Source organism: Methylotenera mobilis JLW8 (assembly GCF_000023705.1).
In the GTDB taxonomy this organism is placed as follows: Bacteria; Pseudomonadota; Gammaproteobacteria; order Burkholderiales; family Methylophilaceae; genus Methylotenera; species Methylotenera mobilis.
The window spans coordinates 634,386-865,071 of sequence record NC_012968.1 but is presented as its reverse complement, the minus strand read 5'-3'; the positions used below and the strand labels follow the sequence as shown (position 1 = coordinate 865,071).

Annotated in this window: 207 protein-coding genes, 8 tRNA genes and 3 rRNA genes (1 of these 218 running past the window's edge); 92 read left to right on the top strand and 126 right to left on the bottom strand. The window is 46.5% G+C overall.

All coding sequences use genetic code 11. The annotated features are described in order from the left end of the window. Window positions 1-20: 20 nt before the first annotated feature. On the bottom strand, window positions 21-932 hold the full coding sequence (locus MMOL_RS04095; protein WP_015831749.1) for an ATP-binding protein: 912 nt from the start codon (window positions 930-932) through the stop codon (window positions 21-23). Between the two features lie 442 nt (window positions 933-1,374). Between MMOL_RS04095 and MMOL_RS04090 the strand changes: the two genes are divergently transcribed. Beyond that, entirely contained in the window at window positions 1,375-1,569 is a 195-nt protein-coding gene (locus tag MMOL_RS04090; RefSeq protein WP_015831748.1) for a YezD family protein, read from the top strand. Between the two features lie 111 nt (window positions 1,570-1,680). Further along, entirely contained in the window at window positions 1,681-2,022 is a 342-nt protein-coding gene (locus tag MMOL_RS04085; protein ID WP_015831747.1) for a DUF2325 domain-containing protein, read from the top strand. Window positions 2,023-2,155: 133 nt separating this feature from the next. Here MMOL_RS04085 and MMOL_RS04080 read toward each other — a convergent pair whose 3' ends face one another. From MMOL_RS04080 to epsC, 3 genes are read right to left on the bottom strand one after another with little or no spacing between them, the layout of a single operon-like run. Further along, on the bottom strand, window positions 2,156-3,979 hold the full coding sequence (locus tag MMOL_RS04080; RefSeq protein WP_015831746.1) for a family 2A encapsulin nanocompartment cargo protein cysteine desulfurase: 1,824 nt from the start codon (window positions 3,977-3,979) through the stop codon (window positions 2,156-2,158). Next, entirely contained in the window at window positions 3,966-4,883 is a 918-nt protein-coding gene (locus MMOL_RS04075) for a family 2A encapsulin nanocompartment shell protein (protein WP_015831745.1), read from the bottom strand. The genes MMOL_RS04080 and MMOL_RS04075 overlap by 14 nt, the downstream gene beginning before the upstream one ends. A 24-nt stretch (window positions 4,884-4,907) precedes the next feature. Then, complete coding sequence (gene epsC / locus MMOL_RS04070) at window positions 4,908-5,843, bottom strand: serine O-acetyltransferase EpsC (RefSeq protein WP_015831744.1); 936 nt, start codon at window positions 5,841-5,843, stop codon at window positions 4,908-4,910. Window positions 5,844-6,132: 289 nt separating this feature from the next. On the opposite strand from epsC, the gene MMOL_RS04065 reads away from it, so the two are divergent. After that, window positions 6,133-7,131 (top strand): sulfate ABC transporter substrate-binding protein, encoded by a 999-nt coding sequence (locus tag MMOL_RS04065; RefSeq protein WP_015831743.1) that lies wholly within the window; start codon window positions 6,133-6,135, stop codon window positions 7,129-7,131. A 350-nt stretch (window positions 7,132-7,481) separates the two neighbouring features. On the opposite strand, the gene cysK is transcribed toward MMOL_RS04065, so the two are convergent. The 6 genes from cysK to MMOL_RS04040 all read right to left on the bottom strand — a co-directional run bounded on the left by cysK (window position 7,482) and on the right by MMOL_RS04040 (window position 11,613). Continuing rightward, window positions 7,482-8,459, bottom strand: a complete 978-nt coding sequence (gene cysK / locus MMOL_RS04060) for a cysteine synthase A (protein WP_015831742.1) — start codon at window positions 8,457-8,459, stop codon at window positions 7,482-7,484. A gap of 212 nt (window positions 8,460-8,671) precedes the next feature. After that, a complete protein-coding gene (locus MMOL_RS04055; protein ID WP_049764467.1) occupies window positions 8,672-9,154 on the bottom strand; it encodes an ASCH domain-containing protein in 483 nt (160 codons plus the stop codon). Between the two features lie 181 nt (window positions 9,155-9,335). Then, window positions 9,336-9,407, bottom strand: a complete 72-nt coding sequence (gene pqqA, locus MMOL_RS12075; RefSeq protein ID WP_012777389.1) for a pyrroloquinoline quinone precursor peptide PqqA — start codon at window positions 9,405-9,407, stop codon at window positions 9,336-9,338. A gap of 180 nt (window positions 9,408-9,587) precedes the next feature. Continuing rightward, entirely contained in the window at window positions 9,588-9,893 is a 306-nt protein-coding gene (locus MMOL_RS04050) for a hypothetical protein (protein ID WP_015831740.1), read from the bottom strand. 320 nt (window positions 9,894-10,213) lie between these two features. Next, window positions 10,214-10,303: transfer RNA gene (locus tag MMOL_RS04045), tRNA-Ser, on the bottom strand. Window positions 10,304-10,368: 65 nt separating this feature from the next. Continuing rightward, complete coding sequence (locus MMOL_RS04040) at window positions 10,369-11,613, bottom strand: adenylate/guanylate cyclase domain-containing protein (RefSeq protein ID WP_015831739.1); 1,245 nt, start codon at window positions 11,611-11,613, stop codon at window positions 10,369-10,371. 407 nt (window positions 11,614-12,020) lie between these two features. Between MMOL_RS04040 and exaC the strand changes: the two genes are divergently transcribed. Then, window positions 12,021-13,541, top strand: coding sequence for an acetaldehyde dehydrogenase ExaC (exaC, locus tag MMOL_RS04035; RefSeq protein WP_015831738.1), 1,521 nt, complete (start codon window positions 12,021-12,023; stop codon window positions 13,539-13,541). 110 nt (window positions 13,542-13,651) lie between these two features. Further along, on the top strand, window positions 13,652-14,026 hold the full coding sequence (locus MMOL_RS04030; RefSeq protein ID WP_041928530.1) for a DUF779 domain-containing protein: 375 nt from the start codon (window positions 13,652-13,654) through the stop codon (window positions 14,024-14,026). A 23-nt stretch (window positions 14,027-14,049) separates the two neighbouring features. On the opposite strand, the gene MMOL_RS04025 is transcribed toward MMOL_RS04030, so the two are convergent. The 8 genes from MMOL_RS04025 to MMOL_RS03990 form a co-directional block, all read right to left on the bottom strand. Further along, the gene (locus MMOL_RS04025) at window positions 14,050-15,855 is read right to left on the bottom strand and encodes a GGDEF domain-containing protein (RefSeq protein WP_015831736.1); all 1,806 of its coding nucleotides are present in this window, start codon (window positions 15,853-15,855) and stop codon (window positions 14,050-14,052) included. Window positions 15,856-16,006: 151 nt separating this feature from the next. Beyond that, the gene (locus MMOL_RS04020; protein ID WP_015831735.1) at window positions 16,007-17,209 is read right to left on the bottom strand and encodes an ABC transporter permease; all 1,203 of its coding nucleotides are present in this window, start codon (window positions 17,207-17,209) and stop codon (window positions 16,007-16,009) included. Between the two features lie 82 nt (window positions 17,210-17,291). Further along, the gene (locus MMOL_RS04015; RefSeq protein ID WP_015831734.1) at window positions 17,292-18,500 is read right to left on the bottom strand and encodes an ABC transporter permease; all 1,209 of its coding nucleotides are present in this window, start codon (window positions 18,498-18,500) and stop codon (window positions 17,292-17,294) included. Then, window positions 18,487-19,209: an ABC transporter ATP-binding protein gene (locus tag MMOL_RS04010; protein WP_015831733.1), complete on the bottom strand. Its 723-nt coding sequence runs from the start codon at window positions 19,207-19,209 to the stop codon at window positions 18,487-18,489. Before MMOL_RS04010 ends, MMOL_RS04015 begins: the two co-directional genes overlap by 14 nt. Before the next feature lie 3 nt (window positions 19,210-19,212). Beyond that, on the bottom strand, window positions 19,213-20,355 hold the full coding sequence (locus MMOL_RS04005) for an efflux RND transporter periplasmic adaptor subunit (RefSeq protein WP_015831732.1): 1,143 nt from the start codon (window positions 20,353-20,355) through the stop codon (window positions 19,213-19,215). Between the two features lie 248 nt (window positions 20,356-20,603). Then, window positions 20,604-20,690 (bottom strand) — tRNA-Leu (locus MMOL_RS04000). A gap of 265 nt (window positions 20,691-20,955) precedes the next feature. Continuing rightward, on the bottom strand, window positions 20,956-22,872 hold the full coding sequence (locus MMOL_RS03995; RefSeq protein ID WP_015831731.1) for a TolC family outer membrane protein: 1,917 nt from the start codon (window positions 22,870-22,872) through the stop codon (window positions 20,956-20,958). A 507-nt stretch (window positions 22,873-23,379) separates the two neighbouring features. After that, entirely contained in the window at window positions 23,380-29,724 is a 6,345-nt protein-coding gene (locus tag MMOL_RS03990; RefSeq protein WP_015831730.1) for a retention module-containing protein, read from the bottom strand. 223 nt (window positions 29,725-29,947) lie between these two features. Between MMOL_RS03990 and MMOL_RS03985 the strand changes: the two genes are divergently transcribed. Both MMOL_RS03985 and MMOL_RS03980 read left to right on the top strand, forming a co-directional pair. Then, window positions 29,948-30,646 carry a transglutaminase-like cysteine peptidase gene (locus MMOL_RS03985; RefSeq protein WP_015831729.1) on the top strand — a complete coding sequence of 233 codons (699 nt, stop codon included), beginning with the start codon at window positions 29,948-29,950 and terminating at the stop codon, window positions 30,644-30,646. Between the two features lie 20 nt (window positions 30,647-30,666). Further along, window positions 30,667-32,583 carry a bifunctional diguanylate cyclase/phosphodiesterase gene (locus tag MMOL_RS03980; RefSeq protein WP_015831728.1) on the top strand — a complete coding sequence of 639 codons (1,917 nt, stop codon included), beginning with the start codon at window positions 30,667-30,669 and terminating at the stop codon, window positions 32,581-32,583. Between the two features lie 145 nt (window positions 32,584-32,728). Here MMOL_RS03980 and MMOL_RS03975 read toward each other — a convergent pair whose 3' ends face one another. From MMOL_RS03975 to MMOL_RS03920, 12 genes are all read right to left on the bottom strand, one after another. After that, window positions 32,729-33,358 carry a response regulator transcription factor gene (locus MMOL_RS03975; RefSeq protein WP_015831727.1) on the bottom strand — a complete coding sequence of 210 codons (630 nt, stop codon included), beginning with the start codon at window positions 33,356-33,358 and terminating at the stop codon, window positions 32,729-32,731. Next, entirely contained in the window at window positions 33,359-34,771 is a 1,413-nt protein-coding gene (locus tag MMOL_RS03970; protein WP_015831726.1) for an HlyD family type I secretion periplasmic adaptor subunit, read from the bottom strand. Next, complete coding sequence (locus MMOL_RS03965) at window positions 34,768-36,921, bottom strand: type I secretion system permease/ATPase (RefSeq protein ID WP_015831725.1); 2,154 nt, start codon at window positions 36,919-36,921, stop codon at window positions 34,768-34,770. Before MMOL_RS03965 ends, MMOL_RS03970 begins: the two co-directional genes overlap by 4 nt. Window positions 36,922-37,157: 236 nt before the next feature. Then, window positions 37,158-37,388, bottom strand: a complete 231-nt coding sequence (locus MMOL_RS03960; RefSeq protein ID WP_015831724.1) for a (2Fe-2S)-binding protein — start codon at window positions 37,386-37,388, stop codon at window positions 37,158-37,160. A gap of 164 nt (window positions 37,389-37,552) precedes the next feature. Continuing rightward, window positions 37,553-37,628, bottom strand: a tRNA-Gly gene (locus tag MMOL_RS03955). A gap of 22 nt (window positions 37,629-37,650) precedes the next feature. Continuing rightward, window positions 37,651-37,724: transfer RNA gene (locus tag MMOL_RS03950), tRNA-Cys, on the bottom strand. 114 nt (window positions 37,725-37,838) lie between these two features. Next, window positions 37,839-37,914: transfer RNA gene (locus tag MMOL_RS03945), tRNA-Gly, on the bottom strand. A 77-nt stretch (window positions 37,915-37,991) separates the two neighbouring features. Then, window positions 37,992-38,585 (bottom strand): CDP-diacylglycerol--glycerol-3-phosphate 3-phosphatidyltransferase, encoded by a 594-nt coding sequence (gene pgsA, locus MMOL_RS03940; protein WP_015831723.1) that lies wholly within the window; start codon window positions 38,583-38,585, stop codon window positions 37,992-37,994. Between the two features lie 38 nt (window positions 38,586-38,623). Next, window positions 38,624-40,423, bottom strand: a complete 1,800-nt coding sequence (gene uvrC, locus MMOL_RS03935; RefSeq protein ID WP_015831722.1) for an excinuclease ABC subunit UvrC — start codon at window positions 40,421-40,423, stop codon at window positions 38,624-38,626. Between the two features lie 97 nt (window positions 40,424-40,520). Next, complete coding sequence (locus tag MMOL_RS03930) at window positions 40,521-41,042, bottom strand: SRPBCC family protein (protein WP_015831721.1); 522 nt, start codon at window positions 41,040-41,042, stop codon at window positions 40,521-40,523. A 162-nt stretch (window positions 41,043-41,204) separates the two neighbouring features. Then, window positions 41,205-41,387: a tautomerase family protein gene (locus MMOL_RS03925; RefSeq protein WP_015831720.1), complete on the bottom strand. Its 183-nt coding sequence runs from the start codon at window positions 41,385-41,387 to the stop codon at window positions 41,205-41,207. An 82-nt stretch (window positions 41,388-41,469) separates the two neighbouring features. Next, window positions 41,470-42,180 carry a cation diffusion facilitator family transporter gene (locus tag MMOL_RS03920; protein WP_015831719.1) on the bottom strand — a complete coding sequence of 237 codons (711 nt, stop codon included), beginning with the start codon at window positions 42,178-42,180 and terminating at the stop codon, window positions 41,470-41,472. A gap of 62 nt (window positions 42,181-42,242) precedes the next feature. On the opposite strand from MMOL_RS03920, the gene MMOL_RS03915 reads away from it, so the two are divergent. Beyond that, window positions 42,243-43,088, top strand: a complete 846-nt coding sequence (locus tag MMOL_RS03915; RefSeq protein WP_015831718.1) for a 23S rRNA (adenine(2030)-N(6))-methyltransferase RlmJ — start codon at window positions 42,243-42,245, stop codon at window positions 43,086-43,088. Window positions 43,089-43,189: 101 nt separating this feature from the next. Further along, on the top strand, window positions 43,190-43,735 hold the full coding sequence (locus MMOL_RS03910; protein ID WP_015831717.1) for a TIGR00645 family protein: 546 nt from the start codon (window positions 43,190-43,192) through the stop codon (window positions 43,733-43,735). A gap of 4 nt (window positions 43,736-43,739) precedes the next feature. Here MMOL_RS03910 and MMOL_RS03905 read toward each other — a convergent pair whose 3' ends face one another. Beyond that, entirely contained in the window at window positions 43,740-44,807 is a 1,068-nt protein-coding gene (locus MMOL_RS03905; protein ID WP_238524394.1) for a DUF2914 domain-containing protein, read from the bottom strand. A gap of 196 nt (window positions 44,808-45,003) precedes the next feature. Then, the gene (locus tag MMOL_RS03900) at window positions 45,004-45,408 is read right to left on the bottom strand and encodes a hypothetical protein (protein WP_015831715.1); all 405 of its coding nucleotides are present in this window, start codon (window positions 45,406-45,408) and stop codon (window positions 45,004-45,006) included. A gap of 230 nt (window positions 45,409-45,638) precedes the next feature. Here MMOL_RS03900 and MMOL_RS12180 point away from each other — a divergent pair, with 230 nt between their 5' ends. Continuing rightward, window positions 45,639-45,809, top strand: coding sequence for a hypothetical protein (locus MMOL_RS12180; RefSeq protein ID WP_187287230.1), 171 nt, complete (start codon window positions 45,639-45,641; stop codon window positions 45,807-45,809). A 72-nt stretch (window positions 45,810-45,881) separates the two neighbouring features. Here MMOL_RS12180 and MMOL_RS03895 read toward each other — a convergent pair whose 3' ends face one another. From MMOL_RS03895 to MMOL_RS03835, 13 genes are all read right to left on the bottom strand, one after another. After that, on the bottom strand, window positions 45,882-46,208 hold the full coding sequence (locus tag MMOL_RS03895; RefSeq protein ID WP_015831714.1) for a hypothetical protein: 327 nt from the start codon (window positions 46,206-46,208) through the stop codon (window positions 45,882-45,884). Between the two features lie 111 nt (window positions 46,209-46,319). Then, window positions 46,320-48,923, bottom strand: a complete 2,604-nt coding sequence (gene acnB, locus MMOL_RS03890; protein WP_015831713.1) for a bifunctional aconitate hydratase 2/2-methylisocitrate dehydratase — start codon at window positions 48,921-48,923, stop codon at window positions 46,320-46,322. A gap of 164 nt (window positions 48,924-49,087) precedes the next feature. Beyond that, the gene (locus MMOL_RS03885; protein WP_015831712.1) at window positions 49,088-49,405 is read right to left on the bottom strand and encodes a hypothetical protein; all 318 of its coding nucleotides are present in this window, start codon (window positions 49,403-49,405) and stop codon (window positions 49,088-49,090) included. Between the two features lie 118 nt (window positions 49,406-49,523). Next, window positions 49,524-51,062, bottom strand: coding sequence for a fumarate hydratase (locus MMOL_RS03880; protein ID WP_015831711.1), 1,539 nt, complete (start codon window positions 51,060-51,062; stop codon window positions 49,524-49,526). A gap of 24 nt (window positions 51,063-51,086) precedes the next feature. Further along, entirely contained in the window at window positions 51,087-52,724 is a 1,638-nt protein-coding gene (locus MMOL_RS03875) for an acetate--CoA ligase (protein ID WP_015831710.1), read from the bottom strand. Then, complete coding sequence (locus MMOL_RS03870; protein WP_015831709.1) at window positions 52,724-53,854, bottom strand: HpcH/HpaI aldolase/citrate lyase family protein; 1,131 nt, start codon at window positions 53,852-53,854, stop codon at window positions 52,724-52,726. The genes MMOL_RS03875 and MMOL_RS03870 overlap by 1 nt, the downstream gene beginning before the upstream one ends. 1 nt (window position 53,855) lies before the next feature. Further along, a complete protein-coding gene (locus MMOL_RS03865) occupies window positions 53,856-54,158 on the bottom strand; it encodes an FAD assembly factor SdhE (protein ID WP_015831708.1) in 303 nt (100 codons plus the stop codon). 9 nt (window positions 54,159-54,167) lie between these two features. Next, window positions 54,168-54,905, bottom strand: a complete 738-nt coding sequence (locus MMOL_RS03860; RefSeq protein WP_015831707.1) for a succinate dehydrogenase iron-sulfur subunit — start codon at window positions 54,903-54,905, stop codon at window positions 54,168-54,170. A 1-nt stretch (window position 54,906) separates the two neighbouring features. After that, window positions 54,907-56,667, bottom strand: a complete 1,761-nt coding sequence (gene sdhA / locus MMOL_RS03855; RefSeq protein ID WP_015831706.1) for a succinate dehydrogenase flavoprotein subunit — start codon at window positions 56,665-56,667, stop codon at window positions 54,907-54,909. Between the two features lie 7 nt (window positions 56,668-56,674). Continuing rightward, window positions 56,675-57,022 carry a succinate dehydrogenase, hydrophobic membrane anchor protein gene (gene sdhD, locus MMOL_RS03850; protein ID WP_015831705.1) on the bottom strand — a complete coding sequence of 116 codons (348 nt, stop codon included), beginning with the start codon at window positions 57,020-57,022 and terminating at the stop codon, window positions 56,675-56,677. A gap of 11 nt (window positions 57,023-57,033) precedes the next feature. Further along, window positions 57,034-57,423: a succinate dehydrogenase, cytochrome b556 subunit gene (sdhC, locus tag MMOL_RS03845; RefSeq protein ID WP_015831704.1), complete on the bottom strand. Its 390-nt coding sequence runs from the start codon at window positions 57,421-57,423 to the stop codon at window positions 57,034-57,036. Continuing rightward, window positions 57,424-58,614 carry a malic enzyme-like NAD(P)-binding protein gene (locus tag MMOL_RS03840; protein WP_015831703.1) on the bottom strand — a complete coding sequence of 397 codons (1,191 nt, stop codon included), beginning with the start codon at window positions 58,612-58,614 and terminating at the stop codon, window positions 57,424-57,426. It lies immediately after the preceding gene. A gap of 178 nt (window positions 58,615-58,792) precedes the next feature. Beyond that, window positions 58,793-59,527 carry a GntR family transcriptional regulator gene (locus MMOL_RS03835; protein WP_015831701.1) on the bottom strand — a complete coding sequence of 245 codons (735 nt, stop codon included), beginning with the start codon at window positions 59,525-59,527 and terminating at the stop codon, window positions 58,793-58,795. Between the two features lie 180 nt (window positions 59,528-59,707). Between MMOL_RS03835 and MMOL_RS03830 the strand changes: the two genes are divergently transcribed. The 6 genes from MMOL_RS03830 (at window position 59,708) to MMOL_RS03805 (ending at window position 66,545) form a co-directional block, all read left to right on the top strand. Next, a complete protein-coding gene (locus MMOL_RS03830) occupies window positions 59,708-60,589 on the top strand; it encodes an HpcH/HpaI aldolase/citrate lyase family protein (protein ID WP_015831700.1) in 882 nt (293 codons plus the stop codon). Further along, entirely contained in the window at window positions 60,590-61,669 is a 1,080-nt protein-coding gene (locus MMOL_RS03825) for a MaoC family dehydratase (protein WP_015831699.1), read from the top strand. After that, the gene (locus MMOL_RS03820; RefSeq protein ID WP_015831698.1) at window positions 61,669-62,670 is read left to right on the top strand and encodes an HpcH/HpaI aldolase/citrate lyase family protein; all 1,002 of its coding nucleotides are present in this window, start codon (window positions 61,669-61,671) and stop codon (window positions 62,668-62,670) included. The genes MMOL_RS03825 and MMOL_RS03820 overlap by 1 nt, the downstream gene beginning before the upstream one ends. Before the next feature lie 132 nt (window positions 62,671-62,802). Then, complete coding sequence (gene prpB, locus MMOL_RS03815) at window positions 62,803-63,687, top strand: methylisocitrate lyase (RefSeq protein WP_015831697.1); 885 nt, start codon at window positions 62,803-62,805, stop codon at window positions 63,685-63,687. 1 nt (window position 63,688) lies between these two features. Further along, window positions 63,689-64,843 carry a bifunctional 2-methylcitrate synthase/citrate synthase gene (gene prpC / locus MMOL_RS03810; protein ID WP_015831696.1) on the top strand — a complete coding sequence of 385 codons (1,155 nt, stop codon included), beginning with the start codon at window positions 63,689-63,691 and terminating at the stop codon, window positions 64,841-64,843. Between the two features lie 238 nt (window positions 64,844-65,081). Further along, window positions 65,082-66,545 (top strand): bifunctional 2-methylcitrate dehydratase/aconitate hydratase, encoded by a 1,464-nt coding sequence (locus tag MMOL_RS03805; RefSeq protein ID WP_015831695.1) that lies wholly within the window; start codon window positions 65,082-65,084, stop codon window positions 66,543-66,545. Window positions 66,546-66,643: 98 nt separating this feature from the next. Here the strand turns inward: MMOL_RS03805 and ung are convergent, their stop codons facing one another. Further along, a complete protein-coding gene (ung, locus tag MMOL_RS03800) occupies window positions 66,644-67,327 on the bottom strand; it encodes a uracil-DNA glycosylase (RefSeq protein ID WP_015831694.1) in 684 nt (227 codons plus the stop codon). Between the two features lie 551 nt (window positions 67,328-67,878). Here ung and MMOL_RS03795 point away from each other — a divergent pair. From MMOL_RS03795 to MMOL_RS03745, 11 genes are all read left to right on the top strand, one after another. Further along, entirely contained in the window at window positions 67,879-68,454 is a 576-nt protein-coding gene (locus MMOL_RS03795; RefSeq protein ID WP_187287229.1) for a DUF2971 domain-containing protein, read from the top strand. Between the two features lie 273 nt (window positions 68,455-68,727). After that, complete coding sequence (gene purB, locus MMOL_RS03790; RefSeq protein WP_015831692.1) at window positions 68,728-70,101, top strand: adenylosuccinate lyase; 1,374 nt, start codon at window positions 68,728-68,730, stop codon at window positions 70,099-70,101. 43 nt (window positions 70,102-70,144) lie between these two features. Further along, window positions 70,145-71,896 (top strand): autotransporter assembly complex protein TamA, encoded by a 1,752-nt coding sequence (locus MMOL_RS03785; protein WP_015831691.1) that lies wholly within the window; start codon window positions 70,145-70,147, stop codon window positions 71,894-71,896. After that, window positions 71,896-75,069 (top strand): translocation/assembly module TamB domain-containing protein, encoded by a 3,174-nt coding sequence (locus tag MMOL_RS03780; RefSeq protein WP_015831690.1) that lies wholly within the window; start codon window positions 71,896-71,898, stop codon window positions 75,067-75,069. The genes MMOL_RS03785 and MMOL_RS03780 overlap by 1 nt, the downstream gene beginning before the upstream one ends. A 13-nt stretch (window positions 75,070-75,082) precedes the next feature. Continuing rightward, the gene (gene wrbA, locus MMOL_RS03775; protein ID WP_015831689.1) at window positions 75,083-75,682 is read left to right on the top strand and encodes an NAD(P)H:quinone oxidoreductase; all 600 of its coding nucleotides are present in this window, start codon (window positions 75,083-75,085) and stop codon (window positions 75,680-75,682) included. A 3-nt stretch (window positions 75,683-75,685) separates the two neighbouring features. Beyond that, window positions 75,686-76,411, top strand: coding sequence for a HugZ family pyridoxamine 5'-phosphate oxidase (locus MMOL_RS03770; protein WP_015831688.1), 726 nt, complete (start codon window positions 75,686-75,688; stop codon window positions 76,409-76,411). A 58-nt stretch (window positions 76,412-76,469) separates the two neighbouring features. After that, the gene (locus MMOL_RS03765) at window positions 76,470-76,832 is read left to right on the top strand and encodes a DUF2069 domain-containing protein (RefSeq protein ID WP_015831687.1); all 363 of its coding nucleotides are present in this window, start codon (window positions 76,470-76,472) and stop codon (window positions 76,830-76,832) included. 78 nt (window positions 76,833-76,910) lie between these two features. Next, window positions 76,911-77,654, top strand: a complete 744-nt coding sequence (gene surE, locus MMOL_RS03760) for a 5'/3'-nucleotidase SurE (RefSeq protein ID WP_015831686.1) — start codon at window positions 76,911-76,913, stop codon at window positions 77,652-77,654. Window positions 77,655-77,706: 52 nt separating this feature from the next. Next, on the top strand, window positions 77,707-78,345 hold the full coding sequence (locus MMOL_RS03755) for a protein-L-isoaspartate(D-aspartate) O-methyltransferase (RefSeq protein ID WP_041928673.1): 639 nt from the start codon (window positions 77,707-77,709) through the stop codon (window positions 78,343-78,345). A 35-nt stretch (window positions 78,346-78,380) separates the two neighbouring features. Further along, window positions 78,381-79,400 carry a peptidoglycan DD-metalloendopeptidase family protein gene (locus MMOL_RS03750; RefSeq protein WP_238524393.1) on the top strand — a complete coding sequence of 340 codons (1,020 nt, stop codon included), beginning with the start codon at window positions 78,381-78,383 and terminating at the stop codon, window positions 79,398-79,400. 19 nt (window positions 79,401-79,419) lie between these two features. Next, window positions 79,420-79,779, top strand: a complete 360-nt coding sequence (locus tag MMOL_RS03745) for a hypothetical protein (protein WP_041928529.1) — start codon at window positions 79,420-79,422, stop codon at window positions 79,777-79,779. Between the two features lie 123 nt (window positions 79,780-79,902). On the opposite strand, the gene MMOL_RS03740 is transcribed toward MMOL_RS03745, so the two are convergent. The 4 genes from MMOL_RS03740 to MMOL_RS03725 form a co-directional block, all read right to left on the bottom strand. Further along, window positions 79,903-80,274: a thioredoxin family protein gene (locus MMOL_RS03740; RefSeq protein ID WP_015831682.1), complete on the bottom strand. Its 372-nt coding sequence runs from the start codon at window positions 80,272-80,274 to the stop codon at window positions 79,903-79,905. Window positions 80,275-80,363: 89 nt separating this feature from the next. Beyond that, entirely contained in the window at window positions 80,364-80,975 is a 612-nt protein-coding gene (locus MMOL_RS03735) for a nitroreductase family protein (RefSeq protein WP_015831681.1), read from the bottom strand. Between the two features lie 7 nt (window positions 80,976-80,982). Continuing rightward, a complete protein-coding gene (locus MMOL_RS03730; RefSeq protein ID WP_015831680.1) occupies window positions 80,983-82,062 on the bottom strand; it encodes an alkene reductase in 1,080 nt (359 codons plus the stop codon). A 32-nt stretch (window positions 82,063-82,094) separates the two neighbouring features. Then, window positions 82,095-82,706, bottom strand: a complete 612-nt coding sequence (locus tag MMOL_RS03725; RefSeq protein WP_015831679.1) for a YceI family protein — start codon at window positions 82,704-82,706, stop codon at window positions 82,095-82,097. 258 nt (window positions 82,707-82,964) lie between these two features. Here MMOL_RS03725 and MMOL_RS03720 point away from each other — a divergent pair, with 258 nt between their 5' ends. Genes MMOL_RS03720 through tadA form a run of 3 tightly spaced genes read left to right on the top strand, consistent with a single transcriptional unit; the run spans window position 82,965 to window position 84,896 of the window. After that, window positions 82,965-83,879: a LysR family transcriptional regulator gene (locus MMOL_RS03720; RefSeq protein WP_015831678.1), complete on the top strand. Its 915-nt coding sequence runs from the start codon at window positions 82,965-82,967 to the stop codon at window positions 83,877-83,879. An 11-nt stretch (window positions 83,880-83,890) separates the two neighbouring features. Then, window positions 83,891-84,343 carry a phosphate-starvation-inducible PsiE family protein gene (locus tag MMOL_RS03715; RefSeq protein ID WP_041928672.1) on the top strand — a complete coding sequence of 151 codons (453 nt, stop codon included), beginning with the start codon at window positions 83,891-83,893 and terminating at the stop codon, window positions 84,341-84,343. A 55-nt stretch (window positions 84,344-84,398) separates the two neighbouring features. Then, window positions 84,399-84,896: a tRNA adenosine(34) deaminase TadA gene (gene tadA / locus MMOL_RS03710; RefSeq protein ID WP_015831676.1), complete on the top strand. Its 498-nt coding sequence runs from the start codon at window positions 84,399-84,401 to the stop codon at window positions 84,894-84,896. A gap of 64 nt (window positions 84,897-84,960) precedes the next feature. On the opposite strand, the gene MMOL_RS03705 is transcribed toward tadA, so the two are convergent. The 6 genes from MMOL_RS03705 to MMOL_RS03680 form a co-directional block, all read right to left on the bottom strand. Next, on the bottom strand, window positions 84,961-85,650 hold the full coding sequence (locus MMOL_RS03705) for a Bax inhibitor-1/YccA family protein (RefSeq protein ID WP_015831675.1): 690 nt from the start codon (window positions 85,648-85,650) through the stop codon (window positions 84,961-84,963). 74 nt (window positions 85,651-85,724) lie between these two features. Continuing rightward, window positions 85,725-86,771 carry a beta-N-acetylhexosaminidase gene (gene nagZ / locus MMOL_RS03700; protein WP_015831674.1) on the bottom strand — a complete coding sequence of 349 codons (1,047 nt, stop codon included), beginning with the start codon at window positions 86,769-86,771 and terminating at the stop codon, window positions 85,725-85,727. A 12-nt stretch (window positions 86,772-86,783) separates the two neighbouring features. Next, window positions 86,784-87,575, bottom strand: a complete 792-nt coding sequence (locus tag MMOL_RS03695; RefSeq protein ID WP_015831673.1) for an ABC transporter permease — start codon at window positions 87,573-87,575, stop codon at window positions 86,784-86,786. Between the two features lie 20 nt (window positions 87,576-87,595). Continuing rightward, window positions 87,596-88,513 (bottom strand): nickel ABC transporter permease, encoded by a 918-nt coding sequence (gene nikB / locus MMOL_RS03690; protein WP_015831672.1) that lies wholly within the window; start codon window positions 88,511-88,513, stop codon window positions 87,596-87,598. Window positions 88,514-88,604: 91 nt separating this feature from the next. Continuing rightward, complete coding sequence (locus tag MMOL_RS03685; RefSeq protein ID WP_015831671.1) at window positions 88,605-89,084, bottom strand: L,D-transpeptidase; 480 nt, start codon at window positions 89,082-89,084, stop codon at window positions 88,605-88,607. Continuing rightward, window positions 89,074-90,525: an ABC transporter substrate-binding protein gene (locus MMOL_RS03680; RefSeq protein ID WP_148207845.1), complete on the bottom strand. Its 1,452-nt coding sequence runs from the start codon at window positions 90,523-90,525 to the stop codon at window positions 89,074-89,076. The genes MMOL_RS03685 and MMOL_RS03680 overlap by 11 nt, the downstream gene beginning before the upstream one ends. Window positions 90,526-90,747: 222 nt before the next feature. On the opposite strand from MMOL_RS03680, the gene ccoN reads away from it, so the two are divergent. The 7 genes from ccoN to MMOL_RS03645 all read left to right on the top strand — a co-directional run bounded on the left by ccoN (window position 90,748) and on the right by MMOL_RS03645 (window position 96,889). After that, entirely contained in the window at window positions 90,748-92,184 is a 1,437-nt protein-coding gene (ccoN, locus tag MMOL_RS03675; RefSeq protein WP_015831669.1) for a cytochrome-c oxidase, cbb3-type subunit I, read from the top strand. 10 nt (window positions 92,185-92,194) lie between these two features. Further along, window positions 92,195-92,821 carry a cytochrome-c oxidase, cbb3-type subunit II gene (gene ccoO, locus MMOL_RS03670; protein ID WP_015831668.1) on the top strand — a complete coding sequence of 209 codons (627 nt, stop codon included), beginning with the start codon at window positions 92,195-92,197 and terminating at the stop codon, window positions 92,819-92,821. 32 nt (window positions 92,822-92,853) lie between these two features. After that, on the top strand, window positions 92,854-92,991 hold the full coding sequence (locus MMOL_RS03665; protein ID WP_015831667.1) for a cbb3-type cytochrome oxidase subunit 3: 138 nt from the start codon (window positions 92,854-92,856) through the stop codon (window positions 92,989-92,991). Window positions 92,992-93,053: 62 nt separating this feature from the next. Beyond that, a complete protein-coding gene (gene ccoP, locus MMOL_RS03660) occupies window positions 93,054-93,968 on the top strand; it encodes a cytochrome-c oxidase, cbb3-type subunit III (protein WP_015831666.1) in 915 nt (304 codons plus the stop codon). A gap of 17 nt (window positions 93,969-93,985) precedes the next feature. Next, a complete protein-coding gene (gene ccoG / locus MMOL_RS03655) occupies window positions 93,986-95,431 on the top strand; it encodes a cytochrome c oxidase accessory protein CcoG (protein ID WP_015831665.1) in 1,446 nt (481 codons plus the stop codon). Between the two features lie 79 nt (window positions 95,432-95,510). Then, window positions 95,511-95,798, top strand: coding sequence for a FixH family protein (locus MMOL_RS03650; protein ID WP_015831664.1), 288 nt, complete (start codon window positions 95,511-95,513; stop codon window positions 95,796-95,798). 203 nt (window positions 95,799-96,001) lie between these two features. Next, window positions 96,002-96,889 carry a universal stress protein gene (locus MMOL_RS03645; protein ID WP_015831663.1) on the top strand — a complete coding sequence of 296 codons (888 nt, stop codon included), beginning with the start codon at window positions 96,002-96,004 and terminating at the stop codon, window positions 96,887-96,889. A gap of 29 nt (window positions 96,890-96,918) precedes the next feature. Here MMOL_RS03645 and MMOL_RS03640 read toward each other — a convergent pair whose 3' ends face one another. Next, the gene (locus MMOL_RS03640) at window positions 96,919-97,767 is read right to left on the bottom strand and encodes a radical SAM protein (RefSeq protein ID WP_015831662.1); all 849 of its coding nucleotides are present in this window, start codon (window positions 97,765-97,767) and stop codon (window positions 96,919-96,921) included. Window positions 97,768-97,858: 91 nt separating this feature from the next. After that, window positions 97,859-98,587: a fumarate/nitrate reduction transcriptional regulator Fnr gene (fnr, locus tag MMOL_RS03635; RefSeq protein ID WP_041928671.1), complete on the bottom strand. Its 729-nt coding sequence runs from the start codon at window positions 98,585-98,587 to the stop codon at window positions 97,859-97,861. Window positions 98,588-98,943: 356 nt separating this feature from the next. Between fnr and hemN the strand changes: the two genes are divergently transcribed. Continuing rightward, the gene (gene hemN / locus MMOL_RS03630; RefSeq protein ID WP_015831660.1) at window positions 98,944-100,392 is read left to right on the top strand and encodes an oxygen-independent coproporphyrinogen III oxidase; all 1,449 of its coding nucleotides are present in this window, start codon (window positions 98,944-98,946) and stop codon (window positions 100,390-100,392) included. 211 nt (window positions 100,393-100,603) lie between these two features. On the opposite strand, the gene MMOL_RS03625 is transcribed toward hemN, so the two are convergent. Together MMOL_RS03625 and rlmD are read right to left on the bottom strand one after the other, a co-directional pair. Beyond that, a complete protein-coding gene (locus tag MMOL_RS03625; RefSeq protein WP_015831659.1) occupies window positions 100,604-101,296 on the bottom strand; it encodes an OmpW/AlkL family protein in 693 nt (230 codons plus the stop codon). Window positions 101,297-101,486: 190 nt separating this feature from the next. Continuing rightward, window positions 101,487-102,863 (bottom strand): 23S rRNA (uracil(1939)-C(5))-methyltransferase RlmD, encoded by a 1,377-nt coding sequence (gene rlmD / locus MMOL_RS03620; RefSeq protein WP_015831658.1) that lies wholly within the window; start codon window positions 102,861-102,863, stop codon window positions 101,487-101,489. 178 nt (window positions 102,864-103,041) lie between these two features. On the opposite strand from rlmD, the gene MMOL_RS03615 reads away from it, so the two are divergent. Beyond that, the gene (locus MMOL_RS03615; protein ID WP_015831657.1) at window positions 103,042-104,130 is read left to right on the top strand and encodes a M48 family metallopeptidase; all 1,089 of its coding nucleotides are present in this window, start codon (window positions 103,042-103,044) and stop codon (window positions 104,128-104,130) included. An 83-nt stretch (window positions 104,131-104,213) separates the two neighbouring features. On the opposite strand, the gene MMOL_RS03610 is transcribed toward MMOL_RS03615, so the two are convergent. The 6 genes from MMOL_RS03610 to MMOL_RS03590 form a co-directional block, all read right to left on the bottom strand. Beyond that, window positions 104,214-104,987, bottom strand: coding sequence for a 3'-5' exonuclease (locus MMOL_RS03610; protein ID WP_015831656.1), 774 nt, complete (start codon window positions 104,985-104,987; stop codon window positions 104,214-104,216). 67 nt (window positions 104,988-105,054) lie between these two features. Then, a complete protein-coding gene (locus MMOL_RS03605; RefSeq protein WP_015831655.1) occupies window positions 105,055-105,471 on the bottom strand; it encodes a YdbL family probable chaperone protein in 417 nt (138 codons plus the stop codon). Window positions 105,472-105,543: 72 nt separating this feature from the next. After that, window positions 105,544-105,720: a hypothetical protein gene (locus MMOL_RS12175; protein ID WP_015831654.1), complete on the bottom strand. Its 177-nt coding sequence runs from the start codon at window positions 105,718-105,720 to the stop codon at window positions 105,544-105,546. A gap of 110 nt (window positions 105,721-105,830) precedes the next feature. After that, a complete protein-coding gene (locus MMOL_RS03600; protein WP_015831653.1) occupies window positions 105,831-107,669 on the bottom strand; it encodes a translocation/assembly module TamB domain-containing protein in 1,839 nt (612 codons plus the stop codon). A 23-nt stretch (window positions 107,670-107,692) separates the two neighbouring features. Continuing rightward, window positions 107,693-108,580, bottom strand: coding sequence for a cysteine synthase CysM (gene cysM / locus MMOL_RS03595; RefSeq protein WP_015831652.1), 888 nt, complete (start codon window positions 108,578-108,580; stop codon window positions 107,693-107,695). Between the two features lie 38 nt (window positions 108,581-108,618). Further along, window positions 108,619-109,119, bottom strand: coding sequence for a disulfide bond formation protein B (locus MMOL_RS03590; protein WP_015831651.1), 501 nt, complete (start codon window positions 109,117-109,119; stop codon window positions 108,619-108,621). A 53-nt stretch (window positions 109,120-109,172) separates the two neighbouring features. Here MMOL_RS03590 and xseA point away from each other — a divergent pair, with 53 nt between their 5' ends. The 8 genes from xseA to MMOL_RS03550 all read left to right on the top strand — a co-directional run bounded on the left by xseA (window position 109,173) and on the right by MMOL_RS03550 (window position 118,243). Next, a complete protein-coding gene (gene xseA, locus MMOL_RS03585; RefSeq protein ID WP_015831650.1) occupies window positions 109,173-110,402 on the top strand; it encodes an exodeoxyribonuclease VII large subunit in 1,230 nt (409 codons plus the stop codon). A gap of 115 nt (window positions 110,403-110,517) precedes the next feature. Further along, window positions 110,518-112,389 (top strand): potassium transporter Kup, encoded by a 1,872-nt coding sequence (locus MMOL_RS03580; RefSeq protein WP_015831649.1) that lies wholly within the window; start codon window positions 110,518-110,520, stop codon window positions 112,387-112,389. 126 nt (window positions 112,390-112,515) lie between these two features. After that, a complete protein-coding gene (locus MMOL_RS03575) occupies window positions 112,516-113,361 on the top strand; it encodes a M48 family metallopeptidase (RefSeq protein ID WP_015831648.1) in 846 nt (281 codons plus the stop codon). 131 nt (window positions 113,362-113,492) lie between these two features. Continuing rightward, window positions 113,493-114,320 (top strand): 2,3,4,5-tetrahydropyridine-2,6-dicarboxylate N-succinyltransferase, encoded by an 828-nt coding sequence (gene dapD, locus MMOL_RS03570; RefSeq protein ID WP_015831647.1) that lies wholly within the window; start codon window positions 113,493-113,495, stop codon window positions 114,318-114,320. Window positions 114,321-114,343: 23 nt separating this feature from the next. Then, window positions 114,344-114,697: an ArsC family reductase gene (locus tag MMOL_RS03565; protein WP_015831646.1), complete on the top strand. Its 354-nt coding sequence runs from the start codon at window positions 114,344-114,346 to the stop codon at window positions 114,695-114,697. Then, on the top strand, window positions 114,694-115,833 hold the full coding sequence (gene dapE / locus MMOL_RS03560; RefSeq protein WP_015831645.1) for a succinyl-diaminopimelate desuccinylase: 1,140 nt from the start codon (window positions 114,694-114,696) through the stop codon (window positions 115,831-115,833). The genes MMOL_RS03565 and dapE overlap by 4 nt, the downstream gene beginning before the upstream one ends. Window positions 115,834-115,919: 86 nt before the next feature. Next, entirely contained in the window at window positions 115,920-116,831 is a 912-nt protein-coding gene (gene prmB, locus MMOL_RS03555) for a 50S ribosomal protein L3 N(5)-glutamine methyltransferase (RefSeq protein ID WP_015831644.1), read from the top strand. 269 nt (window positions 116,832-117,100) lie between these two features. Further along, window positions 117,101-118,243, top strand: a complete 1,143-nt coding sequence (locus tag MMOL_RS03550; protein WP_015831643.1) for a methyltransferase — start codon at window positions 117,101-117,103, stop codon at window positions 118,241-118,243. A 156-nt stretch (window positions 118,244-118,399) separates the two neighbouring features. On the opposite strand, the gene MMOL_RS03545 is transcribed toward MMOL_RS03550, so the two are convergent. The 7 genes from MMOL_RS03545 to MMOL_RS03515 form a co-directional block, all read right to left on the bottom strand. Next, complete coding sequence (locus tag MMOL_RS03545) at window positions 118,400-119,524, bottom strand: pseudouridine synthase (RefSeq protein ID WP_015831642.1); 1,125 nt, start codon at window positions 119,522-119,524, stop codon at window positions 118,400-118,402. Window positions 119,525-119,735: 211 nt separating this feature from the next. Further along, on the bottom strand, window positions 119,736-120,275 hold the full coding sequence (gene scpB / locus MMOL_RS03540) for an SMC-Scp complex subunit ScpB (RefSeq protein WP_015831641.1): 540 nt from the start codon (window positions 120,273-120,275) through the stop codon (window positions 119,736-119,738). After that, complete coding sequence (locus MMOL_RS03535) at window positions 120,268-121,053, bottom strand: segregation and condensation protein A (protein ID WP_015831640.1); 786 nt, start codon at window positions 121,051-121,053, stop codon at window positions 120,268-120,270. Before MMOL_RS03535 ends, scpB begins: the two co-directional genes overlap by 8 nt. Window positions 121,054-121,059: 6 nt before the next feature. Further along, window positions 121,060-122,262, bottom strand: coding sequence for a tryptophan--tRNA ligase (locus tag MMOL_RS03530; protein ID WP_015831639.1), 1,203 nt, complete (start codon window positions 122,260-122,262; stop codon window positions 121,060-121,062). A gap of 71 nt (window positions 122,263-122,333) precedes the next feature. Beyond that, window positions 122,334-122,969 carry a site-2 protease family protein gene (locus tag MMOL_RS03525; RefSeq protein ID WP_015831638.1) on the bottom strand — a complete coding sequence of 212 codons (636 nt, stop codon included), beginning with the start codon at window positions 122,967-122,969 and terminating at the stop codon, window positions 122,334-122,336. A 125-nt stretch (window positions 122,970-123,094) separates the two neighbouring features. Beyond that, window positions 123,095-123,721 (bottom strand): L-threonylcarbamoyladenylate synthase, encoded by a 627-nt coding sequence (locus MMOL_RS03520; RefSeq protein ID WP_015831637.1) that lies wholly within the window; start codon window positions 123,719-123,721, stop codon window positions 123,095-123,097. A 35-nt stretch (window positions 123,722-123,756) separates the two neighbouring features. Then, entirely contained in the window at window positions 123,757-124,626 is an 870-nt protein-coding gene (locus MMOL_RS03515) for a 3',5'-nucleoside bisphosphate phosphatase (protein WP_015831636.1), read from the bottom strand. A gap of 203 nt (window positions 124,627-124,829) precedes the next feature. Between MMOL_RS03515 and MMOL_RS03510 the strand changes: the two genes are divergently transcribed. The 7 genes from MMOL_RS03510 (at window position 124,830) to MMOL_RS03480 (ending at window position 130,443) form a co-directional block, all read left to right on the top strand. Next, on the top strand, window positions 124,830-125,381 hold the full coding sequence (locus MMOL_RS03510) for a septation protein A (RefSeq protein WP_015831635.1): 552 nt from the start codon (window positions 124,830-124,832) through the stop codon (window positions 125,379-125,381). After that, entirely contained in the window at window positions 125,381-125,680 is a 300-nt protein-coding gene (locus tag MMOL_RS03505) for a YciI family protein (protein WP_015831634.1), read from the top strand. Before MMOL_RS03510 ends, MMOL_RS03505 begins: the two co-directional genes overlap by 1 nt. A gap of 49 nt (window positions 125,681-125,729) precedes the next feature. After that, a complete protein-coding gene (locus MMOL_RS03500) occupies window positions 125,730-125,984 on the top strand; it encodes a BolA family protein (protein WP_015831633.1) in 255 nt (84 codons plus the stop codon). Window positions 125,985-126,035: 51 nt separating this feature from the next. Next, window positions 126,036-126,824 (top strand): peptidylprolyl isomerase, encoded by a 789-nt coding sequence (locus MMOL_RS03495; RefSeq protein ID WP_015831632.1) that lies wholly within the window; start codon window positions 126,036-126,038, stop codon window positions 126,822-126,824. A gap of 178 nt (window positions 126,825-127,002) precedes the next feature. Then, complete coding sequence (locus tag MMOL_RS03490; RefSeq protein ID WP_015831631.1) at window positions 127,003-127,230, top strand: FeoA family protein; 228 nt, start codon at window positions 127,003-127,005, stop codon at window positions 127,228-127,230. Between the two features lie 10 nt (window positions 127,231-127,240). Then, on the top strand, window positions 127,241-129,031 hold the full coding sequence (gene feoB, locus MMOL_RS03485; protein WP_015831630.1) for a ferrous iron transport protein B: 1,791 nt from the start codon (window positions 127,241-127,243) through the stop codon (window positions 129,029-129,031). A gap of 161 nt (window positions 129,032-129,192) precedes the next feature. After that, window positions 129,193-130,443, top strand: coding sequence for a TIGR03862 family flavoprotein (locus tag MMOL_RS03480; RefSeq protein WP_015831629.1), 1,251 nt, complete (start codon window positions 129,193-129,195; stop codon window positions 130,441-130,443). A gap of 74 nt (window positions 130,444-130,517) precedes the next feature. Here MMOL_RS03480 and MMOL_RS03475 read toward each other — a convergent pair whose 3' ends face one another. From MMOL_RS03475 to sucC, 6 genes are all read right to left on the bottom strand, one after another. After that, window positions 130,518-130,859: a DMT family protein gene (locus MMOL_RS03475; RefSeq protein ID WP_015831628.1), complete on the bottom strand. Its 342-nt coding sequence runs from the start codon at window positions 130,857-130,859 to the stop codon at window positions 130,518-130,520. 140 nt (window positions 130,860-130,999) lie between these two features. Continuing rightward, window positions 131,000-131,338, bottom strand: a complete 339-nt coding sequence (locus MMOL_RS03470) for a P-II family nitrogen regulator (protein ID WP_015831627.1) — start codon at window positions 131,336-131,338, stop codon at window positions 131,000-131,002. Window positions 131,339-131,458: 120 nt separating this feature from the next. Then, window positions 131,459-133,078 carry an NAD+ synthase gene (locus MMOL_RS03465; protein WP_015831626.1) on the bottom strand — a complete coding sequence of 540 codons (1,620 nt, stop codon included), beginning with the start codon at window positions 133,076-133,078 and terminating at the stop codon, window positions 131,459-131,461. A gap of 64 nt (window positions 133,079-133,142) precedes the next feature. Further along, entirely contained in the window at window positions 133,143-134,096 is a 954-nt protein-coding gene (locus MMOL_RS03460) for an ankyrin repeat domain-containing protein (RefSeq protein ID WP_015831625.1), read from the bottom strand. 50 nt (window positions 134,097-134,146) lie between these two features. After that, on the bottom strand, window positions 134,147-135,028 hold the full coding sequence (gene sucD / locus MMOL_RS03455; protein WP_015831624.1) for a succinate--CoA ligase subunit alpha: 882 nt from the start codon (window positions 135,026-135,028) through the stop codon (window positions 134,147-134,149). Then, window positions 135,025-136,188: an ADP-forming succinate--CoA ligase subunit beta gene (gene sucC, locus MMOL_RS03450; RefSeq protein ID WP_015831623.1), complete on the bottom strand. Its 1,164-nt coding sequence runs from the start codon at window positions 136,186-136,188 to the stop codon at window positions 135,025-135,027. Before sucC ends, sucD begins: the two co-directional genes overlap by 4 nt. A 356-nt stretch (window positions 136,189-136,544) precedes the next feature. Between sucC and serB the strand changes: the two genes are divergently transcribed. Further along, complete coding sequence (gene serB, locus MMOL_RS03445) at window positions 136,545-137,384, top strand: phosphoserine phosphatase SerB (RefSeq protein ID WP_041928668.1); 840 nt, start codon at window positions 136,545-136,547, stop codon at window positions 137,382-137,384. 5 nt (window positions 137,385-137,389) lie between these two features. Here serB and MMOL_RS03440 read toward each other — a convergent pair whose 3' ends face one another. From MMOL_RS03440 to MMOL_RS03380, 13 genes are all read right to left on the bottom strand, one after another. Beyond that, entirely contained in the window at window positions 137,390-138,178 is a 789-nt protein-coding gene (locus tag MMOL_RS03440; protein WP_015831621.1) for a ferritin-like domain-containing protein, read from the bottom strand. 88 nt (window positions 138,179-138,266) lie between these two features. Next, entirely contained in the window at window positions 138,267-139,253 is a 987-nt protein-coding gene (locus MMOL_RS03435) for an SMP-30/gluconolactonase/LRE family protein (RefSeq protein WP_015831620.1), read from the bottom strand. A gap of 87 nt (window positions 139,254-139,340) precedes the next feature. Continuing rightward, the gene (locus tag MMOL_RS03430; protein ID WP_015831619.1) at window positions 139,341-139,931 is read right to left on the bottom strand and encodes a hypothetical protein; all 591 of its coding nucleotides are present in this window, start codon (window positions 139,929-139,931) and stop codon (window positions 139,341-139,343) included. A gap of 10 nt (window positions 139,932-139,941) precedes the next feature. Beyond that, a complete protein-coding gene (locus tag MMOL_RS03425) occupies window positions 139,942-141,144 on the bottom strand; it encodes a PQQ-dependent sugar dehydrogenase (protein WP_015831618.1) in 1,203 nt (400 codons plus the stop codon). Window positions 141,145-141,394: 250 nt separating this feature from the next. Beyond that, the gene (locus MMOL_RS03420) at window positions 141,395-142,678 is read right to left on the bottom strand and encodes an NAD(P)/FAD-dependent oxidoreductase (protein WP_015831617.1); all 1,284 of its coding nucleotides are present in this window, start codon (window positions 142,676-142,678) and stop codon (window positions 141,395-141,397) included. Beyond that, window positions 142,671-143,063, bottom strand: coding sequence for a c-type cytochrome (locus MMOL_RS03415; RefSeq protein WP_015831616.1), 393 nt, complete (start codon window positions 143,061-143,063; stop codon window positions 142,671-142,673). The genes MMOL_RS03420 and MMOL_RS03415 overlap by 8 nt, the downstream gene beginning before the upstream one ends. Before the next feature lie 122 nt (window positions 143,064-143,185). Further along, entirely contained in the window at window positions 143,186-143,671 is a 486-nt protein-coding gene (locus MMOL_RS03410; protein WP_015831615.1) for an ankyrin repeat domain-containing protein, read from the bottom strand. 129 nt (window positions 143,672-143,800) lie between these two features. Then, the gene (gene purL / locus MMOL_RS03405; protein ID WP_015831614.1) at window positions 143,801-147,724 is read right to left on the bottom strand and encodes a phosphoribosylformylglycinamidine synthase; all 3,924 of its coding nucleotides are present in this window, start codon (window positions 147,722-147,724) and stop codon (window positions 143,801-143,803) included. Between the two features lie 186 nt (window positions 147,725-147,910). Further along, a complete protein-coding gene (corA, locus tag MMOL_RS03400) occupies window positions 147,911-149,029 on the bottom strand; it encodes a magnesium/cobalt transporter CorA (RefSeq protein ID WP_015831613.1) in 1,119 nt (372 codons plus the stop codon). Window positions 149,030-149,049: 20 nt separating this feature from the next. Beyond that, the gene (locus MMOL_RS03395; protein ID WP_015831612.1) at window positions 149,050-149,628 is read right to left on the bottom strand and encodes a flavin reductase family protein; all 579 of its coding nucleotides are present in this window, start codon (window positions 149,626-149,628) and stop codon (window positions 149,050-149,052) included. Window positions 149,629-149,636: 8 nt separating this feature from the next. Next, entirely contained in the window at window positions 149,637-150,338 is a 702-nt protein-coding gene (locus tag MMOL_RS03390) for a PP2C family protein-serine/threonine phosphatase (RefSeq protein WP_015831611.1), read from the bottom strand. A 3-nt stretch (window positions 150,339-150,341) separates the two neighbouring features. After that, window positions 150,342-151,688: a serine/threonine-protein kinase gene (locus MMOL_RS11890; protein ID WP_015831610.1), complete on the bottom strand. Its 1,347-nt coding sequence runs from the start codon at window positions 151,686-151,688 to the stop codon at window positions 150,342-150,344. Between the two features lie 9 nt (window positions 151,689-151,697). Continuing rightward, window positions 151,698-153,494, bottom strand: a complete 1,797-nt coding sequence (locus MMOL_RS03380) for a glutamine--tRNA ligase/YqeY domain fusion protein (protein ID WP_015831609.1) — start codon at window positions 153,492-153,494, stop codon at window positions 151,698-151,700. Between the two features lie 194 nt (window positions 153,495-153,688). Here MMOL_RS03380 and birA point away from each other — a divergent pair, with 194 nt between their 5' ends. From birA to MMOL_RS03365, 3 genes are all read left to right on the top strand, one after another. Next, window positions 153,689-154,681, top strand: a complete 993-nt coding sequence (gene birA / locus MMOL_RS03375) for a bifunctional biotin--[acetyl-CoA-carboxylase] ligase/biotin operon repressor BirA (RefSeq protein ID WP_015831608.1) — start codon at window positions 153,689-153,691, stop codon at window positions 154,679-154,681. A gap of 80 nt (window positions 154,682-154,761) precedes the next feature. Continuing rightward, on the top strand, window positions 154,762-155,589 hold the full coding sequence (locus tag MMOL_RS03370; RefSeq protein WP_015831607.1) for a type III pantothenate kinase: 828 nt from the start codon (window positions 154,762-154,764) through the stop codon (window positions 155,587-155,589). 11 nt (window positions 155,590-155,600) lie between these two features. Beyond that, complete coding sequence (locus MMOL_RS03365; RefSeq protein ID WP_015831606.1) at window positions 155,601-156,269, top strand: SPOR domain-containing protein; 669 nt, start codon at window positions 155,601-155,603, stop codon at window positions 156,267-156,269. Window positions 156,270-156,302: 33 nt separating this feature from the next. On the opposite strand, the gene MMOL_RS03360 is transcribed toward MMOL_RS03365, so the two are convergent. The 6 genes from MMOL_RS03360 to aceE all read right to left on the bottom strand — a co-directional run bounded on the left by MMOL_RS03360 (window position 156,303) and on the right by aceE (window position 167,184). Continuing rightward, complete coding sequence (locus tag MMOL_RS03360) at window positions 156,303-157,682, bottom strand: FAD-binding oxidoreductase (RefSeq protein WP_015831605.1); 1,380 nt, start codon at window positions 157,680-157,682, stop codon at window positions 156,303-156,305. Further along, complete coding sequence (locus tag MMOL_RS03355; protein ID WP_148207844.1) at window positions 157,679-158,200, bottom strand: hypothetical protein; 522 nt, start codon at window positions 158,198-158,200, stop codon at window positions 157,679-157,681. The genes MMOL_RS03360 and MMOL_RS03355 overlap by 4 nt, the downstream gene beginning before the upstream one ends. 78 nt (window positions 158,201-158,278) lie before the next feature. After that, a complete protein-coding gene (gene lpdA / locus MMOL_RS03350; RefSeq protein WP_015831603.1) occupies window positions 158,279-160,054 on the bottom strand; it encodes a dihydrolipoyl dehydrogenase in 1,776 nt (591 codons plus the stop codon). 240 nt (window positions 160,055-160,294) lie between these two features. Next, entirely contained in the window at window positions 160,295-162,805 is a 2,511-nt protein-coding gene (locus tag MMOL_RS03345) for an EAL domain-containing protein (protein ID WP_015831602.1), read from the bottom strand. 368 nt (window positions 162,806-163,173) lie between these two features. Next, a complete protein-coding gene (gene aceF, locus MMOL_RS03340; RefSeq protein WP_015831601.1) occupies window positions 163,174-164,502 on the bottom strand; it encodes a dihydrolipoyllysine-residue acetyltransferase in 1,329 nt (442 codons plus the stop codon). Between the two features lie 12 nt (window positions 164,503-164,514). After that, window positions 164,515-167,184 (bottom strand): pyruvate dehydrogenase (acetyl-transferring), homodimeric type, encoded by a 2,670-nt coding sequence (gene aceE, locus MMOL_RS03335; RefSeq protein ID WP_015831600.1) that lies wholly within the window; start codon window positions 167,182-167,184, stop codon window positions 164,515-164,517. Between the two features lie 699 nt (window positions 167,185-167,883). Between aceE and MMOL_RS03330 the strand changes: the two genes are divergently transcribed. Continuing rightward, complete coding sequence (locus MMOL_RS03330; protein WP_015831599.1) at window positions 167,884-168,273, top strand: PilZ domain-containing protein; 390 nt, start codon at window positions 167,884-167,886, stop codon at window positions 168,271-168,273. Between the two features lie 182 nt (window positions 168,274-168,455). On the opposite strand, the gene rrf is transcribed toward MMOL_RS03330, so the two are convergent. The 12 genes from rrf to MMOL_RS03270 all read right to left on the bottom strand — a co-directional run bounded on the left by rrf (window position 168,456) and on the right by MMOL_RS03270 (window position 179,323). After that, window positions 168,456-168,569: ribosomal RNA gene (gene rrf, locus MMOL_RS03325) — 5S ribosomal RNA — on the bottom strand. A 205-nt stretch (window positions 168,570-168,774) separates the two neighbouring features. Next, window positions 168,775-171,667 (bottom strand): 23S ribosomal RNA (locus MMOL_RS03320). Between the two features lie 351 nt (window positions 171,668-172,018). Next, window positions 172,019-172,094, bottom strand: a tRNA-Ala gene (locus tag MMOL_RS03315). Between the two features lie 15 nt (window positions 172,095-172,109). Then, a tRNA-Ile gene (locus MMOL_RS03310) sits at window positions 172,110-172,186 on the bottom strand. Between the two features lie 104 nt (window positions 172,187-172,290). Next, window positions 172,291-173,828, bottom strand: a 16S ribosomal RNA gene (locus MMOL_RS03305). Together the 16S, 23S and 5S rRNA genes with 3 tRNA genes alongside form the textbook arrangement of a ribosomal RNA operon. Window positions 173,829-174,232: 404 nt before the next feature. Further along, a tRNA-Met gene (locus MMOL_RS03300) sits at window positions 174,233-174,309 on the bottom strand. Window positions 174,310-174,467: 158 nt separating this feature from the next. Further along, window positions 174,468-175,253, bottom strand: a complete 786-nt coding sequence (kdsB, locus tag MMOL_RS03295; RefSeq protein ID WP_015831598.1) for a 3-deoxy-manno-octulosonate cytidylyltransferase — start codon at window positions 175,251-175,253, stop codon at window positions 174,468-174,470. Beyond that, complete coding sequence (locus tag MMOL_RS03290; protein WP_015831597.1) at window positions 175,237-175,419, bottom strand: Trm112 family protein; 183 nt, start codon at window positions 175,417-175,419, stop codon at window positions 175,237-175,239. Before MMOL_RS03290 ends, kdsB begins: the two co-directional genes overlap by 17 nt. After that, window positions 175,420-176,424 (bottom strand): tetraacyldisaccharide 4'-kinase, encoded by a 1,005-nt coding sequence (gene lpxK, locus MMOL_RS03285; RefSeq protein WP_015831596.1) that lies wholly within the window; start codon window positions 176,422-176,424, stop codon window positions 175,420-175,422. A gap of 11 nt (window positions 176,425-176,435) precedes the next feature. Further along, complete coding sequence (gene msbA / locus MMOL_RS03280) at window positions 176,436-178,208, bottom strand: lipid A export permease/ATP-binding protein MsbA (RefSeq protein WP_015831595.1); 1,773 nt, start codon at window positions 178,206-178,208, stop codon at window positions 176,436-176,438. Between the two features lie 64 nt (window positions 178,209-178,272). Beyond that, complete coding sequence (locus tag MMOL_RS03275) at window positions 178,273-178,689, bottom strand: ExbD/TolR family protein (RefSeq protein WP_015831594.1); 417 nt, start codon at window positions 178,687-178,689, stop codon at window positions 178,273-178,275. A gap of 28 nt (window positions 178,690-178,717) precedes the next feature. Next, window positions 178,718-179,323, bottom strand: a complete 606-nt coding sequence (locus tag MMOL_RS03270; RefSeq protein WP_015831593.1) for a MotA/TolQ/ExbB proton channel family protein — start codon at window positions 179,321-179,323, stop codon at window positions 178,718-178,720. 331 nt (window positions 179,324-179,654) lie between these two features. Between MMOL_RS03270 and MMOL_RS03265 the strand changes: the two genes are divergently transcribed. Then, entirely contained in the window at window positions 179,655-183,347 is a 3,693-nt protein-coding gene (locus tag MMOL_RS03265; RefSeq protein WP_015831592.1) for a PAS domain S-box protein, read from the top strand. A gap of 10 nt (window positions 183,348-183,357) precedes the next feature. Continuing rightward, window positions 183,358-184,356: a response regulator gene (locus MMOL_RS03260; RefSeq protein ID WP_015831591.1), complete on the top strand. Its 999-nt coding sequence runs from the start codon at window positions 183,358-183,360 to the stop codon at window positions 184,354-184,356. 47 nt (window positions 184,357-184,403) lie between these two features. On the opposite strand, the gene MMOL_RS03255 is transcribed toward MMOL_RS03260, so the two are convergent. From MMOL_RS03255 to MMOL_RS03245, 3 genes are read right to left on the bottom strand one after another with little or no spacing between them, the layout of a single operon-like run. After that, window positions 184,404-186,791 (bottom strand): DNA internalization-related competence protein ComEC/Rec2, encoded by a 2,388-nt coding sequence (locus MMOL_RS03255; protein ID WP_015831590.1) that lies wholly within the window; start codon window positions 186,789-186,791, stop codon window positions 184,404-184,406. A 3-nt stretch (window positions 186,792-186,794) separates the two neighbouring features. Continuing rightward, on the bottom strand, window positions 186,795-187,481 hold the full coding sequence (gene lolD, locus MMOL_RS03250) for a lipoprotein-releasing ABC transporter ATP-binding protein LolD (protein WP_015831589.1): 687 nt from the start codon (window positions 187,479-187,481) through the stop codon (window positions 186,795-186,797). Next, the gene (locus MMOL_RS03245) at window positions 187,474-188,742 is read right to left on the bottom strand and encodes a lipoprotein-releasing ABC transporter permease subunit (protein ID WP_015831588.1); all 1,269 of its coding nucleotides are present in this window, start codon (window positions 188,740-188,742) and stop codon (window positions 187,474-187,476) included. The genes lolD and MMOL_RS03245 overlap by 8 nt, the downstream gene beginning before the upstream one ends. 59 nt (window positions 188,743-188,801) lie before the next feature. Between MMOL_RS03245 and MMOL_RS03240 the strand changes: the two genes are divergently transcribed. The 7 genes from MMOL_RS03240 (at window position 188,802) to MMOL_RS03210 (ending at window position 194,516) form a co-directional block, all read left to right on the top strand. Continuing rightward, window positions 188,802-189,437, top strand: coding sequence for a riboflavin synthase (locus MMOL_RS03240; RefSeq protein WP_015831587.1), 636 nt, complete (start codon window positions 188,802-188,804; stop codon window positions 189,435-189,437). 2 nt (window positions 189,438-189,439) lie between these two features. Continuing rightward, window positions 189,440-190,561 (top strand): bifunctional 3,4-dihydroxy-2-butanone-4-phosphate synthase/GTP cyclohydrolase II, encoded by a 1,122-nt coding sequence (gene ribBA, locus MMOL_RS03235; RefSeq protein WP_015831586.1) that lies wholly within the window; start codon window positions 189,440-189,442, stop codon window positions 190,559-190,561. A 4-nt stretch (window positions 190,562-190,565) separates the two neighbouring features. Then, entirely contained in the window at window positions 190,566-191,147 is a 582-nt protein-coding gene (locus MMOL_RS03230; RefSeq protein ID WP_015831585.1) for a YqgE/AlgH family protein, read from the top strand. A gap of 17 nt (window positions 191,148-191,164) precedes the next feature. Then, window positions 191,165-191,635, top strand: coding sequence for a Holliday junction resolvase RuvX (gene ruvX / locus MMOL_RS03225; protein ID WP_015831584.1), 471 nt, complete (start codon window positions 191,165-191,167; stop codon window positions 191,633-191,635). An 85-nt stretch (window positions 191,636-191,720) separates the two neighbouring features. Then, complete coding sequence (pyrR, locus tag MMOL_RS03220) at window positions 191,721-192,278, top strand: bifunctional pyr operon transcriptional regulator/uracil phosphoribosyltransferase PyrR (protein ID WP_015831583.1); 558 nt, start codon at window positions 191,721-191,723, stop codon at window positions 192,276-192,278. A 4-nt stretch (window positions 192,279-192,282) separates the two neighbouring features. Then, the gene (locus MMOL_RS03215) at window positions 192,283-193,245 is read left to right on the top strand and encodes an aspartate carbamoyltransferase catalytic subunit (RefSeq protein WP_015831582.1); all 963 of its coding nucleotides are present in this window, start codon (window positions 192,283-192,285) and stop codon (window positions 193,243-193,245) included. After that, window positions 193,242-194,516 (top strand): dihydroorotase, encoded by a 1,275-nt coding sequence (locus MMOL_RS03210; protein ID WP_015831581.1) that lies wholly within the window; start codon window positions 193,242-193,244, stop codon window positions 194,514-194,516. Before MMOL_RS03215 ends, MMOL_RS03210 begins: the two co-directional genes overlap by 4 nt. A 101-nt stretch (window positions 194,517-194,617) precedes the next feature. Here the strand turns inward: MMOL_RS03210 and MMOL_RS03205 are convergent, their stop codons facing one another. Next, on the bottom strand, window positions 194,618-195,754 hold the full coding sequence (locus MMOL_RS03205; protein ID WP_015831580.1) for a PilT/PilU family type 4a pilus ATPase: 1,137 nt from the start codon (window positions 195,752-195,754) through the stop codon (window positions 194,618-194,620). Window positions 195,755-195,891: 137 nt separating this feature from the next. Then, on the bottom strand, window positions 195,892-196,935 hold the full coding sequence (locus MMOL_RS03200) for a type IV pilus twitching motility protein PilT (RefSeq protein WP_015831579.1): 1,044 nt from the start codon (window positions 196,933-196,935) through the stop codon (window positions 195,892-195,894). A 73-nt stretch (window positions 196,936-197,008) separates the two neighbouring features. Here MMOL_RS03200 and MMOL_RS03195 point away from each other — a divergent pair, with 73 nt between their 5' ends. From MMOL_RS03195 to MMOL_RS03180, 4 genes are all read left to right on the top strand, one after another. After that, on the top strand, window positions 197,009-197,707 hold the full coding sequence (locus MMOL_RS03195) for a YggS family pyridoxal phosphate-dependent enzyme (RefSeq protein WP_015831578.1): 699 nt from the start codon (window positions 197,009-197,011) through the stop codon (window positions 197,705-197,707). 140 nt (window positions 197,708-197,847) lie between these two features. Next, entirely contained in the window at window positions 197,848-198,654 is an 807-nt protein-coding gene (gene proC / locus MMOL_RS03190; protein ID WP_015831577.1) for a pyrroline-5-carboxylate reductase, read from the top strand. Between the two features lie 16 nt (window positions 198,655-198,670). Next, window positions 198,671-199,246 carry a YggT family protein gene (locus MMOL_RS03185; protein WP_015831576.1) on the top strand — a complete coding sequence of 192 codons (576 nt, stop codon included), beginning with the start codon at window positions 198,671-198,673 and terminating at the stop codon, window positions 199,244-199,246. A 14-nt stretch (window positions 199,247-199,260) separates the two neighbouring features. Then, window positions 199,261-201,348 carry a dynamin family protein gene (locus MMOL_RS03180; protein WP_015831575.1) on the top strand — a complete coding sequence of 696 codons (2,088 nt, stop codon included), beginning with the start codon at window positions 199,261-199,263 and terminating at the stop codon, window positions 201,346-201,348. A gap of 108 nt (window positions 201,349-201,456) precedes the next feature. Here MMOL_RS03180 and rng read toward each other — a convergent pair whose 3' ends face one another. Together rng and MMOL_RS03170 are read right to left on the bottom strand one after the other, a co-directional pair. Continuing rightward, entirely contained in the window at window positions 201,457-202,908 is a 1,452-nt protein-coding gene (gene rng, locus MMOL_RS03175) for a ribonuclease G (protein WP_015831574.1), read from the bottom strand. A 27-nt stretch (window positions 202,909-202,935) separates the two neighbouring features. After that, entirely contained in the window at window positions 202,936-203,538 is a 603-nt protein-coding gene (locus MMOL_RS03170; RefSeq protein WP_015831573.1) for a Maf family protein, read from the bottom strand. 67 nt (window positions 203,539-203,605) lie between these two features. Between MMOL_RS03170 and MMOL_RS03165 the strand changes: the two genes are divergently transcribed. The 4 genes from MMOL_RS03165 to MMOL_RS03150 all read left to right on the top strand — a co-directional run bounded on the left by MMOL_RS03165 (window position 203,606) and on the right by MMOL_RS03150 (window position 206,405). After that, the gene (locus tag MMOL_RS03165; protein WP_015831572.1) at window positions 203,606-204,235 is read left to right on the top strand and encodes a YchE family NAAT transporter; all 630 of its coding nucleotides are present in this window, start codon (window positions 203,606-203,608) and stop codon (window positions 204,233-204,235) included. 101 nt (window positions 204,236-204,336) lie between these two features. Beyond that, window positions 204,337-204,780, top strand: a complete 444-nt coding sequence (locus tag MMOL_RS03160; RefSeq protein ID WP_015831571.1) for an NUDIX hydrolase — start codon at window positions 204,337-204,339, stop codon at window positions 204,778-204,780. Between the two features lie 42 nt (window positions 204,781-204,822). Continuing rightward, a complete protein-coding gene (gene mnmA, locus MMOL_RS03155; RefSeq protein ID WP_015831570.1) occupies window positions 204,823-205,932 on the top strand; it encodes a tRNA 2-thiouridine(34) synthase MnmA in 1,110 nt (369 codons plus the stop codon). Window positions 205,933-206,072: 140 nt separating this feature from the next. Beyond that, on the top strand, window positions 206,073-206,405 hold the full coding sequence (locus tag MMOL_RS03150; RefSeq protein ID WP_015831569.1) for a hypothetical protein: 333 nt from the start codon (window positions 206,073-206,075) through the stop codon (window positions 206,403-206,405). A 92-nt stretch (window positions 206,406-206,497) separates the two neighbouring features. Here the strand turns inward: MMOL_RS03150 and MMOL_RS03145 are convergent, their stop codons facing one another. Then, window positions 206,498-207,112 carry a glutathione S-transferase family protein gene (locus MMOL_RS03145; RefSeq protein WP_015831568.1) on the bottom strand — a complete coding sequence of 205 codons (615 nt, stop codon included), beginning with the start codon at window positions 207,110-207,112 and terminating at the stop codon, window positions 206,498-206,500. Window positions 207,113-207,199: 87 nt separating this feature from the next. On the opposite strand from MMOL_RS03145, the gene nadC reads away from it, so the two are divergent. The 6 genes from nadC (at window position 207,200) to asd (ending at window position 214,713) form a co-directional block, all read left to right on the top strand. Further along, the gene (nadC, locus tag MMOL_RS03140; RefSeq protein WP_015831567.1) at window positions 207,200-208,081 is read left to right on the top strand and encodes a carboxylating nicotinate-nucleotide diphosphorylase; all 882 of its coding nucleotides are present in this window, start codon (window positions 207,200-207,202) and stop codon (window positions 208,079-208,081) included. Between the two features lie 195 nt (window positions 208,082-208,276). Next, window positions 208,277-210,061, top strand: a complete 1,785-nt coding sequence (tfpB, locus tag MMOL_RS03135; protein ID WP_015831566.1) for a type IV pilus assembly ATPase TfpB — start codon at window positions 208,277-208,279, stop codon at window positions 210,059-210,061. A gap of 173 nt (window positions 210,062-210,234) precedes the next feature. Continuing rightward, on the top strand, window positions 210,235-211,959 hold the full coding sequence (locus tag MMOL_RS03130) for an acetolactate synthase 3 catalytic subunit (RefSeq protein ID WP_015831565.1): 1,725 nt from the start codon (window positions 210,235-210,237) through the stop codon (window positions 211,957-211,959). Beyond that, a complete protein-coding gene (gene ilvN / locus MMOL_RS03125; protein ID WP_015831564.1) occupies window positions 211,959-212,450 on the top strand; it encodes an acetolactate synthase small subunit in 492 nt (163 codons plus the stop codon). Before MMOL_RS03130 ends, ilvN begins: the two co-directional genes overlap by 1 nt. 189 nt (window positions 212,451-212,639) lie before the next feature. After that, window positions 212,640-213,656 (top strand): ketol-acid reductoisomerase, encoded by a 1,017-nt coding sequence (gene ilvC, locus MMOL_RS03120; protein WP_015831563.1) that lies wholly within the window; start codon window positions 212,640-212,642, stop codon window positions 213,654-213,656. Between the two features lie 202 nt (window positions 213,657-213,858). Further along, the gene (asd, locus tag MMOL_RS03115; RefSeq protein WP_015831562.1) at window positions 213,859-214,713 is read left to right on the top strand and encodes an archaetidylserine decarboxylase; all 855 of its coding nucleotides are present in this window, start codon (window positions 213,859-213,861) and stop codon (window positions 214,711-214,713) included. Between the two features lie 177 nt (window positions 214,714-214,890). Here the strand turns inward: asd and MMOL_RS03110 are convergent, their stop codons facing one another. Further along, window positions 214,891-215,379: an RNA pyrophosphohydrolase gene (locus MMOL_RS03110; protein WP_015831561.1), complete on the bottom strand. Its 489-nt coding sequence runs from the start codon at window positions 215,377-215,379 to the stop codon at window positions 214,891-214,893. Window positions 215,380-215,488: 109 nt separating this feature from the next. Between MMOL_RS03110 and MMOL_RS03105 the strand changes: the two genes are divergently transcribed. From MMOL_RS03105 to MMOL_RS03090, 4 genes are all read left to right on the top strand, one after another. Beyond that, entirely contained in the window at window positions 215,489-216,487 is a 999-nt protein-coding gene (locus tag MMOL_RS03105; RefSeq protein ID WP_238524392.1) for a YncE family protein, read from the top strand. Window positions 216,488-216,707: 220 nt separating this feature from the next. After that, window positions 216,708-217,244, top strand: coding sequence for an SRPBCC family protein (locus tag MMOL_RS03100; protein ID WP_015831559.1), 537 nt, complete (start codon window positions 216,708-216,710; stop codon window positions 217,242-217,244). A gap of 369 nt (window positions 217,245-217,613) precedes the next feature. Next, complete coding sequence (locus MMOL_RS12290; RefSeq protein ID WP_015831558.1) at window positions 217,614-217,976, top strand: prepilin-type N-terminal cleavage/methylation domain-containing protein; 363 nt, start codon at window positions 217,614-217,616, stop codon at window positions 217,974-217,976. A gap of 78 nt (window positions 217,977-218,054) precedes the next feature. Continuing rightward, window positions 218,055-218,672, top strand: a complete 618-nt coding sequence (locus MMOL_RS03090; protein ID WP_041928662.1) for a methyltransferase family protein — start codon at window positions 218,055-218,057, stop codon at window positions 218,670-218,672. Between the two features lie 70 nt (window positions 218,673-218,742). Here MMOL_RS03090 and MMOL_RS03085 read toward each other — a convergent pair whose 3' ends face one another. Then, a complete protein-coding gene (locus MMOL_RS03085; RefSeq protein WP_015831556.1) occupies window positions 218,743-219,861 on the bottom strand; it encodes a cyclic nucleotide-binding domain-containing protein in 1,119 nt (372 codons plus the stop codon). A 69-nt stretch (window positions 219,862-219,930) separates the two neighbouring features. After that, window positions 219,931-220,713, bottom strand: coding sequence for a 3',5'-cyclic-nucleotide phosphodiesterase (locus MMOL_RS03080; RefSeq protein WP_015831555.1), 783 nt, complete (start codon window positions 220,711-220,713; stop codon window positions 219,931-219,933). Window positions 220,714-220,817: 104 nt separating this feature from the next. Between MMOL_RS03080 and MMOL_RS03075 the strand changes: the two genes are divergently transcribed. From MMOL_RS03075 to folE2, 5 genes are read left to right on the top strand one after another with little or no spacing between them, the layout of a single operon-like run. Then, window positions 220,818-221,501, top strand: coding sequence for an alpha/beta hydrolase (locus MMOL_RS03075; RefSeq protein WP_015831554.1), 684 nt, complete (start codon window positions 220,818-220,820; stop codon window positions 221,499-221,501). Between the two features lie 60 nt (window positions 221,502-221,561). Then, window positions 221,562-221,831, top strand: a complete 270-nt coding sequence (locus tag MMOL_RS03070; protein WP_015831553.1) for an exodeoxyribonuclease VII small subunit — start codon at window positions 221,562-221,564, stop codon at window positions 221,829-221,831. Beyond that, window positions 221,824-222,735 (top strand): polyprenyl synthetase family protein, encoded by a 912-nt coding sequence (locus MMOL_RS03065; RefSeq protein WP_015831552.1) that lies wholly within the window; start codon window positions 221,824-221,826, stop codon window positions 222,733-222,735. Before MMOL_RS03070 ends, MMOL_RS03065 begins: the two co-directional genes overlap by 8 nt. Before the next feature lie 35 nt (window positions 222,736-222,770). Then, complete coding sequence (dxs, locus tag MMOL_RS03060; RefSeq protein WP_015831551.1) at window positions 222,771-224,624, top strand: 1-deoxy-D-xylulose-5-phosphate synthase; 1,854 nt, start codon at window positions 222,771-222,773, stop codon at window positions 224,622-224,624. 42 nt (window positions 224,625-224,666) lie between these two features. Beyond that, a complete protein-coding gene (folE2, locus tag MMOL_RS03055) occupies window positions 224,667-225,470 on the top strand; it encodes a GTP cyclohydrolase FolE2 (protein WP_015831550.1) in 804 nt (267 codons plus the stop codon). Between the two features lie 124 nt (window positions 225,471-225,594). Here folE2 and MMOL_RS03050 read toward each other — a convergent pair whose 3' ends face one another. The 5 genes from MMOL_RS03050 to MMOL_RS03030 form a co-directional block, all read right to left on the bottom strand. After that, window positions 225,595-226,227 (bottom strand): retropepsin-like aspartic protease family protein, encoded by a 633-nt coding sequence (locus MMOL_RS03050; RefSeq protein WP_238524391.1) that lies wholly within the window; start codon window positions 226,225-226,227, stop codon window positions 225,595-225,597. 32 nt (window positions 226,228-226,259) lie between these two features. After that, on the bottom strand, window positions 226,260-227,432 hold the full coding sequence (locus MMOL_RS03045; RefSeq protein WP_015831548.1) for an MFS transporter: 1,173 nt from the start codon (window positions 227,430-227,432) through the stop codon (window positions 226,260-226,262). Window positions 227,433-227,569: 137 nt separating this feature from the next. Then, a complete protein-coding gene (gene aroC, locus MMOL_RS03040; protein ID WP_015831547.1) occupies window positions 227,570-228,658 on the bottom strand; it encodes a chorismate synthase in 1,089 nt (362 codons plus the stop codon). A gap of 195 nt (window positions 228,659-228,853) precedes the next feature. After that, complete coding sequence (locus tag MMOL_RS03035; protein ID WP_015831546.1) at window positions 228,854-229,564, bottom strand: type 1 glutamine amidotransferase; 711 nt, start codon at window positions 229,562-229,564, stop codon at window positions 228,854-228,856. Next, window positions 229,561-230,115, bottom strand: coding sequence for a pseudouridine synthase (locus tag MMOL_RS03030; protein WP_015831545.1), 555 nt, complete (start codon window positions 230,113-230,115; stop codon window positions 229,561-229,563). The genes MMOL_RS03035 and MMOL_RS03030 overlap by 4 nt, the downstream gene beginning before the upstream one ends. A 15-nt stretch (window positions 230,116-230,130) precedes the next feature. Here MMOL_RS03030 and icd point away from each other — a divergent pair, with 15 nt between their 5' ends. After that, window positions 230,131-230,686: the start of an NADP-dependent isocitrate dehydrogenase gene (icd, locus tag MMOL_RS03025; protein ID WP_015831544.1), read on the top strand. 698 nt of this gene lie beyond the right edge of the window; only the first 556 of its 1,254 coding nucleotides appear in the window; the start codon lies at window positions 230,131-230,133; its stop codon lies beyond the right edge, outside the window.

The following is a 230,686-nucleotide window of genomic DNA, read 5'->3' as shown; positions in this document are numbered from 1 at the left end:
AGTTCAGCTTTGTTCATTTATTATATTTTCACCGCATTTTTTAACAGTGCGCGCCCAGCATAATCACGCGCAAACTGTAAAGCAATGCGGCCAGATCTGGAGCCATGCTCGGTCGCCCAGCGCAATGCTTCTTCGCGCACGTTGTCGTCCATGGAAAAGCCAAAGTTGCTTACCCACTGCGTCACCGCCGTCAAATATTCATCCTGACTGAAGCTGTAGAAATGTAGGCGCAAACCAAACCGGTCTGACAGGGATATCTTTTCTTCTAAACTATCGCCTGGGTGTATCTCACCTTGGCTATCTTTACGTAGCTCTAAATTATCTGCCATTTTCTCCGTCACCAGATGTCTGCGATTAGAGGTGGCATAAATCAGCACATTGGCGGCCGCGCCGGCAACAGACCCATCCAGCACAGTTTTTAAGGCCTTGTAATGATGCTCACCATCTTCAAATGACAAATCATCGCAAAATACAATAAAACGTTCCGGACGTTGACGAACCAGCTCGATAATCAGCGGTAAATCATCCAAGTGTTGCTTTTCTACCTCAATCAAACGCAGCCCTTGCTGATGAAAGGCATGCAAGCAGGCACGTACTAGAGAAGACTTACCTGTGCCCCTAGCACCCGTCATCAAGGCGTTATTCGCGGGATAGCCATGTACAAACTGTAAGGTATTCTGCTGCAGCCGGGCTACCTGCTGCTCAATATTGCATAGTTGATTAAACGCGATCAGTTGCGGTGCAGTAACCGGCGTTAAATGAGGCACATGATTGATGCCGCTATTGCGCTGCCAACGGTAAGCAAAGGCTTGTGAAAAATCGATGGCTTGTTCATGTTGACTAGATGGCGATGCCTCCAATGCTGAGGCAATCCTATCAAGTGAGGTAAGCAGACGCTCAATCTGCTCAGGGGCTAATAGTGTGTTCGTCATGGTTCGTGCACATTAAATAGGTAACGCATCCATTATATGTTGATATCAAGTGTTGCAATGTGCTGATTTAAGCCGAACATCAATAGTGCTTACCACTGTTACCTATTCACAAACAACATTCCACAATTTCTGTGGATAACATTGTGGGAGGCATGGGGATATAAACGCTAAGTGACTGGAGCGCTTATGAATCTACGAATAGGAGCAATTTTAAGCAATCAGCAAAATCGGCCTGAATCACACGCCCAGCGTGGGGACATATGTAAAGTGATGGCTACTGTCAATAACACCCACCGCACTTTACTCTCAGCCAGACCCAATACATACGCCCGCCTTTATATTCTTTTTAGTTATAAAAATATAAATTTAAATTATTTTTAATTGTTAGATAAGCCCTATACAGTGTGGTCATTGCAATTACTTATATTTTGAAGGAGAAATCATGTCACTCAACCAAGTACAACATAAAACGACAACAATCAGTAACTATAAAAACCGTGATTTATCAGAAAACATTTTACGTGCAGTTGAAGAGCTAAAGCTTGGCACAGGATACGGCTCGGTAGAAATCATCTTACACGAAGGCCGTGTTACCCAAATTGAAAAACGTGAAAAAATCAGACTGCCGCAAGATTAATAACATACACAGATGACGCAAACGCAGTTTAATTAACTCAATTTAACAATATCAATCATACATGGCCGCACTAGACAAAATTTAGTGTGGCACAAATAGGAGGCTCTTATCATGAGTTCAGTATTAATTGTAGGTGGCGACCAAGTAGATGGTATCAAAGAGGTTTTTGGTAATTACGGCATAGACAATATCCAGCACTGGTCTGGTCGCAATGGCGGCGACAGTAATAAGGTGATTCCACAAAACACTAAATTGATCGTGTTAGTCACCAAGTGGGTCAATCACTCCATCACCCATAAAGTAAAAAACTACGCATCCAAACGCGGCATTAAAGTGCTGTATATACCTAGCGGCTCCAAAGAAAGAATGTTTGATATTATTAAAAGAGACGAGTTGCAGCCAACGATTGAATCTGCATTTAACCAAAAGAAATGGTGGCCATTCAACGCATAACGATGCTAACTATTGTTTTTCCTCGCGTGCTTTTTCCTATTGCTTCTACAAAACATTAACCCTGAATATAGTCTCCTATATTCAGGGTTAAGTCTTTTACAGCACTAGTTCTACCACTACATTCCACACACAACTAGGCACGCTGCGAAGCCAAGCGCAATAGCACACTCACCATCAAATCAACTTCAGCGGTAGTGTTATAAAACGCAAGCGATGGTCGAACCGTTGTTTCTACGCCAAATCGACGTAAAATTGGCTGTGCGCAATGATGACCTGAGCGCACTGCAATACCCTCTTGATTCAAAGCCGCGCCGACTTCTTCACTTTTAAAGCCATCCAGCTTGAAAGACAACACGCTAGCCTTGTCTTTGGCTGTGCCAATAAAATGCAGGCCAGGCACTTTTTGCATCGCGGCCGTGGCATATACCAATAAATCATGCTCATAGCGCGCAATGTTATCAATGCCAATGCGCTCTACGTACTCAAGTGCAGCGCCTAACCCTACGGCATCTGCAATATTACCTGTACCCGCCTCAAATTTAGCTGGGGCTTCATGGTAAACCGTCTTATCAAAGGTCACATCTTGAATCATATTGCCGCCGCCCTGCCATGCCGGCATATCATTCAACACTTCAGGTTTACCATACAGCGCGCCAATACCGGTAGGGCCAAACACTTTATGCCCGGAGAACACAAAGAAATCAGGACTCAAGGTTTGAACATCGCTGCGCATATGCGACACTGACTGCGCACCATCCAGCAGCACTTTAGCGCCTGCACGGTGTGCCATTTGTATCATTTCAGCCGCTGGCGTCACCGTCCCCAAGGCATTTGACACTTGGGTAAATGAAACCAATTTCACACGCGATGTTAACAGTTTTTGATACTCGGCTAACAACACCTGCCCACTATCATCTACCGGTGCCACTTTTAATTTGGCGCCAGTTTCCTGACATAACTGTTGCCACGGCACAATATTGGCGTGATGCTCCAGGTGTGAAATCACAATCTCGTCACCTTCGCCAATATGCTTTCTACCCCAAGTTTTAGCGACTAGATTAATCGCTTCCGTGGTACCTCGCACAAAAATAATGTTATCTACTGACGGTGCATTAATGAAACGTCTCACCGCTTCACGTGCACTTTCGTAAGCATCGGTAGCACGTGCTGCCAATTCATGTGCGGCGCGATGAATATTAGAGTTCTCATGCTGGTAAAAGTAAGAGATTCTATCTATCACTGCCTGGGGTTTTTGCGTAGTCGCCGCGTTATCAAACCAGACCAGCGGACGGCCATTTACCAACTCGCGCAATATAGGAAAGTCCTTACGCACTGAATGCACATCAAATGGCGGATGTGCACTGGCAGCTTGGCTGGCCACTTGACTATCTGCAGATGCATCATGCTGCGGTGTTGCACCTTGCAAAAAATAATAAGGTGATGCGTCATGGCTAGCAGCATTGCTGTCTGATGCATTTGAGTTAACACCCAAGTCATCAATGAGCTGATTTAGCTCCAGATGATAAGGATCATAAATGCCGCCTATGATTTGATTGAGCGTTGCAAACTCAGCACCAGTCGAAACATTTTGCAGTGCACCAGATAAAGCACTAGGCAATGCCGATAAGGCTGACGGAGCAGACGTTTGCACTGGGTCAGAAATAATATTGGCGCTTGGCAAGACCGCATTCACCACCACTGGGTTTAAAGAAGCATTAGATGGAAACTCTTCTCTCTGAGCAAAAGGCGCCCCCGCAGGGAAGCCATCTGCATACAACTCATTGGCAATACGGCTTAACTCGGCAACATCAAGGTGCCCAGTTTCACTAGCCTGCCTGCCAATGGCAAGGCCAGTAGCCATATGTGGATGCTCCCCGGGCAAAGAGGCCAGTATCGCCTCAGGCTCAAAAGAAGATAAGTCACCTAATGCAGGTGCATATCCATTACTTGTAGTCATAGTAGTTGCCTACATCAACGTTTTCCAACACTGCAATCGCGTCATCGGTCAGCACCGCTAATGAGCAATAGAGTGAAACCAAGTACGATGCAATCGCTTTGTGGTTAATGCCCATAAAACGCACAGATAGCCCCATGCTTTGTTGACCAGGCAAGTTAGGCTGATACAAGCCCACCACACCTTGACGGCTTTCACCTGTGCGCAACAATAGAATATTGGTTTTACCGTTAGTCACTTTCAATTTATCGCAAGGGATAATCGGCACGCCGCGCCATGTGATAAATTGTGAGCCAAACAATGCTACGGTTGGTGGTGGCACGCCGCGACGTGTGCACTCACGACCAAATGCCGCGATAGCTTGCGGATGCGCCAAGAAGAATGCCGGCTCTTTCCATACTTTAGAAAGTAACTCATCAAAGTCATCCGGTGTAGGGAAGCCAGTACGTGACTTCACTTTTTGTGAGTCAACAATATTGTTCAATAAACCATATTCTTTATTGTTAATCAGTTCGCTCTCTTGGCGCTCTTTCACCGTTTCAATGGTCAAGCGCAATTGCTCTTTAATTTGGTTATGCGGGCTGCTGTATAAATCAGAAACGCGCGTATGCACATCCACAGCTGTATTCACTGCATTAAGCACGTACTCGCGGCCCCACTCTTCGTAATCAACAAAAGTTGCCGGAATGTCACGCTCATCTTTAGCAGAACAATCCACCTCAATTGCGCTTGGATCTTTAACTTTATTTACACGGTAAATACCCGCCTCTACTGGTACCCACTGCAATAAATGCACTAACCAGCGCGGCGTGATGGTTCCCATCATCGGAACGGTTTTGGTCGCGTTCGATAGGGTACGTGCAGCAACATCCCCTAGTGCGGTATGTGCTTGATGAATATCTGTCATTTGTTTCTCCTGTTAAAAATTGATTTACTGCGCAACATCATCTGTTGCGCTTACTTGCGTTTTAGCTTGTGTAATTTGGCTATTAGGCGGCACGCTGCGCGTCAGCCACACATTGCCGCCGATCACGGAGCCAGCCCCTATCGTGATGCGCCCTAATATCGTGGCGCCTGCGTAAATCACCACATCATCTTCAAGTATCGGGTGCCTCGCACTACCTTTAATCAAATGGCCTTGCTCGTCAGTTGGGAAGCGTTTTGCCCCTAAGGTCACGGCCTGGTACAACCGTACGTGGCGCCCTATTAATGCGGTTTCACCAATCACTACCCCTGTGCCATGGTCAATAAAAAAGCCTTCATCAATCGTCGCCCCAGGGTGAATATCAATACCTGTGGCAGAGTGAGCTAGTTCAGAAATAATGCGCGCAATCAGGGGCAACCCTAGTTTGTGCAGCTCATGCGCTAAACGGTAATGAATAATGGCGGATATGCCTGGGTAGCAAACCAGCACCTCATCCAGGCTGCGCGCGGCTGGGTCACCTTGAAATGCCGCATCTAAGTCGGTATCCAACAATTTGCGTATTTTTGGTAACGACTTAGCAAACGCACGTGCCTTGTTCATGGCAGCTTCAGCGCTAGGAGTTTTGTCATGGTCGGTATCAGCGGAGTAACGTAATTCCAGCTGAATTTGCGTATTCAGTTCACGTAACGCGGTATCTAAAGTAAACCCTACAAAATAATCTATGCCTTCGTCTTTCAAACCAGGCGCACCCAGTCGATTGGGGAACAGTGCCGCACTTAAGCCATCAATCACCGTTTGCAATGCCTTTCTTGCAGGCAGCTTAGGCGGCTTGTTACGTCGATGCCTATGTTCCAACGAAGTCACCCTTACATCGCGCAGCGCTTGCACAATGCTTGGGATATCAAAACTTTCATTTGGCAATACCGTCGTTATGTCAGACATATCAATACCTGTCGCAGAAAATAAAAAAAGCCAGTGCGTCTCTCGACGCACTGGCTTCCGGTTGTCCGGTCAGCACACGCTAACTGAAAAATTCTAAAAATAATGACAGGGCTTTAATCGTCGCCCTGTTTTGTGCAATCAATATACACCACTCTCCATATTTAAAAAAGTACTCACAAATACCTCAATAATATTTTTAAATTATATAGATATAGTTTTTTATTCTTTTACATTATTAAAATTAATCATTAACTTAGGTGCTCCTAATTAATAAACTAGAGTAAATACTATGTATAAAAAATCTATCTTTGCCGGCTTGCTGACCATCAGCAGCTTATTGTTCACAGGCAACGCCCTTGCCAACAATACCTTGCTCAATGTGTCTTACGATGTAACGCGCGAGTTTTATAAAGACTTTAATCCATCTTTTATCAACTACTGGAAGCAAAAAACTGGCGAAACCGTTACCATCAATCAATCGCACGGCGGCTCAAGCAAACAGGCCAGATCTGTAGCAGATGGCCTGGAGGCCGACATCATCTCCATGAATCAAGCACCGGATATTGATATCCTGTATGACCGCTCAAAACTGATACCTAAAGACTGGCAAAAGCGCTTGCCCAATGCCAGTTCACCCACTAACTCCACCACCGTTTTTTTGGTGCGCAAAGGCAACCCAAAGCACATCAAAGATTGGGATGACTTAGTTAAACCAGAGGTCAGTGTGGTGATCCCTAACCCTAAAACGTCAGGTAACGGTAAATATAGCTATTTAGCAGCCTGGGGGTATATCATCAAAAAAGGTGGCAACGAGGCCCAAGCAAAAGATTTTGTGGCCAAGTTATTTAAAAATGTACCGGTATTAGATACTGGTGGGCGTGGCGCAACCACTACATTTGCACAACGTGATATTGGCGATGCATTGCTGACGTTTGAAAATGAAGTCAATCTCATCAAAAAAGAACTAGGCGACAAATTTGACGTAGTCTATCCATCCACCAGCATTCTGGCCGAAAACCCAGTTACCGTTGTTGATAAATTTGCCATCAAACACAAAAATCAAGCGCTTGCCCAGGCTTATGTAGAGTACCATTTTTCTGAAGCCGGCCAAGAAATTGCGGCACAGCACTACCTAAGACCAAGCCTGCCAGCAGTTGCCGACAAGTATAAATCACGCTTTAGAAACATAGAGTTATTTAGTGTCAATGATGTTTTTGGTAGTTGGAGCAAAGCACAAAAAGTACATTTTGCTGATGGTGCGCTGTTCGACCAAATTTACCAACGATAAAACCCATAGATAAAGTCCCTGACGGCATATTCAAGGTAGCGAATACGCCGTCACCTTTACTCATCATCAGGCGTACTTGGCAACAGGTGTGCCTGATACTATCTCAAGTAACAACATTTAAAGTACCAACATCTTATCGCCAACCATCTTTCTCTTACCTATTTATTTACGATTGGGATGGTTTATTTACGATTGAAATAGTGTTGGTTTTACCTCATTGATTACAATGGATAATACCCCACTACGATAAATTAGGCCTCCCATGCGTTTCCAGCATGGGAGGCCTTTTAGTCGTCTGACTGCGTTTCGGTAACAGCTAAAACGTCAATAATTAAACGAGGTAGCCAAACTTATATCGCGATACCTTTTTCGTCAAAAAAGCCCTCAAACAGAATCGAGCTCAAATAACGCTCGCCAGAGTCAGGCAATACCACCACGATAGTTTTACCCGCATTTTCAGGACGTTTTGCATAGCGCACCGCTACAGCAACCGCCGCCCCGCAAGAAATACCAGACAAAATTCCCTCTTCCTTAGCTAAGCGCTGTGCATACAGTACAGCCTCTTCATTCGTTACTTGTGCAATATCATCCACCAGCGATAAATCCAATACGTCTGGTACAAAGCCGGCGCCTATGCCTTGAATTTTATGCGGAGCTGGTTTTAGCTCCTCACCAGCCCGTTTTTGGCTTAATACCGGGCTAGCTGCCGGCTCTACCGCTACTGAGACAATCGCTTTCTTTTGTGTGTTTTTAATATAGCGAGACACGCCAGTGATAGTACCGCCAGTACCCACGCCAGATATTAAAATATCAATTTTTCCATCAGTGGCTTCCCAGATTTCTGGGCCTGTGGTTTTCTCATGAATTTCAGGGTTAGCTGGGTTTTTAAACTGCTGCAGCAGTACGTAACGGCTAGGATCCGAAGCCGCAATTTCCTCGGCTTTGGCAATCGCGCCGCTCATGCCTTTCGCACCTTCAGTTAACACTAACTTTGCACCATAGGCCACCAGCAGCTTGCGACGCTCCACGCTCATGGTTTCCGGCATGGTAAGCGTTAGCGGGATACCTCTAGCTGCAGCAACAAAAGCCAATGCAATCCCAGTGTTACCGCTGGTAGGCTCAACAATCTCTTTGCCTGGCCCCAATAAGCCACGCTGCTCGACATCCCATATCATGGCCGCACCAATACGACACTTCACTGAATAAGCTGGGTTGCGGCCTTCAATTTTGGCAAGCACCACTGCTGGCGCACCATCCGTCACCCGGTTTAGCTTAACCAAAGGTGTGTTACCAATAGATTGAGCATTATCTTCAAACCAATTTGCCATGAGTATCCCTATTTATTCTGTGTTGTTTATTCTGTATTGACGGAGAGCTTTATCGAAAGGATTATAAGTGAAAGTCTAGCAATTTAAATCGCTCAGTTACAATAACTTTTAGCTATTTGGTTACAACTAAAAAGTATAAAAGCGGGTCACAAAAACGAATACGCTCAGCACTACCGAGCGGCAGAAAAACCTTATACCAATCAACGGGTAAACTAAAACAACTCGGCCTGCGCAGCTGGCGGTGCGCTCAGCAGCGCATCAATCTCTACTTCAAAAATCCCGAGCTTGCCAGGGCATGGCATAAAAGGCACAGGTCTTGCTTTTTCAAATAAAAACCCATAATGCCTGCTACTCACACCCTTAAATTGCGCTCTATGCTGGCGGCTAGTATGCTCAGGTAGCGCATCCGGCCTGCTGCATAGCACCAAGTCAGCCATGCCAACCACACCGCCATACGGCAGCTCTTCTTTGGCAGGTAACGGAATATCAGTGTTCGCTTTAAGGTAATCGTAATACACATCATACAAACCCTTGCTCGCATGAATAAGTATGTGGCCACGATACGCAGTGCCCCAGGTACGGTCATCTACCATCAGGTAGCCATGGGTAATCAACCATGCAAAAGGTTGTTTAAATGACAGTACTTTCTGCAACCCATTGATGGCGCCTACTCTTAATATTGCGGGATTACTCATTACCATATGCTATATCAGCCGGTACTAGGCCAGTGTGGAGATAGGCGGAAGTATAACGTTGATAGTTACGATCACTTAACAAAATTTGCGGCACCTATATGACGAAACTGATAGGCATAAAAAAACCCAGATAAATCTGGGTTTTTATCATACTTAAAGTAAGTACTATTTGAAGCAAATATTATTTGTTCATTACGTACATAGTAACTTCAAAGCCAAAACGCATTTCAGTAGCTGCTGGTGTTGTCCACATAATGATTCTCCTAGTGTCTGGTTTGAACTGACATCATGTCTTGTTTGAATGATTACATTATGGACCTCTGTTAACAAATAACACTGTCACTGTTCATGAATGCAGGCTAAGTAAAATCATGAATAGTGCCAAATTACTACGCTGCCATCATGCTTACATTTTTAAATTAGCTTGCATGCTTTATCTTAAAGAATAAGCATGCCACTCGTGCTTGGCTCTAAGCCTAGCGGTTTTATGCAACTTCCATAAACTACGCAACCCCACCAGCGCGGTGATGATAATAAATGACAACAGGATAGAAAGCCCTATTTCACCAAACTGCCTAATCAAGACACTAAAGTTTTTCACATGCAAGCCGCCGCTATCTATTGAAAACGTAAGGAGTGGAAGCGCTGCGAGCAATATCAACAACAAGCAGTACTGTACTCGTTTACTATAAGTGACTTCACGCTTGCTTAGCTGTTCAATGTATTGATGGGTTGCCATTTCATCGCTCCTCTTTAAGTTTAACGATTTGATGCCTACGGATGACAGACAAATCTTAAACATGAAGATAACCATGATTTATTGCAGGAATATGAATCTAACGTGTGCGCCATTAATAACACCAAACTGTAACAATGGCTAAAGTGTGAAAGGCTTAAACAGTCAAATATACTTAAATTACTGATGAATCACTCAGCACTACTAAGGATTAATTCAATGAACAAGTAAGGCTAGCGCTTAACATCATGATATTAAAGACTATGGTGATGGTATCTTTAAAATAAAAAAGCCGCTTAAAAGCGGCTTTTTTATTGAATGTATGGCGGAAGAGGAGAGATTCGAACTCTCGATAGGGTTACCCCTATGCCACCTTTCCAGGGTGGTGACTTAAACCACTCATCCACTCTTCCGTTAGGGGGCGAATTATAGTGCAATTCGCGACAAAAACCCATGCCATATATCGTTTATTTGTTAATTACGTAGCCCTACCCAACAGAATAAATGTATCAAGAATGCCTTTTCCCTTCACTTCAACCGCCTTGCGCGGCGAGAACACATAGTCATTCGCCAACAGTTGCTGCGTCTCTTGTGTAACTTGTATGGTGTTAGGCAGGCTGGTTTCTTCCATACGGCTGGCTACATTGACAGTGTCACCCCATAAATCGTAGCTGAACTTGCTACTACCGATTACACCTGCAACCACAGGCCCAGTGTTAATGCCGATACGCATACTGAGGTCTATGCCCATTTTCTCAGATAGTTCTTTCAGCGCAGTCTGCATATCCAAAGCCATTTCCATCATACGGTGCGCATGATTGTGGCAAACGACAGGCGCACCAGACACCACCATATAGGCATCCCCTATTGTTTTAATTTTTTCCACTTGGTATTTATCTGCCAATTGGTCAAAACGTAAAAATATTTGTGATAGCAAATCAATTAACTGCGTAGGCGACATTTTGTCTGACATGTGCGTAAAGTTAATCAAGTCGGCAAACATGACCGTCACACTTTCGTAGTGGTCGGCAATGCGCATATCGTAGTCTTTTAACCTTTGTGCGATAGGCGCTGGCAAAATATTCAATAATAACTGCTCAGACCTAGCCTGTTCGATTTCTAGCGAGTGCATGATGCGCTCTTTCTGCACTTGGAAAAAACGCAGAACACCGTACAGAATCGCGGCTGTGCCGGTAATATTCATTAAGAAGAAAGCATCTTTGACCCCATTAGGAATCGGCATCGCGTTAATCGCAAAGTAATGATTCAGCTTCCAGGACAGAAATGCCAAGCCCAGAAACAACAAAAACCACGGAGTAGACTGGCGCGTACCTAGAATCATTAAAGCGCCAACTGGCGACAAAATAGCCCAAATAGCAACGCCGCTAGAGGCCTCGAAGCCGCCAATAATCCATTGCATAAAGAATGGCATCACCAGCAACATGATAAGTTGGGTAAAAGTAAAATACTCAAAACGCTTAAACCGATAAAAAATGAATAAACTGAAGTAAGAAATAATCAGGTAGAAATAAGGGACGGCAGCGATAACGGCATAGCCATCGCCCAGCCCGGACAAGGTGTAAATCCAAAAGAAGCTGACCAAGGTCTCGGCGACAACCAGAATGGACAAAATCGCTTTACCCAAGCTTAAGGAAGTTGGGTTAAATAAACCATCCCAAAAGCTACGTGCAAATATTGATGAGTTTGCTAGATCAGCCGCCATGTTTGAGCCATGTATATGCAGGAATATGCAGTTTTATTAAATTCGACAATCACACTATAACTTAAGCAACTGTCTTTTTCTATTTCTAAATCAATCAATGTGTTAAATCATGTTGCAACTAAAAATCAATAAACACATCAAATAATATCTAAATAAATCAGCTAAATTTTTGAATAAAAAATGATGGATTTTCCTCTCCGTAAATTCATTAATTTTTTAAATGCTAACGACTAACGCTTGATTTGCTAGCGCCTTAGGGTTATTGTTTTGGAGTGGCGGTAGTTACAAAACTCTTTTATTTACAAGCACTTTAGCGGTATTGGTACGACTTTAAGTTTCTTGATGAATAATTGCGGGATAACAATAAGAATCACTATATTAACGAGAGAAAAACTATAGGAGTTGGTATGAGTTTAGATTTATTAAAAGGTCTTGGTGTCACAATACCTTACAAAGCAAAATACGATAATTTTATCGGCGGCAAATGGGTTGCACCAGTTAAAGGCGAATATTTTGACGTAATTACTCCAATCACAGGTAAACCTTACACAAAAGCGGCTCGTTCAGGCGCTGAAGATGTTGAACTAGCATTAGATGCAGCACACGCAGCGGCAGACAGCTGGGCACGCACAGCCCCAGCGCAGCGTGCCAACTTACTATTAAAAATTGCGGATCGTTTAGAAGCAAACTTAGAAATGATTGCTACTGCTGAAACGATTGATAACGGCAAACCGATTCGCGAAACCTTGAATGCAGATATTCCATTAGCCATTGATCATTTCCGCTACTTTGCTGGCTGTCTACGTGCACAAGAAGGTAGCCTAAGTGAAATTGATGAAACCACAGTCGCATATCATTTCCACGAGCCATTAGGTGTTGTTGGTCAGATTATTCCTTGGAACTTCCCAATCTTGATGGCTGCTTGGAAATTAGCACCGGCAGTTGCCGCGGGTAACTGTGTAGTGATGAAGCCTGCTGAATTTACTCCTGTCAGCATTTTAATCTTGATGGAGGTGATTGCCGATATCTTACCTCCAGGTGTGATCAATATTGTAAATGGTTACGGCCGTGAAGTAGGCGCTCCGTTAGCCAACAGCCGCCGTATTGCTAAAATTGCATTTACAGGCTCAACTGCTACTGGCCGCGTAATTGCTCAGGCTGCCGCTGGTAACTTGATTCCAGCAACATTAGAGCTGGGTGGCAAATCACCTAACATCTTCTTTGAAGATATCGCATTAGCTGACGACGACTTCTTTGATAAAGCGGTTGAAGGCTTAGTGTTATTTGCCTTTAACCAAGGTGAGGTCTGTACATGTCCATCACGTGCATTGATTCAAGAGTCTGTGTATGACAAATTCATGGAACGCGTATTACCTCGCGTAGCTGCCATTAAACAAGGCAACCCGCTTGACCCTAACACCATGATTGGTGCGCAGGCTTCTGAAGATCAAATCAATAAAATCATGTCTTACATGGATATTGGTAAACAAGAAGGTGCGCAACTATTGATTGGTGGCGAACGTAATCACCTGACAGGCGCTTTAGCAGATGGTTATTATGTAAAACCAACCTTATTCAAAGGTAATAACAAAATGCGCATTTTCCAAGAAGAAATTTTTGGCCCTGTGCTAGCTGTAACTACCTTTAAAGATGAAGCTGAAGCATTGGCGATTGCCAATGACACTGTGTTTGGCTTAGGTTCTGGTGTATGGTCACGTGATGGTAGCCGTGCTTACCGCATGGGTCGTGGTATTAAAGCTGGTCGCGTTTGGACTAACTGCTACCACGCTTACCCTGCACACGCTGCATTTGGTGGCTATAAAGAATCTGGTATTGGCCGTGAAACTCACAAAATGATGTTAGATCACTACCAACAAACTAAGAATCTTTTAGTCAGCTATAACGCTAAGAAATTAGGCTTTTTCTAATCTTGCGCTTATCGCTAGCCTTTAGCGTGCTTGTTATCTAAAATAATAGGCACGCTAATTGATTGAAACAGAGAGGCGGTTAACCCGCCTCTTTTTATTAGGGGATTATGATGACAGATAGAGTCTCAGCCACACCATCAGCGATTGCACTGATTGAGCAGCTCACAATTGCGCATGGCCCTATTGTTTTTTTCCAGTCTGGTGGCTGTTGCGAAGGTAGCGGGCCACTGTGTATGCCAGCTAGGGAATTTCATCCTAGCCCATCCGATGTAGTGCTGGGCGAGTTAGCAGGCGCTATTTTTTATATGGGCGATAGCCATTTCTCATTTGCAGAAAATACCCACACGATATTGGATGCCGTACCCGGCTCTAGCGGTTCATTCTCTCTAGATTGTGGCTCAGGCCAGGCCTTTATTACACGCGGCCGTTTATACAACGATCAGGAGCTGAAACAGCTCCCTCCAGTCGTGCGTTATGGCTATTAATAGCCTAACCATATTGTAAACGCTTAAACCAAACTCTCAGGCAAGTTATCGGCCCCAATCACCCGGTTACGCCCACTGTGCTTTGCTTTGTAAAGTGCAGCATCAGCGCGCGGAATTAACACCTCCGGGGACTCATCCCCTACGCGCTCGGCAACGCCGGCGCTAAAAGTAATCAGCACGCGCTCATTATTGTGCATAAAGAAGTTTTTAGTCAGTTCGCGCTGCACCCGTGTAATCACCTTCACCGCTTCATCCTGCGGGGTAGCAGGCAGGATAATAATAAACTCTTCGCCGCCGTAACGTGCCAGTACATCGGTAGTGCGCAATACCTCTTTCAACACTTTAGCCAGATGGGTTAAGGCCTCATCACCCGTTACGTGACCAAGGGTGTCATTAAGCTTCTTAAAGTGGTCAATATCCAGCATTGCCACGCATAATGTAGTGTTGTGGCGATCAGCGCGGCTAAATTCACGCTCTAATGCCTCATCCATACCGCGCCGATTTAACGCCCCTGTTAGATAATCCTGATGTGCTACTTGCCCAATATAATCAAGCTCAGCAGTGAGTTCTTCAATGCGTTTCTCCGCAGCAAGTGCTTGCTTTTGGCTGTTCATAAACTCATCCCGGGTACGCTGCACCGTTAAACCAATAGAACGGGTGTCATCCAGAATGTTATTCAGCAACACGTTCAGCTCGCCAATGTTATCCGTAGTAGCGATTTTTTGCTGGTACGCTTCGATCTTGTCGTGATAGTCGCTGGTACTTTCTGTCATTTCCACCAGCCTATCCACGAAGGTCGTCACCATTTTTTTCAGGGTGTCCTTTGCCTCAGTCAGCGCCGGTTTAATCTGCGCTTGCTTATACACCAGCTCTTTTAGGCTACTTTCGGCATCATACAGAGTGTTCAGGCTCACGGGTTTAGACACAATGTCACTGATCACCGTGGTTTGTGCATACAGCCACTGGTCTTCAGTTTGCACCATGGAACCCATGCTAGCCAGCACTAAGCGCAACAGCTGCAATAATGACTCATGGATACGGCTTTGCTGATCTCGCTGCATCTCCAGCGAGAGTAAAATCGATTTTAAATCTGCGGCGCAGATAATTAGACTTTGCTCATTGCTGACCTTTTGCATACGACCCAGCAAATTAACAGCTTTCTGGTGTAGCTCCGGTGCCGCCTCTAGATTTGGGATAATGACCAGTTCAAATGCGCGTAACAGCATGTCGCGCCATTGGCTAGCATTAGCCATAGAACCCGCAGGCACTGCCGATTTAGCCGCACTTGGAGCATCAGCGGCAATCGTACCTTCTGAAGACATCACCGCATCAGCGGTACCGCTTAACCCCCAAGAGTTAACCAATGCCTGAATTTTTTGTGCGAGCACATCGGAGTCGCTGGCGAAATTAACCAGCACCTTACTTAAGCCCTCTTTCTTCCGGCTCAGCGTGACACCTTTGTGACTGACTTCCAGCTGTTTCAGCAGATTGCGAATCACGTTAGACCAGTTCGCCTCTTCCACATTGGCACCCGTGGCGCTTGATGGAAACAACTTGGTTAATTGCTCTTCAACTTTAAGCCAGTCGCCCTTCTCTACGAGTGGGCCAATCGCCTGTGCCACTGCAAGATACTTGGGCTTTTTCTTACCAGCCGCATTGAGTACTTTTTCTAGCGTTTTACCCAGCTCTGCGGATTGATCTACTGATTTAACCCCCATGATTTCATCGTAAACACTACGAAAATGATCCGGCGTTGGCGGCAACTTACGTTGCATCAGTTGTATTAAGGTCTGGCGAGCAGCTTCAATAGGAGAGTTTTTTTGTTCCATCGTTTTTTGTCTATTCGTTATGTTGCAAGCACTAGATGTTGCAAAGACTAACGCTGCAATATCAATCAATTAACCTGTGGATCCAGCCCATTATTATAAGCTGACAAAAGCTATTCATACGCTAGATATTTTCACTGTATTACTATGACTTTCAGTCTGCCCTTAACGCATTGATTGGATCTAACTTCGATGCGCTTCTAGCTGGCATTACACCTGCCAATAAGCCAATCATAACTGAAATTAGCAGTGAAATAATGGCAAAGCTCCACGGTGTATGTACTGGCAAACTAGGCAATAAAAGCCGCAGTAACTGCGCGGTCATCACACCAAATAAGAGTCCAAATAAACCACCCAAGGCAGCCAGCACGACAGATTCACCTAGAAACAAAAACAACACCGTAGCACGCTGCGCTCCCAGCGCCATCATCAAGCCAATTTCATTGGTACGCTCATTCACGGCAATCGTCATAATCGTGACGATACCCACGCCCCCTACCAATAATGAAATACCACCCAATGCTCCAACTGCCATGGTTAAAATATTAAGTATATTGGACAAGGTATTGAGCATATCTTCCTGCGTAGTCACGGTAAAATCTTCAGCGCCATGGCGTAGCTTTAACAAAGACTTCACTGCGTTAGCAACACCAGTCGAAGCGACCCCTTCTTGGTAAAGCACGTGAATTTCCATCAAACCTTCGCGGTTGTACAACTCTAAGGCACGCTCTGTGGGAATAAATGCCGTGTCATCTAAGTCTATACCGAGAAACTGCCCTTTAGGTGCCATCACACCAATCACGCGAAAATGCAAACCGCCGATTTTTACCCTAGCCCCCAATGGATTTTGACGACCAAACAATTCATCACGCAATTTACTGCCAAGCACAATCAACGCCCGTGAATCGCCCATGTTCTCAGCAGGCAAAAAGCTACCTATACGTACTGACGAGCTAAAGACCTTAGTAAAATCTGCGTCTACCCCATACACCGTTGAGCGCCGTAAGCGCCCATTGGCGCCCAGCTCCGAGTTACCCCATACCGTAGGGGTTGACCCAATCACATGCGGTAACTGCTTGAGTGCGGCTGCATCCTCCATGGTAAGCAAACGTGCGGTAGATGGGATTCCTGCAGGTGCTTGTCCACCAGTTTTAACTTTACCAGGTGCAATCGCAATCACATTAGTGCCAAACTGGGTAAACTCCGCCAGTACATAGCGATGTACCCCTTCACCAATAGAGGTCAACAGAATCACAGACCAGATACCCACGGCGATACCCAGCATGGTTAACATACTGCGTAGGCGGTGCGCAGTAATCGCCTGAATCGCAAACCGTACAGAATCTTGAATTAACATATACGCTCTTGTAGTAAACACTTAAGCAATCGCACCGGCAGATATACAAACAGGTAAAACGAACCAGTAAACGAATTTGCCATTACTTCTTAGATAATGCCTGTATCGCATCCAGCCTAGCCGCACGTCTGGCTGGCATCACACCAAATATTAAGCCGGCAAGCAAAGCAATCGCCAAACCTGCCAATACCGCCCATAACGGTGGGTAGGCAGGAAAGGCAGGATATAAATAACGTAAAAGCGCGGCGCCCAAGTAACCCAGAGCCAGCCCAACCACTGCTCCAGCGACAGAAAGTAGTAGCGCCTCCACTAGGAACAGCTGCTGCACTGCCGCAGTAGTCGCCCCCAACGCTTTTAACAAGCCAATTTCGGCAGTGCGCTGTGTCACCGAAACCAGCATCACGTTCATCACCAATATGCCAGCAACGGCGAGACTAATGGCAGCGATGCCGGCGATACCCAGTGTTAATACGTTTAAGATTTTATCGAAAGTTTGCAACACCGCATCTTGTGCAATGACGGTAATGTCTTCCTCACCTTCGTGCCGGGCAATAATAGCCTTTAACACGCGCGCTTTTACAGGATTAATCTGCTCGCGACTGTGTGCCTCGATGAGAATACGAAACAGGGTGTTGGTATTTAACATGGCCTGCGCGCCAGCGATGGGTACGATCACCACGTCATTACTCGTAATCCCCATCCCACGGCCACCTTCAGCTAGCACGCCTACCACCCGATACTTCCTATCGCCGATACGCACACTTTGACCAAGCGGATTATCGCTACCAAACAACTCAGTGCGCACCACAGCACCTAACACCACTTCGGGTGAACTGCCACCGCGCTCGGTGTTGGTAAGAAAACGCCCCAGCGATAATTTAAGATTGCGTAGCTGAAGATAATCAGCATTGGTGCCAATTAAGATGGACTCGCGCAGTTTTCCTGCTGTCTTCACTTCGGTTGTTGCCACCACAAGCGGAGATACCAGCTTGACACCTGGTAATCGTAACAAAGATTCAGCATCATTAACTGTTAAATCCCGTGGCGTACTCGTCACTAGGTTTGCAGGATTAAAGCCACGCGTTTCAGAGCGTCCAGGCAGAACAACCACTAAATTGGTACCGATGGAAGAAAACTCATCTACCACGTAACGCCTTGCACCATCGCCCAATGCCGTTAACACCACCACAGATGCAACCCCGATAGACATTGCCAACACCAGTAATAATGTACGCACTGGCGAGCCAATGGCAGCGTAACTGGCAAAACGTAAAGTGTCAGGGACTCTCATCGCTTACTGCCTCAACGGCTATATTGGGCGAAGTGTCGCTTACTATCGCACCGTCGTCCATTTTAATTTGTCTGCGTGCACGAGCACCTAACGCATGATCATGTGTCACCACGATTAACGTCACTCCCTGCGCATTGAGTGCTTCCAGTAAATTCACCACCTCCTCGCCTGTCACCCGGTCTAAATTACCGGTAGGCTCGTCTGCCAGCAACAAGGTAGGCCGCATCACCGTAGCGCGCGCAATCGCTACACGCTGTCGCTGGCCGCCGGATAGCTCATTGGGTCTATGCTCAGCACGCGCATCTAAACCATAATCATGTAACGCCTGCTTCACACGCCGCACACGCTCATCGGGAGAGATACCAGCCAACATCAGTGGAAGCTCGATATTGGCAGCGGCAGTCAACCTTGGCACTAAATGAAAACTCTGAAAGATAAATCCAACATACGCACTGCGCACTTGCGCCTGCTCATCTGCGACTAACGTAGTAACATCTCGTCCCGCTAAATGATATTCACCAGCATCCGCACGATCCAACAAACCCAAAACATTCAGCAAGGTAGACTTACCAGAACCGGAAGGCCCCATCACCGCAATATACTCACCCTGCTGTATATTAAGATTTACATCACGCAAGGCATGCACCTGGCTATCACCCAAATAAAAGGTACGGCTAATATGCGCTAAACGGATTAGAGTATCAGTCATGGCTTACTTCTCCGATGGCTCTACGCTGACAACGGCACCAGCTTGCACCCCTTCACGATCCACAGATGTCACAATACGATCACCTTTACGAAGACCGTCTAATATTTCAGTATATTGCCAATTAGCGATACCTGTTTTTACGACACGCGCTTCCAGTTTTCTATTTTCATCTTGGTAAAGTAGCACCCTGCCTCCCTCCAACAATGCAGAAGTTGGTATTCTGAGCACATGGTCATGGCGCGCTAACACTACCTCCACATCAGCGCTATAGCCTACTAATAACTGATTGATATCCGCGGCATTATCTAATGCAACATCCACATCAATGGTACGTGCCTGCTTTTCTACCGCAACGACATAAGGTGCCACACGTTTGACATGGCCCAGCAAGGTTTTGCCCGGCAATGCATCCAGCACGATACGCGCAGGTTGCCCTAGCTTAATTTTAGGCGCATCCACCTCATCCATCGGCACTTGTACATATAGGCACGAACTATCAATTAAATCTATTGCAGGCGGTGTAGCCACACCAGGAGGCGAAGGCGTAGTGTACTCTCCCAACTCACCAACAATATCAGCCACTACCCCATCAAACGGTGCTGCTAATACAGTTCTGCCCTGCTCAACCTCAGCCAGCTTTAGCCTGGCCTGTGCCTGGGCAATCTCGGTATTGATAGAAACACACGCAGCACGACGCGACCGTGCCTCTGCACGCGACTTTTCTTCTGCTGACTCGGAAATAAAACCGCGCTGCCTAAGCTGCGTACTGCGCACGGCTTCACGCTCGGCATTGTCAGCCAAGATGCAAACTTCACCCACATGCTTACGTGCACTATCCACTTGTTTGAGTGCTAGCGTACTTTGCGCTTGCTGATCCTCATTCCATAACCGAATCAGCACTTGGCCTTTTTTCACATGATCGCCTTTTTTAACGCCTAGGTAGGCGATACGACCACCAATGATGGGAGATAAACGGGTTCGCAAACAAGCCTCGACCGAGCCTGCGCGTGTATTTGAAACGCTGGACTCAACCAGCCCAGATTGCACCACAAAAAGAGTAACGGGTAGCGGCTTAGGCATTGTAAAAAACCAAATGCCAACCGCAACCAACAGAACCAAACCAATTGATATCAGTATGCGCCGCATTGACCCTCTTGCTGTAAAAGGTAAGAACAGGCGACTTGATCTAGCATGCCATGATGACTGTTAATCAGGCAAAGACATGCTTTGATGACCACGCAAAATTGCGCACCAAGTCAATTTCATTCTAGACTTAGCTGTGCGACTAAGCAACATCAATACAATAGTAATTTGGAAATCAATTAAGAATAAAATTCACGAAAAAAGCGAACAGCTTTTGGCAATGATTTACTTAAATTTTTGGAATAAAACTTTGGTGCCCGGGGCCGGAGTCGAACCGGCACACGCTTACGCGCGAGAGATTTTAAGTCTCTTGTGTCTACCAATTTCACCACCCGGGCGGATGGAAGGTGTAGATCAAACAACGGTGCGTATTCTATAACAATTACTGAAAAGTTTGCAGAAATATTTCACCATTTTTTAATTATTTTTCTACATTTGTCGTTTCAATTGATTTTTTTAGCCATGTCGCGGCAAAAAATCTGGGAAAGTTATTCCAAACTGCTTAAAAAATAAGCGCACCGCTAATATGCTTAGGGTGCGCTTTGCTTGACCTGCTACTTTGCTTTTAAACTACAGCAAGCTAAATGACTTCAATAAATGAAATTACTTAACCAACTCGCGTGTGATTTTCCAATCACTGCTTTCATGTTGGAACTGCAGCTCTTTATTAGCACTATCTTGATACGCAATAGTTGGCGTACGTTGCATATTGCACACTTCACAAGAAGTATCTGCCACCTTCTTAATTTTAAAAGTAGTTAAAGTGTATGACTGTTTAAACGTAGCTTTACCAGTATCACCATCACAGCTCACTTGTAAGTCCTCAATCTTCAAGCCAATCTTACCATTTGTGCTTAAGCGTTGGCGGCGTTGTTTTTCCCATGCAGCTCTATCCAGCGGTGCCTCAGGTGCAAATTTATCTGCATAGAATCGGAAATAACGATCTGCATCTTTTTGACGCCAAGAACTGGCCCAGTCATTCACACGGTCAGTAATCGCTTGCACATTACAAGTTGACGCAGCAGCAGGCGGCGCCACCGCAGCAGGGCTTGCAACTGGTGTCACTGGTTTAACCATTGATGGGTAAATATTGGAGAGTGGCTTAGCATCTGCCAAAAGTGAGGCCTTATCAACCTGCATCTGTACCGGCGCCATCGCCTGACACACATTCTCGTTATCTAAATATTCCTCACGTGCATACTCAGGTAAATTGCCGCGCTGCGCGCCAATTTTGTTCAATAACTCACCTTGGCCTGCATAGGTTCTGGCATGTGCCAGTTGCAAATCATACTCAGTGTTAGCTAAGCTGCGCTTAGCCTGGAAATACTCGTTCTCAGAGTCCAGTAAGTCTAGCAAGGTACGTTGACCAATATCGTACTGCTTACGATATGCCTCGCGCGCATTCTCAATAGACAACCTGTGCTGGCTTCTATAACCACGCTGCTCGGTTAACTGTTTCACGTCATTGTAGGCAATGGTCACCAACTGGCGTGTATCAATACACGCTTTGTCACGCTGATCATGCGCTCCATTGAGCTTTTGCGCGGCAGTGCTAATCGAGTTTTTATCAGAAAATCCGTTAAACAAATTAAAGTTCATGGTCAGTTCAAGCAGGTCTGCAGCACTGTTACTGTAGCGCCCGTCAGAACTGGTACCTAAGTTTTTACGCGCTTGCAAATCCAACCTAGGCATATATTTAGCCTCATTGGTTTTAATCTCGTTTTTCTTGGCTTGAATATCCTCTATCGTTGATAGCAAGTCCGGATTTTGTCTATACGCTACCTTTAATGCAGCTTCAGAGGTTGGCTCTAAATTGCCGTTAAATATGGTCGGCACCTGCAATGTTGCTGGCGGCAGCTCACCGTATAACCGTTGCAGCCTAGCTGTTACATCGTGCAAGTTAGTGGTTTCTGTGAGCAGATTGGCCTCTGCTAACGCCAAACGACCGGTCGCCTGTTCTAAATCAACCTTACGTGCAACGCCAGCATTTACACGCTCTTGAATGCGATCAAACAACTGTTTATGGATTACATAGTTGTCTTTTGCGTATTGAATCAACTCTTGGTAGCGCAAAGTATCCAGATAAGCACGCACAAACTCCAGCGAGGTGCTTTGCATCGCACTTTGCAGTTCAAAGTATCGAACACGGCTGGCATGGCCCAAGCGTTTGACCTCATTGCTGGTTGCAAAGCCATCAAAGATCATTTGCCTTAACACTAACTCATTGTTCATACGCGGAATTTGCGTATTGCTTGTATTTTTCACCAGCTCTTCTTGTTTGCGGTAAGTAGAAACAAGGTCTGCTTTAGGAAGAAAACCACCCCGCACAGTCTCCTGCTCGAACCCTGCTTCTAAAAACTTGTGATATCTAGCTTGAACTTCAGGATTGGAAGTGATTGTTTTCTCAACCATGTCTTTTAAGCTAACCAAAGGTTCCGCCGCATTTGCAACATCGATTGCTAGCACGCTCAAACCCAGCAAAAACAAATAGCTTAATTTATATTTAAACCGTTGACTCAACTCACTCTCCTAATTGTAAAACGCTTTCTAGGTTATTAGCCGTATGCGTCATGCACTAAGTAATACCATATTGACACGTGCAGCAGCAAAAAACATACCAGATTATGTATCAGAAGCTTAAGCCAGTTTATTTCAATGACTTTGCAAGCTTGATTAAAGCGCGGATATTACATAATAGAACGTGAATTATCAATCATTTACATGATATTACTTTAGTAAATTACAAAAATTTACAATGCACTACAACGTGATATTTTTCTTAAGCGAGTGGTATTTAATAAAGAAAAGTTGCTAATAACTTCACAACAGCAAGAGAAATTATAATAAAAAGTGTCTACTTATTGACACATCAAATGATTTTTAATCATCCATTATTTTGTGAATAGAAATAAAAGTGATGATATTTCGACGAGCCTCATATAAATAAAAAAGACCTTTAGCAACGTGATTGCCGCTAAAGGTCTTAGGTTAAATCAGTTAAAACGAATATTAGTATTATCTAATGATTTAATCCGTGATTAGTTTTTGATTATTTATCAGATTCTGAATCACTTGCTGGTCATTTGCGTAAGAGCCAACCAAGTCTACATTTTGTAGTGTTATAGTTTGCACTTCAGCTGCCGGGTTATAACCATTATTGAAGCTACCATTGCTACTGATATGTACAACTGTATCAGTACCCACTTTTTCAAAATGTAGGTAGTTCTCTAAATTAGCGCCAACGCCACTACCAATTTCTCCTTGCAACAAATCACGTAAATCAAGTTTGTCACTATTCGCTGTAGTGTCAAAATCAGTAATCACATCAGTAGCTGGTGTACCAGTCGCGCCGGCATCGGCAAGTGACCATTTGAATACATCAGCACCCAAGCCGCCAGTCAATGTGTCGTTACCAGTACCACCGATTAAGATATCATTGCCAGTACCACCATTTAAGATGTCGTTACCTGAGCCACCTTCTAGACGATCCGCACCAGTACCACCCAGCAACGTGTCATTGCCAGCACCGCCGATGAGTACATCGTTACCACCGCCACCAATTAAGGTGTCGTTAGTATTGCCACCAAGAAGGATTTCGTCACCGTCGCCACCCGTAATCGTGTTACCCACCACATTGTAGACAGTGGCTGATGCCGAACTAGCAACACCATTTTCAGTAACAGTGTATTCGAAGCTACCGTTTTCTGTCATTGGGCCCACAATATCAGTCAAAGTCAACACTAGGTTGTAACTAGTATCTGTGGTACCTACTGTCTGCATGCGAATAAAGTACTCACCAGACTCAGGCGCTGTGAAATATCCATTAGGCGCCAAGCTAGTACCTGTACCAGTCGTGCCTACAGTAAAGGTCTGCAACACACCATTTGCATCAAAGTACTCGACAAATGCATTCACCCCTTGTGTTTGGTTATCCACGTCAATGAATACACGTTCACCTGCGTACATTTTCACTTTAACGTAATCCACATCACGAGTACCGCTACCACTATTATCCAGCAAACCGCTAAATACGATAGAGCTGCCACCGGCCACATCTACAGCCCAAGTTGGCGTACCGGAAACCACAGTACCGAATTTGCTACGGTCCGTTAAATCGACCGCGTTTTCTCGGGTGCTATTTTGCGTTTGTGATGTAGAATCAAAAGACGCTTCAGTGACAACCTGAATCGTTTTTGCCGCAACTGCGTTAGCGGTAAATTGCACTGTGCTAGTACCACTAACCGAGCCGTTCACCGCATTTTGCGTGCTCGTAATGCTACCGGTGCCACGTAGACTGTCGTTATGCAGCAATGCCGCAGCAGAAACACTTATTGGCGTACCCGTTACCACATTGGTTAGAATCGTATCAGCGTTAGGGTCTAAATTAGCCACATAATCTAAATTGATATTCAGATTAATGGTTTTCGTGTCGCCATCTCCATCTACCGCCGTGACCAAGAATGACTCTTGCTCATTTTGCACCGTTCTATTGAGCAACAAGTGATAGCTATACTCCCCTGTCAGGAAGTTTACAGTCAACTCACCACCTTTATTGGTGCTTATAGTCATGCTGCTTGGGCCGCTAGCGCTATAAGTATAAGTTACGCCATCAACCACTACACTATTGAGTCTACCGCCATCTGCACCCAGCAAGAAGCCGCTGCTACCGCTACCGGACAACACAGACATATTGCCAACCACGACACCACCATCCACCGTGGACAATAAGGTATCTGCAAGATCAGCAGGGTTATCGACACGAATCGCGTAGTCTTCTGTACCATTACCATCAGCATCCACATTAGGGTATGCAATTGGAGTGAGTGAACTCAATGATGCAGTGCCGATACCAATACCGAAGGAGATATTGCCATTGGCTGCCACAAAGTTTTGCCATTGCGTTTGCAAGGTTGCATCAACCTCATAACCTGAGTTTGGCTGTCCATCTGTGATGAAGTAGAACAATGTTTTGTCTGCAACAGGCTGTGTAAAGCCAGACATGGTTTCATTGAGTGCGGTTGAATATTGCGTACCGCCACCTGCTTGCACGTTATCTACATAACGCACAGCGCCTGTTACGTTATCAATGTACCACTCGCTCTCAACTGCATCAGATGAGAAAGTAACAAACTTGACATTGACATTACCCAAACCATCATAACGCGCTATCAATTGCGCAATCGCTTCTTTAGCAATCTCCATACGATTGGTGCTTGCATCGTAGCCTGATTGATTCGACCATAAGCCATTAGCATCTTGCGCCATACTACCTGAGCGGTCTAACACGATGACCACATTATAGGTTAGCGCTGCTGAAGCAGCCTGCAGTGTTTGTGTAATATTGCCGCCTACAGGCGCATCATCAACGATGTTAACAGTCAGGTTAGCATTAGTGCTTTGACCAGTAACACTATCTGTCAACACGTAATTGAAGGTAGGTTTATCGTTGACACCTTCAGTCGTCGCTGCGTTGAGTGTGTAAGTGTATGCACCAGTATTAGCATTTACCACCAGCGTGCCAGTAGCGCTGGTCACAGTGATGGTGCCGCTAGTAGGTGTTACGCCATTAATGCTGGAGATGGTAGTCGTAGTGCTAACACCAGCATCATTCACCAGCAAGTTTCCACTTGCTGTAGTGGCTAACACACCTGCTTGCGTGCCTGTCGACAAGCCTGACTCGTACACAGTAGCGCTATCAGCAACAGCACTAGGATTACCATTGGTGTTAATTGTTAACGTAGTGCTTGCAGTACTACCGTCAGCATCTGTAAGCGTGTAGGTAAACTGATCTGGTGTAACGGCAGTGAGATCAGGCGTTGCGGTTAATCCGTTAACACGGAAATTAGCTGAGCTTGAACCAGAAAACACTATGTATTGAAAAGCAACCGTACTGCTGACTGTCCCAGTTGCAATGTTAGTGCTATTACCAGTAATAGTGCCGGATGCCACAATCGCACCATTCGCATCATAAGCACGCCACTGAGCAGTTTCACTGGCTGTCAGATCTGTCAGTGTCACACTGGTATTGCGGCTTAACATACCCAGATTGAGCACTAGATGCTCATTATTTTCAATACGAGAAATATTGCTTTGATTTGATGCGCTTCCAGACAACGTAGTTTCCACGCCAATACCGTCATTGTTACTATTTGTGTTATCACTAAGTCGCACGATATTAGAGGCCGCAGTGGTCAAAGCACTTAATGTAAGCGTATTGTTACTGTTAGTCAGTGGAGATGTACCATCAAAACCAAACGAACTTATACCAGCACTGGTCCAGTTTGCAACGGTACTTGCTGTATTGCTTGGTGATACTGGCACTACTTTGTTTTGATAACTAGAGGTATAAGTGTAACTGCCCGTTTCATTGATAAGTAAGGTGCCATTGCTCGTAACGATGCTGGTATTGCCCGCACTCAAATTATAAGTTGTGCCATTAAATACAATACTAGATACGCGCGCAGCATCAGCACCAAGTGTGTCAACGCCACCGGTGTCACCTGCACCGGTAATCACATTACCTGTCACGCTCGCAGTGTTGTTAGTTGTTGGGTTACGGAAGCCTACGCCCACACTATCAGTATCTGGATTAGCCACTGGTACAGAGTCTGCAATATTGAGCGTCACGGTAGTCCATGCTGAATTTAAGCTGCCATCAGTTGCACGGTATACAAAACTATCAACATCAGAAATAGCATCTGCATGGTTACGCACTGGCGCAGTATAAGTAAAGGTACCATCAGCATTCATCACCACTGTGCCGCCTAGGGCTGTGGTAATTGAATTTGTACCATTAACAGCCGTTGCAGTGGCACCGCTATTCGTTGCGAACTGGGCAACGGTCAGTGTGGTTGAGTCCACATCAGTGTCGTTAGCAAGGATATTGCCGCGAACAACCGTTGTACCCTCTACCACGCTATTCACACCATTAAATACATCGGCAACGCCTACTGGTGCGTCATTCACCGGAGTAACGGTGATGCTGAGTGTGCTGGTGCTACCAGTATTCACCGTGTAGGTGGCAACCGGAACGCTGCCGTTGTAGTTAGCCACTGGCGTGAAGGTGTAGTTACCGTTCGCAGCAATGGTCAGAGTGCCAACACCAGTAATGGTGGCCGTTTGACCAGCCGTGAAGGTGCCGCTGATACCAGCAACTTTAAAGCTACTCACGGTGAGCACATTGTCTACATCACTGTCGTTACTCAGAACATTACCAGTGGCCGGGTTGTCTTCATTCACAGTGTTAGTGTCTGCAATCAGTACGCTTGGATCATCTACCGCATTGACAGTAATCACTTGGTTTGCTGTCGCGGTAGTTGCGCCATCGGTAATCACATACGGGAAGGTCACCGTACCATTGAAGTTCAAGGTAGGCGTAAAGGTAATGACACCTGCCGCACTTACATTCACCATGCCGCCAGTAACTGCAATCGCTTGCGCCACTCCTGGTGTGAGTGCCGTACCGTTAATGCTTTGGATCGTCGGTGTTGTGCCATCTGGGTCACTGTCATTAGCCAATGGTGTTAGGGTGATGGCTGGGCCATCTTCATTCATCGTATATGCATCACTTACAGCCGCAACCGGTTCATTTACATTGGTCTCGTTCAGCGTAATCGTGGCGTTGCTGTTGTTGCCAGCCGCGTCACGTACTGTGATGCCGTAGTTGCCAGTATTCGTGCCTTGTTCGAAGTCGTTCACCCCTGAAGCTGCGCCAGCGGCAGTGATGGTGATCACGCCGGTGTTGCTGATTTGGTAGTAGCCGTCTGCGCTGGTGTTAGTGCCTGTGGCTGTAAAGCTGTAGCCTGTGACGCCAACGTTGTCTGAGGCAACGACCGTAGCAACCGTCGCGCCAGCTGCGCGGTTTTCTGCATAGGAGAAGGTTTGGTTGGCGATCACTGGGTTGGTGTCGTCCAAGTCGGTCTCGTTCAGCGTAATCGTGGCGTTGCTGTTGTTGCCAGCTGCGTCACGTACTGTGATGCCGTAGTTGCCAGTATTCGTGCCTTGTTCGAAGTCGTTCACCCCTGAAGCTGCGCCAGCGGCAGTGATGGTGATCACGCCGGTGTTGCTGATTTGGTAGTAGCCGTCTGCGCTGGTGTTAGTGCCTGTGGCTGTAAAGCTGTAGCCTGTGACGCCAACGTTGTCTGAGGCAACGACCGTAGCAACCGTCGCGCCAGCTGCGCGGTTTTCTGCATAGGAGAAGGTTTGGTTGGCGATTGTAGGCACTGTACTGTCTACGCTGTAGCCTTCGGTGTCGCTGGCAGTCGCGGTGTTACCTGCTGCATCGGTGGTGCTGACGGAAGCGTCGATCACACGGTCTGGGTCAGCCACTAAGTCGCTGCCAGCTACTGGGATGCTGAAGGTCAAGCCTGGTTGTACCAAGCCGGTGTAGGTGTTGCCGTTGATCACTAGGGTGACGGTGTCGTTCACTTTAGCGTCGCCGCCTACCGTGCCGGTGATGTTGACGTTGCCGCCAGCTTCGCCAGCATTGATGATGTCGTCAGCAGTCACGTTCGGTGTGAGTGTAATGGTCGGTACTGGTGCTGCGGTGTCGATACCCACAGTGTCTGCGCCTGAGGTGCCGACGTTACCAGAAGCATTAGTGTAGCTGCCTGCGTTCACGCTGACGCTGCCTGTGCCTTCGAAGCCTGCATTGGCGGTAAAGGTGGCGGTAAATACCAGTGGGTCTGCGGTAGCAACCAGGTTGCTGATGATGCCGCCGGTGCTGCTGATGTCGCCAATGGTGAAGCCTACTGGCGCTTCGCTGAAGGTGAAGGTGACGTTAGATACGGTGTCTGCCACGTTGAGGTTGGCATCGACGATGTTGACCACTACGCTTGGGCTGTTGGTGTCAGGAGCACCGCCAGTACCAGTCACCACATTAATTTGATTGAGGGTATCCGCAAAACTGTTACCTGACAACGCTTGCTCATTAGGTGTTGCAGATCCAAACTCATAACCAAATCTAAAATTATTTAGGTCATCGTTAATTCTGAGCAAATCAACAAAGCTGAAACCGTAACTATTAGATGAACCGCCTGGACCTGCCGCAGTTTCCTCTAATACATCGCCAATGTCTTTACCCTCTTCAATCGCCTTAACCACAGTATCGATGGTGGCAACATTCACCGAGGTATCTAGCGTTGCCGGGATAAAATCTTCTACAAGTTCATCGGCAAAAGCAACCAGTTGCTCAGCGCCTATATGCACAACTTGCCCATTGGCTAGCTGTAAGTCCACTTCAACACCAGCGCCTGTTTTAATCGTATCTGCAGTCTGAATATTATCGCCCAATCTCAAATCGCGCTGATTGCCGTTATTTGAAATTAATGACGCAGTCCCTGTCATTGCAATGATTTTGCCGATTAATGCCATGTTAATATCCTAAGAAATATTAGATGTTGCCGTTAAACTTTTATGAGCTGTTTAGCATTAAACACCTTGTGCCAGCTAAAACATATTGTACTAACGGCCAATACATCATTCGCTAGTGCGGCAAGTGTAAAAATCCAAAATAAATCTAAGCTAAAACCCAAGTTACTTAAGGTATGATGCCTAAGAAGCAATGTCGTAGCGACATTAATTTTTTGGAGTATGCGTGGCTGAAATCACTAACAAAACATTAGGCTCACTGAGGTTGCGGCTATGCATAGCCGTGATGATGTGTTTGTCATTGTTTTTTAGCTATCTCGCCGCGGAAGGTTACGACTTCAATAAACTCGCCACCCTCGCCAAGCAAAAATATGGGGATGAGGCCGCCAATGATTTCTTAGAGCTACAACAGCTCACCATCAGCCTCAAAAATGCAAGCGAGGCGGAAAAGCTCACTCAAATTAATAACTTTTTTAACCAAAAAGTCATGTTTGCAGATGACATCAACGTATGGGGACAATCAGACTACTGGGCAACACCGCTGGAGTTTCTAGGCTTACATGCTGGCGACTGTGAAGACTTTAGTATTGCTAAGTATGTGTTCCTGAAAGCCGTGAATGTCTCTAATGACAAACTAAGACTCACCTACGTTAGAGCTGAACTTTCAGAGAACAATAGAAAAGTCATTAAAGCGCATATGGTACTCAGCTATTATGCAACGCCGCAATCAGAACCACTCATTTTAGATAATTTAATACCGCAAATTTCCCCAGCCTCAAGCAGAAAAGATTTGTCACCAGTGTTTAGCTTTAACGATAAAGGGCTGTGGGTTGGCAATAGCGCAAAACCTAAATCAGACTCTCAATCTAACCTATCAAGATGGCGAGACGTGCTAGCACGTATGCGCGCAGATGGAATTGAATAAATAAAAGTAAGGATGAATTTATGTCACTAATTAAACAACTATGGTTAGCCATTATTTTAATTTTAGCGTTAGCATCTAGCGGCAGCTTTATCTTAAGTACATTATCCAGCAAGCAATATTTAGAAAAGCAACTGCAGATGAAAAATAACGATAACGCGGTCACACTCGCGCTATCAATGACACAGCTACCCAAAGATCCAGTCACACTAGACCTACTGCTCTCCGCACAGTTTGACTCTGGCTATTATCAATATATTGCGCTACTCGACACCAACGGAAAGCCACTCAGTGAGCGCGTGAATAAAAACATTAAAACCCATGCACCTCAATGGTTTATCAACGTAATTCCACTACAAGTAGAACCGGGCATTGCTGAAATACAAGAAGGATGGGCGCAGTTTGGCACATTAAAACTAGAAAGCAACACTACCTTTGCCTACAACAAACTTTGGGACTCAACCATACAAATCGCGCTATGGGTGCTGCTCATCGGCTTAATTAGTTGCTATTTGGCGGGCCAATTACTTAAAAAAATCCTAAAACCACTCGACGATGTGGTGGATCAAGCGCAGGCCATTGGTGAAAGCCGGTTCATTATGATTAATGTCCCTAAAACCAAAGAGTTTAAGTCCGTGGTCAACGCAATGAACACCCTCTCCAACCGCGTGAAAAAGACTGTCACAGAAGAATCAGCACGCTTAGAAGAACTGAGGTTTGATAACAACTTTGACCACGTCACCGGCTTAATGAATCACGATTACTTTGTTAAAAAAGTCAACGCCAGCATTAGTCACGAAGAGTACTTCAATGAAGGTGTGATGGTGATTACCAGAATACTCAACATTGCTGAAATTGACCAAAAACTCGGTTATAAAGAAACCAACCAACTACTAAAAACGATTGCAGATGCATTGCAGCATTTGTGTGAGCAAAATCCTACACTGTCTGCCAGCCGACTAAGCGGTGCTGATTTCGCAGTATTCTCCAACCAACCGGCAGACTGCTACAGCCTAGGTACCAGCATCAACGGTGTATTTGAAAAAGTAAGCAATATTACTGGCCAGAATATCTTGGTAAATTTCATGACCATCTCTGCTCGTATCACTCGATCCGATACTGCCGAACACATCATTAACTCGGTACATCACGTACTAGATGACATCGGCACTGAAGGTAGCAACAATTTACATGTCATCAACTCTGGCGAACTAAATCAATATCAAGACCACAACTTGCAAGAGTGGAAAAACCTGCTGACTTCCGCGCTAGATAACAAGCGAATCAAGCTAGAAAGCTATGCTGTGGTAAATCAAGTAGGCGACTTAATTCACTATGAGTCGCCGGTCAGGTTACAACTTGCCAACGATGGCAAATGGTTTTGCGCAGGTGAATTTATCACATGGGCAGACAAACTAGATTTAATTAATCGCGTCGATGAACTGGTATTGCAAACTGCCGTTAATTCGCTCGCTAATGGCGCTATGCCTATTGGGCTCAACATATCGGCTAGCGCCATTTGCAACCCCGCATTTATTGATGCTGCAATGACAGCGATTAAGCAGCAAATTCAGATTGCAGATAAGCTATATTTTGAGGTGCCGGAACAAAGCGCTTTTGACCACTTGCCGGAATTCAGGCAGTTTTGCGTCGCCGTAAAAGCGCTGGGTTGCAAAGTAGGTATCGAACACGTAGGCACACGCATTTCACGCTTAGGTGAACTACATGATATTGGTTTGGACTATATTAAAATCGACGCTTCAGTGATTCGTGATATTAATAAAAATGAAGCCAATAAAACCTTACTGAGAGGCCTCTGCATGATTGCACACTCGATTGGCGTGATTGCAATTGCCGAAGGTGTGCAAAACAGCGATGAAATTAATGCATTGAAACTGCTTGGCATTGATGGCATGACAGGACCAGGTATTACACTCTAACGCAGTAAAAAACTAATCGATAACACTTAAACAGAAACTAATGCGAACAACACCTCAGCTTAACCCGGGCTTAGCCTGAGGTGCTTAACTTGACGGTTAGATGCCGTCTAGTTAATTAGCCCAACAGCACCAACCTTGGCCTCAGCTAATGCGTATTAAGCATTAACGCTAGCTGCAACCTGTCTTTAGCGCCTAGGCGCTCAAACGTTGCAGCCAAATGCGCCTTCACTGTACGCTCTGTAATATTCAGCAGCTTTGCCACCTCCTTATTACTTAGACCTTTTGCCACTTCAACCGCTACTTCCCGTTCGCGATTAGTTAACTGGTCTAGCAAACCATTAACGTAAGCAGGCTGATTGCCAACCAACTTAGTGGAAGTCTCAATTAATCGTTGCAGTAACTCCTTCCCTAACCATAAGCCACCGTGGTCAATCACGGTTTTAATTTCCGTTAACATGGCAGGGGGTGAATAAGCATGCGCATAACCCACAGCACCGGCACTTAATGCAGCAAAGCAATCGGCCTGATTAGGCGCATTGGCCAACACCACCACCTTGGCGGATTGAAAGCGACTGACAATATTGACCACCATGCTACTTAAGCTGTCTGGTTTTTCTTCATTCACGTGCAACCAGAAAACCAAGCCATCCCCCACCGTCGCACCATTTAATTTCGACGGCACTTGAGAAAAGTCTTTAACGATTTTTGATTCTGGAAATGCTTCAGCCCAATGACTAATCTGTTCAGATAAATTACTTACAAATATATCCTGCATCTATCTCTCACTGAAAGCGTACGACTTTGCTTTTAACACTGGTTTTAGTAAGTAGGAAAGTATGGTTTTCTTTCCAGTCATAATATCAACTTGCGCTACCATCCCCGGAATAATCGGCAACCCTTTACCAAGGCTGGACTTAAGCGTACGCACACGCACAACATAGTAGGCATTACCTTTTTCATCCACAATAGAGTCCGGTGAAATATTTTCCACCACCGCATCCAATGCACCATAAATCGTATAGTCATAAGCAGTCAGCTTAACTACAGCCGGCTGTAGCAGGCTAATAAAAGCAATATCTTTAATCTGTATTTTAGTCTCTAAGATCAGAGCATCGTCGGTCGGCACCACCTCCAACACTTCTTTACCTGGCTGAATCACCCCACCCACAGTATTATAAAAAAGACGGCTCACTTTACCGTTAACTGGAGATTTTAGCGTGGACTGATTCACTTTATCTTTAAGGGAAACACTCACCTCAGAAACGCTGTTTAGACGCGCAGTAATATCATTTAACTCAGTGCGCACCTTACTCTGAAAATTCTGCTGAACCTCAGAAACCTTACGTTTCGCCTCGCCAATAGCGCTTTCAATTCGGCCAATCTGGGCACGTGCTTGATCAATATCACCTTTAGCTTTATTAGTTTCCCGCTCCAGTTTTAGAATATCAATCTCAGACACTGCACCACTCGCTAACAAAGGCTTATTTGCTGCAAGCTCGCGTTTTGAAGACTCATAATTTTTTTCTGCGATCTCTTTGCGGAACTGCACTTCAAGCAACTCTTTTTCACGCTGTACCATCTGATCACGAGCAATCGCAATAGCCGAGGTCAACTCATCTTTACTGGAGTTATATAAGGCATATTCCTGATCATAAGTTTCAGGTACTTGCTTACGTACCTCATCAGGCGGATTAAAGCTGGTTCCCTCGGCCAATGCCCTTAATCTATACTGCTTGGCCAAGTAGGCTAGATATTGAGATTGATTTTCACGCAGCGAGGATACCGCACGCGTTTCATCAATACGAATCAGTGGCGTACCAACTGCAACTGCCTCCCCTTCACTCACTAGAATCTCTGACACTATCCCGCCATCTAGCGACTGAATCACTTGCACTTGCTTAGACGGAATCACGCGACCATCACCACGCACTACTTCATCCACTTTGGCAAAAAAAGCCCACAGCACCAACAGTAGCAGCATGGCCGCAATCGAATATAGCAGCAACCTAGCGCGTATTGGCGTCTGCTCCAAAATCACCAAGTCTGCCTCTTCGTGCCAAGGCAAATCTTCTTTCGTTTCAGTTGGCGTCCATTTATCTAAAAAGTAATAAATAGGCTTGGTCAGCCAGGTTTGGCTTTTTAGGAAATGATTAATCGTTCCTAGCTTTTTAAACAAGTCTTCACTCATAGCGCTTTACCAATCTTGCCGTTTCTTAGTGCCTCAGTCACTTGGTCTTTTGCCCCATCCGCCACCACACGTCCGGAATCAATCACAATAATACGATTCACCAGAGCATATAAAGATGAGCGATGCGAGATTAACAACAAGGTCTTGTTCCGAGTATATTCAAGCAAGCGCGTTCTAATCGCGTCTTCGCCTGAGTGATCCATTGCACTGGTGGGTTCATCCAACAACATGATTGCCGGATTATTAATAAATGCACGCGCAACGCCTACCCCCTGCCGCTGCCCTCCAGACAAGGTTTCACCACGCTCACCAATCAGCATATCAAAACCTTTGGGATGGGAGTTCACAAACTCATCAATCCCGCCAATCTGCGCAGCCGTAATCACGGCTGCATCATCCACGTGCGGGGCGGATATTGTTAAGTTATCGCGCATAGAACCATAAAACAATTGCGTATCTTGCTGTACATAGCCAATACTGCGCCGCAACTCTGCCGGATCAATTTGACGCGCATCAATACCATCAATCAAAACCGCACCTTCTGTGGGCTGATACAGACCAAGAATCAATTTGTGAATCGTTGATTTACCGGACCCCATGCGCCCAAGTACGGCTACATGTTCACCAGCCTTGATTTTGAAAGAAACCTTAGTGAGCGCATTGCCCTCGGCCCCAGGATAACGGAAAGAAACCTCTCTAAACTCAATATCACCATTAAACACCGGTCTGGATAAAAACGTACTGTCCACAGGACGCTCTACCGGTCTTTGCATGATTTCGTCTAGCGAGTTGAGTGAGGTTGCTGCATTATGGTATTGGGTTAACAACCCTGCAGTTTGCGCAACAGGCACCAGTGCACGTGACGCAAGCATAGTGCAGGCAATTAAACCGCCCATAGTCAACTCACCATTAATCACCAAATAAACACCCAGAATCACCAAAGTAACATTGATTAACTGCTGCATGGTCGCAGCACCATTATTAATCGATGATGACAGCAAACGCAATTTACTGGAGACTTCCGTCAAGAAATGCGCACTATGCTCCCATTTGCGCTGCATCTGCCCTTCAATCCCTAATGCCTTTACTGTTTCCAGACCAACCAAACTTTCAATCAAAGTAGCGTTTCTAGTCGCGCTGGCACGATACATGGTTTCAGAGAGGTCATGCATCTTGGTTTGCACACTAAATGAGTAGATCAAAATCACCACTGCACCCAGTAGCACCGGAATAATCATTGGCCAAGAAATCCACGCCATCACGCAAATAAAAATCAAACCAAACGGAATATCAATCAGGGTGGTAATCGTGGCAGAAGTAATAAAATCGCGCACAGTTTCAAACGAGCGCAGATTAGAAGCAAAAGACCCTACAGAGTTTGGCCTTTGCTCCAAACGAATACCTAACACCTGCTCCATAATGCGCGCGGTAAGCTTAATATCAATGCGCGTACTGGCCCAATCTAGAAAGTAGCCACGCATGGTACGCAGCACCAAATCACCGACAAATATCAGTGAAATACCCAGCGCCATCACCCACAAGGTTTCTGTGGCACGATTAGGCAACACCCGATCATAAACATTCATGGTAAACAAAGGCATGGCTAATGCGAGCATATTAACCACAAATGCCGCCACCATAATATCTCGGTAAATACGGCTATTCTCGGCGAGAGAGCCCCAGAACCAGTGGCGTACAGTTACCTTACCCACACTAGGCGCACGTTGATCAAACGTGTATTTAAGTTTGGCTACAATAAAATAGCCTGCGCTTCTGGCTACAATATCGTCTAATGGCACCGCGACTTCGGCATCACCAAGCTCGGGGAAAATCACACCCACGGTCCTAGTTTGAAGATTCACTTTGGTAACCACACAAGCTTCATCATCTTTTAACAGCAAAATAGCCGGTAAAAATTCCTGCCTGGCTTTATCCAATGATTTCTTAAGAATGGTGGTGGCTAAATGCACACGACTCGCAGAACGCTTCACCAGTGCCGGCGTCATTTTTCCCTCGCGTAGCGGCAGACCGGCCACCAGCGCATCACGCGAAGTAGCGACGCCATGCAGACGGCAAACCAAGAGTAGACTCTCTAGTAACGTATCAACAACACCTTCACTAGCTAACTGGCTCACTTCATCCTGATGCATGAATTCACTTTCTTAGAGTAATTATGGTTACATTATGCTACGAATATACGTATCGTACTAAGTATTAGGCGCACACTACAATAGAATTAATACTAAATAGTATTAATTTCTAGCAGAATAAGCATCTATCCATTGGGATAGTTGACAGCAAGCACGCGTGTTAATTAGCTGTTACTGGCATTCAATACATAGCAACTTAGCACACAGTACAAGGCAAAAGTGAATGCCAGTGGAGTTTATCCACCACGCTGTTGCTGCTCAGCAAGCTCCTTCAGAAAGTCAGCGACATCCCACTCACAACCGCCGCAACCGGAAAGTGCGCCTGTCCATTGTGAGATTGCGTCCATATCCATGCCGCGCTCAAAATACTTTTGTATTTCGCCGCGTGTGGTGCCACTGCATTGACACATCACTTCATCGACAGCACTATCATTGGGTGTGCTAACACTATCATTGGGCGTATTCATGGGTGAATATAGATTAAAAATTTTGTTGATTGTTTAACATTGTAACACCATGCAGTTTAGTGTCGTGGCAGCGAAGAATTAAGGCGGTGGCTGGCTTCAGGATTCAATGGGCATGCGTAAAAACAAAAACGGCGAATACATGACTGTATTCGCCGTTTATTATTTGGAGCGGGAAACGAGGCTCGAACTCGCGACCTCAACCTTGGCAAGGTTGCGCTCTACCAGCTGAGCTATTCCCGCAATCAATCTATGCTAAAAACACTGGAGGCGCGAGCCGGAGTCGAACCGGCCTAAACGGCTTTGCAGGCCGCGGCATAACCGCTTTGCTATCGCGCCATTTTTAGCATTATTACTATACATCAAAAGCATTCAGCCTTGATGACAAAATCCAAAACCATACTTTTTTAAAACTAAAACGGCGAAGCTATTATGCATTCGCCGTTTATTATTTGGAGCGGGAAACGAGGCTCGAACTCGCGACCTCAACCTTGGCAAGGTTGCGCTCTACCAGCTGAGCTATTCCCGCGTGTCGTTAAGACAGGCGCCATTATAGAGAGTTTGGAGATATCGTCAAGTATTAGTTACGCATTTTTTACTAAATTATTACCGCTTGATTTTTGGCATGGCTGCACGTAAATAATAAGCCATTGATAGCAATGTCAAAAATGCCGCGATCACGATTAGCACCTGTCCAAATAGTTTTGTGGGAAAGGTTCCCACATTCGCAATCACGATATTGTCCCAATACAATAAAAATAAAATAGCCAGCATTTGCACCGCTGTTTTTACCTTACCTATCATGGCAACACCTACGCTGCTGCGTTGACCTTCACCCGCCATCCACTCACGTAAGGCACTAATGGCAATTTCACGACCAATGATAATCAATGCCACTACCGCGCCCACGCGCTCAAATTCCACCAATACTATCAAAGCAGCTGCCACCATTAACTTATCGGCAACTGGGTCTAAAAAAGCACCGAATGATGAGGTTTGATTAAGCTTGCGCGCCAAGTAGCCGTCCAGCCAATCGGTAAATGCAGCAATGGCAAAAATGACAGTGGCCGTTAAATTAACCCAATGCGCAGGAATCGCACCAAAAGCTTGCGGATTAGTTGGCAAATAGAAAATAGCCACAAATACCGGTATCAGTAAGATACGAAGCCATGTCAGCATGGTTGGAATATTGCAAGTCATATAGTTAATCCAAAAAAGTAACAGTTTTTAGCGTTCGCCTAATGCAATTCGCCATATATTTTCTCAGCCAAACTTTGGCTGATGCCTTCAACACTGGCAAGTTCATCAATACTAGCATTTTTTACGCCATCTAAACCGCCAAAACGGGTGAGCAATGCCTTACGGCGTTTAGCACCAACGCCTTCTATGTCTTCCAGACTGGATTGTAGCCGTGCTTTGGCGCGTTTGGCACGATGCCCAGTAATAGCAAAGCGATGCGCCTCATCGCGAATTTGCTGCAACAAGTGCAGGCCTTTGTTGTCTTTTTCCAGATTAACCATCTCACCAGTATCAGAGAAAATCATGGTCTCTAGGCCGGGCTTGCGCTCTTCACCCTTGGCAATGCCTATCAGCAGAATATCATCCAACCCGACTTCGGCCATCACCTCCATCGCGACGCCAAGCTGGCCTTTACCGCCATCAATAAACACCAAATCAGGGCGCTTACCCTCACCTGCCGCCACTTTTTTATAGCGCCTAGTGAGCACATCGCGCATCGCCGCGTAATCGTCCCCCGGCGTAATGCCGGTAATGTTGTAGCGCCTATACTCGCTATTTTGCATATCACCGCGATCAAACACGACACAGCTCGCAACTGTGGCCTCACCCATGGTATGGCTAATATCAAAACACTCCATGCGCTCTGTACTGTCAGGTAAGCGCAGGGCCTCACGCAGTGCCAGCAGCTTGGCTTCCTGGTTAGCTGTAGTGGCTGCACGTTGCCCCAAGGCAAGTTCGGCATTGGTTTGTGCCATTCTCAGCCACACTCGTTTATCGCCAATTGGATTGGTATTGATTTTTACTTTACGGCCGGCCTGTTCACTCAACACTTCTTCAAACAGCTCGGTTTCAATTTTCACACCCACCACAATCAGCGGCGGCGTATTCTGGGCAACGTAATGCTGCGCCAAGAAAGCCTGTACGGTAGTTTCCAATGTTTCACCATCGGTATTTTTAGGCATATAACTACGGTCGCCTAAATGACGCCCGCCGCGTATCATCACCAAATTAATACAGTGCTGCCCCTGCAACTCAGCACTGGCAATCACATCGGCATCCGATATGTTAAAGTCACTCACAAATTGCTTAGCCTGTACCTGATGCAGCGCCTGAATCCTATCCCTAAACACGGCAGCCAGTTCATAGCTTTGCTTCGCAGCGGCGGCACTCATTTGTTCGGCAATACTATCAATCACCTCGGTAGTCTTGCCCTGTAGGAACATGGCCGCTTGATGCACATCATTGCGATAATCTTCTGCAGAGATAAAATTGACACATGGCGCGGTACAGCGTGCTATCTGGTGTTGCAGGCATGGACGGCTGCGGTTAGCAAACACCGTGTTCTCACAAGTGCGCAGCTTAAATACTTTTTGCAGTAACTGAATACTTTCGCGTACTGCCACCGAGTTAGGAAATGGCCCAAAATACTGGTTACCCTTGCGCTGCGCACCACGATGAAATGCCAGACGCGAATACTCATCACCGGTCAACGTAATATATGGGTAAGACTTATCATCCCTAAACAGCACGTTATAACGTGGCATTAAACCTTTAATCAGGTTATTTTCCAGCAGCAGCGCCTCTGCTTCACTGCGCGTCACTGTAGTTTCTATGCGCGCAATGTTACTCACCATCATGCGTGTGCGCGGGCTGGGCAAGTTCTTATTAAAGTAAGAAGAAACGCGTTTTTTGAGGTCTTTGGCTTTGCCAACATAAATTACCTCATCGCTAGCGTTAATCATGCGATAGACGCCCGGTAAGTTGGGCAAGTTTTTTAGAATGGGTTTGGCATCGAACATGAGCGTATTTTACCGCCCATTAATTGAATTGGATTAAATCAATCACGGTAAATATGACAAAATCAATATTTACCGTAATCGTCAATCCAGAGGTGAACTACTCTGAAATCTTTTTAATATTTTCTAAACCAGATTTAAAAATACCTAAAATCGCTGCTTTAGCCGCTTCATCATCTTGACCGGCAGCACCTGGGTGCGCTGGGTCTTTACGTTTAAACATGGCGCTCCATACTACGGTCGTTTTACCATCGGTACTGGCTTTCACTTTTAAAGTTGCGCCATATTCACGTACCGGTAATACGCTTTCTGTGATTTCATACTTCATGGTTTTAGCATCAGCATCAAAGCTGGTCAGCACTTCATTGATTTTGCCGCCATCTTGGGTAGTCAACACGCGCGTAGCACCAACCTCTGTAGCCTTGCCGCCAGTGATTTCGGTTTTTGCAATCGCCGGATGCCAGCGCATATCAGCAAAACTACCAATCGCAGCCCATACTTTATCCGCCGGCGCATTGATTTCAATGCTTTCTTTCACGCGAATTGTTTCATCAATCGCAGCAGATGCTTGGTTTGTAAACGCACACCAGGCAACCAACATTGCCGTCATAAATTTACTCATAAATCCCTCGAAATATTATTGTTTAAAATGCGCCCAGCCAACGCGGGCGCACAGGAATATACATGATTATTAAAAACTAGGGGGATATCTAGAGGGATTAAGATACCTGCTTACAGGTAAAAACTACAAGACAGCCTAACAAGGCTGCCTTGGTATAAGCGGTTAAGCGTCGAGCAATTCGCCAGCGATTGCCCAGTCCTCATAAGCCACTTCTTCAAACGTAATATAGGTGTAAGACTTGGGCTTATGTGCAACACGTTCCAATGTTTCGGTGATTTCCTTGGCGATTTGTGCTTTTTGCTCGCGCGTTACTTCACCGGCTAGTTTGATGTTCACGTATGGCATGGATTATTCTCCTTTAATTAATAAAAGTAGTGCACCTTATATACTCAATTGCTTTAAATATAACCACTTGAAATAAGTAGCCTTAATGCTCGTGATCATGATGGTGATCATCATCATGATCGTGACTATGCGCATGTGCGTGTTGATGGTATTTAGTGAGCTGACCTTGCAAGGTTAACCAGATATCGCGGATTAAATTTACAGTCAGCACCAATAACAGCAATGAAATCAACAATGACAAAATGGGATCAATCAGCATCCAGCCTGTAAAGTAAATTACCACACCCGCCACCACTGCGGCGACCGAGCCGAGTAAATCACCTAGCACATGCAAAAAAGCCGCGCTGTTATTTAAGCTTTCACCGTGATGGTGCGCCTGGTGATGCAATTGCTTAGCCACCACTAAGTTAACAATTAGGCCGATGCTGGCAATCACGATTAAACCAAACCCCTGCACCTGATGCGGCTGTTGGAAGCGCATAATCGCCTCGACCACAATAAACACCACCACCAGCAGCATAGCAACGGCATTGATGATTGAAACAACCAGCTCGGCATAACTCACCCCAGAGCGATGGCGTGCAACATGGGTACGCCTACTCATCACTGATGCCATCCAAGCCAATCCAAGCGCAGCCACATCAGAAAACATATGCCCGGCATCGCTTAACAGTGCGAGTGAGCCGGTGTACCAGCTACCAACCGCTTCTACGACGGCAAAAACAAGAATAAGTAAAAAAGGCAGGAAGTAATGATCGTGATCATCGTGGTTGTGTTGTGTAGATGTGCTCATAAGCTAAATGCTAACCCAAAAATCTGGGATAATGTCGGCTTATCTCAATTTTTCATGATTCTATGCTCAGTTACCGCCACGCATTTCATGCAGGCAACCATGCCGATGTACTTAAGCATTACGTACTAGGTTTAGTGCTTGCCCATACCGCACAAAAAGACAAACCATTCTGGTATATAGATAGCCATGCCGGCGCGGGCATGTATAGCTTACAGCATGGCTACGCCACCCAAAACGCAGAGTATGAAGACGGCATCAGCAAGCTTTTATCTGCGCCTAACCTACCGCAGAGTCTCGCTGATTACGTTGCCAAGATTCAATCTTTCAATAGTGGCAATGCGCTGGAGTTTTACCCAGGCTCACCGATGGTGGCGGAGCCGCATATGCGTGCAGACGACAAAATGCGCTTGTTTGAGCTGCATCCTAGCGATTACGAGCTGTTGTCAGATAATTTCAAAGGCTTTGGCAGACAAGTAAAGGTAGAAATGGAGAATGGCTTTAAAGGCCTAAAGTCATGTTTGCCACCGCCACCACGCCGCGCGGTGGTGCTGATAGACCCACCTTACGAAGATAAGCAGGACTATCTATACGTAGTAAACGCCATTCAAGACAGTGTGAAACGATTCCCTACCGGCACTTACATTGTTTGGTACCCATTGTTACAGCGCCCAGAACCAGCAGAAATGCTAGATAGCCTGTTAGCGTTGAACTTACCTAACTGGTTACATGTCACTCTCTCGATTGAGGCGCCATCAGCAGAAGGCTTTGGCATGTATGGTAGCGGTTTATTTGTGATTAACCCACCGTGGACCCTACCCAACACCTTGGCAGAAAGCATGCCAGTATTAACTGAACTACTGGCACTAGATGCAAGCGCCAATTTCACCCTAGATAGTAAGATTGAATAGTCAGCTAGATTGAGTAAATTGACACTGAATCTAGCTGCTACAATACATCTGCGTTTTTACATCTACGTTTTACGTTATTAATTTAAAGGCTTTTACAAACCATGCAAGAAAAAACAAAACAACAGGCTACCGCCTATAAGCAAAGTAGCATCATGACTAATATTTTATTTGGTAGCCGCTGGTTACAATTACCACTGTATTTAGGCTTGATCGTAGCGCAAGCGGTGTACGTGTTCTTTTTTGGAGTGGAGTTGATTCATCTCGTTTCAACCGCTAACAAAATCGTAGAAGCAGACATTATGCTGATTGTGCTGGGCTTAATCGACGTAGTGATGATTTCAAACCTACTGATTATGGTGATTGTGGGCGGTTATGAAACCTTTGTGTCACGCCTTAACCTAGAAGGTCACCCGGATGAACCGGATTGGCTTTCTCACGTGAATGCCAACCTATTGAAAGTAAAACTGGCGACTGCCATCATCGGCATTTCGTCCATTCACTTGCTAAAAACCTTTATCAACGCACACAATCTGTCAGATAAAGTATTGATCGCACAAACCGTGATTCATATGACTTTTGTGTTTTCTGCTGTGGCAATTGCCTATATCGACAAACTGATGGCACACTCACAACCAGCTGAGCACTAAATCACTAATAGAGCAGCACCACACGCGGTGGTGCTGTTTCTACGTGATGCACGGTAAACTTGTGCACAGTAATCGTTTTCTCATTCTCAGTTTCCACACTCACGCGCCAATCACCTTCGGCTAAACTGCTCTTGTAAGTGTAGCCTCTAAAACCTTCATAACGTCCGCCAGATAAACTAAAACCGATGCGCGACTGCGTCACCCAACCTTGTTTTTTATCATAATGCTGCCAACGGTGGTAAAGCTTGGCCTGCAACCCGGGCGGCGCAAAGATGGAAGAAAAACAATACACGCGCTGACCTGCCGGCATTTCTAAATCATTACTGGTTTTACGCCAAAACACCCACCATGGCGATGCCTGCTGCGACAGTCGATATTGACCATCAGCTTTTTCCAATTCAAATGCTACTGCCACATCCCGCTTGACCAAAGGCACGGGCGGAATCATATCAACCGCGTAAGCGAACATCAGTAGCGCGGCAATCAAGGCAACCGGCTTGATACTGCCTAAATGATTAGGCGTTTTTTTATACAGCCAAAAAGCTAAACTAGCCCCCAATAGCGTACTAAGATAAAACCACACTGCATGGATACTGCCTAATAGAAACGGTAAGGCAAAATTAAAAAGTAACATTGCGCACAAGCCAAACATAGACCAACTCAATGTAAAGCGCTTGTACTCGCTCTCCAAAAACTCATTGGCAACCAGCAACACCGCCAACCCTAAGGACATCAACCAAGCAAGCCAATGGCTGGAGCTTTTAAAGTACAGAATGAATAAAGCGCTGAACAAACTGCCGAATAAAAACTGCAGCAAGAAATATGGCACGCGCGGTGAATAGTGCTTTTTAAATACAGAAACTAGCTTGCTCTCGCTATTTTCCAGCGGAATCGGACGGCCAATCAGGTAAAGAATCACCGCGGCGCAAAACAGGTAACCGGCAAATATCCATAAATCCAGAGCGGCGACATTACGACCGATGGTGAGTGCATCCCAAGCGAAACCACCCACAAAAAATACGGCCGGCATAATATCTGCAACTTTACGCACATGGTGCATAGCAGTTTGCACAAGAGGAATCTCAGTCAATTGGCTAAACATATCAAGAAAACACAGAATAAATGGCTACGTGGGCGAATTGCTTCGTTGCGCGGTACTCGCAACCTCGCTGTATCAAACATACTATCTCGGCTTCTCCGTTCCGTGCGTCTCGCACTTCATCCCTCTCGCTCACTTATTCTGTGCTTTCTTAGAAAAAAGAATGGAATTACAGAAAATGGCCAATTACATAGCCAATAATAATACCAATGATTAACGCAATGGTTAACCCGCGGTAAGTGAGTACATCTTTTGAATAGCCGCGCTTAATGGCGACAAATGAAACAATATAACCAATGGCATTCAACAACCAAATGATAGAGAGGCTCAGCACTTTAACAATCAAGGGACCGACGACAGGCACCAAGCCAATCAAACCAATAATCCAGACAAAGACATTAGATACTACGCCAAACAGCAGGATACCAGCCGTGACTGCTTTGGCATCCCAGCCGAAATACCATGCAACACAGATCACCGCAACCAGCAACAAACTTAACGGCAACATCCGCTTCCACGCATCATGCTTAGGAGGCTCAATCGCCTTAATATCAAAAATGTGTTTTTGGTCCATAGAGAACTAACGCTAGTTATGATGCACTGATTTTAGCATTGAACCGTGCTTTTCGATGATTGCTAAACCAACAAATAATCCATGACCCTAGCCATTCGACTTTGCAAGTGAGAAAGAGATTAGCAAGCACGTAGAAAACAAGTCATCAACCTTACAGTGCCTAGCTAAACTCCCCCTGTTGCAGCGCCTTAGTTGCTTAGGTTGAATGGGAGTTTTCGACAAGCGGCTGTTTGAGCAAAGCGAGTTTCCGCTTGTTACCCATTAAATCTGAGCAACTAAGGAATCAAGCTGCATGGGGTAGCCTTTTCTTTGGTTTCTTTCTTTTGGCTACGCAAAAGAAAGAAACTCGCCAGTCGGGCGAGACCGACAAGCTATCAAACGAGAAGTTGCGTGGGCTATAAGCTAACCAGTTATGCGCCACATAGCATCCAGAGACTCAAAGGAAGTGAGAGGGAGTGAGGTTGAGCACCATGTTAGTGTTCATTTTGCTGAACAAACTTTAGTATCCGCAACTGACGGGTCGTGCCGATTACCACAATAAACGCAGGCCAAATACGCATAGGGATTGCGAACATGGGAACAGCAATAAGAAACAAAATGAGAGCAATGCCTGTCAATAGTTCCATAATGGCAAAGGCAAGAACAATGCGCTGACGATTGTTTAGCGATTGGCCGTTGAGTTTCTTTATCAAACGAAACTCCTTTTTAACGCCCACTCGGTATGCGCGCCACAGAAAATAGCCTGCCATGCCAAAAATAGCTAAGTAACATAAAAAAGCTATCGAGATGTACTCATTCATAAAGCGCCTTCTCGTTGAACCCTAAAACAAATTAGCCATGCTGGTTTGACCTATATCTTTATGTCAAACCAGCATGGCTAATCATTTCAAACCTAATTAAAACTTAACGTTTTACATCGCCTCAGCAATCGGAATCACTTTTTTACCATTAGAAAGCGCTTCTAAAGATGGCGTGTAATCTGTCATTTGATCGAAATTCAGATACTTATAGATTTCAGCCGCGTTAGCTAGCTTATTACCTACTGTCTCTAAATACTCTGCATGCGTCGGCATACGGCCTAACTTAGCACAAACTGCCGCCAATTCAGCTGAACCCAAATACACGCGAGCATCTCTACCCATACGGTTATCAAAGTTACGCGTACTGGTTGAGAACACGGTTGCTTTATCGGCTACGCGTGCTTGGTTACCCATACATAATGAGCAGCCGGGCACTTCGGTTCTGGCGCCAGCAACGCCAAATACAGAGTAAACACCCTCATCACGTAATTGTGCTTCATCCATACGAGTTGGCGGAGCAATCCATAAACGGGTAGGAATACCACCTGAACCTTCTAACACCTTAGCGGCTGCACGATAGTGACCAATATTTGTCATGCAGCTACCGATAAATACTTCATCAATCTTATCACCCACCACTGCTGTGAGTGGCTTGATGTCATCTGGATCGTTAGGGCATGCCACTAATGGCTCAGTAATCGTATTGAGGTCAATCTCGATCACGTGCGCATATTCAGCATCTTTATCAGCTTCCAACAGTTCAGGCTTAGCCAACCAGGCTTGCATGCTGGCGATACGACGTTGCAAGGTGCGTGGATCTTGGTAACCGTTATCAATCATGTTTTGTAGCAACACGATATTGGAATTCAAGAACTCAATCACAGGTTCTTTATTTAGTTTCACGGTACAGCCGTTAGCTGAACGCTCAGCTGAAGCATCTGCAAACTCAAACGCTTGCTCTACTTTCAAATCTGGCAAACCTTCAATTTCCAAGATGCGGCCGTTAAATACGTTCTTTTTACCTTGCTTGCCAACCGTTAACGTGCCTTCTTGAATCGCAGCGTAAGGAATAGCATTCACTAAATCACGTAAGGTAATGCCAGGCTGCATTTCGCCTTTGAAGCGCACTAATACAGATTCAGGCATATCTAGTGGCATTACACCCATCGCGGCAGCAAAAGCCACCAAGCCAGAACCGGCTGGGAATGAAATACCGATTGGGAAACGCGTATGTGAGTCACCACCAGTGCCAACGGTATCAGGCAGCACCATACGGTTTAACCATGAGTGAATTACGCCATCACCTGGGCGCAAGCTAACGCCGCCACGGCTACTCATAAATTCTGGCAGGCTGTGCTGTAATTTAATATCTACTGGTTTTGGGTAAGCGGCAGTGTGGCAGAAGCTTTGCATCACCAAATCAGCGCTAAAGCCCAAACAAGCTAATTCTTTAAGCTCATCACGCGTCATACCGCCAGTCGTATCTTGTGAACCCACAGTCGTAGCCTTAGGCTCGCAATAAGCACCTGGGCGCACGCCTGTACCTTCTGGCAAGCCACATGCTCTACCCACCATTTTTTGTGCCAGCGTATAGCCTTTACCTGTATCTTTTGGTGCGATAGATTGAATAAATAGATCAGATGCTGGCAAACCTAGCGCATTACGTGCATTCGTAGTTAAACCACGGCCAATAATCAATGGAATACGGCCACCGGCACGCACTTCATCTGGCATGGTGGTTGGTGCTAGCTCAAATGTGCTAATCACCTCACCTTGCGCATTTAATACCTGTCCAGCATAAGGTTTAATGGTAATGACATCACCCATGTGCATTTTGGACACATCACATTGAATCGGCATCGCGCCTGAGTCTTCTGCAGTGTTAAAGAAAATTGGGGCAATCTTAGTCCCTAAAATCACGCCGCCTGTGCGTTTGTTAGGAATATTAGGGATGTCATTACCCATAAACCATTGCACTGAGTTGATTGCTGATTTACGTGATGAACCAGTACCAACCACATCGCCCACGTAGGCTAATGGCAAACCTTTTTGCTTCAAGGTTTCAATGGTTTTTAAACCATCTGGCATTTTGGTCACTAGCATTGCTTTTGCATGCAGTGGAATATCTGGGCGGCTCCATGCTTCTTGAGCTGGGCTTAAATCGTCGGTATTGGTTTCACCATCCACCTTGAACACAACCACTTGAATTTCTTCAGCCAGTTTTGGTGCATTGGTAAACCACTCTGCGTTTGCCCAAGACTCGATGAGTTTTTTCGCATGCACGTTGCCTGCTTTCATTTTCTCATCGACATCATGGAATGCATCGAACATTAAAATCGTTTGCGACAAGGCTTTTACTGCAGCGTCAGCCATAGCTGGGTTGCTTGTAGATAGATCTAACAAACCTACTAACGCCTGCACATTGTAGCCACCTAACATGGTGCCCAATAAAGCCACGGCCTGTTCTGCGCTGACTAAAGGTGATACGGCTTTAGCATGTGCAATGTCTGATAAAAACGCTGCTTTCACATAGGCAGCCTGATCCACACCGGCTGGTACACGATTTTCAAGTAAGTCAACCAAGTTCCTCTCTTCACCCGCTGGCGGGTTTTTGAGTAACTCTACAAGTTGTGCAACTTGTTCGGCTGATAATGGTAGTGGAGGAAGTTGTTGTGATGCACGTTCTTGTACGTGCGCTGCATAGGCTTTTAACATAAAGATTTTCTGCTTAAATTTCTAATTGATAAATTCTAGTTAAGTAAAATTGTGTCTATTATAAACTAGCTTAACATGATGATAATGGCGATGATTGATGCATTTGCGATGCATTGGTGTACTTTCTACTCACCCTTCAGCCTTAAATCCAATTATCAGTCAAACTAGTTAGTTAATTGCGATGCTCCGGCAACGGTACCGCAGCTTGCGCCTCTCAGCAAAGCTTCAAACCTGTCTAAAACTTCGCTTTCATAGCCTTTGCCATGCTTGAGCTCTAAAAAAGCACGCACTTCGCCGGCATCGGCAAATCCGTTTTTATCGGTATCCATCAACGCAACATTATCTTCAACCGTAGGTCCTGTATAACGATCCTGAGTATCGGTCAGCACATCAAGCACTGTGGCGGCATGCACAGGCATTACCGACATTAAACCAGCCACCATAGCAGCTAACATAGACAGCTTAATCATTTGTGATTTCATCAACTTACTCCTTTGCATGAGTTAAGAGTAAAAATCTAGACAATAATTCACTCAGTCTATCACTTAACTAATTATTGCTAGGTCATTACCTGGTCATTACCTAGTTGGGAATGAGCATTTAGGCTGGATGAACCACAATCACTTCATTAATGACTTTACGCTGTGCTATTTTTTGCTGCCACTCGGCTGGGCCAGTGGTGTGCACCGAGCTACCGCGGCTATCCACCGCAACCGTCACCGGCATATCCTGCACGGTAAATTCGTAAATCGCTTCCATGCCTAAATCGGCAAATGCCAGCACTTCTGCTTTTTTAATCGCTTTGCTCACCAAATAAGCTGCGCCGCCCACCGCGGTTAAATACACTGAGCGGTGTTTGGCAATGATGGCTATTGTTTCTTCTCCGCGCTCTGCCTTACCTACCATGCCTAGCAGCCCAGTTTGGCTGAGCATGGTTTCGGTAAAGTCATCCATACGTGTTGCTGTGGTTGGGCCAGCTGGACCTACCGCTTCATCGCCCACTGCATCGACAGGACCTACGTAATAAATAAAGCGATTAGTGAAGTCGATTGGTAGCTTCTCACCATTATTGAGCATGGTCACCATACGCTTATGTGCAGCATCTCTACCGGTGAGTAACTTACCGCTTAAAAGCAAAGTCTGCCCTGGTTGCCAGGCTTCAATTTCCTGCTGGGTAATCGTATCCAGATTGACGCGTAGCGATTGGGTGCTTGGTGCCCAGTGCACATCTGGCCAATCATCCAAACTTGGCGCTTCCAGCGCTGCGGGGCCGCTGCCATCTAACTCAAAATGCACATGTCGCGTGGCGGCGCAGTTAGGGATAATCGCCACCGGCAAACTAGCGGCATGGGTTGGGTAATCTAGTATTTTCACATCAAGCACGGTGGTTAAGCCACCCAAACCTTGCGCACCGATGCCTAGATTATTCACCTTTTCATAGATTTCTAATCTTAACGCATCAATTTTATTCTGCGCGCCTTTGGCTTTCAGTTCGTGCATATCAATCGGCGCCATCAGTGACTCTTTAGCTAACAGCATAGCTTTTTCGGCGGTTCCACCAATGCCTATGCCCAGCATACCGGGAGGGCACCAGCCTGCGCCCATAGTAGGCACGACCTCGAGTATCCAATCAACGATACTGTCATTCGGGTTTAGCATGGCTAATTTTGCTTTATTTTCACTGCCACCGCCTTTGGCCGCGATGCTGACTTCCACTTTATCACCAGCAACCAACTCCACATGCACCACTGCTGGGGTGTTATCTTTAGTGTTGGCACGCTTACCGGCAGGGTCGTTCACAATAGAAGCACGCAGTTTATTTTCTGGTAACAAATAAGCACGACGTACGCCCTCGTTTACCATTTGCTCCAATGTAAGCGCTGCTTCAAAACGTACATTCATGCCCACTTTAACAAAAGCCACCACGATACCGGTATCCTGACACAATGGGCGCTTACCTTCTGCGCACATGCGCGAGTTGGTTAGAATCTGCGCAATTGCATCTTTAGCCGCTGGAGACTCTTCTTGCTCATAAGCCGCGGCTAATGCATGGATAAAATCAGCGGGGTGGTAGTAAGAAATATACTGCAAGGCATCTGCAACGCTCGCAATAAAGTCTTCTTGTTTAATCGTAGTCATTGTATTGAGTTATCTGGTATTGATTTATCGTGTTGATTTTGCTGTGGCAATGGTTAAATTGATATCTTTACGTAAGATTTTACCATTCTTAGTGCGTGGAAAATCTTTTGCCAGATAAACCGTTTTTGGCGATTTATAAGCCGCTAGATGCTGCTTGCCGAAATGTAACAAATCGTCCGGCGTGATGCTCGCCTCTGGCTTCAGAATCACATAAATCACTACTAGCAATTTATCCTTCTCTATTTCCTCGCCAATCGCAGCACAATCTGCCACATCAGGATGTCCTTTGTACACGCGCTCGATTTCATAAGGCGACACACGATAGCCAAAACTCTTAATAATGTCGTCTTTGCGTCCTAAGAACCAGATGTAACCATCCGCATCATACTTTGCGTAATCTCCGGTGAAAAAGTAGCCATCATGCTTATATTTTGCTGTTTCTTCATCCAGATTCCAGTAACGTAAAAATAACCCAGGATCGGTATCCGTAACGCAAATCATGCCCTCTTCACCTGCCGCCACTGGCTCACGCGTATCAGGGTTAAGTAATTGAATTTGATGGCCAGGCTGGGGAAAGCCCGCTGAACCGGCACGAATAGGACGGAACTTGCTTTGTGATAGATAGTATGAAAACTCACTCATACCAACCGCTTCATAAATATCTAGGCCAAACCTCGCACGCCATTGGGTTAATACCTCGTCGGACAAGTGCTCACCAGCGCTCATATAATGGCGCATGCTTGGTAATTGCTCTTTGGCTGTCGTGGTTTTTTGTAAAATCTGACGATAGATAGTAGGTACGCCAATAAAAATAGTCGCCTGATGCTTTTGAATTAAATCCAGCCACTTTTGCGCATCGTTTTTACCTTCATGCACAATCACGGTTTTACCCAAATACAAAGGATCCATCAAGCCAGTGCCCAGCACATAAGTCCAGTTGAACTTACCTGAGTGCATGATTCTATCTTGCACCTGCTCGCTGTAATTAAACCAATACTGCGCAGCAGGCTGGCGTCCTAACAGAGCGCGATGCGCATGCAATACACCCTTAGGGTAACCGGTAGTGCCAGAGGTATAAACCAAGTAAGCGGGGTCTTCCGCTTTAGTTTGCGGCATTGCATCCACGGCTTGTACATTAGCCATTGTTTGATGCAAATCATGCACGGCTAATTTGCCAGCTGTCGGCATTTGCGTCAGTTGCGTTAATAACACATGCTTCAAATTAGGCGTGTTGCCCAAAGCACCTTCCAACTGAGATTGCATGCCTGCCCATGCCGCGGCATCGGTCACCAGTACACTAGCACCTGAGTCTTTTGCCAAATAGGCAACTTCTTCTGCGGTAAGCAAAGTAGATGTAGGCACTGAGATTGCGCCCATTTTCATCGCACCTAAGAACGCAATTGGGTAATCCAGACTGTTGGGCAGGCGAATCAGCACCCTATCACCCACTTTAACGCCAAGATCACGCAATATTTGTGCAAATAGATCAGTTTTACGTGCCAACTCCACAAAAGTGATGGTAGAGGTACCTAAGGCATCATCTTCAACGATCATCGCGATTTCGTTCGCTTGCGCCGTATTTAAATGACGGTCTGAACAAGCCACACCAATATTATAATACTCTGGAATTTGCCAATCCCACTTTGGAAAGTCAGTCAACATTATAAAAGTACTCCATATGGCCAGTTTTCTCGCACAACCTGTGCAGGTAGCAGTTGTAAAACGTGTAATGCAAATTCCATATCGCTGGATTTCAGCGCGCGCAATGCATGCGCTCTTAACAATGTTTGTAAAGCTTTACCAAACATCGGCGGATCCAACATCTCGCCCTCAAACTTAATAGCACCGCCCAGCAAAGCATCCGCCTCGATCGCAGCTTTCAAAATACAGACCTTTTGTGCGATTTCGGTTGGCGATGGCGTGTACGCAGTTTTACACAGGTGGATATGTCCTGGGTGTATCACCTGTTTGCCGGTTAAACCCATCGCAGCTTCTTTACAAGCGTGCTTATAAACCACGCGCGACTCATTATCGCCATGTAAATCCAACCAGCGGCGCACATCATGCGGCTCGAGATATTTCTCCGGCATTGGACTGGCACCGATTAACGTTTCCACACCACCAATCACCCCTTTACCGGCGATACGCGCTTCAAACATCAACGTGTTCATATAGAACTGCAGCTCTTCAATCCAGTTTTCAGGCGTAATCTGAATACCCATCGCTTTTGAGAAGTCATGAATACCAAACACCACATGCTTAACCGTACTGTACTGCATTAAATCTGGTGCAATTTTCAACGACTTAGGATGCTCAATAATCGGCTGAATCGTAATATGCGGATTGATGCTCAAGAGGAAGCTAGATAAATCGCGCACCTCGGCTGCGCCATACGCTTCACCAGCTTTGGCCAGCATCACTACATCAATATAGTCGCCCATGTCGCGCACCAATTGCATGTCCTGCTCATACTCATCGGTTCTAAATGAGTTGGCACGAATAGCCACCGTGACACGCTCGTTAGTTTTGCGCAGCAATGGCAGCTCTTTGCGCAACAGATCACGACTCATGGCCTTTTGCCGACAACCATCTTCCAAGTCAAAAATGAGCGTGTGTGCCTGTGTAAAGTGCGCATGCTTTTTCATGCGTGCCGCGGCCTGATCCATGTCTTCATAAATACCCAGACTAGGCGCATATTTCACCGGCGGATAATACAACTGGATGCCAGGCCAATAATCGCCCAGCGCCTTGGCGTCAAAAGTGATAGGCTCTTCACCCATGTGCATCATCATCTTATTTAACCTCCTGTAGCTTGCTTAATCTGGCAGTTTTAATTTTATAAATCATGGCGTTTCTTGCGCTATCATGCTTTCCAGCTGCTGGCTCCATGGCATCAGTGTTATTGAGCAGCACCCAAAACTCGTTATCCGGCAACGCTAGTAGCGCATCGAACACCTGCAGCTCTTCTAAGGTCAGAGTATCGTAGTGATGCTGCACAAAATCCTGCAGCACAATATCAAGCTCTAGCAAGCCTCTTCTGCAACGCCATGCAAAGCGTCTTTGTTCTGCATCTCTTAGATTTTCTGCATTCATCATCACGCCACCTCAAATCGCCTTAATCGGCACTGTTTTTTTCGTCGCTTTCGCCTCTTTTGCACGCTCAATTTTCAAATCTTTAATATTGGCAATCGCTGCATTAGGGTTAAGTTTTTTGGGGCAAACATCCACGCAGTTCATAATGTTGTGACAACGATACAAACGGTATGGGTCTTCTAGATTCTCCAGACGCTCAGCTTCTGCCTGATCGCGTGAATCTACAATAAAGCGATAAGCCTGCATCAAGCCAGATGGCCCTACGAACTTATCAGGGTTCCACCAGAAACTAGGACATGCTGTAGTACAGGCGCCGCACATAATGCACTCGTACAAACCGTCTAATTTTGCGCGGTCTTCCGGGCTTTGCAGGCGCTCAGTTTCCGGCAACGGGTCATCATTAATCAAATACGGTTTGACTGAGTTGTAATGCTCAAAAAACTGCGTCATATCCACTACTAAATCACGAATCACCGGCAGGCCTGGCATAGGCCTAAGCACAACAGGCTGCTCAAGATCAGACAACTTAGTCACACAAGCCAAGCCATTTTTACCGTTAATGTTCATGGCATCACTACCACACACACCCTCGCGGCATGATTTACGCATAGACAAGGTTTCGTCATGCTGCTTGATACGAATCAGCGCATCCAGTAGCATTTGATCTTCATCCTGCAGCTCAATGTCATAATCCTGCATGTAAGGCTTTTTATCCGTGTCCGGGTTGTATCTATAAATAGAAAACTTCATCTTAATAAACCCTCGCTTTAGGTATAAACGGCTCTACAGTTAATGGTTGTAAACGCACAGGCTTGTAAAGCAATTGATGGTCTTTTTTATAGTAAAGAGAATGCGCTAACCAATTTTCATCATCTCGCTCAGAGAAATCCTCGCGCGCATGAGCACCGCGGCTCTCTTTACGGTTATTGGCTGCATGCATGGTTGCCACGGCTACCTCTATCAGGTTATCTAGTTCCAAGGCCTCTACGCGTGCCGTGTTAAACACCTGACTCTTATCTGAAATTGCAATATTCTTAGCACGCTCGGCAATGGCATTGATTTTGGCCACGCCGTCTTCTAATAAATCTGGGAACCTAAACACGCCGCAATGCGTTTGCATGGCGCTGCGCATGGCTGCGCCAATATCAGCTACAGTTTCACCATTGGCTTGCTGGTTTAAACGATTCACACGCGCCATGGTTTTATCAGCCGCATCACTTGGCAATGGCTTATGTGCCTGATTTAAGGCAATCTGTTTCACCATTTTGTCGCCAGCAGCCTTACCAAACACAACTAAATCCAGCAATGAGTTGGAACCTAGACGATTAGCGCCATGCACAGAAACACAGGCGCACTCACCCACAGCATACAAGCCATTCACTACCTTCTCGCCACCTACTACCGGCTCCACAACTTGCCCATCCAGATTGGTAGGAATACCACCCATCATGTAGTGCGCAGTTGGCACAATCGGAATCGGGTCAACCACTGGGTCTACATTGGCAAAAGTTTTGGCAATCTCGCGGATACCAGGCAAACGTTTACTAATCAACTCCTCGCCTAGATGGTCGAGTTTCAAATACACGGCATCCTTGTTTTTACCTACGCCGCGGCCCGCTTTAATTTCCGTGGCAATCGAGCGTGAAATCACATCGCGGCTGGCCAAGTCTTTGGCATTGGGCGCATAGCGCTCCATAAAACGCTCGCCTTCTGAGTTCACCAGATAACCGCCCTCACCACGCACACCTTCTGTAATTAGCACGCCAGCGTGCAGTACACCGGTAGGGTGAAATTGCCAGAACTCCATATCTTGCAACGGCAAACCGGCACGTACCGCCATACCAAGACCATCACCGGTATTAATAAAAGCATTGGTACTGGCTTGGAAGATGCGTCCTGCGCCACCAGTGGCTAACAGGGTTGTTTTTGCCTGTATCACATGAATATCGCCAGTTTCAATTTCTAAGGCAATTACACCCAACACATCGCCATCAGCATCGCGAATCAAATCCAGCGCAAACCACTCAACATAAAACTGCGTATTTGCACGAATATTGCGTTGATACAGAGTATGCAGCATGGCATGACCAGTTCTATCTGCTACCGCACAGGTACGTGAAATAGGTTTTTCACCAAAATTTTGTGTCATGCCGCCAAACGGGCGCTGAAAGATCTTGCCATTTTCCAAACGGTCAAACGGCATACCAAAATGCTCAAGTTCAATAATCGCTTTTGCAGCGTTTTTACACATAAACTCAATCGCATCCTGATCACCCAAATAATCAGAACCTTTAATCGTGTCGTACATATGCCAAAGCCAGTTATCGCCGGACACATTACCCAGCGCTGCAGCCACACCCCCTTGTGCCGCCACGGTATGTGAGCGGGTAGGAAAAACCTTAGACAGCACAGCAACCTTAACCCCGGCCTCGGCCAGCTGTAGCGAGGCACGTAAGCCTGCTCCGCCGCCACCAACAATCACTGCATCAAACTGATGATTTTGTATATTCATATGAGACTTAAATCTTCCATAAAATAATGCTTACCCAGCACAGGTAACCAATCAACAATATATCCACCGTCACTTGCAGCACTGCGCGCAATCTTAGGTTAAATACATAATCTTTAAACACATCGCGCACCCCCAGCCATGCATGGGTCAATAAGCTGACAAAGAATACTAGGGTCAACAAACGCCACCACCAGGGGGACATAAAATCTAGCCATGACGCGTAATCGTGTGGTTGCTTAATTGCCAATACCAACAGCAGTAGCAGCAGATAAATCACCATCGCCACGGCTGAAATGCGCTGCGTTAGCCATAAACGCATGCCTGGGTATTTTTTTGTGAGTAGTTCTATCAACATAACGGTGGCTATTACCAAATATAATATGCAAAGCTAAGCATGGAGCAGGCGCCTAAGCCCAGTACGATGCGGCTGGAAAACTGGGCTTTATTGAGCGTGGTCATCCAATGCACGTCTTGCCCTAGATGCCTTAATCCAGCATAAAAGTGATGAAAAAACGGCCAGGAAAGTGCAATCAACATCAGCTTGAATGCCCAGTGCTGGAACATATCGCCCAGCGCGCTCAAGCTTGCCTCGCTATTTAATGAAGCCTGCAGCGACCAGATCAGTGCCGGCGTAAATAAAAACAGCACCATGCCGCTCATACGGTGCAAAATCGACACCACAGCATTGATAGGCAGGCGAATCGTAAATAAATTAAGATTCTTGGGCCGATTACGAATTGGAGTTTTTTTAGCCACTTATGCTGCCTCAGCCACTGCTTTTGATACACGTGCCAACAGGCGAGGATCAAATGGTTTAGGAATGATGTAATCTTTGCCAAAGGCTAATGACTCTAGGTTATATGCAGCCAATACCTCAGCAGGCACTGGTTCGCGCGCAAGCTCACTCAATGCATGTGCTGCGGCAATTTTCATCGCCTCGGTGATTTGCTTGGCTTTAGCATCTAAAGCGCCCCTGAACAAATAAGGGAAACACAGCGCATTATTGACCTGATTAGGAAAATCACTACGCCCTGTTGCCATCAATATATCACCACGGATGGCATGCGCTACGCTAGGTAACACTTCCGGATCCGGATTAGCCAAGGCAAAAATAATCGGGTTAGGCGCCATATCATTGATTAAATTAGCATCCAGCGCGTTTTTGGCCGAAACACCAATAAATACATCAGCACCTTGCATGGCATCTGCCAGCGTTTTGACTGCGCTCGGAGCTACCGCCAGCTCTCGGTTATTGTCATGCAAATCTGGTCGATCGGCATCCAGAACACCTGTTCTATCCACCATCGTCACGTGCTGAGCACCCATGCTTTTTAGCAACTTGGCACAAGAGCAGCCGGCAGCACCTGCCCCTAGAAATACGATTTTAGCCGCTGCCATGGTTTTACCCTGCAACGTTAACGCATTAAGCAGAGCCGCAGCCACAATCACCGCTGTACCGTGCTGGTCATCATGGAACACCGGAATATCCAAACGTTTTTTCAGCTCATTTTCTATGTAAAAACAGTGTGGCGCTGCAATATCCTCTAAATTGATGCCGCCGAAGGTTGGGGAAATATTCACCACGGTTTCAATAAATTCATCAGGTGTTTTTGCATTCACTTCAATATCAAACACATCAATATCAGCAAAACGCTTAAACAATACGGCCTTGCCCTCCATTACAGGCTTACTCGCCAAAGCACCCATGTTGCCTAAACCCAATACCGCAGTACCGTCAGTAATGACTGCCACCAAATTACCTTTATTGGTATATCGATATGCATTAGCTGCATCTGCATGAATTTCACGTACTGGTTCGGCAACACCCGGTGTATAAGCAAGCGAGAGGTCATCTTGAGTGGTACAAGATTTAGACGATTCCACACTCAACTTCCCTGGTTTGGGAAACTGGTGGTAATCCAGCGCGCGTTTTTTTAAGTCGTTCATTTTTTTAGCCTTAATTTACAACTCAACGTTGTCAAAAAATTCCTCGAAACCTGCAGGGATAGATAAGCCAGTGCAGACAGCACAAGCAGCGAGCCTGACAACACCAACGCTGATTTTAAAAAGTACTTGCTCAAGATCATCCGCCTATTCCTGGTCGCCAATTACTCAAGTTTAGCTACTACTCAAGCTCACTCATATAGTGATGATCATCAGTCAAACATAGCCCCAAGCGCCATTCCATAGGCTTATCACCATAGGTAAAAGAAACGCGCTCTATACTCAACAAAGGGTAACCTTCCTTCAACCCTAAGGATTTTGCCACCTCTTGATTGGCAGCAACTGCTTTAAGGCGCTCTTCCGCACGTATCATGCGCACACCAAACTGTGACTCATACATGCTATACATAGAACCATTGCACTCTTCCACCTTGTTGCTATTGAGCCCTTTAAACGAAACAGCCGGCACAATCAGGTGGTCGTAAATCAATGGACGACCAGAGAAAGTGAGCAAGCGCTTTACCTCTACGGTGGCCGCACCCGCCTTAATCTCTAATATCTTGGCAATATATGCATCTGCTTTTGATTTCACACATGAAATCAACTCGTTTTGCAGCAGCTCTTTTTTGCCGTCAATCGCAGTCAACCTTAAGAACCTAAGCTTGGTAACCTCTTCACTGTGCGTAGCAACAAAAGTACCCTTACCTTGCCTGCGAATCAGAATATTCTCGGCAGACAGACTATCAATCGCCTTACGTACCGTGCCCTGACTTACCTTGTAACGTGCAGCCAACTCTATTTCACTAGGAATCACATCTCCAGGCTTCCATTCCCCACCAATCAAACCCTGGGTGATTAACACCTTAATCTGATCATATAAAGGTCTATAGCTAGGTGAACTCAATTGCTTATCCATAATTTTTCAGCCCATGCATTTTAGTTAACAGCAACATGCTTAATTTCCATGGTTGAATTTATAACATGCAAAATAAAAATAGTCCAGTGTTTTATATCTTATATAAGACATAAGATAAATGTTGACATTTATTAAATTTCATCTATATAATCAATTTAACATTTTTACAAAGTCACGATTATGGAACATCACATCCGTCCAAGACGCTCTGTGCTATACGTACCGGGCTGCAATCAACACTATCTTGATCGCGCACGTACATTAGCCGCCGACTCTGTCATCCTAGATCTGGGCGACCCTATCCTTATCGACGCCAAAGAACAATCCAGAGCCAACGTAGTTGCTGCAATTAAACAAGGCGGTTACGGCTCTAGAGAAGTGGTAGTACGGGTAAACAACCTTGATTCGATCTGGGGGCATGATGACATTAAAGCAGTGGCGAACATCGGCGCCGATGCAATTTTGTTTCCTAATATTGAGTCACGCGAAGATGTATTAAAAGCACAGCAGTTGCTCGATGAGGCCGGCGGTAAAGATGTGCCCATGATGGTGATGATAGAAAGCCCGATTGCGGTACTGAATGCAAAAGAGATTGCCGCGGCATCTGACCGCGTCATCTGTATCGTCATGGCAACATCAGACCTTATCTCGCAGTTGCATGCCCATGTGACGCATGAACGCGTGGCGATTTTAACGTCATTATCTTTAGTGATTTTAGCCGCACGCGCCTACGGCAAGGCAGTGATTGACGGCATTACCAGCGACTTTAAAAACATGCATTCATTTGAATACGCATGCCGAATCGGCCGCGACATGGGCATGGATGGCAAATCACTGGTGCACCCGGCACAAATTGCCTATTGTAATGACGCATACACACCAAAAGCGACTGAAGTCGCTAACGCCAGACTCATCATCACCGCACTTAAAGAAGCGAATGAGGCTGGCCGTGGCACTGTGGTAGTTAACGACAAGTTAGTAGAACATCACCACATCAAGGCCGCACAACGCCTCATTAAGCTGCATGAAGCAATCACCGAACTAGAAGAAGAGTACATATAAATGGCGGCCACAATTCAATCAAACAAAACATCATCAGGGCGGTTTTTTGAACACTTCACCCTTAATGAAGTAATACATCACGCCACCCCGCGCACTATTACCGCGGGCGATGTCGCACTGTATATCGCACTCACAGGCAGCCGCAACCCGCTACATTGCAGCGAACCTTTTGCACAAAAGCTTGGTTACCAGGCTGCACCCGTAGATGATTTACTCACATTCCATATTGCTTTTGGTAAAACCGTTCCCGATATTTCCGTGAACGCGGTAGCCAACTTAGGTTATGCCGATGTGCGCTTTTTACAACCGGTATATGTGGGCGACACCCTGAGCACATCCAGCCAAGTAATCGGGCTCAAACAAAATTCCAATGGCAAAAATGGCGTGGTGTATGTGCGCTCTACCGCAGTTAACCAACACCAACAGCCGGTACTAAGCTGGGTGCGCTGGGTCATGGTACATAAACATGACAGCAACGCCCCGGCACCTGCAACCACAGTTCCTGAGCTGCCATCATTTGTTGCGCCGGAGCAATTAAACATACCTGCACATTTAACTACAAACCGCTTTGACCAACAGGCAACCAGCGGCCAGTTTTACTGGGAAGATTACCAAGCAGGCGAGCGCATCAACCATGCCGCCGGCATGACTATCAACGAAAGCGACCACTCGCTGGCAACACGCTTATATCAGAATAACGCGCGCCTGCATTTTGATGCACACCTGATGCAAAGCTCCACCTTTGGCAAACGCTTGGTGTATGGCGGCATCGTAATTTCCGCATGCCGGGCATTGAGCTATGAAGGTTTGGAAAATGCTATCTGCATTGCGGCAATTAACGCTGGTACGCACGCCAATCCGAGCTTTGCTGGCGACACGATTTACAACTTCACCGAAGTGCTGGAGCGCTGGGAACTGCCTAACCGAAACGACCTGGGCGCGCTAAGACTACGCATGGTTGGCATTAAAAACATGAATCCTGCCGAGTTAGCAGAAACCAAGCAATTTAATAGCTACCACCCCAATGTAGTACTCGATCTTGATTACACCGTACTCATGCCTCGCAAAGGAAACAAATAATGGCTGTGACTTTACAAAAAAAACACCCGAATGAAGCGCTATTTGGCGGAGAAAAACCATTCCCACTGATTCCAGCCTGCGAGCATTTTGCTGGCAGTGAAAAGCTAATTTTAAAAGCACTATCACTGCAAGATAGTATAGGTGCAGTTTTTGACATCACTTGCGACTGTGAGGACGGCGCAGCCGCTGGCCAAGAACGCGAACATGCAGAGATGATAGTACGCGTATTAAATTCAGAAGCCAATAAACACAAAATGGCTGGTGCGCGCATCCATGACTACACCCATCCCGCATGGAAACTAGATATCGACATTCTAGTGGCCGGCGCCGGCAAGGTACTGACTTACATCACTATTCCTAAATGCACCAGTATCGATCAGGCACGTGAAATGATTGAATACGTGCAAGCTGTGGCTAAAGAGAACCATATCAATCGCGTGATTCCTATTCATATCTTGATTGAAACGCACGGCGCACTGAAACAAGTGCATGAGATTGCAGCGCTACCTTGGCTACAGGTGCTGGACTTTGGCTTGATGGACTTTGTCAGCGCGCACCATGGCGCGATTCCAGCCAGCGCAATGCGTAGCCCAGGCCAATTCGAGCACCGCTTATTAGCGCGTGCAAAATCAGAAGTAGTTGCAGCAGCACTTGCCAATGGCGTGGTGCCTGCGCACAACGTTACGCTGGATCTAAAAAATGTAGAAACAACATTGAGCGACGCCAGTCACGCACGCAATGAGTTTGGTTTTATGCGTATGTGGAGCATTTACCCAACCCAGATTCAGGCCATTGTGGATGCAATGAAACCTAATTTTGATGAAGTGATTGATGCAGCCAATATTCTGCTTGCCGCACAGCAAGCTGAGTGGGGGCCAATTCAATACGCGGGCGAGCTACATGACCGCGCAACTTACAGATACTTCTGGGAAGTGCTGCAAAAAGCAAGATTAACTAAAGTGGAAATTCCAACCGCTGCAGTTGAAGCCTTTTTTAAATAAATTATTTTAAATAACTAAAACCCTACAGATTTGCAAGATAACCATCAGCTTTAATGCTGACGGCTTGGGTTTGACCACCTCACGCCAGCGCCTAATACAGCGTGATTAAATGAACTGAAGGAAATCAGCAACATGAATAAACAAGCAACTGCAGGTACCCGTTTTAGAGCCGCATTAAGTGCAGAATCACCTTTGCAAATCATCGGTGCTATCAACGCTTACCACGCCCTACTCGCCACACAAACTGGTTACAAGGCTTTATATTTATCTGGTGGCGGGGTTGCTGCAGGCTCACTAGGTATCCCAGATTTAGGTATATCTACACTAGAAGACGTGCTGATTGACGTACGCAGAATCACCGATGTGACAGAAACGCCGTTATTGGTGGATATCGACACCGGCTTTGGCGGTGCATTCAATATCGCACGCAGCATCAAAAGTATTATTAAAGCTGGCGCAGGCGCCGTGCATATTGAAGACCAGGTACAAGCCAAACGCTGTGGCCACCGTCCTAACAAAGCCATCGTCAGCCAAGCGGAAATGGTAGACCGCATTAAAGCCGCAGTGGATGCAAAAACTGACCCGGATTTTGTGATTATGGCGCGCACCGATGCGCTGGCCGTAGAAGGCCTGCAATCTGCGATTGACCGTGCATGCGCCTGTGTAGAAGCTGGTGCGGATATGATTTTCCCAGAAGCGATTACTGAACTAAGCATGTATCAGCAATTTGCCGATGCAGTCAAAGTACCCGTACTCGCTAACATTACCGAATTTGGCAGCACCCCACTATTTACCGTAGATGAGTTACGCAGCGCGCATGTCAGCATGGTGCTATACCCGCTTTCAGCATTTAGAGCGATGAACCAAGCTGCGCTCAATGTATATCAAGCAGTACGCAAAGACGGCACGCAAGCCAACGTAGTAAACACCATGCAAACGCGCGCAGCGCTGTATGAGCACTTAAACTATCACGCTTACGAGCAAAAGTTAGACGCATTATTTAAGGGAGAAAAGTAGCATGACACAAACCACAACTACTCAAGAACCTAAAAAGAAAAAAGGCGTAGCACTGGCTGGCATTTCCGCCGGCACCACAGCCATCTGTACCGTTGGCCATACCGGTAATGACTTACATTACCGCGGCTATGACATTATCGAGCTGGCAAAATCCGCGACATTTGAAGAAGTCGCCCATCTGCTGATTCATGGCGCACTGCCAAATAAAGCAGAATTAGCGGCCTATCACCAAAAGCTCAAGAAGCTACGCGGTCTACCCGATGGCTTAAAAAAAGTATTAGAGCAAATACCAGCCAACGCCCACCCAATGGATGTGATGCGCACCGGCTGCTCTATGCTAGGCACTCTGGAACCTGAAGCTGGCGACCGTAATACTGAAGGCGCAAAAGATTTGGGCGATAGACTGATTGCCTGCTTTGGCTCTATTTTGATTTACTGGTACCACTTTAGCCACAACCAGAAACGTATTGAAGTAGAAACCGACGAAGACTCGATTGCTGCACACTTCTTGCATTTGCTGCACGGCACAAAGCCCTCGGACCTACACATCAGTGCAATGAACACCTCATTGGTGCTATATGCAGAGCATGAGTTTAACGCTTCTACATTTACAGCACGCGTGGTGGCTGGCACTTTATCCGATATGTACTCATGTATCACCGGCGCAATTGGCGCGCTACGCGGCCCTAAGCACGGTGGCGCTAACGAAGCAGCCATGGAGATTATTGAGCGCTATAAAACTGCAGATGAAGCAGAAGCTGACATCATGCAACGCATGGCGCGTAAAGAAATCATCATTGGTTTTGGCCATCCGGTATACACCATTGCCGACCCAAGAAATGAGTCTATCAAAGCGGTAAGCCGCAAGTTATGCGAAGATAACGGCAACATGACGCTGTTTGATGTTTCTGCACGCATTGAAGAAACCATGTGGCGTGAGAAAAAAATGTTCCCTAACTTGGATTGGTACAGCGCATCCAGCTATCACATGATGGGCATCCCTACCGGTATGTTCACGCCAATATTTGTGATATCGCGCACCACAGGCTGGGTAGCACATGTGATTGAGCAACGCATTGATAACAAAATTATCCGTCCCAACGCGGAATATACAGGCCCGGAAAACCGGCCATATGTACCGCTGGAGCAACGTTAACCCTTAACTCCGTCACTCTCGCGGAGGCGGAATCCATTTAGTTTTACTCTCCGTTTAAAATGGGTTCCACTTTTTATACTTCAGACTTGCTAGGTTAAGCAATTATTTAAGTTAAACAACTAATTAAATTAAGTAGCTGATTAAGTTAAATAGCCAAGTCGAAATACTAAAAGCCCATGCGGGTCTACGTGAATAACGCACTGAATTAATTTATTTTTATACTTTAAAGGTCCTTAATATGTCGTCGCATATCTCTAACGTTCGTCCCGCACCAGACCAAGTCATTGTTGATATTGCCAATTACGTGGCAGATTTTGAAATCAATAGCGATGAAGCCTATGACACCGCACGCAATTGCCTGATGGACACATTAGGCTGCGGTTTTGAAGCATTGGATTACCCAGCTTGCACCAAGCTGCTAGGCCCTGTGATTGCAGGCACCATCGTACCTAATGGCGCAAAAGTACCAGGCACCAGCTTTCAGCTTGATCCTATCCTCGCTGCGTTCAACATTGGTGCCATGATTCGTTGGTTAGACTTTAACGACACATGGCTGGCGGCAGAATGGGGTCATCCTTCTGACAACTTGGGTGGTATTTTAGCGGTGGCAGATTATATGTCGCGCAAAAACATTACCGAAGGCAAAGCGCCGCTCACGGTAAAAGACGTACTTACCGCCATGATTAAAGCACATGAGATTCAAGGTGTGCTGGCATTGGAAAACAGCTTTAACCGCGTGGGTTTGGACCATGTGATTTTAGTAAAAATCGCGTCTACCGCAGTAGTGACCAAGCTACTAGGCGGCAATAAAGAAGACATTATCAACGCTGTATCTAATGCGTTTGTGGATGGCCAAAGCTTGCGTACTTACCGCCACTCACCCAATACCGGCTCACGTAAATCATGGGCAGCGGGCGATGCCACCTCACGTGCAGTACGTTTAGCTTGGATGACCATGCAAGGCGAAATGGGCTACCCATCTGCGCTCACTGCAAAAACATGGGGCTTCTACGACGTATTATTTAAGGGCAATGCGTTCAAATTCCAACGCGACTACGGCTCATACGTGATGGAACAAGTATTATTCAAAATCTCGTTCCCAGCTGAGTTCCACGCACAGACTGCTGTGGAGTGTGCCTTCCAATTGAATGCACAAGTTGGCAGCAAGCTACAAACACTGGAACAAATCAACAATATCGACAAAATCGTGATTACCACGCACGAGTCTGCAATTCGTATCATCGACAAGACCGGCCCATTAGACAACCCGGCTGACCGTGATCATTGCATCCAGTATATGGCAGCAGTGGGTTTATTAAAAGGCAGCTTGACCGCGCAAGATTATGAAGACGCAGCGGCAGCAGACCCACGTATCGATGCGATTCGTGCCAAAATGACTTGCGTAGAAAAAGCTGAATACACCAAGGATTACCACGACCCGGAAAAACGCTCGATTGCTAACGCGATTCAAGTGTTCTTTAAAGACGGCAGCAAGTCAGACAATATCGCTGTGGAATATCCAATCGGCCACCGCCGCCGCCGTGGTGAAGGCATCCCGGAGTTAGTGAAAAAATTCAAAGTAAACTTGGCACGCAGGTTTGATGCGAAAAAACAGGCAGAAATCTTAGAGTTATGCCTAGCGCAGAAAACGCTAGAAGCCATGCCGGTGAATGCCTTTGTAGATATGCTCTGGCAGGGTTAATCTGTATATAAATAGATAGGCGGGCAAAGTCTCTATTTTGCCCGCCCTAGCCTAGATTTTTCTGGTCATCGACTTATATAATCTTTGTAACTTCAATCTTATATTTGCCAATCAATTGGTGCCTCACCGCGCTTTTGCAAATATTCGTTAATACGCGAAAACTGGTGATTCCCAAAAAAACCTCGATGTGCTGACAACGGCGATGGATGCACGGATTTCAGCACCAGATGTTTTTTCGGGTCTATCACCTCCCCTTTTTTCTGCGCGTAACTGCCCCACAGCACAAACACCAAGCCTTCCCGACGTAAGTTCAAAGCAGCAATCGCCGCGTCAGTAAAAGTTTCCCAGCCGCGTTTCTGATGCGAACCAGCATTGCCCATTTCTACCGTCAAAGTGGCATTTAATAACAGCACACCTTGGTTTGCCCAAGCCGTTAAATCGCCCTTGCCGCGCACTTTAATGCCTAGGTCACTTTCAATTTCCTTGAAGATATTGAGCAATGAAGGTGGTAACGCAATGCCGTCCGGCACAGAAAAGCTCAAACCGTGTGCCTGGCCTGCACCGTGATACGGGTCTTGCCCGATGATCACCACGCGCACCTTGTCAAACGGCGTATGGTTAAATGCATTAAAAATCAGTGGACTAGGCGGGAATATCGTTTTCCCAGCAGCTTTTTCCTGCAGCAAAAAAGCGCGCAGTGATTGCATATAAGGCTTATCAAGCTCTCCGCCTATCACAGCTTGCCATGAAGGATGAAGTTGACCAGGTTTTTCTTGATACATGAGTTAGGCTTGAGGGTGAATGGAGACTAGCCCATTATAGAACGAATCCTGTATGCACTCGGCACTGTTGTAGGTTTCCATCAACTTATAGATTCTCTCAAAAAATTAAATTTTTGTTCAGACACAAAAGTGGTACGGAAAAATCCATCACTACTTTTCATTTTATTATTGTCTAGTTGGCTCCTAAAGTGGATTTTTAACTCCTATCAGTTTCACCAAGTTCTAAATTCAAAGGTGTTGGTTTACAATCAATCAGCGAAGAAGTAATGCTCTGTCTCTATATTAATCATCTAACTATAGAGACACTGAAACCATAAAAACAAGAAAGGCAGTCAATTCTAGCCATGTATAACAATCATCCATTTATTAATATAGATACCCATGGGACTCTATAATTACTGTTGGGCACCTTAATGCGGGTCTACTACTTGTCATCCGCTCCATTCGCCTTGAGCAACCTTTCTCTTAAGCGCCTGAAGATCTCTCGGTTCAGTGATCTAAATGACCCATTCGAGTTATTGGCCGCCAACTTGGAAAATCTGGAGCATCGAATGGCATTCGCTGCAATGAAGACCCAACTGAACGAGACAAAGGGATTAATCTGCTTCAGTCGAACTTGGAGCAACCCGCTGTTGTGGGGGCATTATGCGGAAAAGCACACTGGGATTGCCTTGGGTTTCGATGTTCCTGATCAACTCCTGTCGCAAGTCCTATATACCTCGCAGCGAGTTCGTATTGATGTTGATTCGAAAACGAAACGTCCAAAGCTTGACGAGGCGTTGGTTAATCGCTTACTTAGAACGAAATTCGTAGACTGGAAGTATGAAGACGAGTATCGACTATTTGTCCAACTGGATCCCGCAACGAAAGAATCTGGGCTCTTCTTCCAAGACTTTTCTGAAGACTTACGGCTCGCGGAGGTGGTTCTAGGCCCCAAATGTGAACTTCCGATAGATCGCGTTCGCTCGCTCCTTCAAAACGATCTTCCCCATGTCAAAGTCTTGAAGGCGCGCATGGCATTTCGCACGTTTCGTGTGACCGAAGACCGGTCATTTCGTCGTGGTGCGAGCGGTGCCCAACCCATCAATCCATCGGCGCAGCGCGATGAAGCCGCGCAACGCCGGTGATTTCCAACGTTAGTATGAGCAGAGTTTTTTCATGTATTACTGGTGCTTGTTTAACAGCTATTGCCACAGAAGCAAGTAGCAGAATTATCTACAAGTTATAAGTGATTGATTTAATTTATCAGCTATCAAGATTTCAAGAACGTCCACAACCATCAACACCAGCGCCTAGCACCCTACACACTAATCAATTGATATAAAAATAAAAACTTTTTGTCCCTATCTACTACTAAGGTAAAATAGCACTTTTATAAAACGCTCAATATTCTTTTTGTTATGTCACTTACCACATTAAACGCACTCTCTCCTCTTGATGGCCGCTACCAATCTAAACTTGATGCTTTACGCCCTTACTTTAGCGAATACGCGCTGATTAAACACCGCGCATGGGTAGAAATCGAGTGGTTGAAGGCATTAGCTGGCGCGCCAGAATTGGCAGAAATCGCCCCATTTAGCGCAGAAACCATCCATGAGCTAGATGCTGCGATTACCAACTTCAGTGAAGCAGATGCGTCACAAGTGAAAGCGATTGAAGCGCGTACTAACCATGACGTAAAAGCCCTGGAATACTGGCTGAAAGAAAAATTTGATAGCAACTCTGAAGTAAAAAAAGCCAGTGAGTTTATTCACTTTGCCTGTACTTCTGAAGACATCAACAACTTATCTCACGGTTTGATGCTCAAGTCTGCGCGTGACAGCGTGATGCTGCCATTCTTAAACAATCTGATTGCGCGCTTAACTGAATTGGCTGAGCAATTGGCTGACCAACCGATGCTATCACGCACTCACGGCCAAACTGCATCACCTACCACCATGGGCAAAGAGTTAGCCAACGTGGTATACCGCTTGCAACGCCAACAAAAACAATTAGTTAGCAATGAAATTCTTGGCAAAATCAACGGTGCAGTTGGTAACTTTAATGCACACTTATCTGCATACCCAACATTTGACTGGGAAAGCTTTGCAAAACGTTTTGTTACTTCACTGGGCTTAACTTACAACCCAATGACCATACAAATCGAACCACACGATTACATGGCTGAGCTATACGACACTTTAGCGCGTATCAATACCATCTTAATTGATATTAACCGCGATATCTGGGGTTATATCTCTGTTGGTTACTTCAAACAAAAAGTTAAAGCAGGCGAAATCGGCTCATCTACCATGCCGCACAAAGTAAACCCGATTGACTTTGAAAACAGTGAAGGTAACTTAGGCCTAGCCAATGCGGTGTTGCGTCACTTGGCAGAAAAGCTACCAATTTCACGCTGGCAGCGCGATTTAACCGACTCTACCGTATTGCGTAATATGGGCGTAGCATTTGGCTATACGCTACTAGGTTATGATTCTTGCTTGCGTGGTTTGAATAAGCTTGAAATTAATCCTGTACGTTTAGAAGAAGACTTAAACAATAGCTGGGAAGTATTAGCCGAGCCGATTCAAACCGTGATGCGCCGCTATGGCATTGAGAACCCGTATGAGCAGCTAAAAGAGCTGACACGTGGCAAAGGTGGTATTAACCAAGCCTCATTGCACGCATTTATCAGTGATTTGGCTATCCCTGCAGATGCAAAACAAGCCTTGCTGGCACTAACCCCTGCAAACTACACAGGTAAAGCGGCGGAGCTTGTCAAAACCATTAAGTGAGTTTAAATGTATGTAACTATCCTTGATAAAAAGGCTTCCGAATTTGACTAGAAGCCTGATCATCTGCCTAGTCTTGTTGTGTTGGGGGGTGCTCGCGTATGCAGATAACGCGAGCTACAGCCACCAATACCAAGTGGAAATCGAAGCCCCTAGCCCACTCAAGACCCTGTTAGAAAATCATCTGGATATCATCAAGTGGCGCACCAACCCACGCATGTCCCCCAGCGAGTGGAAACGCCTATCCGCCGAAGCACCTAAGCAAATCAAAGAACTACTCGCCACGGAAGGCTACTTTTCGCCCGAAGTAAGCGTGCAATCTACGCAAAACCAACTTGAAAATCTGACCACGCTGTCGGTTAACCCCGGCACACCAACCGTGGTTAACAGTGTCAACATCACTTTTAGTGGTGACATTACGCAACCGCACCGCGACTTACCAAGCATTGAGCAATTACGTGAAGAGTGGCCGCTACCTGTCGGCACACAGTTTCAACAAGCGGCTTGGACCGCAGCAAAGCGCAGCCTAGTCACCAAGCTACTGGTCAACCGCTACCCTAATGCCGTAATCACAGATACCAAAGCCAGCATCGATATACAGCAACACACAGCATCATTAGAACTCACTGTGGATAGCGGGAACACGGTGCATTTCGGTGAGTTGGAAATTGAGGGCCTGGAGCGCTATCCGGAAAGCATTATCCATAACCTAAATCCGATTAAACCAAATGAAGTGTATAGCCAATCAAAGCTACTCACTTTTCAAACGCGTTTACAAGAAAGTGGCTACTTCCGCACGGTGGAAGTCACCGCCGATAGCAAGGCCGCACTTACCGACCAGCAGCAAGCACCCATTAAAATTAAAGTAAATGAAAACCAATCCATTAAAGTCAGTACTGGTGCAGGCTTTAGTACCAATACGGGCGCACGTACACAACTGACTGTAGAACATCTGAATGTTTTTGACCGTAACTGGCGCCTAACCTCCACCCTAAGGTTAGAACAGAAACTGCAATCCATCTCCGGCACAATACGCTTACCTACCACAGCGAGCGGCTATCGTGACAGCGCCAATATCGCAGCAACTAGAACCGAGATTGAGGGGCAAACCACTACGCTCACGCAAGCCGGTGTAAAGCGCGCATGGGGCTCACTCAAACGCGAACAATACGTTGGTGCCAACCTGTTAGCAGAGCATGTTAATCTGGATAGTGCCGACTCCTCAGACACTTACGCGGCCACACTAGGATATGGCATCACGCTCAGGCGCACCGACAACAACCTCAACCCTACCCGCGGCTATTTGTTTAATGCCCAGTTTAACGGCGCACCTTTGGCATCACTGTCCAATGGTACTTTTTTGCAAAGCTATTTAAAAACACAGGCTTATTACCCAATCACTAAAAGCACGCAGTTAATCGCCCGCGCAGAGCTAGGCATGGTGAGTGGGAAAAACAGTGCACCCGCTACCTTTCTGTTCCGTGCCGGTGGCGACCAATCAGTACGCGGTTATGGCTACCAGAGCCTAGGCGTAACAGAAGGCGATGCCATTGTCGGCGCACGCTACCTCACCACGGGCAGCATTGAGATAATACAATGGCTAACCCCAGAATGGGGCGCCGCCATCTTTACCGATTTTGGTAACGCAGCCAATAGCATTAAAGAGCTAAAGCCAGTGTACGGTTACGGTCTAGGCGCAAGGTGGAAAAGCCCGGTAGGCCCGATTGGTGCGGACATTGCCTATGGCCAGGCAACCGACGACTATCGCCTGCATTTTAATATCGGGGTGATATTCTAATGACACGTCATTACCTGCATATTTTGTTGTTGAGCATCAGCCTGCTGCTGTTTTCACCCGCACACAGCGAGATGCCGATTAGCGTCAGCTCAAGCTTAGATAGCTTTAGCCATGATTTAGACAACATCCATCTGAAACTGGAAAAACTGAGCGCACGCTGGCAGCTTTCTCCTTTTGGCGATGGCAAGCTTGTGGTAGAGCAGCTCAAAGCCAAACGCCTCACCATTACCATAAAAAACAACGAGAGCGATTCTGAATCGTCACCATTGCCTAAGCGTATTAACCTGCCACTACCCATCTCGGTTCTACAGTCCGAGATAAGTGAAGTCGTGATTGTCACACAAGATGAGCGCCAGACTTTTCACAACGTAAAATTAGGCTTCGAAGGTAACGCCAACAACCTCAAACTCAACCTAACACACGCCAACACGCCGTGGGGCAATGCTACCGCACACATCAATATGAGCGCAGCTAAACCTTTTGCGCTTAAAGGTGATGTCTCAATTAAAAACACCGAGTCAGCTTACCCGTATGACTTAAGCGCACAGTTAAGTGGTGATCTTAATACGCTCAATATCGATAGCAGTGCTTGGTTAGCACAACAAAATGGCAAAATCAGCCTGTTAAAATCCGCCAATGAGCAAGCTGCAGCGCAGTTGCTGCTGCATGGCCAAGTTGAGTTAAAGCATGATTACGTAGTCCATGTGCGCAGCCAGGTTTTAGCGCTGCATCCTGAACGCCTCGGTAACTACCCACAAGCCAAACTTAACCTAGATATAACACTAGACGGCGCACTCAAACCAACGCCCAGTGCCACGCTCAACATCACCAGCCATGACAGCTCCTGGCAGACACAAACAATGTCCGCCGCTGTTAACGCACAACTCACCACCAGCGCAATAGAGCAACTTAGCTTTGAGCTAAGCGTTGCTACCAATAAAATCAGAGGCACAGGTAACATCAGCGCACAAAATACACATTTGAGTTGGCAGGCAGATCTACCCAACTTGGCAGCGCTGGAACCATCAGTCGCAGGCAAAATAAGCGCGAGTGGCACAATTGACGGTGCACTGGAGAAGCCCTCTTTGAACATCAAGCTACTGGGTGAACAGCTACAGTTGGCAGACAGCTTATCTATCAACCAGTTAACCGGTGATGCAAGCATGATAACTGGTGATAATGGCACAATGTCTGCAAAACTGGCAGTAAACAGCCTCCAATATGGCAAAAATGCACCGCTTAATGGCAATATCACATTAAATGGCACTCAAGCCGACCACATCATCACCGTTAGTGCAGAAAGCCCAGACGCCAAATTACAAAGCACATTTAAAGGCGGGCTTACCCTCAGCGCCTCAGCGCTAGACACACCCCTAAAAAAACAGTGGCAAGGCATGCTACAGCAACTAGCCTATGCAGGCGCAACTCCACTCAAGTTAAAGGCACCAGCAACGCTGCATGCTGATATAGACGGTATCGCGCTTACGCAAGCAGACTTGGCATTGAATCACGGTAACATCCATATTGATCAGCTAGCACTAGCCAAAGGCAAATTAACCAGTAAAGGCAAGCTCACACAACTCAGTCTGAGCGACCTACCACCAGAGCTGTTGCCGTTACCCAGCACACTACAAGGCAGCCCCAACTTCTCAGGAGAGTGGAACATAGCAACGCAAGACACCATCAACGCCCACCTCAGCCTTTGGCGCGAAAGTGGCGACTTCACCTTAAACAAACCGGATGGCAGCACGCTGCCGCTGGGGCTATCAACAGCAAAACTGGCGCTTGATGTGGTGAACAACACGCTGCATATTGAGACGGATATCGATGGCAAAAACTTGGGTACACTCAGCGCAAAAATTACCAGCCAACTCACAAAAACAGAAGCAGGCTTCAGCATACTCAACAACGCACCACTGCAACTCACGGCTAACGCCAAGCTCAGCACACTGGTATGGCTACCCATGCCCACAAGTTTCATGGATGCAGACCTTGACGGAAAAATCGCAGTCACCGTATCTGCCGACGGCACACTGGCACAGCCTAACCTGAACGGCACAGCAAATGGCAGCAATATCAACTTTAACCTGCCATCCGAGGGCATACAGCTTAGCAACGGTACATTTAACGCGCATTTTGAAAATAATCAACTGCAAATCGAACAGGCCGTATGGCAAGGTGGATCAGGCAAATTAAGTGCTAACGGCTGGTTAAAGTTTGAACTAGGCCACCCCAAGGCAGACCTCAACTGGAGCGCTGATCAATTTAGCATCCTCTCCAGAACTGACCGCCTGCTGGTGATTAGCGGAACTGGCAAAACCATACTCGCCGATAATCTGCTGAGCATTTTAGGCGACTTTAAGGTGGAGAAAGGCTTGGTAGAAATGGCTCAAGAAGACACGCCTACACTCAGTGATGACGTCATTATCTTAGGAGAGGCTTCCACCAAAAAAGAGCCCTTATTACAAGTATTGCTAAACGGCCTTCATGTTGGGCTAGGTGATGACTTTGTTCTACGCGGACGTGGCCTGGATGCAAAATTGACAGGGTCGTTAACACTCACCGGTCGCACCGAGTACATGCCGCACACTGAAGGCAGTATTGCTGTCTCCAAAGGCACCTTCATGGCTTATGGTCAGATACTCAACATAGAACGCGGCATATTAAACTTTAATGGCGTGATGGATAATCCTGGCCTCAATATCCGCGCCATGCGCGATAGCAAACCAGTCAATGCCGGTGTTGAAGTTACCGGCAGCGCACTGATCCCAGAGATTAAGTTAGTCTCAGACCCTAACGTACCGGATACAGACAAACTCGCATGGTTGGTGCTAGGCCACGGCACAGAGCAAGCTGGTAAAAGTGACTTTGCAATCCTGTCACTGGCCGCGGGCGCCTTATTCTCACAAGGGCAGTCGGTGCCGCTGCAAAGCCAAATAGCACGCGCTGCTGGTCTAGACGAGTTCAGCTTCGCTGGCGGCGATGCAGAAAATGCCTCGGTCACCCTAGGCAAACGGCTAAGCTCGCAGCTTTACCTAAGCTACGCAAAAAGCGTTAGTGGCTTGCAAGACATTGCAAGACTCACATTTAACATCACACCGCGCTGGGCACTACGCGCCGAAGCCGGCAATGAAAGTGCTGTCGATGTGTTATATACTTTCAGCTTCAAATAACCAGACTAATCTCATGAGCGAAATCCTCGTCCTATACTATTCTCAAGGTGGCGCCGTACGCGAGATGGCGCAGCTAATTGCACGCGGCGTGCAAAGCGTGGATGGCATCACTGCGCGCATTCGCACGGTACCTAAGGTATCAGCAAACTGCGAAGCAACCGAATCAGACATTCCAAGTACGGGTGATCCATACGCAGAACTGCAAGATTTAGAAGAGTGCATAGGCGTAGCATTAGGTAGCCCTACCCGCTTTGGCAATATGGCAGCGCCGATGAAGTATTTTTTAGATGGCACTACTAGCTTGTGGTTAAAAGGCGCACTCTCGAACAAAGCGGCTGCCGTATTTACCTCTACCGGGTCTATGCATGGCGGTAATGAGACCACACTGCTCACTATGATGCTGCCACTCATGCACCATGGCATGATCATGGTGGGTTTACCATATTCAGAACCTGCCCTATCCGCTACTACCACTGGCGGCACGCCTTATGGTGCCAGCCATATTGGCGGCACCATGGATGACAAACCAATCAGTGATGATGAGAAAAAATTATGTATCGCCTTGGGTAAACGCTTAGCTGAAACCGCGCTCAAACTCGCGAGAAAGCTGTAAACCATGAGTCAACTGCATTTAGAAGCGAGGCAGTTTTTACGCAGTACTCGCACCGCAATCTTATCCACACATTCGGTAAAGTTTGCAGGCTTTCCATTTGGCTCGGTTGCACCCTTTGTGTTAGACCATCAATGCCAACCTATCATCTTGATTAGCACCATTGCCGAACACACCAAAAACATTGCAGCCAACCCTAAAGTATCATTGCTGGTATTTGCCGGTGCTGAAGATTTACAAGCCAATGCCAGACTGACCTTGCTAGGTAACGCACATATCATTGATAAAAATGAAGATACTGATTTGCGCGCACGCTATTTGCGTTATCTGCCGCAAGCCAGCAGCTACTTTGATATGCATGACTTTGCGTTTTCCCGCATACAGATTGAAACCTGCCGCTATATCGCGGGGTTTGGCAAAATGGGATGGCTATCAGGCAATGACCTCATGACCGAGATGCCTGTAGATAACGTATTAGCGGCACAAGAAGCGCATATTCTCGACCACATGAACACTGACCATGCCGATAGCCTTATCGCCTATTGCCGGCACGTACACGGTGTAGAGGCCACGCAAGCCAGCATGCTGGGCATTGATTGTGATGGGTTTGATGTGGCCGCGACAGTTAATAATCAAAGCATGACATTACGCTTTGTGTTTGCTACGCCTATCCATGACGCACAATCCGCACGAGCTGCCTTAGTCAGCTTATCAAAAGCTAGCAATGCGTAATTACTTATAAAACAAACAATAAAACCCCTAAAGCAAAACTAACGTGAACAAACCTAACATGATACAAAAGCTACAACTGGGCGCATCTATTAGCCTAATCGCGCTGATTTTCTTAACGCTGGCATGGGAGACGGTGCTCGCCCCATTAAAACCGGGCGGCTCGTTGCTGATATTCAAAGTATTACCGCTATTGCTGCCGCTATTTGGTATTCTACGCGGCAAGCGCTACACCTACCAATGGTCATGTATGTTCATCCTGTTTTACTTTACCGAAGGCGTAGTACGCGCATGGGCCGATGTTGGTCTTTCTGCCAAACTGGCATTGGCAGAAGTGATACTGACCATTCTATTTTTCACGTGCACCATTTTTTACGCAAGATTGACACGCCAAACGCCGCAAAACCAGGTAAAAAACCCATAAACACGTATAAGTTTTTAGCGCCAAACATAACGTCTTCTACTATAATTTAGGCATGAAAACACGATTAGTAAGCTAAGCATGAAAATTCTGCTCTCAAACGATGATGGTTATTCCGCACCAGGTTTAAATATACTGGCCGAACATATTGCAAAAATTGCAGATATTACCGTGGTGGCGCCTGAAAGAAATCGCAGCGGCGCCAGTAATTCACTCACGCTTGATCGTCCGCTGAGCGTAAAAAAAGCTGCTAACGGTTTCTTTTACGTGAACGGCACCCCTACCGATTGCGTGCATATTGCCCTGACAGGTTTGATGGATACCATGCCAGACATGGTCATCAGCGGCATTAATGATGGTGCCAATATGGGGGACGACACCATCTACTCAGGTACAGTAGCAGCGGCGATGGAAGGTTATCTGCTGGGCATTCCGTCTATCGCGGTTTCTATGTCGCAGCATAACTCTACTAATTTTGAAACAGCAGCCAAAGTTGCTGTCGAGCTAATTCAGCATTATCAGAAAAACGGCTTCAGCACCCCTACCTTACTTAATGTCAACGTACCCGATATTCCTTACGAGGCTTTGCAGGGCCGTACAGTAACGCGCCTAGGCAAGCGCCACAAAGCAGAGCCAGTTGTACAGCTAAAAACACCGCGCAACGAGACGGTATATTGGGTTGGCGCAGCAGGACAACCTAATGATGGCGGCCCAGGCACCGATTTCTACGCCGTTGCTAATCAGCAAGTTTCAATTTCCCCCATTCAAGTTGATTTAACCTGCCACGCACAGCTGAATGACATCAAACAATGGTTATCTAGCTAATAGTACTGGAAATAAAATCGTGGCATTGATCAAATCACAAGCTGGTATCGGCATGACATCGCAACGTACGCGCGATCGCATGCTTAATCGCCTGCGTGAGCAAGGCATTAAAGATGAAGTCGTGCTAGCTGCTATTGGCAGCACAGCGCGCCATATTTTCGTAGACGAAGCGCTCTCCATTCGTGCTTATGAAGACGTGTCTTTACCGATAGGATTTGGGCAAACCATTTCACAGCCTTATATCGTTGCCCGTATGTCTGAGTTGCTGCGTAATGGCCAACCTTTGGAAAAAGTGCTAGAAATTGGTACTGGTTGCGGTTACCAAACTGCCGTACTATCTAAGCTGGCTAAAGAGGTTTACTCTGTAGAGCGTATTCGTCCTTTGCTATTAAAAGCGCGAGATCACTTACGCAAGCTCAAATGCATCAACGTTAAGCTAGACCACGCCGACGGCAATATGGGTTTAGCGCAGGTCGCCCCTTTTGACGCGATTATCGTTACCGCTGCCGCAAGCCATATTCCGCAAGATTTATTAGCACAGCTCGCAGTTGGCGGTCGTTTAGTGATACCGGTCGGTACCGATGAGCAGATCCTGTATCTTGTAGAGCGCGTATCGACAAATGACTACCGTCAAACACAGTTAGAACCTGTAAAATTCGTTCCCTTACTTGGCGGCACCACTTCACAATGAATGCGTCACGCTGTTTAATCATCTTATTGATTTCATTGCTGAACTTTGCATGCAGCACCACCCAGGCACCGGTGATTGATCGTGTACCGCATGCCAAATCCAATAAGCCGCAAACCAAAATCACCACGCACAAAGCCGGTACAGACTGGCGCCCTGCAAGCTACGTGGTCAAAAAGGGCGACACCCTTTATAGCATAGGCCTTGAATATGGTTACGACTATAAAGAAATTGCCCAAGCTAACAACATCAGCGCACCTTACCTGATTAAAATTGGGCAAACCCTCAAATTCGCTTCACTAAATGAAGCACCAGCCGCAGCAGAGCCGCGTACACCAGCCAGCCCAGCACCAGATAATGGCCAAGATAGCAACAATGGCGTAACCACTTTTGCGCTTGGCAACGATGGTGCTCCAGAGGCAAGCACTAGCACTCAGGCACCGCCAGTTGCAGTCGCCATCAACGAGCCTAAAGCGCTGCGAGAACCTTACAGCGATGCTGCTTACAAGCAACCGCTGCCAACTGCAAAAACAATCACCAGCACTCCAGCGGCTACGGCTAGTGCTGCTAAAAAACCAACTGCAGAAAAAGCCCCAGAAAAAACACCGGAAAAGCCTGCTACAGAAACCAAACCTGAGGTTAAACCCACAGAGCCAGCTACCGAGGCCAAGCCAAAGGCTGAGCCTAGCGGCACTCTAGCTTGGGCATGGCCGGCTAAAGGCAAAGTGATTGCCAACTTTAATGATGCCGGTAATAAAGGCATTGATATCGCAGGCAAAATGGGGCAGCCCATCCAGGCAGCGGCTGCCGGTAAAGTCATTTACAGCGGCTCTGATTTGCGCGGCTACGGTAAACTGGTCATCGTCAAACATAGTGCCACTTATTTATCTGTGTATGCCAACAACAGCCTGATTTTGGTAAAAGAAGGCCAGCAAGTCACTAGCGGCCAGAAAATTGCTGAAATGGGAGATACCGACAGCAATACAGTAAAACTGCATTTTGAAATCAGGCAACAAGGTAAATCTGTAGACCCAATGAAGTTTCTCAGCGCAGATTAAATAAACGCCTAAGGAGCAAATGATGGCAAAGCAAGACCCGAACAAATACCTGAAAAATAAAGACATTAAGCCGGAAAGTAAAACCAGCGTGTTGGCAGCAACCATACGCATGGGCCTGATGCTGGTAGGTATCATTGGCCTTGCCTTAGAGTTGTTTCGTGAAGATGGCTGGCTCTCAACCCTGATGAGCAAACTATTTGAATCCACCACCAGCATGCTGATGATTCCAGTCATCATTCTGGCGCTATGGCTGCTAAATAAATGGATAAGCTCACCGAACAAATCAGAAGTGAAAAAAAGTGGTGATTTGCCCATGTACGTGATGATGGTAATTGGCGTATTTTATCTGTTCAAGCTCTATACAACCGGCTCGTTCTAGTCTGATAACCTAACTTAGCAACTGAGCCTAAGTAACTTAACGCAGCTAAGCAACATCAACCGAGCACAAATAAAAAAGCGGCCTAGGCCGCTTTTTTATTTGTTACTGACAAGATACTAGCAATTAGTTAGCTGCTTGCGCTTGTTGTTTATAGTACTCACGCACCGGTGTCATATCAAAATCACGTGCCCATTTGATGATTTCATCTAGCGCTGGTGCACCAATTTCACCCACTTGCGCATGAATCCCAGCTTGCTCACGAATCACCAAAATACCTGGAATTTGCGATACTTCAAAGTACTCACCGATTTCAGGATCAGCTTCTGTATTGACCATACCAAACACGATATCTGGGTTTTTCTCGGCCGCAGCTTCAAAAGTAGGCATAAACGCAACACATGGATCACACCATTGCGCCCAAAAATCAACAATCACAAACGGATTGTTTTCTATCGTTTCTTTAAAATTAGCTTTGGTAAGTGCAATAACTGCCATAATTTTGCCTTTAATTGAGTAAGGTAATACCTAAAAATAGCAGTTTATCAGAAGCCATATCTTTCGTTAAGTTTTACATCAGCAATGCGCTACTCACGCACACCCGGCACTGGCTGACCCCAGGTCGCACCAAAAAACAGCTCAGACAAAGGTTTTCTGCTACGCGGCGCGGTTTCTCTTGCAAGAATCTCGCCTTCTAATGTGGCAATATCCGCTTGGTAACCAACAGACATCATTGCCATCAAGGTGTACTGCTCTGGGATATTGAACGTAGCGCGCGCTTTGTCCGGGTCAAAGCCGCCCATCTGGTGTGCCATCAAGCCCATGCTTGAGGCCTGCAAGCATAGGTTTTCTGCGGCAGCACCGGTATCGTACTGCGCCCAACGATTAGCTTTTTGATTATGGCTAAACAAGGTATCCGCACATATCAGCAACAGCAATGGCGCATCTTTCACCCAAGTCTGATTACCCGGCACCAAGCAATCAAAAGCTTGCTGCCAGCTAGCTGCATCGGTATTTTTATCCCAAACCACAAAACGCCAAGGCTGATCACCAAAGCAGGATGGCGCCCATCTGGCTGCCTCTAACAACGCAATCACCTGCTCTTGTGTCACGCCTTTAGTCGCGTCATAGGCACGCCCACTCCATCGGTTTGCCAGTGTGTTATCAATGGTTACTTGTGTAATCGCCGGGTTATGCATATTTAATTTATTCCTCAAGAAATGGGTAGTCGGTGTAGCCCTTTTCAGCGCCACCGTAAAATGATGATGAATCCGCTTCATTTAATGGCGCATCTAGTTTAAAACGCGCGACTAAATCCGGATTTGCGATAAATGGTACACCATATGCCACTACATCTGCATGACCATTTGCAATCACTGCATTACCGCGCGCCTTATCGTAAGCCAAGTTCGCCATATATGGGCCCTTAAATAGCTTACGTAACGCATCAAAATCAAAAGGGTCAGATAAACCACCACCGTGAATACCGCCCTCTACCACGTGCAAATAGGCTAAATTAAATTGATTGAGCGCATCCACCACATAATTGAACAGCGCTTGCGGGTTGCTATCCTGCATATCGTTAAATGGGTTGACCGGTGATAGTCGCACACCAACTTTATCTCCGCCTGCAACCTCCACTACCGCCTTAGTCACCTCTAACAAGAGGCGCGCACGGTTTTCAAAACTACCACCATACTGATCGGTGCGTTTGTTAGTACCATCGCGCAAGAACTGGTCTAATAAATAACCGTTAGCCGCATGTATCTCTACGCCATCAAAGCCAGCAGCCAGTGCCGCTTTGGTGGCATGTACATAATCCGCAACCAAGCCAGGCAGTTCGCCCACAGCTAATGCGCGTGGCTCTACATAATCGACCAGGCCTTGATAAGTAAACGCCTGCCCAGCCGGCTTAATAGCCGATGGCGCAACTGGCAGCGCACCTTCTGGCAGCAAACTAGGGTGAGAAATACGGCCAACATGCCAAATCTGAATCACAATCTTGCCGCCTTTAGCATGCACAGCATCGGTAATTTTTTTCCAGCCCGCTACTTGCGCATCAGTATAAATGCCTGGCAAGGCTGGGTAGCCATGTGCCATCGCCGAAATTGGCGTGGCCTCGGTCACAATCAGCCCAGCACTAGCGCGTTGCTCATAGTAAGTCACGTTCAAAGGCTGTGGCACGCCCCCTGCCCCTGCTCGGTTACGAGTAAGCGGCGCCATCACAATACGGTTGCTCAATTGTATACTGCCTAGTTTTACTGGGCTAAATAGATCTAATGCCATGGTTCACTCCTAACAAATGTTTAATGTTTCAATTATTTTTTTGGCTTATCGGCAGCAGGTTTTACTGCTTCAATCAACAAGATAATCTCAATATCATCACCGACTGGACTATTGGGTTTTAACGCCCAGCCAAAACCGTAATCAGAGGCTTTCAGTGAAGTTTTTGCCTCAAATCCGCTGCGCTCGCCGCCCCAAGGGTCGTTACCAAAACCTAACACCTTAAACGGCAAAGAAATTTCCTTAGTTACGCCATGCATAGTGAACTTGCCTGTCATCACACCTTCTGTCGCGCTCTTAGCCTCAATTTTGGTGCTGACGAAACTCATTTCAGCAAACTTGGCCGTATCTAGATAATCTTTTTCCTTAATGTGCGCATCACGTTTGGCTAAGCCACTATTCACACTGAGCACATTGATTTTGGCATCTACCGACGAGTTGGCTAAATTATCGGCATCAATCTGGATATTGCCACTAATCTCATTAAAAGTACCGGACGCTTTTGCCACCACATGGCGTACACTCCAGTTAGCAAAACTATGTGCCGCGTCAATTTTATAAGTAACCGGTGCCGCAACCGCTGCATTCATGCCAGAAAATAGCGCGCCTAGTAATAATGCAGTCGTTTTTAAATGTACGTATTTCATATGCCATCCCTTTTTTGAACTTAGTTTGTTATTACAATACTTACACTAACTACTTTATATTGATACTGAATACCACTTAAGCCCAGACCTGATTTCAGCCTAAAGATTCACATTAACGCTACCTTAATGTTGTGCACTTTTAAGAATATTCAAGTTAATTGAATAATTAACAGCATGTTATTACTAATATCTTTATACTAATAGCTAATAATTTTGCATGTTTTATTCAAATAATCTGACTAAGATTGACTACCAATTATGTCTACGAAGCTATCATTAGAGTCACTTGAAGTATTAGATGCTATCGCACGCAAAGGTAGCTTTGCTGCCGCTGCGGAGTCCCTCTTCCGCGTCCCCTCTGCAATCACCTACACAGTCAGAAAACTGGAAGAAGACTTAAACGTTCAGCTCTTTAACCGTAGCGGACACCGGGCAGAGCTGACCTTAGCCGGTGCAGAGCTACTCAAGGAGGGTCGCAACCTACTCAATGCCGCAAACGAGTTAGAATCAAGGGTTAAACGTGTGGCGAAAGGCGTAGAAACCGAGCTGACCATTGCAGTGAATGATTTATTTGATATCACCCGCATTTACCCGATACTAGATAAGTTTTATAACCAGAATTTCGGCACCAGAATCAAGCTAACTCAAGAGGTATTTGGTGGCGGCTGGGATGCGCTAATTAGCGGCCGAGCGGATATCACTTTAGGTTGCCCCGGCGATACACCACCAGTCAGCGGTTTTACGACAAAACCAATCGGGCTAGTGGAGTTTAGTTATGCAGTAGCCCCACACCACCCATTAGCTAAGATTGCAGACCCATTACAGGACGAGGACATTATTCGTCACCGCGCTATTTCTTCTGCAGATAGCTCGCGCAACCTGCCGCCGAGAACTGCGGGCATTTTATCTGGGCAAGACGTTCTGACCTTGCCAAACATGCACTTCAAACTACAAGCACAACTTGCAGGGTTAGGTGCAGGCTACATGCCCACTAAGATTGCAGAGCATTACGCCAGCAAAGGCCAGCTCATTATCAAGCAAGTGGCAAAACCAAAACATGAGGTAATGGGCCTCCTCGCCTGGCGCAATGATGGCGGCAAGGCGCAACAATGGTTTATTAAACAATTCCAATTACTGGACATAAATGATATTTTATTATCACCAGCACAATGAAAGACATTAGGATGTCACAAGAGCAACTACCTAGAAATTTCGCACGTATCAACAGCTTTGCCATCAAAGCCATGCAATGGCTGAACGGATTCGCCCATATCATTATTGGCTTGGCGCTCGCCACCTCAGTCATTATGTTTACCTGGCTGTTTTTTAAAGACGTATACGCCGCGGCCAATGCGCATAACCTAGTACATGGCTTTTTACATGCGCTTGGTACACTGATGCTGCTATGGTCGATTTCTGCCCTTATCTCAGCAGAAATACGCTACCTGCAAGGCAGTAAACTTCAGGTAGAAACCTTTGTTGAAGTTGTGCTCGTACTGTTCTTGCGTAAACTCATCGTGATGCCTGTGCAGGATGCCTCGCCAACCACAGAAGAAATCGCAATATGGGTAGGTGGTGCTTTTGTTTTAGGTTTGGTTTATGTGCTGGTGCGCTGGGCTCAAAAACAGCAAGACTAAACGCCTGCAACTGCCTAACACACTCAATGACTAACCCTTACGTGACCAACCCCACATGACCACCCAAAGCACAGACACAACCGAGCAAGACCAAGCCTTTATGAACATTGCATTAACATTGGCTAAACAAGCAGCATTGGCCGGTGAAGTGCCGGTTGGAGCGATTGTAGTCAAAGACGGAGTGATTATCGGGCGTGGCAGCAATGCGCCTATCACACTGCACGACCCAAGCGCGCATGCCGAGATTCAAGCCATGCGTGATGCGGCACAACACTTGGGCAATTACCGCCTAGTTGACTGCACGCTGTATGTTACATTGGAGCCCTGTGCCATGTGTGCCGGCGCCATACAACACGCACGCATCGCCAAGCTAGTCTACGGTGCCAGCGACCAGAAAACCGGCGCCTGCGGCAGTGTAGTCAACTTGATGGCTGAACAAAAACTCAACCACCATACCACGGTTGCCAGTGGCCTACTGGCCGATGAATGCGGCATGATGTTATCTAGCTTCTTTTCTGAGCGGCGCAAACAAGCCAAACTACGGCGCCAATAAAAAACCCGCCGAAGCGGGTTTTTTTAAATCTAAACCTATGTGATTATGCAATCACAATTAGTCGTTAGTCGTCACTACCCATCAAGCCCATTAACAACTGTAGCAAGCTGGTAAACAGGTTATAAATGCTCAAGTACAGGCTTAATGTCGCCATCACGTAGTTGGTTTCACCACCGTTAACGATACGGCTAACGTCGTATAGGATAAAACCAGAAAACAGAATCACGCCAATTGCAGACATAGCAAGTGCCATTGCTGGGATTTGTAAGAAGATATTCGCCAATGAAGCAACGATCATCAACACAATACCTACCATTAAAAATTTGCCCATAAAGCTAAAGTCTTTTTTAGTGGTAGTAGCAACACCAGCCAATGTCATTAAGATAATGCCAGTACCACCAGCAGCCAAACCTACAATTTGAGCGCCGTTACTTAAATGCAACGCGTGTTGCAGGATAGGACCAAGTAACATGCCCAACAGGAAGGTTACGCCTAATAAAAGCACCACACCCAAGCTGCTGTTACGGTTAGCTGCAATCGCAGTGAACAAACCGTACATAACTGCCATTGCGCCAATCGCGAATATGAATGGATGCTGTTGAGCGATAGAGAAATTAATATTCATCCCAATAAATGCGCCAATCACGGTTGGGATCATGGTCAGACCCAACAACGCGTAAGTATTACGCAGAACTCGATTGGTAGCTAACTCGGTCGATTCTGAACGACCTAATACTGGAGTGTTATCTAACATTGTTTATTTCCTTATAATTAAAAATACACCTGAGGCTAAGATACCGATTTACGCATTAAGTTTCAAGGATTTTGTTAAGCGAACAACTCGCCTTCTACAATACCCACCTGCGCTACTTGGTGTAGTGCGCGCACAAAGTCTGCGCTTTCATGCAATGCATCCATCGTTAATGGGTGCTTATGCCCATGCATACGCGCTAAGCGGCTCAGGCTTTGTGCAGAAATCGTCCAGTTAAGGTTAGCTAACAGCTCATCAGCCATTGCAGGCTGATTGCATAGTAGTACCATATCACACCCTGCATTTAGCGCAGCTAAGGCACGGGCAGTGACATCACCGCCTGCGGTGGCAGCCTCCATGCTTAAATCATCACTAAAAATGACACCGTTAAAGCCCAAGCGTTCACGCAGTATTTTCTGTAACCAGCGTGGAGAAAAGCCAGCCGGTTTACTATCTACTTTAGGGTAAATCACATGTGCAGGCATGATCGCCTGGATGCCATCATCAATCAGCATGCGGAACGGCTGCATGTCGTGCTGCGCAATTTGATCAAACTCGCGCTCATCTACCGGCATACTCACGTGAGAGTCAGCTACAACAAAACCGTGCCCAGGGAAATGCTTGCCTACTGCTGACATCCCACCTTTTTTCAGGCCTTGCATCAGTGCAAAAGCCAAGTCGCTAATCGCCTGTGGGTTCAAATGAAACGCACGGTCGCCAATCACTAGGCTGTCGCCATAATCCATATCCAACACGGGAGTGAAGCTAAAATCCACACCATGCGCACGAAGCTCTGCAGCTAAAATCCAGCCAGCTTCTACTGCAAGCTCTTTCGCCTTTTTAGGATTTTTATCCCAGATTTTGCCAAACTCACGCATCGGTGGAATTTTAGTAAAACCTTCTCTAAAACGCTGCACACGGCCGCCTTCATGATCCACGGCGATTAACAATGGCGGCTGACGCACAGCGTGGATACTCGCAGTCAGCGCTTTAAGCTGCGCATTATTTTCATAATTACGCTTAAATAGAATCACGCCACCCACCAGTGGGTGTTTTAAACGCCTAATGTCGTCATCGGTTAACTCTGTGCCGACCACATCTAACATCACTGGACCTAAACTCATGCCATCTCTTTCTTAATCGGGTTTTCTAACATCTAAAGCGTCACGTAGATAGTCTCCGCCTAGATTAATCGCTAAAATCAAACTCATCAAGCAGCCACCTACAATCAACACGTAGTGTGGTGCTATCAACATATAACGTACAGCATCTCGCAACATCGCGCCCCAAGATGCATCCGGTGCCTGTATGCCCAGCCCTAAGAACGACAAGCTAGCCTCGGCAATCATCACACTGGCTAAACTATACGTAGCTTCGACCACCAAAATTGAGGCTAATAACGGCAAGATATGGCGAAACAGCAAGCGCGGCACCCCTGCCCCCAATGACTCAGCCGCTTGCACATGCTGGCGATGGCGCAAACTCATGGTTTGCCCACGGGTTAGCCGCGCATAACTCACCCAGCCAGTTAAACACAGCGCCAAGATTAAATTGCCCAAGCCTGGCCCCAACACCGCTGCAAAAGCTATCGCCAATAAAATACCGGGGAACGCTAAAAAGACATCGGTAATCTGCATCAAAATTGCATCTAGCCTACCGCCATAAAAGCCAGCAAGCAAGCCGACAAATACGCCTATTGCCATGGTCACGACGGTGACGACCAGCGCCACCCACAGCGACACTTCAACTCCGCTTAATACCCGCGCAAAAATATCGCGGCCTAAATCATCGGCACCGAACCAATGCTGCGTGGTCGGCGCTTGCAAAATCACATTAAGATCAATCGCATTGGCATCAAATTGCAGCAAGTTGTTTGCCAGCACTGCAAGCAGCCAAAGCGCTAGAATAGAATAAGATAGAAATTTCATCGCGTTAACTTCTAAGCTTACTACGCATGGCGCACTCTAGGATCGGCCAGACTATATAAAATGTCGGTAAACAGGTTCACCAGCACATAACTTAAAGCAACTATTAGCACACAAGCTTGTGTTACGGGGTAATCACGCTTTTCTATACTCTCCACCAATAAGCGGCCAATGCCATCCCAACTAAAGATAGTTTCAGTAATCACAGTACCCGCCAGCAGGCTGCCCATCTGCAAACCGACAATGGTAATAATCGGTAATAAAGCCGCGCGTAAGGCATGACGCAAAATCACGGTTTGCTCACTTAGCCCTTTGGCGCGCGCGGTGCGGATATAATCATCGTTCAACACCTCAAGCAAACTGGTACGTGTCATCCGTGTCAAAATCGCACTTAAGCCAAACCCCAAGGTTACGGCAGGCAATATAATGGACGCTTCTGAATCCATACCACTCACCGGCAGCCAGCCTAGCCAGACTGCAAAAATCAGCATCAGCACTGGCCCCAGCCAAAAGGCAGGCATCGCAGATAAGCGCACAGAAACGATAGTGACCACAAAGTCTTGCCAGTGCCCCGCTTTGAGGGCCGCAAACACACCCAGCGGCACGCCTATCACTACACCGATCAGTAAAGACAGCAGTGCTAACTTCAAGGTGGCAGGATAGCGCGCTTTGATTAGCTCAGTAATCGGCGTTTGCGTATGTATGGACTGCCCAAAATCGCCTTGCATCAGCTTTACCACATAGTGGCCAAACTGCTGAATCAGGGGCTGATTCAGCCCTAAGTCTGCACGCAAGGCTGCGCGATCCGCCACGTTGGCAGACTCACCTAACATGACATCGACGGGATCTCCCGGCACTAGGTGAATCAACAAGAAGGTGAGTACTAATACGCCAAAAATGACCGTCAACAGACTGGTTAAACGTTGGATGACACCCATCATGACTTCTCGTAACCCCAGTAAGAATGGGGCATGCGTGGTAGAGGCACTAATGGTTTTGGGCCTGCGGGGGTTGATTTACGCAACATGTGGATTAATCAGTAATCAGCACAGTAGTGCCAACCTCAACCAAATCGAACAGCGCAACGATATCTACGTTGCGCATACGGATGCAGCCGTGCGAATCTGGCGTGCCTAGCGCCACGCTATCTGGCGTACCGTGGATATAAATATAGCGCTGCATGGTGTCTACATTGCCCAAACGATTTTTGCCCACTTCACGGCCGGATAGCCACAAAATACGCGTCAGTATCCAGTCACGGTCAGGAAACTCTGCCATCAACGCAGGCGTACAGATTTCACCGGTTGGTCTGCGCCCTACAAACACGGTATTAATGGGCTGTTGACCACCAATCTTGGCGCGAATCACATGGGCGCCAATTGGCGTGCAACCGCTATTTTTCTCGCAGCCTATGCCATTTGCCGCACTAGAGATGGTGTAGCTGGCTTTTACCGCGCCTGACGCATCCAATAGCGTCAAACGCTGCTGCGAAATAGAAATATTAATCTGCATAGGTGCTTATTGTAGCCAAATCATCCCAATTACCATCTGGTTTTGGCGCGTAGTTGCTAATTTTTTTATTCAACACTGCAAACTGCCCCTCATACCATAACGGAATATACGGCAGCTGCTCATGTATCCGTTGTGTAGCGCCCTGCCAATCTTCTTTTTCTAGCAGGCTGTCTAATTGCTGATCAGAAAATCTGCCACGATTAAATCCATTAGGTGGGACGCTATCACTGCCAAATACCTTGCTGTAAATCTCAGGCGTTTTAATGCCCACCCAAGTAAGGCCAAATAACTGAAAGTTACCATGCTGCACATCTTCAAAAAACGTACCCCAATCCAGGCTGCGAATCTCCAGCTCTATGCCCGCGGGGCGCATCTGTGCCTGTAGGATGGTTGCAATGCGCACCCGTTGCGCATCGGTAGAAGTCTTGTATACCAGCTTGAGCGGCAAGCTAACTCCCGACTCACGTAGCAGCTGTTGCGCTAAGGTTGGATTGTAATCATAGGCGGCTAAGTCAGCATTGCCGGCATAATGCTCAGGCGGCAAAATGGCACCCGCAATACGGGTATGGTTGACCATCACTTTCTCGATCAATGCGGGGCGGTCAATGGCATGGGCAATGGCTTGCCGCACTTTAATATTGCGTAACACGGGGTCTTGCGTGTTTAAGCCCAGGTACGAGTAATTAGCGCCTACGCTGGTTTTGACCGTGACATCAGGCTTGCTTTGCAAGTACTTGACCAATTCCGCTGGTAGCTCACCTTGCAACAAATCGGTTTCACCACGCAACAACTTCAACACGCGTACGGTTGGGTCTTTCACTTCACTTAATGTAATTAGCTGCCCATCTGCCGTTCTACGTAACATCAATTTGTTACTTTTCTCAACAAACGCCAGCGGGCCATTGCCTACCGGAAACCGTGCAAAATCATGCTGTTGCTCCAACAATGGTTTGGGCATAATGCCAATGATCAACTTGGCAGCAAAGTATGGGTCAGGTTGCTTAAGGTAAAAAGTTAAATGGTCTTCATCATGCACTACGATATTTTGAATATTGGCATACTCGGCACTGAGTGGAGAATTAGCTAGCTGCGTGATGGCATCATACGTTGCCTTTACATCGGCAGCATTCAGCGGCAGCTGATTATGAAACGGCGCTCGCGGAGATTTTAGCGTGATGAGATACTCCGTAGCACTCAACATCTGCCAGGTTGCCAGCTTGGGATTGGGCTTATAGTGCTGGTCAAAATCCACCAACGGCTGATAAATCAAACGCAACACACGCTCAGAGGCGGCGTCGGTAGCCACCCGTGGATCTAAACTCAATGGTGCTTGCGACAGTGCAAATCGAATAGGCTGCTGGGCATTTTCATGCTTACTTTCTACCCCGCAAGCACTAAGCTGCAAAAAGCAAATTAGCAATAAAACATTCAAAAATCTCATGCGCATCAGTTTACTTGATTTATAAAAATTAGGATTCAAGCAGATGCAAAAACGCAGTATTTCTATGTATCTACCGAACAAATAGTTCATTTTTAACAGCCTCAATCACCGCTCATTTGATTTGCATCAAATGCCATTGCCTCAAGCTGCGACAAAATGCCACGTGTAAAACTAGCACTAAATTATTTAATGGCACTTTATAGCACTTTGGGGGAGAACTAAATGCAAGTCTCGCATTCGCAATCAAACACGTACAACGATTCAGTTGTACGGCAATTTTCTATCATGGCCGTGGTTTGGGGCGTGGTCGGCATGTTGGTAGGCGTGATTATCGCCGCACAACTCGTTTGGCCTGAACTTAACCTGGGCTTACCTTGGACCAGCTTTGGACGTTTACGCCCATTGCACACCAATGCAGTTATTTTTGCATTTGGCGGCTGTACTTTATTTGCCACCTCATACTATGTTGTGCAAAGAACCTGCCACACCACACTATTTTTACCATCATTGGCAAAATTTACATTCTGGGGCTGGCAAGCGGTAATCGTAGCGGCGGCAATTTCATTACCTTTAGGTTTCACCCAAGGTAAAGAATACGCAGAGCTAGAGTGGCCAATTGACTTACTGATCGCCGTGGTTTGGGTTTCTTACGCGATTGTATTCTTTGGCACTATCGGCACACGTAAAGTAAAGCACATTTATGTTGCCAACTGGTTCTTTGGCGCATTTATTCTGACAGTTGCTTTATTGCACATCGTTAACAGCGCGGCGATGCCTGCTAGCTGGATGAAATCATACTCAGCATACGCTGGCGTACAAGATGCAATGGTGCAATGGTGGTATGGCCATAACGCGGTTGGTTTCTTCTTAACCGCTGGTTTCTTGGGCATTATGTACTACTTTATTCCTAAGCAAGCTGACCGTCCTGTGTACTCATATAGCTTGTCTATCGTGCACTTCTGGGCATTGATTTTTACTTACATGTGGGCAGGTCCTCACCACCTACATTACACCGCGCTACCTGACTGGACACAGTCATTAGGCATGGCATTCTCATTGATTTTATTAGCTCCAAGCTGGGGCGGTATGATTAACGGCATGATGACTTTATCTGGCGCATGGCACAAATTACGCACAGACCCAATCTTGCGCTTCCTGATCGTTTCATTGTCTTTCTACGGTATGAGTACGTTTGAAGGCCCAATGATGGCGATTAAAACCGTTAACTCACTTTCACACTACACAGACTGGACTGTTGGTCACGTGCACTCAGGTGCTTTAGGCTGGGTTGGTCTGGTTTCTATGGGTGCGCTCTACTACATGGTGCCGCGTCTGTTTGGTCAAAAACAAATGCACAGCATCAAGGCGATTGAATTGCACTTCTGGCTGGCAACTGTAGGCATTGTGCTTTACATCGCAGCGCTTTGGATTTCTGGCGTGATGGAAGGCTTAATGTGGCGTGCGATTAACACTGATGGCACATTGACTTACACCTTTGTGGAATCAGTAAAAGCTAAACACCCTTACTACATTATCCGTATGTTAGGCGGCCTACTATACCTCAGCGGCATGACCATCATGTTGTGGAACGTTATTAAAACAGCAACCAATGGCAAAGCTGCTACGGCGACCATTCCTGCCGTTGCTGCTCACGCTTAAGGAAACAATCATGTCAAATCAAGATACAAATACTGGCTTCAGCCACGAAAAAATTGAGACCAACAACTTTCTGATGATCGTACTGATCTTGGTCGTGGTTGCTTTTGGTGGCTTAGTGGAAATTGTACCGTTGTTCTTTCAAAAATCTACGACAGAACCTATCAAGGGTTTAGAGCCATACTCAGCAGTGCAACTGGCCGGCCGAGACATTTATATTCGTGAAGGCTGCTACAACTGCCACTCACAAATGATTCGTCCGTTCCGTGCAGAGACATTGCGTTATGGCCACTACTCTGTTGCTGGTGAGTTTGTTTATGACCACCCATTTCAATGGGGTAGTAAACGTACTGGCCCAGATTTACACCGTGTAGGTGGTAAATATAGCGATGAATGGCAACGCATTCACTTGATCAACCCGCGCGATTTAGTGCCGGAATCTATCATGCCGGCCTACCCTTGGCTTGAAACCAACAAAGTGGACGCAAACTCGCTAGCGCCTAATATGCGTGCATTACGCGCAGTGGGTGTGCCATATACAGATGCGCAAATTTCAAGCGCAGCTGATGAGGCAAAAGGCGTTTCAGAGTTAGACGCAGTGATTGCCTATTTGCAAGTATTAGGTACGCACCTTAAATAGTCTAAAAATTTTAATGAATAAGGAGCAATACCATGGATATCAATACGTTACGAATTATTGCCACGATTGCTAGCTTTGCCGTGTTTCTCGGCATCATGGTATGGGCTTGGAAACGCCGCAATACATCAGAATTTAAAGATGCAGCCAACCTGCCCTTTACTCATGATTAAAGTTTAAACGTCTAAATAAAAACTTTTTAAAACTTCATCATAGAAGTTTAGAGGAAAACAAAATGAGTGACTTTACCAATAGTTTTTGGCCAATGTTTATTACGGTAATCTCGTTGGCCGGCGTATTTGGTTGTGCATTATTACTATGGCTGACTAGCAAAATTAAAGCGAGCAGCCCTAATGGTGATAACACCAATGGCCATGTATGGGATGAAACCCTGCGTGAAATGAATAATCCATTACCACGCTGGTGGGTATGGATGTTTATTATCACCATCGTGTTCTCATTGTTTTACTTTGTGTCTTATCCATCACTGGGCGCCAACCCAGGTAAATTAGGTTGGACACAAGCAAAACAATACGAGCAGGAAATGGCAGTAGCCAACGCAAAAATCGCCCCACTTTATGCAAAATTTGCGGCCATGCCTATCGAGCAATTAGCCAATGATAAAGAAGCTAAAGCCATCGGCGAACGTTTGTTTATGAACAACTGCGCACAATGCCACGGCTCTGATGCGCACGGCAGCAAGGGCTTTCCTAACTTGACGGATAACGATTGGATTCATGGCGGTAGCCCTGAAAAAATCACCGAAACCATCACTAATGGCCGTATTGGCATGATGCCACCGATGGCTGCTGCCGTAGGTAACGAAGATGACGTAAAAAATGTAGCTAACTACGTGCTGAGCATTTCAGGCAGCAAACATGACAGCGCACGTGCAGCACTGGGTAAAGAGAAATTTGCCGCTTGTGCCGCTTGTCACGGTGCAGAGGGTAAGGGCAATCAAGCGATTGGTTCTCTAAACTTAACCGATGGTATCTGGCTACATGGCGCTGGTGAAGAAGCGATTATTAAACGCATCAACCACGGCATTACTAATCAGATGCCAGCACAGTCAGCTAAATTCTCACCTGAGCAGATCCATGTATTAACGGCTTACGTGTGGGGTTTATCTAACAACGCTAATCATCAATAACCGCATTATTTACTGACATGAAAAGTGCAACTAACCCGAAGGCATCAACCACTACAGAGGTAGCTAAAGAGGCTGCTGTGATTCACTTGTATGCTGCTGCGGAAAAGATTTATCCGCGCAGCACCTTCGGGTTTTTTACCAAATGGCGCTGGGTCATGATCTGGCTCACGCAAATTGTGTTTTACGGTACCCCTTGGCTAGCATGGGGTAACCGCCAAGCCTTACTATTTGATTTAGAAGCCAAACGCTTTTATATCTTTAATCTAGTACTCTATCCGCAAGACCTGATTTACCTCACGGCAATTCTCATTATCTCTGCATTGTCGCTGTTTTTATTTACTGCAATTGCCGGCCGCTTATGGTGTGGCTACACCTGCCCGCAAACCGTATATACCGAGATATTTCTTTGGATTGAAGCAAAGATTGAAGGCGACCGTGCTGCCCGCATGAAGTTGGACAAATCTGGCTTATCTATTAATAAACTACTTAAAAAAGGCAGCAAGCATTTTGTATGGGTAGCGCTATCTATCTGGACTGGCTTCACCTTTGTTGGATATTTCTCTCCCATCCGCGAATTAGGCACAGCTGTCGTTAACCTAGGCTTAGGGCCGTGGGAAACGTTCTGGATTGGCTTTTATGGATTTGCTACTTATGGCAATGCCGGCTTCATGCGCGAACAAGTATGCAAATACATGTGCCCTTACGCTCGCTTCCAAAGTGCCATGTTCGATGATGACACCCTGGTAGTCACCTACGATGAGGCGCGCGGTGAACCGCGCGGCAGCCGCTCACGCAAGGTGGACTCAACTAATCACAACTTAGGTTCATGTATAGATTGCAGTATGTGCGTACAAGTATGCCCTACCGGCATTGATATACGCAAAGGCTTACAGTATGAGTGCATAGGCTGCGGCGCCTGTGCTGACGTATGCGACACCGTGATGGACAAAATGGGCTACGCTCGTGGCTTAATCAAATACTCTACGCAAAACGCCATCGTTAACGCTTGGTCACATACGCAGATGTTAAAACGTATTCTACGTCCACGCGTGATGATTTACGCCGCAATACTGGTGCTGCTGGTCGTCACGGTATGCACCAGCCTATGGCTACGCGATCCATTTAAAGTAGATGTCATTCGTGACCGCGGCGTCATGGCACGTTTAGCTGAAGGTGGCATGCTGGAGAACGTGTATAGACTACAGATTATGAACGCAACCGAATCTGCACAGCATTACCAATTAAGCGCCACTGGGTTGGATGGTCTTGTCGTGCAGTCGGACGTACTTGATGCCAATCATTCGGTGCTAGTCAACGCAGCAGAAACGCGCGGTGTGCCGGTGCGCTTGCAAATTCCGGATGGCTCAGTCAAATCGGGATCGCATACAGTGAGATTTAGCATCCACGCGGTAGAAGATGATGCCACCGTGACCGAGAAGTCGATATTCTTAGTTCCTAGGTAATCTCGACTCACAAGTACTCTCAACCCTTGGCAATTAACAACGCAGTCACCCATAATATTTATAGCAGGCAAAAGCAATCATGAACCAGACCAACAGCAATCAATTAGACAGCGACGCTCCATCCCAAGCCTGGTGGCATTACGGCCATATGTGGCTAGTAGTGGGTGGGCCACTTACTGTAGTGGTAGCATCCTTTGTTACGCTCTACTTTGCAATTAAATTGCCAGACCCAGTGGTAGATGCCGATTACTATCGCAAAGGCATAGAAATTAACAAAACCTTGGAAGGCCGACACGATGGTCTAGTGCCTGCGCTGCAAGGGCGTAATCACGCGGCTACCGGCATCAAGCCGTCGCAGCAGCCATAATCTGCGCATCAATTAAATTTAACCACCCAAAAATCTAGAGCTACCACACATTGGTATGTGTAGCTCCCAATACAATATCCTTATCTCAACATGTGCTTATTTTTGTAAGTTTGGTACAAAAAGCGCACAATAATCAAGACGGCACATCAATACAAACAACGCGTTTAGGTCATGAAGTAACCGCTTAATTGGGGGAGATCAACATGCAAGCCATTAGCCATATTGTTGTAGGCACTGATTTTTCAGCAGAAGCAGACTTGGCGGTACAGCGCGCAGCCTTAATCAGCAAAGCCCTCAAAGCAACACTGCATCTGATTCATATCGTGCATCCTCTAGATTTATACGCAGGCTCAGAGCTGCCATTCAGCTTACAAACACACTACCAGCAAGCACAGCAAGAAACCGTTAAAACACAGATTGATACCCTGGCATTTAAACTGCGAGAGCAATTTAACATTAGCGCAGAAGCAGTAACACGCGTGGGTCGTGCGCACACGGAGATTGCGCATTATGCCGATAGTGTGCACGCTAAACTGGTGGTGGTAGGCGCGCAAGGTGAACACACCTTATTAGAAAAACTGATCGGTTCTACCAGCGCACGCCTCATGGCTGTGACAAAATGCGCCACATTAATCGTTAAAAACAAAAATCCGGCAGTACCACCATATCGCCATGTCGTCGCTGCAGTCAACTTCTCAGCTGGTGCGGAAAAAGTACCGGCATTAACGCGTACCATCGCCCCCGATGCACACGTAGAAGGCCTACTGATATTTGATACCAACCAGGAAGCGCATATGTACAAAGCTGGTATCAATGAAACCTTGCTACAGCAATACCGCGACCACGCATTGGCCGAGGCTGAGCGCAAATTAAGTGAAATATTCAGCGAGCAGTTACTTGGCGGCAAGGTATCCACCACCATACTTTCCGGTTATCCATCGCAAAGCATCTGCAAGCATGCGCTGGCACAACAGGCCGATTTAATCGTGATTGGTAAAAATGAGAAAAGCGGAATTGAAAGCTGGCTATTGGGTAGCGTCAGCAAAGGTGTTGCCTACACGGCAACTTGCGATGTACTGCTGACCAATTAAGGCCATAGCCCATTAAAACTACAGGCTGATTAAGCACTTACATAAACGGTCATATCTTCGTTACGCATGCGCTGTGCCACCTGCTCTAACCACTCAGCAGGCAAGCGTGACAATCTATCTACCTCTACCTGCTCAGAGCGGCGTGCCAATCCATACAGATGCACACCCAGAATCACATCCTTCGCCTGCTTCACCAAAGCTAAGTAATCCGCAATATCTGTCTCACTAGGCGGGCTGCCGTCAAAGCCAAACATGCAGGTTTGTATAAAAGTTGGGCAAGTGGCTGCGCAGTTAAGCAGGCGCTGCAAATGGCTTTCCGGGTTTAAAGTCACGTCGTTTACACGCGCAATCCCTGCTTTGGAGCCTGCATCCACTTTAAACCAAACCTCACCGTTTAGTTTTGCCAGATGCCTCATGTTATCCAACATGCCAGGCTTATCCATCAAACTGCCGTTAGTGATCAGCCTCACTTTAATTTTGCCCAGCAAATCAAAGTCTCTCAGTATGTCTTCTACCACCGCTAGCACCTGCGGAAACTCTTTGGCGCTGGTAGGTTCACCATTGCCAGAGAACGCAATGTCTTTCAGCTGACGGTCTTCTTCACTCACATAGCGCTGCATAAAATCACCATGCAACACATCATTCAAGAAAGTGCGCAGCTCCTGTGCTAACACATCCAGTTCGATAGGCGGCGGTGTGCCGCGCGTGAGATTAGGCACATTGCAGTAAACGCAGCGCCAGTTGCAGGCATTATTCACATTAAGGTTAATACCAACCGATACGCCACCTGCGCGTCGTGAAATCACTGGGTAGATATATTTAAGGCCAACAACATCGCGATTATGATCGGTGGTTGTAAGATGGTTTTTTATGGTCATGCAAAAGTCACTACTTTAAAGATGATGCCGGAACTGCTGCGATTGCTATTGGTTAAACTATTACTATGGCTAAACTTCAGCCGCAAGCCGACTAATAAGTCTGCGGATTAAATATTTTCTTCAGCGCATCAGGTTCCAATACTTTGACGTAACGCTGCTTCACTTCAATGATGCCATCTTCACTGAACTTAGAAAAAGCACGGCTCACGGTCTCCAGCTTAAGGCCTAGATAACTGCCGATTTCTTCGCGTGTCATCCGTAGCACCAATTCAGATTGCGACAAGCCCCTAGCATGCAAACGCTGTAAAAGATTCAGCAAAAACGCAGCTAAACGCTCTTCCGCGCGCATATTGCCTAGCAACATCATCACACTATTCTCGCGCACGATTTCACGGCTCATAATTTTATGCACATGCCTTTGCAAGGCAGGTAGCTCGCGTGACAAGTCTTCCACCGTAGCAAACGGCATCACGCACACTTCTGCATCTTCTAACGCCACAGCGTTACAGTTATGGCGGTCACTGACAATGCCATCCATACCGATAATTTCACCTGCCATTTGAAAACCAGTCACCTGCTCCCGGCCATCTTCACTGGTCACGCAGGTTTTAAAAAAACCGGTACGTATCGCGTATAGCGAAGTAAACGTATCTCCACTATTAAACAGCAACTCCCCCTGCTTCACGCGGCGGCGCTTCTCCACCACTTCATCCAGTCTTTTCATTTCATCGACATTAAAGCCCACAGGCATGCATAGCTCACGCAGATTGCAGTTAGAGCAAGCGACTTTGATGGTTTCTAGGTTTAAAGCAGGTTGCATAATGTGCCCATTCATACGATTTGATTAAATATACCGCTTTCAGCAGTTTGCCGCCAGTGAATTAAATAATCATTACCTCATCATTATCTTTTGATGTGCATCAAAGGCTTTGGCCAAGAGTAGTGGCAAAGTGTAACCCTGTAAAGTTTGCCCAGTAAATTTAGGTATTAATCGTAGCAGCATGTGCTAATACTGTATGCGCTACCACTAAGCGAACTAGAGCAAAGTACCCAAATAAAGTACCTAGGCAAAGTAGCTAATCTAGCAATCATGACTTAGGTATTAGTTAAACGCCATCGTGCGGAACTAGTTTTTATCGTTATTAGGATAAACCCAACGGTTTAGGAGTCACCATCATGGTTGCCAACAATACAATCAACTTTCCTAGCAATCAATCTGCGCATCAGCAGACTGAAGCTAAAAGCACCGTACCGGCGCTAACCCCGGAAACCCTGCAAAAATTTGACGTTTCAGGCCCAAGATACACTTCTTACCCAACTGCAGACCGGTTTGTGGAAGCATTTACCGAAGAGTCTTATAAACAGACTTTAGCCCAGCGTCGTATCGGCGGCTTAACATTGCCACTATCTATTTATGTACATATCCCATTTTGTGAATCACTTTGCTTTTTCTGCGCGTGCAACAAAATCGTCACCAAGCACCATGAGCGCAGTGCAGAGTACTTACGATATTTAAGTCGTGAAATCGACCTGCATGTTGAGCACCTAGGTGCTGGCCAAACTATTTCACAGCTTCATTTAGGTGGCGGCTCCCCCACCTTCTTCAGTGATGAAGAGTTGAGCGAGCTAATGGCAATGATACGCCGTAGTTTTGTGTTGGCACCTAACGGCGAATACTCTATCGAGGTTGACCCTCGCACCGTTAACGAACAGCGCCTAGCACACTTGGCATCTCTAGGCTTTAATCGCTTAAGTTTTGGCGTACAGGATTTTGACCCAGAAGTGCAAAAAGCGGTGCATCGCATTCAGCCGGCGGAACAAGTGTTTTCATTGGTGGAAGCGGCGCGACGACTCAAGTTTGACTCAGTCAATGCGGACTTAATTTATGGTTTACCTAAACAGTCACCAGAGTCATTTTCAAAAACATTATCGCAAATTGTAGAGCTCAGACCAGAGCGAATCGCCTTGTATGCATATGCGCACCTGCCTGAGCGCTTCAAACCGCAGCGCAGGATAGATACTTATGAGCTACCTGCAGCCTCTGCAAAAATCGCCATGCTATCCAATGCCATCGCTACATTCCTCAACGCAGGGTATGTTTATGTGGGCATGGATCACTTTGCCCTGCCCACGGACGCGCTGGCAATCGCCAAACGTCAAGGCAGACTGCATAGAAACTTTCAAGGCTACAGCACACAGCCTGATTGCGATTTAATCAGCTTGGGCGTTTCTGCCATTGGCCGCGTAGGTGCGACTTACAGCCAAAATGCAAAAACATTAGAAGAGTATTACGACTACCTTAACCAAGGACGGTTTCCTATCGTCCACGGCTTGGCATTAACCCGCGATGATTTGGTGCGCCGTGCGGTGATTATGGCGATTATGTGCCAGGGTGAGCTGCAATATGAGGCGATAGAACTTGCCTACATGATTAACTTTAAACAATACTTTGCCGCCGAACTAGAAGCGCTTAAAGAGCTAGAAAAAACCGGCATGATTACCTTAGAAGAAAATAGCTTGCAAGTCACCGAGTTTGGCTGGTTTTTTGTACGCGCGGTAGGCATGATCTTTGACCGTTACCTGCAAACTGACCGCAACCGCGCCAGATTCTCAAAAATCATTTAGGTATCATCGTTTAGATAACTAACACGTTTAATTTAGACTCTCTCCTCTGCCTGGCTGTAATGGCCAGGCTTTTTTTTCACCAAAATTCGCAGAAAACGACTGCCGCGCTACATTCATTTATCATAAAAAAAGCCCCTGCTACAAGTAACAGGGGCAAACGTGGAGGCCTACAAACTGATTAAATGATTGAGTATTAACTCATCACTGTATTTTAGAATTTCTTACCGATACCGATACCAAATACCCATGGGTTGATGTCTAGTGAGTCGATTTTGGTCCAACCACTTGTTTGTTTCAATTTAACAGTGGTATCAATGGTCACGTATTTAACGTCAGCGTTAATTAACCAGCCATCTTTCAAATTAAAATCAACACCAGCCTGTAATGCATAACCCCAGCTGTCGTTATCAACTTTGATTTTTGAGCCAGCTAAAGCACCTTGTCTGATGTTAAGTTTTTTATCTAGGAAGTTAGTGTAGTTAATACCTGCACCTACGTATGGGTCAATCGTTTGGTCAGGATTAAAGTGCCACTGTACAGTTAATGTTGGTGGCAAAGCATCTACGCTACCCAACAATTGATTGCCAACGGTAGTACCGGCATCACCTTTAATGCTTACATCATGCTTAGAACCTGTTGCTAAAATCAATTCAGCAGCAATGTTTTTAGTGATGTAGTAAGAAATATCCAATTCAGGGATAGTGTTGCTGTCTACAGACAACTCAGCACCTGACGACATAGCACCTGAGGCTACGTTTTTGTTAACGGTTTTACCTAATTTACTATCTTCGTTCGGGTTAACGTTAACAGCACGTGCACGCACTACCCAGTCACCTGCTTCTGCCTGTGCTAGCATTGGTGAAAACGCTGCAGCTAATGCCAACACCACTAATGATTTTTTCATCTTCTTACTCTCCGCTTAAAAATTAGTTATCTAAATACAAATTCAATGTGCGAATTATATTGAGCTAATTTCTGATGCATTTTGATTTGCATCAAGTGAAGCGGTGCTAGCAAGAAATTGTTGCCGTTTTACAACGGCAACCCGGAATCAATTACAGAAGATAAATTGGTGAAAGTGAATTACAGAATAGTTAGGATTTGAGCGTAAATAAAGCGATAGACTCAACGTGCGCAGTGTGCGGGAACATATTAATCACGCCAGCTGCCTGTAATTGGTAGCCTTTTTCATTCACCAACACTCCGGCATCACGCGCCAAAGTGGCGGGATTGCAAGAGACATACACAATAGAGCCTGGCTGATTGCTAGCATCTAGCGCTTTTACCAGTTCAAACGCACCATCACGCGGCGGATCAACCAGCCACTTATCAAAACGTCCTAATTCGGTTAAAGCTTCTGGCGTCATTTTAAATAAATCCGCCACACCAAATTTAACATGCTTAATCTCATTTAACTGTGCGCTTTCATTAGCACGCTCCACCAAATTAGCCAAACCTTCCAAGCCCAGCACTTGCGCGCCGCTGCGCGCGATAGGCAACGTAAAATTACCAATACCGCAGAAAAAGTCGGCAATCTTCTCATGCGCCTGTGGTGCTAGTAACTGCATGGCACGGCGTATCATCACCTGATTGATTTGTGGGTTGACCTGCGTAAACTCGTTAGGTTTAAACGGATAAGTTAAGCCAAACTCCGGCAGACTATATTGCAACTGGCTGCCAGCTAATGGGTAAAACGGCTTAATGGTGTCTGGGCCTTTGGTTTGCGTCCAAACCTGCACAGCATGCGCATCTGCAAACGCTTTAAGCAGTGCTTCATCTTGCTCGGTTAATGGCGCCATAATGCGCAAAATTAACACGATGACAGACTTGCCAGTTTGCGCATTTGCATCGGGTTCACCTACCGCCAACTCAATTTGCGGTAATTTATCGCGTATGCTGAGTTGCACAATTAAATCTTGCAGTGGTGCAATCAGTGCGGACACTTCCGGCACCAATACTTCGCAGCTATTCATATCGGCCACAAAGCGCGTAGATTTTTCATTAAAGCCAACTAAGACACGCTGTTTTTTCTCCACGTATTTCACGCTTAAGCGCGCCTTGTGGCGATAGCCCCAAGTTGGCCCATAGAGTGGCGGCAGCATGTTTTCAGCCTTTACTTTGCCGATATGCCATAAATCACTCTCCAGCAAACGCTGCTTGGTCGCCACTTGCGCAGCAAAATCCAGATGTTGCAATTTACAGCCGCCACACACGCCAAAATGTGGGCATTTCGGCGTTACGCGCTGGTTAGACTGCTTTAACACCTCCACCACATTCGCTACTTCATAGCTAGGTTTAATGCGCTGCGACTGGAAAGTAACTTTCTCGCCTGGCAATGCGCCATCAACAAAGATGGTTTTGCCTTCATAATGGGTAACACCACGCCCCTCTTGATCTAGTGATTCAATCACAGCAGCCAGAATGGGTGCCGGTACATTTTCAGCTTGCGCCTTATTTCTACGTTTTCTCATAGGCTAAATTTTACAGCAGAGCTGGTATTAGAGGAAACTATCTTAATTTTGCTAAACTGGAAATTGGTATGCTATAAACTGCTGCTAGCTAAATCTCTAGTTAAACCTAAAGTTTAGCGATTAGCTTAACAATATCGGACTCAGGCATTGAGCCAACAATAACAACAAGGATATCCACATGCTTAGAATTAGATCTACCCTGCTACTCTCAGCCCTACTGCCGCCTTTAGTGCTTATCGGCTGTGCTGCACCGCAAACGCGCGCGCCTAGCCTGAACAACGCCAGCATGGATGCTGAAACAAGAAAGCAACAGGAACTGGTCGTTGAAGACTACATGAGCAACTATAAAAAGCTGCAGAATGTTTCTTCACGCATCGTCACTAACAGCACAGATTTATGTGGCGACAAAGTAGCCGGCTACTATGGGTTTAACTATTGGAATCAAGATGGCTTCAAACCAGCTTGGAAAGAAATCACCAAGTCGAAGTACAGCTTGGATGAAAAATTTAAGATTCTAAATATTGTGGAAAAATCTCCTGCTGATAAAGCTAGCCTTAAAGAAGGTGACGTATTAGTTTCCATTAACCACTGGCTAGTGCCTGTCGGTAAAGATGCAGATAAACAATTAGCGCAAAAACTGGCCGAACAAGCTAAAAGCCTAGGCCCGGTAGAACTGGCTGTATTAAGAGACGGAGCCGAACAAAAGGTATCAATCACGCCAGTGAAATCGTGCGACTTTCAAGTGCACCTAGCCGCCGATGACGTCAAAAATGCTTATGCCGATGGCACTAACATTGTGATGTATAAAGGCCTCATGGACTTCTTCAAAACCGATGAAGAAATGGCGCTGGTACTTAGCCATGAACTTGCGCACAATACGATGAAGCACATCGAGGCTAAAAAGAAAAATGCCACGACTGGTGGCGTATTAGGACTGTTACTGGATATTGCCGCAGCAACTGCGGGCGTTAACACCAATGGCGACTTTAGCCGCATGGGGGCTGGCATTGCCGGCAATGCTTACTCAGTCGAGTTTGAGCAAGAGGCCGACTATGTAGGCTTATACATTATGCAAAAATCTGGCTTCAACATCGACAACGCTGCTGGCTTCTGGCGCAGAATGGCAGTCAATAACTCTCAAGCCATTACCATTAAATCGTCACATCCTACGACACCGCAGCGCTTTGTTGCGATTGAGGAAACCGTGAAGGAAATTAAAGGCAAGATTGAAAAAGGCGTAGCACTTAGCCCTGAATTAAAGAAATAACGACCAAAAGCACTAACAGAGGCGCTAATAGGCACAGCTCTATTAGCGCCTTACTATTTGTACTATTAGTTTGCTATTACTGGCTATTTCCAAGCTGCTAGAAACTCAGGCCAATGTGGCGCGGTGTAACCAGACAGCGTATCACGCACCAGCTCGATTTCTGCAGCATAAGCTTCAGGCGTTAAGTGGCCGCGCATCAATTGGAATCGCAAATAAACCAGATGAGTGTTTGCCACGTCGGTTTCGCAATAATCCCTAATTTCAGCAATCTTGCCTGCTTTATAGGCATCCCACACTTTGCTGCCATCCATGCCCAACTTGCCGGGGAAGCCGCATAGCTTGGCTAAATCATCTAGCGGCGCATTGGCACGCGCATTAAACATCGCCATCACGTCCATTAAGTCTAAATGACGGGTGTGATAGCGACTAATATAGTTGTTCCACTTAAACTCTTTGTCATCCTCACCTAAATCCCAATAACGGCTGGCATTGATGCCATGAATCAACGCACGGTAATGCAGCACTGGCAAATCAAAACCGCCACCGTTCCAGGAAATAATTTGCGGGGTGTATTTTTCTATGCCGTCAAAGAAGCGTTGAATAATTTCGACCTCAGTTGAGTCCGTGTCACCCAACGTCCACACTTTAAAATGCTTACCTTCACGCAGGGCACATGAAATTGCGCAAACACGGTGCTGATGTAACGGTAAAAACTCAGTGCCATTTTGCTGGCGGCGTTGATGCAGGGCAATATTCGCGACATCTTCGTCTGCAACATCAGCGGGTAGGTCTAACAAACTACGGATACCATCGGTATCTGGAATGGTCTCAATATCAAAAACTAAAGTAGGGGTCATGTTTAGGGCTTTATTAGAATCTCAGGCAATACGGAATATCAGGAAATACAGAATAAAAGTATCTCAACTATTTTTTGGTCCAACCACCGGCACCCTGCACCCACCATCCGCCTTGCGCTTTATCAATCCAGCGTCCTGCAAAAGTGTTTTGGATTTCAGCTTGCCATTCCGGGTGGCCGTTGGCGGTCGCAATTTCCTGGTATAGCTTAGTGCGGTCTGCGTTCTCAGCAGCCACTACCCCATTTAACGCCGCGCGATCTTTTAGCGGCACGGCATTCGCATCACGCACGGTAACTAGGCCGTCTTTGGTCAAGCCAACCGCCCCGCTGGCATAATGCGCAGCCAATTGTGCATGGCGAGTTTGCATACTGCCTTTAATGGCTGCAATCGCAGGCGTATTAACCTCTAAATCGGCGGCGGCCACTACCACTTGGCTGGCCAACATTGCTACTAGCAATAACGCGCTGAATAGTATTTTTTTCATCATCATTCCTTAAATTCAATTATGTATTTTGCTTACACTTAAACTATGGCTCCAATTTACTGCAGCGCTAATCTATTGTGGTTCCACAGTTTTTGTATTTGGCTTCTCTGCACCATTTTTAAGCTGCCATACATCGTCAATAATCTTGTCGGCAGCTTTTTCTGCGGCAGCTGCCGGAAAATAAATATTAATGGTGACGCAAGCGGGTAAAACGCATGCCAATACCAAGGCGATCGACCAGTTTTTCATTACCTATCCTTTATCATTGAGTGTGTTGCATTAAACCTATTTAAATTCACTACGTTTGCTTAAGCGCCCTATTACAATTTACATACGCTAACGCACCATATAACTAAGTGCTAACGCACTACTGCCTTACTGTTACCATCAATCACTCGCTCGATACGCGCTACCAGCTCGCTCCAACCTACGGTCTGATTGTACCCCATCACCGTGATAGCGGGGATGCCACTTCCTTTAACGATAATGTACCCATGTGCGGTTGACTCTACCCCGCCCATTTCGCATACATCATTACGCAAGCGGCAACTCAGCCCCATTTTTCCGTAATTAAACTGTTCAAAAAAGCGCAGGAAACTACGCTGTACCGCTGCTGCCGCGCCACCGCCACCTAATGCCGAGATATTTTCTACCGCACGTTGCGATATCTTTTTGGGGTATTTGCCTGGGCTGCTCTGTATGCGCGCATCAAAAGCCACCGGTTTCCAGTTTTGCAGCTCCAGGCCTTTAATATCACCATCCAGCTTACCTTCAATCGCACCGAATGAAAAAGTACGCGTCAGCGCGCCTAGCTCCAAATTTCTTAAGGCAATATCCGCGTTTAACTTGGGTGCGATGCCTAAAGGCGTACGCATGGTCAACTTAGTCACCGTGGCCGTGCCATCAAACACATTAAGCACCACGCTACCATCAGTCGTCAGTATGCCGCCGTTATAAGTCACCAATGGTATTTGTGCCGAAGCCTTACCTTGCATGCGTGGCAACTTAAGCTGTGTACTAAAATCTTCCATCGAAATTGGTTCCAAAGCAGCACTCAGATGCCAAAACCACTCATTGTGCAGACGGGCTGCGGACACATTAGACAAACTGAGTGCACCATCTAATATCGGCAAACGGATATTCGGTGCAGTGATGGAGTAGCGGTTTGCTTCTGCGTTAATGTCGGTTTTGCCTAACGGCAAGTTCAGCAAGCTACCACGTGCATAACTCAAACTTACTGGGTTGGATGCGTCATAACTCCAAGGAATGTTGGCATTGAGCTGATAAAACGCAAATTTATTATTAATATCGACCACATCCACAGCATTCAACTGCAAATGAAATGACTGCAACTCGGTGTTTTTCACTTTAAGTTGCAAGGCAGCACTGCCATCTAGCGTGGCGTTATTAAACGCCGTGTTACCTAACAAAGGTTTGAACAGCAAAGGATAAGCCGCGCCAAGATTTAGTTTGGGCAGGTTGGCATTTAAGTCTAACAGCTTGAAATCACTGAGGCGTACTGCCCCATCCACATCCATTTCGCCCACACGGTTAATTCTTAAATGCGCCTGCTTTACCTCAAGCACATCATCGTGCAACGTGCCCATTGCCTGCAGTGCATGGCCACCACTTTCCATATAAAAAGGCTGCCAATACACCTCGCCCGCTTGCCAATCTACCGTGGTCTGCCATTGCCAGCCTAGCGCCGCCCGTTTTAATGCAATCGTCATTGCACCATTCAGCTTTTCAGCAGCATGCAAACCTGCCTCATCACTAAAACTACCACTCTTTAAATATAAGGCGGCGTCAACATCTAGCTGCTTACCATGAAACAAGCGCTTGATATCCAGACTAAACGGCAAATCTATACGGGCGCTTTTTAGCTGACCGTTATCACAGCGCACGGCTTCGATGCTGCGTCGTGTTGGCAGGCTGCAGCTAAGGTTTAGCTGCGTCCATACTTCTTGCTTGTGCTGTGTATTGATGTCTGCAGGTTTTAACGCAGCTTGTAAGCTAACACTAGGCGTGGCCTGATTCAACTGTACTTTCAAAGCAACGTCCTTGGCATCCCCAAGTGTATGCTCAAGGTGCGCCACGCTGATAGAAACTTCAGACACCGCATGTGCAGCTAGGCTATAACCAATTAAACAGCAAACACTAGCGATGCGACCAAGCACGTTCATAGCAAGCACATTCATACCAGTGCGCTCATATTGAAAAACTACGCCGGATAAACACCTGTAGAGAGGTAACGGTCACCTCGGTCGCACACGATGCTGACGATTACCGCATTTTCCACGCGCTTAGACAATTGCAAGGCAGCATATAAAGCACCACCAGATGAAATACCGGCAAATATTCCTTCCATCGTCGCTAATTTACGCGTGGTTTCTTCTGCGTTTTTCTGGCTAACGTAAATCAACTCATCCACCGCGTTGGGGTTGTAAATAGTAGGCATATACTCTTGCGGCCATTTACGGATACCCGGGATTTGTGCGCCCTCTTCAGGCTGCACCCCCACAATTTGAATGTTGGGGTTTTGCTCTTTCAAGAAGCGCGAGGTACCCATAATCGTGCCGGTGGTACCCATGCTAGACACAAAATGCGTGATTTGACCTTCAGTGTCGCGCCAGATTTCAGGGCCGGTACCTTCATAATGCGCTAATGGATTATCTGTATTGCCAAACTGGTCAAGCACAATGCCTTCACCTTGAGCCTGCATTTTCATGGCAACATCACGCGCTAACTCCATACTGCCGTCTTTGGGAGTTAGCACCAACTCCGCACCATAAGCCTTCATGCTCTGGCGGCGCTCTACACTTTGATTATCCGGCATTACCAAGATCATTTTATAGCCGCGCATCGCAGCCACCATTGCCAGCGCTATGCCGGTATTGCCACTGGTTGCTTCAATTAAAGTATCGCCAGGCTTAATGTCACCGCGCGCCTCTGCACGCGTAATCATCGAATACGCCGGTCTATCTTTCACTGAGCCAGCTGGATTATTACCCTCGAGCTTCAATAAAATGGTGTTACTGGTGTTGCCAGCCATGCGCTGCAGTTTAACTAATGGCGTGTTGCCGACAAAGCTGTCTATTGTTTTGTACATTCAATTACTTCTCTTAATACTTAATTTCTGTTGTAGTGTTAGATTGATTTTTTGCTATTTAATTTAAGCAAATACACGGCATAGACACCAAAGCCGACAAAAGCAATCAATGACATTTGAGGAATCGTTAACCCTAAGAAAGTCCAATCAATCGCGGCGCAATCACCTGTGCCTTTAAATACCAGCGTCAATGCTTTTTGTAATGGGAAGTTCTCGAACATATAGTCAAAGCCCACGCCGCAATCTGCAATCATTTCTTCTTTGTGCGCTTGTATCCACCAGTGACGAATTGCCACACCTGCGCCGCCCATAGCGGTTAACACTTGCAGGATTGACTGTACCTTTAGGCATTTAGGCAGCAAGGCCGCCACTAAAAACAACACGCCTAGCGACATAAACACGATACGCTGCGAGATACATAGCGGACAAGGCTCCAGACCGAATCGTGTTTGTATCCACAATGCCAGCCCAACCAATGCAAAACAGCCCACAAAACCAATGAAGTAACCTGTACGACCAATAAGAATTTTATTTAGCATGATGTCCGTCACGATATAATCTCAAAAAATCATTTTAACGGATTAAGCCCATTTTGACAGACTTCGCCGCAAATTTATCTCAGGAAGCCGCCACCAATGCCAAAGTGCTGTCTGTCAGCGAACTTAACCGTATGGCAAAAAATATTCTGGAGCAAAGCTTTCCATTGTTTTGGGTTTCCGGTGAGGTGTCTAACTTTACGCGCGCGGCCAGTGGGCATTGGTACTTTTCACTCAAAGATGCAGGCGCACAAGTGCGTTGCGTCATGTTTAAAGGCCGTAACAGTTACGTAGATTTCACCCCACGCGAAGGCGATAAAATCGAAGCACGCGCCACCGTAACGCTATATGAAGCACGTGGCGACTTTCAGCTTACCGTAGAGTTTGTGCAGCGTGCCGGCTTAGGTGCGTTATTTGAAGCATTTGAAAAGCTGAAAAGAAAGCTTAGCAATGAGGGCTTGTTTGATGCCAGTACTAAACGTGCCATCCCGAAGCACCCCAAACAAATCGGCGTAGTCACCTCTGCCGATGCAGCTGCATTGAGGGATGTACTCACCACACTTAAACGCCGCATGCCCAATATCCCGATTATTATTTACCCAACCCCGGTGCAGGGCAAGGGTGTGGCACAACTTATCGCCAACGCGATCAACACCGCGCATGAACGCGCCGAATGCGATGTACTCATTATTTGTCGCGGTGGCGGCAGTATTGAGGATTTATGGCAGTTTAATGAAGAAGTCGTCGCGCGGGCGATTGCTCACTGCAACATCCCGACTATCAGCGGGGTTGGTCATGAAACAGACTTCACCATCTGCGACTTTGTGGCAGATATTCGCGCTGCAACACCAACGGCCGCTGCCGAGCTAGCCACGCCCTCACGTGAAGATATGCTGAATAAAAGCAATCAGCTAAAGCTAAGATTAGCAAAAGACATGCAATTTGTACTTAACCATAAATCTCAAGCTCTAGATTACTTGGCGCGCAGGCTGATTTCACCATCACAGCAAATCGCACAGCAAAAAACTCAAGTCACGCAACTGGCTTATCGCCTAAACCATAGCACCAATCAGCAACTACAGCGCAAACAGCAAAACCTGCTGCGCCTCAACCAAAACTTGCAGCATTTAAATCCGCAAGCGGTACTCACTCGCGGCTATGCTTTTGTGCAAAATAAATCAGGCAACATTATCAACACCAGCAGCCAGTTGCTAAATGGAGACGAAGTTACCCTAACCTTCGGTGCAGGCTCTGCTGAAGCCAATATTACAAAAATAAAACACTAGACGAATGCTAGACCAATTAATTTTTCAATGAAAACAATTACAAATAGATTGGTTTACTCAGAAAATTGCCTGATAATAGCCACCTCAATAATTATTAACTCTTACGCACATAACAATGTCATCAGCCTCTGGTAGCAACACCAATCGCGCTGCACTTACGCTAGCCGCACTAGGCGTAGTTTTTGGCGATATTGGCACTAGCCCGCTCTACACCATTAAAGAAGTGTTTTCAGTTGGCGTACACCCGGTACCTCTGACCGAAACCAATATGTTTGGTATCCTGTCGCTCATCGTTTGGGCGCTGATTATGGTGGTATCCGTTAAATATGTCGCATTTATTATGCGCGCGGATAACCGAGGCGAAGGCGGCATTATGGCGCTGCTGGCACTAGCGAGCCGCAAAGCAAAAAAACAGCGCAATATCATGCTGTTAGGCATATTAGGTGCTTGTATGTTTTATGCAGATGGCATCATTACCCCCGCCATTTCCGTACTATCAGCAGTAGAAGGTTTAGAAGTTTCTGCACCGATTTTGCACCCGCTTATCCTACCTATCACGCTAGTCGTATTATTTGTTTTATTCTGGGCACAAAACAAAGGCACCGCATTGGTAGGTGCTTTTTTTGGCCCTATCATGCTCGTCTGGTTTAGCACCCTTGCCATCTTAGGCATCCATGGCATTATGCAATACCCGCCCATCCTCAACGCACTCAATCCTATCTATGCCATTCACTTCTTCCAGCTGAGCCCGTGGATTGCGTTTGTGGCATTAGGCGCTGTGGTACTAGCGGTCACAGGCGCTGAAGCGCTTTATGCTGACATGGGACACTTTGGCCGCTTCCCGATTCGCATGGCATGGTTTGGTTTTGTACTGCCGGCACTTATCCTGAACTATTTTGGGCAAGGTGCGCTCGTGCTCAAAAATCCGGCCGCGGTCAAGAACCCTTTCTACCTGTTGGCGCCAGAGTGGATGCTGTTCCCACTAATTATCTTGGCGACACTAGCCGCAGTGATTGCTTCGCAAGCCGTGATTACTGGCGCGTTCTCGGTATCACGCCAGGCATTGCAACTCGGCTTCTTACCGCGCATGCACGTATCGCACACCTCAGAAAGCCAGCAAGGGCAAATCTATATGCCACGCGTGAACTGGGGGCTGATGGTAGCAGTCATGGTACTGGTCATCGGCTTTGGCTCCTCTGGCAATCTGGCTGCGGCTTACGGCATTGCCGTAACTGGTGACATGGTGATTACCACCCTGCTGGCTGGCATTGTGTTTCACAACCTATGGGGCTGGAGCAAACTACGCACTGGTGCTTTAGTTGCACTATTTTTAACAGTAGATATTGCATTCTTTAGTGCCAACGTACTGAAGATTCCTGATGGCGGCTGGGTACCGTTAATCATTGGCGTGGTTATTTTCACCTTGATGATCACCTGGAAAACTGGCCGCAACATGCTGTACAAGCATCTGAAAAATGAAGCGATGGCGCTGGATCCATTCATTGAAGCAATTAGCGCGCACCCACCGATGCGCGTAGCGGGTACTGCGCTCTTTATGACGCCTAACCCAGACGGTGTGCCACATGCCATGCTGCATAACCTGAAGCACAATAAAGTACTGCATGAAAAAGTAGTGATCCTCACGGTGAAATTTTTAGACTTCCCTCGCACTTTACCTAGCGACCGTGTCAGCGTTGAAGTATTGCCGCATGAGTTTTACCGTGTAACCGTGCAGTATGGATTTAAAGACGAGCCAGACTTACCAAGAGACCTAGCGCTTTGTGCTGAAAAGGGCTTAGTACTGGAAGAAATGGATACATCCTACTTTATTGGTAAAGAAATTTTAATTGCGCATGAATCACCAGAAATGGCTTACTGGCGCAAGAAAATATTTATCGGGCTATTCCGTAGTGCGGAAACGATTACCAACCAGTTTAAGCTGCCGCCCAACCGCGTGGTTGAACTTGGAACGCAAGTCACCTTCTAATACTGGGTAAGCGCAAATCTTGCATAACTGGCGCATTACATTCAACCAAGCTGCAAAACAAAGTTGCATGTCATGCGTTACTGTTTAAATCAAGTAACCAGATTAATTGCAAACGGATTAATAAAAATGACACCTCTATTTAAACGCAAACCGTTCAGCCTCATCATTTCAGCAGTGCTCATGGCTTACTTAAGTGGTTGTGCCACAACCACCCAAGACAGCGTATCAGGAGTAAAACGTACGCAATTGCTGCTACTGCCTGAATCACAAGTCACCAACATGTCGACTCAGGCTTACACCCAAACACTGCAGGACGCTGAAAAGAAAAAAACACTCAATGCCAACAAAGTGCAGCTTGAGCGTGTGCGCAAAATCTCCAACCGGCTGATTGCACAGGTCGGCGTGTTTAGACCTGATGCCACCCAGTGGAAATGGGAAATCAACGTAGAAAACAATGACGAGCTTAACGCCTACTGTATGCCAGGCGGCAAAATCATGGTGTATAGCGGCTTGATGGATAAACTCAAAGCTACGGATGATGAGCTAGCCGCTGTGATCGGTCATGAAATTGCTCATGCACTGCGTGAACACGGACGTGAACGTATGTCGCAAGCCTATGTGCAGCAATTTGGTTTACAGGCACTAGGCGCCGTGCTGTCTAGCAGCGCCGGTGCTGTCGTTGGCAATGCCTCCATGCAGGCCGCTAACATGGGCTCACAGTTGTTTTTTGCACTACCGAACGGACGTGAGCAAGAGCGCGAGGCTGACAGAATTGGCTTAGAGCTTGCCGCGCGCGCTGGCTACAACCCAGATGCTGCCGTGACTTTGTGGCAAAAAATGGAAGCACAAGCTGGTGCAACCCCTCCAGAGTTTCTTAGCACCCACCCGGCCAGTGCCAGCCGTATTGCAGAGTTACGCGCACTAGCGCCTAAAGTAAGACCACTCTACAACGCAGCAAAAACTGGCAAGTAATTTAGCTCAAGCAACTGTCATCAAAGCGCACATCGTAAGTTGTGCGCTTTATTTTTGGGCTATTCTCCTGTTTGAGTTAAAATGTCGCATTCACTAATTTACCAACTTATTCAAAATAAATAGAGACTGTTATGGATCCACGTCAAAGTATTATCGAAGCAGCGTTTGAAGACCGCGCTAACATCAACCCAGGCAATGCATCTGCTGAAATCAAATCTACTGTAGCTTCTGTGCTTGCAGATTTAGACAGCGGCACATTACGCGTAGCTAGCCGTATCGCTGACACGCAACAATGGGAAACACACCAATGGTTGAAAAAAGCAGTATTGCTTTCGTTCCGCCTAAAAGACAACGAGTTGATGGACGATGGCGTAACTAAATACTTTGATAAAGTACCTCCAAAATTCGCAGATTACACTGAAGAAGACTTCAAAGCAGGCGGCTTCCGCGTAGTGCCTAATGCAATCGTACGCCGCGGTTCATTCATCGGTAAAAATGCAGTATTGATGCCTTCATACGTGAACATTGGTGCTTACGTGGGCGAAGGTACCATGGTAGACACATGGGCAACGGTAGGTTCATGCGCACAAATCGGTAAAAACGTGCACTTGTCTGGCGGCGTAGGTATCGGTGGCGTGTTAGAGCCAGTACAAGCGGGCCCAACCATCATTGGTGACAACTGCTTTATCGGCGCACGTTCTGAAGTGGTTGAAGGCGTAATCGTTGAAGACAACTGCGTAATCTCTATGGGTGTTTACATCGGTCAATCTACAAAAATCTACGACCGCGAAACAGGCGAAGTGTTCTACGGCCGCGTACCAGCTGGTTCAGTAGTAGTTTCAGGTAACTTGCCATCAAAAGACGGTAGCTACAGCCTGTACTGTGCAGTCATCGTGAAAAAAGTGGACGCAAAAACATTAGGCAAAGTAGGCATTAACGAATTGCTACGTGGCATTTAATTTTAATTAATAGCCCAAATACAATGCTTACGCTTTATGGCATTCCAAATTGCAACACCGTAAAAAAAGCCCGCACTTGGCTAGATGAAAACGGTGTTGCCTACACGTTTCATGATTTCAAAAAATCAGGCATTGATGCAGCAATCATTCAACAATGGCTGACGCAGTACCCTTGGGAAAAACTCATCAACCGCGCAGGCTTAACCTGGCGCGGGCTTGATGAAGCAACCAAATCCAGCATTACCGACAACACTGCCGCCACGGCACTCATGCAAGCTAAAACCTCAGTCATCAAACGTCCGATTTTAGTCAATGAAAATAAAATCATAGGGCTAGGCTTTGATGAAACTTTATACAGAGAAACCTTTCTACCATGAGCACGACCTTAGAGCTAGCAATCGACCTCCTGCAACGTCAATCTAACACGCCGCTAGATGCCGGCTGCCAAGAACTGATGATTTCACGCTTGGAGCCACTGGGCTTCAAAATCGAGCGTATGCGCTTTGGCGATGTTGATAACTTTTATGCGCGTCGCGGTACAGCAGCGCCATTTTTAGTATTTGCTGGGCACACCGATGTGGTGCCGACCGGGCCATTAGATAAATGGCACACCCCTCCGTTTGAGCCTACTATTAAAGATGGCATGCTCTATGCCCGTGGCGCAGCAGACATGAAAACCTCTTTAGCTGCATTTATCACCAGCATTGAGGCCTTTGTGGCAGAAAATCCAAACCATCAAGGTTCTATTGGCCTGTTGATTACCTCTGATGAAGAAGGTATCGCGGTAAACGGTACAGTTAAAGTGGTAGAGGCGCTGAAAGCACGCGGTGAGCTGATTGATTACTGCATCGTGGGCGAGCCCACCAGCAATAAAAAAGTCGGCGACATGATTAAAAATGGCCGTCGTGGCTCACTCTCTGGAAATTTAGTTGTTAAAGGCATACAAGGCCACATTGCTTACCCGCATTTGGTCAAAAACCCAATCCACTTGGTCGCCCCGGCGATTAAAGACATGGTGGAAACGGTATGGGACAACGGTAACGAATACTTCCCCCCTACTTCTTGGCAAATATCTAACATGAATGGCGGTACTGGCGCCACCAACGTGGTTCCGGGTGAAGTGGAAATCCTGTTCAACTTCAGGTTCTGCCCTGAGCTAGATGGCGCAGGTAGTACAGAGCAAAACTTAAGAAGCCGCGTACACGCGATTTTAGATAAGCATGAACTAGAGTACACACTGGAGTGGGAATACTCTCCGCCTTACATCACACCACGCGGCAATCTAGTAGAAGCTATCTCAGGTGCAATTGAACAGGCTTATGGCGTTACGCCAGAGCTATCAACCACCGGCGGCACTTCAGACGGGCGCTTTATTGCCGACATCTGCAAACAAGTGATTGAATTCGGGCCGTTAAACGCAACCATTCACAAACTGAATGAATGTGTGGGCGTTACAGATATCGAGCCATTGAAACAAACTTATCAATTAACCATGGAAAAGCTTTTGAAATAGCGCTCTGAACATGCGGCACTTTAATTCAAGACTGCCGGAATTCAAGACTGCCGGTTTAGACGCTCAATACAACAGCTGACAAAATAATGACTTACAATCAAGAAACCACCGAACTGCTGACGATCCGTGACTGGCTCAGATTTGCCGTGAGCCAATTTGAAGCCTCTGACATTTTTTACGGGCACGGCACAGATAACAGTTACGATGAAGCAGTGTGGCTCATCATGCGGGCATTACACCTGCCACTTGATACTCTGGATAATTTTTTAGATGCAAAGCTCACCAACAGCGAACGCAGCAAACTCGCCAGCTTTGTAGAACAACGTATCACCAAACACACCCCTACCGCTTACCTGCTGAAAGAGGCTTGGCTGCAAGGCTTCAAGTTCTATGTAGATGAGCGCGTGCTGATCCCACGCTCTTTTATCGCCGAACTGTTAGTCAACGACGGCTTAGCTCCTTGGATTGAGTTCCCAGAACTAATCAACAATGCGGCAGATATTTGCACCGGCAGTGGCTGCTTAGGCGTGCTGTTAGCCGATGCATATCCGGATGCCGCAGTAGATGTGATTGATATTTCGCAAGATGCGATTGATGTATGCAACATCAACATCAACGCTTACGGCTTGCAAGATCGTATCACCGCCATTAAATCTGATATGTTCAGCCAACTTAAGGGTAAACAATACGATTTAATCATTAGCAACCCACCCTATGTGGACGCACCATCTATGGCAGTACTGCCGGCAGAATACCGCAACGAGCCTCAATTAGCATTGGGCAGTGGCGTAGCGGGCTTGGACCATACACATACCATTTTGCACGAAGCAGCAAACTACCTCACAGAAGATGGTGTGCTGGTGGTTGAAATCGGCCACAACCGTGATGCAGTGCTAGATGCCTACCCAGACCTGCCATTTACTTGGCTAGAGGTATCATCAGGCGATGCATTTGTATTCCTGCTCACACGCGACCAACTAGTCGCACTGCAGCAATAAGTTCACCCGCTTCAGGTGGCAAGTAACCGATATTTGCCACCGCCTCCACAGCGCGCTACAAGCACATCAGTTAGCTGCGTACACAAACAAAACACATCAGCAATTACTGGCTGTACTCAGAATAAATACAGCCAGTCGCACATTGCGATTATAATTCGGCAGTATTCGCACTCTCCGTCACATAAAAATTTGGCTTGATGCGAATGCCCGTCGTCGTCACGACTGAATAAAATTAACTATATACACATTACCAGCAAGGTTAGCCCATTTTGAACGACACCCCAACCATCAGCTGGCAAGAAGCCAGCAAAACAAAAACCAGCGTATGGCACTCTGAAAATGCAACGCCTGCACCAAAAAAAGTACAGGTTGCAGACGATACTATTAAGGCCGATGCTGCTTACAAGCTATGTTGCGAAGGCACGGCATTGCTATGGCGCGGTGACTTTCAAAATGCAAAACAACTGATGCAGGCAATCTCGCGCAGAATCGATCGTCCAGGTAAAAAGCCTAAAAAAGCAGCTGCCAATATGACGGAAGCTTTTCACCTACACCGTCAGGCACAATCTCAAAAAGCTAGAATTCTAGGCATGTTATTACTGGAAGTGAGCGTTGGTTATCATATCAATCTACGTCGCGCACCAGATATCAAAGCAGCTTGCGAACATGCCTACGGCAAAAGCACGCAGTCATTTGTGGTATCTTTACGCGAATTGTTAGGGCTAATCGGCGCTTATGAATGGAGCAAAAATGGCGTAGATATTAGCGTTATCAACAATAAAATCCACCCGAGTTACGGTGTATTCTCACCGATTCGTGGTGAATACCTAACGCTAGTGGATACCGCGCCATTGCCTACTCCATGCACCACAGCATTTGATATCGGCACCGGTACTGGCGTACTGGCAGCGATACTGGCAAACCGTGGCGTAAAAACTGTCATCGCTACCGACAACGCGCAACGTGCCCTAGATTGCGCGCAAAAGAATATCAACCAGCTTGAAATGAAAAATACAGTGACGGTAGTCAACGCCAACCTATTTCCAGATGATAGCCACGGCAAAGCCGACCTGATTGTGTGTAACCCTCCATGGCTACCGGCAAGACCTAGTTCAGTGTTGGAATCTGCGATCTATGATGAAAACAGTCAAATGCTCAAAGGCTTTTTAAATGGCCTTAAAGCGCATTTAAACGACAATGGCGAGGGCTGGTTGATACTTTCAGACTTTGCTGAGCACTTAGGCTTAAGAACACGTGATGACCTGTTGGCGTGGATTAGCGCAGCCGGCTTGAAGGTGATGGATAAAATGGACACTAAGGCATCGCACAGCAAAACACTGGATGCCAGCGACCCACTACACACGGCAAGAAAAGCTGAAGTGACATCATTGTGGCGCTTAAGTAAAGCTTAACGATAGCTCTGACCGCAATTACAAAGCGTACCGAGTACACTAATACTCAATAAGGAAATGGCTAAAGATTTGCTCTTTAGCCATTTTTTATGCTTACAATTAAACCAGAAAAATACCCTTAAAGCGCTATCCTAGGTTTAATCATTAAGAGTCGAACTAACCACGCCCTCTATTCCTATCACTTTTCTTCTGCATCTGCGGTGCGTTTAAATCACTGCTCTGACGTACGCGGCGATTGGCTGCCGGCTTTCTTGCTATAGGTTTTTTCGTTGCTGGGCCACGTGCTGAGCCTGGTTTACCACGATAGCCTCCCGCCTCACCTTCAGCGGCATCACGCGGTGGCCTATCCAGCGCGCTCACACGTTGTTTACGTACTTTAGGCGTAAACACTGCGGTTGATTTTAGTTTTTCACGTTGCGTTAATTGGCGCAGCGGCGCTTTTGGTACTGGCAAATCAGCCCATTCCAATAGACCTACCACTTCTTTTTGCTCTAATTTAAGCATCTTTCCGCGTTTAACACGTGGCGGCAGGTTTACCGGGCCAAAACGTACGCGCATCAAGCGACTCACTGGTAGCTGAAATGCCTCAAACAATCTACGCACCTCACGGTTACGGCCTTCACGCAATATCACCTGATACCAGTGATTTGCACCCTCACCACCTTGCGGAATGATGCTGTCAAAGTTAGCAGGACCATCTTCCAGTTCAATACCTTCTTTTAACTGTGCAATTTGACCTTCGGTCAATTCACCAAAAATACGTACCGCATACTCACGCTCCACTTCATAACGTGGGTGCATAAAGCGGTTAGCCAACTCACCAGAAGTAGTGAATATCAATAAACCGCTGGTATTCATATCCAGACGACCAATGGCAATCCATTTACCATGCTTCACCTTAGGCAATTTATCAAACACGCTAGCACGACCTTCCGGATCGTCTTGACTCACGATTTCGCCTTCCGGTTTATGGTAAATCAACACTTGCGGCAACTCAGGCTCAAACGGCAAACGTAATGGACGGCTGTCTAAACGCACGACATCATGTTCAGTCACACCGGCGCCTACCTCGGCCACTTTTCCGTTAACAGTCACACGCCCGCTGGCAATCAACTCCTCCATATCGCGACGTGAACCCAAACCTGCCAATGCCAAGAGCTTGTGCAAGCGCTGCGTTGGTGCGGCAGGTGCATCCGGGTCCACGGCAAGCGGGGTGAAATTGGTGGTTGGTCTGCGTACGGGACGTTGCGGATCGCGTTGTTGCTTAAAAGGACGTGCCATGATAATTCGCTAATTTGATTGAATATTGCAATTTTACCGCAGATAAAGTAAATCGCAGTAGATAAAATAGATTTATCGCCAGTAATGACGAGGGTAGCCACACCCAGATTCTCTAAATTAAGTTTTGCTAAGATTAAGGTTGGGCAGCTTTTGCGTTATTTGTAATGCAATTACCGACAAAAGGGCAACCAAGTTTGTTACGATGCCCTGACTAAGCCTCAGGCTGCAAAAACACTTCCATGGCTGGTAACTCTTCCAATGAGCGCAAGTTGAAATCGTTCAAGAAGTGCTTAGTAGTTGCATATAAAGAGGGGCGCCCCGGCACCTCGCGCTGGCCAACCACGTCCACCCAATCACGCTCCTGTAACTGACGCATCACATTAGGGTTGACGGCCACGCCGCGAATCTCTTCGATATCACCGCGCGTCACGGGTTGACGATACGCGATGATCGCCAAGGTTTCCATCACTGCTCGCGAATATTTCACCTGTTTCTCAGGGTGTAGGCGCATCAAATATGTCGTATATTTTTCCCGTGCCTGAAAGCGATAGCCGGAAGCTACCTGCACCAGTTCCATCGTGCGTTCTGCCCAGTCATGCTTTAACTCATCCAGCAACATACGCAGTGTGGCACGCTCCATACGCTCGCTAAACAGACGCAGCATATCATCCAAAGACAAAGGCTGATGCGAGGTCAGCAATGCCACCTCCAGCACATCTTTTAATTCACGAATATTCCCGGCTTCACTCATCGCTGTTTATTTGTACATATATCGGTGAAAAAGCCTGCTGCTGCGTTATGCGTAATAAACCTTCGCGTGCAAGCTCCAGAATAGCGAGAAAACACACGACTAACTTGGGAATACCATCATGGGCGATATCAAATAGTTCGGTAAACTCTAGCATGCGCGCGGATTGCAAGCGCCGTAAAATCAGGCTCATGTGCTCACGCACCGAAAGCTCGGCGCGCCCTACTTTATGATACTGGAAATGGCTAGCGCGCTTTAGCACATTGCGCCAAGCCTCAGTCAAGTCATCCAAGCTGACCTCGGGTGGTTTTACCAAACTGATTTGTTCAAAATAAGCGCTGGCAACACTAATGCCATCGCCGACCTTCGGCATTTCATCTAGGCGCTGTGCCGCGAGTTTTATTGCTTCATACTCCATCAGGCGCCGCACCAGTTCCGCACGCGGGTCGTCTTCCTCTGCGAGTTCTGCTGGTTTAGGTAATAGCATGCGTGATTTAATTTCAATCAGCATCGCCGACATCAAGAGATAATCCGCCGCCAACTCCAACTTGATGGCTCGCATTTTTTCTACATACTCCACGTACTGACGGGTTAAATCCGCCATCGGAATATCCAGAATATCTAGATTGTGCTTACGGATTAAATACAGCAATAAATCCAGCGGGCCTTCAAAGGCCTCTAGGTAAACCTCCAGCGCATCGGGCGGGATATATAGATCTTTGGGGAGCGTTGTAAACGCTTCGCCCTTAATCTTTGCATTGCGCTGAGTTTCTATCTCCATAAAGCGTTAGCTGTAATTCAACCCCATCGCATCACGCACATCACGCATGGTTTCACGTGCTAGCTTTCTTGCACGCTCGCAGCCATCGGCGACGATGTTTTTCACTAGCGTTGGGTCTTCCGCATACTGCGCTGCACGCTCTTGAATCGGTTTCAGCTCTTTTAGCACGCCTTCAATCACAGGGGTCTTGCACTCAATACAGCCGATGCTCGCACCTCTACAGCCAGCTTGCACCCAATCCTGGGTAGATTTGTCTGAATAAATTTCATGCAATTGCCATACAGGGCACTTTGCCGGGTCACCCGGGTCGGTGCGGCGGATACGTGCAGGATCTGTCGGCATGGTTTTGATTTTCTTAGCCACGCTATCTACATCTTCACGCAATGAAATGGTGTTGTTGTAGGATTTAGACATTTTCTGGCCATCTAGACCCGGCATTTTAGAGGCCGGGGTCAGTTTGTAGTCAGGCTCAATCAAAATCATTTTGCCGCCGCCTTCAAGGTAACCAAGCAAACGCTCTTTATCGCCCATGCTCATCCCTTGCTGCTCTTGAATCATGGCGCGCGCGGTTTCCAGCGCCTCTTCATCACCACTTTGTTGGTAAGCGGTGCGCATTTCCTGATACAGTGAGCCACGCTTACTGCCTAATTTTTTAATCGCGGCTTCAGCTTTTTCTTCAAAACCTTTTTCTTTGCCGTAAATATGGTTAAAGCGGCGTGCAATTTCACGTGTAAATTCAATGTGTGGAATTTGGTCTTCGCCCACCGGCACTTGGGTTGCCTTGTAGATTAAGATATCGGCACTTTGCAGCAATGGATAACCTAAAAAGCCATAGGTAGATAAGTCTTTACTTGAGAGTTTTTCTTGCTGGTCTTTATAGGTTGGCACGCGCTCTAGCCAACTCAGCGGGGTAATCATGGATAGCAGCGTATGCAACTCAGCATGCTCAGGCACGCGAGATTGGATGAAAATGGTCGCACTTGCCGGATCTACGCCAGCCGCTAACCAGTCAATCACCATTTCCCACACGCTTTCTTCAATCACTTCCGGCGTATCGTAATGCGTAGTCAAAGCATGCCAGTCAGCTACAAAAAACAAGCACTCATGCTCGTGCTGCAAGCGAATCCAGTTTTTCAACACACCGTTATAGTGCCCCAAATGCAGATTGCCGGTAGGGCGCATGCCCGATAAAACGCGTTCTATTGCCATGTGATGAAAAACCCTAAATTAAATATGTGCTTATTATACTAACTATGCCTGTAAAACCAATCACTCAGTGCTTACAAAAGATTGCTCAGTAAGCCGCCCACTATACTCATTAATGGCTGTAGGATCTTACCCAACACGCCGGTAAATAAAAGTACGATTAAAATCACGAAACCATATGGTTCAATTCTGGCAAAGGAGCGTGCCAAACGATACGGCAGCAAACTCACCGCTATACGCCCGCCATCCAATGGCGGCAATGGCAATAAGTTAAGCACCATGAGCACCAGATTGATTTTGATGCCGGCCTCTGCCATCAGCGATACCGGGTAAGCAACCGCATCAGGGGCGAACGCCGCATATTTAAGTGCCAGCACCCAGAACACGGCCATGACAAAGTTGGATGCAGGCCCAGCCGCGGCTACCCACAGCATGTCTTTTTTAGGGTTACGCAAGCGCCCAAAATCCACCGGTACCGGCTTAGCCCAGCCGAATAAAATACCACCCAGCATAATGGTCAACGCTGGCAGCAACACCGTACCAAACGGATCAATATGCTTCAAAGGGTTAAGTGTGATGCGCCCGGCATTAAACGCGGTCATGTCGCCAAAATACTTTGCCACATAACCGTGTGCGGCCTCATGCACCGTGATAGCAAAAATCACCGGCAAGGCATAAACCGCTATTTTTTGTATGATTGTCAGTTCCATAAATTGCTCTACTTTAGGTATATTTTTTAGGATGTGTTTTGATTAAGCATGAACCCAATCAATCCCAATCCAACTTAATTCAGCTTAATTTGCCGGAGTTAATTTTCCAAGCGGAAAGAGTGAAGTTAAAAAGAGAACGGGCTTAAATCACCTAAGCCTTCACGTACCAGCACCGGCGTTTCATCGGTTAAATCAATCACCGTGGTTGCTCCTGCCTCACAATGCTCCACTTCTATCACCAAATCTACCACGCGCTCCAAGCGTTCGCGCATTGCCCAAGGCTCCATCAGCGATACATCTTCATCATCAGGTAGGCTAAAGGTCATACTCAGCATCGGCGTATCAATTGCCTCTAACAGTGCCTGCACCACGGAGTGCTGCGGCACGCGGATACCAATGGTACTGCGTTTAGGATGCTGCAATTTACGCGGCACTTCGCGCGTTGCGTTTAAGATAAAGGTATAAGCACCCGGCGTGTTCGCCTTCAGCAAACGAAACTGGCTATTACTTACTACCGCATAATTACCTAGCTCACTCAGGTTACGACACATCAAACTGAACAAATGTTTATCATCTACCCCGCGTATCTGGCGAATACGTGCCTGTGCATCCGCATGCCCCAGCATGCAGCCCAAGGCATAGCCTGAATCTGTAGGGTAAACAATCACACCGCCCTTACGTAAAATATCTGCGGTTTGTACAATCAAACGTGGCTGAGGATTACTCAGATTAATATTAAAAAACTGTGACATGTATCCCTGTTCTTTTTCTTAACTGTCTTTATTATTTATTGCGAGCAATCCGATGGTAACTGTACATGCGGCCAATCTTGCCACACGGGAACACAATTGCCAGGCAGCGCAGGCAACCGCCCCATTTCCATAAAGCTGATACCTTTACCATGGTAATCAGACCCTTGTGATGCTTTTAAACCAAATAATTGTGCATATTTTGCATATTCAACATACTGTGCACCGGTATGACTACCCGTCACTACCTCTATCGCCGTGCCGCCCAAGGCCCTAAATTCCTCCAGCAGCAGCAACATATTGGTGCGGCGTATGTCATAACGTCCTGGGTGTGCCAACACCGCTTCACCGCCGCTGTTTACAATCAGGCTCACTGCAGACTCCAAGTCCATCCACTGGTGGTCTACGAAGCCAGGCTTACCTTTGACTAAATACTTTTTGAATACCGCTTTGGTGTCTTTGGCATACTGACGCTCCACCAGAAAGCGGGCAAAGTGCATACGTGTCAGTATGCTCTGTCCCGCGTAGGCAGAGGCCCACTCAAAACTGCCAAGGATGCCGGATTTTTCCAAGCCTGCCGCCATCTGTTTGGCACGCTCCAGACGGCCTTGGCGCACCGCAGCCAAACCGGTCTTGAGCGCTTCATTCTCCACATCCACGTTTAAACCAACGACATGCAGGGTACGCTTTTTCCAGGTCACTGAAATTTCCACACCATTGATTAACTGAATACCGTGCAACGCTGCCGCCTGTCGCGCTTCCGACAAGCCGCTTATATCATCGTGGTCGGTCAGCGCGAGTACACTCACCCCATGCTGTGCCGCATGCGCGACCAACTCAGTGGGAGAAAGCAAACCATCAGAAATATTGGAGTGTGAATGTAAATCTATCATTAAACCATTGGTCATCAACGACTTGCGCCAGCACAACCCCTAAGAAAACAGCTGATTGGAACTAATCATCTATTTAGTCCACTAAAAATTACGCCTTGCAGGCGAGTAACTATAATAGCAAAATAGCACATTGCACCAAAGTATTGTTTGGCACTTAAGCGCGTCAAGTTGACACCCTAAGTGTTAGCACCCTAGGTTTTTATTTTCAAAGAGTGAATATGAAGTTTCTGTTTGATTTATTCCCCGTAATTTTATTTTTTATCGCTTTCAAATTTTTTGGAATTTTCACCGCCACCGCGGTGGCAATCATCGCGACCATCGCACAAATCGTTTATGTCAAAATCAAACATGGCGTAGTTGAAAAAATGCTGTTGCTCAGCGGCATCATCATCACCGTATTTGGCGGCGCCACCTTGCTGCTAAAAGACCCGACCTTTATCCAATGGAAACCCAGCATTTTGTACTGGCTGTTTGCTGCGGGTTTACTAGGCTCCCAGCTCTTTTTCAAAAAGAACCCGATGCGCAGCTTGATGGAGAAGCAGATTAAATTGCCAGATAACGTTTGGTCTGCCCTCAATGTCGCTTGGGCGTTACTCTTTACCGCGCTAGGTTTTATCAACCTGTATGTGGCGTTTAATTACTCGCAAGACACTTGGGTAAACTTCAAGCTATTCGGCATTACCGGCATTATGTTTGGCTTTATTATTTTGCAAACCATTATGATCAGCAAGTATTTACCCAAAGAAGACGATAAAGGAGATGCAAAATAATGTGGTACGCCATCGTTGCCGAAGACACCCCTAACAGCCTTGAAAAGCGCTTAGCAGCGCGCCCTGAGCATTTGAGCCGCTTGCAAGATTTACAAAATACAGGCCGTCTGTTGCTGGCGGGTCCCTTCCCTAGTATTGACAGTAACGACCCTGGTCCGGCTGGCTTTTCAGGCAGTTTAATTGTGGCTGAATTTACCAGCTTGGAGGAAGCCACTGCTTGGGCCAACCAAGATCCATTCGTCACTGCTGGTGTTTATCATCACGTCACAGTGAAACCTTTTAGAAAAACACTACCCTAAGTAGCTACTTAACTTAACATTAATTTAACTTGCATTGATAACCGAATAGATGATTGATCAAATCAAAATACGCTTGCAGGCACTGGAGCCTACCACGTTGGATTTAATAGACGAAAGCGCACTACATGCCGGCCACCAAGGCAATGGCGGCGGCGGGCATTACAAGCTCGACATCACCAGCTCGCATTTTTGCGGCAAATCACAGATAATGCGTCATCGCCTTGTGTATCAGGTGCTCGCAGATTTAATACCACATAAGATTCATGCGCTTAGTATTCATGCAATTGCAACAGATGAAGTTTAAAATACGTCACAAATTTACTACCTAAATTTAATACTTAAGGATGTTTTACGAATGAAATTAATACAAACATTAATTGCCGTTGCTGTTTTATCGATGACTCCATCAGCATTTGCCGCTGATGCGCTAGCAACAGTGAACGGCAAGCCAGTAAAACAATCACTCTATGACGTAATCGTTAAAGACGTGACTGCAAACGGCCAAAAGATTGATGCCAACACTAAAGCTGCAATTATTGATGAGCTGGTCAGTTCTGAGCTGGTATACCAAGAAGCGCAAAGATTAGGCTTGGATAAACAAGCTGATTACGTTGCACGTGAAGAACTAGGCAGCCGCAAGCTGTTGACCAGCATGTTTCTGCAAGACTACGTGAAAAAACATCCGGTTTCTGATGCAGATACCAAAGCTGCTTACGAGAAATATAAAACGGCTTATGGCGACAAAGAATACAGCGCGCGCCATATTTTAGTTAAAACGGAAGCAGAAGCTAAAGATATCATTGCCCAGCTAGGCAAAGGTGGCGATTTTGCCAAAATTGCCAAAGAAAAATCATTAGACCCAGGTTCTAAAGAAAAAGGCGGCGACTTAGGCTGGTTCTCACCTGCAACCATGGTAAAACCATTTAGCGATGTAGTGGCAAACTTACAAAAAGGCGCAACATCAGCCAGCCCAGTGCAAACACAATTTGGCTGGCACGTAATTAAGCTGGTAGATACCCGCCCGGCTCAGCCATTACCTTACGAAAAACTAAAAGATGGCATACAAAAAAACCTGCAACAACATAACCTAGAAAAACTCATGAGCGATTTACGCGCAAAAGCAAAAATCGACATCAGTAAGTAATTAAAATGCAGACAAAAAGGCTCCAGCAATGGGGCCTTTTTTCACTGTGCCACATTGATACTATGGCCGACTTTTGGCCTTGTTTTTAATGTTATTTTTGGCTGATTGCCTGCGCTTTCTCTTAAATTATGCGATAATAAGAATTGTTATCATCTATAGAGTGCATCACTAAATCTATATGCAATTTTTGTCACAATTAAAAGCTGGTCAACGTGCGGTGATCTCCGCAATCGAAGCTGAAGACACCCTGTTCCATCGCCTCACCGCGCTGGGGTTTCGTGTTGGCAAGCCACTCAGCATTATGCGTCGCGCCAGCTTTAATGGCCCGATACATGTGCGTCTTGGCACTACAGATGTCATTCTGCGCGTCACTGAAGCTGACCGCATTCAAATCAACGCAATATAAAGTTAAATAAATGAAGCGTATTGCGTTACTCGGTATGCCAAATACTGGAAAATCCACGCTATTCAATCGCATTAGCGGTGCCTCTGCGCGCGTAGGTAACTGGCCTGGAATTACGGTCGATTTGCTCAGTGCAAAAATATTACTCGGCGGCAATATTGTAGAGCTGATTGATTTACCAGGTATTTACGACCTGCATGGTTTTTCAGAGGATGAACAAGTCGTTAGACACTTCATCACCAACAACCCTGTCAATTTACTGGTGGTATTACTCAACAGTACACAAATTGACCGCCAACTATCCCTGCTACTGCAAATTAAAAAGCTAGGCTTCCCAATTGTGCTGGCGCTCAACATGGCTGACGAAGCAAAGCGCGCCGGCATCACCATTGACGCAGACGGCTTAAGCCAAACCTTAGGCTTGCCAGTGATTCAGATTAGCGCAAAATATGGCGATGGCTTACCAAAAGCATTAGCCGCTGCGACCGCTATTATCAATCAGCAAGATACCACCACCAACCCGCAAAGCATAAGCCTGCTCCTCAAAGAAGAGCATGATATTGAAACCGAAATGCATGCACTGGTTGAACAGCATGTGGATATTCCGGTAACACTGACCGATGACCTTACCGATAAAATAGACAAGGTATTACTGCACAAATGGTTGGGGTTACCGCTGTTTTTTGCCGCCATGTTTTTGCTGTTTCAATTCATCTTTGCCGTAGGCGCCCCGATACAGGATGGCTTAGCCTGGCTACTAGACCAACTACGCACAGATTTGCTGAACCCGCTATTTGCCAACGCACCGACATGGCTCAGCGGACTCATGCTGGATGGTATTTATAATGGCGTAGCCACGGTTGCTGCATTTGTGCCGATTATTATTCTATTCTTCCTCGTCATGTCCATGGTAGAAGACAGCGGCTACCTATCACGTGCTGCGTTCTTGATGGATGCCATCATGGCAAAAATGGGGCTGGATGGGCGCAGCTTTGTCATGATGCTGATGGGTTTTGGCTGTAACGTACCGGCTATCATGGGTACACGTATTATGCGCTCACGTAGCATGCGCCTGCTGACCATGCTGGTGATCCCGCTGTCATTGTGCTCAGCTAGGATGCAAGTGTTTATTTTTATGATTGCGGCGCTATTTAGCCCTAGCCATGCACCGTTAGTCTTGTTCTCGCTATACGTGATGAGTTTCTTCACTATGTTTTTAACTGCGCTTTTATTTCAAAACCAATATAAAAACACCGAGCCTTTTATTCTAGAGCTGCCGCCGTACCGCTTCCCTACCCCGCGTCAGATCGTGCTGCGTGGCTGGCATGAAGTAAAACACTTTTTAAACCGCGCCAGCAAGTTCATTGTACTAGGCGTAGTATTGGTATGGCTGTTAACTAACTTCCCAAGCAATGTGGCACCTGCCAGTATCGACACCTATGCTGGACAAATCGGCGTGTTCTTCACACCGATACTTGACCCTATCGGCATTAATCATGAGCTGGCGATTGCCTTAATTTTCGGCTTTGTTGCGAAAGAAATTGTGGTGGGTGCACTAGCGGTGATTTATGGCCTGCAAGGCGACGCACTGATGGCGCAAATGGCCACGCAAATCGACTGGGTACAAGCCTTGAGCTTTATGCTGTTCACTCTGATTTACACGCCATGCCTGTCTACGATTGCCACGATCAGAAATGAATCCAAAAGCTCAGCCTTTATGTGGCTTTCGATTGTATGGTCTTTAGGCTTAGCATGGGTGATCAGCTTTATCTTCTACCAAAGCGCGCGCTTGCTCGGCTACTAACCTCTGCGTCAGCTTTGGCTGCAAACTTGCCAACTCTCAGTTAGCCACTTATTGATGGCTAACTGAGAAGCTAGGCTCACCCACATGACTTAACTGGCGATGCGAAACTAACCTACAATCTGATATTAATCATTTAGCCTAAACTTCAGCCACATTACATCTTGACCCAATCATCCTACATTGCCAAATCGCCTAAAGTTGCCATCATTGGCGGCGGCCCTGCTGGGCTAATGGCGGCAGAAACTTTAAGCCTCGCGGGTATCCACGTAGATCTATACGATGCCATGCCTAGCGTAGGCCGCAAGTTTCTGATGGCAGGTAAAGGTGGCATGAACATCACCCATTCTGAGGCGGCAGCGCAGTTTCTCTCACGCTATGGCACGCGCCAAGCACAGATTGCCCCTTTGCTCGACACCATGAGCCCGCAGACACTACGTGAGTGGATACACGAATTAGGCATAGATACTTTTGTTGGCTCTTCTGGCCGCGTATTCCCGACCGATATGAAGGCCGCGCCATTATTACGCGCTTGGCTGCATCGCTTACGTGAGGCTGGGGTGAGCTTCCATATGCGCCACCGCTGGACCGGCTGGGACAGTGGCAAACTAAAATTCAATACACCAGATGGAACTACCTCTTCAGAAGCAGATGCGGTTGTGTTCGCACTAGGTGGAGGCAGTTGGGCGAGATTAGGTTCAGATGGGGCTTGGGCAAACGTATTTAGCGAGCATGGCATCGCCGTTTCCCCGTTAAAACCAGCTAATTGCGGCTTTCATACCAATTGGAGCGAACACTTTATCTCCCGCTTTGCCGGAGTCCCGCTAAAAACTATTGCCATCTCCATGCAGGATGAACACGCAGCAAGCCAACACAAACAAGGCGAGTGCATGATTACCGAGCACGGTATCGAAGGAAGCTTGATTTATGCGCTTTCAGCCCATATCCGTAACACGATAGAGGCTAAAGGTGAAGCAACCGTACACTTGGACCTGCTGCCGGACAGACCGTTGGCACAAGTGTTTGCCGATGTCAGCCACCCGCGCGGCTCACGTTCGCTATCCAGCCACCTGCAGAGTCGGCTTGGCATCAAAGGTATTAAGGCTGGCTTATTGCGAGAGCTAGTCTCCGCTCAAGACTATGCCAATCCAGTTAAACTCAGCCATGCCATTAAAGCGTTACCGCTTAAGCTAAGCTCGACACGTCCGATTGATGAGGCCATTAGCAGCGCTGGTGGGGTAGATTTTGCAGGATTAGATGCTCACCTGATGCTCAAGGCCATGCCTGGCGTATTCTGTGCTGGGGAAATGCTGGACTGGGAGGCGCCAACTGGCGGCTACTTGCTTACAGCGTGCTTTGCATCCGGCCGCAGCGCTGGCTTAGGGGTAATCGACTGGCTAAAGGCTCATCAGTAAGACTAGAAAATCAAGCCTAGGAGGTAAGGCTTAGAGAGTTAGGTGGTGGGCATAGCTATAAGTGGTAAAAACGATTACGCCCTAAACATAAAATAAACCGCGCCCATCAAACACAACCCTGCCCATAGAAAATCCAGCTTCATGGGCTGCTGCATATAAAAAACTGCAAATGGGACAAACACCGCCAGCGTAATCACTTCTTGCAATATCTTTAGCTGCGCAAGCGACATCACAGTAAAACCAATGCGGTTAGCCGGTACTTGGAACAAATACTCCAGCAGCGCAACACCCCAGCTTACCAACGCAGCAATAATCCAAGGTTTGTTATTAAGATTTTTTAAATGGGCATACCATGCAAACGTCATGAATACGTTAGAAATGGTAAGGAGTAGGATTGTTTTTACAATGACGGGCATAAACTAGAGGCGCTAAGCTTGCACTTTTACCAAACGAAAATTGTTGCCAAGTGGGCTAAGAAAGACTATGGCACCAGCGTTGCTGGGCAAACCGAGCAGTAGGCTGCAAAGCACCTTTACTCGCCCTGCCCAGCATAGAATTAGACAGCGGCTTCGCCTGTTTCACCGGTTCTGATACGTACGACTTGCTCTACGCTGCTTACAAAAATCTTACCATCCCCGATTTTTCCGGTATGTGCGGCATTGATAATCGCATCCACTGCAGAATCAACAATCGCATCAGCTACAACTAGCTCTAGTTTAATTTTTGGTAAGAAATCAACCACATACTCAGCACCGCGGTATAGTTCTGTATGCCCTTTTTGACGACCGAAACCTTTTACTTCTGTCACGGTTAAGCCATTCACACCAATTTCAGATAAAGCTTCACGCACTTCATCTAATTTGAATGGCTTAATAATCGCTTCGATTTTTTTCATACCGGCAAACTCCTAATAGTATTTAATTTCTATAATTTTATTAATTGACTACTTTAATACACTGACTTTTTATTCTTCGGTAACGCTATCCAAAATTGCTGGCGCTGCCTTCATATAGATCTAGTTTAATCTAGTTTTCCAATACTCGCTCAGCTTTGCTGTTATAGGGTAACGTCTATCCTTACCAAAACCTTTATCCGTAATACGCACCCCTACCGGTGACTGTCTGCGCTTATACTCGTTGCGGTCTATCATGGCAATCACACGGTTAATATCAGAGATAGGGTAGCCTAGCGCCACAATCTCAGCCCGCGATAAATCATTTTCCACGTACGCTTCAATAATCGCATCTAGTACATCGTAAGGCGGCAAGCTATCCTGATCTACCTGATTAGCCCTCAGTTCGGCAGATGGCGGCCTGGTAATAATGCGCTCAGGAATCACCCTAGACAACTGGTTACGGTACGCGCATAAGCGATACACCAAGGTTTTAGGCACATCTTTCAACAAAGCAAAACCACCCGCCATATCGCCATACAGCGTGCAATAGCCCACGGCCATTTCACTCTTATTGCCGGTAGTAACCACGATACTGCCAAACTTATTGGAGATTGCCATTAAAAGCATGCCACGAATACGCGCTTGCAAGTTCTCTTCTGTCGCATCAAACGGCATATCACCAAACTGCGGAGACAGTGCGCTTAAGTAGCTATCGAACAGCGGCTTGATAGCAATTTCTTCATATTTCACACCAACGATATCAGCCATTTCGCGGGCGTCATTCACACTGATATCGGCGGTAAATTCAGACGGCATCATCACCGCATGTACTTTATCTGCGCCGATGGCATCTACCGCTAGCGCTAAGGTTAAGGCAGAGTCCACACCTCCGGACAAACCTATCACCACACCAGGGAAGCCATTTTTATTAATATAATCGGCAAGTCCTAATTTTAATGCTTTATAGACAGTAGCCTCAAGTGACAGGCTGGGGGTAATTTCCCCATAGATTGGCTGTGCATGGTCAAACTCGATCACCTCGAGTTGCGACTCAAAAGCATCCAGTTCAGCAACGACCTCGCCTTGCGCATTCAACACAAAGGAGGCGCCATCAAACACCAGCTCATCCTGACCGCCCACCATGTTGACGTAAACCACAGGCAGGTTATTTTCTACCGCGCGCTGCTTAAGTACCTCAAATCGTGCGCTTTGTTTTTTCATATGATAAGGTGAGCCATTCATCGCAATTAATAGCTCAGCGCCCGCCATTTTAGCCAGCAGTGCCGGCTTAGGCTCCCACACATCAGCACAAATTAAAACGCCGACCTTAACACCGCAATGGTTGAATACCAGCGCCTCAGCACCAGAGGAAAAATAACGCTTTTCATCAAACACACCATAATTAGGCAACACTTGTTTATGATAAGTAGCAACAATGCTGCCCCCCTCTAAAACTGAAGCGGCATTAAAGCATTGCTCACCCTCTTGGTGTGGATGCCCCACGATCACGGTAATGTCTGACAATTGTTGCGCAAGCGTCTGCAGCGTATCTTCACAAGCACGTAAAAAGTCTGGTCGTAAGAGTAAATCTTCAGGGGAATAGCCGCATAAAGACAGCTCGGGGGTGACGACTAAAGTGGCTCCCTGCTCTTTAGCCGAAGCCGCATAAGCAACGATTTTTTTTGCATTGCCAGCCAAGTCGCCGACGATGCAGTTGATTTGCGCAATTGCAATTTTCATTGATAAGTCAGTACGTTAAGGTGAACAACAAGGTCAATTAAGATGAAAACAAATCGCCTAGACATCAATAGCTACCGCCAGCATCCTTAATCAATTTGACGATTTCAGTGTGCTGTCCCTTCAAGGCATAGACCAAGGCCGTTAATCCGTACTGATCTTTAGCTTTTACCTTTGCCTGATGGTCCAGGAGCAGTTTTACCATTTCCGCATCGCCGTTATCCACCGCGATATGTAGCAATGGCGTACCTTGTGAATCAAGGTTATTCACATTAGCGCCAGCCATAACCAGCACGCGCACCACCTCAATTTTTGCTTTTTTAACCGCCCATGTGAGCGCCGTCCACTTGGTTGAATCTTTTTGATTTACCTGAGCGCCATGTTTAAGTAAAAAATCTACGACTGGGGCGTACCCTTCACGCGCCGCAATCATCAAGGCGGTAATGCCAAAACTGTCTTGCATGCTGACATCGGCCTTGTTTTCTACCAGCACTTTTACGGTTTCCACATCGCCGCTTTTAGCTGCGTGCATTAATACCGTTTTGCCATCGTCACTTTTGATATTCACATCTGCGCCATGCTGCACCAGTAAAGCCACGGTAGCAGCATAACCAGAAGAGGCGGCTAAACCGAAAGCACTCCAACCGGCACCATCCCGCGCTGCAGAATCAGCACCTAACTCCAGCAATTTCTTAACCGTAGCCACATGGTTCTTTTTCGCCGCATACATTAAGGCGGTCCAAGCGTCGTTATCCTTGGCATTGATATTAGCACCCTTTGCAACAAGTGCAGCCACCACCTCCGCGTTGTCCTTGCGTGCAGCGTACATCAGTGCGGTGATACCCTCTTCATCCTTAATATTAGGGTTGGCGCCACTCGCCAACATGGCATTGACGGTCGCCACATCGCCTTTGGAAGCAGCAGTCAGCAAATAGGCAATATCTTCTGCAGCATAGGCCAGTGGCATTGCCAGTAAGCCTGTAAGCGTTAGGGTAAATAAGCGCATCGCCAATGTTTGCATAAGTTTCACTAAATTATCGCTCTCTAAATCCTAAATTATCGCGTTCTAAATCAAAGACTCTTCTGACGCATCGCTGCCAGCACAGCTTCACCCAAACCAGCAGGTGAACTTGCGACAACTGCGCCCGCCAATTCGAGTGCGCGAATCTTATCTGCCGCTTTACCGCTGCCGCCAGAAATAATCGCACCGGCATGACCCATACGTTTACCCGCAGGTGCTGTTTGTCCTGCGATATAAGCAGCAACAGGCTTACGCACATTGCTCTTAATAAATTCCGCCGCCGCTTCCTCATCAGAACCACCGATTTCGCCCACCATAATAATGGCTTCAGTTTCTGGGTCAGCTTCAAACATTTCTAAGCACTCGATAAAGTTAAGCCCTTTGATCGGATCGCCACCAATACCCACACAAGTACTTTGGCCTAAATTCAATGCAGTAGTTTGGTGTACAGCTTCATAAGTGAGCGTACCAGAACGTGATACCACGCCCACCTTGCCACGCAAGTGAATACTGCCAGGCATAATGCCGATTTTGCATTCGTCCGGGGTAATCACGCCTGGGCAGTTTGGCCCGATTAAGCGCGTGCCGTTGGCTTTCAGTGCCGCTTTTACATTCAGCATATCCAATACTGGGATGCCTTCAGTAATACAGATAATCAGCTCAATGCCGGCGTCACTTGCTTCTAAAATTGAATCTGCCGCGAATGCTGGCGGCACGTAAATTACGCTGGCATTGGCACCAGTGGTACGCACCGCATCACGCATGGTGTTGAATACTGGCAAACCTAAATGCAGTTGCCCACCCTTACCTGGAGTAACCCCACCCACCATTTGCGTGCCGTAAGCCAGCGCTTGTTCAGAGTGGAAAGTACCTTGTTTACCGGTAAACCCTTGGCATAACACTTTGGTATTTTTATTGACTAAGATACTCATGCTACCACCGCCTTAACTGCTTGCTGTGCAGCATCTGTTAACCCTTCAGCCGAAATAATATTCAACCCGCTTGTTTGTAACATTTTTTTACCTAAATCCACATTCGTACCTTCTAAACGCACAATCACAGGAATTTGCATACCGACTTCACGCACCGCCGTAATAATGCCCTCGGCGATAATATCGCAGCGCATAATGCCGCCAAAAATATTCACTAAAATCGCTTTCACATTGCTGTCAGCTAAAATAATTTTGAACGCTTTGGCTACGGTTTCTGCCGTTGCACCGCCACCCACGTCTAAAAAGTTAGCTGGCATGCCGCCGTGCAATTTAATTAAGTCCATCGTTGCCATCGCTAGGCCAGCACCGTTCACCATACAGCCGATATTACCGTTAAGTGCGATGTAGTTTAAGCCTGCATGATGCGCGACTGCCTCTTTGCTATCTTCCTGACTCCAATCACGTTGTTCAGCTAACGCTTTTTGGCGATACAAAGCGTTGTCGTCCACACTCATTTTGCAATCTAGAGCATAGAGCTTGCCATCAGTAGTGACCACTAATGGGTTGATCTCCAACAAGGCTAAATCATTATCTTTAAATAAGCGGTACAAGCCTTTTAACAACTTGGTAAACGCGCCAATTTGGTCTCCGCTTAAATCAAGCTTAAATGCTAGGTTACGGGCTTGGAAGTCGACTAGGCCATTCAGTGGATCGCAGACCTCTTGCAGGATTTTTTCCGGACTAGTGTGCGCGATTTCTTCAATATCCATGCCGCCGGCTACTGACGCCACCACTACCACGCGCTCCAAGGTTCTATCTACCAGCATAGATAAATACAACTCACGTGCAATAGGTAGCGTTTCTTCAACCAACACCTGATTCACAGGCTGCCCATCTGGTGCATTCTGATAAGTAACTAGCGTTTTACCTAACAACTCACCCGCCACGTTCTGCGCTTCAGCGGCAGATTTCACCACTTTCACGCCGCCTGCTTTACCACGGCCGCCAGCATGTACTTGGGCTTTCACCACCCAGCCATCGCTAGCGATTTCGGTAGTCACGCCTACGGTTTCTTTGGCAACCGCAACAACCTGACCGCGCGGCACAGGAATGCCGTATTTTTGAAGTAGTGTTTTCGCTTGATACTCATGCAAATTCATAAAAATAGCTCGATTTAAAGGTTATGCACATTTTCTCGCAATTCAGAGAAATGCGCTAGAGAAACAAGGAATAAGTGAGCGAACGGAATGAAGTGCCAGGCGCACGGAACACAGAAACCAGGATAGTATGTAGTATACCGCGAGGTTGCGACAACCTTTGGTTGCAGTGTATGCTAACTCGCAATGCGATGTTAAGCCACTGGAAGTGGCGGCCGAAACCAAAAAACCGCGCAACGAAGCAATTCGCCCACGTCTCCATTTACTCGGTGTTTCTTGGCAAAGTAATGTAAATGGATGCCATTAATGAAGTAGATAGTCGCGTGTATAATGCAACTTTACGTTCAGATTGTTTACTTATGCGTTTAGTTGTTCAAGGCAAAGCCATTACTTTTGCACATTTAGCTCATATTCATCAACTCTGCGCCTCGAGCGTGCAATTTGTTCAAATCGCGCAACATGGTTACTACCTAGCCAACCAATCTGAAATAAACCCATCGGTTCAGCAGTTTTGCGCCGAACAGCAAATTGATTGCGCATACGTAGAAAACGACCAGCTGATCCAACACTTTGGCTTATGCGTGATGGACATGGACTCTACGCTGATCAGCATTGAATGTATTGATGAAATTGCAGACATGGTCGGCTTAAAACCGCAAGTGGCAGCCATTACCGAGCGCGCAATGCAAGGCGAACTGGATTTTGCACAAAGCCTGCGCGAGCGCGTAGCACTGCTTGAGGGTTTACATGAGTCTGACCTGATGCGTGTACTGAACGAACGCCTACAGCTCAACCCAGGCGCCCAGCAATGGATAGATAACTGCAAAGCAAATAACATCACCACCTTATTGGTTTCGGGCGGCTTTAACTTTTTTGCCGACCGCGTGAAGGCTATGTTAGGCCTGGATTATGCGGTTGCCAACACCCTTGAAATTATCGATGGCAAACTCACTGGTAAGATTTTAGGCAATATTGTAGACGCGCAAACTAAAGCAGATGAGTTAGTAAAGCTGCGTGACCGTTTAGGCCTAAGCGCGACTCAGACCATCGCCATTGGCGACGGTGCCAATGACCTGAAAATGATGTCAGTGGCTGGTGTAGGCGTAGCTTACCATGCCAAGCCAGTAGTGCAAGCACAGGCTACCTATGCACTCAACCACATGGGTTTGGATGGCGTCGTTAATCTATTTGCCAGCTAGCAAGATTACAACAGCGCCAACTCGGCCTCAGTAAAACCCGCTTGGCGCCTAGCTTCTAAATTAAAAGGCTTGCGCAAGGTTGGCGCACTGTACTGCTCCGCCAATGCCGCATAGGTTGCTATCGGTTCTAGCTCACGTTGAGTACACAGCCAATTAAACCAAACATTGCCAATCGCCACGTGGCCAATCTCGTCACGCAGGATAATATCCAAGATTCCCGCCATGGCAACATCGCCAATCTGCGCAAATTTATTTCGCAACGCGGGGCTGGCATCTAAGCCACGCGCCTCCATAGTACGCGGCACCAATGCCATTCTAGCCAGCACATCGTCTTGCGTGCGCTCCACCATTTCCCACAGGCTATTATGGCCAGTGAGATCACCATATTGATAACCCAAGGTTTCTAGATGCGCATTCAACAAACCAAAATGATAAGCCTCTTCAGCGGCTACTTTTAACCAATCCACGTAATACTGCTGCGGCATACCAGCAAAGCGCCAAACCGCATCCAATGCCAGATTGATCGCATTAAACTCAATATGTGCCAAGGCGTGAATCAAACCGGCACGACCCTCCTCGGTACGCATGGAGCGTTTACCAACCTCTAACGGGGAAACTAACAGCGGACGTTCTGGGCGTCCCGGAATCGGCTGCGTAGATACTAGCTCACGCTCGTTATCCAGCAGCAGCGTACCAGATTGCCACGATTGATAAAGTGCAGTGACTGCACTCGTTTTATTTGTTAGCTGACAATCAGCCAAGCAACTCAACGCTGCCTGCCTTAATTCCTGCATTGATGCTTTCCGTTCATTCAATCTCTTTAGTCTAGGTTGGACTTGTTAATCTAGACTGCATTTAGCCTATACCCTTCAGCCTAGACTGTTAGTAATGGTGCGATGTCGCCGCTGGTTTAGCATGGTCCAACGGGATAAAGTCCAACTCGCCAGCTTTCATATCAGGCACTATTAAATAACGCTCATCTTTAGTAATGGCAATATCTGCCGCAGATTGGTAACCCGCTTTGAGCAGTTGCACATCGCCCATCAGATTCACGTTAAAGACTTTGCCATTTTTCCAATCACTCACAAACATCACGCCACTGGAGTGATGCACGACTCCATCGCCGCCACCAAAGCCCTCAGCCAAGTCAGTCAATGCGGCCGTGGCAGTATTTAAGCTATATAACACGCCTGAGGCAAAATCCACATAAATCAGGTTGTTACCGGTGTCATCCGCCAGCAAACCGTTCGGGGCTTTTACACGTGCATCTTGCGTATCTTTAATTAGCAACTTCACTTCACCGCGCGGCGTGATTTTATAAATTGCACCGCCTTTTCCGGTGTTAAATAAATCACCGCTATCGCTTACATACAAGTTGCCTTTTAAGTCCGCCTCTAAGTCATTCAAGAAAAGCGGCACATTCGGAAACGCTTCAGCAGGTACAAAAACGCTTGCCGAAGGGGTGGTTTCTTTAATGTTAACCTGAACTGTTTTGGTTTCTTTTATGCTGACATTATGTGTCGTGGCTTGTTTAATGCTGATTTTGAGTATCTTGGTTTTATCGGCTACGTATAAATAATCTCCGATAATCGCCAAGCCTTTAGGGTCATCTAAGCCGTTGGCAAATACGCTGATATTGCCAAGCGTGTCCACCACACTGATGCGACCATCGCCATCTTTACCAAACTCATTAATTTCGGAGATAAATATCCTGCCGTCTTTCGCCTGCACCACGGACTCTGGCGTTTTTAGGCCTGTGATTTTCTTAGTGGTGTAGCTCATGGTCGTTATGGCCTTTGTCGATTGGCAGCCTGCCATCAGTATGCCCGCCATCACCAACGCGCTTAATTTTATATATTGTTTTAACATGTTTATCCCAAAAATAACTGCGTTTATTATTCACGCGATTTACGACTAATGCGGCTTACTATTTACACACCCTGCACGCGCCCTCACTTAAAACGACATCACCCGTACTTTAGGCGTTGGAAACAGCGTCACCATACTGCACGGGGTATTGCTGACCTGTGCTGGCCCGCTCATATACGCTTGCAGTGTTTTATCTGCCTGCATTTTCGCTACAGCGTCATCCACAGCTAGCTTATATGCTTTTTCTATCCAAAATTCAGGCTTAATATTTAAAATGCCACGCACTTGCGAGCGTCCTACAACAGTAGCCAAATGCTCGCCCACACCTTTATAAGCACTAGCTTTTACTTCTGCGTAAAACAATTGGACTTGCGGGTTATAAAACAATTCTGGCTGTAGCCATAGCACAGCCTTGCCGGACTGGTTAGCATCACAAACATTCACATCATGATAGGCGGCAGTGAGCTTGGACATGGCAATTTTTTCAACGAGAGGCCCTTGGTAAAACCAGTAATCCTGGTAAGGGCTCCACAGTTTGATAGGGTTGTTATAATCCACGGGCTGAATATACATCAGTAACTTAGATGTCACTTTAGTATCAGCCGGCTCGGCCGCATAAGCGTTAACGCTAGCACCTATGGCTAACAACGCAACTAATTTAATTACATTCATTTTCATTCAGCTTTTCCTACTTCGTTTTATAACTAATACGGTAGATGATATTAGCTTTATCATCCGATACATAAAGCGCACCGTCCGCCCCAACCAAAACATCAACAGGTCGGCCCCACGCTTCTTGGTTAGATAGCCATCCGATTGCAAAGTCTTCCACAGCCTGCGGCTCATTGGCCTTGAATTTTACTCTAATTAACTGATAACCTGCGGGCTGTTTGCGGTTCCAGGAGCCATGCAGCGCCACAATCGCATCTGCCTTATAAGCTGACGGCCAATTGGTTTTGTCTAAAAAGGTAATCCCAATAGGTGTGGTATGCGCCCTAAAACTCACTGCAGGTGCTTGTGTAGTACCACAAAAACCAGCAGCGCCCTTAAAGTTAGGGTCCTCAAACTGCGTACCAATCTCCTTACTGCCACCCCAGCAATGCGGCCAGCCATAGTGCTTAGCTGCCTCTATCTTGTTTAAGTGCTCAGGTGGCAGCTCGTCGTTCACCGCACCACCCTGCGTGCCACTGCGGTTATCCGCACCATTATTAGTTGCATACATAGCGCCGGTTACCGGGTGCCATGCATACCCTTGTGAGTTACGTAAGCCACGGGCATATATTGCTGATTGCTGGTGACGTCCCAGGGTAGTTAATGCACCTGCAGGTTTGCCCTCTACCGTGTATCTGAGCATAGTTGCCCGAGTTGGTTCGTTTTCTATACAAACATTGCAGCTAGAACCCACATTAATATACAAAAATCCATCCGGCCCTAACCGAATGTTTTTAAGGGTGTGCCCGCCAGTAGGCAGGTTGGTGATAAACGCCTGCGGTTTAGACCAGCGTTCGCGTTCAGGGCTGATTTTCACGACGCCGTCTTGGTTGGCGATTAACAAACTGTCACCAACAAAGGCTAGCCCTTGCGGCGCGTTTAGATTTTGCACAAGGCTCACCACCTCATCGGCAACGCCATCATGGTTACGATCCGGCAACATGAGCACACTATTGCTGCCAAGCGCCGACACATAAAGTTCCCCCTTGGCATCTAATGCCATCATTCTGGGGGCAGACAACTGCGCACCGCCTTTGGTATTAAAATCTGCGAACACCTCGATTTTAAAGTCATCCGGCAAGCGAATACTGGACAAATCAGCGGCGAACACTGGTCGCGCCGCAAATAGCATCAGGCCTGTAAGTAATACTATATGAAGTTTTTTAACTGTAGAAATCACAACTCCCCCAAAGATGATGCGTTTTTAATTTTCGTCTCACACTACAGAAGGAACTGCTCACTTTAAAAATATGGAACGGGTCGTTGAACGAGGTGCAGTGCAAAACGCACGGAACGCAGGAGCCGAGATAGTATGCAATTACGGCGAGCTTACGATTACTGCGCAATTCGCCTGTACAGACACATATGCCGTTTCGTCCTTAGTTCCGTACTTTCCCTAGCTCCGTATTTTTTCCAACTCAAAGCTACCCTTAGGTTAATACATCCGACCATATATTATGTGCCCAAGCTTTGGCATAAGCGCCCTCTTTATCTGAAGGCGCAAGCGAAACCCCGCCGCCTTCGGCCGACACCATAATCTTTTTGGCAGCATCGTAGCGGTACACATTAGCTACATGCATGGCCTGTTTATCATCTACAAAGCTGTAGCAAGTGTTGGCAAACACCGGTGCAGTATCTGGACTTCTCCCCTGCATCAATTCCACAATCGCACTCGCGCAAACACGCGCCTGTGAGGTTGCCATATGTGCAGACTTAGGCAAGCCTGACGCCACGCTATCCCCCACCACATGTACATTCGGCACTAATTTAGACTCGTAACTTAAAAAATCAACATCGCACCACGGATATTCAGATGCGAGCAAATGTGCCATCTGCGCTGGCTTGCCTGCCCGCTGCGGCGGTATTACATTCAGTACATCGGCCTTCACCTGTTCAAACTCGGTAGCCACGGTTTTAGTTGACACATCCACCGAAGCGATGTCGCTATTGGGGCGGTAATCAATCATACCGGCATAATTACTGGCCCACACTTTAGTAAACAAGCCTTTTTTAGATACAATTTCGGCGTTCGCATCCAGCACGATGATCTTACTTTTAGGTTTATTCGCCTTCAGATAATAAGCGACCTGGCAGATACGTTCATAAGGCCCAGGTGGGCAACGGTATGGTGCTTTGGGGATAGTGATGACAAACACACCGCCATCGGGCATAGCTTCCAACTGCTGACGCAGATTAACGGTCTGCCAGCCTGCTTTCCATGCGTGTGGAACCTGCTTTTGCGCTTCTGCACTTTGCAGTTGTAGCAGGCGGTCATAAATAAAATCCACACCCGGTGCCACAATCAAGCGGTCGTAGTTGATTTCGCCGCGCTGCATGGTTACCTTTTTAGCATCGGTATCAACCGCAGTCACGCTATCTTGCACCCACCGTATGCCATGATGTTTTTGTAATAGATCATAGCCAAATGTCAGGTCATTAATTTGCTGACTGCCGCCCAACACCAAATTACTCAGTGGGCAGGATACAAACTGTGGTGATGGTTCAATCACCACCACTTCAATACTACCCATACTCCACATACGAATATATTTAGCGGCACTGGTACCAGCATAGCCGCCGCCAATGACTACCACACGTCCAATCGGCGGCTTTTTTCCCATCGCGATTGCATGTGGGGCAAACGCCAAGGCACCGATGACGCCCACCGTTTTAATAAAATCACGGCGATTAAAGTCAGTTATATGATTACTCATCCTGCACCGCCTTTAGTTTTTGTGGTTCCGGCATGGTGTGCTGCTCAGGTTTTTGCCGTGAGAAATAATCTGCAAGCTGCTTAATTTCATCCAGAGTTAAGCCGCTCGCGTGGCGGTGCATCACCGTGGCTGGGCGCACACCTTTACGGAAATCAAGTAAACGCTGCTCTATGTAGGCTTTATCCAGCCCGGCAAGCGTGGTGGCATCAAACTCGGCTTTGGTTTTTACCGCGTTACCATTGGTGCCATGGCATGCTGCACAAGAGGCTGCCAACGTTCGGGTATGCAATCCCTGCCCTGCATAAACAAAATCCTCAGCAGCCTTGCCCGGTATGGGCAAAACAACTGAGGATATCAGTATAAAATTTAGAATAAATGTTTTCATGGGCTCTTCATCAAGTTAGAAACACCACTACAATTAATCAAACTTACAATCGTCAAACCTACAACCAGACTATCTTGGCACCCGCGTCTAAACGGCCAGTGCCAAGAAGCAGATTTAAGTGATTAGAAACACTTCTCTTCTAAACAGCCATCATCTCGCACACCAAGTGATGTAAGCAACTCTACCATTTTGGTGTTACCTTCATCACGGATAGCACGAATAATAGAAACATCAGCACGCATTTTAATATTCACATCAGCGCCTTTAGCTGCCAGCAATTTAACCAAATCACTATAACCACCGAATGCCGCCATATGGAAAGCTGTGTTTTTGCTGATTGGGTGTTGATAGTTCAAGTCAGCACCACGCTCAATCAATAGCTCAACCACTTTAAGCTGGCCTTTGGCTGCGGCAATTTGCAAAGCAGACCAACCGAAGAACTTGTCATTTGGTTTTGCATCAGTATCCAAATACTTTTTAACGAGCTTTACATTACCATCACGCAAAGCCTCTGTATAACGCATATGGTCATCATCGTTCAGCTCTGCCATAGATGCGATTGGGTAAAAAAAGGCTAATGCTAAAACCAGTGTTCTAAAAAAATTCATACTGCTTTTCTCCAAAGTCATTTATTAAAATTTATTTTGTCACTATTCAAACCGCACAGACCAAAACAATGATTGTTAATGTCTGTTTAAAGCCATTACTAACAGAGCCTTAGCTACTTAACGCATAGTTTAAGCAATGTATTTTCTAGCATTGCGGAACATACGAATCCAAGCACTATCTTCAGCATCTTCGCAACGTTGCCATGTGTTTTGCACGTTACGAATCACACGTTCAGGATGTGGCATCATAATACTAAAACGCCCATCCGTGCTGGTTAATCCGGTAACCCCTTGCGGTGAACCGTTAGGGTTAAACGGATACACCTCTGTAGGTGCTGATGCATGATCGATAAAACGCATTGTTACTAATTTTTGTGCCAACAGTTCATTGACAGCATTAGGCTGAGAAAATTCCGCGAAACCTTCACCATGTGCTACCGCAATCGGCATTTTGCTGCCAGCCATGCCATTAAAGAAGATAGATGGGGATGCCAACACTTCCACCATACCAAGGCGTGCTTCAAATTGCTCTGATTTATTTTTCACAAAATGTGGCCAATGTGCCGCGCCTGGAATCAACTCGCGCAGGTTACTCATCATTTGACAGCCGTTACACACACCAAGTGCAAAGCTATCTTGGCGATCAAAGAACGCAGAGAACTCATCACGTGCACGCGCATTAAACAAGATGGATTTAGCCCAACCCTCACCCGCGCCCAATACATCACCATAAGAGAAGCCACCGCAAGCCACCACACCAGCAAAGTCTTTGAGTGAAACACGGCCAGCAATAATATCGCTCATATGCACGTCAAACGCGGCAAAACCAGCACGGTCAAACGATGCAGCCATTTCCACATGGCCGTTCACGCCTTGCTCACGCAAGATTGCCATTTTCGGGCGCGCACCGGTTGCAATGTATGGCGCAGCAATATTTTCACTTGGGTTAAAAGTTAGCTCTGCAAACAAACCACGATCAGCGTCGTTCAACAATCTGTCGTATTCTTGCTGTGCGCTTACTGGGTTATCACGCAGCTTTTGCATTTGGTAAGTCGTTTCAGACCACATACGATGCAAGTTAATGCGCGTATCAGCAAACACTACTTGGCCGTTGTGTTTGATTTCAATTTGGTTAGCGGTGGTCACTTCGGCCACTACATGTGCCAAACCGTTAAACTGAGCAAGCACGGCTTGCGTATCTTCTGCACGCACTTGAATCACAGCACCCAACTCTTCGTTGTATAGTGCTTCTACCAAGTAGCCAGGCAGGCTAGATACATCTACGTTCAAACCACAATGACCCGCAAACGCCATCTCTACCAAGGTTGTAAATAAACCGCCGTCAGAACGGTCATGGTAGGCCATAATCTTGCCGGATTTATTCAACTGTTGAATCGTGTTGAAGAAATGTTTCAGTTGGTTTGCGTCATCAACATCTGGCGCAACGTTGCCCACTTCACCGTAAACCTGCGCTAGGCTTGAGCCACCCATGCGGTTTTTGCCAGCACCCAAATCAATTAAAATCAATTGTGATGCAACACCGGTTTGCAACTGTGGGGTTAAGGTTTTACGCGCATCTGGCGTAGCAGCAAACGCGGTCACCACCAATGAAATTGGTGAGGTCACCGCTTTGTTTTCACCGTCATCATTCCATACGGTTTTCATACTCATCGAGTCTTTACCCACTGGGATGCTTACACCCAGTTGCGGACACAATTCCATACCCACTGCTTTTACCGTGGCAAACAATGCAGCGTCTTCGCCAACGTGGCCTGCAGGCGCCATCCAGTTTGCTGAAAGTTTTAAATCGCTGATGTCGTCAATCAAACTAGCGGCGATATTGGTGATAGATTCACCAATTGCCATACGGCCAGAAGCCGGTGCATTCACCAAAGCTAATGGCGCTTTTTCACCAATCGCAAACGCTTCACCACGGTAAGTTTCGTAGCCAGCTAACGTCACACCAACGTCAGCCACTGGCACTTGCCATGGGCCAACCATTTGCTCACGTGCTACCAAGCCGGTCACAGAACGGTCGCCAATGGTAATCAAGAATGTTTTATCTGCAACGCCCGGCAAACGTAATACGCGTGCTGCAGCGTCTTTTAAATCTATCTTGCTTGCGTCAAATGCTTTTAGCACTGGTGCGGCGCTTTTTACGTCACGCGTCATTTTTGGCGGTTTGCCGAGCAATACAGATAAGTCCATATCCACTGGCTTGTTTTCAAAATGACTATCCGCCACGGTTAGATGACGATCTTCTGTGGCGTAGCCCACCACCGCATAAGGGCAGCGCTCACGTGCACAAATCTCTTTAAAGCGTGGTAAGTCTTCTTGCGCAATCGCCATTACGTAGCGTTCTTGCGCCTCGTTGCTCCACAATTCACGTGGTGACATGCCTGGCTCTTCGTTATTCACATCGCGCAATTGGAAAATTGCGCCTACACCAGCATCATTCACCAACTCTGGGAACGCATTAGAAATACCACCCGCGCCTACGTCATGAATACTTAAAATCGGGTTGTCTTCACCTAGCTGCCAGCAGCGGTCAATTACCTCTTGTGCTCTACGCTCAAGCTCAGGGTTGCCACGTTGCACAGAGTCAAAGTCTAAGTTCTCTACATTGCTGCCGGTATCCATACTAGAAGCCGCACCACCGCCCAAGCCAATCAACATTGCTGGGCCGCCTAATTGAATCAATGCAGCACCCGGTGGAATTGGGTTCTTTTTAGAGTGTTGTGCAGAAATATTACCAATACCACCTGCCAACATAATTGGCTTATGGTAACCACGCACTTCGGTATTGCCGCTTGCACTTGGCGCTTCAATTTCTAAAGTACGGAAATAACCGGTAATGTTAGGACGACCAAACTCGTTGTTATAAGCCGCGCCGCCTAATGGGCCATCCACCATAATCTGTAATGGTGAAGCAATACGGTTAGGCTTACCGTAAGCGTCTGATTCCCAAGGCTGGGTAAAGTTAGGGATATTCAAGTTAGATACTGAGAAGCCAGTCAAACCTGCTTTAGGTTTAGAACCGCTACCGGTTGCACCTTCATCACGAATCTCACCGCCAGCACCCGTTGCCGCACCCGCAAATGGAGAAATTGCCGTTGGGTGGTTATGGGTTTCCACCTTCATCAAGAAGTGCATGTCTTCTTCAACAAAGCGGTAAGCACCATTTTCTGCTGGGTAAAAACGTTTGGTTGGCTCGTTCGCTTGCTGACCCGCCACAATAGAAGCGTTGTCAGAATACGCCACTACAGTTGCACCTGGGTTCAACTTGTGCGTATTGCGGATCATGCCAAACAGTGAAAACTCTTGCTGCTCGCCATCAATCACCCAATCTGCATTAAAGATTTTATGACGGCAATGCTCTGAGTTTGCTTGCGCGAACATCATCAACTCAACATCGGTTGGGTTGCGTTGCATTCTGGTGTAGTTATCAAACAGATAATCCACTTCATCTGGTGACAAGGCCAAACCCATTTCGTTATTAGCTTGGTTAAGCGCCGCTTTACCGCCTTGCAATACATCAATGGTGCTTAATGGTTTAGGGGTATCAGTGTGGAATAACTTGCCCGCGTCTTGCTTGTTGGCAAATACGCTTTCAGTCATACGGTCATGAATCAAGGGCAACAGTAATTGACGCTCATTGGCGGTTAAAGGCTGACCACTCTTGGTTTGCACATAGTAAGCAATACCGCGCTCTACGCGCTGCACTTCAGGCAAACCACAGTGCTGCACGATATCAGTCGCACGCGATGCCCAAGGCGAAATCGTACCCACACGTGGCAATACCAAAATAAACTCGCCGTTCGGCTCTTCAGCCTGCATACTTGGGCCGTAGGTCAAAATCTGGTTTAGTGTGTTTTCTTGCTGGGCTGTTAACGCGCCATCTACCCATACAAAATGCCAGAACTCAGCGTAAATATGACCAATGTTCGGGCATATTTCATTCAATTTATTTTGAATTTTTTCAATTCTGAAAGGTGATAAAGCAGCGCTGCCTCGCAGGCTGATCATTTGTGTGTTTGGATTAGATTGGCTCATTAAACTCAGCTAAATATCAAGGACAAGAATAAACCGAGATTTTAACAGATTAGCGCGTGTTAAGTCGCTAATCTGTCTGGCAAATTAATCAAGATATTTTGAGCACAGACATTTCAAGCCAAGGTCTTTTGAATATGCTACACAAAGCCGCTCACCTGTCACACAAAGGTAAAGCTTGATGAGTCATTAGCTTTGGCTAGTGAGCCACTGACGACGCCAAAAGATAGTGAGCATCACCAGCGCGATACTCAGCATTAAGCCCATTGCCCACCAAAAGCCGTCTTTATCGGCCAGCCACGGCATCTCATGAAAGTTCATGCCGAAGATACCGGCAATTAAAGTCGCTGGCATAAACAGCATGGCTACCACAGTTAAGGCGCGCACTTCTAGGTTAACACGCTGGCTCACGCTCGCCATGTAAATATCCATCATGCCGCTTAATGCATCGCGAATTGATTCCAGCGACTCAATAAAACTCACCGTGTGGTCGTACACATCACGCAGGTACGGCATGGTGGTGGGTTTAAAGAAATCATTTTCATTACGGCTTAAGGTATTAATCACCTCACGTAGTGGCCACACCGCGCGACGCAACTCTATACTCACATGCTTAAGCTGGTGAATCGCATGCAGCTCGGTATTGGTTGGCTTATGTAGCAACACCTCTTCCAGCGCCTCGCTCGCATCACCCACCGCTTCCAGCACGCTAAAGTATTTATCCACCACGCTATCCAGCAAGGCATAGGCTAAGTAATCCACGCCCAGCTCACGAATATGCGCACGGCTTACGCGCATGCGTGTACGCACCGGCTCAAAATTACCGGTAGCGCGCTCTTGAAACGTCAGCAAGTAATCACGCCCCAACACAAAACTCACCTGCTCGGAATCCATCGTCATTGCGGCTTGGTCGTAGCGGAAACAACGTGTTTCTAAAAACACATAATCATCAAACTCATCTACTTTTGGGCGCTGCTCGGTATTGAGAATATCTTCCTGCACCAATGGGTGTAAATGGAATAAATCGCCAATTTGCTTAATCAGTGCGGCATCATGCACGCCGTGCACATTCAGCCAAACCTTTTTGCCGGCTTTGCTATAGTCAGTGAGTTTAAAGTTGGCAAGCGCTTCAGCACTTAATATTTGCTCAGTTAATTCAGCCGCGTCATAAATCATCACGCTCACAATCGGCTTAGCCAGTTGCGCAGCATTGGCATCCATACTGCCCACATAAACGAGCGAGCCCGGCGCCATCCCGATTTTTTTAGAGAGTTGTTTTTTGGATTTACGCGGACGGGATTTTTTCATCTTCAATCCTGATGTAAAGGTTAACCTGCTCGCGTGGTGAAGGCTTCACCAATCGCCATAAAAGCACCGCCCGCAACATGATGAATTGTGCGCAAGTCATCAAAGCCTTCAAAATGCCAGCGACCATCACTAAACACGCGCTCATCCGCATGAGCCGCCACTACCTCGACTAAGAATAAATCATACGTATTTTGAATATGCGGCTCAGGAATCAACTTGCACTCCAGCCACGCCACACACCCCTCAAGCAAAGGTGCATCAATCTTGCTAGCAGCAAAGGTAGGTAAATCAAATGCGGCAAACTTATTGTCCGGTTGCTTACCTAAGAGCTCACGGCCAGAGCTAGCGCCCACCCGCACTACCATCTCTGCTTGCGCACGACACGGTACGTTAATGGCAAAGGTGCCAGAAGCTTCAATTAACTCACGCGTGTAGGTACTTTTATCAATAACAATAGCGATTTTAGGTGGGTCGAAATCCAGTGGCATATTCCATGCGGCTGCCATCACGTTGATTTGAGTACCGTGGCGGGTAGAAACCAATACGGTTGGGCCGTGGTTTAGGAGGCGGTAGGCTTGAGTTAGGTTAATTGAGGTCAATTTTTATACTAAATCTCTGCAACCAAACACGTACAATCATCATTAATGCCTTTTTCTACAACATACTCTTGTAGCTCATCAGCTAAATTATTGATTGAAAAATGTTTTGTTGATATTTGTATTATTGTCTTTTTAGAAATTACTTTGTAAAAACCGTCACTAATTAGCATTAATCGATCTTTTTCTTGCACATCAAATCCATTTTCATAAAGTTCGAAATCTCTATTGCTTGCTAACACAGAAAGAAGAACGTTTTTTCTTGGATAGTTTTTTGCACGAATTGGACTGATAACACCTTCATCCACCAGTTTTTTAAGCTCCGTTTGATCCTCTGTGCGCGTCACTAAACCAGAGCTCCTCAAATGATATAGGCGGGTATCACCTACATGCCCCACTCTAGCGTAATTATTTTTTAATATACAAACTGTTAATGTTGTTTGTAAAGTAGAAACTGAAGAGATTTTGTTTGATTCAAACACCAAAACCTCTTTAATAGAGTTAAATAGAGTTGAGAAGGAAATATCTGGGTTATTCTTGACTTCGCTAATAGTTTTATTAACCGCCAATTCAGCCGCATATCCAGGTTGACTTGAGCTACCCACTCCATCTGCTATAACCAATAAATATGTTGCTGGGGAAATTTCCTCAACAAGAAATCTATCCCCATTATCTAAATCTTTTTTAGGAATTGTAAATCCTACATTTTGCATAATTTAGCGAACTATTATTTTTTGTAAAATTGGATGCAGACTATTACTATTAGCATTTATTGAGCGCTCGACATGGGACATAAATCTTATGAATTCGAACTCCAAAATCTCAACATCCATAACGATTTTATTTGCGACGTTTTCAGGTAACTCCTGTCCAGCTAAATTCATAAACCGTCTTTCAACAACCCACCTGTTATGTGATGCCCCTAAATTTAATAAACTCAGAATAACGAGAGACTTTAATGCAACATCACCCAACTCATAAAGTTTCATCAACTTATCCGACAAAACATCACAATACTCAAAATTGAAGCCGCCTTCACCCTCAATAATGTAATTACAAAAGTCACTGCCAAATGCTCCTAGTAAGTCAGGAGCCTCATTTTTTAATTGCTCTAAATGATTATTTCTAAAAGCTTTAAATACTTGATGACATTTTGCTAGGTTTTGTTGATTATCCTCAATGAATACAAAAACCTGATCCCATTGTTGTTCAATTAATAAGTCATTGTTTTCCAAAAGCTCAATAACTGTTTGCTCCGCAGAACTTAAGAATTTAACATCTTCAGAGGATAATGCATCAAATAAATCAGCCCTTAAGTCAGCTATTGAAGAATATCGTCTGGCTGCAAGATTTTTAGTACATCTAGAGGCAATCTTACCGATTGGACCTCCAAGCTGCACCTCTGTGTAGGGCACTCTATTAGCTCCCCCTCCGAATATATCAAAAAGAATTACTCCAAATGAATATATATCTGACGCTGCAGTTGCTCGCTTTAAATTATTAATAAGCTCAGGGGCGGCATAATTAACCGTACCACCTCCTGCGCCACTTGGCGTTAGTGTAGTAGTTTCACCTAACGATGCTGTCATTAACCCGAAGTCGGAGAGTGAATACCTTACGCCTCCATCAGCACTAGTAAACTTCAATACATTTGCTGGCTTCAAATCTCTGTGAAATATACCAGCTTCATGAATAGCTTCTAGCCCAGTAAGAATATCAAAAAGTGCTTGTTGAGGCTTACTACCTAGTGTTCTGTCTTTTTTTAATTCTTGCTGTAAAGTGCAATCAGCTAGCTCCATTACAAAATAAGGAGGTATTGCTGAAATATCGTGACCAACAATCCTGACAACATTAGGATTTGCAATTTTGCTTTGGTACTTCACTTCCCTAGAAAATCTCTTCACTAGATCTTCCATAGATACATTTCCATTTGCAACGGCTTGTTGCAAAACTGGGCTAGGCTCCAAAGTTTTGATTGCAACTTGATACCCATGCTCATCAATTGCCAAGTTAACTTTGCCAAATGATCCGCTTCCAAGCTCTTGTATAATCGTGTACACCATCAAGTTATCCTACTTCTGCCAAGCATCTTTAAGCGTCACCGTGCGGTTAAACACTGGCTTACCAGCCACGCTGTCTTTTCTATCTGCCACAAAGTAGCCATGGCGCTCAAACTGGAAGCTTTCTTCCGGTTTAGCGTCTTTTAGGCTCAACTCTAATTGCGTAGTAATCACTTGCACTGAGTTTTGGTTAATATCGTCTAAAAAGTCTTTGTCGCCTTCGCCTGGGTGTGCTTCTTTAAACAAGCGGTCATATAAGCGCACTTCTGCTTCATAAGCATGCGCTACGCTTACCCAGTGGATGTTGCCTTTGACTTTCACGCTATCTGAGCCTGGTGTGCCGGATTTAGTATCTGGCAGGTATTCGCAATGCACTACGGTCACTTTGCCATCTGCGTCTTTCTCGCAACCTGTGCATTTCACTACATAGCCGTAGCGCAGGCGCACCATGCCCTCTGGTGTTAAGCGGAAAAAGCCTTTGCTTGGCGTTTCCATAAAGTCTTCGCGCTCTATCCATAGCTCTTTGCTGAGCTGCACGGTACGTTTACCTAGCTCTGGTTTGAGTGGGTGATTAGGGGCAAAGCAGTCTTCACTTTGGCCTTCTGGGTAGTTATCAATCACCAGCTTGATTGGGTCTAGTACGGCAATGCGGCGCTCTGCGTCTGTATTCAGCACTTCACGCATGCAGTCTTCAAGGATGCTGTACTCAATCCAGGAGTCTGCTTTACTCACGCCGATACGATCGGTAAACAGTTTGAAGCCAGCGGCGGTGTAACCACGGCGGCGCGCACCCGCAATGGTAGGTAAACGCGGGTCATCCCAGCCGTTTACGTGCTTTTCTTCTACCAATTGAATCAGCTTACGTTTTGAAAGCACCACATAGGTGAGGTTTAAACGTGCAAATTCATATTGTTTTGGTAGCGGTTCAGCTAACAAACCAGGCTTTTTGTTTCCGCCGACGTCCTCAGTCGGCTCTGCCAAGCGTAGCAATAACCAATCATAGAATGGACGCTGGTCTTCAAACTCCAGCGTGCAGATAGAGTGGGTAATGCGCTCTAATGCATCTTCAATCGGGTGCGCAAAGGTGTACATTGGGTAAATGCACCATTGATCACCAGTGTTGTGGTGATGCGCGCGGCGCACGCGGTAAATCGCAGGGTCACGCATATTGATGTTAGGCGATGCCATGTCGATTTTAGCGCGCAGCACCATGCTGCCATCAGCGTGTTTGCCATCGCGCATTTCGCGAAAGCGCGCTAAGTTTTCAGCAACGGTGCGGTTACGGAAAGGTGAATCTTTGCCTGCCTCTGTCAGCGTACCGCGGTTAATACGCATTTCATCTGCGCTTTGTTCATCGACATAAGCGTGGCCGTTCTCAATTAGGCTTTCTGCCGCACGGTACATAAAGTCAAAGTAGTTGCTGGCAAAATACAAGTTGGTTTCGTTAGCGTTATCCCAGCCAAAACCTAGCCATTTCACTGCATCTGAAATGCTATCTACGTATTCTTGGCTTTCTTTTTCTGGGTTGGTGTCATCAAAACGTAAATGGCAGATACCGTCAAAATCACGCGCTAAACCAAAGTTTAGGAAAATAGACTTTGCATGGCCAATATGCAAATAACCATTAGGCTCTGGCGGGAAGCGCGTGCGGATTTTTGCAGTGTCAACAACACCTGTGTCTTGATGCGCCGCATCACCGGGGCTGCCTGCCCACTTTTTGGTGGCGTATTTACTTTGAGAAAGGTCTTTCTCAATAATGGCGCGGATAAAATTAGAAGCAGCAGGGATTGGTGTTTTTTCAGATGACATAGCAACAAATTCAATTAAAGTTGCCGTTATTTTACACTAGCTTACTTACTTGTATGTGCGCGTGTGTATTTGTAAGTGTAGAAATTGATTGCATGTAGCGCCCGATCTAACTAACCGCTATGCTTTACTTTAAAAAACAAACTGCTAACTTGGCCAAATTCAGCTTATCTACATGCCTATGCTAAACTTAGGCCATGACAAACAGCCTGACTTTCCCGATATTAAAACACCTCGCAGATGGCAAGTTTCACTCTGGTGAAGCCATCGCACAGCATTTTAACGTGAGCCGCGCTACGGTGTGGAATGCATTGCAACATGCCGAAAGTCTAGGCGTTGAGATATTTTCTGTGCGTGGTCGTGGTTATAAGTTAGCGCATACACTCGCCCTGCTAGATAAACAAGCCATTACCAGCCACATAAGCCCGCAACACGCATGGCTGAATATAGAGGTGTTTGACACCATAGACTCTACCAACAGCTACCTGATGCAAAACATGAGCGCCAAAACACATGGCACTTGCGTGATTGCCAACCTGCAAACCAATGGCCGAGGTCGCCGCGGCCGTGAGTGGCAAGCTAGCTTGGGGGCGAGCCTGACTTTTTCACTGTTATGGCGCTTTCAGTGCGGAGCAGCTGCGTTATCCGGCTTAAGCTTGGCTGTAGGCGTTGCACTGATTCGTGGCCTGCATGAGATAGACGCAAGCGCAGCCCAACTCAAATGGCCGAATGACATTCTGGTCAACCAGCAAAAACTAGCTGGCATCCTCATTGAGTTGCAAGGCGATATGGATGGCCCCAGCACCGCAGTGATTGGCGTAGGTATTAACCTACACTTACCTGAACAGCTATTGCAAAAGATTGACCAGCCGGTGACAGATTTAAACCATGCCACGCCATCAAACGTTAACCCTAACGCCCTGATGGCAAAGCTGTTAGAGCACATGGTCGAGGTGTTATCCACTTTTGAACAAGCTGGCTTTGATGCATTACGCGAAGAGTGGGTCGCGCATCACGCCTATCATCAGCAACCTGTACGCATGCTGATGCCGGATGGTAGCGAAGTGACTGGCGTAGTACAGGACATTAGTGACAATGGCACCTTAATTGTAGAAACCGCCAATGGCTTGCAAAAAATGATGTCCGGCGAAATCAGCTTGCGTAGCGCCAAACAGGCAGATAGCGCTTGACGTTAAAACGCTGAGGTAAAAAAACTTAGTGTTAGAATAATACGCAATCATTCATTTCTTTCGCATTGGCACGCATAAACATGGTGTTAACAATTGACGCTGGCAACACAAAAACAAAATGGGCATTGTTTGATGCGAACGGAAACATCTGCCATCAAGACGCATGCTTAAATACAGAAATTGCCACCGCCAAACTATTGCCAAACACGCTTAGCTGCACTCAAATCGTGATCTCTAATGTTGCAGGTGCACAACGTGCGGAGCAGCTTCAACAACACATCACGCCATACCAAGCTACCATCACTTGGGTCACTGCCAGCAAAAAAGCCGCTGGCGTAGTCAACAACTACACTACTCCAGAGTCACTAGGTACGGATCGCTGGGCGGCGCTTATCGCAGCGTGGCACATGCAGCATGCAACGTGTGTGGTAGTTAACGCAGGCACCGCCACCACGATAGATGCCATTATTCGCCGAGAAAATGCAGACAGCAGTTACGGCGAGTTTATTGGTGGCATGATATTGCCTGGCATAACACTAATGCAAACAAGCCTAGGTGCAGCCACTGCTCTGTTACCCAAAGCTGCTGTAGCCATTAACCAGCAAGCCAGCATTCCGCCATTTGCCAACAACACCAGCGATGCTATTGTCAGCGGGGCAATTCACGCCACCTTGGGTGCCATTAAACAGATGTTGCAAGCAGTTACTCCGCAAGGCCAAAAACCCACCCTGATACTGAGTGGTGGCAATGCAGGCTTAATACAGCAAGCACTCGCGCAGCAAGATTACAGCGACAGCAGCGTTCTAGACGGAAAAAAAACTGTTACCATCACTGCTACCATCGTAGATAACTTAGTATTGCAAGGCTTGTACCTACTGGCGCAGCCGGCAATGAACAACAACTCATAAAGCACATCGTCATGAAATACCTTTTTTGGCTATTCGCATTCATTAACATTGGCTTATTTGGCTATTTTAATCGTGACGTCATCCTGCCGCAGCCAGCACCAACGCAGCAAGCAGAGATTTCACCAGAAAAAATCAAAGTGCTATCTCAGCAGCAAATTGATGCGATGAGCAAGAAAGAACAACAAGTAGCAGAGGTTAAACCTGCGCCCATCGCAGATGTTTGCTTTGAATGGAGTGTTTTTTCCGATGCTAACCTCACCAATGCACAAGGTGAGCTAGGTAAGCTCTCATTACAAGCCACGGTAAAAGAGCAGACCATACAAGCATCTAAACGATTTTGGGTATATAGGCCGCCATTTAAATCAACCGCCGAAGCGTTCAAAAAAGCTGCGGAGTTTAAAGCAATGGGGGTAACCGACGTATTTGTGGTGCAAGAGCCTAAATGGAAAAATGCAATTTCATTTGGTATTTTTAACGATGAGCAATTAGCCGCCCACTTACAAAAAGAGCTGCAAGCCAAAGGGATTAAAAACGTAGAAAAAGCCTTGCGTACCCAAGGTAAAAGCTACTCCAGCTTACTACTCAAAAACTTGAGTGAGAATGAGATAACCGAGATTAAAAAGCTAAAACCAAGCTTCCCAGCAGCAGAACTCAAAGAGGTTAGCTGCGGCGCGGCTTAAACGCGCCTCTTGAGCACGCCCATTAAAGCCAGCCTATGCCGGGAACAGCTTACCCGGATTCAACACATTGTTTGGGTCAAACGTCAGCTTGAGTGATTTCATGACACCTATCGTAGTTGCATCAATTTCACGCGGCACAAATGGGCGCTTTGCCATGCCTACGCCGTGCTCACCTGACAAGGTACCCTGCAACGAGAGCACTAAGCTGAAAACTTCATCCAAGCATTGGTAGGCACGTTTCATTTCATCAGCATTATCCGGGTTCACCAGCAAGTTCACGTGAATATTGCCATTGCCCGCATGGCCAAAATTCACATTTGAAATTTGGTGCTGCGCCGCAAGTTGCTCTAAACCTGTTAGTAATGCCGGCAAATGTGAAACTGGCACGGCAATATCTTCATTAATCTTTTTAGGGGCAATGTCTTTGAGCAATGGCGACAAGGCCTTGCGTGCTGCCCACAGTGCCTTAGTGTCATGCGCTGGCTTAGCTTCGATCAAACCAGCTACTTGGCACGCCTGCAAAATGGCCTCGGTAGCTTCGGTAATTTCCTGTTGCGAGCCATCTACCTCTATCATCAAATAAGCACGTGCATTTTCAGGCAATAGATTTTGATGGCGACTGCGAATCAAGGTTAACGCACCGTTATCCAAAAACTCCAAAGCACTCGGTGTATAAGGCTGCGCCATAATGGCAGCAATCGCCTTGGCACAGCTTTCGGTATCAACAAACTCAGCAGTAATGCCGCCGGTAAATTTAGGCAAAGGCGTTAGCTTCAACGTTGCCTCACAAATCACAGCTAACGTACCCTCAGACCCTACCAACAAACGAGTTAGGTCATAACCCACGACACCTTTACTGGTATAACAGCCGGTTTTGATGATTTCACCTTTACCAGTTACAGCTTTTAAGCCAAGAATATGGTCACGCGCCACACCGTATTTCACCGCGTGCGGCCCAGCCGCACAAGTCGCTAAATTACCGCCAATACTGCAATAAGCAGCGCTTGAAGGGTCTGGCGGCCAGAAAAAGCCTACCGGCTTTATCTCATCTTGCAGCACCTGATTTAGCACCCCCGGCTCCACAATCGCCATACGATTATCCGGGTCTATGCTGATAATTTTATCCATACGCTCTAATGAAAGCGCAACACCACCAGCCTCGGGCACACTGCCACCTGCGGTACCCGTACCGCGACCACGCGGCACCACTGGCACTTGATGCTCATTGCACAACACGATTACGGCTTGTACTTCCTCTATGGTGAGCGGAAAAACAACCGCGATTGGGCTATGGTAATTACGTGAATTATCATACGCATAAGCATAGCAATCTACAGGGTCTGTATAGACGCGGTCCGTAGGTAAAATGTGTTGCAACTGCAGCAGAAAAGCAGCTTGAGTGGTATTGGTCATGGTAACAAGAACAAAAGATTATCGACAACTGTTTTTTTATCGCTGGCAATTGCCGGCTCTACTGGCTGTGCACCAATCATCACCTGACCACGTTTATTCGCCTTGCGATCAAATACCAGATTATCACCCATCACTACCCTAACCCAATCCGGATAGCTATAGCCGTTACCATTATAATCATCCAGTATGGCACCTACGCCGCCGCCATAAAATACGTTACCCACCATACCATCATTGACGCGGGAAATTAGGGTTGCATAACCTGTAGCTTCGCCCTCCTTCTCGCAAGTAACCAATAGATTTTGCGCAGAGCGATGTACAGTAAGCGGGCCAGAGGAAAAAACTAGCCAATCACCACGCTCATTTCTGGCGCGACATTTAGCGTTGGCAATCAGCGCATTATCTTTTGAATATGTTTCAATTTGCACCCGTTGATAATCTTCTTTGGTGAGTGACGCACAGCCACTAAACATACTGACCATCAGCGCTAGCGAAATATATTGAAATAACATCTTCATTGCCTTGGCCTTTTTTGAATTTGAACTAGCCGAGCATTACACATGCTAGACCAGTTCAACATTTACACAATCAAGAAATTAGCGCTTTTTGATGTAAAGATCGGTAATCGTACCCTCTTTCATCTCTGCCGCAAAACACACAGTTTCAGATAAAGTTGGGTGGGCATGAATCGTTAACCCTAAATCATGTGCATCTGCGCCCATTTCAATCGCCAATACCGCTTCCGCCAATAATTCGCCGGCATTCACACCAACAATACCCGCGCCAATCAAGCGATGGGTCTCTTTATCAAAGATTAGCTTGGTTGCACCCTCGGTACGTGCGATAGAAAGCGCACGACCACTTGCCGCCCAAGGGAAGCTGGCTTTTTCAATAGCCATGCCTTTGGCTTTAGCTTCAGTTTCTGTCACGCCCACCCAAGCCACTTCTGGGTCGGTATAAGCAACTGATGGAATCACAGATGCAACAAACTCTACTTTTTCGCCAGCAATCACTTCAGCCGCTACTTTAGCTTCATGGGTTGCTTTGTGTGCCAACATAGGCTGACCAACAATATCGCCAATCGCAAAAATATGAGGTACGTTGGTGCGCATTTGTTTATCTACATTGATAAAGCCATAATCATCCACGGCCACGCCTGCATTCTCTGCACCAATGTTTTTACCGTTGGGACGGCGACCAATCGATACTAGTACGCGGTCGTATACTTCAACACCTTTTGGAGCATCTTCATTGCCATTTACGCCTTCAAAGCTGACATGAATACCGTCCGCTTTAGGCTCCATCTTAGCCACTTTGGTGCTAAGCATAATCGCTTCAAAGCGCTTTTCCATACGTTTTTGTAATGGGCGCACTAAATCACGATCACAGCCTTGAACCAGGCCGTCGGTAAACTCTACCACGCTCACTTTTGAGCCTAGGGCGTCGTATACAGTCCCCATCTCCAAGCCGATAATGCCGCCGCCAATCACTAGCATGCGTTTAGGCACATCAGCTAACGCCAAGGCGCCGGTTGAATCCATAATGCGTTCATCTGCTTCCACACCCGGGAATTTGGTTGCTTGTGAGCCTGCAGCAATAATTGCATTCTCAAAACCTACTGTAGTTACTTTGCCATCGGCCGCGGTCACCGCAATTTGGTTAGCGCTGGTGAATTTACCTACTCCCTGTACCACGGTTACATTACGCTGCTTGGCCATTGCTGCTAAACCGCCGGTCAACTTACCAACCACATCATTGGCTTTCCAATCACGCAATTGCTCTAAATCTACTTGTGGCGCACCAAACTTCACACCGTGATGGCTAGACTCTTCAGCCTCGGTAATCACTTTGGCCGTATGCAACAATGCTTTAGATGGAATGCAACCTACGTTCAAACAAACGCCACCCAAGGTTGAATAGCGCTCAATCAGCACCACTTGCTTACCTAAGTCTGCTGCGCGGAAAGCTGCGGTGTAGCCGCCAGGGCCACTGCCTAACACCACAACTTGTGTATTGATATCGCTATCACCAACAGTCACTGCAGCAACCGGCGCTGCAATTGGTGCAGCTGCAGGAGTTACGGCTGCAGGAGCTGCAGCTGGCACTTCAGCTTTCACTGGCGCAGCTGCTTCAGCAGCTTCTACGGATAAAATGAGTGAGCCTTTTGCGACTTTATCGCCTACTTTAACGTTAATTGCTTTGACAACACCTGCGTGTGAGGATGGAATATCCATAGACGCTTTATCAGACTCTACTGTAATCAAAGAATCTTCTTTAGCAATTGTGTCACCAGCTTTAACCAGCACTTCAATCACATCAACACTATCAAAGTTACCGATATCCGGCACCAATACTTCAACTAAATTACTCATGCACACCCTTTGTAAACTTTGGTTATTTGTTGCAATTTTAACATCAAACCTCTCATTTTATCGCCTACTAACATGCAATAACCTTGCTGCGATACAGCAAAATGGCAACTAAACCACACAGATAGCAAAAGGAAAAGGAGCGCCGACTGGTGTGCAATTAGCCAGTTAAGAAGTCGTTAACTGCACATATTGCAGGCGCATGTGTTTTCTACACATGGTTAGCGTGCAGCCTGCTAACGGTTAGGTCGCCGCAAACTGCAGTTGCTCTATAGGAACAGGTCTGCCAAACAAGTAGCCTTGATACAACCGACAGCCGTAGCCCTTCAGAATGTCTAGCTCAAGCTCGGTTTCTACACCCTCAGCAATCACATTAATACGGAAGTTATTGGCCAGGTCGATAATCGTTTTCACCATAATGGCATCGTTAGGGTCATAGGCCAAATCACGCACAAAGCTCTGATCAATCTTTACTTGGTCAAGCGGCAGTTTTTTTAGATAAGAAAGAGAAGAGTAGCCTGTACCAAAGTCATCTAATGACAACTTCACCCCCAGCGCTTTCAATGCGTGCATTTTCGCAATCACATCGTCCACGTCTTCCAGAATCACACTCTCCGTCAACTCCAGTTTCAAACGAGAAGCATCAATTTTATGCAGATCGATTGCCTGTTGAGTCGATTGCACAAAATCTAATGCCCTGAACTGATGTGCGCTTACGTTCACCGCAATCATTAAGTGCTTTTTCTCTACGCTTTTCGCCCACTCTGCTAATTGCATGCAAGCAGTATTAATCACCCAATGCCCGACATCCAGAATTAAAGCACTCTCCTCTGCAATCGGAATAAACTCTATAGGTGAAACAGTACCGCGCTCAGGGTGTATCCAGCGGATTAAAGCCTCGGCACCAACCATGCGCTGATTGTCATCCACTTGCACTTGATAATAGAGCGCTAATTGCTGCTTCTCAATCGCGTATCGCAACTCACTCTCCAAGCTCGCACGCACGCTCAGTTTTTCCTGCATGGCAGGGTCAAAGAAGCGCAGTGTATTTCTACCGGCTTTTTTCGCCTGATACATAGAGATATCGGCTTGCTTCAGCAAATCCTCGATTTCATGCTCATCGCCACTAAACAAGGTGATGCCGATACTAGACGTGCTTTGGTACTGATGCGTACCGAACTGGCATGGCTCGTGTAGCGTAGATAAAATTTTATTGCCAATTTGCTCAGCAATCGCGGCCGCTTCGGTCGCATTGCGGTCTAAATCTTCAAGCACCACCACAAACTCGTCACCGCCAAAACGCGCCACCGTATCACCAGCTCGCACACAATGACTTAGTCGCTCAGCCTGCAGTTTCAACAGCAAGTCACCGGTACTATGCCCCAAGGTATCATTCAGCACTTTAAAGTGGTCTAAATCCACAAATAGTAATGCACCTTTTTTACCAGTACGGCTGCTTGAAGAAAATGCCTGACGCACGCGGTCTAACAATAATAAACGGTTAGGCAGATTAGTTAACGGATCATAAAACGCCAGATGCTCAATCTGCTCAGATGAAGCCTTGCTTTCGCTAATATCGGTAAACACAGAAACATAGTTGGTGACTTTGCCATCTTTATCCTTCACCTCGGAGATAGTGATACGCTCAGGGTAAATGTCGCCATTTTTACGTCGATTCCAGATCTCTCCACACCAAGTTCCTGTGGTATTCACCCTATCCCATAGAGCTTGATAAAACAATTGATCGTGCCGGCCTGAACTTAAAATCCTCGGGTTTTTACCCACGACATCCTCGGCAGAATAACCGGTAATCGTGGTGAAGGCAGAGTTAACCTGCAAAATTGAGCACCCTGCATCTGTAATTAAGATACCATCGGAAGACTCAAACGCAGTTGCCGCAATGCGTAAAGATGTCTCCGCATTTTTAAGCGCAGTGATATCGGTAGAAATGCCACATAGCCCCCAAATCTTGCGATCTGCCTCATTCTCATAAATAGGCGTTTTTATTTGCAGAAAAGTGCGCTTTTTATCATCGTCAGACACGGCCTCAATCTCTTCGCAAGCGTCTTCCCCCCGCTCTATAACGCTCTTATCCACACTCCTACTTTTCTCCAGTGTCCTCGCTGAAAAATATTTCCCTTCATCTATCTGCACTAGATCATCAACTGAGCACTTGAAAAAATCTAAGGTCATGCGATTCGCATACACATATTTACCGTTGATATCCTTGATGTAGACAAAGGCTGGGATATGATCCAACGCCTCGCTTAAGCGATGGCTTTGATTTAAGGCAGAGGTGAGCTCGGCGGTTCTCTGCTGCACGCGAGTTTCCAGCTCGGCATGAGAGCGAGCCAAGGCTTGGTTAAGTACTTGTAAGCTTTGCGCAGAAGGTGCTTTTAACGCCAAAGGCATAATCCACCAAACGGCAACGGCAGTAGCAAAAGAAACAACGCCGGTAAAAGCTTTGGCATAAGCGCTGGCCCAGTAGGAGGGGTACCAGATGTTGACGATGTCAAAAATGTGCGTGACACCACACGCAACAATAAACACCCCAAACACCACCATCAACCACCTGTATGGAATATCTGGCCGCTTTTTTGCAAAGTACCATAACCCAAAAGGAATTGAAAAATAAGATAGTGCAATCACCGCATCTGAAACCACCATCGTCCATAGCAAGGATGGGTTCCACGTGAGGCAAAATCCATGCGGAAGCAATGACTGCTCCCCGAACGTTTGACCAAACCACTCCATATTACCCTCTCGATTACTTGTTCATCACTAGGAATGCACATCTATTGAGAAATCTACAACTATAATAAGTAGCCACAATGTATCGTGGTATCAGTCACTTAATGTCATATTACAGCATCAGCCCACATTTTTGTTTTAGTCTATCTCTCCATGCAGATAATCGTAAAGTGATAAATGAGATTTCGAACCATTTCAATGAAAAATCCAATAAATTAGAAACCCTGTCAATCTATACAAAACCATCTCCTCTTTCATCTAAGTTGCCAGCCCAAAAATAAAAAAGGACTGTTTCTGCATCTACAGAAATCAGTCCTTTTGGGATGATGCCTGATTACTAACCTCAGGCATACGCAGCATTACTCAGCTAATTACAGTAACAGTCTGCGCACATCACTTAGCATCATGCGCATATGGCTAGTGAAACGTGCACCATCTGCACCATCAATCACACGGTGGTCATATGACAATGACATCGGCAAAATCAAGCGTGGTTCAAAGCTATTAGTATCTTTGTTATATACCGGCTGCATAGATGAACGTGACACACCTAAAATCGCCACTTCTGGGCAATTAATAATGGGCGTAAACATGGTACCGCCAATACCGCCCAAGCTAGAGATAGTGAAGCAACCACCTTGCATTTCTTCTACTTTCAACTTGCGCTCACGTGCTTTAGCAGACAAGTCCATCAAGTCACGTGCGATATCCAGCACGTCCTTTTGATGCACATCACGCACTACCGGCACCACTAAGCCATCAGGTGTATCGCAAGCGAAACCGATGTTGTAGTAGTTTTTCAAAATCAGCGCATCGCCATCAGCAGACAATGAAGCGTTGAAATTAGGGTAAGCTTTTAGCGCATTGACGGAAGCTTTAATTAAAAACGCTAACATCGTAAGCTTAACGCCACGTTTTTCAGCATCAGCTTGCATGGATTTACGGAAGTCTTCCAAATCAGTAATATCAGCTTCATCAAACTGCGTCACGTGCGGTGCAGTTACCCAGTTACGGTGTAAGTTTGCACCTGAAAGCTTCTTAATGCGTGATAAAGGTTTAGTCTCAATCGCACCGAATTTGCTGAAATCGATCACTGGCATAGGTAATGTAGCCAAGCCACTAGCGCCAGCCGCCATGTTTTCAGTACGCGGTTTTGCTAATTCGCCTTTCACATAAGCCTGTACATCGCTTTGTAAAATACGATTCTTAGCACCAGTACCCTTCACCAATGCCAAATTCACGCCTAATTCACGCGCAAATTTACGGATTGATGGGCTTGCATGTGACAGCTTGCCAGATACAACCACGATGCTTTCAGCCACAGGAACTGGCTGTTGCGCTGGCTGTACTGGTTTTGGTGGCTCTGGGGCTGGGCGTGTTGGCTCAGGAATCACCGCTTTTGGTGCTTCCACCACGGCAGGCGCTGGCGCTGCAGCTTTTACTTCCACCGCTGGGGCTGCATCGCTCACATCTAATGTGATGAGCAGTGTGCCTTGCGCTGCCTTGTCTCCAACTTTGATTTTCACTTCTTGCACAACACCAGCAAAAGGTGCAGGAATATCCATAGAAGCTTTATCAGACTCGACCGTAATCAAGGAGTCATCTTTGGCAATCACATCGCCAGCCTTAACTAATACTTCAATTACATCCACGCTATCGAAATTACCGATATCCGGGACAAAAATATCTTGAACTGCCATCTATGTGTATCCTTAAACTGTCGTTGGGTTTGGCTTGTTCGCATCCAAACTGTATTTTTTAACGGCTTCAGCCACTTTAGCCACTGGCAACTTACCTTCATCGCTTAACGCTTTAAGCGCAGCAACCACTACGTAGTAACGATTCACTTCAAAGAAGTCGCGTAACGCTTCACGGCTATCTGAACGGCCAAAACCATCCGTACCCAAAGCTACAAACTTATTCGGCACAAAACGTTGAATTTGCTCAGCAAAGCTCTTCATGTAGTCAGTAGACGCAATCACAGGGCCTTTTGCATCTTTCAGGCTAGCAGCAACATAGCTCACTTTTTGCGGTTTTTCTGGGTTCAGCATATTCCAGCGGTCACACTCTAAACCTTCACGACGCAACTCTGTAAAGCTCGGCACACTCCACACATCAGCAGAGATACCCCAGTCTTGCTCAAGCAACTCAGCCGCTGCAATCACTTCACGCAGAATCACGCCACTACCCATCAACTGCACTTTTTCACCCTTAGCTTTAGACTTACTAAAGCTATACATGCCTTTGAGGATGCCTTCAGCGCTGCCTTCAGGCATTGCAGGGTGGCTGTAGTTCTCATTCATCAAGGTAATGTAGTAATACACATCCTCTTGGTTTTGCACCATGCGGCGCAGACCTTCTTGAATAATCACTGCCAACTCATAAGAGAAGGTCGGATCATAAGAAACACAATTCGGAATCGTTGCAGACATCAAATGGCTATGGCCATCTTCATGCTGTAAACCTTCACCGTTCAAAGTTGTACGGCCAGCGGTAGCACCTAATAAGAAGCCACGTGCACGTGAGTCACCTGCCATCCAAGCCAAGTCGCCCACACGTTGGAAACCAAACATTGAGTAGTAAATGTAGAACGGAATCATCTGCACGCCAGTAACGGAGTATGACGTTGCCGCAGCTAACCAGCTTGAGAACGAACCAGCCTCATTAATACCCTCTTCTAGAATCTGGCCATCTTTTGATTCTTTGTAGTACATCACCTGGTCTGAGTCTTGTGGCTCATACAACTGACCTTGGCTTGCATAGATACCTAATTGGCGGAACATACCTTCCATACCAAAAGTACGTGCCTCATCCGGCACGATAGGCACTACATATTTACCGATTTGCTTATCGCGCACCAAGGTAGATAAAATACGTACGAACGCCATGGTGGTAGAGATTTCACGGTCACCAGTCGCGGTCAGCATATTTTCAAATGCTGATAATGCAGGTACAGTAAGCTCGTTACCTTTACGGCGACGTTGTGGCACAAAACCGCCCATCGCTGCACGGCGCTCTGCCATGTACTTCATTTCAGGCGAGTCTTCTGCTGGTTTGTAGAAGCTCAAGTTCTCTACTTGCTCATCAGTAATAGGCAAGTCAAAACGGTCACGGAATTTCTTCAATGACTCAATATCCATGCTCTTTTGTTGGTGTGTAGTATTTTGACCTTCACCAGCTTCGCCCATGCCATAACCCTTAACGGTCTTAGCTAGAATTACAGTTGGCTGACCTTTGTGGTTAACAGCTGAGTTATAAGCAGCAAACACTTTATGTGGATCATGACCACCACGGTTCAAGCGCCAAATGTCTTGGTCACTCATCGCAGCAACCATTTCTTTCAGCTCAGGATATTTACCAAAGAAGTGCTCACGCGTATACGCGCCACCCTTTTGTTTAAAGTTTTGGTACTCGCCATCCACGCATTCTTCCATGCGTTTCTTGAGCAAGCCGTCCTTATCCATCGCCAATAGTGGATCCCAGTAAGAGCCCCAAACTACTTTCAATACATTCCAGCCAGAACCACGGAAGTCTGACTCCAACTCTTGAATGATCTTGCCGTTACCGCGCACAGGGCCATCCAAACGCTGCAAGTTACAGTTAATCACAAAAATCAGATTGTCTAGTTTTTCACGGCTTGCCAATGAAATTGCGCCTAATGATTCAGGCTCATCCATCTCACCATCACCACAGAATACCCATACTTTACGGTCGCTAGTATCTGCGATACCGCGGTCATGCAGGTACTTCAAGAAACGTGCTTGATAAATACCGGCTAAAGGCCCTAAGCCCATAGAAACTGTAGGGAACTGCCAAAAATCTGGCATTAACCAAGGATGTGGGTAGCTAGGTAAACCATTACCGCCAGTTTCCTGACGGAAGTTATCCATTTGCTCTTCTGTAATACGGCCTTCTAAAAACGCACGTGCGTACACGCCAGGTGATGAGTGACCTTGGAAGTAAACACAATCGCCACCAAAGTTTTCATTCGGTGCACGGAAGAAATAGTTAAAGCCTGTATCGTAAAGTGTTGCAGCCGACTGGAAGCTCGCAATATGCCCACCTACACCAGGTGACTTCTCATTGGCACGTAACACAGTCATCACTGCATTCCAACGTACCAACGCACGCACTCTGCGCTCCATTTCAGGATCACCAGGCAGCTTTGCCTGCAAATGTGTAGGAATCGTATTTAAATAAGCTGTCGTCGCTTTGTAAGGTAAGTTACTGCCTGAGCGACGAGCTTTATCAATCATTGCCTCAAGTAAGAAATGCGCACGCTCAGTGCCCTCATTCTCAATAACGGCCATTAAAGCATCAAGCCACTCTTGCGTTTCTTGACTATCAATATCGGGATTATTCAAAGGTGTGTTCAATGACATTCAGTTGTAGCTCCGTGAGCCGCACTTGCCCGCTTACCTAATCGTACACCTAACTTCGCAGGCGCAATCTTCTATCGACTAATCAAGCAAAAACAAATACAGCGTGTCTGAAATACCGCGCATTCAAAAATGCGTTGTAAATTAATTTTTTATAAAACAGTAGTGTGGCTTTTTTAGTGGTTTTGGTCAAGTTTAGTCGCGTTTTTTCGGCATTTTGCACATCTATCTTATACATAATCACAACATTTACTATAAGAGTTAAGACTAGATAACCATTACTTAAAACACATGAAAATGTAGCTATCTTCATTAAAATACAAAAAATATAGCTAAAAATGCAACTTTAAAATCATTACGCAACAGCATGTAACCTGTGTAAGTTAGCAAAACATTCGTTATAAAACTAAAAATGAAGCTGATTACATGCAAAAGTTAAAATTTAATGCCTAAAACAAGTATTAATCAATACAACCATGCGGAAGTTCCTGCAAATAATTACTAGTCTAGCAATCATTAACAGCACAAGATAGAACACACACAAAAGTAAAAGGGTAGCGACGACTCACCCACTTCAGGACAACACAGCAAGACAATGACGGGAAATACAAGAGCGAGTGCTTTAAATGCGTGATAAGCGTATATTAAGCATACACAACAAGATGCAATTATTCTTTTTCATTTATTTGCTGGAGAGTATATATGCTAACCACAGAGTCTAGGCACTATTCACGCATCCAATTTAACGCTGCAGTCGAACTCAATATCCGTCTATTAGAGGATATTCACACTGCCCACTTGCTTGATATATCACTCAAAGGTGCATTAGTTGAAACAGATACGCCAATCTCTTCATTTATACAAATGCGTAGCTGCCTAATGACGCTTACACTAGGCAATAATGGTGAAAAAATCACAATGCAAGGTAAAGTGGTCCACCATGCAGGCCGCCTAGTCGGCTTAGAAGCATTGCATATGGATGTAGACAGTATGACCAACCTACGGAAACTGATTCTACTCAACACCGGTAGTGAAGATCTACTAGGAACTGAACTCAGCCATATGCTAAATAGCATAAAAATGAGAGCTTAACACCTGACACCTACAGCATCACCTGGCGGCGTCGCCTGCGTCACCCCTCTCAACGAAGCTCAGATAAAAGAGGAGCCCGCTGAAGGCCATAGCCGGCACTTGATGCCTTATCAGCGCCCCTATGCGCCCTACAGACGTAAAAAAGCCCTGTCACTCACGTAACAGGGCTTTTGGTATAAATAGCTTGGCAGTGACCTACTTTCGCATGCAAAAAGCATACTATCATTGGCGCTGGTTCGTTTCACGGCCCTGTTCGAGATGGGAAGGGGTGGGTCCAAACCGCTATGGCCGCCAAGCATAACTGGTGTCTCATGTGTTTAATCTTCAAACACACAAGCGATTATGCTGTGTTGCCGTCTCATTTTCATGAGGCGTCTGTAACAAATTGGAAGAAGTAAAGTCTACGATGTTTTCACATCGGATTAAATTGGGCTATTGATTACATTATCTTGCTTTAAAACAACCATTAGTCTTGATTAAGTTCTCAAGTTTTAAGGTTATAGGATCAAGCCTCACGAGCAATTAGTATCGGTCAGCTTAACGCATTACTGCGCTTCCACATCCGACCTATCAACGTCCTGGTCTCGAACGACTCTTTAGGGGGGTTAAACCCCCAGGGAAATCTCATCTCAAGGCGAGTTTCACGCTTAGATGCTTTCAGCGTTTATCTCTTCCAGATTTAGCTACCCGGCTATACCACTGGCGTGATAACCGGTCCACCAGAGATCTGTCCACTCCGGTCCTCTCGTACTAGGAGCAGGTCCCTTCAAATTTCCAACGCCCACGGCAGATAGGGACCAAACTGTCTCACGACGTTTTAAACCCAGCTCACGTACCACTTTAAATGGCGAACAGCCATACCCTTGGGACCGGCTACAGCCCCAGGATGTGATGAGCCGACATCGAGGTGCCAAACTCCCCCGTCGATATGAACTCTTGGGAGGAATCAGCCTGTTATCCCCAGAGTACCTTTTATCCGTTGAGCGATGGCCCTTCCATACAGAACCACCGGATCACTATGACCTGCTTTCGCACCTGCTCGACCTGTCCGTCTCGCAGTCAAGCAACCTTATGCCATTGCACTATCAGTACGATTTCCGACCGTACCTAGGTTACCTTCGCACTCCTCCGTTACTCTTTGGGAGGAGACCGCCCCAGTCAAACTGCCCACCATACACGGTCCCCAGTCCGGATTACGGACCTAGGTTAGAACCTCAACAACATCAGGGTGGTATTTCAAGGTTGACTCCACGAAATCTAGCGACTCCGCTTCAACGTCTCCCACCTATCCTACACAAATCTTGTCAAAGTCCAATGTAAAGCTACAGTAAAGGTTCATGGGGTCTTTCCGTCTAGCCGCGGGTAGATTGCATCTTCACAAACATTTCAACTTCGCTGAGTCCCGAGAGGAGACAGTGTGGCCATCGTTACGCCATTCGTGCGGGTCGGAACTTACCCGACAAGGAATTTCGCTACCTTAGGACCGTTATAGTTACGGCCGCCGTTTACTGGGACTTCAATCAAGAGCTTGCACCCCATCATTTAATCTTCCAGCACCGGGCAGGCGTCACACCCTATACGTCCACTTTCGTGTTTGCAGAGTGCTGTGTTTTTATTAAACAGTCGCAGCCACCTTTTCACTGCAACCCCATCGGCCTTCGAGAGTAAATCTCTACAACCTACCGGGGCGCACCTTCTCCCGAAGTTACGGTGCTAATTTGCCGAGTTCCTTCTCCCGGGTTCTCTCAAGCGCCTTAGAATTCTCATCCTACCCACCTGTGTCGGTTTGCGGTACGGTCTCTATACAACTGAAGCTTAGTGGCTTTTCTTGGAAGCATGGTATCAATCACTTCACGTACAAGTACGCTCGTTATCACGCCTCAGCATTGACTCTCCGGATTTGCCTAAAGAATCTGCCTACACGCTTGAACCGGGACATCCAACACCCGGCTGACCTAACCTTCTCCGTCCCCACATCGCATTGTATACAGGTACAGGAATATTAACCTGTTTCCCATCAGCTACGCATCTCTGCCTCACCTTAGGGGCCGACTCACCCTGCGCCGATGAACGTTGCGCAGGAAACCTTGGGTTTTCGGCGAGGGAGCTTTTCACTCCCTTTATCGCTACTCATGTCAGCATTCGCACTTCTGATACCTCCAGCATGCCTCACAGCACACCTTCGCAGGCCTACAGAACGCTCTCCTACCATGCATACATTCCGAAGAATGCAGCATCCGAAGCTTCGGTTACGTGCTTAGCCCCGTTACATCTTCCGCGCAGGACGACTCGACCAGTGAGCTATTACGCTTTCTTTAAATGATGGCTGCTTCTAAGCCAACATCCTGGCTGTCTATGCCTTCCCACTTCGTTTTCCACTTAGCACGTCATTTGGGACCTTAGCTGTCGGTCTGGGTTGTTTCCCTCTTGTCCACGGACGTTAGCACCCATGGACTGTCTCCCGTAATTGCATTTCTCAGTATTCGGAGTTTGCAATGGTTTGGTAAGTTCTTATGAACCCCCTAGCCATAACAGTGCTCTACCCCCGAGAATGATATACGAGGCACTACCTAAATAGTTTTCGGAGAGAACCAGCTATTTCCAAGTTTGTTTAGCCTTTCACCCCTATCCACAGCTCATCCCCAAATTTTTCAACATTTGTGGGTTCGGACCTCCAGTACCTGTTACGGCACCTTCATCCTGGCCATGGATAGATCACTTGGTTTCGGGTCTACACCCAGCAACTAGACGCCCTATTCGGACTCGCTTTCGCTACGCCTCCCCTATCGGTTAAGCTTGCTACTGAATGTAAGTCGCTGACCCATTATACAAAAGGTACGCAGTCACGGAACAAGTCCGCTCCCACTGTTTGTATGCATACGGTTTCAGGATCTATTTCACTCCCCTCCCGGGGTTCTTTTCGCCTTTCCCTCACGGTACTGGTTCACTATCGGTCGATTACGAGTATTTAGCCTTGGAGGATGGTCCCCCCATGTTCAGACAAGGTTTCTCGTGCCCCGCCCTACTTGTCGTTACCCTAGTTCCACACACGGGATTTCGTATAAGGGGCTATCACCCTCTATGGCCGGACTTTCCATTCCGTTCTACTATCGCATGTGCTAAAAATAACAGGCTATTCCATGTTCGCTCGCCACTACTTACGGAATCTCGGTTGATTTCTTTTCCTCGAGCTACTTAGATGTTTCAGTTCACTCGGTTTGCCACCATCTCCCTATATATTCAGGAGCGGTTACCCTTGCGGGTGGGTTTCCCCATTCGGACATGTCCGGATCAAAGCTTATTTGCCAGCTCCCCGAACCTTTACGCAGGCTATCACGTCCTTCATCGCCTGTAATCGCCAAGGCATCCACCATATGCACTTATTCGCTTGATCCTATAACGTTAAAACCTGAACCCTTTTTAAATTCAGATCCCATGATGCATGAGACATCCGTCATAGGCTTTTCTAAAGCAACTTTGTCATTATTCCAAGGTTATAGAATAATGACTGGTTTATTTCACTTACATTTATTTCAAGAACTTTCATTCTGAAACTCATGCGAGCAAAATGTTTCGATTTTGCAATCAATTACTACCCATTTTGAATACACATTTATCATCACAATAATATGTATTCACTTTACTTCTTCCATTTTGTTAAAGAACAGTCTAGTTAAAAACTAGAAGCAAAGATTGTATTCAAACAACACTTGCTTCTAATTTCTTACATACAGCATCAAATACTTGGTGGAGGATAACGGGATCGAACCGTTGACCCCCTGCTTGCAAAGCAGGTGCTCTCCCAGCTGAGCTAATCCCCCATTTTCAGGTGAATCTGGTGGGTCTGGATGGACTCGAACCATCGACCCCCGCCTTATCAAGACGGTGCTCTAACCAGCTGAGCTACAGACCCTCAAGGTTTACTTAGCGTTTCCGCCAATGTTTGGTCAATCATTGATGCTGCTGACTACTAACAACTGATAAGTGTGAATGCTTGCAAACTAAAGACGTCTCTAGAAAGGAGGTGATCCAGCCGCACCTTCCGATACGGCTACCTTGTTACGACTTCACCCCAGTCATGAATACTACCGTGGTAAGCGTCCCCCTTGCGGTTAGACTACCTACTTCTGGTAAAACCCACTCCCATGGTGTGACGGGCGGTGTGTACAAGGCCCGGGAACGTATTCACCGCGACATGCTGATCCGCGATTACTAGCGATTCCGACTTCATGTAGTCGAGTTGCAGACTACAATCCGGACTACGATCGGCTTTCTGGGATTGGCTCCACCTCGCGGCTTGGCAACCCTCTGTACCGACCATTGTATTACGTGTGAAGCCCTGGCCATAAGGGCCATGAGGACTTGACGTCATCCCCACCTTCCTCCGGTTTGTCACCGGCAGTCCCATTAAAGTGCCCAACTAAATGATGGCAATTAATGGCAAGGGTTGCGCTCGTTGCGGGACTTAACCCAACATCTCACGACACGAGCTGACGACAGCCATGCAGCACCTGTGTTAACGTTCTCTTTCGAGCACCAATCCATCTCTGGAAAGTTCGTTACATGTCAAGGCCAGGTAAGGTTTTTCGCGTTGCATCGAATTAATCCACATAATCCACCGCTTGTGCGGGCCCCCGTCAATTCCTTTGAGTTTTAATCTTGCGACCGTACTCCCCAGGCGGTCTACTTCACGCGTTAGCTGCGTTACTCATGGATTTTACTCCACCAACAACTAGTAGACATCGTTTAGGGCGTGGACTACCAGGGTATCTAATCCTGTTTGCTCCCCACGCTTTCGTGCATGAGCGTCAATATTATCCCAGGGGGCTGCCTTCGCCATTGGTATTCCTCCACATCTCTACGCATTTCACTGCTACACGTGGAATTCTACCCCCCTCTGACATATTCTAGTCTGGTAGTTTCAAACGCAGTTCCCAAGTTGAGCTCGGGGATTTCACATCTGACTTACCAAACCGCCTGCGCACGCTTTACGCCCAGTAATTCCGATTAACGCTCGCACCCTACGTATTACCGCGGCTGCTGGCACGTAGTTAGCCGGTGCTTCTTATCAAGGTACCGTCAACCTCACCCTTTATTAGAGGATAAGTTTTCTTCCCTTGCGAAAGAGCTTTACAACCCGAAGGCCTTCTTCACTCACGCGGAATGGCTGGATCAGGCTTTCGCCCATTGTCCAAAATTCCCCACTGCTGCCTCCCGTAGGAGTCTGGACCGTGTCTCAGTTCCAGTGTGGCTGGTCGTCCTCTCAGACCAGCTACTGATCGTCGCCTTGGTGAGCTTTTACCTCACCAACTAGCTAATCAGATATCGGCCGCTCCATTAACGCAAGGTCCGAAGATCCCCTGCTTTCCCCCGTAGGGCGTATGCGGTATTAGCTAACCTTTCGGTTAGTTATCCCCCATTATTGGATACGTTCCGATACATTACTCACCCGTTCGCCACTAATCAACCTAGCAAGCTAGGTTTCATCGTTCGACTTGCATGTGTAAAGCATTCCGCCAGCGTTCAATCTGAGCCAGGATCAAACTCTTCAGTTTAATTTCTGACTATTACTTTTTTCCTCTTTCGAGGTGGTTATTTCGCTTTTGCTTTATTACTTATAAATAAGTAATGACTCAAATTCATTTCCAAGGAATGTATTTCTACAGTCTTGTCATAAATTTCAGTGTAAGCACTTGTATTTTCTGAGTCTGAACTTAATGCCAATCAACTAAGTTAAATTTTAATGTAAACACTAAAACAAGTTAGTTGCGATTAAGTCAGCTGCTTTATCCACAAGCACCCACACTTATCAGTTGTTATATTGTTAAAGAACTTTTCGTTTCCGTCGTTACGCTTTGCGTTAACGAGGTGCGCATTATACAGAGCTTTTAAACCGCGTCAACTTTAATTTTGCAATACTAACTAATTAAAATTGACTGCATAACACAGCAAAAATACTTGGTTGCGGGAACAGGATTTGAACCTGTGACCTTCGGGTTATGAGCCCGACGAGCTGCCAGACTGCTCCATCCCGCGTCCGGCTCAACGCTGTTTAATACATGTCGCGTCGAGAGGTGAGACTATAGCAAAGACAGGAGGCCTCTGCAAGAACTATTGTGAGAATTTATGCTAAATTCAATCGTGCCATTTAACTAACTTCGGTAAATTCTATATAGATTAACGACTTAGTTAAATTAAGCCATTAATGCACGAACGCGCGCCAAATCACTTTCGGTATCGACACCTGCTGCAGGTGCATTTTCTGAAACACTTACTGCAATTTTATAGCCTTGATATAAGACACGTAATTGCTCCAAACATTCAAACTGCTCTATCGCCGCAGGTGCAAGACTGGCGTATTGCTTTAAGAAACTGGCGCGATATGCGTATATACCTATATGCCTATAAGCTGGGATACCTGACACCAACTCATTTGCGCTGCTATATGTATCTCTAGGGAAAGGAATGGGCGCACGACTAAAATACATGGCATGACCATTTACATCCGTTACGACTTTAACCACATTAGGGTTAGTAAAGTCAGCCTTTTCTGTAATAGTGTGACAGGCAGTTGCCATCACTGCGTGACTGCTAGCAGCTAAGGTTGTAGCAACTTCAATAATAAGTTTGGCATCAATCAGCGGCTCATCACCCTGCACATTGACCACAATTGCGTCATCACGCCAACCTTCAATCGCGGCCACTTCCGCAATCCGATCAGTACCGCTTACATGATGCGCATCCGTCATCACCGCAGCATGACCATGCTGGCGTACAGCAGTAGCAACCCGCTCATCATCTGTAGCAACAATTACTTGCTTAGCACCACTACTCTTGGCGCGCTCTGCCACCCACACTACCATCGGCTTGCCTGCAATATCTAGCAGAGGTTTACCAGGTAATCTAGTACTTGAATAACGTGCAGGAATTACTACATGAAACTCTGGGACGGCTTCTGAGCGATTATGCAATTTCTTCATCATCCGTCAGTTTACGAGCTTCATCTTCCAGCATCACCGGAATACCATCACGTACAGGGTATGCCAAACGCGCTGACTTGGAAATCAGTTCGTTAGTTGCTTTGTTATAAACCAAAGGTCCTTTGGTGACTGGACAGACTAAAATCTGTAAAAGCTTTGCATCCATTTAACTTCTCAATTTATCTAGTTTATTTAATATGATAGTCATTAACTGCGCATCAATCTCGGCGCTTACCGGCAACACCCAGTAATTGGACTGAGCAAAGAGGGCACACTTCACCGCATCTTTTTCTGTCATGATGACAATATCGGTTTTCAGCTCATCAAAATCCTGCGCACAATATTGATAATGATCATTATATGCCTTGCGTTTAAAATTCAAACCCATCGCACTTAATTGGTTAAAAAATCTATCTGGATTGCCGATACCGGCGATTGCTGTAATAGATTTACCTGAAAAATCTGCTGGCACCGCTACAGACTGGCGATGCGTAAGATTATAAAAGGTCGCCGCTTTTAATTGCATTTGCACCGATACTGGTGTGGCATACCCTTGCAAATTGGATGATGCCCCATTGCTAATCACCACATCTACTGCATTCAATCTACTGACCGACTCACGTAGCGGACCAGCTGGCAGCAGCGCACCATTACCAAAGCCTTTTACGCCATCAACAACCACCAGCTCCACATCTCTTTGTAATGCGTAGTGCTGCAAGCCATCATCGCTAATCAGAACATTGCACTCAGGGTGCGCCTTTAACAAAGCCAAGCCCACCGCTACGCGCTGCGCCCCGACAAAAACGGGGCAGGCAGTACGCATTGCGATCAACACTGGCTCATCCCCCATCTCAGTTGGGCTGCTGGTTGGCAATACGGATGCAATGCCAACTAAGTTACTGCCATAGCCACGGCTAATCACACCCGGCTTATATCCAGCTTGTTTTAACTGCTCCGCTAGCCAAATCACTACTGGCGTTTTACCTGCACCGCCTACATTGATATTGCCGACAACGATAACGGGAACAGAGAAACGGTGGCTATTTAACAAACCCAGCTTATATAGCAAGCGCCGGCAAGCAGTGATAATAAAAAAAAGCCAGGAGATTGGCAGCAACAGCAAATGCCACAGCGTAAAAGTAAGCCACTGCCTTTGCAACCAATCAGCCATTTCGCTCACACTTAGGCGTTAAATTGCTTTTGATATAACTTGGCATAGTAACCATCAAGCGCCATCAAGTCCTGATGCGAGCCTGATTCAACGATATGGCCATGCTCCATTACCATGATGCGATCTGCATTCTCAATCGTACTCAGGCGATGCGCGATGACAATACTAGTACGATCACGCATCAACTCATCCATAGCCTGCTGCACATGTTGTTCGGATTCGGTATCCAGCGCCGAGGTTGCTTCATCTAATAGTAGGATCGGGGCATTTTTAAGAATAGCGCGTGCAATAGCTAGACGCTGGCGTTGACCACCGGACAGTTTCACACCTCGATCGCCGATTTCATTTTGCAGGCCATTTGGCAACTGCTGGATAAATTCCCAGATATGCGCAGCCTTTGCCGCTGCAATCACTTCCGCCTCAGTAGCATCGCGTAGCACGCCGTAGGCAATGTTATTGAAGATGGTGTCATTGAACAAAATAATGTCTTGGCTAACCAACGCAAATTGCTGGCGCAAATTTTTAAGCTGTATGGTGCTGCAGTCGATGCCATCCAACAACACTGTGCCTTGCTCTAAAGCATAAAATCTAGGTAGCAAATTGACCAGTGAGGTTTTACCGCCGCCAGAACGGCCAACCAACGCCACCTTCTCGCCTGCTTTGATGCTAAAGCTCAAGTTGTCCAGTGCCGGTCTGGGCGTATCTGCATAATGTAGGGTGACATTTTTAAACTCAATTTCGCCTTTTGCACGCGCAATCGTCACATCACCTTGGTCTACTTCAGGCTGACTATCGACAACCTCAAAAATACTTTGCGCGGCAGTTAAACCTACCTGCAAATCTTCGTTAGCTGCAGCGATATGTTTAATCGGTGAGATCAACATCAACAATGCACCAACAAAGGCGGCAAACTCGCCTACACTGAAATTACCAATCGCATAATAAATCACCAAGCCTAAAGCCAAGGCTGCGAACAACTCCACCACAAAGCTACTAAGCCCGGCAATGCGCGCCACCCGCAACTCAACCCTGCGATTATTGGCGATAATCTGCGCAAAACGGTTAAATTCAAAATCCTGTGCGCCAAAGATTTTCACAATTCTTTGCCCGGCAATCGCCTCTTCTGCCGTTTTTGTCATTTCACCCACACTATGCTGCACCTGTTTGGCATTTGACTTAAGCTTAGGCGTCATCTTTTTTAGATACATTGCAATAAAAGGCAACACAATCGCAAAAATCAGTGTCAGGCGCCAATCGAGATACAGCATGTAGCCAATCAAGCCGACCACTGTCAGCGCATCACGCAACACGTTCATCCAAGAACGAGTCGTTGCAGTGGAGAGACGCTCCACATCATAGGTAAACTTAGAAACCACTGAGCCAGCCGACCTTGCATCAAAGTACTGCACAGGCAACAACATGAGTTTGGCAAACATTTCGCGACGAAAATCTTCTACTACACGCCTTGCAACCACACGCATACAGTAATCTGAAATAAAACCAGCAATACCTCTTGCTACCATTAAGGCCACTACCAACAACGGCAATAACATGGTCTGGCTTTCTGCTTTCTTAGCGAAGCCTTCGTCTGTCACCTGCTTGATTAACGCCAAGAAAGCGGTATTACTGCCAGCCAGTAACACTAGCGCGAAAATACTCACCATAAAAATGTATTTGTATTGCCACGCATAATGAAACAAACGCAAATATAAAATCTTTGCGTTTGGTATATGCACTGCGGTGTTTGTTTTAGATTTGGACTTTTTAGGATTTGAGTTAGACATGGGCTAACGTCTATTTAGAATTGAAGGAGAATACATAGGGATTGAGTATTTGAAACTCAATACCCTATTGTACTTGAGTAGCAAATGTAATTTTTGAGTAGCCAGCTACTCGTGATGCTTCCATCACATTCACTACAGACTGATGGGTAGTATTAGCATCCGCATTAATCACGATGGTTGGCTCTTGGTTGCCAGCCTTAGCTGCTGCCTGCAATGCAGCACTGATTGCTGGCACAGATCCGTCAGCCAAAGGCTTGCCGTCGATTAGATATTTACCTGTGGCATCTACCGCCACTTCAATCGTCAACGGCTTATCCTGAGGGGCATTAGCCTCAGCAGTTGGCAGATTGATCTGCAGCTCGTTTGTGCGCGAAAATGTAGCGCTGACAATCAGAAAGATAATGATCACCAATAACACATCGATCAACGGAATAAAGTTGATTTCTAGTTCTTCGTGTTTTTTTCCACGCTGAAAATCCATTTGGTGTTCCCTTAACCTATCGCGCTAACTACTGACGTTCGCCATGAATGATTTCAACCAACTTAATGGCTTGCTGCTCCATCTCAATCAGCAGCGCATCTACTTTGGTGCGGAAATAGCGGTAAGCAATCATCGCCGGCACAGCCACCACGATACCAGCGGCGGTATTATACAAGGCCACTGAAATACCACGTGCAAATTGTGCCACATCGTGTCCTTGGGTAGTAAATGCACCAAATAGCTCCACCATACCAATCACGGTACCCAGCAAGCCTAGCAATGGCGACACGGTTGCAATCGTGCCTAGCGTGGAAAGATATTTTTCCATCTGATGTGCAACCGCACGTGCAGTTTCTTCAATAGACTCTTTGGTTACTTCACGTGAGTTCTTAGCATTAGCAAGTGCAGTTGCAAACACACGGCCTAACATCGAGTGCTGCTCTAGGCGCGTAATCGTATCTTTAGTGATACCACCTTTGGCCAACCAAGCTTGCAGTTCTGGTAATAGATTTTTAGGAGAGACAATGTTCTCACGCAACGCAAAACTACGCTCGCCTATGATTGCCACAGCAATAACTGATGCAATAACAAGCGGCCAGATAGGCCAACCAGCAGCTAGAATGATTTCCCACACAGTGAAATTCCCCTTAAATCTAATACGCAATAAAATTCTATGACAAATACCTTAATATCAGGCCCAGCGATACTTTAGCTTGTCGTGTGCTTTTGGGCAAGCGCTAGCGTCATTCATTAAATGGCAGACAGGCAATTTCAGATAAACAATTTATCGATGCGCAATATTATAGATACACAACTGATAGACTTATCTGTATTGTAGCGTTTAGAACAATCGAGCAACTCGCCGCCTGTTAGGAAAGTTAAAAACCATACATTGCAATTAATTATTGCTATTAATATTAGGCAGATGCATCACAGACGCCTGCGTTTAGTTAGAGTAGCTCAGAATGATAGAATTATTTAAGTCGTACATCGTCAGCGATGACAGCCTGGCATCGCTCTTAACCAGTACTTACCAGCCTTGGTTAATCATATTGTCTTATGTAATTGCGATTTGCTCATCCATATTGGCCTTTCAGCTATTAAGGTTAGCCAAAGACCAGTCATCCTCCATCAGCAAACCTATTTCCCTTTTATCTAGCGCGGTTTCTTTAGGCGCAGGCATATGGGCGATGCATTTTATTGGCATGCTTGCGCTCAATATCTGCACCGAAGTTAAATACAATCCATTCATCACAATTTTTTCGATGGTTCCCGGCACCCTCGCCTGCTATTACGCTCTATACCTGCTGTCTGAAGACAACTTGAGCCATAAGCGCATTATTGCAGGAGGAATCATCGTGGGCGCAGGTATCGGCCTGATGCACTATACCGGCATGTTCGCCATGCAGATGAGCGCACTTCTACGCTTTAATCTTAACTGGGTGCTTTTATCCATTATTGTTGCAATTTCTTTAGCAACTTTATCTCTTTGGTTAGGAGCAACCCTCAATCATCAAAAGGGTAAACTACCTAAGTCTACTGGTGTGATTATCAGCGGCCTAGTGATGGGAAGCGCTATTACCGCCATGCACTATACTGGTATGGCCTCTGCTCGATTTATTGGAGAAGCCAACGGCAACCAGCCTGATGCGTTTGATGGGCATACCGTATCCATGTCATTAGGCATCACTTTAGTAACCCTATTGATTGGGATATTAGCAGCCTCCGTGAATGCTCTAGCAAGATATAAACAAACTTTAGCGACGCTTCAGGCAAGCGAGACGAGGCTTTCTACAATCTTAAATACTGCAATCGACGGCATCATTACCATTAACACCAAGGGCAATATATTATCTTTCAATACCGTTGCCGAGCAGTTATTTGGATGGACGGCAGATGAAGTCATTGGAAGAAACATCAACATATTGATGCCTAACCCACATCACTCCAACCATGATGAATACCTAAATAATTACCTAAAAAGCGGTCAGGCTAAGATTATAGGCGTAGGCAGAGAGGTGGAAGGTTTACGTAAAGATGGCTCATTATTCCCCATCCGGCTGGCGATTGGTAAGGTAGTGTTAAGTAATGAAACTCTATTTGTAGGCTTCATTACCGACTTAACACCTCGCAGAGAAATGGAAATAGCGGTCAGAGAAAAAGACGAACAATTGCAATCAATGATAGCAAATATTCCTGGTATAGCGTTTCGCTGCAACTATGACATAAACTGGAGCATGCAATTTATTAGCAACCGAGTATTTCAACTGACCGGCTGGCAAGCACAAGACTTCTTGGATGGGACAATACATTTTCCGAAAATCACCAATGCAGATGACCTGGCTAAAGTTACCCCAACGATAGAAACTGCCATCAAAAATCACCAGCACTACAATGTGGAATACCGAATCACCGACCGCAATGGCGAAGAAAAATGGGTGAGTGAGTTTGGCTCAGGCATTTACGATGAAAATAACAATATTGTAATGTTGGATGGTGTCATTATTGACATCACAGAATCTAAGCGCAGAAACGCGGCATACCAAGGTATTGTAAGGGCGATTAACTACTCTACGAGCATTGCAGAGTTTTCGGTTGACGGCCTGATTCTGACTGCGAACCAAAATTTCCTTTCTCTTCTAGGCTATACCCTAGAAGAGGTGATAGGTCTGCATCACTCTATTTTCTGCTCTGAAGAGGATGCAAAATCTGCTCGATACAAAAACAAATGGAGATCACTAAGAAATGGTGAGTTTGTGCATGGAGAATTCTTACGCCTAGGGAAAGATAGACGTGAGGTGTGGATCAATGCGTTTTATAGCCCAGTAAAGGACTTTGACAACAAAATAGACAAAGTCATTATGTTTATGATTGACATTACTGAGCGCAAGAAAATGGAGAACGATCTACGTGAAGCAAAAAATATAGCAGAACAAGCCGCCAGCGTTAAATCTACATTTTTGGCAAACATGAGTCACGAGATTCGTACACCAATGAATGCAATTATTGGGTTTACCGAATTGATGCTGGACACAGAAATGAAGCCGGATCAGCAAAACTACGTCTCGACCATCAACAACTCAGCTAAGTCTCTACTGCACTTACTCAATGATATTTTAGATAGTGCAAAGCTGGAAAAAGGTATGCTGGAACTAGAGTTCTTTGACTTCTCTATGAATACGCTTGTAGATAGTGTGATATCAACACTTTGGTTGCAAGCTCGTAAAAAAGAACTGGATCTGCAACTCGAAATCTGCGATGAAGTCTCCGGCTATTATTACGGCCCCTCCCATCGCATTCGTCAGGTATTAATGAACTTAGTTGGCAATGCCATTAAATTTACCGATATAGGGTCAGTAAAATTGAAAGTATATGCCCAAAATCAGGATGTTATTCATTTTGATGTCGTCGACACAGGAATTGGAATTGCAGCTGACAGGCTTGATGCCATATTTGAACCATTTACTCAGGCAGATGCATCTATGAGCCGCCGTTTTGGTGGAACCGGACTAGGCACGACAATCAGCAAACAACTCGTCGAAGCAATGGGAGGCACAATCAAGGCTACTAGCCAGTTAGGCAAAGGCAGTTGCTTCAGCATTAATCTTCCACTAAAAAAAGGAGAAGAAAAAGAGCTGTTAACGCTAGATTTGATTAGTAAACTTCCACCTATGCGTATTCTAGTGGCAGACGATATTGCACAGAATCGTGAACTACTAAAAATCATCTTAATCCGAGATGGGCACGAAGTAACTTTAGTTAGCAACGGTGAAGAGGCGCTTGAGCAGTTCGCAAGCCATCCATTTGATATTGTTTTAATGGATGTTCAAATGCCAAAAGTAGACGGGCTAACAGCTACTCGCAGGATTAGAGCCTTAGAACTTGAAAACAATACACTCAAAACACCGATTATTGCATTAACTGCGAGCGTGCTTGAAGAGGATAGAGTAGCCGCAAAAGAAGCTGGCATGGATGGCTTCTCCACCAAACCAATTGAGCTTGCGAACCTCACTCGAGAAATGGCTCGCGTTCTTAATGTAAACGACACCCAAGCACAAAAAAAAGATTTTGAGAAAGAATCACTTGAGGCTGATTTTAGAGTTGATCGCGGTATTGCATTATGGGGTAGTGAGCAAACTTACTATGCTCAGCTACAATTATTTATTCAACAGCACACACAGGCATTAGAAGAAGTAAGGCTGGCAGCCACAACCAATGACTTTGCATTATTAAATGCACTAGCTCATGCACAAAAGGGGGTCGCCGCTAATTTATCCATCAATAAATTGCAACGGATTTATGGCGAAATAGAATCTGCCGCCCATCATCAAAATAAGAAACTATTACCTTCACTGATTAGTCAGCTAGAAGCCTCATGGCAATCATTAAGCATCGCAACACAGCATATAGTGAGTCAGGAAACTAATGATGCGACGGCAAATGAAGACCAAACCACTGAGGAAATATTGATTTTGCTAAACCAATTAAGAGAACTCACAGTAAAAGCTAGGCTTGATGATATGTTGATGCGTAATATCAGCGCGGCCATGCCCATGAATATGCAACGAGAGCTTAATACTGTTAACAACGCACTTAACGAGTTTGAGTTCGAGCAAGCCTTAGTAGCACTTGATTACCTGATTGAGAAATTTAATTAAAGAGCTGACAATGAAAACACATCCGTCTCAATTGAACCCTAAAGTGCTGATCGTCGACGATGAGCCTTTTAATCTCAAAGTGTTGAAACAAATACTGCAAGACCATTACAGATTGAGCTTTGCAAAAAATGGTATGGATGCACTGGAACTAGTCAAGACCGAACAGCCACAACTGATCTTATTAGATGTGATGATGCCGGATATGACCGGATTTGAGGTATGCGCCAAGCTTAAAGCCGACCCCAATACGCAGAATATCCCCGTTATTTTTGTCACCGCGCTTAGTGACGAAAATGATGAAGCAACCGGCCTGACGCATGGCGCTGTGGATTACATCACCAAACCGGTTTACCCGGCAGTAGTTAAAGCGCGCGTAAAAACACATTTATCGTTAGTAAGAGCAGAAAATCTGCAAAGAACGCACCTAGAGCTGATACAAAGGCTAGGGCGAGCGGCTGAGTTTAAAGACAATGAAACCGGCTTGCATGTACTGCGCATGAGCCATATTTCACGCATTCTGGCACTTAGGCTGGGTTTTAATGAGGCATTTTGTGACGACCTACTCAATGCAGCACCAATGCACGACATCGGGAAAATCGGCATTCCGGACAACATTTTACTGAAACCAGGCCGACTAGATGATGATGAAATGGCTATCATGAAGCAGCACCCGCAGATTGGGGCCGACATTCTAGACAACTCATCTTCGTCTTTAATACAGCTCGCGCACTCTGTTGCGCTGCACCATCATGAAAAATGGGATGGCTCGGGCTACCCGCTTGGCCTGAAAGGTGAAAGCATCCCGATTGAGGCTAGAATTGTAGCGGTTGCTGACGTGTTTGATGCACTCACCAACAAAAGGCCATACAAAGAAGCCTGGTCTGTTGCGGATACGCTAGTAGAAATAAAGAATCAAAGTGGACGGCATTTTGATCCGGAGGTAGTACAAGCACTGACTGAGAGTCTGGATGAAATCGTGACGACGATTGCCCAATGGAAAGAGCTATAAATTAACCATTGCAGGAGAGACTTTCGCGGTAGAAATTAAGACAGCCCTCAACCGCCACTAGTATCAAAAACAGCATGCCAATAGCGCCGGTGCTGATTGCGCCACGGGCTAACTTCAATCTGGGCAGAAGGTTGCTTTTGATGAAAGCTCAAAGTAACGGCACCCTGATAATCTGAACGTAGCACTTTACTATCTATCGCCTGATACCTTGCAACAGTTTCGGATCTTGGATGCCGAAAACGATTTAAGTATCCCACAGTAAAAATGGCGATACTAGGGGCTACCGCGTCAACAAAATCAGGGGTAGAGGAGGTTTTGCTACCGTGATGCGGCACCACCAACACATCGCTTTTCAGCATATCTGGGTCTGCGGCAAGCAAGGCCGCTTCTGATTTACGTTCAATATCACCGGTCAGCAACAGGCTACCGGAGGCACTCGTTACCTTCAAGACACAACTGCGGTCATTATCTTTAATGGCACTGTCGTCATAATCCTGCAGGTCAGGGTGCAGCACGTCAAAATCGACTCCATCCCAACTCCAGTTTTGACCCGCGTAGCACTTCATCTGCTCAGTATTCGTTGGTATCAATGCGGTGTCCGGCATGGAACTGGCAAACCAGCCTACCGGCATTAACGCGAATACGGAAGACATGCCGCCGCTATGGTCATTATCATCATGCGTCACAATAAAACCGTCTAGCTTTTGTACACCCTCACCCTGCAAAAATGGGACAACGATGCGGCTACCTGCATCGCTTTGCTGGTTAAATTTAGCACCGGCATCATACAGCAGGGTATGCTGTGCAGTTTGCACCACCACGCTCAAACCCTGCCCCACGTCCAATACCGTGACTTTCATGTCGCCTGGCATAGGTCTATCCGGCTGGATTAACAGCATGGGCAATAAACCCAACACCCCTAACCAGCGTAGCGGCCAGCCACGCGGCAATAGCATCCACACCACACCGAATAACGCTGGTGCTAGCGTCCACCCTGCAGGTGCATGCTGCTGCCAAACTGCGACCGGTAATTGATTGAGCCAACGCAAAAAGACCACGCAGGCATCCAGTAGGGAATAAGCCAAATGTAGCGGCCAATCCATAGGCAGAAAGCTACCTAACAAAGCAAGTGGTGTGACAAAAAAGCTAATCAATGGGATGGCAATCGCATTTGCCAGCGGCGAGATAATCGAAGCCTGATGAAACATGATTAACAACAAAGGCAGCATACCAATGGTGACTGCCCATTGTGTACGTAACGCCGCGCTCAGCCAATGTGGTGGTGCCAGCCTAGCGCCCATCACAAAGCTCAACAGAGCCACTGCTCCAAAAGATAACCAAAAACCGGCTGCAATCACTGCCCATGGGTCAATTAGCACCACAACTAACAAAGCCAAGGCCAAAACTTGCGCAATTGCAAAGCGCCTACCGCTCCACAAGGCAACGCCAAACACCATTAACATATATAAAGTACGCTGCGTAGGTACCGAAAAACCCGCAATTAGTCCATAGATGAGGGCAGTGATCACCGCTGCCAAGGTTGCTGCCTTACGCGTTGGAATCTTATACGCAAGATGTGGTATGCGCCGCCATGCAAAGTTAACCAAAACAAATATCAAGCCTGACAGCATCGTAATGTGCAAACCAGAGATACTCATCAAATGCGTAATCCCGGTGCGTAAAAACAACTGCCAGTCCTCTAGTGCAATCTGGCTATCGTCCCCCATCACCAGCGCCTGTATCACCCCGCTATATGGCTTATCCTCCAGCACTTTGGCAATGCGCTGCTTTACCAATTGACGTATGCGCTCCACCATATACTGCGACTGCCACACCAATGCATCCAGCATGATAGGCTTACCCTTCACACTGCCAGTGGCGCGGATATTTTCAGCTAATGACCATGACTCAAAATCAAAACCATGTGGATTTTGTACACTGTGCGGACGTTTGAGCTTGGCAATTAAACGCCAGCGCTGACCTGCCTGATAATCCAAGAACTGCGCGTCATCTTGCACTTGCATAAGATGATCACGTTTACGATAAACACTGAGCGATACATGCCTAGGCACTGTCGCACCCTTGGTGAACACACGCTCTACGATGAAGTTAAAACGCGCGCCTTGCTCGGTCAGCGCAGGCACACTAGCCACCACCCCCACCAACTCGATAGGTTTATTTTGCCAAGCTACGGGCAGTGCATCTGCTAAGCGCAAGCTAGCGAAAGTAGCTGCCCAAAAGAAGCCCAGCAATACAGCAATAAACAAACGCAGCGGCAGTCGGAACAGCACAGCGCTTGCAAGCTGTGCGCTGCGCAGATAAAGATAGATGGCAGCAAAAGGTAGGATTAACAGTGCCCAGACCAGACTAGGCAACACGGGCATTTGCTGCAAACAGAATGCACCTAAGACAAATCCCAGTGCAAAAACAACCATGCGCTACAAAGTCACCAACTGACCGTCAATTAGCTTGTAACGCCGCTGCATTTTTGCCGCCAGCTCCAAATCATGCGTGACCACCACTAAACTCACATGCTGCGTCTGGTTCATTTCCAACAGTAAATCAAACACGGCATGCGCAGTGTGCCTATCCAGATTACCGGTAGGTTCATCGGCAAGTATGCATTGCGGCGAGGTAACCATGGCACGCGCCAAGGCTGCGCGTTGGCGCTCGCCACCGGACAGTTCACCCGGCATATGCTCCAAGCGATGTTTTAACCCGACTTTCTCCAACATTTCACTCGCAGTGGTGAGTGCTTGCTCGCGCCCGATGCGTCGAATTAACAGCGGCATGGCTACGTTTTCCAACGCAGTAAATTCCGGCAACAGATGATGAAACTGATAGACAAAGCCTAAGCACTGATTACGTAAATCACCTTTTTTTGCCTCAGACAGCTTTGCAAGATTCTGGTCGAGAATCTGCACATCACCACTGCTAGGAATATCCAGCCCACCTAGTAAATGCAGTAAGGTACTTTTACCTGAGCCGGAAGCACCGACGATAGCGACCTGCTCACCGGTATTGACGCTTAGATCAATGCCATTCAGCACAGAAACATCTAACCCCTGATAAGTTTTATACAGGTTTTGACATGCAATTACTGGCTGTGAAATCTGACTATTCATAACGCAACGCCTCTGCTGGGTTAATTCTACTGGCTTTAAAACTAGGGTAGAGCGTTGCAAGTAAACTTAGAAAGAACGAAACCGTCACGATAGTGAACACATCAGACCAGATTAAATCCGAGGGTAAGTCACTGATGTAATACACATCTTTTGCCAAAAACTGCACGTTAAACAGATTTTCTATAAACGGGATAATGGTATCGATATTCAGCGCGATCAAAATACCAAATAGCGCGCCCAATGCAGTGCCAATCACACCAATCAAGGCACCCTGCACGATGAATATTTTCATGATGCTGCCAGGGCTAGCGCCAAAGGTACGCATAATGGCGATATCCGCGCGCTTATCGGTCACGGCCATCACTAGGGTGGAAACGATGTTGAATGCAGCGACCGCCACTATCAGCGTCAGAATAATAAACATGACGCGCTTTTCCATCTGTACCGCGCGGAAAAAGTTAGCATGCTGGCGCGTCCAGTCAGATACATAATAATCACCGGTCCTATTTGCTTGCGCATTGAGTTGGTCAGAAATATTAGCAGCCACGGCTGGTGCATCAAACAAGTCAGCCAGTTTCAGACGCACGCCAGAAACTTTATCGCCCATACGATATAACTTGGCGGCATCGTCCATGTGAATCAGCGCCAAGCCTGCATCGTACTCATACATGCCAATTTGAAACAATCCAACCAAGGTAAACTGCTTTAAGCGCGGTACCACACCAGTGGGCGTAAATTGCCCCTGCGGCGCCATTAGCACTACTTTATCGCCAATTTGCGCGCCCAGCGCCTGTGCTAAATCTACACCTAAAACAATACCGAATTCGCCTGCGCGTAAATCCTCTAACCGACCCACTTTCATGTGCTTGCCTAGGTCGGCCACTTGATCTTCCGCATTAGGAATGACACCGCGTACGATAGCCCCTTGTACGCCTTGATCGTAACTTAACATCGCTTGCGCACTAATGTAAGGAGCACTTGCCTGCACATTGGGCTGCCTGGCAGCAAACGCCGCGACCGATTGCCAATCTGACAACTGATTACCCCCACCGGTCACTTCTAAATGTGAGGCCACCCCTAAAATACGGGTACGTAATTCTTTTTGAAAACCATTCATCACCGAAAGTACAACGATTAACGCCGCCACACCTAGCGCGATACCGATCATACTGGTCAAAGAAATAAATGAAATGAAGTGATTTTTGCGCTTAGCGCGCGTATAGCGCCAGCCGACAAATAATTCGTAGGGTAAGGATTTCATAGGGCAGATTTTAGCAGGCTTCTAATCGTTATCTAGTGTTATCTGTTAAAATTCCAATTATGTTTACAGGAATCATTCAATCAGTCGGCGCAATCACGCAAGCCAATCCCGTTGGCGCAGATATGCATCTTTCTATAGCCAGCGCAGCGCTTGATATGAGCGATGTGAATCTAGGTGACAGTATCGCAGTCAATGGTACCTGTTTGACCGTGATTAACATGAGCGAATCACACTTTGAAGCGCACGTTTCTCAGGAAACATTATCGGTCACCGTAGGGTTAGACAAACCCCATCCCGTCAACCTAGAAAAAGCCTTGCGCTTATCTGACCGGCTGGGCGGGCACTTGGTGAGCGGTCATGTAGATGGCGTAGGCAAAGTGCTCAAGTTTCAATCTTTAGGTGAATGCTGGCAGCTTGATATTCGCGCACCGCATGCCATCTCAAAATACATTTCGATTAAAGGCTCCATTTGCGTTAATGGCGTGAGCCTTACCGTCAATAAAATCAGCGGCGACGACTTCAGCATCAATTTAATACCACACACACTGGAGCATACTACGCTCGATCTTTTAAGCGAAGGCAGCCCTGTCAATCTGGAAGTAGACCAGATTGCGCGCTACGTAGAGCGCATGACACAGTGGTCAACAGAAGACCAAATGGCAACACAAGCATCACCAGAAACGCAGGGGCACTAGTAATGAATCACACAGATACACCTATGAACAACATCAGCCCAGCTAAAGAAATTATCGAAGAAATCAGACAAGGCCGCATGGTAGTGCTAGTTGATGACGAGCACCGCGAAAATGAAGGTGACTTAGTGCTGGCTGCGCAATTTGCTACGGCAGAGCACGTGAATTTTATGGCCAAATACGGTCGCGGCCTGATTTGCTTAACCCTTACAGAATCACGCTGTCATCAGTTAAACCTGAGCAAGATGGTGCAAAAAAACGGTGCGCGCATGGGCACCAACTTTACTGTATCGATTGAAGCGGCGGAAGGCGTTACCACAGGTATCTCTGCGGCTGACCGCGCCAGAACCATACGAGCAGCGGTAGCCAAAGCAGCTCAACCGCAAGACATTGTCAGCCCTGGTCATATTTTTCCGCTGAGCGCGATGGATGGCGGCGTATTGGTGCGCGCCGGCCACACCGAAGCCGGTTGCGACTTAGCACATCTGGCCGGCTTGGAGCCAGCCAGCGTGATCTGCGAGATTTTAAAAGACGATGGCAGCATGGCGCGCTTACCCGATTTAATGGTTTTTGCCGCAGAACATCAGCTTAAAATCGGTACGATTGCAGATTTGATTCACTACCGTGCCGAAACCGAGAGCCTGATTGAGCGCTCTGCAGAGCGTATGGTGCAAACGCCGTACGGTGAAATGAAACTGGTTGCTTACCAAGACAAAATCGCCAAAGAAACGCATCTAGTGTTAATTAAAGGCACGCCAACGCCCGAGCAAGAAGTGTTGGTGCGCGTACACGAACCACTGTCTATTTTTGACTTGCTTGATAGCTCCAGCTGCACACATAGCTGGAATACGCTAGAAGCGATGAAAACAATTGCCAATGCAGAAGCCGGTGTCATGATTTTGCTGCATCATCAAGAGTCTAACGAAACCATTGTAGACCGCATCAAGGGTGCGGATCAGCCGATACGCGTCAATCAGGAGTTGCGCACTTACGGCATAGGCTCGCAGATATTACTAGACTGCAATGTCCGCAAAATGAAGCTGATGGCCAACCCACGCAAAATGCCTAGCATGGCGGGCTTTGGCTTAGAAGTCACCGGCTATTTAGAAGCAACGAAATCGGCTTAACCTTATGTCTTTAGATAATATCAACCTGACCGGCCACTTTTTGATTGCCATGCCTAACTTGGCTGACCCTTACTTTGCCAAGTCCGTCACCTTTATTTGCACGCACAGCGAAGAGGGCGCGATGGGCATAGTCATCAACCGCCCAACGGATATGAACTACGAAACCCTATTTGATAAAATCAATATCAAACTGGAGGATACCGCAATCGCGAACAGTCCGGTATTGTTCGGCGGCCCGGTGCAACCTGAGCGTGGTTTTGTACTGCACGAACCCTGTGGCGATTGGGACAGCTCCATTATTATTAACGACAAAACAGCACTCACCACCTCAAAAGATATTTTAGAAGCGGTTGCCGTGGGCACCGGACCGAAAAAACTGCTCTTTTCACTAGGTTATGCTGGGTGGACACCGAATCAGTTAGAGCAAGAGATCGTGCAAAACAGTTGGCTCTCAGTGCAGGCAAAAGATACCGATACCCTCAATAAAATTTTATTTGAAACACCGCATGAAGCGCAATTTAATGTAGCTATGAGCCTATTGGGCTTTGACCCAGCAATGCTGTCAGATATTGCAGGGCATGCCTAACGGTAGCTAGATTTCCCATGCAACTGATAGATAACGAAAAGGTTTACAACCAAGCACATGTGCAGTCAGGCACGGTACTGGCCTTTGATTTTGGCGAAAGACGCATCGGCATTGCCGTAGGCGAGCATTTGCTAGCCAGTGCCAACCCGCTCATGACCATAGATAATGAAAGCAACGAGATTCGCTTTCAGATTATCACCAAACTAGTCAGCGAATGGCAGCCACGCTTGTTAGTAGTGGGCTTACCGTTGAGTTTAGATGGTAGCGAACATGGGGTAACACAGCTCTGCAAAAAATTTGCACGACGCCTCAATGGGCGCTTTAACCTGCCGGTCGCATTGATTGATGAACGCTACAGTTCTGCAGAAGCAAGCCAACTCTTGAATGAGGCGGGCATTAGAGGCCGCGCGCAAAAAGAGATGTTAGACCAAGTAGCCGCGCAAACCATATTGCAAAGCTACTTTGACCAAGCATCAAGACAAGATTGAATTTTCAGGATTAAATTCGCACGCACACCGTCGTGCACTCGATTAAGAATGACAAGTAACCAGGAATATTCAGTAAAATAACAACATGACTGATGCCAACCACACCCTCGACCCTAGCCAACTGCCAGATGCAGAGGCATTACTAAACACTCTTGCACTAAAGCTCTCACCTTTGTTGCAACCCAACACCGCTCTGGTGGGGATACACAGCGGTGGCGTGTGGCTAATGCAGCGGCTATTAGTACTACTGGCTGAGCAAATTAAAGCACATCATATTGAGCATGGCACACTGGATGTGTCCTTTTACAGAGACGACTACGCACAGCGCGGCCTAAAGGCAGAAAACCGCCCCAGCCAAATTGCATTTGACGTAGAAAACAAACATATTATTTTAATTGATGATGTGTTCTACACCGGCCGCACCACGCGCGCAGCCATGAACGAATTGTTTGATTACGGCAGACCGGCCAGCATCACACTTATCGCGCTGGTTAACCGTGGTGGTCGCGAGCTACCTATTGCGCCGCAACTGGTGGCGGCTGATTTATCACTAGCGGCATCACAGCATTTGCAGCTAACCCAGTTAGCCGACGGTAGCTTAGCTCTAGAACTTACTCCTCAACACAACAGTGCGAGACCATAACAGCATGAACAACCCTCAACTTGATACTGACGGTCAACTGCGCCATCTGCTTTCCATCGAAGGCTTACCCAAAAAGATACTTAACCAAATTTTAGACACCGCAGAGTCATTTGTAGGTGTGGCCGAACGCGAAGTTAAAAAAGTACCGTTACTACGTGGTAAAACCGTATGTAATCTCTTTTTTGAAAATAGCACCCGCACCCGCACCACTTTTGAAATCGCAGCAAAGCGCCTCTCTGCCGATGTCATCAGCCTCAATGTCAGCACATCGTCACAATCTAAAGGTGAAACCATCTTAGACACCGTGGATAATTTAATTGCCATGCATGCCGATATGTTTGTGGTGCGCCACTCACAATCAGGCGCTGCGCATTTAATTGCCAAGCATGTGCCGCCGCATATTCATGTGATTAATGCAGGGGATGGCCGTCACTCACACCCAACACAAGGCTTGTTAGATGTATTCACCATCCGTAAATACAAGCCAGAACTGCACAACTTAAGAGTAGCTATCGTTGGTGATGTTTTACACTCACGTGTAGCCCGCTCTGAGATTCATGCACTCACCACACTAGGCGTACCAGAAGTACGCGTGATTGCACCTAAAACGCTGCTACCGGCACAAGTAGAAAAACTAGGCGTGCATGTCTACCACGATATGGATGAAGGCTTGAAAGATGTGGATGTCATCATGATGCTGCGCCTGCAAAATGAGCGCATGAACGGCGCGATGCTCCCAAGCTCAGAAGAGTATTTTAAAACCTACGGACTAACCCCTGAACGACTGGCGCTTGCCAAACCAGATGCCATTGTGATGCACCCAGGCCCAATGAACCGCGGGGTAGAGATCGACTCTACCGTTGCCGATGGCAAACAGTCAGTTATATTGCCGCAAGTCACCTACGGCATTGCCATCCGTATGGCAGTCATGGCAATTCTTGGCGGCGGTACAGGAGCAGCACTATGAAAATTCATATCAAAAATGGTCAGGTAATTGACCCAAAAAACAATATTAACGAAAAACTAGATGTCTATATTGCTGCAGGCAAAATCCTCAGCGTTGGCGCTATGCCAGATGGATTTGTTGCCACCAAAACCATAGATGCCACCAACCTTACTGTATGTCCAGGCTTGGTAGACCTATCAGCGAGATTGCGCGAACCCGGAGACGAATACAAAGCCAGACTAGCCAGTGAGCTACAAGCCGCAGTAGCTGGCGGCGTCACCAGCCTAGCCTGCCCGCCAGACACAGACCCGGTGCTGGATGAACCTGGTTTAGTAGAAATGCTGAAGCACCGCGCTAAACAGCAAGGATTAGCGCATGTATACCCACTAGGCGCAATGACCAGACAATTAAAAGGTGCTGCACTCTCAGAAATGAATGAGCTGCACAATGCAGGCTGCGTTGGTTTCTCACAAGCCAATATTGCGGTGACTGACACACAAGTACTATGGCGTGCGATGGAATATGCTGCAACTTTTGACTTCACCTTGTTTTTACATGCTGAAGAACCATTTTTAGCCGCAAACGGTGTCGCGCATGATGGCGAAGTCGCCACTAGAATGGGCCTAAAAGGCATTCCTAGCGCGGCAGAAGCGCTGGCTTTAGCTAGCATACTGCGTATTGCGCAAGAAACTGGTGCCAGCGTACATATAAGCCGCCTATCCACCGCAGAAGGCGTCAGCATGATACGTGCCGCTAAAGCGCAAGGCTTAAAAGTCAGCTGCGATGTAAGTGCCAACCATCTACTCCTAACTGAGCATGATATTGCCTACTTTGATGCTAACTGCCACTTGAAACCGCCACTACGCACCCAGCGTGACAAAGCTGAACTAAGTGCCGGCTTGAAAGACGGCACCATTGACGCCATCTGCTCTGACCACACACCAGTGGACGATGATGCAAAACTGGCACCGTTTGCCGAAGCTGAGATTGGTGCAACAGGCTTGGAACTGCTGCTGCCATTAACCTTGAAATGGGCTGCGCAGGAAAAAGTCAGCTTGTCACAAGCCATTGAGCACATCACACAGGCATCCGCCAGTATTTTAGGGGTGGCCGCTGGTGATTTAAGCCCTAATAGCAATGCCGACTTGTGTATTTTTGATGCCAATGAGTACTGGAAAGTTAGCCCGAAAACACTAAAAAGCCAAGGCAAGAACACTCCGTTTACCGGCCTAGAGTTAGCGGGCAAAGTGAAATTCACCTTGGTTAATGGGCAAGTGGTGTACCACGATTAAAACCATGCCTGATTGCTCTGACTTATATTAAAAAAGGCGCTGTTAATCAGCGCCTTTTTTACGAGCAGTTTTACCTAAATTATCTAAGTCATCTAAACCACTCAAACAATACCCAATGCATCAAGTCCGGCGGATAGGTCTTTGCTGTGCGCACCTTTACCTTCCAGTTTAATTTTGAGGCGCAGGTCATTCACCGAGTCAGCATTGCGCAAGGCATCTTCGTAAGTAATGGCATCCGCCTCATACAAATCAAACAATGATTGGTCAAAGGTTTGCATCCCCAATTCGCGCGATTTAGCGATAATCTCTTTAATTTCATGCACTTCGCCTTTGAAGATTAAATCGGAGATTAATGGTGAGTTAAGCATGACTTCCATGGCGGCAGTTCTGCCCTTGCCTTCTTTTTTAGGAATCAAGCGCTGTGACACAAATGCACGCACGTTGAGTGATAAGTCCATCAGTAGTTGATGGCGACGCTCTTCCGGGAAGAAGTTAATAATGCGATCCAATGCTTGATTGGTACTATTCGCATGCAATGTAGCCATGCAAAGGTGGCCGGTTTCGGCAAACGCAATTGCATAGTCCATGGTTTCGCGATCGCGAATCTCACCAATCAAAATCACATCTGGCGCCTGACGTAAGGTGTTTTTGAGGGCAACATGCCAATTGTCCGTGTCCACCCCCACCTCACGCTGGGTGATGATACAGTTCTTGTGCTCATGCACGAACTCCACCGGGTCTTCAATGGTAATAATATGCCCGTAGCTATTTTGGTTACGATAGCCCACCATCGCCGCCAGTGAGGTAGACTTACCAGAACCGGTACCACCCACAAAAATGACCAATCCACGTTTAGTCATTGCCACGTCTTTGAGTACTGGCGGCAAGCCCAATTCATCGATTTCAGGAATTTTGGTGGTAATCGTTCTAAACACTAAGCCCACAGTACCGCGCTGTACAAAAGCATTTACGCGGAAGCGCGCAACACTTGGGATGCCAATCGCAAAATTACACTCATTGGTAGCATCAAATTCAGCGGTTTGCTTGTCGTTCATAATCGCGCGTGAGATTTCACGTGCCTGCAGCGCTGTTAATACCTGACTGCTGAGTGGCGTTACCTTACCATCCACCTTGATTGCCGGCGGGAAGCCAACGGTAATGAACAAATCAGAGGCATTTTTTGCCAACATCAACCGTAATAAGTCGAATACAAACTTCTCAGCCTGCCCTTTTTCCATTTGCCCTTGCACAATAACTCCCTTTACTTAAAACCGAATATGAATGCGTAACTCTGAATACAACACTAGATAAAATCTTAAAATTGGTATTTTAAATACTAGTGGTTAGATACTAGCAGTTAAATATCAACCCGTGCCTAACCCATAATCGCATCTTTGTTTGCTGCTTTTGCACGTGCTTCGTTGGCCGAAACCACACCGCGCTTTACTAAATCCTGTAAGTTCTGATCCAAGGTCTGCATACCGACATTTTGCCCAGTTTGAATCGCAGAATACATTTGCGGAATTTTATTTTCACGAATCAGGTTACGAATCGCCGGCGTCCCGATCATAATCTCGTGCGCAGCAACACGCCCCTGCTCATCTTTAGTTTTTAACAAGGTTTGCGAAATCACCGCGCGTAAAGATTCAGACAGCATAGAGCGCACCATTTCTTTTTCTGCTGCTGGGAACACGTCAATAATACGGTCTACCGTTTTAGCAGCAGAGCTTGTATGTAAGGTACCAAACACCATATGCCCGGTTTCCGCGGCCGTAAGCGCTAAGCGGATAGTCTCCAGATCACGCAACTCACCCACCAAGATAACGTCCGGGTCCTCACGCAATGCTGAACGTAATGCATTGTTAAATGACAAGGTATGCGGACCAACTTCACGTTGGTTAATTAAACATTTTTTAGATTGATGCACAAACTCAATCGGGTCTTCTACCGTCAGGATATGCCCAAATTCTTTATCGTTAATATAGTCAATCATCGCCGCCAACGTGGTGGATTTACCGGAACCAGTCGGCCCTGTTACCAAACAGATACCACGCGGGGTATCGGCAATATCTTTAAAAATAGCCGGGCAATTTAGCTGCTCTAAGGTTAGTATTTTTGAAGGAATGGTACGGAATACAGCGCCAGAGCCACGATTATGGTTAAAAGCATTCACACGAAAACGCGCCAAGTTGGGAATCTCGAATGAAAAGTCACACTCTAGCGTTTCTTCATACACCTTGCGCTGCCCATCATTCATGATGTCATACACCATGTCATGCACTTCGCTGTGATCCATCGCCGGTACATTAATTTTTCTAATATCCCCGTGTACACGGATCATCGGAGGCAGGCCGGCAGATAAGTGTAAATCTGAGGCTTTATTTTTCACTGAAAATGCGAGTAAATCCGAAATATCCACAACCTGCTCCTGATATAATTCTTATGGTTAATTTTTAGTTATTACATGCTCGAACTTCTAGGCTTAGTGAATTATGACCACAATTAGCAATCGCTTGCAAGATATTCTAGCAACTATTCAATCCGCCGCCGCAACCAGCCCCAGCCAGCAACAGGTGCAGTTACTCGCAGTGAGTAAAGCACAGCCAGCCGCGGCAATTCGAGAAGCTTATGCAGCAGGACAAACCGCTTTTGGCGAGAACTATAGCCAAGAAGCAGTAGAAAAACAAAAACAGCTCACCGACCTAGCCATAGAGTGGCACTTCATTGGCCCGATACAAAGCAACAAGACACAACTGATTGCACAACACTTCAGCTGGGTACACAGTGTAGATCGTTTAAAAATTGCCCAACGCCTCAATGAGGCTAGGTCATCCATGCCATTACCACTGCAGGTTTGCATACAAGTCAACGTCAGTAACGAAGATACCAAAAGCGGTGTACCACCAGAGCAGCTGGAAGCATTAGCCAGCGCAATTAGCGCACTACCGCACCTCAAGCTGCGTGGTTTGATGGCAATTCCAGCCCCCACCACAGAGACAGCTAAGCAGATTGCACAATTTAAACAAGTAAGAGAATGCTATGATGCACTGATACGTAAAGGCTTTGCACTGAATACGCTGTCTATCGGTATGTCTAGCGACTACCCTGCAGCCATCGCTCAGGGCGCCACTATCGTGCGCATAGGCTCAGCGCTGTTTGGTGCCAGAACGCCGCCGTTAAAAGCTGCGTAATACTAACAACAGCGTAATTTACGCTTACACTTCCATGCAAAAATGGCACTAAGTATCAACGGCAAAAACATGGTTAAATACCAAAAAATAAACACTTAAATACAAAGAAACACGACTAATAAACATTACTAAGGGCATAAATGAAGATTAACTTTATTGGCGGCGGCAATATGGCGCGCGCAATTATCGGCGGCTTGAAACAAAATGGTTTTGCAATGTCAGACATTAAGGTACTAGAGCTTGATGCGCAAAAAAGAAGCGAATTAGCGCAAGACCTAAATGTCCAAGTTACCGACACTTATGCTGAATTTCACAACACTGATGTGATTGTGTTGGCCATCAAACCACAGCAACTAAAGGAAGTTTGCCAGCAAGTAGTGGCGATACTCACCTCGCAACTGGTGGTTTCTATTGCCGCAGGGGTGAGAAGTAAAGATATGTCGGCCTGGCTCAATGATTACCAAGGGATAGTGCGCGTGATGCCCAATACACCGGCGCAAATTCAGGCTGGGGTTTCTGCACTGTATGCCATGCCCCAAGTAACGCAGACACAGCGCGAACAGGCTGACACCATTCTGACCGCGGTGGGTAAAACCTTATGGCTGGATGACGAGACAAAAATGGATGCGGTCACTGCCATTTCAGGTAGCGGGCCAGCCTATGTGTTCTACTTTATAGAAGCCCTGCAAGCCGCAGGCGTGGCATTAGGCTTAAAAGATGAAGAGGCCAATATGCTGGCGCTGCAAACTTTTGCCGGCGCTAGCTTGTTAGCGTCACAAAGCAACACCGATGTTAAAACCCTGCGTGCGCAAGTTACCTCTAAGGGCGGCACCACAGAACAAGGCATCCTAAGTTTGGAGTCTGCGGATATTAAACATATCATTGCGCAAGCGGCTAAAGCAGCTGCCGACAAATCAGTGACATTGGGAGACCTACTAGGTCAATAATCACCTAGGAAACACTATGCTCAATAATGCCATTTTATTTTTACTGCAAGCAGTGCTCAGCATCCTTACCTTTGCATTTTTATTGCGCTTTTACCTTCAACTCACCAAAGCGCCGTTTCAAAACCAATTGGCACAGTTAATTGTCACCGTGACCAATTTTGCAGTAAAACCGTTACGCCGCGTGCTGCCTAGTATCGGCAAAATAGACCTATCCACCTTAGTGTTGGCTTACCTCACACAGCTCGTACTCAGCATATGTAGCTTGTGGCTCAAAGGCTTTCCAATCCTGATTGCGGGTCACACGGTATGGGTGGTTATTTTTGGCGTCGCCCTGATAGGGATTGTCAGCATTAGTCTGTCCATTTTTCTGTATGCAGTGTTAATTCAAGCTATTTTAAGCTGGGTGAACCCACACACGCCGATTGCCCCAGTACTAAATAGTCTGACCTATCCAGTATTACGCATCTTCAGAAAATACATCCCACCTGCGGGGAGTTTTGACCTAAGCCCGCTCGCATTTATCATTACGGCACAGTTATTGCTAACAACTATACTAATTCCATTAGAAAACAACTTACTCTCTACGTTGTAAGTTAAGATAACACCATGAGTATATCGATATCTAATTCTGCACAGCATCAGGCAACGGTTGCTACTTCGACCTTAACTTCGAAAATTACAGAGTACAGTCAATGGCGAGCAAATCTTATTGCTACAATTGACGAATATATCGATTGGACTGGCCATGCTGAGGCGCTAAATGCCATACAAGAATTAAGACTGTATGACATTAAAGAAATCTTAAAAAAAGATCAGTTAGTTTTAGCACTCTTGGCTGAGTTTTCACGCGGTAAAACCGAGACCATAAACGCTCTCTTCTTTTCAGACTTTAATCAGAGGTTGCTACCGAGCGAGCCGGGGCGCACGACCATGTGTCCTACCGAAATCTTCTGGAGCGATAGAGAAGAGCCCTGCATCAAACTATTGCCGATAGAAACTAGGCAATCGGACGACACACTCAGTTACTTGAAAACCACACCAGACGTCTGGCACAAAATCAGGCTGGATATTGATTCTGCTGACGCCATGAAACAAACCTTGCGCGCCTTGGTACAAAAACGAGAGGTCGACATTGAAACCGCAAAAAGGCTGGGGTTCTGGAATGAAGATGACACCAGTATGCAAAGGCAGTTAGCCGAAAGCGGTAAGGTTGAGATTCCTGTCTGGCGTCACGCACTGATTAACTATCCCCATCCGCTCCTGAAAAATGGTTTAGTGGTATTAGATACACCGGGGCTCAACACTATGGGAGCAGAGCCTGAACTTACCCTTAGTATTCTGCCAAATGCTCAAGCAATTCTATTTTTAACCGCCACAGATACAGGCATTACAAAATCAGACATGCAGATTTGGAACAGCTACGTACAAAAGCGTGCTGCACATAAACTGGTTGTATTGAACAAAATTGATATTCTGTGGGACGGCCTAGAGTCCGATGCTGAAGTTGAGCTATTGATTCAAAAACAAATTAAAAATACTGCACATGAGTTGGGACTGGACTCGAAAAATATTTTTGCCATCTCTGCACAAAAAGCGTTGGTCGCAAAAATCCGCAAAGATGAAGCTCTACTGAAGCGCAGCGGTATTAATCACTTAGAAAACTCGCTTGCCGAACAAATGGTGCAATCTAAGCACGAAATTCTAGGCAGAGCAGTTGTGACTGAGTGCTCCAATATGATTAGAGCGTCCCGTAAAATAGCGCAAATCCGTGTGGATAGTGTCAAAAATCAACTTGCGGAGCTACGAGAATTGCAACATAAGAGCCATGATGCTTCCAAGGAAATTCTCGCCAAAGTGGTTGCAGAACGCAAACGCTACGAATCATCTATACTCACCTTTAATCAAGGCAGTGAAAAAATCAAACGACTAAGTAGTAAGCTACTGCGCCACTTAAGCTTAGGTTATTTAGACACAACACTGGCTCAAACCAAACAAGACATGGGTGATAGCTGGACAACTGTTGGACTCAACCGCAACATTCGTGAAATTACCAGATTAGCCATCAATTTAGCTGAGGAAATTAGCACTGAAGGCCAAATTATTAAGAAACATGCGGATGATCTATATCAGCTGTTTTGGAGTAAACATGGCTTTGAAAAAACAGAGGCTGTTCAACTAGATATGCGTCACTTTATTGAAAGCATTCAAGCTCTAGAGAAAGTGACAGAGGAGTTCTGCACCAGCCCGGTTAACCTACTTACAGAAAAGAACTTCCTGATTCGCAAGTTCTTTTTAGGCTTAGGTGTGCAAATTCAGGCTATTTTTGAGCAGACACATCTAGACTGTACCCACTGGTTAAACCAAGTAATTGGCGAGTTGAAAAATCAAATTAATGTGCATAAAACTGCGCTTGATCAACGCGCAGAGTCCCTAATGGAATCACACAATAACGCAGACAAAGTGATTAAAAATATAGCAAATGCGGAAAAAGACCTAGTCAAATATCAAGACCAATCTAATCAGTTAGACGCTACCTTGCTCAAGCTCATGCGTAGCGCTAAATTCAGTATCGATCATATCAAAGAGCCCGAAACAGAAGGCAACACGGTACATGTAAATCTAGCGGCTAATAGCAACTCAATTGAGCGTGAAATAAACAAATCAACCATTCAGTTTGATGCCCCATTTATTTAGGCCAGTATGACACTTGTAAAGAAAACATCTTATGAGTGTCAGCTTGAAACTGGCTTGAAAAGTACCCAAGCAAAACCACATATACCAGCAACAAGAATCGTCAGCTAATTACATTAAAATGATATCAAACGACTCTTGTGCATAGCTGGACTCTACCTGCAGGGAAATCGGCTTAGCAATAAAGTCAGATAGGTTAGCTAAACTCTGCGACTCTTCATCCAGCAACATTTCTATCACTTTAGGTGCGGCAAGCACGCGTAGCTCACGCGCGCTAAACTGGCGAGCTTCACGCAGCAGTTCACGTAAGATCTCATAACAGACGGTTTGTGCGGTTTTTAACTCACCCCTACCTTTGCATGTTGAGCATGGCTCACACAGGATATGCGCTAAACTTTCACGCGTTCGTTTACGTGTCATCTCCACCAAGCCCAGCGGAGTAAAGCCGTTAATACCGGTGCGTGCCCGGTCGCGTGCCACAGCCTTTTGCAATTCATCCAACACAGCAGCGCGCTGTACGTCTTCATCCATATCAATGAAGTCAATAATGATGATGCCACCCAAATTACGTAAGCGCAGTTGACGCGCGATAGATTGCGCTGCTTCGAGATTGGTCTTAAAAATAGTGTCGGACAGATTTTTACCGCTGACAAAACTGCCAGTATTGACGTCCACCGTGGTTAAAGCCTCGGTCTGGTCAAAAATCAGATAGCCACCGGACTTTAACTCCACTTTGCGCGACATGGCTTTTTCAATCTCCTGCTCGATGCTATATAAATCGAACAGAGGGCGCTCACCTTGGTAATGTACCAGTTTATCTAATGCGGCAATTGCGTATAAATTAGAAAAATCCACCAAGCGCTGGTAAGTTTCACTGGAATCCACACGCACCATTTCCGTGTCTGCACATAACACGTCTCGTAGCACGCGCATCGGCAGATTCAGATCTTGGAAAATCAATGTGCGCTCAGGCACGGTAATGCTTTTGTCCTTGATGTGCTTCCAGGTCTTATTGAGGTAATCAATATCGGCCAATAGCTCCTCATCGGTAGCGGCCTCCGACATGGTACGAATTATGTAGCCACCGACGCGATCAGCTGGCAGCAAACCTAGCAAACGCGCTTTTAAGGATTCGCGTTCCGCCTCGATTTCTATGCGTTGTGAAACCCCAATATGCTCCTGCTGCGGCAAATACACCAAAAAGCGTCCGGCAATACTAATGTGTGTGGTCAGTCGCGCACCCTTAGTGCCGATCGGCTCTTTAATCACTTGCACCATGACCGACTGGCCTTCGTGCAACACCTCTTGTATTGGCCGTTTTAACTCGGCATCCCCGCACGCCAACACATCGCCCGCGTGCAAAAAGGCTGCGCGCTGTAAGCCTATCTCGACAAATGCCGACTGCATGCCCGGCAACACACGGCACACAACGCCACGATATATATTGCCGACCAGGCCTAGTGATGAGCTACGTTCTATCTGCAACTCTTGCACCACGCCATTTTCCATCATGGCAATGCGTGTTTCCTGCGGCGTTACATTAATTAGTACTTCTTCGCTCAATTTATACCCACTTCACTCACCAATCGTTTAAATCGTAATAATGCGATGTTTTCTTAACAAAGCTGCAGTCTCAAATATCGGCAGCCCCATCACGCCGGTATAGCTGCCTTCAATGCGTTTGATCCAAGCGCCGGCTAAACCCTGTATACCATAGCTACCGGCCTTATCTCGATGATCTCCTGTGGCAATATATTCTTCAATTTGTTCCGCTGACAATGGCATCATCTCCACATTGGTTGAACTCAGCAGCACCTCAATCCCACCGTTAAAATTCAGCGCCACCGCAGTATGCACTTGATGCGTACTATCTGATAGGCTAGCCAGCATATCACGCGCATCATTGTCATCTAGCGGCTTACCTAACACCAAGCCCGACAGCGCCACCGTAGTATCCGCTGCAATCACGGGATAGTCCTGATATTCAGCTGCCATCAGAGTAACACACGCGGCAGCCTTCTCTTGAGCCAACCGGGTGACATACTGCACCGGCGACTCGTCAGGCAACTGAGACTCATCAATGTCGGCAGGGTAAATTTTACAGTCCAGCCCGATCTGCTTTAACAGTTCCACGCGGCGAGGGCTACGAGAGGCAAGAATAATGGTTGAGTTGTTATGATTATTTTTCCACATATAGGCACTTTAATTTACTATCTAAGAATTAACAACGCGTTAGATTGAATGAAACGGAAATAAATATATGGATTGGCCAAGTTTATTTAAAATCAGCCTGGGTTTGTTTGCCATTGTAAACCCGATTGGCAGCGTGCCTATTTTCATTAGCGCCACCAGCGGCTGGAGCAACGCAGAGCGGGCGCACACTGCCAGAACCGTAGCCTTCTCGGTATTTATCATACTAACTGTCTCATCATTGATGGGCGATAAAATCTTAGACTTCTTCGGTGTTTCCATTCCCTCGTTTCAGGTAGGCGGCGGTGTTCTGCTCATGCTGATTGCGATCTCCATGATGCACGGCAAACAAAGCGGCGCCAGCCAAACCCCAGAAGAAGCACAAACCCTGGCCGAGCGCGAAGTCATCGCCATCGTTCCGCTGAGCATCCCCTTACTGGCAGGGCCGGGTGCTATTAGTAATATGATTATTGCCGCACAGAAAAACACCAGCCTCACCAGCCACCTTTCACTCGTTATCCCAATATCGCTGGTCTGTATTACTATCTGGCTGGCACTCAAGCTATCGGTACGCATTTCCAACCGGCTAGGCAACATCGGCATTAATGTCGTCACTAGGCTAATGGGCTTGATTCTCGCAGCCATGGCGGTGGAATTTATTGCACACGGTTTGACTGGGCTATTCCCCACATTGGCTTAATGCCGACGTGCACCCAAAATAACTGCATGAGCCTAAAGAGATATTTCAGCAAATGGCATGCTTCAGAGTAAAATAGCGTTATATTAATTTAAGATTACATTATGCAATGGAAGCCACACGCCACAGTCGCGGCGATTATTGAAGAAAACGGTAAATTCCTGTTGGTAGAAGAAACCACGGAACGCGGCAATCGCTTTAACCAGCCCGCTGGACACTTGGAAGACAATGAAACCTTGCTGGAAGCGGTGATACGTGAAACGCTGGAAGAAACCGCTTATACCTTTGAGCCAACCAGTCTGCTTGGTATCTACCATTGGAAGCATGAACACAATGACACCACCTATTTAAGGTTTGCCTATATTGGCCGTGTGAGCCAGCACCAGCCTGAACTGGGCTTGGATGACGGCATTATCCGCACGGTGTGGATGACAATGGATGAAATACGCAGCAACGCTATGCTGATGCGTAGCCCGCAGGTCATCACCTGCATTGAAGATTACCTGAGTGGAAAACATTTTCCATTATCAGTAATTACGCATCTGTAACTCACAATATCTATAAAACTCAAATACCTATAAATTTGAAACATGAATTTAAATAAAGCTCAAAAAAAGAAAATCGTGGTCGGACTTTCCGGCGGCGTGGACTCCTCGGTCACTGCCCTGCTACTTAAGCAGCAAGGCTATGAAGTCACCGGTCTTTTCATGAAAAACTGGGAAGACGACGATACCGACGAATACTGTTCAAGCAAACAAGATTTAATCGACGCGGTATCAGTGGCAGACAAAATCGGCATTGACATTGAAGCGGTAAATTTCAGTAAAGAATACAAAGACCGTGTGTTTGCCAACTTCCTGAGTGAATATCAAGCAGGACGCACGCCTAACCCAGATATTCTGTGTAATGCCGAAATCAAATTCAAAGCATTTCTGGATCATGCCATGGGCATGGGCGCAGACTTAATCGCCACCGGTCACTATGCACAAGTACGTGAGAACCCACTACAGCCGGGCAAGTTCCAGCTACTAAAAGCGGATGATGGCAGTAAAGACCAAAGCTACTTTTTGTACCGCCTTAACCAAGCGCAGCTTTCTAAAACCCTGTTCCCGTTAGGGCAGCACCTAAAGCGTGAAGTGCGCGAAATTGCACGCAGTGCCGGCTTAATTAATGCAGAGAAAAAAGACTCTACTGGCATTTGCTTTATCGGCGAACGCCCATTCCAAGAGTTTTTAAGCAAATACTTACCGCGTGAACCGGGCGATATGAAAACACCAGAAGGTAAACTGGTCGGTCGCCATGAGGGCTTAATGTATTACACCCTGGGCCAGCGTCAGGGCCTTAAGATTGGCGGCAGCCGCGAGAGCAATGGCGAACCGTGGTTTGTAGCTGGTAAAGACATGGAAAAGAATGAGCTCATCGTAGTACAAGGGCATGAACATCCACTACTGCTTAACGATGGCCTGAAGGCGGGTCAACTACACTGGATTAGTGAAGAGAACCCGACCACCAACTGGGTGTACGCGGCGAAAACTCGCTACCGTCAGCCGGATGCCCCATGCGAGGTTGATCGCATTAGCAGCGATGAGGTAGAAATTAAATTTGGGCAAAAACAATGGGCCATCACCCCTGGCCAATCTGCCGTGGTTTACGAAAGTAACGTATGCTTGGGTGGTGGTATTATTACGGGCGCGCTTTAAATTACGGACGCTCATTACAATTAAGAGTGCACCTTAAACTACAGGCACACTTAAAATTACAGGTGCCTTAAAAAAACGCACCATAAAGAAAAGCGTGCCGCCTAAGCTAGCTAGATTATCAATAAGAAAAGGGAATCAATATGGCGTATGTACTGAAAAACTCCCAAGGTCAAATCATCGCAGCCAGCGCCACCGAGCGACTAAATGATGATTGGGTACATATTGAAGCCACAGACAAAGCCTATATCAACTTTTTAGAACACTCACTGGCAGAAGGTGACAAGTTTCGTGAAAGTGATATTCATTTAGCACGTGTGCTGGAAGACTTAATTTCACTGTTGGTCGAGCGCAATATTATTCGCTTTACCGACTTGCCGGAACAGGCGCAAAAACGCCTGAACCAAAGACAGTCTATGCGCCATCAATCTCAATTATCCGGAATCTTGGACGAGAGCAGCGAACGATTACTCTAGCCATATCAGCAAGCACAGCACACATAGCTGCAGCGCTGCCCTCTACCATCACTATTGAGCAATACTGAAGAACAGGCCAGTTAGTAACTGACCTAGTTAGCAACCGGCAAAGTATCTTTAAAGGACTGGCGCTGTAGCAGGCTAGCCTGCAAACGGTCTAGGTTTGCATAATCTTCCGCCAAGTTAATGACTTGGCTAAAACGTAAGCCTAGGTAACCCAAAGTACAGCCCACCGCAATATCTGCAAGACTAAAGGCGTCGTCTACACACCATTTATTCTGCCCCAAATCATTATTGAGCACAGTTAAGCCGCGCGTTACCTTATCCATCTGCTTGTCGATAAATGCCGCATCTTGCATTGGCTGTGGTTTTCTTTGCTCTAACATCACGGCAACCGCAGCATCGCACACACCATCTGCCAACGCCTCCCATCTGCGCACTGCAGATTTAGCACCATTATCTTTAGGAATCAGATGCGCCAATGGCGTACGGTTATCAAAATACTCAGCAATCACGCGAGAGTCATATAAGCTATCACCATCCGCCAAAATCAACACCGGCACTTTGCCTAACGGGTTATAGTCTTTGACCGGGCAGTCAGGTGCTGACAACACCACTTCTTGCAGTTGAACATCAATATGCTTTTCTGCAGCAACAATACGCACCTTACGTGCATAGGGACTATTTACGGTATATAAAAGCTTCATAATAATTTTATTAATCTTATCGTGTTGATGTTGGTAAATTGTTCGTTCACATTATAATTCAATCACAGCACACTCTTACGATAACTTATGACACAAATTAATCAACAGCACCCATATGAGTCAAGTGATTTTAGCCGCATGGTGCAAACCCAAGTAAAAAATGCGCTGGATGAAGATGTTGGCAGCGGCGACCTAACCGCCTACCTGATTCCATCCGCACAAACAGCAAGTGCAAAAGTGATTGTACGTGAAGCTGCGGTGATCTGCGGCATTGCTTGGTTTAATGAGTGTTTTAAGCAGATTGATGCCAGCGTAACAATCAACTGGCTAGTGGTAGAAGGGGAACAAGCTCAACCCAATCAGACGCTATGCACCATACAAGGTCTGGCGCGCTCTTTGTTAACCGCAGAGCGCTGTGCACTTAACTTCCTGCAAACGCTGTCCGCCACCGCGACCGCTGCCCGCAAGTATGTAGATGCAATTGCCGGCACTTCGGCACAAATTTTAGACACCCGCAAAACCATCCCTAACCTGCGTTTAGCACAAAAGTACGCGGTCACTATCGGCGGCGGGCACAACCAGCGGCTTGCGCTATACGATGGCATCCTCATTAAAGAAAACCATATCGCAGCAGCCGGTAGTATCGGCAACGTGATGCAGCAAGCCTTTGCACTCAATAGCGGAAAAAGCATACAAATTGAAGTAGAAGACCTAGCACAGCTGCAAGCAGCGCTGGACGCTGGCGCCTCCAGCATTCTGCTCGATAACTTTGACACCGCCCTGCTGGTTAAAGCCGTAGCAATCAATAATGCTGCGCAACTTAAAGCCGTGCTAGAAGCATCCGGCGGCATTACGTTGGATAACGTGCGAGCCATCGCCCAAACTGGCGTTGACCGCATCTCGATTGGCGCCATCACCAAAGACATTCGCGCCATCGACCTTTCTATGCAATTCACGCCTAATGGTTAATCCTAAACGATAGTGATTACTCACCATGCGCGATGCAGCAAAGGTTGACTTAAGCACTAAGCCAGAAAAATAAGTCCGTGCTAAGATAGAAACCAAGATAGAAATTGGCATAAAAACGGAGTTCCAATCAGGATATAAGCCAGTTTATCCATTGCATTCATTTATATAGATAGTATCTAGTTTAAAAGGCAAAAAATGAGCAAAGCTGCAATATCAATTAAGCCCACCGGCCGCCTCACACTTGGAGACACACTCCGCATACTGGTCAACGACGGCATTCTGGATAAAGTGCTGGCAGAAAAACTATATAAAGACCGCAAACTCGATAGCTCCAATCTGCACCCACTGGTGGTTATCGGTGAGCAAAAGTGGAAAAACCTGAAGACGCCTAACAACGCCATTACCGTAGAATGGCTATCTTCATGGCTAGCTGGACATGCCGGCCTAGACTATTACCATATCGACCCCCTTAAGCTAGATTTTGGCTCTGCGGCACAAATTGTGTCCAAGGGCTATGCCGAACGCTTAAAAATCATGCCAATTGCCGTCAAAGACGGCGCCGCAGTAATTGCTACCACTGAGCCGTTCAACACAGAATGGGTTGAAGACCTAGAACGCGTGCTCAAAATGAAGGTAAAGTTAGTGTTTGCCAACCCGCTCGAGGTTAGCCGCTATCTGCCGGAAATGTACAGCCTCGCAAACTCAATGCATGCTGCCAATCAGGCAAAAGCAGGCCAAATCGTCGGCGTACAGAACTTTGAACAACTGGTCGAACTCGGCAAAGATAAAAACTTGGACGCCAACGAACAGCATGTGGTGAACATCGTAGACTGGCTGTTTAAATATGCATTTGAACAACGCGCCAGTGACATTCACCTAGAGCCAAGACGCAACATGGGCATGATGCGTTTTAGAATCGATGGCGTACTGCACCAGGTTTACCAGCTACCACCCAACATCATGAACGCCATTACGAGCAGAATTAAACTGCTAGGCCGCATGGACATGGTAGAAAAACGCCGCCCGCAGGATGGTCGCATTAAAACCTTATCGGCCGAAGGGCAAGAAATCGAGCTACGCCTCTCTACCATGCCCACAGCGTTTGGTGAGAAGTTGGTCATGCGTATTTTTTCACCGGATATTTCAGGTAAAGACTTCCTGTCACTAGGCTTCTCACAAGCACAGTCTGACAAGTGGAACGCCTGGACCAAAGCGCCAAATGGCATTATTTTGGTAACCGGCCCTACCGGCTCAGGTAAAACAACCACGCTTTACTCCACCTTAAAACTGCTCGCCACATCAGAGGTCAACGTATGCACGGTGGAAGAGCCGATAGAGATGGTAGAGCCCGCCTTCAATCAAATGCAGGTTCAGACCAACATCGGCCTAGGCTTTGCGGATGGGATACGCACATTGATGCGACAAGACCCTGACATTATCATGGTAGGCGAGATTCGCGACCTGGAAACCGCAGATATGGCGATTCAAGCCGCGCTGACTGGGCACCTAGTGCTGTCAACCTTGCACACCAACGACTCCCCCTCGGCGGTCACCCGCTTGCTAGACTTAGGCGTCCCTTCGTATCTCATCCACTCCACCGTACTTGGCATTATGGCGCAGCGACTAGTTAGAACGCTCTGCCCTAGTTGCAAAGCACCAGAGCCGATAGAGCAAAGCAAATGGGATGCACTCGTAGGGCCATTTAAGCTGCCCAAACCTGCAAACATTTACAAACCGGTTGGCTGTTTAGAATGCCGCAATACCGGCTTTAGAGGGCGTAGCGGCATTTATGAAATGCTCACCATTACACCATCGTTAAGAAAACTCATTACCCCTGATACCAACTTGGCCAAGCTCACTAAACTGGCACAGCAAGAAGGTATGCAACCATTGGTGATTAACGGTGCTGAAAAAGTAGCAGCAGGACTCACCACCATAGAAGAGTTATTGAAAGTCGCACCGCCACTAGACACTGATTAAAACCCTTGTTTTTATTATGGTTTTATAAGTGCGGCACACCAAGCAAGACATGGCGACTTTTAGTTGATTTAATCAACTAAATATGCCGGCTTTAGTACATTCGTTCTTGACCAAACACGCCCAAACCGTTATCGTGTAGGGTTACAAATAAATTATTCAAATCAAAAAGATTTATGGCAGAGACTACTCATCCGCAACAAATCACAGGCGCAGAAATTGTTATCCGTTGCCTAGAGCAAGAAAGTGTAAAGTTTTTGTTCGGCTACCCAGGCGGCGCCGTTTTGCACATTTACGATGCAATCTATAAACAAGGCCACTTTAAGCACATTCTTGTGCGCCACGAGCAAGCTGCAGTGCACGCTGCCGATGCATTCGCACGCGCAACCGGCGAAGTCGGCGTTGCGCTTGTCACATCTGGCCCAGGTGCCACCAATGCGATTACTGGTATTGCCACCGCTTACATGGACTCTATTCCGCTGGTTGTCATCAGCGGTCAAGTTCCAGTACCGGCTATCGGCTTAGATGCGTTCCAAGAAGTCGACATGGTTGGCGTGACGCGCCCATGTGTTAAACATAACTTCTTGGTTAAAGATGTAAAAGACATCGCAACCACACTGAAAAAAGCATTCCACATTGCTAGAACTGGTCGACCAGGTCCTGTAGTTGTAGATATTCCAAAAGACATTACCGCACACTTCGCTGATTTCGTATATCCAGAATCAGTAGAAATGCGCTCGTACAACCCGGTGACCAAGGGCCATAGCGGTCAAATCAAGAAAGCAGTAAAGTTGCTGCTAGAAGCTGAGCGCCCAATGGTTTACACCGGTGGCGGCTTGGTATTGGGTGACGCTTCTGAAGCACTAGTAAAACTGGTGAGAGCACTGGGCGTTCCTGTCACAAACACCCTAATGGGCTTAGGCGGCTACCCTAGTACTGACAAACAGTTCCTCGGCATGCTCGGTATGCACGGTACTTACGAAGCCAATATGGCTATGCAAAACTGTGACGTGCTGTTAGCCGTGGGCGCGCGTTTTGACGACCGCGTAATCGGCAACACCGATCACTTCTACAGCAAAGACCGCACCATCATTCACGTGGATATCGACCCATCGTCTATCTCCAAACGTGTGAAAGTACACGTACCTATCGTGGGTGACGTTAAGTCTGTGTTGGCTGAAATGAATGAACTGGTTGCACTGGAAAAACCAACGCCATCACCAGCGCTTAAAGCTTGGTGGGCGCAGATTGACAGCTGGCGCAGCAAGCTGTGCTTAGACTACAGCAATAACAACGGCTTGATTAAACCACAGTACGTCATTGAAAAACTGTGGGAAGTGACCAAAGGTGAAGCTTACGTCACATCAGACGTTGGTCAGCACCAAATGTGGGCGGCACAATACTACAAATTTGACAAACCACGTCGCTGGATTAACTCAGGCGGCTTGGGCACCATGGGCGTTGGCCTACCATACGCCATGGGCTGTCAGTTTGCAGATCCAACCGCGCAAGTAGCCTGTGTCACGGGTGAAGGCAGTATTCAAATGAATATTCAAGAGCTTTCAACCTGTAAGCAATACAGCCTGCCAATCAAAGTGATTTTATTAAACAATCGCTATCTAGGCATGGTGCGCCAATGGCAAGAGTTCTTCTATGAGAACCGTTACTCAGAGTCTTACATGGAGAGCCTGCCTGACTTCGTCAAACTTGCCGAGTCTTACGGCCACGTTGGTATGCAAATTACCAAGCCTGAAGACGTTGAAGGCGCATTAAAAGAGGCGTTTGATATGAAATCACGCTTTGTATTTATGGATTTCATTACCGACCAGAAAGAAAACGTATTCCCTATGATTCCTAACGGTAAAGGGTTGTCTGAAATGATTTTGGCGGAGGATTTATAATGCGTCATATTGTTTCACTATTAATGGAAAACGAAGCTGGCGCGCTATCACGCGTAGCTGGCCTATTTTCAGCACGTGGCTATAACATTGAATCTTTAACCGTTGCGCCAACTGAAGACCCAACATTGTCACGCATGACTATCGTCACTTCTGGCTCTGATGACGTGATTGAACAAATCATCAAGCAGCTGAACAAGCTGGTGGATGTGGTTAAAGTATTGGATTTAAACGACGGTAAATTTATTGAGCGTGAACTGATGCTGGTTAAAGTCAAAGCAACAGGTCCGTTCCGCGAAGAAATGAAGCGCATGTGCGACATTTTCCGCGGCCGCATTATTGACGTAGCAGATGGCACATTTACGATTGAGCTAACTGGTTCTGGCCATAAGCTAGATGCGTTTATCGAAGGTTTGGATGGCGCGGCAATTCTAGAAACGGTGCGCACAGGCGCATCTGGCATTGGCCGAGGCGATAGAATCTTAAAAGTTTAATTAGTATTACCGGTAAAACACTCCCAGCACCAGCAAGCACAGTACTGCTAATACTGGAAAGTAAATAATTGTAGTTTTCTTAACAATGTAGTTTGTAGTTTCAAAGCAGCAGTGGTAACGAAGTATTCCAGATGAAGTCTCTCTGTGAGCATCGCGTTCTCTGTAGCCAATATTTTTAGAGGAAAAGAAATGAAAGTTTATTACGACAAAGACGCTGACCTTGGCTTGATCAAAGGTAAACAAGTAACCATCGTTGGTTACGGCTCACAAGGTCACGCACATGCTGCAAACTTAAAAGATAGCGGCGTAAACGTGACTATCGGTTTACGCAAAGGCGGTAGCTCATGGGCTAAAGCTGTTGCAGCTGGTCACAACGTATTAGAAATCGCAGAAGCAACTAAACAAGCTGACGTTGTAATGCTATTGTTGCCTGACGAAACTATGCCAGAAATTTTCCACGCAGAAGTGGCTGCAAACCTGAAACAAGGTGCTGCGCTTGCTTTCGCACACGGTTTCAACATTCACTACAACCAAATCACACCACGTGCTGATTTGGACGTTATCATGATTGCACCAAAAGGCCCAGGCCACACAGTGCGTTCAGAGTACTTAAAAGGCGGCGGCGTACCTTCATTGATCGCTGTTTACCAAGACAAATCTGGTAAAGCTAAAGATATCGCATTGTCATACGCAGCTGCAAACGGCGGCACTAAAGGCGGCGTTATTGAAACTGATTTCCGTGAAGAAACAGAAACTGACTTGTTCGGTGAGCAAGCTGTTCTATGTGGCGGTGCAGTTGAATTGGTTAAAGCTGGCTTCGAGACATTGGTTGAAGCTGGTTACGCACCTGAAATGGCGTACTTCGAGTGCCTACACGAGTTGAAATTGATTGTAGACTTGATGTACGAAGGCGGTATCGCGAACATGAACTACTCAATCTCAAACAATGCTGAGTACGGTGAGTATGTAACTGGCCCTAAAGTGATTAACGACGAATCACGTTACGCAATGCAAGAGTGCTTAGCTAACATCCAAAACGGTGAATACGCTAAACGCTTCATCTTAGAAGGCCGCACGAACTACCCAGAAATGACAGCACGTCGTCGTTTGAACGCAGCACACCCAATTGAACAAGTTGGTGGTCAGCTACGTGCAATGATGCCTTGGATTGCTAAAAACAAATTAGTTGATCAGTCTAAAAACTAAGTCTAATTTACATTTACTTAAATTAGATTAAGTCAAAAGGGCAAAACGTTTAACGATTTGCCCTTTTTTATTAGAGTCGAGTCAATAGATAATCACTGGTATACGCAATCTTTAAAGCTGTGCGTCTATTACCAAATTTAAATACTAAATACTAAAGTTAAATACTAAGCTTAAAATAAAAATAACGACTATTGGAATTATCGTGCAAACCAACATAACAGTACTCACCCAATACCTACTGCCCAAGCAAGCTATTACTGCGCTTGCCGGCAAGCTTGCCCACCTCAAGGGCGGCAAAGTCACGACTGCCGTGATTCGCTGGTTTGTTAAGCGCTACAACGTCAACATGAACGAGGCAGCCAACCCGGACATCAGCTCATACCAGAGTTTTAATGCGTTTTTCACACGCCCGCTAACACCTAACGCCAGGCCGCTGGCTGATGCTAAATTTATTTGCCCAGTGGATGGTGCGATTAGCCAATTTGGGCATATTGAGCAAGACCAGATACTTCAGGCCAAGGGCCACCATTACACCACCACCGCATTAGTAGGTGGCGACGCAAGCACTGCAAAACAATACGAGAACGGCTTATTTGCCTGCCTTTACCTCAGCCCTAAGGACTATCACCGCATACACATGCCGTGCGATGGACGCTTGCTCAGAATGACCTATGTCCCAGGTGATTTATTCTCGGTTAACCCAACTACTGCACAAGGCGTACCAGACTTATTTGCACGCAATGAACGCGTAGTTTGCGAGTTTACATCGGAGCAGCACGGAAACTTTGTCATGGTGCTAGTTGGCGCAACGATTGTTGGGAGCATGGCAACGGTCTGGCACGACGCAACCGACGGCATCATTAACCCACCACGCTTGCCTACAATTAAAACCTGGTCTTACGCAGATAAAAACATCACCCTAAAACAAGGTGAGGAAATGGGCCGCTTCTTATTAGGCTCCACTGTCGTCATGCTATTTCAAAAAGACAGCCTCACATTCAACCCAGCATGGAAACCAGCACAGGCAATCAAGCTAGGCGAACATATGGGAAGTTAAAGCGCGGGCAGGTCTTTTAGCCACACAACAAAAAAGAAAGCCTCCTCAGAGGCTACTTGCCATGTAATCGCATAAAGAAAAGTCAAAGTAATGCATCTGATCATCACAATGCAAGCTTGAAGAGGATTGAGATTAATACGGAGATTTGTTGCGCGATACCCCCACGCGCAACATCCCTTACTTATGCGTACCCTTGTGATACAAATTCGGCGCGAGCTCATTCAGTGCGGCCTCATATACCGCACGCTTAAACTCAATCACATCCTCAAGTGGTACCCAGTAATCATTCCAGCGCCAAGCATCAAACTCTGGATGGCTAGTCGCTCTTAGTGAAACATCACTGTCGCGCCCCATTAATCGTAGCAAATACCAAATTTGCTTTTGCCCACGATAGCTCCCACGCCACTCACGCTTAACCCAGCTGGTTGGAACCTCATAGCGTAGCCAATCTTTAGTACGGCCTAAAATCTTAACATGCTCAGGTTTTAAGCCCACCTCTTCCATCAGCTCACGATACATCGCCTGCTCTGGACTCTCTCCAAAGTTAATCCCACCTTGCGGAAACTGCCAAGCATGCTCACGGATACGCTTACCCCAAAATACCTGATTGTTGGCATTGCATAAAATAATGCCGACATTCGGGCGAAACCCGTCACGATCTAACATAGCATAAACTGCCTAAATAATACTGTTATAAAATATGATGCAATTTTTTCATATTTCCAGCATTATTGAAAGCAACCATTTGCCCCTTAGTCAATTAATCTTCAAAGTAATGAAACTAAACAAATTCAATTTCACCAAAATCTGTACGCGTATCATCGTTGGCAGCCTGGTAATGACTGCACTATCTTGCTCGACAAACGTGAACACTAATATAAGCGCCAACCAACACTACGCCTATATTACTAACCAAGGTGCAAATACAGTATCGGTGATTAACACGCACAGCAATCAAGTCACCCATACCATCCCTGTAGGCAAAGCACCTGTAGGGGTTGCCATAGCGGCAAAATTAAAACGCGCTTTCATATCCAATGTCGAGAGCCAAGATATTTCCGTCATTAACACACAAAGCAATACCTTAGTCGACACCATTAAAGTGAACGGCGCACCAGTTGGCCTAGCCATATCACCAGACGAAAAAACACTGTACGCGGCAGACTGGTTCAACAATCGTGTATTAGCCATCAGCACCATCGATCATGTAGCTCGGGAGTTAAGCATAGGCGAAGCACCAGCAGGTCTGGTCGTCAGCCCTGACAGCAAAACACTCTACATTACCAACAGAGATAGCAATGAAATTGCCGTGGTCGATGCCGACACACTCACCGTAATCCGTAGAGTCCCCGTTGGGCAACACCCGTTCGGCATCGCATTGAGCGCTTCAGGCAAACTACTCGCCAGCGTCAATGTACAAGATGACACAGTCAGCATTATCAATACGGCATCCAACAGCATACAAAATATGAAAGTGGGCTACCACCCCTACTGCGCAGCGTTTAGTGCAGATGAAAAAACACTTTACGTCACCAACACACAGGATGATAGCGTCACCGTATTGGCCATTGCCAGCGGCAAAGTGATCACCACTATTAACGTAGGTAGCACACCGGAAGGCATCAGCATCGACCATACCAACCATCGTGCTTACGTCGCCAATTGGGGCAGCAACAATGTAAGCGTGATTGACACTCAAAACAATCAATTATTAACCACGATCAGCACTGGTGAAAAAAGCCGCGCGTTTGGTCAATTCATCTCAAGCCCATAGCCTCAGCGAACACCATCACAAGTCACCATGAAACAAGACAATCATACCCAGCCTGTCAACCAAGCTAGATTCACAGCGTTTAATACAGCACAAGCCACTTTACTGTTTTAGATTCTGGACTATTGCAGATTCGGGTTCTCATAAATTCAGATTCTAATTTATAATGTATTGTTGTTTTTGAACAGTTCCTCTCGTTATTGAGATCTTTGGAGAAAAATGAATGAAAAAAATCCTAGCGTTAATCGCACTTAGCTTAACTACAAGCTTTGTTTCTATCACAGCGTCTGCACACGGCCCATCACCACTTAAGGTTGATAAGTCTGTAACAATCAAGGCTGAGCCAGCTAAAGTTTGGGCATTAGTAAAAGACTTTGGCAACATGCAAAAATGGCACCCAGCAGTGACCAACACCAAATTAGAGAAAAAAGGCGAAGACACCTTTAGAACCCTAACGCTTAAAGACGGCGGCACTATCCTAGAAAAACTACGCAGCTCAGATGACGCTGACATGAAAATCCGTTATGAAATCGTATCAAGCGGCTTACCTTTAACTGACTACAACGCATACATCGTAGTTAAAAAAGGCGCAAACCCTGGCGAGTCTACAGTGCAATGGGTTGGCCGTTTCTACCGCTTGTACAAACTAAACCCACCTATCCCAGCTGGTCAAGATGATGAAACTGCATTAAATGCAATTAACGGTATTTATGATGCTGGCTTAGCCAACCTAAAAAAGGTTGCTGAATCGTCAAAGTAACTGACCGCGAAGGCTCTCAAAACGGAGCATCGACAAAATGGTCACTCATGCAATGGTTACGTGACCTTTTTTGACAGTTTGAGCGGTAAAAACTACAAAGAATTGTCAGTTTAATAAAAAAGCGGAATTTAACTTCCGCTTTTTTATTGCATAGCACTCTTCATCAACTCAACACAAATATATGTCAAAAATCACAACCCTTTATATATAAAGGAATAATTTATTACCGACATGTAAGATACGATGGATTTTAGTTTAATCTCTCCACATCATCCAATGCTTTGGCACATCTGTTGCTTATAGTTCACCAAGCACTAAACATAACCTTGGTGTGAAAACACTATAAATTGATTACCAAAGGAAACTAAAATGAAACAAGTACAAAAAGGCTTTACCTTGATTGAATTGATGATCGTAGTTGCGATTATCGGTATTTTGGCTGCAGTTGCTTTACCACAATACCAAAACTACACACAGCGCTCTGCAAACGCTGCCTGTCTGGCAGAAGCTAAGGCTTACATGAATACGGCTGTTGCCGATGCTGCTGATGACCGCGCACCACCAGCATCTCCAGGCGTAGCTTGCACTGGTACTGTACAAGTAACAATTGCTCAGTTTGCAGCCGATGCTGCTGTAACTTTTAACGCACGAACTCGTGGCACTGCAGGCTTGTTACAAAACACAACATGTCAAGCAGGTAGCGGTACATGCGCACTAGCAGCGGCAGCTTAATCTAGCTTAGTTGTAGGCAAAACATAAACCCCATGCTTTGGTAGTATGGGGTTTTTCTATATAAAACTGATAAAAATCATGACGACATCAGAATATAAATTTTATGCAGTAAAACTAATTACTGCGATGGCTTTTTCCTTTTTTGTAATCCGGACTCTTAATCAACTTTGGGAAAGCAATGCCTTAGAGCCCAACTTAGTACTATTACTAGTTAGCGAAAGCATCACCGTAGCTTTGATATTGTTTGCTAAGCCAGCTAGGGATTATGCTATGAATGTAATCGCTATAATTAGTGCAGGAGCAGTTACTTTTTACTTTCTTGTAATCAACATTTCTGCTGGACAAGCGCTACTACCTGTATACATTACAGCCGGCCTACAGATTATTGGCTTGCTGTTTCAAATAACTGCCAAACTTTATTTGGGGCGCTCGTTTGGATTAGTAGCCGCCAATCGCGGCATAGTAACTAATGGTCCATATAAGCTAGTTAGACATCCAATATACTTTGGTTACTTTCTTGCTCATATGGGCTTTTTGTCTTCCTTGTTTAGTATGCAAAACTTAATTGTATTTATTGGCTTGTATTTTTTTCAAGGCTGTAGAATTTGGCAAGAAGAAAAATTACTCATGAAAGATCCTGAGTATGCTGGCTATGCAGAGAAAACCCGATATAAGATCATACCGAGAATCATTTAAACATGAATGAGTTAGACCAGATTTAGCTAGCGTAGGGTGTGCAAACGGCTTTATGTTTACAACCACCAGACTAAAGCCCGTTCGCCCTGGCACCGCCTTTCAGCACAACCACATCAAACCCATTCTGCGCCAATATAAATGCTGCAGCAGAACTCCGGCGCCCCGTTTGGCAATACACTACATGACTCTTACGATAGTCTAGCTCTAAGAGCTTTTGACGAATCTCATTTAATGGCAAGTTAATCGCACCATCAATATGGTCGTATTGATACTCAGATGGTAACCGTGCATCAACCCATATTGCACCATCAGCAATTTTAACCTCTGCTACCTCTCTACTTACATGCAGGAGCATAGGCTCTTTAAGCAGCGCTACAAAATCGTGCTTATTCAGTCGCAGCAATTGCCCATCTGTTTTCATGGCGACCGTTGCATTGCGTTTGTTATCGGAAACCAAGGCTTCCTCTCCAAACGCATCACCCGATTGCAACTCGGCGACCAATAAAGGATGTGCATTCACGCCATCTGCCCTAGTCACCAATACAGTGCCACTCTCGATTAAATAATAGTAATCACCCGCCGCACCCTGCTGAATAATCACCTGTCCTGCAACTGTGTTAATGCGCTCCATGCGCTGGAACATGGCCTCAATATTAGCCACGGGCACTTTACTAAAAACACCGGATTGCAATTTAGATACGCTGAACACACTAGTGTCACGCATCCACTCTACAGGGGTTCTACTAGACTTTTCATCATCGGCTTTGTGCACACTTTTAAGCACATCATCTCCGGTAGATAATTGATCCCATGTCATCATGATATCTAGCAAATCGTTATCTATCCGTAAAATTTCCACATCGGTATATGCAATGCAATCAACAAGAGTGCTATCACAAACAATAGGATGCCTTGCGACGGTATCTTTTGCGCGTAGCATCTGCTTGCTTCCGTCAACAAATCGTAGTTCCAACTCGCCTTTGATTAAATAAACTGACTGCTTGGCATTAGAAACATTCATGCGTAATGGATTAATACCCTTACTGACTTTCTCCACAAAACATAAGCCTGCAAGCTCACGCTTACGGCCAGCAGATAGCTTGGCAAGAGGTTCAAAAGTGTTTAATAACGCAAGTACAGCAGTAGTCATCTGAGCGGAAGTATCTAATAGTTTAGGGTTATGTGACATATATTATCTACCGATAGGTATAACAGTTGATGCCTAATTTTATGGCGATACAGGCATTATTTAGGCAAATTACAGCTCAAAAACCTGATCTCGATTTAGTGCTTTAATGGACAATCCAGCATTACCTGCCGCAATTTCACGCATAATATGCGCATCCTCGCCTGGTTTCAAATGCGTAATATAGACTTCAAGCGCGCCTGTGAGATGCGCTGCATTCAATTTTGCCAGTTCTTGTAACAACATGGATGGGCATAGATGCTTAGATAAGACAGCAAGCTCAAGTTCACTATTGCTAAAAGCTGTTTCCACGATTAAGTATTTAAGGTGATTGATATTATTCACCGCATGCCATAGCGCATCGCAGATAGTGGTGTCGCCAGTATAAACTAAACTATGCGCTGCGCCTTTAATATGATATCCGACAGCCGGCACTACATGATGCACCGGCAGTGCTGTGATAGTGCGCCCGCCTAAGACCACTGGCTGCCCAAGTTTGATTTCCTGATAGCGCAAGAAAGGCGCAGTAGCATTAGGTATTGCATTAAAATCTGGCCATATTTTCCAATTGAAAATATGCGCTTGTAGGATAGCTAACGTCTCCTGAGTGGCATATAAGGTAATAGGCTCGCTACGTATGCCCATTACCGTATCTAACAAGAGAGGAATAAAGGCAATGTGGTCCAGATGTGAGTGCGTCACAAATATATGGCTAATCTTTAGCAGCTCATCCATCGACAAATCACCGACACCTGAGCCAGCATCAATCAAGATATCATGATCAAGCAACAACGATGTGGTGCGGTAATCACCGCCGATACCGCCACTACAACCAAGAACTTTAAGTTGCGCCATTTTGGACATTACCCTAATTAATATGATCTGCTCAATTGATATATACGGTCATGTGCAGGCAGTTTTGAGTACAATGTTACGATTATCAGAACATTGCTACAACCATGACGACTTATCAACCACCGTTAGAATTAAGCCTACACACATCAAACCCCAGCAAAATCAGTGCCAGCGTCATTTGGATGCATGGTCTTGGCGCCGATGGTTATGATTTCGAGCCGATTGTGCAGCGTATTTTAGAGAACCCAGCCTTCAGCCATATTCGATTTATACTACCACATGCACCTGACATGGCTGTGACCAGAAATAACGGCTACATCATGCCCGCTTGGTATGACATCTATGGTCAGATCCCTGTATTGCAAGAAGATGAAGCCGGAATAAAAGCCAGCGAAAATTACATCAACACATTGATTAATAATGAAATTAACAAGGGAATAAACCCTGAAAGAATTTTACTCGCAGGTTTCTCACAGGGCGGCGCAATCGCGCTACATACGGCATTACGTTACCCACAAAAGCTAGCCGGAGTAATGGCGCTATCCACTTATGTGCCCCTCCATGCCCTGCTGAGCAAAGAGGCCAATGTCGCCAACGTTAATACACCAATTTTCATGGCACATGGCATTTTCGATGACATTATCCCGTTGAGCATGGCTGAAAAATCTCGTAATTTGCTACAAACATGTCAATATTCTGTCAGTTGGCATCAATACAACATGGCCCATTCACTGTGCGAACAAGAAATTATCGACATTGAAAGCTTCCTAACACAAGTTTTGTCCTGAGATTTGCCCCAAGATTTGATAGAATAGCGTATTGATTAACCTTGGTACTTTCGGGACGCAATGCCTGCATCTAAAACAAAAAACAATACGCCAGCTAGTGATAAAGACTCACTGGAACTAGCGCTTAGCTTCGAACAGGCATTTGCCGAGTTAGAGGGCATTGTCGCGCAGATGGAATCTGGGCAAATGCAGCTCGAGGCCTCTTTGGAAGCCTACAAGCGCGGTAACTTGTTACTCGCGTTCTGCCAGCAATCACTGGCTGATGTTGAACAGCAAGTTAAAATACTCAACGAGCGCCAACAGTTAACCTCTTTCAACACCAATGACTAACACCAACATGACAGACGGCGTAGCGACTGATTTTTTAGTATGGGCAAAAGCAAAACAAGGCCATATTGAAATAGTGCTGGACGAGGCATTGCCTAGCGAGACTACTGCACCACAAGTACTGCATGATGCCATGCGTTATAGCTTACTAGGTGGCGGCAAGCGCGTGAGGGCTTTGCTATGCTATGCAGCAGCAGAGCTATGTGCGACCAATGCAACGATAGCTGATGCAGCAGCCTGCGCGGTGGAAATGATCCATGCCTACTCTTTAGTACACGACGACATGCCGTGCATGGATAACGATGATTTACGTCGCGGCAAACCTAGCTGCCATAAGCAATATGACGATGCTACCGCATTACTGGTAGGCGACGCCCTGCAAAGCCTCGCATTTGATGTGCTGTCTACACCTACGCTGTGCGAAAGTGCCAATCAGCAAATATCCATGCTGAACATTCTAGCAAAAGCATCGGGCTCTTTAGGCATGGCTGGTGGCCAAGCAATTGATCTGGCGTCCGTTGGCAAAGCACTCTCTCAGCACGAACTGGAGAATATGCACAAACTAAAAACTGGCGCATTGATTCAGGCCGCAGCATTACTGGGTGCATCAAGCGGCACCGCTGAGCAAATGTCTGCGGTCATCGTTTATGCAGAGCATATCGGCCTTGCATTCCAAGTTGTTGATGACATCCTCGACGTAGAGGCCGACACCAGTACCTTAGGAAAAACTGCAGGGAAAGATGCAGATAGCAACAAACCTACGTATGTGACGATATTAGGCTTAGATCAAGCAAAAAAATTAGCAGATCAACTGTACGAAACAGCCATCAGCGCCTTAACCCCATTTGGTAATGATGCAAAACGCCTGCGTGAACTGGCTGGCTTTATCTTACATCGCAGTTTTTAACCTCAACCGCACTTAAACTAAATAACACACCACTCGTGACTCCTCTATTAAACACCATTAACGACCCCGAACAACTACGACTGCTGGAGCGTAGGGAATTAGTGCAGCTCGCACATGAGTTACGCTTATTTTTGGTGGATAGCGTGGCTAAGACTGGTGGACATTTAGCCTCCAACTTAGGGGTGGTTGAATTAACGATTGCGTTACATTACGTATTCAACACACCTGACGATAAATTAGTTTGGGACGTTGGTCACCAAACCTACCCACATAAGATACTAACCGGGCGCCGCGAGGCCATGCAAAACTTGCGCAAACCACAAGGCATTGCTGGCTTTCCCAGACGCAATGAAAGTGGGTACGATACTTTCGGCACCGGTCACTCCAGCACGTCCATCTCGGCAGCACTGGGCATGGCGGTCGCGGCACAAAAAGCTGGCAGCGAACGACGCTCTGTTGCTATTATCGGTGATGGTGCCATGACTGCAGGCATGGCCTTTGAGGCACTGAACAATGCCGGCAACATGGACGCCAATCTGTTGGTTGTACTCAATGACAACGACATGAGCATTTCTAACAATGTCGGCGCCCTGAACAATTATTTAGCTAAATTACTCTCCAGCCGCTTCTATGGCACGGTGAGAAAGTCAGGCAAGAAAGTATTATCGGCATTACCGCCGATGATGGAGTTTGCCAAGCGTGCAGAAGAGCACGTCAAAGGCATGGTTACACCAGGCACCTTGTTTGAGGAGTTTGGCTTCAATTATATCGGGCCGATTGACGGTCACGACTTAGATGCATTAATTGACACCCTGCACAACATTAAACAACTAAATGGCCCGCAGTTCTTACATATCGTGACCCAAAAGGGCAAAGGCTTCGAGCCAGCTGAAGCTAACCCGAATAAGTTTCATGGTGTAGGTAAGTTTGACCCATTTAACGGCAACGCCATCAGCGCAAAGGCTGCTAAGTCCTATACCGAAGTATTTGGCGACTGGCTTGTGGATATGGCTGCGGCTGACCACAGGCTCATCGGCGTCACCCCTGCTATGTGTGACGGCTCAGGCTTAAATGCTTTTGCCAGCCAATTTCCAGAACGCTACTACGATGTAGGTATCGCCGAGCAACATGCACTGACGTTTGCCGCAGGCATGGCTTGCGACGGCTTAAAACCAGTAGTTGCCATTTACAGCACCTTCTTACAACGTGCTTACGACCAATTGATTCATGACATTGCACTGCAAAACCTGCCAGTTTTACTGGCAATCGATCGCGCCGGCCTAGTTGGTGCAGATGGCCCGACACACGCCGGCAGCTTTGATTTGACCTTTATGCGCTGTATTCCCAACATCGTCATCATGACGCCTAGCAATGAAAACGAATGCCGCCAGATGCTGAGCACAGGCTTTCTTTACAACGGCGTAGCCGCCGTACGCTACCCTAGAGGCAGCGGCACAGGTGCAACAGTCAACAACAGCCTGCTGCCGATAGAGATTGGCAAAGGCCGCATTGAGCGCCAAGGAGAAAAAGTAGCGATTTTAGCGTTTGGCTCTATGCTGGCACCTGCGCTGGAAGCAGCAGAAGCAATCAATGCCACCGTTGCTAATATGCGCTTTGTTAAGCCTATCGACCACGCGCTTATTGCACAGCTTGCCAGCACGCATACGGCAATTATCACAATAGAAGAAAACTGTGTGATGGGCGGTGCAGGCTCCGCAGTGATGGAGTCATTACAAGCCATGCAACATAGCTTGTCACACACAATTAAAACACTAAGCCTAGGCTTGCCAGATCAGTTTATTGAACATGGCGTTCACGAAACTATGCTGGCTGACTGCGGTCTAGATGCTAAGGGAATAGCCTCAGCAATTGCGAAGCTAATAACCTAGTGTTATACTCAACTAATATTTGTAAAATTTAAGAAACTATACATGGATCAGACTACGCACAAAAACCCGATTGAAGATGTACAAAACACTGTTGATACACGCCACCTAGCGATTGATAAAGTTGGCATTAAAGCCATTCGCCACCCGGTTATTGTAAAAGATAAAACCGGCGGCGAGCAGCACACCGTTGCAATGTTTAACATGTACGTGCATCTACCTCAGCAATTCAAGGGTACTCATATGTCTCGTTTTGTTGAAATTCTCAACATGAACGAGCATGCTATTTCTGTAGAGTCATTTGAAACTATCCTACGTGAAATGGTAAAACGCCTAGAAGCGGAATCTGGTCATATAGAAATGACTTTCCCGTACTTCGTGAACAAAGCGGCACCAATTTCTGGCGTGAAAAGCTTGCTAGACTACGAAGTGACCTTTATCGGTGAAATTCATCAAGACAACTTTGAAATCACGGTAAAAGTACTGGTTCCGGTGACCAGCCTATGTCCATGCAGCAAAAAAATCTCAAACTACGGCGCACATAACCAACGTTCACACGTAACGGTAACCGCACTGATTAATGACTTCATCTGGATTGAAGACATTATCGACTTAGTTGAAAAACAAGCATCATGTGAGCTTTACGGCTTGCTCAAGCGCCCAGACGAGAAGTTTGTTACTGAGCGCGCTTACGACAATCCTAAATTTGTTGAAGACATGGTGCGTGACGTTGCAGCACAACTCAACGCAGAAAAACGCATTGTGGCTTACACGGTAGAATCAGAAAACTTTGAATCTATTCATAACCACTCAGCCTACGCGTTAATAGAAAAAGATAAACGCGTTTAAGCCTACAAAAAAATCAGTTAGTAAAAAAGCCACTTAGCAAAGTGGCTTTTTTTATACGCTGAGCACTAACTATTCTTCGCACGTACTAGCTAATGCTTGGCGTACAAAAATATTAATAATGCGCTTAATATTTTTTCGTCAGCGTCATCGTGCTACCCTGATGCTTCACCTCCATACGGCTCAAAGCACTCATCCCCATTAGCACCACCGAAGGGAAACCGCCTTCCAAAACGTTACCCTCAACCTGACTTAACGTAATACCACCAATTTTCAAGTTTGCAATAGTGACACGATACGCAGTGACAACGCCATTTGCCGTTGACACTTGCACTGGTTCACCTTTTTTATAATCAATCTTGGCAAACTTAGCATCCCCACTATTCAGCGCAACTGTAGTTGCACCAGTATCAATTAAAAACTTCAGAGGCACACCATTCACTTTGCACTCCGAGACAAAATGCCCGCCTGCACTTGCATATAGCGTAACACTGGGATTGCTGCTTGACGATGTTTCGCCGACCGAGGCAGCCTGTCCCATGCCCAGCTGTTTTGTTTTCCCTTCAATCGACAACGTTGCGGAACTGCTATCCGCAGCAATTAACTTAACGCCATCTACAGTCTGCCCAACACTCAAAGTTTGCGGCCTGCCGCCATTAATCATCAGCACAGCCTTATTGCTAAACAAACCGACAATATTCACGCGCGTATCAGCGCTTACTGTATGCGATAACAGAGAGGCGGAAATTGATAGTGTCATCAGCAAGCACCTGCGTAATTTTACTTTGAGCATCATTTAAACATCCCCTGTTGCATGGTGGACTGCTGGCCTAGATGTAACCCAAGCGCCACCACGGCCAAGCCTAATAACGGAAAAACAGCTGCCAGCATAAACGTTTGTTGGCCACCCAAATACTGCAGCGCATAGCCACCCGCAACGCCGCCTACCGTGCCGCCCACACCGTATGCCACGCTGTTATAAATCGCTTGTCCTTTTGCCTGGTGCCTGCCATTAAAGAACTGTGTAATTACTTCTACCGAGGCCGCATGAAAGCTGCCAAATGTGGCCGCGTGCAATGTTTGTGCAAACAGCAACATCCATAAATTATCGACAGCAAAGCCAATCAAGCTAAAGCGAATCACGGCTAGCACCAAGCTCACCAGCAAGATTGTTTTTAAAGTAAACCTTGCTAGTATCTTAGGCATCAGCATAAAAATAATAATCTCACAAATAACGCCGACTGCCCATAGCAAGCCTATCATGCCTTTACTGTAACCATGCTCGCTCAGATAGATGGAGTAAAAGTTATAAAGCACACCATGTGCCGTTACCATGAGTGAGCACCCTACCAACAAGGCAATCACATTAGGCTGTCGCACTACCTGCCAAATAGAAAAACTATCATGCGGATGTGCAGCCACTTTAGGTTCTGGCAGCGAAAAAGTCAGCACAAACAAGGTAATTTGCACAGCAAGTAAAAACCACAGCAAGCTGGCAATGCCAGTCCAATCTATCAAGAAGCCTAGCACCACAGCGGCCACAATAAACCCGGAGGAACCCCACATACGAATACGGCTGTAATGACCATTGGTCGTGGCCAGATGCGCCAACGTCAACGACTCAGCCAATGGCAAGGTAGAGCTAGTGAACAAGCTCAATGCCGCCATCACAAAAAACATCCAGAAAAAACCATGCGCCCAGAATACCGCAACAAACCCGCACAAACCAAGGAAGGAAGTCAGCCTGATCCAGGGAGTGCGCTTGCCAGTATGGTCTGCTAACCATCCCCAAAAGTTTGGCGCAAAAATTCGGCTAATCTGAAACAAAGACATCAGCACACCAATATCAGCCGCTGAAAACTGCTCAGATTTTAAATACAGCCCCCAATACGGCACGAATGCACCGACAAAAAAGTAGTAGATAAAATAAAAACGGGAGAGCCGATAATGTAAGTCTGTATGCATATGGATATCATACCGAAAAAAAAGTCGGCATTTGCCGACTTAATATTGAATCGTGAATGGTTTTAACCTGCTTAAATAATGATGGTGCGATTTAAATAATTCCAGCCCAATAAAACGCTAGTTAAATAAAATTCTATTTAAATAATTTTAGGTGTTGCACATTGCACGTCTGCGTTTTGCGCACGGTGACGTAACGCATGGTCCATCAATACCATCGCTAACATTGCCTCTACAATCGGCGTTGCACGCACCCCAACACAAGGATCATGACGCCCAGTAGTTTGCATCGTCACGGCATTGCCACTTTTATCGATAGAGCGTCGCTCTTGCGGAATACTGGAAGTAGGCTTTAACGCCACATTCACTCTTATTTCCTGTCCAGTAGATATTCCACCCAAAATACCACCCGCGTGGTTGGTGACAAAACCCTGTGGCGTCATTTCGTCAGAATGCACGCTGCCACGCTGTGCGATACTCGCAAACCCAGCCCCGATCTCTACACCTTTTACCGCGTTAATGCTCATCATGGCATAAGCAATTTCAGCATCCAAGCGATCGAAAATAGGCTCACCCAAGCCAACAGGCACATGTTCTGCCACCACGGTAATGCGTGCACCGACTGAGTCACGCTCTGCACGAATCTTGTCTAAATAATCTTCAAGTGTAGGTAAAATACTGACATTAGGTGAAAAGAACGGATTGTCATTCACTACATCCCAACTTTCAAATGGGATATCAATCTCACCTAGTTGGCTCATATAACCGCGTACAGAAACACCATAACGCTCTTTCAGCCATTTTTTAGCAATCGCCCCAGCCGCCACGCGCGCTGCTGTTTCACGCGCACTTGAACGACCACCGCCACGGTAATCGCGCACCCCATATTTTTGCGTATAGGTATAGTCAGCGTGACCAGGGCGGAATGTATCCATAATCTTGCTGTAATCTTGGCTGCGCTGGTCGGTATTGCGAATCAGCAAGCCTATCGGTGCACCCGTGGTTTTTCCTTCAAAAATACCTGACAGGATTTCCACAGTGTCAGCCTCTTGACGTTGTGTCACATGACGTGAAGTACCTGGTTTACGACGATCCAAGTCAATTTGCAAGTCTTCTGCACTCAGTGCCAAGCCCGGCGGACAGCCATCGACGATACCGCCAATTGCAGCACCGTGCGACTCACCGAATGATGTAAAGGTAAAAAGCTTGCCAAGTGTATTGCCAGACATGATGCGACCTCAATTAAAGTTAAGTGATTTTAACATAGCCAAGCAACATGTTAAGGGCGACTCTAAAAATTCAAACGCCTAAGCCAGACAAGGCGCAAACAGAGGATTATAACGACGCATATATCTGATATGTAAGCAGTAATTTTTTGTGAGCCACACAGCTTGGCAACGGAAGTTGGACTTTTAGAGGCCTTCTTAATTAACCAAGCCTTTAATCCATTGCTGATACACCTGCTTAGCAACCTTATTCAGAAAAAAACAATGCAACGGCAAGGTTTGCTGTATGGTTTCCACATCCTGCACTGCGGGGCTATGCTGTGCAGATGCAATCTCTTCGGCACCCACCACACACCACTCCTGCACCATCGCCTCTGTCATCTCGATATGGCACTGTAAAGCCAGATGCTTTTTACCCAGTGCATAAGCCTGATTCTCACAATACTTACTTGCCAGGATGTGTACCGCTCCCGCAGGCATACTAAAGGTTTCTCCATGCCAGTGAAAAGCATTAAAACTTTCCAACTCACCAAACCAATGCTGAGCAGCGTCATTTACACTGACATTCACCTCACCCCAGCCTATCTCTTTAATCGCATTTTGTGTGACTGTTGCGCCTAAAGCTTTACTCATCAGCTGCGCCCCAAGACAATGTCCTAATACAGGCACATCGGCATCTACAGCCTGCCGGATCAAACCCAGCACTGGTGAAATCCAAGGCAAATCATCATTTACACTCATCGGCCCACCCATCAGTACCATACCGCTATAGGCTTCGATTGAGCTGGGCACAACATCACCTTCGTCAATTTTGATCAAACTCCAAGAAATCCCCTCTGCATCCAAGAAGTCAGCAAAATATCCAGGACCTTCACTGTTAAAGTGGCGAAAAATAACGACTGGCTTCATGCTGTTAACACCTTATATTCTCCATTTGCTATACCGTCTAATGTGTAACGCCCAATCGCATAACGGATTAAACGCAAGGTCGGAAACCCGACTTTTGCTGTCATGCGCCGTACTTGGCGATTTTTTCCTTCAGAAATTTTGATTTGCAGCCATGTAGTGGGGATCGCTTTGCGTTCACGAATCGGCGGGTTTCTTAACCATATCCCTGCAGGCTCATTCATCACACTTACCTCAGCCGGTTGTGTGATAAAGTCACCCAAATCCACACCTACGCGAAGTGGTTGCAACGCTTCATCAGAGGGAGCCCCCTCCACCTGCACCCAGTAAGTTTTAATTTCTTTATGTTTTGGATGGCTTAAACGATGTTGCAATGCCCCATCATCGGTTAAAATAAGCAAACCTTCACTATCAGTATCCAAACGCCCTGCTGCATACACATCAGGGATAGGAATAAAGTCTTTTAACGTGGCGTGCCTGTTATCGGGATTCGGTGAGTCATGCGGGCTAAATTGGCACACGACGTTAAACGGTTTATTAAATAAAATTATCATCTTAGGAAATTGTGAATGACTTCGAAAATTATCAAACCTAGCACAGGCGAAAAAATTTCTGTTAATGCAGACAATACGCTAAACGTACCGAACAATCCTATTATCCCATTTATTGAAGGTGATGGTATAGGCATTGATATTACCCCACCGATGATTAAAGTTGTAGATACTGCGGTAAACAAGGCTTACGGCGGCTCCAGAAAAATCTCATGGATGGAAGTGTTTGCCGGCGAAAAAGCAGTAAAAGTTTACGGTAAAGACAAAGAAGGCAAAGACACCTGGCTACCAAGCGAAACCATGCAAGCGGTACGCGATTACGTAATCTCAATCAAAGGCCCATTAACCACACCAGTAGGCGGCGGCATCCGCTCATTGAACGTATCCCTACGCCAAGAGCTTGACCTCTACGTATGCTTACGACCAATTCAATACTTCTCAGGTGTACCTAGCCCGGTAAAACACCCTGAAAAAACCGACATGGTGATCTTCCGCGAGAACACAGAAGATATTTATGCAGGTATCGAGTGGGCAGCAGGCACAGATGAAGTAGAAAAAGTCATCACATTTCTGA

Bases quoted from the DNA above. Each gene is read 5' to 3' on its own strand.
- MMOL_RS04095 (WP_015831749.1), bottom strand. From the start codon at position 932: ATGACGAACACACTATTAGCCCCTGAGCAGATTGAGCGTCTGCTTACC.
- MMOL_RS04090 (WP_015831748.1), top strand. From the start codon at position 1,375: ATGTCACTCAACCAAGTACAACATAAAACGACAACAATCAGTAACTAT.
- MMOL_RS04085 (WP_015831747.1), top strand. From the start codon at position 1,681: ATGAGTTCAGTATTAATTGTAGGTGGCGACCAAGTAGATGGTATCAAA.
- MMOL_RS04080 (WP_015831746.1), bottom strand. From the start codon at position 3,979: ATGACTACAAGTAATGGATATGCACCTGCATTAGGTGACTTATCTTCT.
- MMOL_RS04075 (WP_015831745.1), bottom strand. From the start codon at position 4,883: ATGACAGATATTCATCAAGCACATACCGCACTAGGGGATGTTGCTGCA.
- epsC (WP_015831744.1), bottom strand. From the start codon at position 5,843: ATGTCTGACATAACGACGGTATTGCCAAATGAAAGTTTTGATATCCCA.
- MMOL_RS04065 (WP_015831743.1), top strand. From the start codon at position 6,133: ATGTATAAAAAATCTATCTTTGCCGGCTTGCTGACCATCAGCAGCTTA.
- cysK (WP_015831742.1), bottom strand. From the start codon at position 8,459: ATGGCAAATTGGTTTGAAGATAATGCTCAATCTATTGGTAACACACCT.
- MMOL_RS04055 (WP_049764467.1), bottom strand. From the start codon at position 9,154: ATGAGTAATCCCGCAATATTAAGAGTAGGCGCCATCAATGGGTTGCAG.
- MMOL_RS04050 (WP_015831740.1), bottom strand. From the start codon at position 9,893: ATGGCAACCCATCAATACATTGAACAGCTAAGCAAGCGTGAAGTCACT.
- MMOL_RS04040 (WP_015831739.1), bottom strand. From the start codon at position 11,613: ATGGCGGCTGATCTAGCAAACTCATCAATATTTGCACGTAGCTTTTGG.
- exaC (WP_015831738.1), top strand. From the start codon at position 12,021: ATGAGTTTAGATTTATTAAAAGGTCTTGGTGTCACAATACCTTACAAA.
- MMOL_RS04030 (WP_041928530.1), top strand. From the start codon at position 13,652: ATGACAGATAGAGTCTCAGCCACACCATCAGCGATTGCACTGATTGAG.
- MMOL_RS04025 (WP_015831736.1), bottom strand. From the start codon at position 15,855: ATGGAACAAAAAAACTCTCCTATTGAAGCTGCTCGCCAGACCTTAATA.
- MMOL_RS04020 (WP_015831735.1), bottom strand. From the start codon at position 17,209: ATGTTAATTCAAGATTCTGTACGGTTTGCGATTCAGGCGATTACTGCG.
- MMOL_RS04015 (WP_015831734.1), bottom strand. From the start codon at position 18,500: ATGAGAGTCCCTGACACTTTACGTTTTGCCAGTTACGCTGCCATTGGC.
- MMOL_RS04010 (WP_015831733.1), bottom strand. From the start codon at position 19,209: ATGACTGATACTCTAATCCGTTTAGCGCATATTAGCCGTACCTTTTAT.
- MMOL_RS04005 (WP_015831732.1), bottom strand. From the start codon at position 20,355: ATGCGGCGCATACTGATATCAATTGGTTTGGTTCTGTTGGTTGCGGTT.
- MMOL_RS03990 (WP_015831730.1), bottom strand. From the start codon at position 29,724: ATGGCATTAATCGGCAAAATCATTGCAATGACAGGGACTGCGTCATTA.
- MMOL_RS03980 (WP_015831728.1), top strand. From the start codon at position 30,667: ATGTCACTAATTAAACAACTATGGTTAGCCATTATTTTAATTTTAGCG.
- MMOL_RS03975 (WP_015831727.1), bottom strand. From the start codon at position 33,358: ATGCAGGATATATTTGTAAGTAATTTATCTGAACAGATTAGTCATTGG.
- MMOL_RS03970 (WP_015831726.1), bottom strand. From the start codon at position 34,771: ATGAGTGAAGACTTGTTTAAAAAGCTAGGAACGATTAATCATTTCCTA.
- MMOL_RS03965 (WP_015831725.1), bottom strand. From the start codon at position 36,921: ATGCATCAGGATGAAGTGAGCCAGTTAGCTAGTGAAGGTGTTGTTGAT.
- MMOL_RS03960 (WP_015831724.1), bottom strand. From the start codon at position 37,388: ATGAATACGCCCAATGATAGTGTTAGCACACCCAATGATAGTGCTGTC.
- pgsA (WP_015831723.1), bottom strand. From the start codon at position 38,585: ATGACTTGCAATATTCCAACCATGCTGACATGGCTTCGTATCTTACTG.
- uvrC (WP_015831722.1), bottom strand. From the start codon at position 40,423: ATGTTCGATGCCAAACCCATTCTAAAAAACTTGCCCAACTTACCGGGC.
- MMOL_RS03930 (WP_015831721.1), bottom strand. From the start codon at position 41,042: ATGAGTAAATTTATGACGGCAATGTTGGTTGCCTGGTGTGCGTTTACA.
- MMOL_RS03925 (WP_015831720.1), bottom strand. From the start codon at position 41,387: ATGCCATACGTGAACATCAAACTAGCCGGTGAAGTAACGCGCGAGCAA.
- MMOL_RS03920 (WP_015831719.1), bottom strand. From the start codon at position 42,180: ATGAGCACATCTACACAACACAACCACGATGATCACGATCATTACTTC.
- MMOL_RS03915 (WP_015831718.1), top strand. From the start codon at position 42,243: ATGCTCAGTTACCGCCACGCATTTCATGCAGGCAACCATGCCGATGTA.
- MMOL_RS03910 (WP_015831717.1), top strand. From the start codon at position 43,190: ATGCAAGAAAAAACAAAACAACAGGCTACCGCCTATAAGCAAAGTAGC.
- MMOL_RS03900 (WP_015831715.1), bottom strand. From the start codon at position 45,408: ATGGACCAAAAACACATTTTTGATATTAAGGCGATTGAGCCTCCTAAG.
- MMOL_RS03895 (WP_015831714.1), bottom strand. From the start codon at position 46,208: ATGAATGAGTACATCTCGATAGCTTTTTTATGTTACTTAGCTATTTTT.
- acnB (WP_015831713.1), bottom strand. From the start codon at position 48,923: ATGTTAAAAGCCTATGCAGCGCACGTACAAGAACGTGCATCACAACAA.
- MMOL_RS03885 (WP_015831712.1), bottom strand. From the start codon at position 49,405: ATGAAATCACAAATGATTAAGCTGTCTATGTTAGCTGCTATGGTGGCT.
- MMOL_RS03880 (WP_015831711.1), bottom strand. From the start codon at position 51,062: ATGACTACGATTAAACAAGAAGACTTTATTGCGAGCGTTGCAGATGCC.
- MMOL_RS03875 (WP_015831710.1), bottom strand. From the start codon at position 52,724: ATGTTGACTGACTTTCCAAAGTGGGATTGGCAAATTCCAGAGTATTAT.
- MMOL_RS03870 (WP_015831709.1), bottom strand. From the start codon at position 53,854: ATGATGATGCACATGGGTGAAGAGCCTATCACTTTTGACGCCAAGGCG.
- MMOL_RS03865 (WP_015831708.1), bottom strand. From the start codon at position 54,158: ATGATGAATGCAGAAAATCTAAGAGATGCAGAACAAAGACGCTTTGCA.
- MMOL_RS03860 (WP_015831707.1), bottom strand. From the start codon at position 54,905: ATGAAGTTTTCTATTTATAGATACAACCCGGACACGGATAAAAAGCCT.
- sdhA (WP_015831706.1), bottom strand. From the start codon at position 56,667: ATGAATATACAAAATCATCAGTTTGATGCAGTGATTGTTGGTGGCGGC.
- sdhD (WP_015831705.1), bottom strand. From the start codon at position 57,022: ATGTTGATAGAACTACTCACAAAAAAATACCCAGGCATGCGTTTATGG.
- MMOL_RS03840 (WP_015831703.1), bottom strand. From the start codon at position 58,614: ATGAACGACTTAAAAAAACGCGCGCTGGATTACCACCAGTTTCCCAAA.
- MMOL_RS03835 (WP_015831701.1), bottom strand. From the start codon at position 59,527: ATGGATAAGCAATTGAGTTCACCTAGCTATAGACCTTTATATGATCAG.
- MMOL_RS03830 (WP_015831700.1), top strand. From the start codon at position 59,708: ATGGAACATCACATCCGTCCAAGACGCTCTGTGCTATACGTACCGGGC.
- MMOL_RS03825 (WP_015831699.1), top strand. From the start codon at position 60,590: ATGGCGGCCACAATTCAATCAAACAAAACATCATCAGGGCGGTTTTTT.
- MMOL_RS03820 (WP_015831698.1), top strand. From the start codon at position 61,669: ATGGCTGTGACTTTACAAAAAAAACACCCGAATGAAGCGCTATTTGGC.
- prpB (WP_015831697.1), top strand. From the start codon at position 62,803: ATGAATAAACAAGCAACTGCAGGTACCCGTTTTAGAGCCGCATTAAGT.
- prpC (WP_015831696.1), top strand. From the start codon at position 63,689: ATGACACAAACCACAACTACTCAAGAACCTAAAAAGAAAAAAGGCGTA.
- MMOL_RS03805 (WP_015831695.1), top strand. From the start codon at position 65,082: ATGTCGTCGCATATCTCTAACGTTCGTCCCGCACCAGACCAAGTCATT.
- ung (WP_015831694.1), bottom strand. From the start codon at position 67,327: ATGTATCAAGAAAAACCTGGTCAACTTCATCCTTCATGGCAAGCTGTG.
- MMOL_RS03795 (WP_187287229.1), top strand. From the start codon at position 67,879: ATGGCATTCGCTGCAATGAAGACCCAACTGAACGAGACAAAGGGATTA.
- purB (WP_015831692.1), top strand. From the start codon at position 68,728: ATGTCACTTACCACATTAAACGCACTCTCTCCTCTTGATGGCCGCTAC.
- MMOL_RS03780 (WP_015831690.1), top strand. From the start codon at position 71,896: ATGACACGTCATTACCTGCATATTTTGTTGTTGAGCATCAGCCTGCTG.
- wrbA (WP_015831689.1), top strand. From the start codon at position 75,083: ATGAGCGAAATCCTCGTCCTATACTATTCTCAAGGTGGCGCCGTACGC.
- MMOL_RS03770 (WP_015831688.1), top strand. From the start codon at position 75,686: ATGAGTCAACTGCATTTAGAAGCGAGGCAGTTTTTACGCAGTACTCGC.
- MMOL_RS03765 (WP_015831687.1), top strand. From the start codon at position 76,470: ATGATACAAAAGCTACAACTGGGCGCATCTATTAGCCTAATCGCGCTG.
- surE (WP_015831686.1), top strand. From the start codon at position 76,911: ATGAAAATTCTGCTCTCAAACGATGATGGTTATTCCGCACCAGGTTTA.
- MMOL_RS03755 (WP_041928673.1), top strand. From the start codon at position 77,707: ATGACATCGCAACGTACGCGCGATCGCATGCTTAATCGCCTGCGTGAG.
- MMOL_RS03745 (WP_041928529.1), top strand. From the start codon at position 79,420: ATGATGGCAAAGCAAGACCCGAACAAATACCTGAAAAATAAAGACATT.
- MMOL_RS03740 (WP_015831682.1), bottom strand. From the start codon at position 80,274: ATGGCAGTTATTGCACTTACCAAAGCTAATTTTAAAGAAACGATAGAA.
- MMOL_RS03735 (WP_015831681.1), bottom strand. From the start codon at position 80,975: ATGCATAACCCGGCGATTACACAAGTAACCATTGATAACACACTGGCA.
- MMOL_RS03730 (WP_015831680.1), bottom strand. From the start codon at position 82,062: ATGGCATTAGATCTATTTAGCCCAGTAAAACTAGGCAGTATACAATTG.
- MMOL_RS03725 (WP_015831679.1), bottom strand. From the start codon at position 82,706: ATGAAATACGTACATTTAAAAACGACTGCATTATTACTAGGCGCGCTA.
- MMOL_RS03720 (WP_015831678.1), top strand. From the start codon at position 82,965: ATGTCTACGAAGCTATCATTAGAGTCACTTGAAGTATTAGATGCTATC.
- MMOL_RS03715 (WP_041928672.1), top strand. From the start codon at position 83,891: ATGTCACAAGAGCAACTACCTAGAAATTTCGCACGTATCAACAGCTTT.
- tadA (WP_015831676.1), top strand. From the start codon at position 84,399: ATGACCACCCAAAGCACAGACACAACCGAGCAAGACCAAGCCTTTATG.
- MMOL_RS03705 (WP_015831675.1), bottom strand. From the start codon at position 85,650: ATGTTAGATAACACTCCAGTATTAGGTCGTTCAGAATCGACCGAGTTA.
- nagZ (WP_015831674.1), bottom strand. From the start codon at position 86,771: ATGAGTTTAGGTCCAGTGATGTTAGATGTGGTCGGCACAGAGTTAACC.
- MMOL_RS03695 (WP_015831673.1), bottom strand. From the start codon at position 87,575: ATGAAATTTCTATCTTATTCTATTCTAGCGCTTTGGCTGCTTGCAGTG.
- nikB (WP_015831672.1), bottom strand. From the start codon at position 88,513: ATGATGGGTGTCATCCAACGTTTAACCAGTCTGTTGACGGTCATTTTT.
- MMOL_RS03685 (WP_015831671.1), bottom strand. From the start codon at position 89,084: ATGCAGATTAATATTTCTATTTCGCAGCAGCGTTTGACGCTATTGGAT.
- MMOL_RS03680 (WP_148207845.1), bottom strand. From the start codon at position 90,525: ATGAGATTTTTGAATGTTTTATTGCTAATTTGCTTTTTGCAGCTTAGT.
- ccoN (WP_015831669.1), top strand. From the start codon at position 90,748: ATGCAAGTCTCGCATTCGCAATCAAACACGTACAACGATTCAGTTGTA.
- ccoO (WP_015831668.1), top strand. From the start codon at position 92,195: ATGTCAAATCAAGATACAAATACTGGCTTCAGCCACGAAAAAATTGAG.
- MMOL_RS03665 (WP_015831667.1), top strand. From the start codon at position 92,854: ATGGATATCAATACGTTACGAATTATTGCCACGATTGCTAGCTTTGCC.
- ccoP (WP_015831666.1), top strand. From the start codon at position 93,054: ATGAGTGACTTTACCAATAGTTTTTGGCCAATGTTTATTACGGTAATC.
- ccoG (WP_015831665.1), top strand. From the start codon at position 93,986: ATGAAAAGTGCAACTAACCCGAAGGCATCAACCACTACAGAGGTAGCT.
- MMOL_RS03650 (WP_015831664.1), top strand. From the start codon at position 95,511: ATGAACCAGACCAACAGCAATCAATTAGACAGCGACGCTCCATCCCAA.
- MMOL_RS03645 (WP_015831663.1), top strand. From the start codon at position 96,002: ATGCAAGCCATTAGCCATATTGTTGTAGGCACTGATTTTTCAGCAGAA.
- MMOL_RS03640 (WP_015831662.1), bottom strand. From the start codon at position 97,767: ATGACCATAAAAAACCATCTTACAACCACCGATCATAATCGCGATGTT.
- fnr (WP_041928671.1), bottom strand. From the start codon at position 98,587: ATGCAACCTGCTTTAAACCTAGAAACCATCAAAGTCGCTTGCTCTAAC.
- hemN (WP_015831660.1), top strand. From the start codon at position 98,944: ATGGTTGCCAACAATACAATCAACTTTCCTAGCAATCAATCTGCGCAT.
- MMOL_RS03625 (WP_015831659.1), bottom strand. From the start codon at position 101,296: ATGAAAAAATCATTAGTGGTGTTGGCATTAGCTGCAGCGTTTTCACCA.
- rlmD (WP_015831658.1), bottom strand. From the start codon at position 102,863: ATGAGAAAACGTAGAAATAAGGCGCAAGCTGAAAATGTACCGGCACCC.
- MMOL_RS03615 (WP_015831657.1), top strand. From the start codon at position 103,042: ATGCTTAGAATTAGATCTACCCTGCTACTCTCAGCCCTACTGCCGCCT.
- MMOL_RS03610 (WP_015831656.1), bottom strand. From the start codon at position 104,987: ATGACCCCTACTTTAGTTTTTGATATTGAGACCATTCCAGATACCGAT.
- MMOL_RS03605 (WP_015831655.1), bottom strand. From the start codon at position 105,471: ATGAAAAAAATACTATTCAGCGCGTTATTGCTAGTAGCAATGTTGGCC.
- MMOL_RS12175 (WP_015831654.1), bottom strand. From the start codon at position 105,720: ATGAAAAACTGGTCGATCGCCTTGGTATTGGCATGCGTTTTACCCGCT.
- MMOL_RS03600 (WP_015831653.1), bottom strand. From the start codon at position 107,669: ATGAATGTGCTTGCTATGAACGTGCTTGGTCGCATCGCTAGTGTTTGC.
- cysM (WP_015831652.1), bottom strand. From the start codon at position 108,580: ATGTACAAAACAATAGACAGCTTTGTCGGCAACACGCCATTAGTTAAA.
- MMOL_RS03590 (WP_015831651.1), bottom strand. From the start codon at position 109,119: ATGCTAAATAAAATTCTTATTGGTCGTACAGGTTACTTCATTGGTTTT.
- MMOL_RS03580 (WP_015831649.1), top strand. From the start codon at position 110,518: ATGTCATCAGCCTCTGGTAGCAACACCAATCGCGCTGCACTTACGCTA.
- MMOL_RS03575 (WP_015831648.1), top strand. From the start codon at position 112,516: ATGACACCTCTATTTAAACGCAAACCGTTCAGCCTCATCATTTCAGCA.
- dapD (WP_015831647.1), top strand. From the start codon at position 113,493: ATGGATCCACGTCAAAGTATTATCGAAGCAGCGTTTGAAGACCGCGCT.
- MMOL_RS03565 (WP_015831646.1), top strand. From the start codon at position 114,344: ATGCTTACGCTTTATGGCATTCCAAATTGCAACACCGTAAAAAAAGCC.
- dapE (WP_015831645.1), top strand. From the start codon at position 114,694: ATGAGCACGACCTTAGAGCTAGCAATCGACCTCCTGCAACGTCAATCT.
- prmB (WP_015831644.1), top strand. From the start codon at position 115,920: ATGACTTACAATCAAGAAACCACCGAACTGCTGACGATCCGTGACTGG.
- MMOL_RS03545 (WP_015831642.1), bottom strand. From the start codon at position 119,524: ATGGCACGTCCTTTTAAGCAACAACGCGATCCGCAACGTCCCGTACGC.
- scpB (WP_015831641.1), bottom strand. From the start codon at position 120,275: ATGAGTGAAGCCGGGAATATTCGTGAATTAAAAGATGTGCTGGAGGTG.
- MMOL_RS03535 (WP_015831640.1), bottom strand. From the start codon at position 121,053: ATGGAGATAGAAACTCAGCGCAATGCAAAGATTAAGGGCGAAGCGTTT.
- MMOL_RS03530 (WP_015831639.1), bottom strand. From the start codon at position 122,262: ATGGCAATAGAACGCGTTTTATCGGGCATGCGCCCTACCGGCAATCTG.
- MMOL_RS03525 (WP_015831638.1), bottom strand. From the start codon at position 122,969: ATGGAACTGACAATCATACAAAAAATAGCGGTTTATGCCTTGCCGGTG.
- MMOL_RS03520 (WP_015831637.1), bottom strand. From the start codon at position 123,721: ATGTCACAGTTTTTTAATATTAATCTGAGTAATCCTCAGCCACGTTTG.
- MMOL_RS03515 (WP_015831636.1), bottom strand. From the start codon at position 124,626: ATGACCAATGGTTTAATGATAGATTTACATTCACACTCCAATATTTCT.
- MMOL_RS03510 (WP_015831635.1), top strand. From the start codon at position 124,830: ATGAAGTTTCTGTTTGATTTATTCCCCGTAATTTTATTTTTTATCGCT.
- MMOL_RS03505 (WP_015831634.1), top strand. From the start codon at position 125,381: ATGTGGTACGCCATCGTTGCCGAAGACACCCCTAACAGCCTTGAAAAG.
- MMOL_RS03500 (WP_015831633.1), top strand. From the start codon at position 125,730: ATGATTGATCAAATCAAAATACGCTTGCAGGCACTGGAGCCTACCACG.
- MMOL_RS03495 (WP_015831632.1), top strand. From the start codon at position 126,036: ATGAAATTAATACAAACATTAATTGCCGTTGCTGTTTTATCGATGACT.
- MMOL_RS03490 (WP_015831631.1), top strand. From the start codon at position 127,003: ATGCAATTTTTGTCACAATTAAAAGCTGGTCAACGTGCGGTGATCTCC.
- feoB (WP_015831630.1), top strand. From the start codon at position 127,241: ATGAAGCGTATTGCGTTACTCGGTATGCCAAATACTGGAAAATCCACG.
- MMOL_RS03475 (WP_015831628.1), bottom strand. From the start codon at position 130,859: ATGCCCGTCATTGTAAAAACAATCCTACTCCTTACCATTTCTAACGTA.
- MMOL_RS03470 (WP_015831627.1), bottom strand. From the start codon at position 131,338: ATGAAAAAAATCGAAGCGATTATTAAGCCATTCAAATTAGATGAAGTG.
- MMOL_RS03465 (WP_015831626.1), bottom strand. From the start codon at position 133,078: ATGAAAATTGCAATTGCGCAAATCAACTGCATCGTCGGCGACTTGGCT.
- MMOL_RS03460 (WP_015831625.1), bottom strand. From the start codon at position 134,096: ATGCAAACATTGGCGATGCGCTTATTTACCCTAACGCTTACAGGCTTA.
- sucD (WP_015831624.1), bottom strand. From the start codon at position 135,028: ATGAGTATCTTAGTCAATAAAAATACCAAAGTGTTATGCCAAGGGTTT.
- sucC (WP_015831623.1), bottom strand. From the start codon at position 136,188: ATGAATTTGCATGAGTATCAAGCGAAAACACTACTTCAAAAATACGGC.
- serB (WP_041928668.1), top strand. From the start codon at position 136,545: ATGCGTTTAGTTGTTCAAGGCAAAGCCATTACTTTTGCACATTTAGCT.
- MMOL_RS03440 (WP_015831621.1), bottom strand. From the start codon at position 138,178: ATGCAGGAATTAAGGCAGGCAGCGTTGAGTTGCTTGGCTGATTGTCAG.
- MMOL_RS03435 (WP_015831620.1), bottom strand. From the start codon at position 139,253: ATGTTAAAACAATATATAAAATTAAGCGCGTTGGTGATGGCGGGCATA.
- MMOL_RS03430 (WP_015831619.1), bottom strand. From the start codon at position 139,931: ATGAAAATGAATGTAATTAAATTAGTTGCGTTGTTAGCCATAGGTGCT.
- MMOL_RS03420 (WP_015831617.1), bottom strand. From the start codon at position 142,678: ATGAGTAATCATATAACTGACTTTAATCGCCGTGATTTTATTAAAACG.
- MMOL_RS03415 (WP_015831616.1), bottom strand. From the start codon at position 143,063: ATGAAAACATTTATTCTAAATTTTATACTGATATCCTCAGTTGTTTTG.
- MMOL_RS03410 (WP_015831615.1), bottom strand. From the start codon at position 143,671: ATGAATTTTTTTAGAACACTGGTTTTAGCATTAGCCTTTTTTTACCCA.
- purL (WP_015831614.1), bottom strand. From the start codon at position 147,724: ATGAGCCAATCTAATCCAAACACACAAATGATCAGCCTGCGAGGCAGC.
- corA (WP_015831613.1), bottom strand. From the start codon at position 149,029: ATGAAAAAATCCCGTCCGCGTAAATCCAAAAAACAACTCTCTAAAAAA.
- MMOL_RS03390 (WP_015831611.1), bottom strand. From the start codon at position 150,338: ATGCAAAATGTAGGATTTACAATTCCTAAAAAAGATTTAGATAATGGG.
- MMOL_RS11890 (WP_015831610.1), bottom strand. From the start codon at position 151,688: ATGGTGTACACGATTATACAAGAGCTTGGAAGCGGATCATTTGGCAAA.
- MMOL_RS03380 (WP_015831609.1), bottom strand. From the start codon at position 153,494: ATGTCATCTGAAAAAACACCAATCCCTGCTGCTTCTAATTTTATCCGC.
- birA (WP_015831608.1), top strand. From the start codon at position 153,689: ATGACAAACAGCCTGACTTTCCCGATATTAAAACACCTCGCAGATGGC.
- MMOL_RS03370 (WP_015831607.1), top strand. From the start codon at position 154,762: ATGGTGTTAACAATTGACGCTGGCAACACAAAAACAAAATGGGCATTG.
- MMOL_RS03365 (WP_015831606.1), top strand. From the start codon at position 155,601: ATGAAATACCTTTTTTGGCTATTCGCATTCATTAACATTGGCTTATTT.
- MMOL_RS03360 (WP_015831605.1), bottom strand. From the start codon at position 157,682: ATGACCAATACCACTCAAGCTGCTTTTCTGCTGCAGTTGCAACACATT.
- MMOL_RS03355 (WP_148207844.1), bottom strand. From the start codon at position 158,200: ATGAAGATGTTATTTCAATATATTTCGCTAGCGCTGATGGTCAGTATG.
- lpdA (WP_015831603.1), bottom strand. From the start codon at position 160,054: ATGAGTAATTTAGTTGAAGTATTGGTGCCGGATATCGGTAACTTTGAT.
- MMOL_RS03345 (WP_015831602.1), bottom strand. From the start codon at position 162,805: ATGGAGTGGTTTGGTCAAACGTTCGGGGAGCAGTCATTGCTTCCGCAT.
- aceF (WP_015831601.1), bottom strand. From the start codon at position 164,502: ATGGCAGTTCAAGATATTTTTGTCCCGGATATCGGTAATTTCGATAGC.
- aceE (WP_015831600.1), bottom strand. From the start codon at position 167,184: ATGTCATTGAACACACCTTTGAATAATCCCGATATTGATAGTCAAGAA.
- MMOL_RS03330 (WP_015831599.1), top strand. From the start codon at position 167,884: ATGCTAACCACAGAGTCTAGGCACTATTCACGCATCCAATTTAACGCT.
- kdsB (WP_015831598.1), bottom strand. From the start codon at position 175,253: ATGAAGAAATTGCATAATCGCTCAGAAGCCGTCCCAGAGTTTCATGTA.
- MMOL_RS03290 (WP_015831597.1), bottom strand. From the start codon at position 175,419: ATGGATGCAAAGCTTTTACAGATTTTAGTCTGTCCAGTCACCAAAGGA.
- lpxK (WP_015831596.1), bottom strand. From the start codon at position 176,424: ATGGCTGATTGGTTGCAAAGGCAGTGGCTTACTTTTACGCTGTGGCAT.
- msbA (WP_015831595.1), bottom strand. From the start codon at position 178,208: ATGTCTAACTCAAATCCTAAAAAGTCCAAATCTAAAACAAACACCGCA.
- MMOL_RS03275 (WP_015831594.1), bottom strand. From the start codon at position 178,689: ATGGATTTTCAGCGTGGAAAAAAACACGAAGAACTAGAAATCAACTTT.
- MMOL_RS03265 (WP_015831592.1), top strand. From the start codon at position 179,655: ATGATAGAATTATTTAAGTCGTACATCGTCAGCGATGACAGCCTGGCA.
- MMOL_RS03260 (WP_015831591.1), top strand. From the start codon at position 183,358: ATGAAAACACATCCGTCTCAATTGAACCCTAAAGTGCTGATCGTCGAC.
- MMOL_RS03255 (WP_015831590.1), bottom strand. From the start codon at position 186,791: ATGGTTGTTTTTGCACTGGGATTTGTCTTAGGTGCATTCTGTTTGCAG.
- lolD (WP_015831589.1), bottom strand. From the start codon at position 187,481: ATGAATAGTCAGATTTCACAGCCAGTAATTGCATGTCAAAACCTGTAT.
- MMOL_RS03245 (WP_015831588.1), bottom strand. From the start codon at position 188,742: ATGAAATCCTTACCCTACGAATTATTTGTCGGCTGGCGCTATACGCGC.
- MMOL_RS03240 (WP_015831587.1), top strand. From the start codon at position 188,802: ATGTTTACAGGAATCATTCAATCAGTCGGCGCAATCACGCAAGCCAAT.
- ribBA (WP_015831586.1), top strand. From the start codon at position 189,440: ATGAATCACACAGATACACCTATGAACAACATCAGCCCAGCTAAAGAA.
- MMOL_RS03230 (WP_015831585.1), top strand. From the start codon at position 190,566: ATGTCTTTAGATAATATCAACCTGACCGGCCACTTTTTGATTGCCATG.
- ruvX (WP_015831584.1), top strand. From the start codon at position 191,165: ATGCAACTGATAGATAACGAAAAGGTTTACAACCAAGCACATGTGCAG.
- pyrR (WP_015831583.1), top strand. From the start codon at position 191,721: ATGACTGATGCCAACCACACCCTCGACCCTAGCCAACTGCCAGATGCA.
- MMOL_RS03215 (WP_015831582.1), top strand. From the start codon at position 192,283: ATGAACAACCCTCAACTTGATACTGACGGTCAACTGCGCCATCTGCTT.
- MMOL_RS03210 (WP_015831581.1), top strand. From the start codon at position 193,242: ATGAAAATTCATATCAAAAATGGTCAGGTAATTGACCCAAAAAACAAT.
- MMOL_RS03205 (WP_015831580.1), bottom strand. From the start codon at position 195,754: ATGGAAAAAGGGCAGGCTGAGAAGTTTGTATTCGACTTATTACGGTTG.
- MMOL_RS03195 (WP_015831578.1), top strand. From the start codon at position 197,009: ATGACCACAATTAGCAATCGCTTGCAAGATATTCTAGCAACTATTCAA.
- proC (WP_015831577.1), top strand. From the start codon at position 197,848: ATGAAGATTAACTTTATTGGCGGCGGCAATATGGCGCGCGCAATTATC.
- MMOL_RS03185 (WP_015831576.1), top strand. From the start codon at position 198,671: ATGCTCAATAATGCCATTTTATTTTTACTGCAAGCAGTGCTCAGCATC.
- MMOL_RS03180 (WP_015831575.1), top strand. From the start codon at position 199,261: ATGAGTATATCGATATCTAATTCTGCACAGCATCAGGCAACGGTTGCT.
- MMOL_RS03170 (WP_015831573.1), bottom strand. From the start codon at position 203,538: ATGTGGAAAAATAATCATAACAACTCAACCATTATTCTTGCCTCTCGT.
- MMOL_RS03165 (WP_015831572.1), top strand. From the start codon at position 203,606: ATGGATTGGCCAAGTTTATTTAAAATCAGCCTGGGTTTGTTTGCCATT.
- MMOL_RS03160 (WP_015831571.1), top strand. From the start codon at position 204,337: ATGCAATGGAAGCCACACGCCACAGTCGCGGCGATTATTGAAGAAAAC.
- mnmA (WP_015831570.1), top strand. From the start codon at position 204,823: ATGAATTTAAATAAAGCTCAAAAAAAGAAAATCGTGGTCGGACTTTCC.
- MMOL_RS03150 (WP_015831569.1), top strand. From the start codon at position 206,073: ATGGCGTATGTACTGAAAAACTCCCAAGGTCAAATCATCGCAGCCAGC.
- MMOL_RS03145 (WP_015831568.1), bottom strand. From the start codon at position 207,112: ATGAAGCTTTTATATACCGTAAATAGTCCCTATGCACGTAAGGTGCGT.
- nadC (WP_015831567.1), top strand. From the start codon at position 207,200: ATGACACAAATTAATCAACAGCACCCATATGAGTCAAGTGATTTTAGC.
- tfpB (WP_015831566.1), top strand. From the start codon at position 208,277: ATGAGCAAAGCTGCAATATCAATTAAGCCCACCGGCCGCCTCACACTT.
- MMOL_RS03130 (WP_015831565.1), top strand. From the start codon at position 210,235: ATGGCAGAGACTACTCATCCGCAACAAATCACAGGCGCAGAAATTGTT.
- ilvN (WP_015831564.1), top strand. From the start codon at position 211,959: ATGCGTCATATTGTTTCACTATTAATGGAAAACGAAGCTGGCGCGCTA.
- ilvC (WP_015831563.1), top strand. From the start codon at position 212,640: ATGAAAGTTTATTACGACAAAGACGCTGACCTTGGCTTGATCAAAGGT.
- MMOL_RS03110 (WP_015831561.1), bottom strand. From the start codon at position 215,379: ATGTTAGATCGTGACGGGTTTCGCCCGAATGTCGGCATTATTTTATGC.
- MMOL_RS03105 (WP_238524392.1), top strand. From the start codon at position 215,489: ATGAAACTAAACAAATTCAATTTCACCAAAATCTGTACGCGTATCATC.
- MMOL_RS03100 (WP_015831559.1), top strand. From the start codon at position 216,708: ATGAAAAAAATCCTAGCGTTAATCGCACTTAGCTTAACTACAAGCTTT.
- MMOL_RS12290 (WP_015831558.1), top strand. From the start codon at position 217,614: ATGAAACAAGTACAAAAAGGCTTTACCTTGATTGAATTGATGATCGTA.
- MMOL_RS03090 (WP_041928662.1), top strand. From the start codon at position 218,055: ATGACGACATCAGAATATAAATTTTATGCAGTAAAACTAATTACTGCG.
- MMOL_RS03085 (WP_015831556.1), bottom strand. From the start codon at position 219,861: ATGTCACATAACCCTAAACTATTAGATACTTCCGCTCAGATGACTACT.
- MMOL_RS03080 (WP_015831555.1), bottom strand. From the start codon at position 220,713: ATGGCGCAACTTAAAGTTCTTGGTTGTAGTGGCGGTATCGGCGGTGAT.
- MMOL_RS03075 (WP_015831554.1), top strand. From the start codon at position 220,818: ATGACGACTTATCAACCACCGTTAGAATTAAGCCTACACACATCAAAC.
- MMOL_RS03070 (WP_015831553.1), top strand. From the start codon at position 221,562: ATGCCTGCATCTAAAACAAAAAACAATACGCCAGCTAGTGATAAAGAC.
- MMOL_RS03065 (WP_015831552.1), top strand. From the start codon at position 221,824: ATGACTAACACCAACATGACAGACGGCGTAGCGACTGATTTTTTAGTA.
- folE2 (WP_015831550.1), top strand. From the start codon at position 224,667: ATGGATCAGACTACGCACAAAAACCCGATTGAAGATGTACAAAACACT.
- MMOL_RS03050 (WP_238524391.1), bottom strand. From the start codon at position 226,227: ATGACACTATCAATTTCCGCCTCTCTGTTATCGCATACAGTAAGCGCT.
- MMOL_RS03045 (WP_015831548.1), bottom strand. From the start codon at position 227,432: ATGCATACAGACTTACATTATCGGCTCTCCCGTTTTTATTTTATCTAC.
- aroC (WP_015831547.1), bottom strand. From the start codon at position 228,658: ATGTCTGGCAATACACTTGGCAAGCTTTTTACCTTTACATCATTCGGT.
- MMOL_RS03035 (WP_015831546.1), bottom strand. From the start codon at position 229,564: ATGAAGCCAGTCGTTATTTTTCGCCACTTTAACAGTGAAGGTCCTGGA.
- MMOL_RS03030 (WP_015831545.1), bottom strand. From the start codon at position 230,115: ATGATAATTTTATTTAATAAACCGTTTAACGTCGTGTGCCAATTTAGC.